The 229,867-nt window shown below is 64.8% G+C and carries 192 protein-coding genes and 5 tRNA genes (2 of these 197 running past the window's edge); 97 read left to right on the top strand and 100 right to left on the bottom strand.

What is annotated here, in order from left to right:
- On the top strand, positions 1–220 hold the 3' portion of the coding sequence (locus AC1VVM_RS02895) for a DUF1244 domain-containing protein (protein WP_482902710.1). 92 nt of this gene lie to the left of the window's left edge; only the last 220 of its 312 coding nucleotides appear in the window; its start codon lies beyond the left edge, outside the window; the stop codon is at positions 218–220.
- Between the two features lie 43 nt (positions 221–263).
- Here the strand turns inward: AC1VVM_RS02895 and sugE are convergent, their stop codons facing one another.
- Complete coding sequence (sugE, locus tag AC1VVM_RS02890; RefSeq protein WP_482956326.1) at positions 264–581, bottom strand: quaternary ammonium compound efflux SMR transporter SugE; 318 nt, start codon at positions 579–581, stop codon at positions 264–266.
- A gap of 328 nt (positions 582–909) precedes the next feature.
- On the opposite strand from sugE, the gene AC1VVM_RS02885 reads away from it, so the two are divergent.
- On the top strand, positions 910–1,146 hold the full coding sequence (locus AC1VVM_RS02885; protein ID WP_132389867.1) for a DUF2312 domain-containing protein: 237 nt from the start codon (positions 910–912) through the stop codon (positions 1,144–1,146).
- Between the two features lie 112 nt (positions 1,147–1,258).
- On the opposite strand, the gene AC1VVM_RS02880 is transcribed toward AC1VVM_RS02885, so the two are convergent.
- Positions 1,259–1,981, bottom strand: a complete 723-nt coding sequence (locus AC1VVM_RS02880) for a CPBP family glutamic-type intramembrane protease (protein ID WP_482902709.1) — start codon at positions 1,979–1,981, stop codon at positions 1,259–1,261.
- 218 nt (positions 1,982–2,199) lie between these two features.
- On the opposite strand from AC1VVM_RS02880, the gene AC1VVM_RS02875 reads away from it, so the two are divergent.
- The 6 genes from AC1VVM_RS02875 to ruvB all read left to right on the top strand — a co-directional run bounded on the left by AC1VVM_RS02875 (position 2,200) and on the right by ruvB (position 6,146).
- A complete protein-coding gene (locus AC1VVM_RS02875) occupies positions 2,200–2,964 on the top strand; it encodes a YebC/PmpR family DNA-binding transcriptional regulator (protein WP_132389871.1) in 765 nt (254 codons plus the stop codon).
- Between the two features lie 14 nt (positions 2,965–2,978).
- Positions 2,979–3,329, top strand: a complete 351-nt coding sequence (locus AC1VVM_RS02870; RefSeq protein WP_482902708.1) for a DUF3147 family protein — start codon at positions 2,979–2,981, stop codon at positions 3,327–3,329.
- Positions 3,330–3,333: 4 nt separating this feature from the next.
- Complete coding sequence (ruvC, locus tag AC1VVM_RS02865) at positions 3,334–3,810, top strand: crossover junction endodeoxyribonuclease RuvC (protein WP_132389875.1); 477 nt, start codon at positions 3,334–3,336, stop codon at positions 3,808–3,810.
- A 31-nt stretch (positions 3,811–3,841) separates the two neighbouring features.
- Complete coding sequence (locus AC1VVM_RS02860) at positions 3,842–4,354, top strand: nucleoside deaminase (protein ID WP_482902707.1); 513 nt, start codon at positions 3,842–3,844, stop codon at positions 4,352–4,354.
- 60 nt (positions 4,355–4,414) lie between these two features.
- Entirely contained in the window at positions 4,415–5,023 is a 609-nt protein-coding gene (ruvA, locus tag AC1VVM_RS02855) for a Holliday junction branch migration protein RuvA (protein WP_482902706.1), read from the top strand.
- A gap of 82 nt (positions 5,024–5,105) precedes the next feature.
- Positions 5,106–6,146: a Holliday junction branch migration DNA helicase RuvB gene (gene ruvB, locus AC1VVM_RS02850; protein WP_482955814.1), complete on the top strand. Its 1,041-nt coding sequence runs from the start codon at positions 5,106–5,108 to the stop codon at positions 6,144–6,146.
- A gap of 493 nt (positions 6,147–6,639) precedes the next feature.
- Here the strand turns inward: ruvB and AC1VVM_RS02845 are convergent, their stop codons facing one another.
- The gene (locus AC1VVM_RS02845) at positions 6,640–7,200 is read right to left on the bottom strand and encodes a hypothetical protein (RefSeq protein WP_482955813.1); all 561 of its coding nucleotides are present in this window, start codon (positions 7,198–7,200) and stop codon (positions 6,640–6,642) included.
- A 177-nt stretch (positions 7,201–7,377) separates the two neighbouring features.
- On the opposite strand from AC1VVM_RS02845, the gene AC1VVM_RS02840 reads away from it, so the two are divergent.
- A complete protein-coding gene (locus AC1VVM_RS02840) occupies positions 7,378–7,539 on the top strand; it encodes a hypothetical protein (RefSeq protein WP_482902703.1) in 162 nt (53 codons plus the stop codon).
- Between the two features lie 144 nt (positions 7,540–7,683).
- Here the strand turns inward: AC1VVM_RS02840 and acnA are convergent, their stop codons facing one another.
- Together acnA and AC1VVM_RS02830 are read right to left on the bottom strand one after the other, a co-directional pair.
- Positions 7,684–10,356 carry an aconitate hydratase AcnA gene (acnA, locus tag AC1VVM_RS02835; RefSeq protein WP_132389883.1) on the bottom strand — a complete coding sequence of 891 codons (2,673 nt, stop codon included), beginning with the start codon at positions 10,354–10,356 and terminating at the stop codon, positions 7,684–7,686.
- Positions 10,357–10,535: 179 nt separating this feature from the next.
- On the bottom strand, positions 10,536–11,429 hold the full coding sequence (locus tag AC1VVM_RS02830; RefSeq protein WP_482902702.1) for a DMT family transporter: 894 nt from the start codon (positions 11,427–11,429) through the stop codon (positions 10,536–10,538).
- A 200-nt stretch (positions 11,430–11,629) separates the two neighbouring features.
- On the opposite strand from AC1VVM_RS02830, the gene AC1VVM_RS02825 reads away from it, so the two are divergent.
- The 3 genes from AC1VVM_RS02825 to AC1VVM_RS02815 all read left to right on the top strand — a co-directional run bounded on the left by AC1VVM_RS02825 (position 11,630) and on the right by AC1VVM_RS02815 (position 13,977).
- Positions 11,630–13,156 (top strand): L,D-transpeptidase family protein, encoded by a 1,527-nt coding sequence (locus AC1VVM_RS02825; RefSeq protein WP_132389886.1) that lies wholly within the window; start codon positions 11,630–11,632, stop codon positions 13,154–13,156.
- Between the two features lie 208 nt (positions 13,157–13,364).
- Positions 13,365–13,646: a hypothetical protein gene (locus tag AC1VVM_RS02820; protein WP_482955812.1), complete on the top strand. Its 282-nt coding sequence runs from the start codon at positions 13,365–13,367 to the stop codon at positions 13,644–13,646.
- Between the two features lie 31 nt (positions 13,647–13,677).
- A complete protein-coding gene (locus tag AC1VVM_RS02815; protein ID WP_482955811.1) occupies positions 13,678–13,977 on the top strand; it encodes a hypothetical protein in 300 nt (99 codons plus the stop codon).
- A gap of 10 nt (positions 13,978–13,987) precedes the next feature.
- On the opposite strand, the gene AC1VVM_RS02810 is transcribed toward AC1VVM_RS02815, so the two are convergent.
- Positions 13,988–14,440, bottom strand: a complete 453-nt coding sequence (locus AC1VVM_RS02810) for a YaiI/YqxD family protein (RefSeq protein WP_132389892.1) — start codon at positions 14,438–14,440, stop codon at positions 13,988–13,990.
- A 101-nt stretch (positions 14,441–14,541) separates the two neighbouring features.
- Between AC1VVM_RS02810 and AC1VVM_RS02805 the strand changes: the two genes are divergently transcribed.
- Positions 14,542–15,003, top strand: a complete 462-nt coding sequence (locus AC1VVM_RS02805; RefSeq protein WP_482955810.1) for a nuclear transport factor 2 family protein — start codon at positions 14,542–14,544, stop codon at positions 15,001–15,003.
- A 430-nt stretch (positions 15,004–15,433) separates the two neighbouring features.
- Here AC1VVM_RS02805 and recQ read toward each other — a convergent pair whose 3' ends face one another.
- A complete protein-coding gene (gene recQ, locus AC1VVM_RS02800) occupies positions 15,434–17,218 on the bottom strand; it encodes a DNA helicase RecQ (protein ID WP_482955809.1) in 1,785 nt (594 codons plus the stop codon).
- Positions 17,219–17,368: 150 nt separating this feature from the next.
- Between recQ and AC1VVM_RS02795 the strand changes: the two genes are divergently transcribed.
- The gene (locus AC1VVM_RS02795) at positions 17,369–18,214 is read left to right on the top strand and encodes an SDR family NAD(P)-dependent oxidoreductase (protein WP_482955808.1); all 846 of its coding nucleotides are present in this window, start codon (positions 17,369–17,371) and stop codon (positions 18,212–18,214) included.
- Positions 18,215–18,271: 57 nt separating this feature from the next.
- Here AC1VVM_RS02795 and AC1VVM_RS02790 read toward each other — a convergent pair whose 3' ends face one another.
- Positions 18,272–19,462, bottom strand: coding sequence for a cation:proton antiporter (locus AC1VVM_RS02790; RefSeq protein WP_482955807.1), 1,191 nt, complete (start codon positions 19,460–19,462; stop codon positions 18,272–18,274).
- A gap of 271 nt (positions 19,463–19,733) precedes the next feature.
- Here AC1VVM_RS02790 and AC1VVM_RS02785 point away from each other — a divergent pair, with 271 nt between their 5' ends.
- The gene (locus tag AC1VVM_RS02785; RefSeq protein ID WP_482902693.1) at positions 19,734–20,036 is read left to right on the top strand and encodes a hypothetical protein; all 303 of its coding nucleotides are present in this window, start codon (positions 19,734–19,736) and stop codon (positions 20,034–20,036) included.
- Between the two features lie 13 nt (positions 20,037–20,049).
- Here AC1VVM_RS02785 and metH read toward each other — a convergent pair whose 3' ends face one another.
- The 5 genes from metH to AC1VVM_RS02760 are packed head-to-tail and all read right to left on the bottom strand — an operon-like array spanning position 20,050 to position 26,237.
- Complete coding sequence (gene metH / locus AC1VVM_RS02780) at positions 20,050–22,674, bottom strand: methionine synthase (RefSeq protein WP_482902692.1); 2,625 nt, start codon at positions 22,672–22,674, stop codon at positions 20,050–20,052.
- Between the two features lie 16 nt (positions 22,675–22,690).
- The gene (locus AC1VVM_RS02775) at positions 22,691–23,227 is read right to left on the bottom strand and encodes a GNAT family N-acetyltransferase (RefSeq protein WP_132389902.1); all 537 of its coding nucleotides are present in this window, start codon (positions 23,225–23,227) and stop codon (positions 22,691–22,693) included.
- 16 nt (positions 23,228–23,243) lie between these two features.
- Positions 23,244–24,293 (bottom strand): homocysteine S-methyltransferase family protein, encoded by a 1,050-nt coding sequence (locus tag AC1VVM_RS02770; protein WP_482955806.1) that lies wholly within the window; start codon positions 24,291–24,293, stop codon positions 23,244–23,246.
- Positions 24,294–24,312: 19 nt separating this feature from the next.
- On the bottom strand, positions 24,313–25,224 hold the full coding sequence (metF, locus tag AC1VVM_RS02765; RefSeq protein ID WP_482902691.1) for a methylenetetrahydrofolate reductase [NAD(P)H]: 912 nt from the start codon (positions 25,222–25,224) through the stop codon (positions 24,313–24,315).
- Complete coding sequence (locus AC1VVM_RS02760) at positions 25,221–26,237, bottom strand: ArsR/SmtB family transcription factor (RefSeq protein WP_132389908.1); 1,017 nt, start codon at positions 26,235–26,237, stop codon at positions 25,221–25,223. Before AC1VVM_RS02760 ends, metF begins: the two co-directional genes overlap by 4 nt.
- 168 nt (positions 26,238–26,405) lie before the next feature.
- On the opposite strand from AC1VVM_RS02760, the gene AC1VVM_RS02755 reads away from it, so the two are divergent.
- Both AC1VVM_RS02755 and AC1VVM_RS02750 read left to right on the top strand, forming a co-directional pair.
- Entirely contained in the window at positions 26,406–26,582 is a 177-nt protein-coding gene (locus AC1VVM_RS02755; RefSeq protein WP_165912237.1) for a hypothetical protein, read from the top strand.
- Positions 26,583–26,815: 233 nt separating this feature from the next.
- The gene (locus AC1VVM_RS02750) at positions 26,816–28,471 is read left to right on the top strand and encodes an NAD+ synthase (protein ID WP_482902690.1); all 1,656 of its coding nucleotides are present in this window, start codon (positions 26,816–26,818) and stop codon (positions 28,469–28,471) included.
- A gap of 49 nt (positions 28,472–28,520) precedes the next feature.
- On the opposite strand, the gene AC1VVM_RS02745 is transcribed toward AC1VVM_RS02750, so the two are convergent.
- On the bottom strand, positions 28,521–30,086 hold the full coding sequence (locus AC1VVM_RS02745) for a S10 family peptidase (RefSeq protein WP_482902689.1): 1,566 nt from the start codon (positions 30,084–30,086) through the stop codon (positions 28,521–28,523).
- 158 nt (positions 30,087–30,244) lie between these two features.
- On the opposite strand from AC1VVM_RS02745, the gene gltX reads away from it, so the two are divergent.
- Entirely contained in the window at positions 30,245–31,576 is a 1,332-nt protein-coding gene (gene gltX / locus AC1VVM_RS02740) for a glutamate--tRNA ligase (RefSeq protein WP_482955805.1), read from the top strand.
- 164 nt (positions 31,577–31,740) lie between these two features.
- Here the strand turns inward: gltX and AC1VVM_RS02735 are convergent, their stop codons facing one another.
- The 3 genes from AC1VVM_RS02735 to AC1VVM_RS02725 all read right to left on the bottom strand — a co-directional run bounded on the left by AC1VVM_RS02735 (position 31,741) and on the right by AC1VVM_RS02725 (position 36,541).
- Complete coding sequence (locus AC1VVM_RS02735) at positions 31,741–32,523, bottom strand: 3-hydroxybutyrate dehydrogenase (protein ID WP_132389914.1); 783 nt, start codon at positions 32,521–32,523, stop codon at positions 31,741–31,743.
- 26 nt (positions 32,524–32,549) lie between these two features.
- Positions 32,550–33,704, bottom strand: coding sequence for a patatin-like phospholipase family protein (locus AC1VVM_RS02730; protein WP_482902687.1), 1,155 nt, complete (start codon positions 33,702–33,704; stop codon positions 32,550–32,552).
- An 86-nt stretch (positions 33,705–33,790) separates the two neighbouring features.
- Complete coding sequence (locus tag AC1VVM_RS02725) at positions 33,791–36,541, bottom strand: [protein-PII] uridylyltransferase (RefSeq protein ID WP_132389918.1); 2,751 nt, start codon at positions 36,539–36,541, stop codon at positions 33,791–33,793.
- Positions 36,542–36,704: 163 nt separating this feature from the next.
- Between AC1VVM_RS02725 and lgt the strand changes: the two genes are divergently transcribed.
- The 3 genes from lgt to AC1VVM_RS02710 are packed head-to-tail and all read left to right on the top strand — an operon-like array spanning position 36,705 to position 39,216.
- Positions 36,705–37,625 carry a prolipoprotein diacylglyceryl transferase gene (gene lgt, locus AC1VVM_RS02720; RefSeq protein WP_482902686.1) on the top strand — a complete coding sequence of 307 codons (921 nt, stop codon included), beginning with the start codon at positions 36,705–36,707 and terminating at the stop codon, positions 37,623–37,625.
- 7 nt (positions 37,626–37,632) lie between these two features.
- Positions 37,633–38,685 carry a class I SAM-dependent methyltransferase gene (locus AC1VVM_RS02715; protein WP_482955804.1) on the top strand — a complete coding sequence of 351 codons (1,053 nt, stop codon included), beginning with the start codon at positions 37,633–37,635 and terminating at the stop codon, positions 38,683–38,685.
- Between the two features lie 21 nt (positions 38,686–38,706).
- A complete protein-coding gene (locus AC1VVM_RS02710) occupies positions 38,707–39,216 on the top strand; it encodes a DUF2306 domain-containing protein (RefSeq protein WP_482955803.1) in 510 nt (169 codons plus the stop codon).
- Between the two features lie 27 nt (positions 39,217–39,243).
- Here the strand turns inward: AC1VVM_RS02710 and AC1VVM_RS02705 are convergent, their stop codons facing one another.
- The 9 genes from AC1VVM_RS02705 to AC1VVM_RS02665 form a co-directional block, all read right to left on the bottom strand.
- Positions 39,244–41,004: a bifunctional metallophosphatase/5'-nucleotidase gene (locus AC1VVM_RS02705; protein WP_482956325.1), complete on the bottom strand. Its 1,761-nt coding sequence runs from the start codon at positions 41,002–41,004 to the stop codon at positions 39,244–39,246.
- 197 nt (positions 41,005–41,201) lie between these two features.
- Positions 41,202–42,014, bottom strand: a complete 813-nt coding sequence (locus AC1VVM_RS02700) for a TauD/TfdA dioxygenase family protein (RefSeq protein WP_482955802.1) — start codon at positions 42,012–42,014, stop codon at positions 41,202–41,204.
- 70 nt (positions 42,015–42,084) lie between these two features.
- Positions 42,085–43,188: an acetamidase/formamidase family protein gene (locus tag AC1VVM_RS02695; protein WP_132389926.1), complete on the bottom strand. Its 1,104-nt coding sequence runs from the start codon at positions 43,186–43,188 to the stop codon at positions 42,085–42,087.
- Between the two features lie 41 nt (positions 43,189–43,229).
- A complete protein-coding gene (gene ygiD / locus AC1VVM_RS02690; protein WP_482955801.1) occupies positions 43,230–44,012 on the bottom strand; it encodes a 4,5-DOPA-extradiol-dioxygenase in 783 nt (260 codons plus the stop codon).
- 279 nt (positions 44,013–44,291) lie between these two features.
- Entirely contained in the window at positions 44,292–44,777 is a 486-nt protein-coding gene (locus AC1VVM_RS02685; protein WP_482955800.1) for a VOC family protein, read from the bottom strand.
- 212 nt (positions 44,778–44,989) lie between these two features.
- Positions 44,990–46,192: an aromatic ring-hydroxylating oxygenase subunit alpha gene (locus tag AC1VVM_RS02680; protein ID WP_482955799.1), complete on the bottom strand. Its 1,203-nt coding sequence runs from the start codon at positions 46,190–46,192 to the stop codon at positions 44,990–44,992.
- Between the two features lie 99 nt (positions 46,193–46,291).
- Positions 46,292–47,581: an MFS transporter gene (locus AC1VVM_RS02675; protein WP_482902678.1), complete on the bottom strand. Its 1,290-nt coding sequence runs from the start codon at positions 47,579–47,581 to the stop codon at positions 46,292–46,294.
- Between the two features lie 581 nt (positions 47,582–48,162).
- Positions 48,163–48,594 carry a YybH family protein gene (locus AC1VVM_RS02670; protein ID WP_482955798.1) on the bottom strand — a complete coding sequence of 144 codons (432 nt, stop codon included), beginning with the start codon at positions 48,592–48,594 and terminating at the stop codon, positions 48,163–48,165.
- A gap of 431 nt (positions 48,595–49,025) precedes the next feature.
- Positions 49,026–51,446, bottom strand: a complete 2,421-nt coding sequence (locus AC1VVM_RS02665) for a TonB-dependent receptor (protein ID WP_482955797.1) — start codon at positions 51,444–51,446, stop codon at positions 49,026–49,028.
- Positions 51,447–51,819: 373 nt separating this feature from the next.
- Here AC1VVM_RS02665 and AC1VVM_RS02660 point away from each other — a divergent pair, with 373 nt between their 5' ends.
- On the top strand, positions 51,820–52,842 hold the full coding sequence (locus tag AC1VVM_RS02660; protein ID WP_482902676.1) for an aldo/keto reductase: 1,023 nt from the start codon (positions 51,820–51,822) through the stop codon (positions 52,840–52,842).
- Between the two features lie 36 nt (positions 52,843–52,878).
- Positions 52,879–53,868: a bile acid:sodium symporter family protein gene (locus AC1VVM_RS02655; RefSeq protein WP_482955796.1), complete on the top strand. Its 990-nt coding sequence runs from the start codon at positions 52,879–52,881 to the stop codon at positions 53,866–53,868.
- 329 nt (positions 53,869–54,197) lie between these two features.
- Here AC1VVM_RS02655 and AC1VVM_RS02650 read toward each other — a convergent pair whose 3' ends face one another.
- Positions 54,198–56,081, bottom strand: a complete 1,884-nt coding sequence (locus AC1VVM_RS02650; protein WP_482955795.1) for a potassium transporter Kup — start codon at positions 56,079–56,081, stop codon at positions 54,198–54,200.
- Positions 56,082–56,224: 143 nt separating this feature from the next.
- On the opposite strand from AC1VVM_RS02650, the gene AC1VVM_RS02645 reads away from it, so the two are divergent.
- The 10 genes from AC1VVM_RS02645 to AC1VVM_RS02600 all read left to right on the top strand — a co-directional run bounded on the left by AC1VVM_RS02645 (position 56,225) and on the right by AC1VVM_RS02600 (position 68,970).
- Complete coding sequence (locus AC1VVM_RS02645; protein ID WP_482902674.1) at positions 56,225–56,527, top strand: hypothetical protein; 303 nt, start codon at positions 56,225–56,227, stop codon at positions 56,525–56,527.
- Positions 56,528–56,668: 141 nt separating this feature from the next.
- Positions 56,669–56,770 carry a K(+)-transporting ATPase subunit F gene (kdpF, locus tag AC1VVM_RS02640; protein ID WP_132389944.1) on the top strand — a complete coding sequence of 34 codons (102 nt, stop codon included), beginning with the start codon at positions 56,669–56,671 and terminating at the stop codon, positions 56,768–56,770.
- 25 nt (positions 56,771–56,795) lie between these two features.
- A complete protein-coding gene (kdpA, locus tag AC1VVM_RS02635; RefSeq protein WP_482956324.1) occupies positions 56,796–58,499 on the top strand; it encodes a potassium-transporting ATPase subunit KdpA in 1,704 nt (567 codons plus the stop codon).
- A gap of 29 nt (positions 58,500–58,528) precedes the next feature.
- The gene (gene kdpB / locus AC1VVM_RS02630) at positions 58,529–60,544 is read left to right on the top strand and encodes a potassium-transporting ATPase subunit KdpB (protein WP_207904734.1); all 2,016 of its coding nucleotides are present in this window, start codon (positions 58,529–58,531) and stop codon (positions 60,542–60,544) included.
- An 11-nt stretch (positions 60,545–60,555) separates the two neighbouring features.
- Positions 60,556–61,152: a potassium-transporting ATPase subunit KdpC gene (kdpC, locus tag AC1VVM_RS02625; RefSeq protein WP_482955794.1), complete on the top strand. Its 597-nt coding sequence runs from the start codon at positions 60,556–60,558 to the stop codon at positions 61,150–61,152.
- Positions 61,149–63,797, top strand: coding sequence for a DUF4118 domain-containing protein (locus AC1VVM_RS02620; RefSeq protein WP_482955793.1), 2,649 nt, complete (start codon positions 61,149–61,151; stop codon positions 63,795–63,797). The genes kdpC and AC1VVM_RS02620 overlap by 4 nt, the downstream gene beginning before the upstream one ends.
- Positions 63,794–64,480, top strand: coding sequence for a response regulator (locus tag AC1VVM_RS02615; protein ID WP_132389950.1), 687 nt, complete (start codon positions 63,794–63,796; stop codon positions 64,478–64,480). The genes AC1VVM_RS02620 and AC1VVM_RS02615 overlap by 4 nt, the downstream gene beginning before the upstream one ends.
- 554 nt (positions 64,481–65,034) lie before the next feature.
- The gene (locus tag AC1VVM_RS02610; protein ID WP_482955792.1) at positions 65,035–65,658 is read left to right on the top strand and encodes an RNA polymerase sigma factor; all 624 of its coding nucleotides are present in this window, start codon (positions 65,035–65,037) and stop codon (positions 65,656–65,658) included.
- Complete coding sequence (locus AC1VVM_RS02605; RefSeq protein ID WP_482955791.1) at positions 65,655–66,683, top strand: FecR family protein; 1,029 nt, start codon at positions 65,655–65,657, stop codon at positions 66,681–66,683. Before AC1VVM_RS02610 ends, AC1VVM_RS02605 begins: the two co-directional genes overlap by 4 nt.
- A complete protein-coding gene (locus AC1VVM_RS02600) occupies positions 66,595–68,970 on the top strand; it encodes a TonB-dependent receptor (protein WP_482955790.1) in 2,376 nt (791 codons plus the stop codon). Before AC1VVM_RS02605 ends, AC1VVM_RS02600 begins: the two co-directional genes overlap by 89 nt.
- Before the next feature lie 398 nt (positions 68,971–69,368).
- Here the strand turns inward: AC1VVM_RS02600 and AC1VVM_RS02595 are convergent, their stop codons facing one another.
- Positions 69,369–69,692, bottom strand: a complete 324-nt coding sequence (locus AC1VVM_RS02595) for an Arm DNA-binding domain-containing protein (protein WP_482955789.1) — start codon at positions 69,690–69,692, stop codon at positions 69,369–69,371.
- A gap of 371 nt (positions 69,693–70,063) precedes the next feature.
- Positions 70,064–70,618 (bottom strand): recombinase family protein, encoded by a 555-nt coding sequence (locus AC1VVM_RS02590; RefSeq protein ID WP_482955778.1) that lies wholly within the window; start codon positions 70,616–70,618, stop codon positions 70,064–70,066.
- Positions 70,619–71,913: 1,295 nt separating this feature from the next.
- On the opposite strand from AC1VVM_RS02590, the gene AC1VVM_RS02585 reads away from it, so the two are divergent.
- The 3 genes from AC1VVM_RS02585 to AC1VVM_RS02575 all read left to right on the top strand — a co-directional run bounded on the left by AC1VVM_RS02585 (position 71,914) and on the right by AC1VVM_RS02575 (position 75,995).
- On the top strand, positions 71,914–72,231 hold the full coding sequence (locus AC1VVM_RS02585; protein ID WP_482955788.1) for a hypothetical protein: 318 nt from the start codon (positions 71,914–71,916) through the stop codon (positions 72,229–72,231).
- A 221-nt stretch (positions 72,232–72,452) separates the two neighbouring features.
- Positions 72,453–73,025 (top strand): hypothetical protein, encoded by a 573-nt coding sequence (locus tag AC1VVM_RS02580; RefSeq protein ID WP_482955787.1) that lies wholly within the window; start codon positions 72,453–72,455, stop codon positions 73,023–73,025.
- A gap of 159 nt (positions 73,026–73,184) precedes the next feature.
- On the top strand, positions 73,185–75,995 hold the full coding sequence (locus AC1VVM_RS02575; RefSeq protein WP_482955786.1) for a hypothetical protein: 2,811 nt from the start codon (positions 73,185–73,187) through the stop codon (positions 75,993–75,995).
- Positions 75,996–76,082: 87 nt separating this feature from the next.
- On the opposite strand, the gene AC1VVM_RS02570 is transcribed toward AC1VVM_RS02575, so the two are convergent.
- Positions 76,083–76,526: a hypothetical protein gene (locus AC1VVM_RS02570; RefSeq protein WP_482955785.1), complete on the bottom strand. Its 444-nt coding sequence runs from the start codon at positions 76,524–76,526 to the stop codon at positions 76,083–76,085.
- 539 nt (positions 76,527–77,065) lie between these two features.
- Here AC1VVM_RS02570 and AC1VVM_RS02565 point away from each other — a divergent pair.
- The 8 genes from AC1VVM_RS02565 (at position 77,066) to AC1VVM_RS02530 (ending at position 87,465) form a co-directional block, all read left to right on the top strand.
- Positions 77,066–79,324 (top strand): type I restriction-modification system subunit M, encoded by a 2,259-nt coding sequence (locus tag AC1VVM_RS02565; RefSeq protein ID WP_482955784.1) that lies wholly within the window; start codon positions 77,066–77,068, stop codon positions 79,322–79,324.
- A complete protein-coding gene (locus AC1VVM_RS02560; protein ID WP_482955783.1) occupies positions 79,321–80,622 on the top strand; it encodes a restriction endonuclease subunit S in 1,302 nt (433 codons plus the stop codon). Before AC1VVM_RS02565 ends, AC1VVM_RS02560 begins: the two co-directional genes overlap by 4 nt.
- Positions 80,619–81,470: a hypothetical protein gene (locus AC1VVM_RS02555; RefSeq protein ID WP_482955782.1), complete on the top strand. Its 852-nt coding sequence runs from the start codon at positions 80,619–80,621 to the stop codon at positions 81,468–81,470. The genes AC1VVM_RS02560 and AC1VVM_RS02555 overlap by 4 nt, the downstream gene beginning before the upstream one ends.
- A 12-nt stretch (positions 81,471–81,482) precedes the next feature.
- Positions 81,483–84,563 carry a type I restriction endonuclease subunit R gene (locus AC1VVM_RS02550; protein ID WP_482955781.1) on the top strand — a complete coding sequence of 1,027 codons (3,081 nt, stop codon included), beginning with the start codon at positions 81,483–81,485 and terminating at the stop codon, positions 84,561–84,563.
- Positions 84,553–84,789, top strand: coding sequence for a GIY-YIG nuclease family protein (locus AC1VVM_RS02545; protein ID WP_482955780.1), 237 nt, complete (start codon positions 84,553–84,555; stop codon positions 84,787–84,789). The genes AC1VVM_RS02550 and AC1VVM_RS02545 overlap by 11 nt, the downstream gene beginning before the upstream one ends.
- 158 nt (positions 84,790–84,947) lie before the next feature.
- Positions 84,948–85,910 carry a hypothetical protein gene (locus tag AC1VVM_RS02540; RefSeq protein ID WP_482955779.1) on the top strand — a complete coding sequence of 321 codons (963 nt, stop codon included), beginning with the start codon at positions 84,948–84,950 and terminating at the stop codon, positions 85,908–85,910.
- 697 nt (positions 85,911–86,607) lie between these two features.
- Entirely contained in the window at positions 86,608–87,162 is a 555-nt protein-coding gene (locus tag AC1VVM_RS02535; protein WP_482955778.1) for a recombinase family protein, read from the top strand.
- A gap of 102 nt (positions 87,163–87,264) precedes the next feature.
- On the top strand, positions 87,265–87,465 hold the full coding sequence (locus AC1VVM_RS02530; RefSeq protein ID WP_482955777.1) for a hypothetical protein: 201 nt from the start codon (positions 87,265–87,267) through the stop codon (positions 87,463–87,465).
- Between the two features lie 297 nt (positions 87,466–87,762).
- Here AC1VVM_RS02530 and AC1VVM_RS02525 read toward each other — a convergent pair whose 3' ends face one another.
- The 7 genes from AC1VVM_RS02525 to AC1VVM_RS02495 all read right to left on the bottom strand — a co-directional run bounded on the left by AC1VVM_RS02525 (position 87,763) and on the right by AC1VVM_RS02495 (position 95,293).
- Entirely contained in the window at positions 87,763–88,821 is a 1,059-nt protein-coding gene (locus AC1VVM_RS02525) for a hypothetical protein (protein ID WP_482955776.1), read from the bottom strand.
- Positions 88,822–89,158: 337 nt separating this feature from the next.
- Positions 89,159–90,454 carry a DUF6538 domain-containing protein gene (locus tag AC1VVM_RS02520; RefSeq protein ID WP_482955775.1) on the bottom strand — a complete coding sequence of 432 codons (1,296 nt, stop codon included), beginning with the start codon at positions 90,452–90,454 and terminating at the stop codon, positions 89,159–89,161.
- 224 nt (positions 90,455–90,678) lie between these two features.
- A tRNA-Thr gene (locus tag AC1VVM_RS02515) sits at positions 90,679–90,754 on the bottom strand.
- A 190-nt stretch (positions 90,755–90,944) separates the two neighbouring features.
- Entirely contained in the window at positions 90,945–92,180 is a 1,236-nt protein-coding gene (locus tag AC1VVM_RS02510) for a DUF1214 domain-containing protein (RefSeq protein WP_482955774.1), read from the bottom strand.
- Positions 92,181–92,184: 4 nt separating this feature from the next.
- Positions 92,185–92,994, bottom strand: a complete 810-nt coding sequence (locus tag AC1VVM_RS02505; protein WP_482955773.1) for a sugar phosphate isomerase/epimerase family protein — start codon at positions 92,992–92,994, stop codon at positions 92,185–92,187.
- Complete coding sequence (locus AC1VVM_RS02500; RefSeq protein WP_482955772.1) at positions 92,994–94,160, bottom strand: sulfotransferase family protein; 1,167 nt, start codon at positions 94,158–94,160, stop codon at positions 92,994–92,996. The genes AC1VVM_RS02505 and AC1VVM_RS02500 overlap by 1 nt, the downstream gene beginning before the upstream one ends.
- A 2-nt stretch (positions 94,161–94,162) precedes the next feature.
- Positions 94,163–95,293, bottom strand: coding sequence for an LLM class flavin-dependent oxidoreductase (locus AC1VVM_RS02495; RefSeq protein WP_482955771.1), 1,131 nt, complete (start codon positions 95,291–95,293; stop codon positions 94,163–94,165).
- A gap of 128 nt (positions 95,294–95,421) precedes the next feature.
- Here AC1VVM_RS02495 and AC1VVM_RS02490 point away from each other — a divergent pair, with 128 nt between their 5' ends.
- From AC1VVM_RS02490 to AC1VVM_RS02480, 3 genes are all read left to right on the top strand, one after another.
- Positions 95,422–96,531 (top strand): helix-turn-helix transcriptional regulator, encoded by a 1,110-nt coding sequence (locus AC1VVM_RS02490; protein ID WP_482955770.1) that lies wholly within the window; start codon positions 95,422–95,424, stop codon positions 96,529–96,531.
- 398 nt (positions 96,532–96,929) lie between these two features.
- The gene (locus tag AC1VVM_RS02485; protein WP_132389972.1) at positions 96,930–97,682 is read left to right on the top strand and encodes an SDR family oxidoreductase; all 753 of its coding nucleotides are present in this window, start codon (positions 96,930–96,932) and stop codon (positions 97,680–97,682) included.
- A 45-nt stretch (positions 97,683–97,727) separates the two neighbouring features.
- On the top strand, positions 97,728–98,531 hold the full coding sequence (locus tag AC1VVM_RS02480; protein WP_482955769.1) for an SDR family NAD(P)-dependent oxidoreductase: 804 nt from the start codon (positions 97,728–97,730) through the stop codon (positions 98,529–98,531).
- Between the two features lie 448 nt (positions 98,532–98,979).
- On the opposite strand, the gene AC1VVM_RS02475 is transcribed toward AC1VVM_RS02480, so the two are convergent.
- Positions 98,980–100,044 (bottom strand): aldo/keto reductase, encoded by a 1,065-nt coding sequence (locus tag AC1VVM_RS02475; protein ID WP_482955768.1) that lies wholly within the window; start codon positions 100,042–100,044, stop codon positions 98,980–98,982.
- Positions 100,045–100,186: 142 nt separating this feature from the next.
- On the opposite strand from AC1VVM_RS02475, the gene AC1VVM_RS02470 reads away from it, so the two are divergent.
- Together AC1VVM_RS02470 and AC1VVM_RS02465 are read left to right on the top strand one after the other, a co-directional pair.
- Positions 100,187–101,332, top strand: coding sequence for an aminotransferase class I/II-fold pyridoxal phosphate-dependent enzyme (locus AC1VVM_RS02470; RefSeq protein ID WP_482955767.1), 1,146 nt, complete (start codon positions 100,187–100,189; stop codon positions 101,330–101,332).
- Between the two features lie 61 nt (positions 101,333–101,393).
- Entirely contained in the window at positions 101,394–101,564 is a 171-nt protein-coding gene (locus AC1VVM_RS02465) for a hypothetical protein (protein ID WP_165912241.1), read from the top strand.
- 51 nt (positions 101,565–101,615) lie between these two features.
- Here AC1VVM_RS02465 and AC1VVM_RS02460 read toward each other — a convergent pair.
- From AC1VVM_RS02460 to AC1VVM_RS02440, 5 genes are all read right to left on the bottom strand, one after another.
- Positions 101,616–101,689: transfer RNA gene (locus tag AC1VVM_RS02460), tRNA-Gly, on the bottom strand.
- 177 nt (positions 101,690–101,866) lie between these two features.
- Complete coding sequence (locus tag AC1VVM_RS02455) at positions 101,867–103,093, bottom strand: alpha-galactosidase (protein ID WP_482955766.1); 1,227 nt, start codon at positions 103,091–103,093, stop codon at positions 101,867–101,869.
- A 22-nt stretch (positions 103,094–103,115) separates the two neighbouring features.
- Entirely contained in the window at positions 103,116–105,557 is a 2,442-nt protein-coding gene (locus AC1VVM_RS02450; protein WP_482955765.1) for a glycoside hydrolase family 3 protein, read from the bottom strand.
- A 112-nt stretch (positions 105,558–105,669) separates the two neighbouring features.
- The gene (locus AC1VVM_RS02445; protein ID WP_482955764.1) at positions 105,670–107,205 is read right to left on the bottom strand and encodes a tryptophan halogenase family protein; all 1,536 of its coding nucleotides are present in this window, start codon (positions 107,203–107,205) and stop codon (positions 105,670–105,672) included.
- 97 nt (positions 107,206–107,302) lie between these two features.
- Positions 107,303–110,428: a TonB-dependent receptor gene (locus tag AC1VVM_RS02440; RefSeq protein WP_482955763.1), complete on the bottom strand. Its 3,126-nt coding sequence runs from the start codon at positions 110,426–110,428 to the stop codon at positions 107,303–107,305.
- Between the two features lie 213 nt (positions 110,429–110,641).
- On the opposite strand from AC1VVM_RS02440, the gene AC1VVM_RS02435 reads away from it, so the two are divergent.
- Positions 110,642–111,967: an ROK family transcriptional regulator gene (locus AC1VVM_RS02435; protein ID WP_482955762.1), complete on the top strand. Its 1,326-nt coding sequence runs from the start codon at positions 110,642–110,644 to the stop codon at positions 111,965–111,967.
- A gap of 139 nt (positions 111,968–112,106) precedes the next feature.
- Positions 112,107–113,030 (top strand): ROK family protein, encoded by a 924-nt coding sequence (locus tag AC1VVM_RS02430; protein ID WP_482955761.1) that lies wholly within the window; start codon positions 112,107–112,109, stop codon positions 113,028–113,030.
- Between the two features lie 184 nt (positions 113,031–113,214).
- Here the strand turns inward: AC1VVM_RS02430 and AC1VVM_RS02425 are convergent, their stop codons facing one another.
- The 7 genes from AC1VVM_RS02425 to accD all read right to left on the bottom strand — a co-directional run bounded on the left by AC1VVM_RS02425 (position 113,215) and on the right by accD (position 122,891).
- Positions 113,215–114,678, bottom strand: a complete 1,464-nt coding sequence (locus AC1VVM_RS02425; RefSeq protein WP_482955760.1) for a carboxylesterase/lipase family protein — start codon at positions 114,676–114,678, stop codon at positions 113,215–113,217.
- Positions 114,675–115,463, bottom strand: a complete 789-nt coding sequence (locus AC1VVM_RS02420) for a GDSL-type esterase/lipase family protein (RefSeq protein ID WP_482955759.1) — start codon at positions 115,461–115,463, stop codon at positions 114,675–114,677. Before AC1VVM_RS02420 ends, AC1VVM_RS02425 begins: the two co-directional genes overlap by 4 nt.
- 2 nt (positions 115,464–115,465) lie before the next feature.
- A complete protein-coding gene (locus AC1VVM_RS02415) occupies positions 115,466–118,870 on the bottom strand; it encodes a glycosyl hydrolase 2 galactose-binding domain-containing protein (RefSeq protein WP_482955758.1) in 3,405 nt (1,134 codons plus the stop codon).
- Positions 118,871–119,250: 380 nt separating this feature from the next.
- Positions 119,251–120,198 (bottom strand): acetyl-CoA carboxylase carboxyltransferase subunit alpha, encoded by a 948-nt coding sequence (locus AC1VVM_RS02410; RefSeq protein WP_482955757.1) that lies wholly within the window; start codon positions 120,196–120,198, stop codon positions 119,251–119,253.
- 32 nt (positions 120,199–120,230) lie between these two features.
- A complete protein-coding gene (gene accC / locus AC1VVM_RS02405; RefSeq protein WP_132389996.1) occupies positions 120,231–121,580 on the bottom strand; it encodes an acetyl-CoA carboxylase biotin carboxylase subunit in 1,350 nt (449 codons plus the stop codon).
- A 13-nt stretch (positions 121,581–121,593) separates the two neighbouring features.
- The gene (gene accB / locus AC1VVM_RS02400) at positions 121,594–122,046 is read right to left on the bottom strand and encodes an acetyl-CoA carboxylase biotin carboxyl carrier protein (protein ID WP_482902628.1); all 453 of its coding nucleotides are present in this window, start codon (positions 122,044–122,046) and stop codon (positions 121,594–121,596) included.
- Positions 122,043–122,891, bottom strand: coding sequence for an acetyl-CoA carboxylase, carboxyltransferase subunit beta (gene accD / locus AC1VVM_RS02395; RefSeq protein ID WP_132390000.1), 849 nt, complete (start codon positions 122,889–122,891; stop codon positions 122,043–122,045). The genes accB and accD overlap by 4 nt, the downstream gene beginning before the upstream one ends.
- Before the next feature lie 478 nt (positions 122,892–123,369).
- Here accD and AC1VVM_RS02390 point away from each other — a divergent pair, with 478 nt between their 5' ends.
- The 4 genes from AC1VVM_RS02390 (at position 123,370) to AC1VVM_RS02375 (ending at position 126,962) form a co-directional block, all read left to right on the top strand.
- Positions 123,370–123,786 carry a secondary thiamine-phosphate synthase enzyme YjbQ gene (locus tag AC1VVM_RS02390; protein WP_482955756.1) on the top strand — a complete coding sequence of 139 codons (417 nt, stop codon included), beginning with the start codon at positions 123,370–123,372 and terminating at the stop codon, positions 123,784–123,786.
- Positions 123,787–123,829: 43 nt separating this feature from the next.
- Positions 123,830–124,711, top strand: a complete 882-nt coding sequence (locus AC1VVM_RS02385) for a cytochrome b/b6 domain-containing protein (protein WP_482955755.1) — start codon at positions 123,830–123,832, stop codon at positions 124,709–124,711.
- Positions 124,712–124,716: 5 nt separating this feature from the next.
- The gene (locus tag AC1VVM_RS02380) at positions 124,717–125,472 is read left to right on the top strand and encodes a molybdopterin-dependent oxidoreductase (protein WP_482956323.1); all 756 of its coding nucleotides are present in this window, start codon (positions 124,717–124,719) and stop codon (positions 125,470–125,472) included.
- A gap of 110 nt (positions 125,473–125,582) precedes the next feature.
- Positions 125,583–126,962, top strand: coding sequence for an L-serine ammonia-lyase (locus tag AC1VVM_RS02375; protein WP_482955754.1), 1,380 nt, complete (start codon positions 125,583–125,585; stop codon positions 126,960–126,962).
- A 188-nt stretch (positions 126,963–127,150) separates the two neighbouring features.
- Here the strand turns inward: AC1VVM_RS02375 and AC1VVM_RS02370 are convergent, their stop codons facing one another.
- Complete coding sequence (locus AC1VVM_RS02370; protein ID WP_482956322.1) at positions 127,151–127,777, bottom strand: LON peptidase substrate-binding domain-containing protein; 627 nt, start codon at positions 127,775–127,777, stop codon at positions 127,151–127,153.
- On the bottom strand, positions 127,777–128,679 hold the full coding sequence (locus AC1VVM_RS02365) for a tetratricopeptide repeat protein (protein WP_482956321.1): 903 nt from the start codon (positions 128,677–128,679) through the stop codon (positions 127,777–127,779). Before AC1VVM_RS02365 ends, AC1VVM_RS02370 begins: the two co-directional genes overlap by 1 nt.
- Positions 128,680–128,893: 214 nt before the next feature.
- Here AC1VVM_RS02365 and AC1VVM_RS02360 point away from each other — a divergent pair.
- Together AC1VVM_RS02360 and AC1VVM_RS02355 are read left to right on the top strand one after the other, a co-directional pair.
- A tRNA-Gly gene (locus AC1VVM_RS02360) sits at positions 128,894–128,968 on the top strand.
- 48 nt (positions 128,969–129,016) lie between these two features.
- Positions 129,017–129,091: transfer RNA gene (locus AC1VVM_RS02355), tRNA-Gly, on the top strand.
- A gap of 167 nt (positions 129,092–129,258) precedes the next feature.
- On the opposite strand, the gene AC1VVM_RS02350 is transcribed toward AC1VVM_RS02355, so the two are convergent.
- The 5 genes from AC1VVM_RS02350 to AC1VVM_RS02330 form a co-directional block, all read right to left on the bottom strand.
- Entirely contained in the window at positions 129,259–129,915 is a 657-nt protein-coding gene (locus AC1VVM_RS02350) for a DUF1109 domain-containing protein (RefSeq protein WP_482955753.1), read from the bottom strand.
- A complete protein-coding gene (locus AC1VVM_RS02345; protein WP_482955752.1) occupies positions 129,912–130,451 on the bottom strand; it encodes a sigma-70 family RNA polymerase sigma factor in 540 nt (179 codons plus the stop codon). Before AC1VVM_RS02345 ends, AC1VVM_RS02350 begins: the two co-directional genes overlap by 4 nt.
- A 67-nt stretch (positions 130,452–130,518) precedes the next feature.
- Positions 130,519–132,084 carry a hypothetical protein gene (locus tag AC1VVM_RS02340; RefSeq protein ID WP_482955751.1) on the bottom strand — a complete coding sequence of 522 codons (1,566 nt, stop codon included), beginning with the start codon at positions 132,082–132,084 and terminating at the stop codon, positions 130,519–130,521.
- Positions 132,081–132,467 carry a GtrA family protein gene (locus AC1VVM_RS02335; RefSeq protein ID WP_482955750.1) on the bottom strand — a complete coding sequence of 129 codons (387 nt, stop codon included), beginning with the start codon at positions 132,465–132,467 and terminating at the stop codon, positions 132,081–132,083. Before AC1VVM_RS02335 ends, AC1VVM_RS02340 begins: the two co-directional genes overlap by 4 nt.
- 5 nt (positions 132,468–132,472) lie before the next feature.
- Complete coding sequence (locus tag AC1VVM_RS02330; RefSeq protein ID WP_482955749.1) at positions 132,473–133,525, bottom strand: glycosyltransferase family 2 protein; 1,053 nt, start codon at positions 133,523–133,525, stop codon at positions 132,473–132,475.
- Positions 133,526–133,710: 185 nt separating this feature from the next.
- Between AC1VVM_RS02330 and AC1VVM_RS02325 the strand changes: the two genes are divergently transcribed.
- Both AC1VVM_RS02325 and AC1VVM_RS02320 read left to right on the top strand, forming a co-directional pair.
- Complete coding sequence (locus AC1VVM_RS02325; RefSeq protein WP_482955748.1) at positions 133,711–135,948, top strand: O-linked N-acetylglucosamine transferase, SPINDLY family protein; 2,238 nt, start codon at positions 133,711–133,713, stop codon at positions 135,946–135,948.
- Positions 135,949–136,098: 150 nt separating this feature from the next.
- Complete coding sequence (locus AC1VVM_RS02320; RefSeq protein ID WP_482955747.1) at positions 136,099–136,437, top strand: hypothetical protein; 339 nt, start codon at positions 136,099–136,101, stop codon at positions 136,435–136,437.
- A gap of 323 nt (positions 136,438–136,760) precedes the next feature.
- Here the strand turns inward: AC1VVM_RS02320 and AC1VVM_RS02315 are convergent, their stop codons facing one another.
- From AC1VVM_RS02315 to lptB, 5 genes are all read right to left on the bottom strand, one after another.
- A complete protein-coding gene (locus AC1VVM_RS02315) occupies positions 136,761–137,477 on the bottom strand; it encodes a 2'-5' RNA ligase family protein (RefSeq protein WP_482955746.1) in 717 nt (238 codons plus the stop codon).
- Between the two features lie 467 nt (positions 137,478–137,944).
- Positions 137,945–139,255, bottom strand: coding sequence for a glycosyltransferase (locus AC1VVM_RS02310; RefSeq protein WP_482955745.1), 1,311 nt, complete (start codon positions 139,253–139,255; stop codon positions 137,945–137,947).
- A gap of 283 nt (positions 139,256–139,538) precedes the next feature.
- A complete protein-coding gene (locus AC1VVM_RS02305) occupies positions 139,539–140,219 on the bottom strand; it encodes an energy transducer TonB (protein WP_482955744.1) in 681 nt (226 codons plus the stop codon).
- 158 nt (positions 140,220–140,377) lie between these two features.
- Positions 140,378–141,937: an RNA polymerase factor sigma-54 gene (gene rpoN, locus AC1VVM_RS02300; RefSeq protein WP_482905075.1), complete on the bottom strand. Its 1,560-nt coding sequence runs from the start codon at positions 141,935–141,937 to the stop codon at positions 140,378–140,380.
- Between the two features lie 62 nt (positions 141,938–141,999).
- Complete coding sequence (lptB, locus tag AC1VVM_RS02295) at positions 142,000–142,782, bottom strand: LPS export ABC transporter ATP-binding protein (protein WP_132390032.1); 783 nt, start codon at positions 142,780–142,782, stop codon at positions 142,000–142,002.
- A 288-nt stretch (positions 142,783–143,070) separates the two neighbouring features.
- Between lptB and AC1VVM_RS02290 the strand changes: the two genes are divergently transcribed.
- Positions 143,071–143,529 (top strand): hypothetical protein, encoded by a 459-nt coding sequence (locus tag AC1VVM_RS02290; RefSeq protein ID WP_482905074.1) that lies wholly within the window; start codon positions 143,071–143,073, stop codon positions 143,527–143,529.
- 102 nt (positions 143,530–143,631) lie between these two features.
- Positions 143,632–144,978 carry a TldD/PmbA family protein gene (locus AC1VVM_RS02285; protein ID WP_482905073.1) on the top strand — a complete coding sequence of 449 codons (1,347 nt, stop codon included), beginning with the start codon at positions 143,632–143,634 and terminating at the stop codon, positions 144,976–144,978.
- A gap of 5 nt (positions 144,979–144,983) precedes the next feature.
- Here AC1VVM_RS02285 and AC1VVM_RS02280 read toward each other — a convergent pair whose 3' ends face one another.
- Complete coding sequence (locus AC1VVM_RS02280) at positions 144,984–147,551, bottom strand: DUF3772 domain-containing protein (RefSeq protein WP_482955743.1); 2,568 nt, start codon at positions 147,549–147,551, stop codon at positions 144,984–144,986.
- A 59-nt stretch (positions 147,552–147,610) separates the two neighbouring features.
- Positions 147,611–148,096 carry an META domain-containing protein gene (locus AC1VVM_RS02275; protein ID WP_482955742.1) on the bottom strand — a complete coding sequence of 162 codons (486 nt, stop codon included), beginning with the start codon at positions 148,094–148,096 and terminating at the stop codon, positions 147,611–147,613.
- Between the two features lie 221 nt (positions 148,097–148,317).
- Here AC1VVM_RS02275 and AC1VVM_RS02270 point away from each other — a divergent pair, with 221 nt between their 5' ends.
- Entirely contained in the window at positions 148,318–149,424 is a 1,107-nt protein-coding gene (locus AC1VVM_RS02270) for a TauD/TfdA family dioxygenase (protein ID WP_482955741.1), read from the top strand.
- 330 nt (positions 149,425–149,754) lie between these two features.
- Here AC1VVM_RS02270 and AC1VVM_RS02265 read toward each other — a convergent pair whose 3' ends face one another.
- Together AC1VVM_RS02265 and AC1VVM_RS02260 are read right to left on the bottom strand one after the other, a co-directional pair.
- Positions 149,755–150,432: a cysteine hydrolase family protein gene (locus tag AC1VVM_RS02265; RefSeq protein ID WP_482955740.1), complete on the bottom strand. Its 678-nt coding sequence runs from the start codon at positions 150,430–150,432 to the stop codon at positions 149,755–149,757.
- Positions 150,432–151,262, bottom strand: coding sequence for an oxidoreductase (locus tag AC1VVM_RS02260; protein ID WP_482955739.1), 831 nt, complete (start codon positions 151,260–151,262; stop codon positions 150,432–150,434). Before AC1VVM_RS02260 ends, AC1VVM_RS02265 begins: the two co-directional genes overlap by 1 nt.
- Before the next feature lie 219 nt (positions 151,263–151,481).
- Between AC1VVM_RS02260 and AC1VVM_RS02255 the strand changes: the two genes are divergently transcribed.
- The 6 genes from AC1VVM_RS02255 to AC1VVM_RS02230 all read left to right on the top strand — a co-directional run bounded on the left by AC1VVM_RS02255 (position 151,482) and on the right by AC1VVM_RS02230 (position 159,378).
- Complete coding sequence (locus AC1VVM_RS02255; RefSeq protein WP_132390050.1) at positions 151,482–152,420, top strand: ribokinase; 939 nt, start codon at positions 151,482–151,484, stop codon at positions 152,418–152,420.
- A gap of 40 nt (positions 152,421–152,460) precedes the next feature.
- Positions 152,461–153,585: an LLM class flavin-dependent oxidoreductase gene (locus AC1VVM_RS02250; protein ID WP_482955738.1), complete on the top strand. Its 1,125-nt coding sequence runs from the start codon at positions 152,461–152,463 to the stop codon at positions 153,583–153,585.
- Between the two features lie 4 nt (positions 153,586–153,589).
- The gene (locus AC1VVM_RS02245; protein ID WP_482955737.1) at positions 153,590–154,246 is read left to right on the top strand and encodes a cysteine hydrolase family protein; all 657 of its coding nucleotides are present in this window, start codon (positions 153,590–153,592) and stop codon (positions 154,244–154,246) included.
- 2 nt (positions 154,247–154,248) lie between these two features.
- The gene (locus AC1VVM_RS02240; RefSeq protein ID WP_482955736.1) at positions 154,249–155,481 is read left to right on the top strand and encodes an MFS transporter; all 1,233 of its coding nucleotides are present in this window, start codon (positions 154,249–154,251) and stop codon (positions 155,479–155,481) included.
- A 28-nt stretch (positions 155,482–155,509) separates the two neighbouring features.
- Positions 155,510–156,895, top strand: a complete 1,386-nt coding sequence (locus AC1VVM_RS02235) for a zinc-binding metallopeptidase family protein (protein WP_482956320.1) — start codon at positions 155,510–155,512, stop codon at positions 156,893–156,895.
- Positions 156,896–157,032: 137 nt separating this feature from the next.
- Complete coding sequence (locus AC1VVM_RS02230; protein ID WP_482955735.1) at positions 157,033–159,378, top strand: acetamidase/formamidase family protein; 2,346 nt, start codon at positions 157,033–157,035, stop codon at positions 159,376–159,378.
- A gap of 308 nt (positions 159,379–159,686) precedes the next feature.
- Here AC1VVM_RS02230 and AC1VVM_RS02225 read toward each other — a convergent pair whose 3' ends face one another.
- Genes AC1VVM_RS02225 through AC1VVM_RS02215 form a run of 3 tightly spaced genes read right to left on the bottom strand, consistent with a single transcriptional unit; the run spans position 159,687 to position 163,543 of the window.
- On the bottom strand, positions 159,687–160,088 hold the full coding sequence (locus AC1VVM_RS02225) for a metallopeptidase family protein (protein WP_132390061.1): 402 nt from the start codon (positions 160,086–160,088) through the stop codon (positions 159,687–159,689).
- A 4-nt stretch (positions 160,089–160,092) separates the two neighbouring features.
- Entirely contained in the window at positions 160,093–161,997 is a 1,905-nt protein-coding gene (locus AC1VVM_RS02220; protein ID WP_482955734.1) for a M1 family metallopeptidase, read from the bottom strand.
- A gap of 43 nt (positions 161,998–162,040) precedes the next feature.
- On the bottom strand, positions 162,041–163,543 hold the full coding sequence (locus AC1VVM_RS02215) for a hypothetical protein (RefSeq protein ID WP_482955733.1): 1,503 nt from the start codon (positions 163,541–163,543) through the stop codon (positions 162,041–162,043).
- Between the two features lie 181 nt (positions 163,544–163,724).
- Here AC1VVM_RS02215 and AC1VVM_RS02210 point away from each other — a divergent pair, with 181 nt between their 5' ends.
- On the top strand, positions 163,725–164,147 hold the full coding sequence (locus AC1VVM_RS02210) for a VOC family protein (protein WP_132390067.1): 423 nt from the start codon (positions 163,725–163,727) through the stop codon (positions 164,145–164,147).
- 63 nt (positions 164,148–164,210) lie between these two features.
- On the opposite strand, the gene gyrB is transcribed toward AC1VVM_RS02210, so the two are convergent.
- On the bottom strand, positions 164,211–166,760 hold the full coding sequence (gyrB, locus tag AC1VVM_RS02205) for a DNA topoisomerase (ATP-hydrolyzing) subunit B (RefSeq protein WP_132390070.1): 2,550 nt from the start codon (positions 166,758–166,760) through the stop codon (positions 164,211–164,213).
- 520 nt (positions 166,761–167,280) lie between these two features.
- Between gyrB and guaA the strand changes: the two genes are divergently transcribed.
- From guaA to AC1VVM_RS02180, 5 genes are all read left to right on the top strand, one after another.
- The gene (guaA, locus tag AC1VVM_RS02200) at positions 167,281–168,864 is read left to right on the top strand and encodes a glutamine-hydrolyzing GMP synthase (RefSeq protein WP_132390072.1); all 1,584 of its coding nucleotides are present in this window, start codon (positions 167,281–167,283) and stop codon (positions 168,862–168,864) included.
- Between the two features lie 260 nt (positions 168,865–169,124).
- Entirely contained in the window at positions 169,125–170,639 is a 1,515-nt protein-coding gene (locus tag AC1VVM_RS02195) for an arylsulfatase (RefSeq protein WP_482955732.1), read from the top strand.
- A gap of 66 nt (positions 170,640–170,705) precedes the next feature.
- Positions 170,706–171,377 carry a GAP family protein gene (locus AC1VVM_RS02190; protein ID WP_482955731.1) on the top strand — a complete coding sequence of 224 codons (672 nt, stop codon included), beginning with the start codon at positions 170,706–170,708 and terminating at the stop codon, positions 171,375–171,377.
- Positions 171,378–171,552: 175 nt separating this feature from the next.
- Positions 171,553–173,904 (top strand): arylsulfatase, encoded by a 2,352-nt coding sequence (locus AC1VVM_RS02185; protein WP_482955730.1) that lies wholly within the window; start codon positions 171,553–171,555, stop codon positions 173,902–173,904.
- Positions 173,905–173,998: 94 nt separating this feature from the next.
- Positions 173,999–174,850, top strand: a complete 852-nt coding sequence (locus AC1VVM_RS02180) for a hypothetical protein (RefSeq protein ID WP_482955729.1) — start codon at positions 173,999–174,001, stop codon at positions 174,848–174,850.
- Positions 174,851–174,869: 19 nt separating this feature from the next.
- Here the strand turns inward: AC1VVM_RS02180 and AC1VVM_RS02175 are convergent, their stop codons facing one another.
- Positions 174,870–176,366, bottom strand: a complete 1,497-nt coding sequence (locus tag AC1VVM_RS02175; RefSeq protein ID WP_482955728.1) for an arylsulfatase — start codon at positions 176,364–176,366, stop codon at positions 174,870–174,872.
- Positions 176,367–176,576: 210 nt separating this feature from the next.
- Between AC1VVM_RS02175 and AC1VVM_RS02170 the strand changes: the two genes are divergently transcribed.
- Positions 176,577–178,082, top strand: coding sequence for a DUF1254 domain-containing protein (locus tag AC1VVM_RS02170; RefSeq protein ID WP_482955727.1), 1,506 nt, complete (start codon positions 176,577–176,579; stop codon positions 178,080–178,082).
- Positions 178,083–178,109: 27 nt separating this feature from the next.
- Here AC1VVM_RS02170 and AC1VVM_RS02165 read toward each other — a convergent pair whose 3' ends face one another.
- Positions 178,110–178,601 (bottom strand): methylated-DNA--[protein]-cysteine S-methyltransferase, encoded by a 492-nt coding sequence (locus AC1VVM_RS02165; protein WP_482955726.1) that lies wholly within the window; start codon positions 178,599–178,601, stop codon positions 178,110–178,112.
- Between the two features lie 147 nt (positions 178,602–178,748).
- Between AC1VVM_RS02165 and AC1VVM_RS02160 the strand changes: the two genes are divergently transcribed.
- Entirely contained in the window at positions 178,749–179,174 is a 426-nt protein-coding gene (locus AC1VVM_RS02160; protein WP_482955725.1) for a GNAT family acetyltransferase, read from the top strand.
- A 78-nt stretch (positions 179,175–179,252) separates the two neighbouring features.
- Here AC1VVM_RS02160 and AC1VVM_RS02155 read toward each other — a convergent pair whose 3' ends face one another.
- From AC1VVM_RS02155 to AC1VVM_RS02140, 4 genes are all read right to left on the bottom strand, one after another.
- Positions 179,253–179,687, bottom strand: coding sequence for a hypothetical protein (locus tag AC1VVM_RS02155; RefSeq protein ID WP_132390600.1), 435 nt, complete (start codon positions 179,685–179,687; stop codon positions 179,253–179,255).
- 99 nt (positions 179,688–179,786) lie between these two features.
- Positions 179,787–181,205 (bottom strand): metalloprotease TldD, encoded by a 1,419-nt coding sequence (tldD, locus tag AC1VVM_RS02150; protein WP_132390093.1) that lies wholly within the window; start codon positions 181,203–181,205, stop codon positions 179,787–179,789.
- A 117-nt stretch (positions 181,206–181,322) separates the two neighbouring features.
- Entirely contained in the window at positions 181,323–181,535 is a 213-nt protein-coding gene (locus AC1VVM_RS02145) for a zinc-finger domain-containing protein (RefSeq protein ID WP_132390095.1), read from the bottom strand.
- Positions 181,536–181,793: 258 nt separating this feature from the next.
- On the bottom strand, positions 181,794–182,363 hold the full coding sequence (locus AC1VVM_RS02140; protein ID WP_482955724.1) for an FMN-dependent NADH-azoreductase: 570 nt from the start codon (positions 182,361–182,363) through the stop codon (positions 181,794–181,796).
- A gap of 120 nt (positions 182,364–182,483) precedes the next feature.
- Between AC1VVM_RS02140 and AC1VVM_RS02135 the strand changes: the two genes are divergently transcribed.
- Complete coding sequence (locus AC1VVM_RS02135; protein ID WP_482955723.1) at positions 182,484–182,897, top strand: winged helix-turn-helix transcriptional regulator; 414 nt, start codon at positions 182,484–182,486, stop codon at positions 182,895–182,897.
- A 249-nt stretch (positions 182,898–183,146) separates the two neighbouring features.
- On the opposite strand, the gene AC1VVM_RS02130 is transcribed toward AC1VVM_RS02135, so the two are convergent.
- Positions 183,147–184,412 (bottom strand): cytochrome P450, encoded by a 1,266-nt coding sequence (locus AC1VVM_RS02130; protein ID WP_482955722.1) that lies wholly within the window; start codon positions 184,410–184,412, stop codon positions 183,147–183,149.
- A 169-nt stretch (positions 184,413–184,581) separates the two neighbouring features.
- Here AC1VVM_RS02130 and AC1VVM_RS02125 point away from each other — a divergent pair, with 169 nt between their 5' ends.
- Positions 184,582–185,532: an ABC transporter ATP-binding protein gene (locus AC1VVM_RS02125; RefSeq protein WP_132390604.1), complete on the top strand. Its 951-nt coding sequence runs from the start codon at positions 184,582–184,584 to the stop codon at positions 185,530–185,532.
- Positions 185,533–185,630: 98 nt separating this feature from the next.
- Positions 185,631–187,232 carry an L-aspartate oxidase gene (gene nadB, locus AC1VVM_RS02120; protein ID WP_132390103.1) on the top strand — a complete coding sequence of 534 codons (1,602 nt, stop codon included), beginning with the start codon at positions 185,631–185,633 and terminating at the stop codon, positions 187,230–187,232.
- Positions 187,233–187,392: 160 nt separating this feature from the next.
- On the opposite strand, the gene AC1VVM_RS02115 is transcribed toward nadB, so the two are convergent.
- The gene (locus tag AC1VVM_RS02115) at positions 187,393–187,638 is read right to left on the bottom strand and encodes a GlsB/YeaQ/YmgE family stress response membrane protein (protein ID WP_482955721.1); all 246 of its coding nucleotides are present in this window, start codon (positions 187,636–187,638) and stop codon (positions 187,393–187,395) included.
- Between the two features lie 942 nt (positions 187,639–188,580).
- Here AC1VVM_RS02115 and AC1VVM_RS02110 point away from each other — a divergent pair.
- The gene (locus AC1VVM_RS02110) at positions 188,581–190,491 is read left to right on the top strand and encodes a ribonucleoside-diphosphate reductase subunit alpha (RefSeq protein WP_243652706.1); all 1,911 of its coding nucleotides are present in this window, start codon (positions 188,581–188,583) and stop codon (positions 190,489–190,491) included.
- Positions 190,492–190,846: 355 nt separating this feature from the next.
- Positions 190,847–191,977 carry a glycerophosphodiester phosphodiesterase gene (locus AC1VVM_RS02105; RefSeq protein ID WP_482955720.1) on the top strand — a complete coding sequence of 377 codons (1,131 nt, stop codon included), beginning with the start codon at positions 190,847–190,849 and terminating at the stop codon, positions 191,975–191,977.
- Positions 191,978–192,564: 587 nt separating this feature from the next.
- Here AC1VVM_RS02105 and AC1VVM_RS02100 read toward each other — a convergent pair.
- From AC1VVM_RS02100 to AC1VVM_RS02080, 5 genes are all read right to left on the bottom strand, one after another.
- Positions 192,565–194,076, bottom strand: coding sequence for an alginate export family protein (locus AC1VVM_RS02100; RefSeq protein ID WP_482905044.1), 1,512 nt, complete (start codon positions 194,074–194,076; stop codon positions 192,565–192,567).
- Between the two features lie 91 nt (positions 194,077–194,167).
- Complete coding sequence (locus tag AC1VVM_RS02095; protein ID WP_132390115.1) at positions 194,168–195,475, bottom strand: MFS transporter; 1,308 nt, start codon at positions 195,473–195,475, stop codon at positions 194,168–194,170.
- 73 nt (positions 195,476–195,548) lie between these two features.
- Positions 195,549–195,935: a hypothetical protein gene (locus tag AC1VVM_RS02090; RefSeq protein ID WP_482955719.1), complete on the bottom strand. Its 387-nt coding sequence runs from the start codon at positions 195,933–195,935 to the stop codon at positions 195,549–195,551.
- Positions 195,936–196,266: 331 nt separating this feature from the next.
- The gene (locus AC1VVM_RS02085; protein ID WP_482955718.1) at positions 196,267–198,693 is read right to left on the bottom strand and encodes a PQQ-dependent dehydrogenase, methanol/ethanol family; all 2,427 of its coding nucleotides are present in this window, start codon (positions 198,691–198,693) and stop codon (positions 196,267–196,269) included.
- A gap of 191 nt (positions 198,694–198,884) precedes the next feature.
- The gene (locus AC1VVM_RS02080) at positions 198,885–199,112 is read right to left on the bottom strand and encodes a DUF2171 domain-containing protein (protein ID WP_132390119.1); all 228 of its coding nucleotides are present in this window, start codon (positions 199,110–199,112) and stop codon (positions 198,885–198,887) included.
- A 375-nt stretch (positions 199,113–199,487) separates the two neighbouring features.
- Here AC1VVM_RS02080 and AC1VVM_RS02075 point away from each other — a divergent pair, with 375 nt between their 5' ends.
- Positions 199,488–199,877: a PepSY domain-containing protein gene (locus tag AC1VVM_RS02075; protein WP_132390121.1), complete on the top strand. Its 390-nt coding sequence runs from the start codon at positions 199,488–199,490 to the stop codon at positions 199,875–199,877.
- Positions 199,878–199,933: 56 nt separating this feature from the next.
- Here the strand turns inward: AC1VVM_RS02075 and AC1VVM_RS02070 are convergent, their stop codons facing one another.
- Positions 199,934–200,176: a DUF2171 domain-containing protein gene (locus tag AC1VVM_RS02070; RefSeq protein ID WP_243652682.1), complete on the bottom strand. Its 243-nt coding sequence runs from the start codon at positions 200,174–200,176 to the stop codon at positions 199,934–199,936.
- A gap of 318 nt (positions 200,177–200,494) precedes the next feature.
- Here AC1VVM_RS02070 and AC1VVM_RS02065 point away from each other — a divergent pair, with 318 nt between their 5' ends.
- On the top strand, positions 200,495–201,547 hold the full coding sequence (locus tag AC1VVM_RS02065) for a ribonucleotide-diphosphate reductase subunit beta (protein WP_132390125.1): 1,053 nt from the start codon (positions 200,495–200,497) through the stop codon (positions 201,545–201,547).
- A 348-nt stretch (positions 201,548–201,895) separates the two neighbouring features.
- On the opposite strand, the gene AC1VVM_RS02060 is transcribed toward AC1VVM_RS02065, so the two are convergent.
- The 4 genes from AC1VVM_RS02060 to AC1VVM_RS02045 form a co-directional block, all read right to left on the bottom strand.
- A complete protein-coding gene (locus tag AC1VVM_RS02060) occupies positions 201,896–202,462 on the bottom strand; it encodes a thermonuclease family protein (RefSeq protein ID WP_482905040.1) in 567 nt (188 codons plus the stop codon).
- Between the two features lie 22 nt (positions 202,463–202,484).
- Positions 202,485–202,841: a PilZ domain-containing protein gene (locus AC1VVM_RS02055; protein ID WP_482905039.1), complete on the bottom strand. Its 357-nt coding sequence runs from the start codon at positions 202,839–202,841 to the stop codon at positions 202,485–202,487.
- Positions 202,842–202,963: 122 nt separating this feature from the next.
- Entirely contained in the window at positions 202,964–203,554 is a 591-nt protein-coding gene (locus tag AC1VVM_RS02050) for a hypothetical protein (protein WP_482955717.1), read from the bottom strand.
- 28 nt (positions 203,555–203,582) lie between these two features.
- Entirely contained in the window at positions 203,583–203,951 is a 369-nt protein-coding gene (locus AC1VVM_RS02045) for a DUF4870 family protein (protein WP_132390135.1), read from the bottom strand.
- A gap of 233 nt (positions 203,952–204,184) precedes the next feature.
- On the opposite strand from AC1VVM_RS02045, the gene AC1VVM_RS02040 reads away from it, so the two are divergent.
- The gene (locus tag AC1VVM_RS02040; RefSeq protein ID WP_482955716.1) at positions 204,185–205,660 is read left to right on the top strand and encodes a carboxylesterase/lipase family protein; all 1,476 of its coding nucleotides are present in this window, start codon (positions 204,185–204,187) and stop codon (positions 205,658–205,660) included.
- 171 nt (positions 205,661–205,831) lie between these two features.
- Here the strand turns inward: AC1VVM_RS02040 and AC1VVM_RS02035 are convergent, their stop codons facing one another.
- Positions 205,832–207,154, bottom strand: coding sequence for a NupC/NupG family nucleoside CNT transporter (locus AC1VVM_RS02035; RefSeq protein WP_482905035.1), 1,323 nt, complete (start codon positions 207,152–207,154; stop codon positions 205,832–205,834).
- Positions 207,155–207,256: 102 nt separating this feature from the next.
- On the opposite strand from AC1VVM_RS02035, the gene AC1VVM_RS02030 reads away from it, so the two are divergent.
- The 7 genes from AC1VVM_RS02030 (at position 207,257) to AC1VVM_RS02000 (ending at position 212,219) form a co-directional block, all read left to right on the top strand.
- A complete protein-coding gene (locus AC1VVM_RS02030) occupies positions 207,257–207,934 on the top strand; it encodes a queuosine precursor transporter (protein WP_482955715.1) in 678 nt (225 codons plus the stop codon).
- 75 nt (positions 207,935–208,009) lie between these two features.
- Complete coding sequence (gene argB, locus AC1VVM_RS02025) at positions 208,010–208,909, top strand: acetylglutamate kinase (protein WP_132390144.1); 900 nt, start codon at positions 208,010–208,012, stop codon at positions 208,907–208,909.
- Positions 208,910–208,958: 49 nt separating this feature from the next.
- Entirely contained in the window at positions 208,959–209,501 is a 543-nt protein-coding gene (locus AC1VVM_RS02020) for a hypothetical protein (protein ID WP_482955714.1), read from the top strand.
- Positions 209,502–209,693: 192 nt separating this feature from the next.
- On the top strand, positions 209,694–209,987 hold the full coding sequence (locus AC1VVM_RS02015; RefSeq protein WP_132390148.1) for a YggT family protein: 294 nt from the start codon (positions 209,694–209,696) through the stop codon (positions 209,985–209,987).
- On the top strand, positions 209,987–210,883 hold the full coding sequence (folD, locus tag AC1VVM_RS02010; protein ID WP_482955713.1) for a bifunctional methylenetetrahydrofolate dehydrogenase/methenyltetrahydrofolate cyclohydrolase FolD: 897 nt from the start codon (positions 209,987–209,989) through the stop codon (positions 210,881–210,883). The genes AC1VVM_RS02015 and folD overlap by 1 nt, the downstream gene beginning before the upstream one ends.
- Complete coding sequence (locus tag AC1VVM_RS02005) at positions 210,880–211,581, top strand: hypothetical protein (protein ID WP_482955712.1); 702 nt, start codon at positions 210,880–210,882, stop codon at positions 211,579–211,581. Before folD ends, AC1VVM_RS02005 begins: the two co-directional genes overlap by 4 nt.
- Before the next feature lie 5 nt (positions 211,582–211,586).
- Positions 211,587–212,219 carry a MarC family protein gene (locus AC1VVM_RS02000; protein ID WP_132390155.1) on the top strand — a complete coding sequence of 211 codons (633 nt, stop codon included), beginning with the start codon at positions 211,587–211,589 and terminating at the stop codon, positions 212,217–212,219.
- A 239-nt stretch (positions 212,220–212,458) separates the two neighbouring features.
- On the opposite strand, the gene wecC is transcribed toward AC1VVM_RS02000, so the two are convergent.
- Genes wecC through AC1VVM_RS01985 form a run of 3 tightly spaced genes read right to left on the bottom strand, consistent with a single transcriptional unit; the run spans position 212,459 to position 215,403 of the window.
- Positions 212,459–213,760 (bottom strand): UDP-N-acetyl-D-mannosamine dehydrogenase, encoded by a 1,302-nt coding sequence (gene wecC / locus AC1VVM_RS01995; RefSeq protein WP_482905030.1) that lies wholly within the window; start codon positions 213,758–213,760, stop codon positions 212,459–212,461.
- Entirely contained in the window at positions 213,738–214,892 is a 1,155-nt protein-coding gene (gene wecB, locus AC1VVM_RS01990; RefSeq protein WP_482955711.1) for a non-hydrolyzing UDP-N-acetylglucosamine 2-epimerase, read from the bottom strand. The genes wecC and wecB overlap by 23 nt, the downstream gene beginning before the upstream one ends.
- A gap of 43 nt (positions 214,893–214,935) precedes the next feature.
- Positions 214,936–215,403 (bottom strand): hypothetical protein, encoded by a 468-nt coding sequence (locus tag AC1VVM_RS01985; RefSeq protein WP_482955710.1) that lies wholly within the window; start codon positions 215,401–215,403, stop codon positions 214,936–214,938.
- 177 nt (positions 215,404–215,580) lie between these two features.
- Between AC1VVM_RS01985 and dcd the strand changes: the two genes are divergently transcribed.
- Entirely contained in the window at positions 215,581–216,135 is a 555-nt protein-coding gene (gene dcd, locus AC1VVM_RS01980; RefSeq protein WP_132390167.1) for a dCTP deaminase, read from the top strand.
- 180 nt (positions 216,136–216,315) lie between these two features.
- On the opposite strand, the gene AC1VVM_RS01975 is transcribed toward dcd, so the two are convergent.
- From AC1VVM_RS01975 to AC1VVM_RS01960, 4 genes are all read right to left on the bottom strand, one after another.
- On the bottom strand, positions 216,316–217,083 hold the full coding sequence (locus tag AC1VVM_RS01975) for an enoyl-CoA hydratase/isomerase family protein (protein ID WP_482955709.1): 768 nt from the start codon (positions 217,081–217,083) through the stop codon (positions 216,316–216,318).
- A gap of 208 nt (positions 217,084–217,291) precedes the next feature.
- Positions 217,292–218,563: an acetyl-CoA hydrolase/transferase family protein gene (locus AC1VVM_RS01970; RefSeq protein WP_482955708.1), complete on the bottom strand. Its 1,272-nt coding sequence runs from the start codon at positions 218,561–218,563 to the stop codon at positions 217,292–217,294.
- Between the two features lie 126 nt (positions 218,564–218,689).
- A complete protein-coding gene (locus AC1VVM_RS01965) occupies positions 218,690–219,511 on the bottom strand; it encodes an HpcH/HpaI aldolase/citrate lyase family protein (RefSeq protein WP_482956319.1) in 822 nt (273 codons plus the stop codon).
- A 215-nt stretch (positions 219,512–219,726) separates the two neighbouring features.
- Positions 219,727–220,893 carry an acyl-CoA dehydrogenase family protein gene (locus AC1VVM_RS01960; protein ID WP_482955707.1) on the bottom strand — a complete coding sequence of 389 codons (1,167 nt, stop codon included), beginning with the start codon at positions 220,891–220,893 and terminating at the stop codon, positions 219,727–219,729.
- A 151-nt stretch (positions 220,894–221,044) separates the two neighbouring features.
- Here AC1VVM_RS01960 and AC1VVM_RS01955 point away from each other — a divergent pair, with 151 nt between their 5' ends.
- From AC1VVM_RS01955 to AC1VVM_RS01945, 3 genes are all read left to right on the top strand, one after another.
- Positions 221,045–222,244, top strand: a complete 1,200-nt coding sequence (locus AC1VVM_RS01955) for a CaiB/BaiF CoA transferase family protein (protein WP_482955706.1) — start codon at positions 221,045–221,047, stop codon at positions 222,242–222,244.
- Between the two features lie 133 nt (positions 222,245–222,377).
- On the top strand, positions 222,378–224,153 hold the full coding sequence (locus AC1VVM_RS01950; RefSeq protein WP_482905024.1) for a thiamine pyrophosphate-binding protein: 1,776 nt from the start codon (positions 222,378–222,380) through the stop codon (positions 224,151–224,153).
- A 94-nt stretch (positions 224,154–224,247) separates the two neighbouring features.
- On the top strand, positions 224,248–225,669 hold the full coding sequence (locus AC1VVM_RS01945) for an aldehyde dehydrogenase family protein (protein ID WP_132390181.1): 1,422 nt from the start codon (positions 224,248–224,250) through the stop codon (positions 225,667–225,669).
- A gap of 51 nt (positions 225,670–225,720) precedes the next feature.
- On the opposite strand, the gene AC1VVM_RS01940 is transcribed toward AC1VVM_RS01945, so the two are convergent.
- Complete coding sequence (locus AC1VVM_RS01940) at positions 225,721–225,996, bottom strand: hypothetical protein (protein ID WP_132390184.1); 276 nt, start codon at positions 225,994–225,996, stop codon at positions 225,721–225,723.
- 211 nt (positions 225,997–226,207) lie between these two features.
- Positions 226,208–226,283: transfer RNA gene (locus AC1VVM_RS01935), tRNA-Val, on the bottom strand.
- A 274-nt stretch (positions 226,284–226,557) separates the two neighbouring features.
- Between AC1VVM_RS01935 and AC1VVM_RS01930 the strand changes: the two genes are divergently transcribed.
- Positions 226,558–226,794, top strand: a complete 237-nt coding sequence (locus AC1VVM_RS01930; protein ID WP_165912254.1) for a hypothetical protein — start codon at positions 226,558–226,560, stop codon at positions 226,792–226,794.
- Here AC1VVM_RS01930 and AC1VVM_RS01925 read toward each other — a convergent pair.
- Entirely contained in the window at positions 226,788–226,946 is a 159-nt protein-coding gene (locus AC1VVM_RS01925) for a hypothetical protein (protein WP_165912255.1), read from the bottom strand. The two genes, AC1VVM_RS01930 and AC1VVM_RS01925, sit on opposite strands and share 7 nt — an antisense overlap.
- Before the next feature lie 207 nt (positions 226,947–227,153).
- Here AC1VVM_RS01925 and AC1VVM_RS01920 point away from each other — a divergent pair, with 207 nt between their 5' ends.
- The gene (locus AC1VVM_RS01920; protein WP_482955705.1) at positions 227,154–229,280 is read left to right on the top strand and encodes a transglycosylase domain-containing protein; all 2,127 of its coding nucleotides are present in this window, start codon (positions 227,154–227,156) and stop codon (positions 229,278–229,280) included.
- A gap of 11 nt (positions 229,281–229,291) precedes the next feature.
- Here AC1VVM_RS01920 and AC1VVM_RS01915 read toward each other — a convergent pair whose 3' ends face one another.
- A protein-coding gene (locus AC1VVM_RS01915) for a DNA-3-methyladenine glycosylase I (RefSeq protein WP_482955704.1) crosses the window boundary here: on the bottom strand, positions 229,292–229,867 show its 3' portion. Its footprint extends 3 nt past the window's final position; the window shows 576 of its 579 coding nt (coding positions 4–579); its start codon lies off the right edge, out of view; the stop codon is at positions 229,292–229,294.

The raw sequence follows: 229,867 nt of genomic DNA, 5'->3' as shown, positions 1-229,867 counted from the left end.
TGCCGAGAACATCGATCTGATGGGATTGGCTGGATTCTGCCGCAATTGCCTGGCCGACTGGATCCGCGACGCCGGCTTCCCGGGCGACAAGGCGGAGGCGCGCGAAGTGATCCACGGCATGCCGTTCGGCGAATGGAAAGCCGCCTATCAGTCCGAAGCGACGCCCGAGCAGCTCGCGCGGATGGAAGAGAGCCTGAAGAAGAACGGCGGATCGCATTGAAAACGGTGTAGAGACTAGTCCGACAACATCGGAGCAGGCGGCGTCAGGAACTGGCGAGCTTCATCAGCACCAGCCCGATCAGGATCAGCCCGGCGGCGGCAAGCCGCAGCGGGCTGGCCGCCTCTCCGAGCACCGCGATTCCCACCACGAAGGCCCCCAGCGCGCCGATCCCGGTCCAGACCATGTAGGCCGTGCCGAGCGGCAGCGTGCGCATTGCCCATGCCAGCAGGCCGAAGCTGGCGAACATCGAGGTGATCGTGATCACGCTGGGCCAGAGGCGGCTGAATCCCTCGGACTGCTTCATCGCCGAAGCCCAGACGACTTCGAACAGACCGGCGATGACGAGGACGATCCAGGGCAGGGTTCCGGGCATTCGGGGCAACCTTCAATTCCAGCGGACGGCCATCCGGACGGAGGGCCATTCAAATGAACAGGTTGCCGGGCCGTCCCGGTCTTGAGAGTTCGCGCAACCGCAAGGACGCGCGAAACGGGAACGTGGTCGCCGTCCCGGCCAGATAGGCGAGCCGGGCCGGGAAGGCAACGGCGAGGAGCGGCGGGAGATGGGCCGAGGACTTATCCCGCACTACGCACAGGATTTCCACAGCCTCCCGCTTTGCCCAAATCTCACGCAGCCGCTATCAGCGCCCGCCTACCCAGATTCATCACGATATTTTCCGGAGTTTTACCCGATGGCCGAAACCACCGACGATCGCCTGCGCCTCCTCATCGAGCGTATCGAGCGCCTCGAAGAAGAAAAGAAGGGCATCGGCGACGACATTCGCGACGTCTACAACGAAGCCAAGGCCGTGGGCTATGACGTCAAGATCATGCGCCAGATCGTCCGCATCCGTAAGATGAAGCCCGACGATCGCCGCGAAATGGACATGATCCTCGATACCTACAAGGCCGCGCTCGGCATCGACTGATCTTGTCCGGGCCTAGGCCCGGAAGCGGCACCGGCCCTCTCCCCCACCCGACCTCCCAAAATTCTACCCCGGTAGGGGAGATCGGGTGGGGGAGAGGGCCGGTGCCGCAAAATCAAACGCCGAAATGCACCAGCACCAAGGTCGCCGCATTGGCGCCGGCGTGCTGGAGCATCGCGGCGGGCAGGCCGATACGCTGGCGCGTGAAGCCCAGCATCAGCGCCGCCCAGAGTTGCGGCAGCACCATCGGCAGCGACAGCATAGAGACGCTGGGGTAGTTCATCAGGTGGACGCCCGCGAACAGCAGCGCCACGATCCAGAATATCGCCGGATAGGCGGCAATATAGCCCGCCGGAGGTTCGCGCCGCTTGCGCAGGCGAATCCACCCTCCCAGCGCGGCCACCGCCAGCACCAGCAGCAGGGCTATCAGCGCCACCGGGCCCACGGCTTTCGCATAGACCGCCAGAATCGCGAAGAGCACCGCGCAGGCCAGCAGCCACAGCGCGCGGGGCCGTCCGGTCTGCCAGCCCCGGAAGATTGATTCTTCCACCATTGGCGCGACGGCGACGGCAAAGGGCAGCAGCCAGCCCGAAGGCAGTTTGTCGAAAGCATCGGGCGAGGGCAGGTGCATCGCCTGCTGCCACAGGCTCAACAGCGGCAGCACCACCAGAAAGAGCCCGGCGATGTGGAGAATCTCCATCGTGCCGAGCGCCGTCCACCCCTCGCGAGAGCGCAGGCCGATCGGCGTCAGCAGCGCCGGTCGCTTCAGGAATGTCGGAAGTTCGCGCAGCACGCCGGGCATGCGGGACGGGGCGGGGATGTCGATCCGGGTGGCCATGTGATGGACTGTTACTCCGGGCTTCCTTGCCAATTCGTTGTGCGATGCCGCACATCCTATCGTGCAGGCTCCCGTGCGGGCTGACTTGCCGGAACGGGCGGTTGCCCTTGGGTGCCGGGCTGTTGTAAGGCGCCCGACACATCATTCACCGGACCTCATTCACCGGGCCTCGCGGAACGATCCGTGGGCAGGCAAACGAGCGAAGCAAGAGCGGACCCATGGCAGGCCATTCCAAATTCAAGAACATCATGCATCGCAAGGGTGCGCAGGACAAGAAGCGCTCGGCGCAGTTCAGCAAGCTCAGCCGCGAAATCACTGTCGCCGCGAAGATGGGCATGCCCGATCCGGACATGAACCCGCGCCTGCGCGCCGCCGTCAACGCGGCCAAGGCGCAGTCGATGCCCAAGGACAACATCCAGCGCGCCATCGACAAGGCGAGCAAGGGTGACAGCGAGAACTACGAGGAAGTGCGCTACGAGGGCTACGGCCCCGGCGGCGTCGCCATCATCGTCGAGGCTCTGACCGACAACCGCAACCGTACCGCCACCAACGTGCGCACCGCGTTTGCCAAGAACGGCGGCAACCTTGGCGCCTCGGGCGCGGTTTCGCACGGGTTCGAGCGTCTCGGCCTGATCGAGTACCCCGCCAGCGTGGGTGACGAGGACAAGGTTCTCGAAGCCGCCATCGAAGCCGGCGCCGACGATGTCGAGAGCGACATGGGCGATGGCGACGAGAACCCGGGCAGCCACCAGATCTGGGTCTCGATCGATTCGCTGCACGAAGTTGCACGCGAGCTGGAAAAGGTCCTTGGCGAAGCCGAGGGCGTGAAGCTGGCGTGGAAGCCCAACCTCAGCGTCGATGTCGATGCCGATTCGGCCGGCACGCTGATGAAGCTGGTCGATACGCTGGAAGACGACGACGACGTCCAGACCGTCTGGGGCAACTACGAGATCTCCGACGAGGTCATGGCCAAGTTGGCCTAAGGGCCTGGCCTGAAGTGCTGGCCCTGATCGCCCGTGCGCTGATATCCGGCGCGATGATCGTGGCGATCGCCGAGATCGGCAAGCGCTTGCCCGCGATGGGCGCGCTTGTCGCCTCGCTTCCTCTGGTTTCGGTGCTGGGCATGATCCTGCTGTGGCATGCCCGGCCCGATGCCGAGAACATGGCGGTCCATGCCGGGGCGACCTTCTGGTACGTTCTGCCCTCGCTGCCGATGTTCCTGCTGATCCCGGCTCTTCTGCGGCATGGCGTAGGGTTCTGGCTGGCGCTGCTGGCCGGCTGCGCGCTGACGGTCGCGCTCTATCTGCTGATGGTGCATTTCGGCCCGCGCCTCGGCCTCAAGGTCTGACATCATGATTATCATCGGCCTCGATCCGGGCCTCACCTGCACCGGCTGGGGCATTGTGGCCAAGAGCGGCAGCCGCCTCAGCCACGTGGGCAATGGGCAGATCCGTACCGACACCAAGCTGTCGATGGCCGAACGGCTGGTCGAACTCGACGCTGCGCTGACCGACGTGATCCTCCATCACCGCCCCGATTCGGGCGCGGTGGAGGAAGTCTTCGTCAACGTGAACCCGCAGTCGACGCTGAAGCTGGGGCAGGCGCGCGGCGTTGCCATGCTCAGCCTCGCGCGGGCGGGGATGCCGGTGGCGGAATATTCCACCAAGGTCATCAAGAAGGCGCTGGTCGGCACCGGCGGCGCCGACAAGAAGCAGATCCAGCATATGCTCAAAGTGCTGCTGCCCGGCGTGAAGCTGGCGGGCGAGGACGCCTCGGACGCGCTGGCCGTCGCCATCACCCACGCCAACATGCTCGGCAGCCACCGGTAACGGAACCGGCTCCGGGCAGCGCCGTTGCCCCATGATGGACAAGATTGACAAGACCCGGACCGACGCCAACTGGATGCGCGAGGCGCTGACCCTCGCCATGGACCGCAAGGGCACCGACCCCGCCAATACGCCGATCGCCGCGCTGGTGGTGCTGGACGGCAAGCTGGTCGCCTCGGGTGTGAACCGTACCGCCGAATGCTGCGACGCCACCGCCCATGCCGAGATCGAGGCCTTCCGCGCGGCAGGCAAGGCGCTCGGCCGGATGCGGATGGAAGGCGCGACGCTCTACTCCACGCTCCAGCCTTGCGGCATGTGCACGATGGCGGCGGTCTGGGCAGGCGTGAGCCGCATCGTCTACGGCGCCGGCCGCGCGGACGTGCACCCGATGTATTTCGAGGCGCGGCACCTTTCGACCTTCGATTTCGTTGCGGACGCCTGGAAGGACGATCTCACCCTGACCGCCGGCGTGCTCGCGGCGGACTGCGCGGCGCTCTATTATCGTCCGTGGGACGACGTGCCCGAGGACCGGCAGGCCAACGATTGAGGCTGACCGTCGAGGATTGGGGCTAGCCTCGCGATTCCGTTCCTGCCATAGGAACAAACCATGATCGCCAAGCTTACAGGTCTGCTCGACGACACCGGCCCCGACTGGGCGATCATCGACGTCAACGGCGTCGGTTATCTCGTCCATTGTTCGGCGCGCACGCTCGACCATCTCGGCATCCGGGGGGACAAGGTTGTCGTCCACACCGAGATGCAGGTTTCCGAGACCGACCAGCGCCTGATCGGCTTCACCAGCGGGGCCGAGCGCAACTGGTTCCGTCTGCTGACGGCGGTGCAGGGCGTCGGCTCCAAAGTGGCGCTGGCGATCCTGTCGGCGCTGACGACCGAAGAATTGCAGCGTGCCTGCGCGGGCGGGGATTCCGCCATGGTCGCGCGCGCCAATGGTGTGGGGCCGAAGCTGGCCAGCCGCATCGTCAACGAGTTGAAGGACAAGGCGGGCGGGATGCCCACGGTGCCGGGCATGCCCGGACTCTCGGCCGTGGCGGCGCCTGCGGGCAATTCCAGCGCGGATGCGGTCTCGGCGCTTCAGAACCTTGGCTTCAAGCCTGCGATCGCCAGCATGGCCGTCGGCAAGGCGGTGGAGGAACTGGGCGAGGAGGCGGGCCTGAACGACCTCGTGCGGGTCGCGCTGAAGAGGGCTGCGGGGTGACGGGCACTCACACCGCCCAAATACGTGTCCCCCGTCATCCTGAACTTGTTTCAGGGTCCATTTCGCGGCAGGCGCCGAGTTCATGACCGATAACCCCATACTCACCTCCGCCCGCCAGCCCGAGGACGCCGACGCGGCGCTCAGGCCGAAGACGCTTGCCGAATTCGTCGGTCAGGCGGCGGCGAAGGACAATCTTCGCGTCTTCATCGAAAGCGCCAAGTCGCGGCGCGAGGCGATGGACCATACGTTGTTCTTCGGCCCGCCCGGGCTCGGCAAGACGACGCTGGCGCAGATCGTCGCACGCGAATTGGGCGTGGGGTTCCGCGCCACCAGCGGCCCGGTGATCGCCAAGGCGGGCGATCTTGCCGCTCTGCTGACCAATCTCGAACATGGCGACGTGCTGTTCATCGACGAGATCCACCGCCTCAATCCCGTGGTCGAGGAAGTGCTCTACCCGGCGATGGAGGACCGCGCGCTCGATCTTATCATTGGCGAGGGGCCGTCGGCGCGCTCGGTGCGGATCGATCTGCCGCCGTTCACGCTGGTCGGCGCGACGACGCGGCAGGGCCTGCTCCAGACCCCGCTGCGCGACCGTTTCGGCATCCCGGTGCGCTTGCAGTTCTATACGGTCGAGGAACTGGAGAAAGTCGTCACGCGCGGGGCCGGCCTGCTCGGGATCGGCATGGACAAGGGCGGGGCGACCGAGATCGCCCGGCGCGCGCGCGGTACGCCGCGCGTGGCGGGACGGCTGATGCGCCGCGTGCGCGATTTCGCGCATGTCGCCGGGTCGGACGTGATCACGCTTGAGATCGCCGACGATGCGCTGACGCGGCTCGAAGTCGATTCGATCGGGCTCGACGCGCAGGACCGGCGATATCTCCGAATGATCGCGGATATCTACAAGGGCGGTCCGGTCGGCGTCGAGACGCTGGCGGCGGGGCTGTCCGAACCGCGCGACACGATCGAGGAAGTGATCGAGCCCTACCTTATCCAGTTGGGCCTCATCGCGCGCACGGCACGCGGGCGTTGCCTGAACGATCGCGGCTGGACGCATCTGGGAATGTCGCCCCCGCAAAACCCACAGGGTCCGCAGGGCGGCCTTTTCGATTCGCAGGTCGATTGAGAACGGGGCGGGATTTTTCCGGAAAACTGTCGGCGGGATTTACATTCGGACGACACAACAGTCCCGCATCGGCACAGTCTTGCAGTCAACTGCCAAAACTAACCCGATTTAATGCCTTCGGGCCCTCGAATCCCGGTTAATGGCATTGTTCCTTTAACCGGTCTCTGCGCTTGTTAGTGACAAGTCGGTCTCATGCGGCAGTGGCCGCTGCCCCGGAGGTCCGAAGGAGCGAAAAGAGAGACGGTATGTCGGTTCGGATGGCCTTGGCGAAACTGTCTGCCTGCGCGGCGGGCTGCGCTATCATCGGCGGGGGCGCGGTCCACGTCGCGGAGACGCAGTCAAGCGGCGTGGAGTATCACAAGCTGAAGCAGGCCAAAGTCGCGAAAGTGACCAAGCCCGCCCGCCGCGTCATTCCGCCCCGCGCCCCGGCCCATGCGCGCCGCGAGATTCCCCGGCCGACCGAGCCTGTCATGGCCACCGTGATGCCGCCGGTTTACGTTCCGCCCGCCCCCGTGGCGGCGCCGATTATGGCCGGGGGTGGCGGCGCCGTGCCGGTGGTGGTCGGCGGCGGCGGTTCGAGCGGCGGCTTTGGCGGCGGTTTCTTCGGCGGCTTCTTCGGCGGCGGCAGTTCGGGCGGCGGCAGCGTCGTGATCAGTTCCACCTCCAGCGGGGGATCGACATCGTCGTCCTCGGGCGGGTCCAGCTCCAGTTCCAGCACCAGCGGCGGTTCTACCTCCTCGTCCACATCGACGGGCGGGCTGACCTCGACCACCACCAGTTCCACGGGCGGCGTGACGTCGACCACGTCAAGCTCGGGCAATGTCTCCACCAGCACGAGCACGTCGAGTTCGGGTAACGTCTCGTCGAGTACCTCGTCGTCCTCTTCGACGTCGTCCTCCACGTCCTCGTCCAGTTCGACCTCTTCGTCGACCTCGTCGAGCACCAGTTCCTCGTCGTCCGGTGGCCACACCAGTTCGTCATCCGGCGGTCGGCCGCCGCACGACGTCCCGGCGCCGCCGATGCTGATCCTGTTCGGGGCCGCTGCGGCGGCCATTGTCGGCCGCCAGCGGCTGGCGGGTAGAAAAACGGCCTGACCGGGCGGTCCGCGCCACCGCGGATGCCTGGCGAGGGGGGTGGGCGTCGGGGGGCGCTCACCCCTTTTCGTGTCTGGTGTTGTGAGGAAGAACAAGCGGGGCCCCCGCCTTCGCGGGGGCGACAAGCGGGGAGGGCGATGGTTCAGGTTCTGGACCCGGCGCTAGGTTCGCTGGGGAGTACCGTCATCCTGAACTTGTTTCAGGATCAATTTCTTAGCCATCCCGAACAGTCGCGCGAAGAGCGCGGCGATCGCGATTTACCGATCAAGGCACAGCGCCGGCGGCCCGATGGATCCTGAAACAAGTTCAGGATGACGAGGTGGTAGGAGGCGGACGCTGCTCTGCACCGCTCCACCTCCAACTCCACCACCCAAAGAAAAACCCCGCCCCGCACAAGGCGGGACGGGGCTTCTTCTTGAGCCGGTAAGGCTGCGGGCTGTCGCTTAGGCGGCCAGCTTGCGCAGCACGTACTGCAGGATGCCGCCGTTGTTGAAGTATTCCACTTCGTTGGCGGTATCGATGCGGCACAGCGCGGTGAAGGTGAAGGTCGAGCCGTCCGTGCGGGTCACTTCGACTTCCACGTCCTGGCGCGGCTTGAGGCTGGCAACACCCTTGATCGTGAAGGCGTCGTCACCGGTCAGGCCCAGCGACTGGCGGGTATCGCCGTCCTTGAACTGAAGCGGCAACACGCCCATGCCGACCAGGTTCGAGCGGTGGATACGCTCGAAGCTCTCGACGATCACGGCGCGGACGCCCAGCAGGTTGGTGCCCTTGGCGGCCCAGTCACGCGACGAACCCGTGCCGTACTCCTTGCCGGCCACGACCACCATCGGCGTGCCCTGCTCCTTGTACTTCTGCGCGACGTCGTAGACCGGCAGAACCTCTTCACCGAAGCGGCTCATGCCGCCTTCGATGCCCGGAACCATCTCGTTGCGGATGCGGATGTTGGCGAAAGTGCCGCGCATCATGACTTCGTGGTGGCCACGGCGCGAACCGTAGGAGTTGAAGTCCGCCTTGGCGACCTGGTGCTCCATCAGCCACTGGCCCGCCGGGCTGTCGGCCTTGATCGAACCGGCCGGCGAGATGTGGTCGGTGGTGATCGAATCGCCGAGGATCAGCAGCGGCTTCGCCTCGATGATGTCGTTCACGGGCGCCGGGGTCATTTCCATGCCCTCGAAGTACGGCGGGTTGGCGACATAGGTCGAACCGGCGCGCCACGAGTACGTGTCCGAACCGACCACGTTGATCGCCTGCCAGTGCTTGTCGCCCTTGTAGACGTCGGCATAGCGGGCCTGGAACATGCCGCGGTCAACGCAGGCATTCATCGTCGAGCTGACTTCGAGGTTGGTCGGCCAGATGTCCTTGAGGTAGACGTCCACGCCGTCCTTGCTCACGCCGATCGGGGTGGTGGTGAAGTCTTCCACCACGGTGCCCTTCAGCGCGTAGGCGACGACCAGCGGCGGCGAGGCCAGGAAGTTCGCGCGCACGTCCGGCGAGACGCGGCCTTCGAAGTTGCGGTTGCCCGAGATGACGGCGCTGGCGACCAGGCCGTTCTCGTTGATCGCCTTCGAGATCGGCTCTGCGAGCGGGCCCGAGTTGCCGATGCAGGTGGTGCAGCCGTAACCGACGAGGTTGAAGCCGATGTTGTCGAGGTGCGACTGGAGACCGGCCTTTTCGAGGTAGTCGGTGACGACCTGCGAACCGGGTGCGAGCGAGGTCTTGACCCAGGGCTTGGGCTTCAGGCCCAGCTCGTCGGCCTTCTTGGCGACGAGACCGGCGGCGACCAGCACGCTCGGGTTCGAGGTGTTGGTGCAGCTGGTGATGGCCGCGATCATGACGTCGCCGTCACCGATGTCGAAGTCCTTGCCTTCGACCGGAACGCGCTGTGCGGCCTTCTTGTAGGTGTCGGCCATGTCCTTGTTGAACACGTCGTCCACGTCGGGAAGCGCGACCCAGTCCTGCGGACGCTTCGGGCCGGCCAGCGAGGGCACGACGGTCGACATGTCGAGTTCGAGGGTCGAGGAGAAGATCGGATCGGCAGCGGCCGGGTCGATCCAGAAGCCCTGTTCCTTGGCATAGGCTTCGACGAGGGCGATCTGCTCTTCCTCGCGGCCGGTGAGGCGCAGGTATTCGATGGTCTTGTCGTCGATGCCGAAGAAGCCGCAAGTGGCGCCGTATTCGGGAGCCATGTTGGCCAGCGTCGCGCGGTCGGCCAGCGACAGCGAGGCAAGGCCGGGGCCGAAGTATTCGACGAAGCGGCCGACCACGCCGTGCTTGCGCAGCATGGCGGTGCAGGTGAGCACGAGGTCGGTGGCGGTGACGCCTTCCTTCAGTTCGCCGGTCAGCTTGAAGCCGACGACTTCGGGGATGAGCATCGAGACCGGCTGGCCAAGCATCGCGGCTTCCGCCTCGATGCCGCCGACGCCCCAGCCCAGCACGCCCAGGCCGTTGACCATGGTGGTGTGGCTGTCGGTGCCGACGCAGGTGTCGGGATAGGCGACCAGATTGCCGTTCTGGTCTTCGCTCGACCACACCGTCTTGGCGATGTTCTCAAGGTTGACCTGGTGGCAGATGCCGGTGCCCGGGGGAACCGCGTAGAAGTTGGCGAGCGACTTGGAACCCCACTTGAGGAAGTCGTAACGCTCCATATTGCGCTGGTATTCGATCTCCACGTTCTCTTCGAACGCCTTGGGGTGACCGAATTCGTCCACCATCACCGAGTGGTCGATGACGAGGTTCACGGGGACCAGCGGATTGATCTTGCTGGTGTCGCCGCCCAGCGTGGCGATGGCATCGCGCATGGCGGCCAGGTCGACAACGCAGGGAACGCCGGTGAAGTCCTGAAGCAGAACGCGGGCCGGGCGATACTGGATTTCGTCACCCGTGGTCGGGTTCTTCTGCCAGTCGGCAATCGCCTGAATGTCCTTGGTCGAGACGGTGAAGCCGCCGTCTTCGAAGCGCAGCAGGTTTTCCAGCAGCACTTTCATCGAGAACGGCAGGCGGCTGACGTCGCCGATCGTTTCGGAGGCTTTCTGGAGAGAGTAGTAGGCGACCTGCTTGCCGCCGACGGTCATGGTGCTGCGGGTACCGAGCGTATCCTGTCCGACCTGGGTCATTTGGGTATTATCCCCTTCTGTATGGAGCCTGTCGCCAAAAGCGCGGCCCCCTCGTCGGAACCGAACTGGCCAGGTCCCGAAAAGGATCGCCGTGCTGCATCGCGACAAAGCGGAGTCTGCGGCCCCGCCGATGCGCGCTTGCGGCCCTCAGGTCAAGGGGGGGCGGCTGCCGACCTCGATCACGCGTTTGCGTTTCTTGCACCTATCCAGCAACCCGCGACGATCAGCACCGTGCCGGCGATGGTGGCAAGCCCCAGTTGCTCGCCGAACATCAGCCAGCCGAGCAGTGCGGCCCAGAGGAAGCCGGTATATTCGATCGGCAGCAGCACTTGCGTTTCCGCCCGCGCGTAACCCCATGAAAGAAACAGCAGGGCAGCCGTTGCCAATGCCGCACCGGCCAGGATGAAGCCCAGGCTGCGGAGGTCCGGGATGACCGTAAGCCACGGCGAAAAAGCAAGGAAAATCAACGTTACGCCAAGGTTCTGGAACATCGCGACTTCCACCGGTTTGGCCAGCAGCGCCTGCTTGCGCTGGAGCACCAGATTGACCGCGTAGAACACCGAGGAAAGCAGGACCGCCACGGTCCCCTCGATCGCCCGGTCCGAATAGGCGCCCGCGCCCAGCCGTCCGGCCAGAATGACCACCACGCCGGCCACGCCGAAAAGCGATGCCACCACGGCCTGAGGCCGGATTTTCTCACCCAGCAGCAGCGCCGCGAAGTAGAGCGCGATGATCGGTGAGACGAAGGAAAGCGCGATTCCCTCGGCCATAGGAATTCGTGCAAGGCCATAGAAAAAGAGTGCGGCCATCGCCGAGGTGATCGCTGCGCGCTGCGCGTGGACCACCAGCACATGGCGAGAGGGTTTGGGACGGCCCGCCGCCAGCCACAGCGGCAGGGTCAGCAATGTGCCGAAGAGATTGCGCAACAGCAGCGCGGTAAACACGCCCACGGCCAGTGAAGCGCCTTTGATCGTTGCATCCATCATGCTGAACGTCGCGATTCCGGCGGTCACGGCCATGACCGGCATGGCGGACGGGCGAGCGTCGGAAACGGCGGGGACGGATGCGGACATGATGCTCAGCCTCTCGTCCCGGCCGGCGCTTTGCGCAAGGGCCAGTTCGCTTTACGCAAGGAAACGCGCAAGCAATTCATCGCAGCGACAGGCGAAATCCTTGAACATGACATTATATGGATGCAAAGCGGAATTCCGGCGGTGCGTGCTCTGCGCGCCGCGTTTTTTCCGTGCATGATGACGGGCAGGTTCAGGACAAGATGGCGAGTTTGATGCGGTTCGGTTGCAGCGTGCTGGCGGTTGTCGCGGCAACGGGGCTCGTGGCACAGCCGGTGCTGGCCCAGAAGGTTGATGGTACGCAGGCCGCAAAGCCCGTGAAACCGCCAAAGCCCAAGGCTTTGTCGACGCCGACGTCGATCCTGCCGGTTTCCCAATCCACGGCGGCGCCGAAGCCGGTGCCGACATCGACGGCACAGCCCAAGGCCACGCCTTCGGGCGTTCCGACCGCGACGCCGACCGGGGTGCCATCAGGAACGCCGACCGGAACGCCGACCGGCGCCCCCACCGCTGCCGCCGCGACGGCGCAGCCGGGCCAGCACGATACCTTGCTGGCCGAGCCGGTGATGTCGTGGTCGCTGTCCGACGCCAAGGCGCTGCTCCAGACCATCGAGTATATCGGCAAGGAAGGCCTGATCCCGGCGGACTACCAGCCCGCCGCGCTCAGGGCGGCAATTGCCAAGGGCGAGGGCGACGATCTCGACACGCTGGCCAGCCACGTGTTCGGCTGGCTGATCGAGGATCTGCGCGACGGCCGCACGCCGATGCCCGCGCGCGTCCAGTGGTTCGCGGTCGATCCCGATCAGGACGTGATGCCCACCGCGCAGATCATGGCGCAGGCGCTTTCCGACCACAACGTGGCCGGCGTCGTCGACAAGCTGGCGCCCACCAATCCGGATTACGCCCTGCTCAAGGCCGAGTACAACGCCACGCCGGTCGCCAACAAGGCCAAGCGCGCGCTGATTCAGGCCAACATGGACCGCTGGCGCTGGTTCGCCCGCGACCTTGGCGACGTTTACCTGATGACCAACGTGCCTGAGTTCCAGCTCCGCCTCGTGGTCCGCAACAAGATCATCCGCACCTACAAGACCGTGGTCGGCAAGCCCGGCCGCACCGCGACGCCGCAGCTGGCTGAAACGGTGACGGCGGTGGTCTTCAATCCCACCTGGACGGTGCCGCAGTCGATCGTGAAGGGTGAGGGGCTTGGCGCCAAGGTGCTGAACAACCCTGCCTGGGCGAAGTCGGCCGGCTACAAGGCCACCAAGAGCGCGGACGGCACGATCACGGTCGTCCAGCAGCCGGGCGCCAGCAATTCGCTGGGCCTGATGAAGATCGACATGCCGAACCCGCACGCGATCTACCTGCATGACACGCCGTCCAAGCAGTACTTCAATGCCGACGTGCGCGCCTTCAGCCATGGCTGCATCCGCACCGAACGCGCGGTGGAACTGGGCATGACCATGGCCATCCTCGGCGCCCAGAAGAGCGCGACCGAAGCGGCGGAAATCTCGCGCTCCGGCCAGTATACCAAGGTGGAAATGACGCGGACGTTCCCGGTCTACGTCGCCTATTTCACTTTCGCGCGCGCGATCGACGGCCAGCTTACGGCCTTCAACGACATCTACGGCCGCGACAAGCCGGTGCTCGACAGCTTCGCCGCCCCGCGCCAGCTCAAGACCACCCAGCGCGCGAGCGAGGAAGAAGTCATCAAGCTGGACAACCCGCTTTAAGGGACAAGGCCCGGGCTCGCATGAGTCCGGGCCTGCCCCTTCCTCGCCGTCCCACTTCCCTCGCTATGCTCGCAATGACGAAATGCCGGTGAATGGCGAAGCAACCCGCCGTAACCTTAACGCGCTGGCGATTGCCGGAATTCGGGGCTTGCCTCACTCGTCACGGGTGCCCACCTAGGCGAACGATGACTGCCCAGGGATACCGATCATGAGCGAGAACACCGACCGCATCGGCGAGGCGACCGCCCGGATCGTCGAACTCGAAGCCGAACTCGAAGCCTCGGGCACGACCACGCGCGCGGAGGCTGAACTGGCCCGCGCCAAGGTGCTGCTGCATGAGTGGGTGGATAGCGTCGTCGCCGTGGTCGCCACCCCGGGCGTCGGCCGTGCGGTGCTGATCCACGACAACGGCACCGAATCGCGCATCGCCTCTCCCGACCTGCCGTTCCGGCTGGCCGTCCCGGTTTCCTTCGACACGCGCGAGAGCTAATTCTTCCCTGCCCATTGGCAGGAGTGCGACGATGGTCTGGGATTTGCGGCGGGCCTTGCTGCGCAAGGAAGAGTTCGAATCGGGGCGCCTTACCGACTTCGAATTCCGCGAAACCGTGCGCACGCTCAAACTGATGGCGCGCGCCTTCGCGGCCGACGAGCCGGCGATTCTGGAGGCCCTGATCGAGCACGGCTTCGAAACGGCGCTTCGCGGCTTTCCCGAAATGCTGGGCGAGGAGACGCGCGATGCCCTTTGCCACCGCCTGCGCAAGGAAGCCCGCCAGACGCTGATCCGGGAGCGCGGAGACCCCACCCCGTATCGACTGGGCTAGGAAGCCGCCTTCACATGCGCCGCCGCAGTTTCACCAGCACTTCGTCAAGGCTGGAGAGGAACCGCGAACGATCCGTCTTGCTGAACGGCGGCGGCCCGCCGATCACGTCGCCGCCGGCGCGCAAATCGGCCATGATCGCCCGCGTGGCGATGGCGCTGCCGATCGAGGAGAGGGTGAATGGCTTGCCATTGGGCGCGACCACCTCGGCGCCAAGCTTGAGGCAGCGATCGGCCAGCAGGATATCGGCGGTGATGACCACGGTGCCGGGCGCCGTGTTCTCCACGATCCAGTCGTCGGCGGCATCGAAGGCATCGCTCACCACTTTGCGCGTGATCAGCGGATCCTGCGGAACGCGGATGGGGCTGTTGCTGACGACCACCACCGGCACTTTGTGGCGGGCGGCGACTCTGTAGGTTTCGTCCTTCACCGGGCAGGCGTCGGCATCGATCAATATGCGGATCATGCCGCTCCATAACGCCGGTGCGGGCAAATGGCGAATGGGCATGGACGCGGCTTTGCAGATGGCGGCCGGCCTGCGACAGATATCGCAAAGGGGAGAAGGGAATGACCGAAACCGAACGCCTCGCCGCCATCGAGGCCATCCGTCAGGTCAAGGCGCGCTACTGGCGCGGTGTCGACCTGGGAGACGGCGATCTGGTCCGCTCGGTTCTCGCCGAGGATTGCGAGCTGGATTATCACGGCTGCTGTACCGATCCGCAATCGGGCGTGGACCATCTGCCCGCGATGAACCTCACCTTGCGCGGCCGGGATGCGTGGGTGCCGGACGGCATGGCGCGCTTCGGCATCGTTAGCGTGCATCAGGGGCATCAGTCGGAAATAGAGGTGACGGGGCCGGATAGCGCCCGGGGAATCTGGAGTTTTACGGACCGCATGTTCTTCCCGGCAGGCGGCGCGTTTTCGCGTCTGACGGGCTATGGGTTCTATCACGAGGACTATGTGCGGGTGGATGGAGCCTGGCAGATCAAGGCCACGCGCATCACCCGCATCAGGGTGGAAGTGGAATAGGCGCGTCGATCCGGGATGGTGTGGTTGAATGCGAAGGCCGATGGATGTCTGGTGGGCCGCTCATCTCCCAAGAACCGACGTCATCCTGAACTTGTTTCAGGATCCATCGGGCGGCGTGCTCTGATACGGCAGGAATGCGCGGCGGTTGCGCATGGAGGCCAAACACCGCGCTTGCGGACGAATGGATCCTGAAACAAGTTCAGGATGACGGTTTGCGAGGCGGAGGTCTTCTTCCCGTTTTCGCTGCCCTTCGATCCGGCTCAGGCTGATCAATCCCGCTCAGGCTGAGCTTGTCGAAGCCCCCTGGGGCGTGGCGTGCGGCTCACATCCTTCGACAAGCTCAGGATGAGCGGAGTGCGGGAGACGAGGGAAGGGGAGTTGGGAGCGCAGAGAGAGGGAGCAGCCATTACGCGCACCCCGCGCCGAGCGCTCAATGCTGGCGAATGACGCTCAGGAATTCCTCGCCATAGGCTTCGAGCTTGCGCGCGCCCACGCCGCCGATCGCGCCGAGTTCGGAAAGCGTGGTGGGATGAACGGTGGCCATCTCACGCAAGGTGGCATCGTGGAAGATGACATAAGGCGGCACGCCGGCCTGCTGGGCAAGGTCGCGGCGGAGCGCGCGCAGAGCCTCGAACAGCGGGTTGCCGACCGGGTTGGCGCCGGTATCGCCGCCACCCCGCCGCTTGCGCTCGCGCTTGGGTGGCACGACGATGGCCACGGGCACTTCGCCCTTGAGGATCGCGCGTGCGTCGCCGCCAAGGGCAAGGCCGCCATGCTCGGTCGGCAGCAGGCTGCCGCGGGCCTGAAGCGCGCGGGCGAGCGGTTTCAGCAGCGGTTTCTCATCCTCGGTCAGGATGCCGAACACCGAAAGCTGGTCATGCGCGCGCTGGAGCACGCGGTCGTCGCTGATACCGCAGAGCACCTTTTCCAGATGGCCAAGGCCGTAGCTCTGCCCGGTGCGATAGACCGTCGAGAGCAGCTTGCGCGCCAGTTCGGTCACGTCGATCACGCCCGCCGGTTCAAGGCAGTTGTCGCAATTGCCGCAAGTCTGCGCGGGCGTCTCGCCAAAATGGCGCAGCAGCACGGCGCGGCGGCATTCGGCGGTCTCGACAAGACCCGCCAGTGCGTCCAGCCGCTGGCGCTCGCTTTGCAGGCGGTGCGGCTCGATTTCGGACAGGCGCTGACGGGCGCGTGCGAAGTCGTCCGCGCCCCAGAACATCACGGCGACAGAAGGGTCACCGTCACGCCCGGCGCGGCCGGTTTCCTGATAATAGGCCTCGATCGACTTGGGGATCCCGGCATGGGCGACGAAGCGCACGTCGGGCTTGTCGATGCCCATGCCGAAGGCGACGGTGGCCACCATCACCATGTCTTCGGAAGCGACGAAGGCCGCCTGATTGCGCGCGCGCACCTCGGGATCGAGCCCGGCGTGATAGGGCAGCACGCGCCGTCCGGTAGCGGCGGCGAGCGTTTCGGCCAGCTGCTCCACGCGGGCGCGGGTCGGGGCATAGACTATGCCGGGGCCCGGATTCTCGTCGATCACCGCCTTGATCTGTCGCATCGCATTCTCGCGCGGGCGGATGGCGTAGCGGATGTTCGGGCGGTCGAACCCGGCGACGATCAGCCCGTCTGCCGGGATGCCGAGCTGGGCCAGGATGTCGGAGCGGGTGTGATGGTCCGCCGTGGCCGTCAGCGCGAGGCGCGGGACGGTGGGGAAGGCATCCAGCAGCGGCTTCAGCAGCCGGTAGTCGGGCCGGAAATCATGCCCCCATTCGGAAACGCAATGCGCTTCGTCGATGGCGAACAGCGAGACGCGCGCCTGCTCCAACAGGTCGCGGAAATAGGACTGGCTGGCGCGTTCCGGGGCGACGTAGAGCAAGTCCAGCTCGCCCGCGCGGAAGCGGTCCATGGTGAGGCCGCGATCGGCGTCGGCGCTGGTCAGCGTGGCGGCGCGGATGCCGTTGGCGGTGGCCGAGCGCAGCTGGTCGTGCATCAGCGCGATCAGCGGGGAGACGACCACGCAGGTCCCTTCCTGCATCACGGCGGGCAATTGATAGGTCAGCGACTTGCCCGCGCCGGTGGGCATCACCGCGAGGGTGGATCGGCCTTCGAGCACACGGGCGACGACATCTTCCTGCACACCGCGAAAGGCGGAAAAGCCGAAAGTCGCGTGAAGGGCGTCACGGGCATCGGGCAGAAGATCGGCGTCAGGCACGGCCGGGCTTATGGCAGAGGCAGGGGGCTGCTGAAACCGCTTGGCCGATGATTTCCTCCGATTCCGCCTCAATCCCTTGCGATTTTGCCGTGGGGGTAGTCGAGTTCGAGTTACAAAACGGCAAGTTTCAAGATTGTAGGAGAGGCAAACATGGCGCAGCGAGTGGCAGTGGTGACCGGGGCAAGTTCCGGCATTGGGCTGGAAACGGCGCGGGCGCTGGCCGCACAGGGTTTCCGCGTGCTCGGCGTGGGGCGCGATGCCGGGCGCTGCGCGGCGGCGCAGGCGGAACTGGGCTCGGGCGTGGAGATGCTGCGCGGCGATCTGTCGCTGCTGGCGGAAGCGGACCGGCTGGCGGACGAGATCGGCGCCAAGGTCGACCGCATTGACGTGCTGGTGAACAATGCCGGCGGCATGGCGCGCGAGCCGATCACGACATCTGAGGGTTTCGAGGCCAATTATGCCAGCAATTTCCTGGGCCCCTATGCGTTGACGGCAAGGCTGTTGCCGCTGCTGCGCAAGGCGGCGACGGATGCGCCGGCGGGCAGCGTGCGGATCGTCAACACGGCGTCCGACGGCAGCGAGATGATCCCCGCCATCAACCTTGGCGATCTCCAGAACCTTGGCAACTGGAGCCCCGGTGCGGCCTATTGCAGCGGCAAGCTGGCCAATGTGCTCCACGCCCGCGCGCTGGCACCGCGCCTGGCGGATGACGGCATCGTCGCCCATTCGGTCCATCCGGGCACGGTGGGGAGCAATTTCTTCTCGCACACGCCGGACAGCGTGCAGGCCGCTTACGGCGATGCGCCGAAGCTTTCGTCGCAGCAGGGCGCGGATACAGTGATCTGGCTGGCTTCGGCCGAGGAGCCGGGCCGTTCCAGCGGCGGCTATTGGTACGAGCGGGCTCCCCGCAAACCTAACCCGCTGGTGGAAGACCCGGCCTTTGTCGAGGCATTCTGGCAGGCGGCAGAGGCGCTGGCGGGAAGGCCCGGAATCTAAAACAAAAAGGTGTCTGAAAATTGAAAAGGCCGGGCTCGATGTCCCGGCCTTTCTCTATCAGCCCTTTATCAAGCCGAGCCGCACCAGGCGCGGCTTGACGATCGGCACGGTCAGCATCGTGCTCATCACTGCCATCAGCAGCAGCGCGGTGAAGGTCTCCGCGGTGATGATCTTCTTGTCGAGCAGCACGTTGACGAAGATGATCATGATTAGCGCCTTGGTCTGGAGCATCCAGCCGATGATCGAGGCTTCACCCTTCTTCCAGCCGAGCAGCTTTCCGGCAAGGTGAACGCCCGCCAGCTTGCCCGCGACCGAGGCGATCAGGAACAGCAGTGCGGCGCCGATGACCAGGGTGCCGCCCATGCCCCAGTTCGTGCGCAAGCCGGTGCTGAGGAAGAACACGGGCATGACGGTGAGCAGCAGGAACTCGCGGAAACCATCGAGCTTCTCGCGCGTGAACCAGTGGGCATCGAGCACCACGCCCGCCAGGAACGCGCCGACCATGAAGTGCAGGCCGGACCAGTCTGCCGCGAAGCCCACCAGGGCCAGCCAGATCAGCGAGACATACCAGCGGTCTTCCTCGCGGATGCGCTTGAACAGGGCGCGGACGATGAGGGAGGCGACGGCGAAGGCGACGAGGAACAGGCCCTGACGGCCAACGCGCTCCCAGTCGACGAGGATGAGGGCCAGCACGCCCCAGATCGCAATATCGTCGAGGCTGGCATAGCGCAGCAGGCGCTGGCCGAGTGGCTCCCGGAAGATGCCCAGCTTTTCCATCAGCAGCACCAGGATCGGCAGCGCGGTAACCGCGCAGGCCATGCCGATGCCCAGCACCGCCTGCGGATAGCTGCCCTCGGGCCCGATCCAGCCGGGGGTCTTGAGCAGCAGGGCGGCGGCGACCGAGCCGAGCAGCAGCGGCGTGAGTAGGGCGCAAGCGGCGGTCAGCGTCGTCTCGCTGCGATGCTTCCACGCGTCCGACAGGTCCAGTTCCACGCCCGCCACGAAGACGAACATCATCACCGCCCACCATGCCACGCCATTGAGCGCGGTCATCACTTGCGGGTTGAAGACGAATGTGTGGAAGTCCGGCGCGATGCGGCCCAGCACGCCCGGCCCGAGCAGGATACCGCCAATGATCTGGACGACCACCAGCGGTGCCCAATGGTCGGTACGGAAGAGCCGCCAGATCAGGTACGGCGCGCCCAGTATTACCGTCAGTGCAATCAGATAGATTTCAGTCAGGCCCATTGTGCCCATCGTCCCCCTAGTCCTTTGGGCCAATCCATGGCGTGCGGGCGATAGTCGCGCAATGGGCCGCAGAAGCGTCCGGAGCGGGACTTGTGGAAGGCTTTCAATGCACTGTGCCGCGGTGGTGGCAATTCGTGTCCCGCAAGTGACTGCGAACCGCGGATTTCTACGCAGAATGGGCTTAGCGCCCGGGCGGGGCGGCGGCTGGTAACCGGAGGCAGCTAGCGGACACAAACGATTTCACGTCCGCACTGCCTAAGGAAGAACAGCCATGGGACGTTACCTGCACGATGCGCCGGCAAGCCTCGAGGCCGTGCTGGGCGCCAGCCCGAACGAATGCCGCGCGGCGATGTTGAGCGAACTGGAATTTATCGAAACCGCGCGCATGCTCAAGATGCTGGCGCGCGAGATGGGGCAGGACGAGGGCGCGGTGGTCGAGCGGCTGGCCCGGCATGGGCTGGAAGCCGCGCTCGACGTGCTGGCGGGCGCGCAGGATATCGGTGCCAATGAGGCTCGTCTGCGCCATTATGCCCGCTGGCGCGACGGCCGGTCAGCACGCCGCAAGGCGCACTGACCGGAGCTTGGATTCAGTCGAGATTCGGGCGCAGCCAGCGCTCGGCGATCGGCAGGTCGATCCCGCGCCGCTCGGCATAGTCTTCCAGCTGGTCGCGGCCGATGCGGGCGACGCCGAAGTACTGGCTGTCCGGGTGGGCGAAGTAGAAGCCCGAGACGGCGGCCGTGGGCAGCATGGCCTGGCTCTCAGTCAGCACGATCCCGGCATTGTCCTGCGCCTTCAGCAGGTCGAACAGGATCGGCTTGAGCGAGTGGTCCGGGCAGGCCGGATAGCCGGGCGCGGGGCGGATGCCGCGATATTCCTCGCGGATCAGCGCTTCGTTGGTGAACTGCTCCTCCGGCGCATAGCCCCAGAGTTTGGTGCGGACGTGCTGGTGCAGGCGCTCGGCAAAGGCTTCGGCGAAGCGGTCGGCAAGGGCCTTCAGCAGGATGTCCGAATAGTCGTCATGCGCGGCCTGGAAGCGGGCGAGATGCGGCTCGATGCCGTGGATGCCCACGGCGAAACCGCCCAGCCAGTCGTCCTGCGTGTCGATGAAGTCGGCAAGGCAGAAGTTGGCGCGATCGCGCGACTTCTTCACTTGCTGGCGCAGCATCGGCAGGCGGGTGCCGTCTTCCAGAAGAACGTCGTCACCGTCGCGGTGGGCGGGCCAGAAGGCGCAGACGCCCTTGGCGGTCAGCCACTTCTCGTCGATGATCTTCGCGAGCATCGCCTGCGCATCGGCGAAGAGGTTGCGGGCGCTTTCGCCCACCACTTCGTCGTTCAGGATCGCCGGATAGTTGCCCGCCAGTTCCCAGGCGCGGAAGAACGGCGTCCAGTCGAACGTCGCAGCAAGGTCGGCAAGGTCCCATTCCTCGAACGTGTGGAGACCCGGCTGCACCGGCGCACCGGGCTTGAGCGCGAAATCCGGCCTGAAGCCATTGGCGCGGGCATCGGCGATGGGGAGCAGTTCGCTCTGCCCCTTGCCGGCGCGGGCGACGCGGACTTTCTCGTATTCGTCGGCGACAGTGGTGACGAAGCCCTCGGCCTGCGTATCGGACAATAGCTGCGAGGCGACGCCGACCGCGCGGCTGGCGTCGAGCACGTGGATCACCGGGCCCTTGTAGGCCGGATCGATGCGCAGCGCGGTATGGACCTTGGAGGTCGTGGCGCCGCCGATCAGCAGCGGGATGGTCATCTCCGCGCGCTGCATTTCCTCGGCCACGGTCACCATCTCGTCCAGCGAGGGGGTGATGAGGCCGGAGAGGCCGATGATGTCGGCATCGTTCTCGTTGGCAGATTCGAGGATCTTCGACCACGGCACCATGACGCCAAGGTCGATCACCTCGTAGCCATTGCACTGAAGCACGACGCCGACGATGTTCTTGCCGATGTCATGGACGTCGCCCTTGACGGTGGCCATGATGATGCGGCCCTTGGCCTTGGCGCCGGCTTCCTTTTCCGCCTCGATGAAGGGGATCAGGTGGGCCACGGCCTTCTTCATCACGCGCGCGGACTTCACGACTTGCGGCAGGAACATCTTGCCGCTGCCGAACAGGTCACCCACCACGTTCATGCCGCCCATCAGCGGCCCTTCGATCACTTCGATGGGGCGTCCGCCGCGCGCGAAGATCGCGGCGCGGGCTTCCTCGGTATCCTCGACGACATAGGCGTCGATGCCTTTGACCAGCGCGTGTTCCAGCCGCTTGACCACGTCCCAGCCGCGCCATTCCTCGGCCGCCTTCTCGGCAACCGCGTCCTTGCCCTTGAAGCTTTCGGCAAGGTCGATCAGGCGTTCGGTGGAAGTCTTGCCATCCTCGCCCACGCCCGGGCGGCGCATCATGATGACGTCTTCGCAAGCCTCGCGCAGGGCGGGGTCGATCTGGTCGTAGACGTCGAGCTGGCCGGCGTTGACGATCGCCATGTCGAGCCCGGCGGGGATCGCGTGATAGAGGAAGATCGAGTGCATCGCGCGGCGCACCGTCTCGTTGCCGCGGAACGAGAACGAGAGGTTTGACAGGCCGCCGGAGAAGTGGACATGCGGGCAGCGCTGGCGGATTTCCGCCACCGCCTCGATGAAGTCCAGCCCGTAGCGGTCATGCTCCTCGATGCCGGTGGCAACCGCGAAGACGTTGGGGTCGAAGATGATGTCCTCGGGCGGGAAGCCGATGCCGGTCAGCAGGTCGTAGGCGCGCGCGCAGATCTCGATCTTGCGCTCCTTGGTGTCTGCCTGCCCGGTCTCGTCGAAGGCCATGACGACCACGGCGGCACCATAGTCCATGCACTTCTTCGCCTGCGCGAGGAACGGCTCGACGCCTTCCTTCATCGAGATCGAATTGACGATGGGCTTGCCCGACACGCACTTGAGGCCCGCCTCGATCACGTCCCACTTCGAGGAATCGACCATGACCGGCACGCGCGCGATATCGGGCTCGGCGGCGATCAGCTTGAGGAAGGTGGTCATGGCCTCGACCGCGTCGAGCAGGCCTTCGTCCATGTTGACGTCGATCACTTGCGCGCCGTTTTCCACCTGCTGGCGGGCGACTTCGACGGCGGCGGGATAGTCGCCGGCCATGATCAGCTTCTTGAACTTGGCCGAGCCGGTGACATTGGTGCGCTCGCCGATATTGACGAAACGGGCGCCGGAAGGTGTGGAGGTCATGGAGGTTCCCGTTGGATCAGTGGGCCTGCACGGACACGAGCGGGCGTGCCAGTACAAGGTCGTCATAAGTCTTGCCGCCGACATCGAAGCGGCGGGTGCCGATCTGTTCGAAGCCGTGCTTGGCGTAGAAGGCGAGGGCGCGCAGATTGTCGTCCTTGACGCCGAGCAGCAGGCGCTTGTGCCCCTCCGCCGCCTCGACCACGGTGCGCATCAGGGTGCCGCTCATCAGCGAGCCCTGAAAGCGCGAGAGCAGGTAGATGCGCTTCAGCTCGATATCGCCTTCCTCGGCCTGTTCAAGTTCGGGCGCGCAGATCATTGCATATCCCACCGGCGCATCGCCTGGCTTCACCTCGGCCAGCCAGGCCTTGGCGCCCTTGGCGAAGTAGGCGCGGTAAGTCTCGGCCGAGTGGGCGACGCGGCAATGCTCGATGATGCCGGCGCCGTCGACGGCACCGGCAAAGGCTTCGAGAAATGTCGCCGCGCCGACCAGCGCGAGCGCATCGGCATCGTCGGGACCGGCCTGACGGATGCGCCAGAGGGGGATATCGTTCATGACCTGCCGTCTCGCCTCACTCAGCCGCGATCGCGAAAGGTTCGAGACCGGCCAGCCGCGTTTCCGGCTTCAGCGCCGGGATCGCGCGCGGGGTCATACCGGTAATCTTCCGCGCGATGGCAGCGATATGCGCGGGCGTCGAACCGCAGCAGCCGCCCAGCGCGTTGACCTGTCCCGCCACGGCCCATTCGCCGACGAAGCCCGCGGTGGTGTCGGGCATCTCGTCATATTCGCCGAGTTCGTTGGGGAGCCCGGCGTTGGGATAGATCATGATCAGCGTGTCGGCGATTTCCGACAGCGACTTCACATGAGGACGCAGCTGGGTCGCGCCGAACGAGCAGTTGAGGCCGATGGTCAGCGGCCGCGCGTGGCGCACGGCATACCAGAACGCCTCGACCGTGTGGCCCGAGAGGTTGCGGCCGGAAAGGTCGGTCAGCGTCATCGACAGCATGATCGGCACTTCGCGGCCCAGCTCGTCTTCAAGCTTGCGCACGGCCATGATCCCGGCCTTGGCGTTGAGCGTGTCGAACACCGTCTCGATCAGGATGAAGTCGGCGCCGCCTTCGACGAGGGCAGCGGCCTGCTCCTTGTAGACGTCGACCAGCGTGTCCCAGTCGATCTCGCGGTAGCCGGGATCGTTGACGTCGGGGCTGAGCGAGAGCGTCTTGTTGGTCGGCCCGATGGCGCCGGCGACGAAGCGGGGGCGCCCATCCTTCGCTTCGAACTCATCCGCCAGACGGCGGGCAAGCTTGGCCGATTCGACATTGATCTCGCGCACGAGGTGCTCGGCGCCATAGTCGGCCTGGCTGATGCGGTTGGCCGAGAACGTGTTGGTCTCGGCAATGTCCGCACCGGCCTCGAAATAGGCGCGGTGGATCGCTTCCGGCACCTTGGGCTTGGTCAGCGCGAGAATGTCGTTGTTGCCCTTCTGCTCATGGCTGAGGCCAAGGTTGCCGGCATAGTCGGCTTCCGCGAGCTTCCAGTTCTGGATCTCGGTGCCGAAAGCACCATCGGTGACGAGGATGCGCTTGGCAGCTTCGGCGAGAAATTTGTCACGGGCGCTCATCATGCGCACTCCCTAACTCTTAGGACTGGGGCCTCAGGCCGAGCAACTGGCAGATGGCGTAAGTCTGCTCGGCGCGGTTGAGGGTGTAGAAATGGAAATCGCGGACGCCGCCTTCGTAAAGGCCGCGGCACAAGTCTGCGGCGGCGACGGCGGCGACCAGTGCGCGCGGACCGGGGCGCTCGTCAAGGCCTTCGAACATCGCTTCCAGCCAGACCGGAATCTCGGTGTTGCCGGACATGCGGCGGATCGCGGCGAAGCTGGTCACCGGCATGATGCCGGGCAGGATCGGCGCATCGATTCCGGCAGCCTGCGTCTTGTCCAGGAAGCGGAAATAGGCATCGGCCGAGAAGAAGAACTGCGTGATCGCGCGGTTCGCACCGGCATCGATCTTGCGCTTCAGGTTGTCGAGATCGCTTTGGGCGCTTGTCGCCTCGGGATGGACTTCGGGATAGGCGGCCACCGAGATGTCGAAATCGTGGCGCGCCTTGAGGCCGGCCACCAGGTCGGCGGCGCTGGCATAGCCTTCGGGGTGCGGGGTGAACACGCCGCCTTGGCTCGGCGGCGGATCGCCGCGCAGGGCGACGATGTGGCGCACGCCGGCTTCCCAGTACTGATCGGCGATCTCGTCGATCTCGCCCTTGCTGGCGCCTACGCAGGTCAGGTGCGCGGCGGGCACGAGGCTGGTTTCGCGCACGAGACGGGCGACAGTGGCATGGGTGCGCTCACGCGTGGAGCCGCCGGCGCCGTACGTCACCGAGACGAAGCTGGGCGTCAGCGGGGCAAGCTGGGTGATCGAATCCCACAGCTGTTCGTCCATCTTCTCGGTCTTGGGCGGGAAGAATTCGAACGAGACGGAAATGTCGCCCGGCAGGCACCCGAAGGCGGGGGCGAGGTTGGGCCGTTGGCCTGCCGGTCGTTGAACGGACGTCATGAGGTCGCGGTCTTTCTGTCGTTGGATTCGGTGTCTTGGGCGAGGGACGCGGCGGGCGGCGACTGGTCGAGCCGCCGCGCGGTCCAGATCTTCACGGTGAGCGGATCGCCGGGCAGCGTGACCGGAGCATCGGGTGCGAAGCCCGCGTCCTTCAGCAGGCTCGCCATCTGCTCGTCTGCGAAGCCGAGGCGCGCGTGAGCATGGCGTTCACGCAAGTCTTCCCGCTCGTGCGCGGCAAGATCGACCACGGCGATTCGCCCGTCCTTGCGGGTGACGCGCGCGGCTTCGGCCAGCACCGCGCCAGGTTCCTGTGCATAATGAAGCACCTGGTGGAACAGTACGGTGTCGAAATCGCCCTCGGCAAAAGGCAGGCCGAGGAAGTCGCCTTGCACCAGCGAAAGCCGCTCAGGTGGCAAAGATTGCAAGCGTGCCCGCGCAATACGCAACATGTCCGGACTCTTGTCGAGCGCGGTGACGTGACTCGACTTGCCTGCCAGCAGCTCGGCCATGCGGCCGGTGCCGGTGCCGACATCGAGCAGCGCACCCAGCTTGCCGCGTCCCAGTGCGGTGAGCAGGGCCGTCTCGACCGGACCATCGGCACCATGGAGCTGGCGCAGCGTGTCCCACTCTTCCGCGTGGCGCGCGAAGTAGGCCTGCGCGCTTGCCTCGCGCGCGTCGCGAATGGCCGCAAGCTGGCGGCGATCCTCGGCGCAGCGCGCGGAAAACGTGGGATCGTCACGCTCGGCAATGGCCAGAAGGCGGGCGGCAGCAGCCCCCATCGGCGGCTCGCCGTTTTCCTTTACAGCGCTCCCCAGGAACACCCAGCTGCCTTCCTTGCGGCGCGTTGCCAGACCCGCTTCGCACAGGATTCGGATGTGGCGGGAGACGCGCGGCTGGCTCTGCCCGAGTACCTGGGCGAGCTCTCCGACCGCCAGTTCCATGTGCGCCAGCAGACGCATGATGCGCAGCCGCGTCGGCTCGGAAAGAGCCCTCAGGAGGGGGTCGATTTTCATGAGACCGCATATAAAGATATCTTTATATGTGTGCAAGCCCGAGGGATTCCGCCAGTTTTGGCCCCCTTACTTCCCATTTGCGTTGCACAAACGTCTCGTCTAAAGAATGGCACCGCAGGCTTGCCTGCAAGCGTTGGCCTGTGCGCCAAACAATGCAAGGGGATTCGCATGAAGAAGATTGCTTTTGCCGCGTTCGCGTCGGCTGCCGCTCTGTCGCTCGCTGCTTGCGGTGGCACCAAGCCCGCCGCTGACGCCACTTCGGAATCGGTTGAGACCGTTCCCGAAGAGACCATGGCCGCTACCACCGACGGTGCGACCGACGCTGCTACCGCGGCTGCCGAGTAATTCGGCCGGGGGCACGACAATCGCCCGACGTTCAATCGTCAGGTGAAGTGCCGGCCCCCAGTACTTTCCCACCCCAGACCCGAATCAGTCGCAAGACTGCCAAGTGTCGAAGGAATCAGTGGAAAGTCCGTCTACAGACGGGAAAAGCCCTCCTTACCGGGAGGGTTTTTTATTGCCTGCGCTACAGGCATCTCCTGTTGCAGCAGGCCCGGTGCCGGGGCATCAAGCCCTTGATGCCGGATACGCTCAAGATCACGCTGGCGCAGCTCAACCAATCCGTTGGCGATCTCGACGGCAATGCCGAAAGCGTGCTGGCCGCCCGCGCAAAGGCGAAAGACGCGGATCTCGTCGTCTTTCCCGAGCTGCATCTGGTCGGCTACCCACCCGAAGACCTGATTCTCAAACCCGCACTAATCGAGCGCGCCGCCGCGCGGTTGCAGACGCTGGCCGAGGCGAGCGCGTCGAACGGTCCGGCCATGCTGGTGGGCTCCGCCTTCGTGCTCGATGGTGCGCTGCACAACGGAGTGGCCCTGCTCGACCAGGGCAAAGTCATGGCGGTGCGGCTCAAGCATGAGCTGCCGAACTATGGCACGTTCGACGAAATGCGCCTGTTTCAGCCCGGTCCTTTGCCCGAACCGGTGATTCTGCGCGGCACCTTGATCGGCGTGCCCATCTGCGAGGATATCTGGCGTCCCGAAGTCTGCCGCCACCTTGCCGATTTCGGCGCCGAAATCCTGATCTGCGTCAACGGCAGTCCCTACGAGATCAACAAGGACGCGCTGCGTATCGAAGGCGTGGCCAAGCGCCGCGCGGTCGATACCGGGCTTCCGCTGGTCTATCTCAACCGCGTCGGCGGGCAGGACGAACTGGTGTTCGACGGCGCCAGCTTCGTGGTCAACGGCGATGGCGGGCTCGCCGTCCAGCTTGCGGATTGGCGGGAACAGGTCGTCGAGACGCGCTGGACCAAGACCGCGCAAGGCTGGCGCTGCGATCGCGGCAAGCTCGAATCGCTGGCGACGCACCCCGAAGATATCTACTGCGCGATGGTTCTGGCGCTGCGCGACTATGTGAATCGCAACGGTTTTCCCGGAGTCGTGCTCGGATTGTCGGGCGGGATCGATTCGGCAACCTGCGCAGCCCTTGCCGTGGACGCACTAGGGCCAGAGCGGGTCTGGGGGGTGATGATGCCCTCGCGCTTCACCAGCCGGCAGAGTCTCGATGATGCCGCCGCCTGTGCCGAGGCGTTGGGGATTCGCTATTCGGTCATGCCGATCGGCGCCGCGGTGGACGGGCTCGATTCGATGCTGGGCGAGAGTTTCGAGGGCACCAACCGCGATATTGCCGAGGAAAACCTGCAATCGCGGATTCGCGGCACCGCGCTGATGGCGCTGTCCAACAAGTTCGGGCCGATGCTGATGACCACCGGCAACAAGAGCGAGATGAGCGTCGGCTACGCGACGATCTATGGCGACATGGCGGGCGGCTACAATCCGCTGAAGGACGCCTACAAGTCGACCGTTTTCGCCATTGCCAGCTGGCGCAACCGCCATGTCCCGCGAATCGGGCTCGGCCCTTCCGGCTTGGTGATTCCCGAATCGACCCTGCTGCGCGATCCCAGCGCCGAACTGCGGGACGACCAGCGCGATTCGGATACGCTGCCGCCTTACGATGTGCTCGATCCGATCCTCCTCGGCCTTGTCGAGAACGACAAGAGCGTCGAGCAGCTGGTCAACGAGGGGTTCGAGCGTGCGACCGTCCAGCACGTGGAGCGATTGCTGCATCTGGCCGAATACAAGCGCCGGCAAGCCTCGCCCGGCGTGAAGCTGACGGCGCGCAATTTCGGGCGCGACCGTCGCTATCCGATCACCCACGCGTTCCGCAGCGGATGAGGAAAAGGGCGGCGCAATCGCACCGCCCCCACACTTGGCCCGGTTATTTTCAGTGCGCGCCCTCGGCATAGAAGCGCTGCATGTCGAGGCGCATCTGGTGAAGCGCTTCGGGGTTCAGGTAGACCATGTGGCCCGCCGGATAGTAGTGGAACTGCAGGTTCTGCTGGAGCGGGGCGGGCAGCATCATGTGCTTGAGGTCCCGCTCGGTCGAGAAGAACGGCGTCGCCATGTCGAAATAGCCGTTGAGCGAGAGTACGCGCAGATGCGGGTTGGTGCGCATCGCGCTCGACAGGTCCACGGTCACGTCGGCGACGTTCTGGTGGCGGCCATAACCGTTGCCCGGCGCATCGTGCGACCAGTCCCACTTGAACGGGCCGCCCTCGCTGGCGCTGAGGCGGTAGTCGAGGTCGGTCTTATAACCCAGCTTGTTGCCCAGAACGTCGAGAAAGCTGGCGATGTAGAGGCCGCTGATCGCCGTGTCCGAAGCGTCGTACTCGGGCCCTTCGCCCGCGGAATCGGCATCGACGCCAAGGTAGCGCCCGTCGAAGCGGCCGATCGTCTCCCGCTCGCCGCGCAGCAGTTCCTTGCGAAAGCGGTTGAGGTCGATCCGCAAGTTGGCCTGCTTGATGTAGTCCACAGAAATGCCGGTGAAGCGGCTGATCTGCTGGGCCACTGCATCGGCTTCGGCCGGAGCGATGTCCTGCCCCTTGGCCAGCGCGCTGGCATAGGGACCATTGGCGAACTGGCGCGCCTGCTCGACGAATTCGGCAACCGTGGCCGGGCGGTCGGCCACGCGGTTGTGGTACCAGGCGACGGCGGCATAGGTCGGCAGGTAGCCGACATAGACCTGATCGTAGCCCGACTGGCGCACGCCGTAGTTCATGATCGAGGACAGCAGGACCACGCCGTTGAGCGCCATGCCGCGCTCTTCCAGCTGATAGGCCAGCGCGCCCGAGCGGGTGGTGCCGTAGCTTTCGCCGAAGATGTACTTGGGATCGCCCCAGCGACCGTTCTTCGAAACGTAGCGGAAGATCGCCTTGGCAAAGGCGTCCACGTCCTGGTCGACGCCGTAAAAATCGGCGGGCTTGGCATCGCCCAGCGGGCGCGAGTAACCGGCGCCGACCGCATCGATGAAGACCATGTCGGTGCTGCCGATCAGGCTGTCCGGATTGGGGCCCACATCGAAGGGCGCGGGGGCGACGGCGGTGGGATCGGTGGTGCGCACGCGCTCGGGGCCGAAGCTGCCCATGCGCAGCCACAGGCTCGCGGAGCCGGGGCCGCCATTGTAGAAGAACGTCAGCGGGCGATGCTTACCCGGCGCGGTATAGGCGGTGTAGAACACGCTCGCGGTCGGCTTGCCCTGCGCGTCGCGAATCGTCAGCGTGCCGGCCGTGGCGGTATAGGAAGTCGATTTGCCGTCGACCGTGACCGAACCGTTCGAAGTCTTGACCGCTTCATCGACAGGTGCGCTGGCCCAACCGGCGGCAACGGCTTCGGCGGTCTTGGCGGCGTGCTGCTTTTCCGCATCGGGCGCGTCGGCCTTCTGGGCGAAAACGGGCTGGGCGAAAGCGAGGGAGAGAAGCGAGGCGAAGGCCAGCTTTGCGGGAAGCCGCATTGGGTAATCCTTTGATTTTGGCGGGTGCGAACCGGCATGCATTGGTAATGCATCAGTCCTGTCGGGCAAGAGGATATGTTATACAACTGTGACATCCAGCCCCGCTGCCTGTCGCCGGGAAATTGACCTCTTGCCGCGCGCACCGTAATCGCGCGGGCATGACCGTCACGCGTTTCGCTCCGTCGCCCACCGGGCACCTCCACGTCGGCAATATCCGCACGGCGCTGCACAACTGGCTGCTTGCGAAACAGGCAGGCGGACGCTTCCTGCTGCGCATCGACGATACCGACGCGGCGCGCTCGCAAGAGGAATATGTCGACGGCATCCGCGCTGACCTTTCGTGGCTCGGCATCGAATGGGCGGGCGAGGAACGCCAGTCGGCCCGCTTCGCCCTCTATGAGCGCGAATTCGAGCGGCTGAAGGCCGCCGGGCGCGTCTATCCCTGCTGGGAGACGCCGCAGGAACTGGACCTCAAGCGCAAGGTGCTGCTCGGGCGCGGGCTGCCGCCGATCTACGATCGCGGCGCGCTCAACCTGACCGAGGATGAGAAGGCCGCGAAGATCGCCGCCGGAGAACTGCCGCACTGGCGCTTCCTGCTCGACCATGACGAGCCGATCACTTGGGAAGACGGCATTCGCGGGCCCCAGAAGTTCGATCCCGCGCAGATCAGCGATCCGGTGATCCGCCGCGCCGATGGCTCGTGGCTCTACATGCTGCCTTCGGCCATCGACGATGTGGACATGGGCGTGACGCAGATCCTGCGCGGTGAGGACCATGTGTCCAACACCGCCGCGCAAGTGCAGATGTTCACCGCGCTCGGCGCGCCGGTCCCGGCATTCGCGCATGAAGCGCTGCTGGTGGGGACCGAGGGCAAGCTGTCCAAGCGACTGGGCTCGCTGGGCGTTGCGCATTTCCGCGAGATCGGCATCGAACCGCAGGCAGTCGTGGCGCTGCTGGGACGGCTGGGGACGAGCGATCCGGTCGATCCCTCGCTCGATGCCGAGGCGCTGGCGGCGGCGTTCGATCTCTCCCACTTCGGCCGCGCGCCGGCCCGTTTCGACGAGGCGGAACTGGAGCGCGTCAATGCGGCCGTTGTTCACGCGCTGCCGTTCGAGTTGGTTGCCGCGCGCCTGCCAGAGGGCATGGATGCGGCGGGCTGGGACGCGGTGCGCCCGAATCTTACGCATGTTCACGAGGCGGCGGACTGGTGGAGCGTCGTCACCGGGCCGGTCGCGGTGCCGGAACTGGGCGACGAGGACCGCGCTTATCTTGCGCAGGCCGCCGATGTGCTGGCCGGGCTCGAATGGGATCAGGCTGTGTGGAAGGCGCTGACCGGCGCGCTGAAGGATGCCACCGGGCGCAAGGGCAAGGCGCTGTTCCTGCCGCTGCGTCTGGCGCTGACGGCGATGGAGCATGGGCCGGATATGGGCGCGCTGCTGCCGTTGATCGGCAAGGATGCGGCGCTGGAGCGGTTGCGCGCGGCAGCCTGACCAAATCCAATCCAGCCTGACCTAACCTAGCCAAAACAAACTCCGTCATCCCCGCGAAGGCGGGGATCCCGCTTCTTTGCCAGCCTCGCAGAAGAAAAGCGGGGCCCCCGCCTGCGCGGGGGCGACGGAACAGTTTGGGTTTCGAAAAGCCGACGGCTGGAGCGTTACTCCATGAACCAGCCGTGGCTCGCCACCAGCGACTGCCCGGTCAGCGCATTGGTCTGGAAGCCCGCGAAGAACAGCGCGACTTCGGCGATATCTTCCACGGTGGTAAATTCGCCGTCCACGGTCTGGCCCAGCATGACCTTGCTCACCACGTCCGCTTCGGAAATGCCCAGTTCCTTGGCCTGTTCGGGGATCTGCTTGTCCACCAGCGGGGTGCGGACGAAGCCGGGGCAGATCACGTTCGAGCGCACGCCCTTCTTGCCGCCCTCCTTGGCGATCACGCGGGCAAGGCCGAGAAGGCCGTGCTTGGCAGTGACATAGGCGCTCTTGAGCGGACTCGCCTCCTTCGAATGGACCGAGCCCATGAAGATGATCGAGCCCGAATTCTGCGCATACATGTGCGGCAGCACCGCCTTGGAGGTGAGGAAGGCGCCGTCGAGGTGGATCGCCAGCATCTTCTTCCAGTCGGAAAAGGCGAACTGGTCGACCGGGTTGACGATCTGGATACCCGCATTGGAAACCAGTACGTCGACCGTGCCCCAGGCCTCGACCACCTTGGCGACGCCGGCATTGACCTGATCCTCGCTGGTCACGTCCATGGCGACGGCCAGGGCGTCGGTGCCGTACTTGGCCTTGATCTCGTCAGCGGCTTTCTGCGATGCCTCGAGGTTGAGATCGGCAATCGCGACCTTGCCCCCTTCCGAGGCATATTTGTGGGCGATGGCATTGCCGATGCCGCTGGCGGCGCCGGTGACGATGCAGGACTTGTCCTTCAGCTTCATGGAACGTCTCTCCTGGGAATGGGCTATTAGTGTCCGTTAAGGGGACGGTCGGCCGCGAGGTCGAACGTCATGATCTCATCGGGCTTCAGGTTGCGCCCGGTCCAGTCTGCCTTTTCCAGCGACCAGAGTGCGTCGGCCTTGCCGGCCTCCCAGTGCTCGGTCACCGTCATGCGTGAAAATTCGTAGTCCTTGGACATCGTCTCATAGCCGCGCGGGCGGTTGATGAGGTGCATGATGGCCACCGCTCCCGCCGGGCGGCAGCCGAGCAGGTGGTGCAGGTCCGGATCGTCGCGCAGTTCCTCGGGCAGCTTGTGGGCAAGGCGCTGCGCGGCGGCGCGCATCTTCTGGAGCTGCTTGGACAAGTCCGTGTTCATGCGCGTGCGGCTGGAGTAGCGGATGTCCTTCTCGCGCTGGGCGATGTCGGCCATGGTCTTGGGCACGACCCCGCGCGAGGGGAAAAGGTCCACCTGAAACACCGTCATTTCGCAGGGCGACCGGTTGTCGAGCACGTATTGCAGCGGGGTGTTGGAGACGAGGCCGCCGTCCCAGTACCACTCGCCATCGATCTCCACCGGCGGGAAACCGGGGGGCAGGGCGCCGCTGGCCATCACGTGTTCGGGGCCGATCGTGCGGTCGCTGGCATTGTCGAAATAAGCGAAATTGCCCGTCAGCACATTGACTGCGCCTACCGCGAAGCGCGTTTCGCCGTGGTTGATGCGCTCGAAATCGACCAGATCGAGCAGCGTCTGTCGCAAGGGCGTGGTGTCATAGTAGCTGAGCCGCCCGATATCGCTGGGCCACTCGGGCAGGGGCGTGGGCAGGCGCGGGGCGAAGAAACCGGGGATGCCGAAGGCGGCGGCCCAGCCTGCGGACGTCTCGTTGAAAGCGCGCCGCGCGAAGCCGTTGCCGACATCGAGCTTGTAGAGAAGCTCGTGGCTTACGCCGTTCCAGAAGGCGCGGAGCTGCCGGATCCGGGCTTCGGGCGGGTTGCCCGCGATGATCGCGGCATTGATCGCACCGATCGAGATCCCGGCGATCCAGTCGGGCGCGTGGCCCGCATCCGCCAGCGCCTCGTAAACCCCGGCCTGATAGGCGCCCAGCGCCCCTCCGCCCTGTAGCACGAGCACCGACTGATGGCGGCCGAGATCGTCAGAAGAACTTGCAGCTTTGCGGGCGTTCATGGGCAGGGTCCTGCGCATGGGGATGTTGCGGTGCAACAAGTGGGCGCCTGCGCGGTTCCTTTCAAGCTGAAAATTCTTCCGCGCGTTCAGGCGACCGCTTCGGTCAGGCTCCCTTCGCTCGCCGCTTCCAGAAGGCGGCGTTCCAGCGCCTTGATGCGGGTGGCGGACGTCAGCTTCTCGCCCAGCAGGTCGGTCACGTAGAACGTGTCGGCTGCGCGCTCGCCATACGTGTCGATATGGGCGGAATGAACCATCAGCTTCGATTCGAACAGGGCGTGGGCCAGCCGATTGAGCAGCGCCGGACGGTCACGCGCATTGACTTCGACCACGGTGAGCCGGTTGGAGGCCTTGTTGTCCACCAGCACGCGCGGGCGCACTTCGAAAGCGTCGGCGCGGGGCCGGGCATCGGGCCGGGCGACGAGCTGGGGGAGGATCTTGATGCGGTTGGCCAGCGCGTTCTCGATCGAGGCACTGAGCCGGGCGAGCTGCGATTCCTCGCGGAACGGGCGGCCCAGCGGATCCTGAATCAGGAAATTGTCGACCGCGCGGCCGGTGCGGGTGGTGTGGATGCGCGCGTCGATGATGTTGCCGCCCGCAAGATGGATGCCGCCAGCGATGCGGTAAAACAGGCCCGGGTGGTCCGAGGCGATCACCGTGACCAGCGTGGCCCCGCGTGCCGGGTAATATTCGCTGAGGATCGACAGCGGCTCATCGCGCGAGGCGTGGAATTGCGCCAGATTCTTGCCGATGACGTCGTCCGGCTCGGCGATCCAGTAGGCATCGGCGAACTGGCCGCCCAGTTCCTCGACCAGCGCTTCGTTGCCGGGATCGTGCGCGATGACCGCTTTTTTCTTGGCGGCGACGCGCTTCTCGCGCCCGTATTCGACGTGGCCCAGCCGCAGGCGTTCCTCGGCGGCGCCGTAAAGCTCGCTGATGAGCTGGCGCTTCCATGAGTTCCACGTGCCCGGCCCCACCGCGCGGATATCGACGATGGTGAGGATCGTCAGCTGGCGCAGGCGATCGACCGACTGCACCACGGCGACGAAATCGGTGATCGTCTTGGCATCCGACAAGTCGCGCTTGAATGCGGTGGCCGAGAGCAGCAGGTGCTGGAGCACCAGCCAGGAGACCAGCTCGGTCTCCTCCTCGTCCAGCCCGAAGCGCGGGCAGAGCCGCAGCGCGATCTCCGCGCCCAGTTCCGAATGGTCGCCGCCGCGGCCCTTGGCGATGTCGTGCAGCAGCACCGCGGTATAGAGCGCGCGGCGCGAGCGGACCTTGTGGATGATCTCGTGGCTGAGCGGATGGTCCTGCTTCAGTTCGCCCTTCTCGATGCGCGCCAGCAGGCCGATGGCGCGGATCGTGTGCTCGTCCACCGTGTAGTGGTGGTACATGTCGAACTGCATCTGCGCGTTGACGCGGCCGAATTCGGTGACGAAACGGCCAAACACGCCGGCTTCGTTGAACGAGCGCAGCGCCGTTTCCGGGTTATTGCGGCTGGTCAGCAGTTCCATGAACAGCTCGTTGGCGCGCGGATCGCGGCGCACGTCCTCGCGGATCAGCGCCGAATCGCGGGAGACCAGGCGCATGGTTTCGGGGTGGATTTCCAGCCCCTCGCGGTCCGCCAGCACGAAGATTTCGATCAGGCGTACCGGATCGGCCTCGAACCAGTTGTCGGACGGGGCCATGATGCGGCCGCCGAACACCTTGTAACCCTTGACCATGCGCGAACGGGCGCGGAAGCCCGCCAGCAGCCCGCGCGGCTGCTTCTTGGCGATCTGGTCGTCCAGCTGGGCGAGGAACACGCCGGTCAGGGTGCCGACCATCTTCGCCTGCAGGAAGAACATCTGCATGAACCGCTCGACCGCGCTTTTGCCGGGGCGATCCGCATAGTTCATTCGCATCGCCACTTCGCGTTGCAGGTCGAAGGTCAGCCGGTCCTCGGCGCGGCGGGTGATCGTGTGGAGGTGGCAGCGCACCGCCCAGAAGAAGTTCTCCGCCCGGCGGAATGCGCGGTATTCCTTCTGGGTGAGCAGGCCCACGTCCACCAGTTCGCTGGGATCGCGCACTTTGTGGATGTACTTGCCGATCCAGTAGAGCGTGTGCAGGTCGCGCAACCCGCCCTTGCCCTCTTTTACGTTCGGCTCGACCACATAGCGGCTGTCGCCCATGCGCTTGTGGCGTTCCTCGCGCTCGGCGAGTTTTTCGACCACGAACTGCCGCTCGGTCCCGGCGACGACATCCTTCCAGAAGCGCGCGCGCACGTCCTCGTAAAGGTGCTGGTCGCCCCAGACGTAGCGGCCTTCGAGCATGGCGGTGCGGATGGTGAGGTCCGACCGGCTCATGCGCACCATGTCATCCACCGAGCGGCTGGAATGGCCGATCTTGAGGCTCAGATCCCAGAGGAAATAGAGCATCGCCTCGATCACCTGTTCGCACCAGGCGGTCTGCTTGATCGGGGTGACGAAAGCGATGTCCACGTCCGAATGCGGCGCCATTTCGCCGCGTCCGTAGCCGCCGACGGCAATGATCGTCAGTCGTTCCCCGGTGGAACGGTTCATCGCCGGATAGACATGGGTGGAAACGTGATCGTGAATCACCCGCACAAGCTGATCGACCAGATAGGCCTGCGCTTCTGCCACTTCGTGCCCGGCCGAAGGCTTGGCGACCAGTCGGCGGGCGATTTCCGCCCGGCCGTCCTCCAGCGCGGCGCGCAGCAGGTCGACGATCTGCTTGCGGCCCTTGGCGGCGCTTTCGCGGGCGACAACGGCTTCGATGGCCTCGACCAGCGCGCGGCGGTCGATCACGGAACGGGGCGAAGGGATGCGGATCACGCTCATGTCAGGCGGTATCTAATCCTTCGCAGAGGGTAGGGAAAGGCGCGCGGAGACTGTGCCTGCGTTGATTTTGCCTGCAAGTTCCTAAAACGAGCCTACCATCGCTCCCAAGGCTATGCCAGAAGGCCGCAAAACACATTTGCCGCGCCGCTCCGGCACGGATCCCATGGATACGAGGTCGAACCACTTGTCCCTCACCGCACTTGCCGCAAGCGCCGTCGTACAGGCGCATGAGCCGATCTACTGGGCCAATCTCGGGCTCAAGAACTATCTGTTCCGGATCGGCAGTTTCGAGCTGCGCTGGTACTCGCTGGCGTATCTGGCCGGCATCATGCTGGGCTACTGGCACCTCTCGCGCATGATCAAGGCACCCGGCGCGCCGCTGGCGCAGCGCCATGCCGACGATCTGTTCTTCTATTGCACGCTGGGCATCATTCTGGGCGGGCGGCTTGGTTACGCCACGTTCTACACGGGCGGCGATACCGGAATTCCCAGCCTCTGGTCCGATCCCAAGGCGCTGCTGTCGCTCTGGCACGGCGGCATGAGCTTCCACGGCGGCCTGATCGGCGTGCTGCTGGCGATGGGCTGGGTCTCGTGGCGGGGCAAGCTCGATTTCCTGCGGGTGGCGGACTATATCGCGGTCTGCGTGCCGTTCGGCATGATGTTCGGCCGCCTTGCCAACTTCGTGAACGGAGAGCTGTGGGGCCGCGTGGTGACGAACCCGAACCTGCCCTGGGCGATGGTCTTCCCCGATGCCGGCCCGCTGCCGCGCCATCCCAGCCAGCTTTACGAAGCCGGTCTTGAGGGGCTGCTGATGATCGTCATCATGCTCACCCTGTTCTGGAAGACCCGCGCGCGCTTCCGTCCGGGCATGCTGGTTGGCGTGTTCACCACCGGCATCGCCTGCGCGCGTTTCACGGTCGAGTTCTTCCGCGAGCCCGACGCGCAGCTTCAGGATTTCGCGATGCGCACCGGCCTGTCGATGGGCCAGTGGCTTACGATTCCGCTGATCGTGCTGGGCCTGATCCTGATCGCCCGCTCGCTGGCGCGTCCGGCGCTGGCCAGCGGCCGTCCCGTTCCGGCGTGATCCACCCATGACCGAAGGCCGTTCCGAGCCGCTGACCGAGATTTTCAAGCGGCTGATTCAAAGTTACGGCCCGATTTCCCTGCTGCACTACATGGGCGAGTCCAACGCGCGCTACTATGCGGGCAAGGACCCGCTCGGCAGCGCGGGGGACTTCATCACCGCGCCCGAAATCAGCCAGATGTTCGGCGAGATGATCGGCCTCTGGCTGGCCGACATGTGGAGTCGCGCGGGCAGCCCGAAAGTCCACTATGTCGAACTCGGCCCCGGGCGGGGCACTCTGGCGCGCGACGCGCTGCGGACGATGGCCCGGTTCGGTCTCTCGCCCGAAGTCCATTTCGTCGAAGGCTCCACGGCCCTGCGCGCCTTGCAGCGCGAGGCGGTGCCGCAGGTGCAGTTCCACGACGATCTCGCCACGCTGCCCGCCGACGCGCCGCTGTTGGTGGTGGGTAACGAGTTCCTCGATGCGCTGCCGGTGCGCCAACTGGTGAAGACCGAAAGCGGCTGGCGCGAACGCATGGTCGATTGGGCCGAGGATCGCTTCCGCCCGGTCGCCGGGGACAGGCCGATGGACGCCGCTGTGCCGGACGAGTGGAAGGATGCGGCCGAAAGCACGATCCTCGAAGCCTGCCCGGGAGCCGCTGCGGTCGTGCAGGAGATCGGCCACCGCCTTGCGGTGCAAGGCGGCACGGCGCTGCTGATCGATTATGGTTTCGCCCAAAAGCAGACCGGATCGACGCTTCAGGCCTTGCGTGAGCACCGCAAGGTCGATCCTTTCGCCGCGCCGGGCGAGGCCGATCTCACCTGTCTCGTCGATTTCGCCACCGCCGCCGAAGTGGCGCAGGCGAGCGGCGCCACATGGCTGGGCACGATCACCCAGGGCGCCTTTCTGCGCACGCTCGGCATCGAGATGCGGGCCGAGCGTCTTACCTCTTCCGCACCGCAGCAAGGCGATGCTATCAAGGCGGCGTTGGACCGGCTGGTCTCCGACGAACAGATGGGTAGTCTGTTCAAGGTGATGGGCCTTGCCGGCCCCGGCTGGCCTGAAGGCGCCGGGTTCTGACGAACGGCTACAGGGGGTATCGTGCACGACAAGGTTAAGAGCGTAACCGCGCAGGATCTGAAGGGGCCGGACCGGCTTGAACGGACGCTGGGCTTTCTCTCGCTGGTCATGCTGGCGGTGATCGTCACCGCCGTTTTCCGCGGCAGGGAGGAATGGGCGCGCATCCCCGCCATCGTGTGGTTCCACCTTGCCACGATGCTGACCGCGCTGGCGTTGACGCCGGTGCTGCTCTGGCGGCGGCGGGGCGACGCGCGGCACCGGGTGCTGGGCTATGTCTGGAGCGCCGCAATGATGGCGACCGCGATCGACAGCCTGTTCATTCGCGGCAACAACGGCCACTTCAGCGTGATCCACGTGCTGTCGGTCTTCGTGCTCGTCATGGTGCCGGTACTGGTGCTGGCCGCGCGCAGCCACCGCGTCGGCCGCCACCGCCGTACCGTGCGCGGGCTGATTATCGGTGCGCTGCTGGTGGCAGGGTTCTTCACGTTCCCCTTCGGGCGACTGCTCGGGCACTGGCTGTTCGGGGCCTGAGCGCCGCCCGGACCATCAGGACATCGTTTATTTCGCCTGCGGCGTCCGGTCCTCGGCGGGGACCCGACGCACCGGCACGGCCGAGATCCAATCCTCGAACGCTTCGATATCGATCGGGCCGTTAACGCGGTCGGTGCCGTCCTTGAAGCCGGCAAAGCCGTCGCCGCCCTCGGCGAGGAAGTTCACCACCGAAACGCGGTAGCGCGTCGCCGGATCGAGCGGCTTGCCGTCGAGCGTGATTGCGGTGACGCGCGCGCCGGAGGGGCGGCGCATGTCGAACATGATCCGCATGCCCTGGCTGGGCGAGAGGATCTGCTTGTCGCCGGTATCGTCCAGCCCCTGTTCGAGAGTGGCGCGGATCTGCGCGCCGGTCAGCGTCATCGTCACCACCTGGTTGTTGAACGGCGTGACGGCGTAAAGCTGGCCGAAGGTCACCGTGCCGTCGGCGGCCGGAATCAGCGAGGTGCGGATGCCGAACGGATTGACGAAAGCGATCTGCGCGTCCGATCTGCGCGTGGCGGCAAGCTGGGAATCGGCGATCATTGCGCCCAGCGCACCGCCGATGCCGACACCGCCTTCGCTCTCCTTCTCCATCGGGCCGGAGACATGGCCGACCGGCCGCTCGACCAGTTGCAGGGAGGCGTCCTTGTAGCGCTTCACATAGGCGGAGATGTCCGCGCGCGGCTGGAACTGGGGGAATGCCACGGTGGTCGGCACGGGTCCCTTGCCCGAGGTATAGGCTTCGGACTGGACGATCACGTTGTGGGCCTGCCGGTTCATCAGCTTATGCGTGGCGGGATCGAAATCGAGCGTGATGTCGGTAACGAGCTTGCCGTAGACGCCCGCGCTGGTCAGCAGGATCGAGCCGGCGGCCGCGTTGGCGGTGTAGTTGCAGATATAGGCCCAGTGGGTGTGGCCCGAGACCACCACGTCCACACCGGGCTTCAGCCGGTCGAGGATCGGCTGGATATCGCCCGCGGCCTCGTTGCAGCCGTTGGGATCGGGCGTGCCCGTGGTGCGCAGGCCCTGATGGATCAGCACGACCACGGCATCGGCGCCGGCCGCCTTCAGCGCGGGCACGGCGCGGTTGATGGTATCGGCCTCGTCCTCGAACCTGAGGCCGGCCACCCGGTCCGGCGCGACGAGCGTGGGAATCGAATGCAGCGACAGGCCGATGAAGCCGATGGTGATCTTGCGGTCGCCGCTGCCGACGGTCTTGAGCCCGGTGCCGGGGAACAGCGTCGTACCGTCCGGCATTACCGTGCTGGCGGCGAGGTACTTGTAATGCGCGCCCTCGAACTGTTCGAGCTGGCAGGGTTGGAGGCGGGTGTTCTTCGCGCAGCCGCCGTTTTGCAGGCGGAGTAGTTCCTGCCACCCCCGGTCGAACTCGTGGTTGCCCACTGCGTTGAATTCCAGCCCGATGCGGTTCATCACGCCGACCGAAGGCTCGTCCAGATAGAGCGAGGACGCAAGCTGAGAGGCGCTGGTAAGGTCACCAGCCGCGACCACCACGTTCTCCGGATGCTCGGCCTTGAGCGCGTCCACTGCCGAGGCGAGCCATGCCGCGCCGCCTGCGGGAACCGAAACCTGATTGCCCTTGGCATCGGGCGCCTCGACCGTCTGCTTCGGCGGTTCGAGCGCGCCGTGGAAGTCGTTGATGGCGATCACGCCGATCTCGATCGGGCCCTTGGGCGTGGGCGCGACAGCCTGATGGTGGGCCTGAGGCGTGGCGCAGGCGGAAACGAGAAGGGAGGCGACAAGCGGCGTGACGCGCGGGATGCGGGGCATGGTCATGGCTCGGCTCTATCGGATCGCCAGATGACGCGCCAAGGACGTTTTTGCATTTGCGAAGAAGATTGGCGAAGCGTCATGCCCGCTTCGGGCTGGAGCGCCTGTGCCGCCTTTCTGGGAGGCGACACAGGCGCGGTTGCCGCTGCCGGGCTCGTGAGGGCAAGCACCGTGGCGGCAATTGGAAAACGGGCGCATCAATAGGGCTTGTCGCCTGCAACGGTGACGCGGAAGCCGGATCGCACTTCGGGGAAGTAGTCCCACACCGCGAAGTGCTGGGTGCAGCGATTGTCCCAGAACGCCACCGAGTGCTTTTCCCAGCGGAAGCGGACATGGAAGTTCGCATCCTTCACATGGTCGAACAGGAAATCGAGCACGGCCTTGCTTTCGGGTCCCGACAGCCCGTTGATTTTGGTGGTGTAGGACGAGTTCACGAACAGCAGCTTGCGCCCGGTCACCGGATGGGTGCGGATCACCGGGTGCGAATTGCAGGGATAGGTCTTGGTCGAATCCGGGAAGATCGCCTTGTAGACGGGATTGGCGTCGTGAACCGCGGTCAGCGGATCGAGGAAGGCCTTCATCGCCGGTGAAAGCGCGTCGTAAGCCGCGTACATGCTGGCGAACAGCGTATCACCGCCGTCTTCGGGCAGGGTGTGCAGCGTCAGGATCGATCCCATCGGCGGCTCGGCATCGGCGGAAAGGTCCGAATGCCAGTTCTCGCCCGCGACGAACTTCGAATTCTCGTCGGCATGGATGGCCACGATTTCGGGATGATCGGGCAGGCCTGCGACGCCTGAATGGATGGCCAGTTGGCCGAAGGCGCGGCCCAGCGCCTTGTGCGCGTCATGGTCCATGGGCTGGTCGCGGAAGAACACCACCTGATGCTTCATCAGCGCGTCGTGGATCTCGGCAAAGGCCTGATTGCCCAGCGGCTTGGTCAGGTCCACCCCGAAGATTTCCGCGCCGATGCGCTTGGTCATCGGGCGCACGTCGATCAGTTCATAGCCCATTTCCGGCGGCTCCAGTGTAACGCTTCCTATGGTTCGTGCCGGACGGATCCGCCCGGCACGAACATCCTGTTCAGTCTTTCGCGACCGGATCGGCCACGCTGCCCTTGTGCGGGAAGATGCGGCGTTCGATGCGGCAGTGGATGCCCTGCGTGCCGTCCACCACTTGCGTCACGCCGAAGTCGGCGGCGACGCTCATCAGCGAATAGCCGTCGTTGCGCGACAGGCCCTGATGCTCGGTCAGGAGGTGCAGCATGTCCATCGATGCCGACTTCATGGCCTTGTCCAGATTCTCGCCGAAACCGTGGACGATCCAGCAATCGGGCGTTTCCAGCAGCGGCGAGGGGAAGGAGAAATCCTTGCGCAGCACGATCTGGAACAGCACGTCCAGCGATGCTTCGATCGCGGTGCCGCTGATCTCGCCGTCGCCCTGGCTGACGTGGGGATCGCCGATCGAGAACAGGCCGCCCTTGACCTGCACCGGGTAGTACATCGTCGCGCCGGCACCGATGCGCCAGTTGTCGATATTGCCCCCATGAAGGCCGGGGGGGATCGTGCTCACCGGATCGTTGACGGCGGGCGCCACGCCGGCGGTGCCGAGGTGCGGGCGCGCGGGGATGGTGATTCCGGGCAGTGCGGTGGAACGATCACATTCCGGGCAGTGCGTGATGCGGCCGGGAACGACGTACTTTTCCTCCACATCATAGGCATAGAGCGCGGCGGCGGTGTTGGCGGTGGGATCCAGCTTGTAGATTGTCACCCGCTCGGTCTGGCCGAATTCCTCGTAGAGATGGCCCCAGTTGGCCGCGAGGTTGGAGCCGTAGTTGAAGCGCGGCTTCATCTGGAAATAGCGCACTTCCAGCATGTCGCCCGGCTCCGCGCCCTCGACGTAGATCGGGCCGGTCATGATATGGCAGCCCGGCGCGCGGGTGGCCGGATCGATCTCCGTAAAGATGCGGCGGATCTCGTCGTCGAACATCAGGTCCGGATCGTCGCCCGCGTGGTGGGTGACCGCCTGCGCCATGATCAGGTCGCCGCTCTTCACGGTGAGCGCCGGCTTGATCTCGGGCGAGAAATAGCCCCAGTGCACCGTCTCGGGCGTGGCCCTCAAGTGGTGCAGCGCGCCGGGTTGGACGGTGTCCTTTTCAAGCGCGGGCTTAAGGCTGATCAGTGCCATCGAAACTCCTGTTACGCAGGGAAATCGGGGAAAAGGCGCGCTTATTCGGCGCCGATGAGCACGCTCGTCATGCTGAGCGACTTGTGCTGGATGAAGTGGGGCGCGAACTCGGCCGGCTCACCTTCATGGCGCGCGCCCAGCACGTAGAGCAGCGGCAGGAAATGGTCCTCGCTGGGAACCGAAAGCCGCGCGGCATCGCCCAGCGCCTCGTAATCGATCACCACTTTGGGATCGTCCTCGGCGATGGCCTTGCACATGGTGGAATTGAAGTGCTCGGCCCAGGGATAGGGCGTGGCGAGCGGGTTGGCCCAATCCATCGCCGGCAGGTTGTGGACGATGTTGCCGGTGCCCATGATCAGCACGCCCTCATCGCGCAGCGGGCGCAGCATGCGGCCGACCAGCCAGTGTTCGGCGGGGCTCTTGCCCAGATCCATGCCAAGCTGGATCACCGGCACGTCGGCCTCGGGCCAGGCGTGGACCAGCACCGACCACGTGCCGTGGTCCAGCCCCCAGTTGGCGTCCAGCTTCACCGGCATCGGTTCCAGCAATTCGCGCACGCGCTCGGCGAGGTCGGGGTCCCCGGGGGCGGGGTACTGCACGTCGAACAGAGCTTGCGGGAAGGCGCCGAAGTCATGGATCGTGCGCGGCTGGGCCATGGCGGTGACGGCGGTGCCGCGCGTCTGCCAATGGGCGGAGATGCACAGGATCGCGCGCGGCTTGCCGATGCGGCCGGCGATCGCGTTCCAGCTTTTGGTCACGTCGCTCTTTTCCAGCGCCACCATCGGGCTGCCGTGACCGTAGAAGACGATCGGAAGACGGCTCATTCGCGTATTGCTCCGTTGCTCTGAGGCCCAAGGCTAGGGAGAGCGGGGGCGGATGGTCTTGCGGGAAAGCGCACAAGAACTTGTTGGTGGGGGAGGGTGAGGTGAGTGGAGTTCCCCTCCAACAAAACTCCGTCGCCCCCGCGAAGGCGGGGGCCCCGCTGCCTTTGGCTACGTATCAAGAAAAGCGGGGTCCCCGCCTTCGCGGGGACGACGGGATTCGGTGGTGATACGTCTGCGGTTTCCGGGGTGCTGCGGGTTCGGAGCTCCCCGGAATTCGGCTTATTCCTTGGTGTAGCTCGCCGGAATCTCGGGATTCTCACCGGCCTTGCCCCACAGGAGGATCTCATTGCCCCAGGGATCGGCGAAGGCGTGGTTGTAGCCGTTGAACTCCTTCCAGTAGTGGTCGCGCCAGAGCACCTTGCCGCCCAGCTTTTCGGCGGTGGAGAGGATGCGTTCGTGGCTGTCGTCGTCCGACACGAGCACCCAGATGCGGGCCTTGCGGCCTTCGGTCGCCAGCGTGCGCGGTTCGACGCCTTCGGGGTTCGGATGAGGACGCGCATTGTTCGCGTCGAACACGCCGAAGTGGAGGTTGCCGATCTGGCTGTCGGTGCCGTCCTTGTTCTGGAAGAAGCCGCCGGGAACCATGCGGTGGTAGATCCCGTGCGGGCGCGCATCGTTCTCCCAGCCGAAGACTTCGGCGTAGAATTCGCCGGCTCTGGCAGGATCGTCGGTCGCGAAATCGACGAAGATGAGCGTGTTGGTCATTGCGAAAGGCTCCCTTGGTGGTTGACCAAGGCGTAGCTGGCGGGAGTTTGCATGCGCGGCACGAGGCGCACAAATCCTTGATTTCCAGCGTCCCTCCACAAGTGCACCTAAACGCACCCGAACGGCACCTAACCGCACACACATAAAAAAGGCGGCGCCCGACTTGGGTCGGACGCCGCAGCCGTCGGGAATGAGTGACGGAACTTGCGAAATCAGGCGCGTATCCGCGTGACCGGAGCAGAAGGACCGCGACGGCGATCCCACTCGGCGCGGTAGCGGTCCACCAGCCAGACGTTGAGCAGCCGCTGGGCGCCCTCTTGCCAGGAATAACGACCACGCGGCGCGAACTTGGAGCGCAGGCCCTGCTGTACCAGTTCGTCGACGTGGAAATCCTGACCCACGATCTCCTCGACCGCGGTGTCGTTCATCTTCATCTTCAGCTCATAGAGCGGATCGTCCATCGCCTCGGGCACCATCAGCGTACCGATGGTCAACGCGTGGCACTCCGGCCCGCGCGGGTCCATGATGAGGTAGAGCACGGTGTCGTTCAGCACCACCAGCGAGAGGCTGGGCGGCAGGTTCACGAAGAGCAGGCGGTTCTGCTCTTCCTCGGTCAGCTTGGGGAACACCGGGAAGACCGCCTTCTGCGTCGCGTTGAAGGCCGCGTTCTTGTGGAGCGTGCCGTTCAGCCGGTAATAGCCGGCGGATTCGGCGGGCACTTCGGGGAAGCTGGCAAGGCCGCTGGGAATGAAGTCGTGCAGCGGCCCGGCGTGGAGGCGGCTGGCGTGATAGCCGTCGTTGTTATTCTCCAGCATGACCTTCCAGTTCCAAGGGAACACGGTCGGTTCCTCGGGACGGGGGCCGCGCAGGTTGGCGAAATCGTAGTTGGCGACGACCTCTTCCAGCCCGGCAAGGCGCGGGGTCAGCGGGGCGGCATCGGCATCGAAGTTGACGAAGATGAAGCCGTGCCAGATCTCATGCCGGATGACGGGCAGGCTGGCGGCCTTCCTGTCGAAATTGCAGGTGCGGTTCATCGCCGGCGCGCCGACCAGCGTGCCGTCGAGGTCGTAAGTCCAGTGGTGATAGGGGCACACGAAGGCGCGGGCATTGCCGTGGCCTTCGGCGACCAGCATCGCGCGGTGCTGGCAGACCGAGGACAGCGCCTTGATCGAACCGTCGCGCGTCTTGCAGATCACCATCGGCTCGTCGGCGCGGGTGACGGTGAAGAAGTCGCCCGGGTTCTCCAGCCATTCGGCACGGCCGACGCAGAGCCATTCATGCTCGAACAGCGCGGCCTTCTCGAAGCGGTAGAATTCCTCGTCGACATAGCATTCCGCCGGCAGCGTCTCGGCTTCCAGCGTGCCCAGCGTGGAGCTTTCCAGGCTGTCGATGAACTTGTCGGTGAGAATGGTCATTGCTGGCATTTCCGTATGTTGGCCCCTTGCGCCTGAAGGACGCTAGCGGACCTTGGCCGGAGGTTCTTGGCGGTGGGCGCAGGGACTTTTGGCGAGTCCCTATTCGGCCGGGACCAGTTCGGTCGCTTCCGCCAGTTCCGGTTCCCCGGCGCGGCGCGGCCCCGAAGCGGGGGCCCGCAGGAACAGCATCGACATGGCCGTCGCGCCTGCCAGCATCAGCGCGAGGACCAGCAGCGCCGGGCCGTAGCCGCCGGTCACGTCGGCAATGCGGCCGGCGCCGATCGGGCCGAACACGGCAAGCGTGGTGACGGTGGTGGCCATCGCGGTCATGTCTCCGGCGATGCCCGCGCCGAAGTAGCGCAGCAGCAGGATATGCGCGGAAAGCCAGGCCATGCCCCAGCCCATGCCGAACAGCGCGGCGGCGACCGTTGCCACCAGCACGTGGCTGGCCGTCCACAGCAGCGCCATGGCCAGTGCCTGCACGGCCAGCCCGGCGATGAAGATGCGGCGCGGATCGACGCGCTCGCACAAGGTGCCGGTCACGCCTTTGGCGCCGGTGCCGGCGAAAGCCAGCAGGCTCATCGCGATGGCGCCCGGCGCCGCGCCCTGGCCGAGATTGGCGATATGCGCGACAAGGATCGAGTGGGTGGTGGTGACCACGGTCTGCACCACGGTCATGGCAAGGGCGAGGATAATGAAGCTGGGCGTCATCAGTGCCTGCTTCACCGTCCACGGGCTGGCGGCGGGACCGTCGCTTTCGTGGCCCGCGCCCTTGACCTGATCGACGCTCTCCACTTTCACCGCGTCGCGGATGCAGACGAGCGAGATCACGCCCAGCACCAGCGCGCTGGCGGCCATGACCATCCAGTGCAGGCGCCAGTTGCCGGTAAGGCCGACGATGGTGCCGACGATCAGCGGCCCGGCAATGCCGCCCGCCGCGCCGGTCATGAAGTAGAAGCCGATCATCCGCGAAGAGGTACGCGGGAACCACGTCGCCAGCAGATAGACGGCGGGCGAGGGCGCCACGAGCGAGAAGCCCACGCCCATCAGCGTCGTCGCCACGAAGAACAGTTCGAGGTGATGGATCTGCGAGGCGATCAGGAAGCCGATGGCCAGCACCAGACAGCCCGCGAAGACCGTCAGCCGCGTGCCGATCGCCTTCATCAGCATCGGCGGCAGCGGGCTGGCCATGCCGCAGGCCATGCCGAGCAGCGAGAAGCTGAGTCCGGCAGCGGCCTTCGACCAGCCGAGTTCGGCCACCATCGTATAGAGCACGTAGCCAAGCGAGGTGAAGGTGGTGGCGGTCACGAAGAAGAAGCCGAGCGAGGCGGCGAACATGACCAAGGCGCTGCGCGATATGCTTTTGGGCGCGGACAGTCCGGGCGACATGACAACTCCTGCGGGCTCACGGTCCGCGGAATCGCCGGACCATCATGCCCTGCAGGCTTACATGCTGCACCTGCACACTCTTGATGGTGTGCGACTCAATAGTTGATTGGGGGATGGGGATGTTGGTTGCGCGCCGAAAGCCGCCTTTCCGTTCTCTTCGACATTGCGGAAGCCGAAATGACGATGGAGAAACGGTAGTTATCCGCAAATCGTCGTCCTGAAACAAGTTCAGGATGACGTGGAGGAGGGGGAGGAGGAAGTTTCCCATCTTCCTGAATCCGGCCATTCAAGTCCGCTCAGGCTGAGCCTGTCGAAGCCCCTTGCGGCGTAGCGCTGATCCAACATCCTTCGACAAGCTCAGGATGAGCGGTGTGAAGGGGATGAGTGGTGTGAGCGGGGGGAGGCTCAAAATGAGCGGGATGGGGAAGTAATTCAGCCGCTTTCTCTTCGTCATCCCCGCGAAGGCGGGGATCCCGCTTCTTCCATTGTGCAGGGCGAGAGGTTGCCACGACGAGGTTTTTTGTTGAGACGCCACACTCTCCCCCTCATGTGTCGAGCGTGTCGCCGCCCCGTTTCCGCACTTACGAGACGGACGTGTTTGTTTCCGCAGCACTTTCGTTCAGAACGATCTCGTAAACGCGCCGTTTGAAGCGCCACTCGCCCGCCTGCTTTTCAAGCGTGTCGTCGTATCTGCCGATCAGCTTCCACACGCGGCCATCTTTCAGCACCACGATTTCACGGCAATAGACCTGCGCGGAGGCTGTGGTCCCTTCAACGGTGATCGAGGCGATTTCGGTAAAGAACCCCATCTGGCCGACAATCGACCAGATGCCGTCCCATTGCTCCGCGATCGCCGCCTTTCCGCAGGCTTCTGCATCACGGGACACACGCACACCATCTTCGGCCCAAAAGGAAAGATAGAGATCGCGGTCCTCGCTCATCGCCGCGGCACTATAAGCGCCGTACAATTCCCGGATCGCCAAGCGGTCCTCAAGCATTCCCGCAAATGCCATCGCTTCCTCCGATCATCCTCGTCGGCTTGCCCAGTCTAGGCGATCGTTTGAGGCATGTCACTTGCCGGAGCTTTCGCGCCGTCATTCCGACAAGCCCGCTCAGGCTGAGCTTGTCGAAGCCCCAGAGGCGTAGCGCTGATCCAACATCCTTCGACAAGCTCAGGATGAGCGGGGTGGGAGGCTCAGGATGAGAGGGATGGGGAAGTAATTCAGCCGCTTTCTCTTCGTCATCCCCGCGAAGGCGGGGATCCCGCTTCTTCTTTTGTGCTGGGCGGGAGGTTGCCAAGAAAAGCGGGGCCCCCGCCTTCGTGGGGGCGACGGGAGTTTTGGACGGACTCGCTGCCTTCGCCATCGCAAACAGAAGAACGCGCCGGCCTTGCAACCGACGCGTTCCCCCCAAAAACCAATGGTGCGACCCGATTGGCTCCCTCTTAGAATTTGTACCCCACCGAGAGGATAAGCTGGCGCGGCGGGATGTAGGTGTCCATCACCTGCGCCGAACCGTAAGGGTCCGAGAAGCGCGAGTTGATGCCGTTCTTGTCGAACAGGTTGATCACGCGCAGGGTGATATCCGCATTGGTGCCTTCGGGCTCGTACTTCAGCATCGTGTTGACCTGCGTGTACGAGGGCGTGAGATCCACCGCGCCTTCGTTGAACAGGCGGTACTGGTACTTGCCGCGATAGATCAACTGGGCACGGGCGGTCAGCTTGCCCGGGCCGACTTCGCCGTTCCAGGTGGCCGCGATATTGCCCTGCCAGCGCGGCAGCTTGGGAATGCGGTTGCCCTTGATATCCTCGCGCGCGGCATCGCGGGCGAGGGAGGCGGCGTAGAAGTTGGTCCAGAACAGATAGTCCGGGAAACCGGCGGCGTTCTGGGCACTGGCGGCATTGTTCGGGTCCAACGCGTAGTAGTGCGAGGTGAACTCACCCTCCAGCCACGACATCGATGCGTCGAAGCGCAGATGGTCGGTCGGCGCGTACGTGCTTTCCAGTTCCAGGCCGTAGACCCGCGCCTTGGGCGCGTTGCTGATGCCCTCGCCATAGAGAACGGGGTCTTCCTCAAGGAACTGCATGTTCTTGTAATTGTACAGGAAGGCCGAGGCATTCACTTGCAGCGTGTCGTCGAGGAAGCGGTTCTTGCTGCCGATCTCGAAGGAATCGACGGTTTCCTTCTTGTAGGTGGGCTTGATCGAATCTTCCCAGCCGAAGATGCAGTAGGCGCCGCCGCAAGCGGAAGAGGCGCTGTTGATGCCGCCCGGCTTGAAGCCGCGCGTGTAGCTTACGTAGACCATGTTGCTGGGCGTGATCTGGTAATCGAGCGCCACTTTGCCGGTCCAGGCGTGGTCGCTGCGCGATCCGGTGGAGGCGGGCTGGAGGTAGGCGCCCGAGGTCTGGTCGGATACGCCGCCCGACATCGAATCGTACATGCCCGATGACTTGTCGTGGTTATAGCGCGCGCCCGCGGTCAGCTTCAGCTGGTCGGTCAGCGCATAAGTGCCCTGCGCGAAAACGGCGTAAAGCTCACGCTTGATCGAGGACAGTTCGGCATAGGTCAGGTTGCCGACCAGCGGATCGTTCCATGCCGTGTCTTCCGGCAGGGCCTGCTGCAGGAAGTTGTCGTCGTCGCTGCGGTATTCGTTGACGTACTGGCTGTTCTCCGAATGCAGGTAGACGCCGCCGAGCACCCACTGGAACGGGCCGTTGCCGTTGGAGGTGAGGTTCAGCTCCTGGCTCCAGCTCTTGGTGTCCGATGCCCAGAGCGGCACGTGGTCGTAGCTGACGCCGGTGTAGCTGACCGGGTTGTAGGTGTTCTGGTAGAACAGCGTGGTGTCGAGGCCGTCGGCATCCCAGGCCTGCTCGGAATGGAGCTTCTGGTAGCCGGTGATCGACTTGATCGTGGCGAACGAGGTATCCCACTTCACCACGCCGGTATAGAGCTGGGTCTTCACCACCGAGCGGCCGGGGAAGTCCTGCGTCAGGATGCGCGGATCGGGCTCGGGGTCGAGGATGTTCTTCTGGGCCGGGCCATTGGTGTTCGAACTGAACTGGATCGTGTTCACCGTGATCGACAGGTTTGACAGCGGCTGCCACTTGGCGCCGAGGCGCCAGCCGATCTCGTCCTGATCGTCGAGATCGTACTTCTTGAAGCCGGGTACTTCGGTGGCGTGGGCATAGCCGTCATGCTTGGTGAACTGGAAGGCGCCGCGAATGGCGAGCGTGTCGGTTACCGGCACGTTCAGCGCGGCGGAGCCTTCCATGTAGTTGTAGTTGCCGAAGCCGGCGTTGACGTTGCCCTTCAGCGCATCGGTGCTGGGCTCGATCGAGACGACGTTGATGGTGCCGCCGGTCGATCCCTGACCGAACAGCGTGCCTTGCGGGCCGCGCAGCACTTCGACTTGCGCCACGTCGATGAAGGCCGCGCTCGCGGCGATCGAGTTGAAGATGTAGACGCCGTCGATGTGGTAGGACACGCCCGGCTGGGTGTTGGTGTTTTCCGGCGTTTCCGAACCGATGCCGCGGATCGAGATGACCCGCTCGCCGCCGCCGCTCTTGGCGATGACGAGGCCGGGGACAGTGCCGTTGAGCCCGGTGATGTCGGTCACATTGCCCGCGCGGAGCGTGTCGGACGTGATCGCGCTCACCGAAAGCGGAGCCTGCTGGAGGCTCACGTTGCGGCGCTCTGCAGTGACGACGATATCCGTCAGGCCGGACTGGCCGTCACCGGCAGGATCGGGTGCGGGCTCGGCAGCAGCGGCGGCCGGAGCGGTTTCGGCGGCTTGCGCGGCCGAGGTAAATGCAAGCAAAGAGATGCCCGATGCCAGGGCGTAGGCGAAAGTGGACTTGGTTCTCATGTCAGCTCCCCGAACAGGTCGTCATTCGATTCCCGGGCTGCGGCTCATGCTTGCTGCTGGGTTGGCCGCTTGAGGGGGAACTTGGCGGTTCGATGACAGTGCGGTCTTGTGCAGTTGCGAATAAGTAGTTGACCGCTGCAACCCGGACCCTTCCGGCGAGAGGAACGGGATGCGCGCAAATGCGCCGTTTTGGGGTGGGTTCGGGTAATCGGGAACTGGCTTGCGTTTTTTGCGTTGCAGCGCTCGCCGCCGTTCATCACTGGTCCATGGCGTCTCGCGTCAAGCCGATGGCGGTCTCAGCGACAAGACCGTGCCGCCCGCGCCTGCCATGGGGCAGGGGAGGGGCAACCGGCCCCGAAAAGGATGCCCTGTCATGACTGCCACCGTCCTGAACGTACCGCCTGCAACCCGCCCGCTGGGCCAGACCGGCATGGCGATCAGCCGCGTCGGCTTCGGTGCCTGGGCCATCGGCGGGCCGGACTGGGCCGTCGGCTGGGGCGCGCAGGACGATGCCGATTCGATCCGGGCGATCCACCATGCGGTCGAACGCGGGGTGAACTGGATCGACACCGCCGCGATCTACGGCCTCGGCCATTCCGAGGAAGTCGTGGCAAAAGCGCTCGCCGAAATGCCGGAGGCCGGGCGGCCCTACGTCTTCACCAAGTGCGGGCAGGTCTGGGACCCGAACGATCGCCAGTCGAAGCTGCGCGTCGGGCGGCGGGAATCGATCGTGGCCGAGTGCGAGGATTCGCTGCGCCGCCTGCGGGTCGAGCGGATCGACCTCTTGCAGATGCATTGGCCCGCCGAGGACGGCACCGCGCTCGACGAATATTGGGGCGCGCTGCTCGATCTGAAAGCGGCGGGCAAAGTGCGCGCGGTGGGGCTGTCCAACCACAATGCCGATCAACTTTCGGCGGCCGAGGCCTTGGGGCATGTCGATACGCTGCAACCGCCGCTTTCGGCGCTGAAGCGGGATGCCATCGCGCGCGAGCTGCCATGGTGTCTGGCGCATGATACCGGCGTGATCGTCTACAGCCCGATGCAGTCGGGCCTGCTCTCCGGCGCGTTCTCGGCCGAGCGGGCGGCGGGGCTTGCCGCCGACGACTGGCGCTCGCGCCATGCCGATTTCACCGGCGAGAACCTGACGCGCAATCTGGCCGTGGCGGCGGCGATGAAGCCGGTGGCCGAGAGCCACGGCGTTTCGCAGGCGGCGGTCGCGGTGGCCTGGGTGCTGGCGGTGCCGGGCGTGACCGGGGCCATTGTCGGCGCGCGCAGCCCGGCGCAAGTCGACGGCTGGGTGGCAGGGGCGAACCTTGTGCTCACCGACGACGACCGCGCCGGGATCGCTGCCGCCATTCGCGATTCCGGTGCAGGGTCCGGCCCCGTTCCCGACTGATTTTACCTTCGTTTCCCCATTCGATCAGGACTGCCCATGCTTCGCCTTCTCGCCCGTCTGAACATCGATCCTTATTTACTGCTGTTGATCTCGACCGTGGGTCTTGCCTCGGTGCTTCCGGCGCGCGGCATGTGGGCGGGGATCGCGGGCGGCGCGGCGGATGCAGGCATCGCGCTGCTGTTCTTCCTTCACGGCGCCAAGCTCTCGCGCCAGGCGATCCTCGACGGGGCGCGGGCGTGGAAGCTGCACCTGACCGTGGCGAGCCTGACCTTCGGGATCTTCCCGCTGATCGGGCTGGGCGTCAGCGCGATTCCGGGGCTGGAGCCGTCGCTGGCGATGGGCGTGCTCTACCTGACGCTGCTGCCCTCGACGGTGCAGTCATCGATCGCCTTTACCGCGATTGCCGGGGGCAATGTGGCGGCGGCAGTGTGCAGTGCCTCGTTCTCCAACCTTGCGGGGATTTTCGTGACCCCGGTGCTGACGGCAGTGTTCATCACCGGCAAGACGCAGGGCTTCTCGACCGATCCGATCATTGCCATCGCCGTCCAGTTGCTGCTGCCGTTCGTGGCCGGGCATCTGCTGCGGCCGTGGATCGGCGGCTTCGTGCAGAAGCACAAGAAGCTGGTGGGCTATACCGATCGCGGTTCGATCCTGCTGGTGGTCTACACGGCGTTCGGGGCCGCCGTGCTCGAAGGGCTGTGGCAGAAGGTGACTTTGGCCGAACTCGGGCTGATCGCGGCGCTGTCGCTGGGGATTCTGGCAGTTGTGATGGTGGTGGGCAATGTGCTCGGGCGGGTGCTGGGCTTCAACCACGCGGACCGGATCGTGATCCTGTTCTGCGGTTCGAAGAAGAGTCTGGCGACCGGCGTGCCGCTGGCAGGGGTACTGTTTCCGCCTGCTCAGGTGGGGGCGATCATCCTGCCGCTGATGTTCTTCCATCAGATCCAGTTGATGGTCTGTGCGGTGCTGGCGCGGCGGATGGCAGCGCAGGCTGAGGCTGAAGGGGAGCCGGTGGCGGCTGAGTAGGTTATCCTCCTCCACTCCCGCCCATTCCACCCCGCTCATCCTGAGCCTGTCGAAGGATGGAGGCCTTGCGCCACGCTCGCGGGGGCTTCGACAAGCTCAGCCTGAGCGGGATGGGAGGTCGGACCGGAGGGGGGAGGTGAAGTGAAGTGAACACCTCGCGCTCCCAATCCCGTCATCCCCGCGAAGGCGGGGATCCCGCTTCTCTTGCCCAACACGAGAGGTGGCAGAAGAAAGCGGGGCCCCCGCCTGCGCGGGGGCGACGAAGAGTATCGCGTGAGGGCGGCGTGAGGTAGGGGCTAAGGTGTGTCCACCTGAAAGGACCTCCCGCCTTAGATCTCCAACTGGCTGCCCAGTTCGATCACGCGGTTGGTGGGGAGCTTGAAGAACTCCATCGCGCTCTGGGCGTTGCGGACCATGATCGCGAAGAGCTTTTCGCGCCAGATCGCCATGCCCGGACGGCTCGACGGGATCAGCGTCTGGCGGGAGAGGAAGTAGCTGGTCTCCACCGGCTTGAATGGGCCGCCGGCGCGGTCTTCGCCGGCAAGCGCGGCCGGGATGTCGATATCGTCCATGAAGCCGTAGCGCAGCACCACGCGGTAGAAGCCCTGGCCCAGCGCTTCCACTTCGGCGCGGTTTTCGGGGGCGACGTGCGGTACGCCCTGTCCGGCCACGGTCAGGATCACCACGCGTTCGTGGAGGATGTGGTTGTGCTTGAGGTTGTGCAGCAGCCCCGGCGGCACACCGTCGTTCGAGGAGGCGAGGAAGATTGAGGTGCCCTGAACGCGGCGCACGCGCTCACCGACCGAGCGGATGAAGGTGGCGAAGGGGATCGAATCCTCGCGCAGGCGCTCGCGCATCAGGCGGCGTCCGTTCGCCCAGGTGGTCAGTAGGGTGAACACCACCGCCGCCACCAGCAGCGGGAACCAGCCGCCGTCAGGTATCTTGGTGACGTTCGACGCGAAGTAGAGCCCGTCGATGAACAGGAAGCCCGCCGTGACGCCGATCGAGACCACCGGGTGCCATTTCCACACGGCATAGGTCAGCACGCCCAGCAGGCAGGCGGTGATCAGCATCGTGCCGGTCACGGCGATACCGTAAGCCGCGGCCAGATTGCCCGAGGTGCGGAAGCCGAACACCAGCAGCACGACCATGACCAGCAGGCCCCAGTTGACCAGCGGGACATAGATCTGGCCCGCCGCCGTCGCGCTGGTGTGCATGATCTTGAGGCGCGGCAGGAAGCCGAGCTGCACGGCCTGCTGCGATACCGAGAAGGCGCCGGAGATCACCGCCTGGCTGGCGATGATCGTTGCCAGCGTCGCCAGCAGGACCAGCGGCAGGCGGGCCCAGTCGGGCGCCATGAAGAAGAACGGGTTCTGGATCGCGTCGGGATTGCGCAGCACCAGCGAAGCCTGGCCCAGATAGTTGAGCAGCAGGCAGGGGAAGGCGATGTAGAGCCACGAGATCGTGATCGCCTTGCGGCCGAAGTGGCCCATGTCGGCATAGAGCGCTTCCGCGCCGGTCACCGCCAGCACCACCGAGCCCAGCGCCAGAAACGCGAGCTTGGGATTGATGACGAAGAATTCGATCGCATGGTACGGGCTGAGCGCCCAGACCACTTCGGGCGCCTTGACGATCGAGGACAGCCCGAGCCCGGCCAAGACCAGGAAATAGACGATCATCACCGGCCCGAACAGCTTGCCCATGGTCGCGGTGCCGTGGGACTGGATCGAGAACAGCCCGATCAGGATCACCACCGCAATCGGCAGCACGAATTCGGCAAAGCCCTCGTTCACCACGGTCAGCCCCTCGACCGCCGAGAGCACCGAGACGGCCGGGGTGATGATGGCATCGCCATAGAACAGTGCAGTGGCGATGACGCCCAGCATGGCGATCAGCCCGGTCCAGCGCGACTTGCCCAGCTTGCGCCCGATCAGCGCCAGCAGCGCCAGGCTGCCGCCTTCGCCGTTATTGTCTGCCCGCAGGATGATGAAGACGTACTTGACGGTGACGATCAGCATCATCGTCCAGAACATCAGCGAGATCACCCCGAAGATGTGCATGCGGTCCACCACCAGCGGGTGATGGCCGATGAAGCTTTCCTTGAGCGCATAGAGCGGCGATGTGCCGATATCGCCGAAAACGACCCCGATTGCGCCGACTGCCAGCGCCGTAAGGCTTTCATTGGGGGCGTGGTGCCCGGAAGACTCGCTCATAATTTCGGCGCCTAGTCTCGCGCGCGCGAAAGCGCCACGGGCTTTATGCGATCTTTATGCGTAACGGGCAATTCCCCGTGGAACCTTAACGGCTCCCGGGGCCATCTCGCATTCCGTCACCCATTGACGGGAGCCCTCGTGCCATGTCCCGATTTCCTTCACCCGCCCGATACGTTTCGGCCGAAAGGCTGGCCGCGCTGCATGCCGGCGTGCGCTGGTGGCCTGCCGAAATCGCGATGCGCGCCGCCGGGCTGCTGAGCCTGTTTGTGGCCGAGCGCGTGATCCTGGCCGAGCGCCGGATGGCGATCACCCCGGTCCTCCACGCGCCGACCGTGACCGACCTTGCGCTCTGCGCCGTCTTCATCGTGCTGCTCAGCCTTGGCCTGACGCTGAGCCTGTGGGGGCCGCGGCTGTTTCGCACGATCGAGCTGCCCGGCCACTTCTGACGCGATTTCACGCAATTTCTGACTCTGGCAACGGACCCAAGAAAATGACCGACTTTGCCTGGCTCGCGGTACTCGCCGGCCTCTTCCTCCTGACGCTCGCCTTCGCGCGGCTTTGCGAAAAGGCCTGAGGGGGGCACTGCCATGACCGACACGCACACTCTTCCGCTGGTACTCGCCGGGCTCACCGCGCTTGGCCTGCTGATCTATCTCGTTGCCGCGCTGCTGCGGCCCGAACGTTTCTGACGAAGGGCATGCCATGACCACGGGAATGACCTTCCAGGGCTGGACCCTGATCCTCTTTTTCACCGCGCTTGTCGCGGCCTTGGCCAAGCCCGTAGGGCTGTGGCTTTTCGCACTGTACGAAGCGCGGCGCACGCCGCTCCACCGCGTGCTCGGCCCCGTCGAGAACGGTTTCTACCGCCTTTCCGGGATCGATCCCGAGGCGGAGCAGGGTTGGCGCCGCTACGCGCTGCACATGCTGGTGTTCAATCTTGTCCTGCTGCTGTTCACTTACGCGGTGCTGCGGCTTCAGGACGTGCTGCCGCTGAACCCGCGCGGGCTTGCCGCGATGGGCGCGGACGGGGCGATGAACACGGCGGTGAGCTTCACCACCAACACCAACTGGCAGTGGTATGCGGGCGAGGCCGCGGTTTCGAACCTCAGTCAGATGCTGGGGCTCACCATCCATAACTTCCTCTCCGCCGCCACCGGCATTGCCGTGGCTTTCGCGCTGTTTCGCGGTTTCGCGCGGCGCGAGGCGAAGACGGTGGGCAATTTCTGGGCGGACTGCACGCGCGTCACGCTCTACCTGCTGCTGCCGATCTGCGTGGTCTACGCGCTGTTCCTCATCGCCAGCGGCGTGCCGCAGACGCTGTCGAGCCTGGTCGACACCACCTCTCTGGAAGGGCTGCGCCAGTCCATCGCGCTCGGCCCCGTCGCCTCGCAGGAGGCGATCAAGATGCTCGGCACCAATGGCGGCGGCTTCTTCAACGCCAACTCCGCCCATCCGTTCGAGAACCCGACGGCGCTGACCAACCTTGCGCAAATGCTTTCGATCTTCGCCATCGGCGCGGGGCTGACGTGGTGCTTCGGCAAGGCCGTGGGCAATACCCGGCAGGGCTGGGCGATCCTGACCGCGATGCTGACGCTGTTCCTGATCGGCGCGGGCGTGACCTATTGGCAGGAAGCGGCGGGCAATCCGGTGCTCCACCACCTCGGCGCCATCGGCGGCAACATGGAGGGCAAGGAAGTCCGCTTCGGCATTGCCGCCAGCGCCCTGTTCTCGGTGGTGACGACGGCGGCTTCGTGCGGTGCGGTCAATGCCATGCATGACAGCTTCACCGCGCTGGGCGGCATGGTGCCGCTGATCAACATGCAGCTTGGCGAAGTGGTCGTCGGCGGTGTCGGCGCGGGGATCTACGGCTTCCTGCTGTTCGCGCTGCTCGCGGTCTTCGTAGCGGGCCTGATGGTCGGCCGCACGCCTGAGTACCTCGGCAAGAAGATCGAGGCGCGCGAGGTCAAGCTGGCGGTTCTGGCCATTGCCGTGCTGCCGCTCTCCATCCTTGGCCTCACCGCGCTTTCGGCGGTCCTGCCAGACGGCCTTGCCGGGCCGCTCAACAAGGGCCCGCACGGCTTTACCGAGATCCTCTATGCCTTCGCCTCGGGCACCGGCAACAACGGCTCCGCCTTCGCGGGCCTGAGCGCCGGGACGCCGTTCTACAACGGGCTGCTCTCGGTCGCGATGTGGGTCGGCCGCTTCTTCATCATCGTGCCGGTTCTGGCCGTGGCCGGTAACCTTGCCGCCAAGAAGCACACGCCGGAGACCGCAGGCTCGTTCCCCACCACCGGACCGCTGTGGATCGGCTTGCTGATCGCCGTGATCCTGATCGTCGGCGGTCTCACGTTCCTGCCGAGCCTCGCCCTCGGGCCCATCGCCGATCATCTCGCGATGATCTCGGGCCAGCTGTTTTGAAAGCGCCAGTCATGACGTCACACACTTCCATGACGACTCCCACCTCGATGTTCTCGGCCAGACTGGTCGTTCCCGCGATCGGCGATGCCTTCCGCAAGCTGAACCCGCGCGAACTGGTGAAGAACCCCGTGCTCTTCACGACCGCCGTGGTCGCGCTCCTGCTCACCGTGTTGCTGGCTGTCGGCGGTGAGCCGATGCCGGTGGGCTTCCAGATCCAGCTGATCGGTTGGCTCTGGCTGACCGTGCTGTTCGGCACCTTTGCAGAGGCGCTGGCCGAAGGGCGCGGCCGGGCGCAGGCCGCCTCGCTGCGCGCCGCCAAGTCCGACCTGACCGCGCGCCTGCCCGACGGGCGCGTGATCCCCGCCTCGCAGCTCAAGAAGGGCAGCGTGGTGGTGGTCATGACCGGAGACCTCATCCCGGCCGACGGCGAAGTGATCGAAGGCGTCGCCTCGGTCAACGAAGCCGCCATCACCGGCGAGAGCGCGCCGGTGATCCGCGAGGCGGGCGGCGACCGTTCGGCGGTGACCGCCGGCACCCGCGTCATCTCCGACCAGATCCGCGTTCGCGTCACGCAGGAGCCCGGGCAGGGCTTCCTTGACCGCATGATCGCCCTTGTCGAAGGCGCCGAACGGCAGAAGACACCCAACGAGATCGCCCTGACCATCCTGCTGGTGGGCCTGACGATCATCTTCCTGATCGCCGTTTCCACCATTCCCGCCTTTGCCCACTATGCGGGCGGCGCGATCCCGGTGGCCGTGCTGGCGGCGCTGCTCATCACCCTGATCCCGACGACCATCGCCGCGCTACTTTCGGCTATCGGTATCGCCGGGATGGACCGCCTCGTGCGCTTCAACGTGCTCGCCAAGTCGGGCCGCGCGGTCGAGGCGGCGGGCGATATCGACGTGCTGCTGCTCGACAAGACCGGCACGATCACCGTGGGCGACCGTCAGGCCGCCGAATTCCGCCCGGTCTCCGGCACGGACGCGCGCCTGCTTGCCGAAGCCGCGCTGCTGGCCAGCCTTGCGGACGAAACGCCCGAAGGTCGCTCGATCGTGGTCCTGGCGCGCGAGCATCACGGCTTGGCCCTTGGCGCCTTGCCGGTGGGTGCCGAAGTGATCCCGTTCACGGCCCAGACTCGTATTTCCGGCCTGAAAAGCGAGACCGGGCTGGTCCAGAAGGGCGCCGTCGATGCGATCCTGCGCGCCAATCCGGAGGCGGTGAACAGCCCGCAGGCCGCCGAACTGCGCCGCATTTCGGAAGAGATCGCCCGCTCCGGCCAGACCCCGCTGGCAGTGGCGCGCGACGGCCGCCTGCTCGGCGTGATCGCGCTCAAGGACGTGATCAAGGCCGGAGTGCGCGAACGCTTCGCCGAACTGCGCCGCATGGGCATCCGCACGGTGATGATTACCGGCGACAACCCGCTCACTGCCGCCGCCATCGCCGCCGAGGCGGGCGTGGACGACTTCCTTGCCGAAGCCACGCCCGAGGACAAGCTGGCGCTGATCCGCAAGGAGCAGCAGGGCGGCAAGCTCGTCGCCATGTGCGGAGATGGCACCAACGATGCCCCGGCACTGGCGCAGGCAGACGTGGGCGTGGCCATGAACACCGGCACGCAGGCCGCGCGCGAGGCGGGCAACATGGTCGACCTCGACAGCGACCCCACCAAGCTCATCGAGATCGTCGGCCTCGGCAAGCAATTGCTGATGACGCGCGGCGCGCTGACCACGTTCTCGGTCGCCAACGATGTCGCCAAGTACTTCGCGATCATCCCGGCCATGTTCGTGGTGCTCTATCCCGGCCTTGGCGTGCTCAACGTGATGCGGCTGGCCTCGCCGCAGAGCGCGATCCTTTCGGCCATCGTGTTCAACGCGCTGATCATTCCCGCGCTCGTGCCGCTCGCGCTCAAGGGTGTGACCTACCGGCCGATGGCGGCAGGCCCGCTGCTGGCCCGCAACCTTGCGGTCTACGGCCTTGGCGGCCTGATCGCGCCTTTCGCCGGCATCAAGCTCATCGACCTTGCGGTCGCCGGGCTCCACCTCGTCTGAGGACCTGTTCCATGCTCAAGGATCTTTCCACCGCCGCGCGCCCCGCGCTTATGCTTACCCTGCTGTTCGCGCTGCTGCTGGGGCTGGCCTATCCGCTCGCGCTGACCGGGATCGCCCAGATCGTGTTCCCCCGGCAGGCCAACGGCAGCCTGATCGAGCGGGATGGCCACGTGATCGGCTCGGCCCTGATCGGCCAGATGTTCACGCAGGACCGCTACTTCCACGGCCGCCCCTCGGCGGCGGGCAAGGGCTACGACGCCATGGCGTCATCAGGCTCCAACTTCGGCCCGACCAGCCGCGCCCTTGCCGACCGCGTGAAGACCGACGTCGCCGCTCTCCGGAAATCCCCAGGTTCCCCTGTTCCTGTCGACCTGGTGACCACTTCCGCCTCGGGGCTTGACCCTCATCTCAGCCCCGAGGCGGCTCTTTTCCAGGCAGAGCGCGTCGCCAAGGCACGCGGACTGGATGTCGCGCGGGTCAAGACGCTGGTGATCGATAATACCGAGCGGCCCTTGCTGGGCTTCCTGGGCGAGCCGCGCGTCAACGTGCTCGCACTCAATCTGGCTCTCGACAGCATGGCGGGCGGCGGCGCACAAGCGCATCCGTGAACGAGCCGCGTCCCGATCCCGAAGCCCTGCTCCGCGCCGCCGCGCGGGAGCGTCGCGGCCGCCTCAAGGTTTTCCTTGGGGCGGCTCCGGGCGTAGGCAAGACTTATGAAATGCTGGGCGAGGGCGCCGCGCGCCGCGATGCCGGCGTGGACGTGGTGGTGGGCGTTGCCGAGACCCACGGGCGCGAGGAGACGGCGGCGAAGCTGCGCGGGCTGGAAACGGTGCCGCGCCACCATGTGACCTATCAGGGCCATGTGCTGGACGAGATGGACATCGACGCCATCCTCGAACGCCGCCCCGCGCTGGTGCTGGTGGACGAACTGGCGCACACCAATGCCCCAGGCAGCCGCCACGACAAGCGCTGGCAGGATGTCGAGGAACTGCTCGATGCCGGGATCGACGTCTGCTCCACGCTCAATATCCAGCATATCGAAAGCCTGAACGACGTCGTTGCCTCCTTCACCAAGGTCCGCGTGCGCGAGACGCTGCCGGACAAAGTGCTGGAAGACGCCGAGATCGAGGTCGTCGATATCCCGCCAGACGAGCTGATCGAGCGGCTGCGGCAGGGCAAGGTCTATGTGCCGGACGAGGCGACCCGCGCGCTCGGCAACTTCTTTTCCAAGTCCAACCTTTCGGCCTTGCGCGAACTGGCATTGCGCTTCGCGGCGCAGGCGGTCGACGCGCAGATGCTCGAATATGTCCGGGCCCATGCGATGGAGGGCAACTGGGCGGCGAGCGACCGGCTTGTCGTCGCGGTGAGCGAGCAGGCGGGATCGCTCGAACTGGTGCGCGCGGCCAAGCGCCTGGCCGATGCCCTGCGCGCCTCGTGGACGGCGGTCCACATCGAAACGCCGCGCGCGGCCACGTTCAGCGACGGCGAGAATACCCGGCTGGCCGATGCGCTCCATCTGGCCACGCAACTGGGCGGACAAGTGGCGACGCTGCCTGCCGAAACCGTGTTCGACGGGCTCAAGAGCTTCACCGTGCAGGCCCGCGCCACGCAATTGATCGTCGGCAAATCGCTGCGCTCGCGCTGGTTCGAACTGCGGCACGGCTCGGTGGTGGACCGGCTGGTGCGCGAGATGCCGGGCCTTGCGATCCAGGTCCTGCCGACGACGCCGATTGCCGACTGGGGCGAGCGCCGACCGGCGGGGCAATGGGGCTCGCTGTCGGGCTATCTCGTCGCGCTTGCGCTGACGGCGGCGGTCACGATGATCGGCACCGGCATCCTGTCCAGCGGCAATATCACCGATCTTGGCCTGCTCTACCTGCTGCCGGTCATGTTCGCGGCGACACGCTATGGCTTGCGGACGGGCATCGCGGCGGGGCTGGCCTCCTCGCTCGGGTACAATTTCTTCTTTCTGCCGCCCACGCATACGCTGACCATCGAGGATCCGCGCAACATCATCACGGTGCTGGTGCTGCTGGCGGTTGCCATCGTCAGCAGCCAGATGGCCGCGCGGGTGCGCGAACAGGCGCTGCTGGCGCAGGCGAGCGCTACGCAGAACAGCGCGCTGGCCGGTTTCGCACGCCAGCTCACCGGGATCAGCACGATCGACGAGCTGGCGCAGGTGGTCTGCGGGGAAGTCGGCGGACTGCTCGACGGCAATACGGTGCTGCTGATGCCGGGGGACGAGGGCCTGTCGCGGCGCTGGAGTTGGCCGAAGGAGCCGCGCCTCGAAACGCTGGACCTTGCCGCCGCGAACTGGGCTTTCGAGAACAATGCCCCGGCCGGGCGCGGGTCGGACACGCTGACCGCGTCGGAATGGCTGTTCCATCCGCTGGCCGCGCGCGGCACGGTCATGGGCGTGTTCGGGCTGGCGCGCAGCGATGCCCGCGCGCCGGTGCGGCCGGACCAGTTGCCGCTGCTGCTCAGCCTGCTCGATCAGGCGGGGCTGGCGCTGGAGCGCATGGCACTGGAAGGACAGATGGTGGAACTGTCGCAGGCGCGCGAGCGGGATCGGCTGCGCCATGCGCTGTTGTCCTCGGTCAGCCACGATCTGCGCACGCCGCTGACCACGATCATGGGCACGCTGGCCGAGATCGAGGCGAGCGAGCCGCGGCAGGCCGCCCCCATCGCCGCCGCGCGGGGCGAGGCGGAGCGGCTGCACCGCTTCGTCACCAACCTGCTGGACATGGCGCGGATCGAAGCGGGCGCGCTCCACGGCAAGATCGAGCCGGTCGACCTTGACGAGGCGGTGGGCGAGGCACTCCACGAATTGCGCGCGCTGCTCGCGGGCCATGCGGTGGAAACGGCGATCGATGCCGATGTGCCGATGGTCCTGGTGGACCCGCACTTGTTCCACCACTGCCTGACCAACCTGATCGAGAATGCCGCCAAGTACGGCGATCCCGACGCGCCGATCGTGGTGAGCGCCGTGCGCCGGGAGACGGGGCTTGTCCTTGCCGTCAGCGATCGCGGCCCGGGTATCCCGGCGGGCGAGGAAGAGCGCATTTTCGAGACGTTCACGCGGATCGAGGGGTCTGACCGCAAGGGCGGCACCGGCCTTGGCCTTGCCATCGTCAAGGGTTTCGCCACGGCCATGGGCCTCACCGTGACCGCCGCCAACCGCGAGGACGGGCATGGCGCCCGCTTCGCGATCCATTTCGACACGTCCCACCTCAGGGAATGGCCCGATTCATGACTCAAAGCATCACCATCCTCGTCGTTGACGACGAGCCCGCCATCCGCCGCCTGTTCCACGCCGGGCTCGCCCGCGCCGGCTATGCCGTGGTGGAAGCCGGCACCGCGCGCGAGGCGCTGAACGCCCTCGATATCGACAAGCCGGAAGTCGTGCTGCTCGACCTTGGCTTGCCCGACCGTGACGGGCTGGAACTGATCCCGCTGATGCGCACGCAGGCGGCGATCATCGTCGTCTCCGCGCGCGAGGCGACCGACCAGAAAGTGGCCGCGCTCGATCTGGGTGCCGACGATTACGTGGCCAAGCCGTTCGACAGCGAGGAAGTGCTCGCCCGCATCCGCACCGCGCTGCGCCACCGCCTGCCGGCGGAAGCCGCCGAGCGCCCGGTGCGGCGCGGCGATGTCGAGATCGACCTTGCCGCGCGGCTGGTGCGCAAGGGCGGGCAGGAAGTGCACCTGACGCCGAAGGAATATGGCTTCCTTGCCGAACTGGCGCGCAACCCGGGGCGGGTGATCACCCACGCGCAATTGCTGCGCGCGGTCTGGGGACCGGGGCACGAGAGCGACGTGGAATACTTGCGCGTCGCCGCGCGCGGTATCCGCCGCAAGGTGGAGGACGATCCCGCCCACCCGGCGCTGCTGCGCAATGAACCGGGCATCGGCTATCGCCTGGTGAGTCAGGACTGACGGCCAAGGCTGCTCCGCCTCCTGACCAACGGCTCAAAATTCAGCCCCCAAACCCCCATCATCCCCGCGCAGGCGGGGATCCCGGTTCTCTTGCGCCCAAGAAAGAAGGAAGCGGGGCCCCCGCCTTCGCGGGGGCGACGAGTGATGGGTGCAGTTTCAGTTCCTCCCCTGCAAGGGGAGGTGGCAGTGCGAAGCACTGACGGAGGGGTGTCCAGCTCTCGGCGTGGCACGCTGCCGAGAGCTGGACACCCCTCCACCACCCTCCCTTCGACAAGCTCAGGATGAGCGGCGCGGCCCCCCTCCCCTTGAGGGGAGGAAGGGAAATCCAAATTTATTTCACCCCGCACCTGCGGATGCCTCCTCGCGGCGACGTCTAGTCCTGATCCACGACGCTCGCAGGGGGTAGTCCCGGCGTCCCCCCGGCGTCTGGGCCGCGTTTCTCCGACAGGATTTGCAAGGGAGTGCGTCGAAGTGCATGAAGTGGCGGCGATGTGCTGGGCCAGAGGCCTGCCGGTCCGGGGCTGGTACTGAGCATGGTTCAGGCGGAGATAGAAATGACGCCCTCGCCGCAGCCGCCGCGTGCCTCCGGGCTCGCGCTCGTACTGGAGGAAAATCGCCGCGCGCTCCTGCAATTTCTGGCGGCCCGCTGCGGGTCCGTCGATGAGGCGCAGGACCTGTTGCAGGACTTGTGGATCAAAGTGGGCGCGCAGGCGACCGGGCCGGTCGCATCCCCGCGCGCTTATCTGTTCCGCATGGCCAACAACCTCGTGCTCGACCGGGTGCGGGGGCAGCAGCGGGCGATGCGCCGCGAACGGGTCTGGCTGGACATCGAGAGCGGCGGCACCGCCACCGCGCCCGAAGACCGCGCCGATCCCGGCGAACCGGCCGACGAGGCGATAGCCCGGCGGCAGGAGGCGGAGATCCTGAGCGGCGCCATTGCCGCTCTGCCGGAAGGCGCGAGCAAGGCGCTGCGGCTCTACCGGTTCGAAGGACTGGGCCAGAGCGAGATCGCGCGAGTCATGGGAATCAGCCGGAGCGGCGTGGAAAAACATCTGGCGCTGGCGATGAAACGTTTGCGTCAGGCACTGGCGGACTGTGGATGTTTCGGCGGTGCGACGTCTTCCTTGTACGGGGCAGAAGTGCGGAGTGAATCGGCGCAAAGGGAACAGGGACAATGAACCGCGACATCGATCCTATCCTGTCCGAACGGGCCTTGCCGGACGATATCCTTTCCGAGGCCGCGCGCTGGCACCTTGCCAGCGAGGATGACGCCATGGACTGGGACGCCTTCACGCTCTGGCTGGAGCACGATCCCCGCCACCGCCGCGCGTTCGACGAAGTGGCGCTGACCGATGCCCTGCTGACCGAGCATCGCCCTGAAATCCGCGCGGCACTGGCTGAACAGGGCGATAGCGATCACGCCGCAAACGATGCGGAGGATGAGGCTGAAGCCCTCGCGACCGGTGGCGGCCGGGCGCCCGTGCGTCCGCTGCTGCACCGGCGCGTCTGGCAATGGGCGGGCATGGCGGTGGCTGCCTCGCTCGCGGCGGCGATTGCGGTGCCGCAGTTCATGGATACCGCCTCCGAAGTCTATGCCACCGAAGGCGCGCCGGAGCGGATCGCGCTGGCCGATGGCTCGACCATTCTGCTGGCGCCGCGCAGCAAGCTCACGGTGGACGGGCGCGGGCAGGACCACATCGGGCTGACCGGCGGCGCGTGGTTCGACATTCGCCACGATCCCGATCGGCAATTGAAGATCACCGCGGGCGATGTCTCGATCAACGATATCGGCACGCGCTTCGATGTGCAGGCGCAGGACGATGCCGTGCGCGTCGCAGTGGTGGAAGGCCAGGTGCAAGTCAGCGCGCAGGCGATGGCAGGGCCAGTGCAAGTGCCGGCGGGCAAGGGTCTGGCGTTCGACAGCCGGGCGGGCACGGCCACGGTTGCCGCAGTCAATACGCAGGATGTCGGGTCGTGGAAAGATGGACGGCTCACGTACGACAATGCTCGGCTGGCACTGGTCGCGAGCGATCTGCATCGCTATGCGGGGATTACGGTAGACGTACCCCCCGCTTTGCGGGACCGACGGTTTTCGGGGACCCTGATTGTCGACAATGGCGATGCGGCGTTGCGCGATCTGGTCCAGCTCATGGGCCTGCGCCTCAGTGGCCACGCTGGCGCTTGGCGTCTGGAGCAGCCCTGAGGCCTGTGCCCGCGAGGCTGCGGGCGCACATATAGACGTTACCGCGACCCGGCTGCCCGATGCCATTGCCGAACTCTCGCGTGAGGCGCATGTCTCGATCGGTACCGATGGTCCGCTGCCTGCGATCCTCACCCGGCCGCTGCACGGCGTCCTGACCGTTGGCGATGCGCTGGCGCGGCTGCTTGCGGGCAGCGGCTATCGGGCGCGGCAAGTGGGCGAGACGGCGTGGCGGATCGAGCATGTGCCTGCACCGCAAGCCCCGGTTGCTTCCGCGCCGCCTCCGGTGGAGCACGTGGCGCCGCCCGAGACTGCATTCGGCCCGCCGATCATCGTTACCGCTACCAAGCAACCGCTCGAACTCTCGGTGCTGCCGGCGGCGGTCTCGGTGGTTTCGGCCTTCGGCATCGGGCACGACGATCCGCGCCGCTCCAGCGCGGCAGTGGCGGGGCAGGTGGACGGGCTGGCGCTTACCGCGCTCGGGCCCGGGCGCAACCGGATGTTCCTGCGCGGCGTGGCGGACAGCGCATTCGGCGGCGAGAGCCAGTCGACCGTCGCGGTGGTGCTGGATGAAGCGCGCCTGACCTATGCCGCACCCGATCCGGACTTGCGGCTGGTCGATATCCAGCGGGTGGAAGTGCTCAAGGGGCCGCAGGGCTCGCTTTACGGCACCGGCGCGCTGGGCGGGATCTACCACATGGTCTCGCACCAGGCCGATCTGGACGAGAGCAGCCTGACGCTGACCGGCGGCGGCAGCATGGCCGCGCATGGCGAGAACGGCTATTCGGGCTCGGCCGTGGCGAATGTGCCGCTCCTGCCGGGAACCGCCGGGTTGCGGCTGGTGGGCTACATGGCGCAGGAGCCGGGCTGGGTCGATACCGGCACGCGCACGAACGGCAATACCACGCAAGTCACCGGCCTGCGCGGGCTGCTGGGGATCGAGCCGGTTTCGGGCTGGCGGATCGACGTGACCGGGCTGGGCCAGTGGATCGCCTCACGCGATAGCCGCTATGTCTATGATGAGCACAGCTATTCCCGCCCCGCCCAGCTTCCCGAGCCGCACGATAACGACCTTACCCATCTGGCCGGGCGCCTGACCGGCAAACTGGGCGATATCGATGTGATGCTCGCCACCGCCATGACCTGGCACGACGTGGGCGATACGCTGGACGCGACGATCGGCGCCGACGATTTCGGCATCGCCGATCCCAAGCTGCTGATCGACAAGCGGGACTATCGCACCTGGGACAGCGAACTGCGCCTGCGCGGGCATTTCGGCGGGATCGGCTGGCTGGCGGGGCTTTCGCACCTCGATGCCCGGCAATCGCTCGATACCACGCTGCAAGGCATGGCCGGGGAGTCGCTGGTGGTGGATGCGGATCATCGCGACAGCCACGATACCGCCGCCTATTTCGATGTGACCGTGCCGCTTCTGAAGCATCTTTCGCTCGATGGCGGGGCGCGGCTGTTCGTCTCCTCGATCCGGGACACGCGCCAGCTCGACAGCGGGAAAGTCGCCGAGGAGCAGGACAAGTCGGGCGTGACGCCCAGCCTCGCGCTGGCGTGGCAGCCCCATGACGGGCGGCTGATCTATGTGCGCTACGGGTCGGCATTCCGGCAGGGCGGGACGATGATCGGGCAGGACGGCACGGTCCAGACGCTCAAGGGCGACGAGCTGTCCTCGGTCGAGGCGGGCTGGCGAGAGACACTGGCGGGCGGCGGGCAACTGGATCTGGGCGGGTGGTATTCGCACTGGGACGATGTCCAGTCCGACGTGCTGGAGGACAATGGCCTCATCACCACCACCACCGCCGGCGATGCCCGCATCCTGGGCGTGGAGGGCAGTCTGGACCTGCCGATCCTGCGCGGATGGCGGGCGCAGGCGGGGGCGAACTACACCGATGCGCGCCTCACCCGCAATGCGCTGGGCTATCGGCTGGAGGACAGCCGCCTGCCGGTGGTGCCCGAATATACCGCGCGGCTGGCGCTGCGGCATGACTTCACGGTGGGCGCGCTCGCCGTCTGGGCGCAGCTGGGCGGGCGCTATGTGGGCCCCGCGCGCATGAGCTTCGACCCCGCGCTCGACCGCGACATGGGCGACTATATCGAGAGCAATTTCGAGCTTCATGTGGCGCACGGGCCATGGCAGGTGGCGCTCACCGCGCAGAACCTGCTGGGCGACAAGGGCAACGTCTTCGCCTTCGGCAATGCCCTGCGCTATCGCACGATGGCGCAATATACGCCGCAAGGGCCGACCACGATCTTCCTCTCCGCGTCATTGACGATGTGACGGGCTCGGGCTCGGGCTCGACGGGAGAGTTCGGTCCGAATCGGAGTGTTTTGCCGGATTGCCTGCCAAACCGCAGATTACCGCGCGGTTGCGGGGTGTGGGAAGCGGGCGGCTCGGGCTTCACCGGCAAAGTCTTTCCCTGCCGATGAAAACACGGCCGTGCGCGGTCCGGGCGGATCGGTTCCGCAATGCGCCTCGCGCGGCGGAAATGCTGCCTTTTCGGCCATCTGTGCACTACGCGACATTGGCGGGCTTGCCTCCAAACTGGAGACAAAAGCGCTGTTCGTTGCCCGCCCGCGAATCTATCTCTTCGAATAATAAGGCGAATTATCTCATCCTGGGGAAGTGAACCGGCTGCCCCGCGTGATGTCATCGCGATCAGCGTGATATTATCGCGATCAGCGTGATATTATCGCGATCAGCCGGGCCTGCCTGACTTTGGGGCGCCAGCGCGCCTCAGCCGCTGCGTTTCGCGCCGCTAGCGGGTCTTCGCCGCCGGCGAGGACCTGTCGCGCTTCATCGAGCCTGCGGGCGCCTTCCAAGCCAACATCGGGATAGCGGCCGAGCGCGAGGCGCTTCTGTTTGCCAAGAAAACTATATTTGAATCGCCACAGCTTCGACCCATTGGGGTGGATCTCCAGGAAGAGACCTCGACCGTCACTGCACTGGTAGGGTTTGGTGTCAGGCTCAAGCTGGCGAATTTGGGTTTCGGTAAGTGCCACGCGCGATTCTCTTCGAGAGGTCGAAGCGCGTAAGGGAGCCGCCCAGGTGGGCCATCCTTGTGAGTCCTCTCATGGAGGTTTTGGTGCCATTTCGTGGCCCCATTTTGCTCAAGATGGCCTGGAACTGCCTGACACACTCTTAGACCGGTGAGGCTCAATAATGGCAGAATTCAGCCATTTTTTCGAGCGTTTGGGACGATCTGAGAGGGAAAGGTGGTGCCGCTTACGTGATGCGTGCCCTGGTCCTCGGGTTCGTCGTGCTCATCCATGGCGATTTCTCGTGAGATTTCAGTGATGGGAGTTCGAGTCCGCTTACGGGAGCCGAATTCGTGGCCGCATGGCGGTGATCTGCGGGTTTAGGTTGATATGGGTCACGTTGCGAGAACGCGGTAGACGCTGGCCCTGCCGATTCCGAGTTTTCGAGCAATCGCGGTGGCGCCCATTCCCTGGTCTCGAAGCTCTTTGATCGTCATGGGGTCGATCGTGGGCGGGCGTCCCTTGTAAACGTCGCCCTTGGCCTTGGCGGCAGCGATGCCACGCGCTTGCCTAGCCCGGATGAAGTGCTTCTCCATCATCCCGATCATGCCAAACAAGGTCAGCAGTACCTCGCCCATGATGTCGCTACCGTCGAACGTGATGGCAGGATCGTGAACTCTGAGAATAGCCTTCTTCTCGATCACGCGCTTGGCAATGGAAAGAAGATCGGCGGTATCGCGGGCAAGTCTGTCAGGGTGGAGGGCTGCGAGCGTGTAGCCTGGTTCGAGCAGGTTGATCGCCATATCGAGTTGAGCACGACCGGTCAGGGTTGAACCGCTGCCGATATCACAGAAGACGACAGTTGCGCCGAGTTCGTGCAATCGAGCCTTCTGGCTTTCGATGTCTTGGCTGTCGGAACTGATCCTCGCATAACCCAACGTCTTCGTCATCAAGTCTCCGTGTCTCGTATGGTTCTTAGGCCATGTACCGGAACTGTCTCGAAATATCAATATAGACCCATACGAGACGGCGATGTTGTCTCGCCGATCGTCTCGTGTGCGGTTACCCTATTGGAGCAAGTTCATCTGCGGCGGGAATGCGGGATTCCGCCGCCCTGACTTGGGTCGCGTGGAGGTATATCCCGTAGACAGCCTTCGAAATGGCGCGTGCTTGGCTGTGCGATTCTTCGGTCTGATATCGTTCGCGCAACCGTCGATCGCGCCAAGGCGCTCACGACGGTTGCGGTCGAGGCGCGCGTCGGCTCCCGCTTCGCTCAGCCGAACACGCACCTCGCACCTTGGAGACGCACCTGACTTCGACGTGATGGGGAGAAGGGCCTACCCCCGAAGGGGGTCATAAGCGGGATTCCTCATATAGATATATGTCTCCCCGCTTATCACCCCCGTCTTCGACGGGACCATGATCCTTCTCGCCTCCTCCCTCCCACGTCAGAGAACGGTGCGTATCCCGTTCCTCAAAGGCCCCGGTCGAGATCGGTCGGACGCTAGTCCGGCAGATCGACGGCCGGGATAGTGATCGGCAGGCCGGGCGAAGGCCGGGCTCCGAGCGCGCACATCATGTCCACCGACATCATCCCGGCACGATCACAGGGAAGGTCCGATGGAAAATGGGCGAGAAGAATCTCAATCACCAGCGAGAGTAGGGATTGATGAGGCGGTTAAAATTCATTTTTCGATCTCTCCCGAGGCGCGCGCGAGAAGGTCACTCACGCCGAAATTCCCTATTGACACGATTTTTGCCGCCCCTCTGGGAAATTGATGAATTTTTTTTGGTTTTTCTGCGCTTTTATCGCAGATTGGCGGAAATCTGCGGTTTTTGGTTCCGTAAAAAATGATTTTTCGCTTGTCTCGTTAATCGAAAGTGGTATACAGGGCATCTTGGGGCATGTTTTTGCCAATGTTGTATTGACGCCCAAACTATCTCCCGCCTATGGTCTGATTGCGCCGCCGATTGACGGCGACTGCCAGCGTAGATGATCGCCAGCAGAACAGCTTTAACAAGGATTGCCTGACGCTCACCCGTCGGGGTGGAGAATGCGTCATGTCAGTCGATACCGACTAACCCCAACCTCACCGCACAATCTCTGACCACTCGCCTGCACTTCAGGCCTCGGGAGACGTGCGTCCTCATCATATCATAGTCATGCTCGGTTTCGAGCGATGGCGAAGCTTTACCAATTTTCTGCGCGGCGCCTGCCTCGTGGAACAAGGATCATATTGCCACAATGAAGAAGATCATCAACGGCCTTACCTACCATACCGAAACCGCAGAATTTATCTGCGAAGCGGGAAATGACCTGCCCTACAGCGACTTCAAACATGAAGATAGCAGGCTCTATCGCACCAAGAATGGCCGCTATTTTCTGTGCGGATGCGGCGGGGCACTGAGCCGCTTTGCCGTTATTTTGGATAGCGGCGGTCAGTGCGGTCGAGATACCGACACCATTGTTGCCCTGGACGAAGAAGAGGCACGGCAGCTTGTCGAACTTCACGGCGATTCCGATGACTATGTCCGCTGTTTCGGCGAGCCGGAGGAAGCGTAATGGGGACCTTTGTATACGGGGAAACCGCAGCCGTTGCTCTCGCCCGCGCCCGTCATGAGCGCCCTGGGAATTCTTACGTCGAGGGGCGCTCCTGTTGGCGTCTCCACGACGCTCCGAAAAACTGGATCAGCAGCTACTGCCGCACTCGCGACAATGGCAAAGAGGCCATTTTTCAGGCAGCAACTCGATATGGTTGCGTTGCCGAGCAGGTTGGGTCGAACATGATGATCTACCAGCAGAGCACTTGGAATCGCGCAATCAAAAAATTTGCTCCGCGTGAAGTCGAGCCCGGCGAACAGTGGGCATGCTATATCATTGATCCGTCACCTGATATCGTTCGAGGCGCCATGCGAATGTCAAAACGCAATGCTGGTGTTGTGATGGCATGGGGTGAAACAATTGCTGCCGTGGCGTTCCGCAAGCCTCCCAACGATAAGGCCCTCCGTGACAAGGCCTTGCCGAGCGCAGGGCGGCGCGTTCGCTACGCCCCCACACATATCCTTGATTGTACTGACGCCCGCACCGGCCTGCGCGAGGATCATCACCAGCAGGTCATGGCTGAAGTGAATGCCGAGCAAAGGGCCGCTGAAATTGCGCGCGCTCGCCTTGCTCAGCGCTACGCCTTCCGCGCCACGGTCGGGCTTGATGATCTTCGGCAGGTTGAATCCGTCGTTTCGAAAATGCCGCGTTCGCATGGCTGGAGCGGCCGCGATCTTTTCCTGAGCGAAAGGGCGGCAGCAATTCTGGCAAAAACGATCCGCGTAGTTCGCCACAAGGAATGCGCGGCCGCATAGCTGTCTTCAAGGGCGCGGTGTCCCGCGCCCACCAGCTTAAATCCACCCTCCCAGCATCGATCCCCCGCAAGGCGCCTTTGGCCAACTTCGGTCCAGAGAGCGCCGCCCCATGCCTGCATGATGGGCACGAACCACAGCCTCTAACACCGGTACATAGCATTGTCCGCCGACCACAGCCCCATTTGGGACCATTACATTCGCCCTCTCGGGACGAAATTTTATAATCTTTTCGCGACCAGTTTACGCGCGTCGAAGCTGCTCAGTGAAGTTATCATGCCATCGTCGTGCTGGGACGGCTCCTACCGATCTGTCTCGAAAAAGGCTAAGACATCACGCACCCACGTGCATGCCGTCCGGTTGCGACGCGAGTTTCAAGACGCTTGGTATCCGTACGCGTATTTCACCAATTCGCTGGAACTGGATAGAGGACGCAATCTTGCGCCGAAGCGGCGCACAATCCTCGGCAAGCACGTTGTCTTCACGTACGAGTACGATCGCGACGAACTGACGTTTTTCCAGGAGCAGCTTGAATGGCTTCTCCCGAAGAAGGCTTGGCAGCAATCTAAAATCGGCAAGCTCTACAACTACTGCTCGGAGCGATGGGCCGATTTCGTCGGGATGACGGTCGTCTGGAGCGGGAGCAAGAGCCTGCACATTCATATCACTTTCGAATGCCAAACCTATCAAGGCCTCCATCCCGTCGTTGGATCGGCCCATGCGGGATTAATGGCCCACTGGGAGATGTTTGCGGAGAAAGTGCAGAAAATCCTGATGCCATCGCTCAATTCCGACGGGCAGCCGATTAAGCCTGACCCCAGTCTGAAAGTGCCTAGCGCCTTTCGTCGTTTGCCCGGCGGAACCCGTGTGTTGGAAAAATGCAATCTGCTGGGTATGCGCGCAGGCATGGAAGTCCCTCAGGTCGTGCTCTGGGAGCGCTTCCGGGGCCGGGCGCATCCCGAAGCATCCGCGCTCTTTTTCCAGCCGACGAGATTCGCGAGGGTCCGTGAGGTTACGCGCCCGCAAGAAGTGGCTGCTAATTCTACATCGTTCGGAAACGTCCTCGAACGAGCGGAGATCGAGTATTGTGAGGACCGCCTTCGCGAAATCTATACCGGCTATCCGCAACTGGTCCGGCTGCGATTTGACGACGCGCAGCGGCTTTGGGTCGCCCAATTTCGCAATTCTGCTGCTGACCGCAATCCGTCGAGCGTAATGTGGGAAACTCACCGCACGATCCAGATCAATGGAAATCCGGCCACTGAAACCGCCCGAAAGTTGGAACATCCTCTCGGCCAAATGATTAGGCTTTGGCTGGTCCGCTTTCAAAAAGAGCAAAGGGCTGAGGCCCTGCCGGTAGCGGCCAATGCCGATGACCTCCATGCACGGCACCCCGGTTCGCAGATGATTTCTGCGATCAATGGTGCGGCCGATATCGACGCGGTGCGCACGGCTCTGGAGGACGGCCTCCCTTCTCTGATTCGCCTGGAGCGGATGACACTGCTGCGCGGGCCCGAGGGCTCTGCGAAGACCAGTTCGATCATGAGGTGTCACCATCAGATCATGCAGGAAATCGATCGTCCGGGGATCGCAATGTACGCCTTCGGCGATTACGCTAATGCCGAAGAGAAATGCAACGCATTCAATTCGCTGTCACACCCCGGCGTGCATGGCGTTGTTTGGAAGAGCTTTTCCCGGACCTACGCCGAAATCTGCAAGGAGCTTGGGCTGGGCGAGATCAGCTATGATGATGCCATCAAGGCTGGAAATCAGTCTCGCTGGTCGATGGTCGAACGTAAACAGCCGGAGGTATTGCAGGCCCTCAAACAACGGCACGCGACGATGTGGGCTGCAATCGGTGACCGCAAACCCATCCTTTTTACGGTCCATGATGTGGCTTATGGTTGGCGAGATCGCGGGCGGACAAGGCGCTTGTGGACGCGCTCGTTTTGGGATGATGCCGCCGACGACGGACAGCAGATATCTGGAACAGACTTGGCTATGCTAGTCCATGACGAGATCAAAATCGGCACCTTTGTCGATGCGATACCGGCTGAAGCCTATGACTGGCTGCAAGCACTGAAGGCGCGAAACCCCGCCATTTGGGACGGCGCTCACTACGCTGTCCAGCGCGAAACCATTGCCGAACATAGTGCCGCTGCGCCGAAACCGACGGCGATCGAGGCTGATGAGCACGAAATCCGCCGCCTCCTGGGTTCGGGAGAGTGGACGCGCGTCACGACCAAAGACACGGAGGAATATGTAACGCGCGCATGCGATGATCCTACAAAGGACGTGTATGCACGCAGTCATGGTCGCGAATGGTATGTGCGAAACCGGAATTGGTGGTCGCACGTGGGGAATCCGATTGCTGAGCGGATCGTCTTTCTCACCACCGAATTGGTGCCTGCTACGGTCGCCAAGCGCGCCATATCTCGGCTCTATGAGGCAGATTTCGAAACGCCGTCCATCACCCGCGACAAGGCCGAAGTGCGACGAAACCGCCATGTTACTGCCGACAAGCTCGGCTTAGTTGCTCAGACTGAATGGGAAGGCCTGGGGAAGTGCGCGCCCGCCGAATGGAGCGTAATCTCCAACAAGAAGGACACATTTGATCCCGAGTGGAAGGTCGAGGTGATGTCGCACGCTGCGGCGCGAGGATCGAACGCGCTGCTGGGTAAGAATATTATTCAAACCTGCACGTTCATGTCGCCTGCCCAGTATGAGCAGGTGCAGGCCATTAATGCCTGGACGGGCCGCGACGATCTGGTGGAGGCGACGCACGTGGATGAAATCAACCAAAGTTGCGGGCGAAACCTCGGCTTTCGCCGGACTGGTCGCGAACGGCACATCCTGCTGATCAATCGAAGGCTGTACTCCACGCTCGAAGCTCGTGGGGCATTCGCGGGGATGCGTTACGATTTCGAATTGCGCCTCGACACGGAGGAAAGGCGGGAAGCGCGCAGAGCATGAATAGATGGGCTCCATCGAATTTGGAGCCCGTCTATCGACACTCTCATTACCCTTGGGGATGGGAATCAAGCTGGCAATGCAACTGCATCATTCCGAGGAGATAAATAGCTGGGCAAACATACCACAGGCACACGACATGCGATTTTCCGAATTTTCTGATCCCATAACTTGGCAAACGTTCAGGCGGCTGGCGGCGCCATCGGCACTCCCAGTGCAGCCGTCGCGAGAAACGTCGGCGGAGAACCGGGCGTGTTGACCCGCGCTTTCATTGTCCCGACAGAGCGACTGGGCACCGTCATCGCATGGATGGAAGCAAGATGCTCGCCATGGCAGGCCTCCACGATTGACGTGCAGAGCCGTGTTGTCGCGATCGAATGCGCCTCGCCCATGGTGGCCGATCAGATTGCGACCAAAGTCATCGATCGGCCCGGTTGGCGCCGGAATGAGGATGTGTGGCTCTTTCTCGAAGTCTTGGAGCCAGGTCTGGACATCGAGGCCGAATGTCAATTCGCGCATGAGATCGTCGGTCACTGCGGCCTTTCCGGCGAATGTGAGGTCGCGGAGTGCCGGGTAGTGGCAGTCGGATTTCCGTCCGAAGTGGGTGCACGTGACTTCCGTACAGACTGGATTTAGAGGTGCAGTAGCGGTGGCGATCTACGTGGGTAGGCGGGCAAAGATGTAACGCGGGTTTCATTTTGCCAGCCTGTAGTGCGCGCCTGCCTCGCCGACCGATGACATCTACGGTTAAAATTCTCTCTCCTTACTGGCACATGCGTCCATTCCGGGCGTGATCCGGACAATTTTCATGCTTCGGTGTCTCTGGGGGCTTCGCATTTCCTATCCGTCGCCCCCATCACCGCTTCGAAATCATTCCGTCCGATCGAAAACGGGCTAGAGTTGCGGGAAGTCGCGGTTAGGTATCAGACCTGCTCTCGCAGATATGTCGCCAACTCTTTAGCGGCCGCTCGGCATTCGCTTCGCATGAAACGAAAATGTGATTGTCGGACAAGATGGGAGGTGACTTGGCGCGGCTTGATCGGCAAACGGCTGGCCGTTGAAAAGGGAAAAGCGTGCTTACCGAACGTCACAAAGAAATCGCGGGCAAAATCTGGGAAATCGCCAACCGTCTGCGCGGTCCCTATCGCCCGCCGCAATACCGGCTGGTGATGCTGCCCATGGTCGTGCTGCGCCGCCTCGATTGGCTGCTGGAGCCGACCAAGGATGCCGTTCTTGCCGAACATGCTCGCTTGCTCGCCGCCAACACCCCGGAAAACGCCATCCCCCGCCTGCTGACCCGCGTGGTGGACAAGGATCGCAAGCAGCCGCTTTACAACACCAGCCCGTTCACCTTCGCCAAGCTGCTGGGTGACAGCGAGAACATCGCCCCCAACCTCGTCTCCTACATCAACGGCTTTTCCGACACCGCCCGCGCCATTTTCGACAAGTTCAAATTCGGCGACCAGATCGAAAAGCTGGATTCGAGCAACCGGCTCTACGCCATCGTTCAGGCCATGGCAGACCCCAAGGTTGACCTGCACCCGGACCGGATCAGCAACCTCGAAATGGGCTACCTGTTCGAGCATCTGGTGATGAAGTTCAACGAGCAGGCGAACGAGGAGGCGGGCGACCACTTCACCCCGCGCGAGGTCATCCGCCTGATGACCCACCTCGTCTACACGGGCGAGGAGGACGTCTACAAACCGGGCATCTACCGCGAGATTTACGATCCCGCCTGCGGCACTGGCGGAATGCTCTCTGTCTCGGAAGAAACCATCCGCGCGCAGAATGAGCGCGCACAGCTTGGCCTCTACGGGCAGGAATACAACGACGAAAGCTGGGCGATCTGCTGTTCGGACATGCTCATCAAGGATGAGGAAACCGATCACATCGTGCTGGGTGACACGCTGGGCGACGGCAAAACGGGCGACGGCTTTCAGGACAAGCAGTTCCACTACATGCTGGCCAACCCGCCATTCGGCGTGGAATGGAAGGACCAGCAGAAGGTCGTCGGCAAGGAAGCGGACGAACTCGGCTTTGGCGGACGGTTCGGCGCTGGCCTGCCCGCGATCAACGATGGCTCGCTGCTGTTCCTCCAGCACATGATTTCCAAGATGCACCCCGGCCCCGATCAAGGTGGCGAGGGATCGAAAATCGCGATCATCTTCAATGGCTCCCCGCTGTTCAGCGGCGATGCCGGGTCCGGCCCGTCCAATATCCGTCGCTGGATCATCGAGAATGACTGGCTCGATGCCATCGTCGCGCTGCCGGACCAGCTTTTCTACAACACTGGCATTTTCACCTACATCTGGCTTGTCACCAACCGGAAGAAGCCGGAACGGCGGGGCAAGGTGCAGTTGATCGACGGCACCCGCTTTTTCCAGAAGATGAAAAAGAGCCTGAACAACAAGCGCAATGAGCTTTCCGACAAGCCCGGCGGCCACATCGACCGACTGACCGAGATTTACGGCAACTTCACCGATGGAGAACGCGAGACGGTGCAGATCGACGGCCAGCCGGAAGCGCGCGTGGTCAGCCGCATTTTCGACAATCGCGAGTTCGGCTTCCTGAAAGTCACTGTTGAACGGCCCCTGCGCCTCAATCTGGAAGCGACGCCGGAACGGATCGCCCGGCTGGACGAACAATCGGCCTTCGTGAACCTCGCCGTTTCGAAGAAGCGCAAGGATGCCAAGGTGGCGGAAGTCGAGGAAGCGGCAGGGCGCGAGGAGCAACAGCGCATCCGTGATATCTGCTCCACGCTGGAAGGGGCGGGCCGCTATATGGATCGGGAGGTATTCGAGGCGGACCTGGACCGTGCCGCCAAGCGGTTTGGCGCCAAGTTGCTTGCCCCCATCAAGAAGGCGATCTTCGCCGCGCTGGGCGAGCGTGATCCCATGGCCGAACGCTGCATCGACCGGATTTGGGAGGACGGCAAGGGCGAGGAAGACCGCATGGCAGGGCGCTTCGCCGATCATGCGAAGCCGGGCCGCGTCATCCGTTACGAAGCAGACAGCGAGTTGCGCGATACCGAGAATATCCCGCTGCCCGCCGGAACCGCGCTGCCCCTGCCGATGAATTTCGGGCCGGACATGCCCAACGACGATCTGGTGGCGGCGATGCGCCCGGCAATTGACGGCTACGTAACCGCCGAAGTGCTGCCCCATGTTTCCGATGCCTGGGTGGACTATTCCAAGACCAAGGTGGGCTATGAAATCCCGATCAACCGGCATTTCTATGTCTACAAGCCACCGCGCCCACTGGACACCATCGAGGCCGACATTGCCGCGCTGGAGGGAGAAATTGCCGGGCTGCTCAAGGGGCTGGTGGCGTGACCACTGCCGTGCTGCCTCAAGGTTGGAGCCGTCGCCGTTTGCGGTTCGATGCACGATTGAACCCGGTCAAATCGGAGCTTCGCCTTGCTGACGATGCCGAAGTTTCATTCGTGCCGATGGACGCCGTTGGCGAGTTGGGCGGTTTACGTCTCGAAGAACAGCGGGCCGTTGATGACGTCTACAATGGATACACTTACTTTTGCGACAACGATGTGGTGATCGCCAAGATCACCCCATGTTTTGAGAATGGCAAAGGTGCGCTGGCCGTCGGACTGACCAACGGCGTTGCCTTTGGCACAACGGAACTCCATGTAGTGCGCCCGAGCGACCGGCTCGACCCACGTTTCCTTTTTTACATCACGATAGCGGAGGATTTGCGCCGCGATGGTGCTGCGGAAATGCTGGGAGCCGGTGGTCAAAAGCGGGTGCCCGAGCGTTTCTTGAAGGATTGGTGCCCTCCGCTCCCACCCCTCGAAACCCAGCAGCGCATTGCCGCCTTTCTGGATGAGAATACGACGCAGATCGACGCGCTGATTGCCCGCAAGCAGGCGCTGCTGGAGCGGCTGGCCGAAAAGCGGCAGGCGATCATCACCCATGCCGTCACCAAGGGCCTGAACACCGCCGCCGCCATGAAAGACAGCGGCATCGACTGGCTCGGCCAAATCCCCGCGCATTGGGAGGTGAAGCGGCTCAAGTTTCTGGTTCGTGACGCAATCGGCCTGCAAATGGGGCCGTTTGGCGGGATGCTGACCGATCTTTCGCCCGAACCCACTGGTTTCAAACTGTATGGGCAAGAAAACACGATCAGCGGCAATTTCGAGCTTGGCCATCGTTGGATCGAGGAAGATCGGTTCCATGATCTTGCCCGTTACCAGTTACGACCCGGCGATTTGGTAATTACCCGCAAAGGTTCGTTGGGCAGTTGCCGCCGTTTCCCAGTGGATGCGCTGCCAGGGGTGGCAGACAGCGACACCATCATCATTCGCTTCGATGAGGGCAAGCTGCAATCCGCGTTGGCCATCATCCTGCTGCATGATGCCGCCTACATTGCAGCACAGATCGAAAGCACCCGTCGGGGCGCAATTCTTGCTGGGTTGAATACGACAGTTGTTGGCGACTTGTGGATCGTCTGCCCCTCTAGCGATGAGCAACGCGCCATTATCGCGTGGTGCGAAGGGTTCATGGCCAAAACCGACAGATTGATCGACGCAGTCACCACCTCGATCACGCAAGCCGTCGAATACCGCTCCGCCCTCATCACGTCTGCCGTCACCGGCCAAATCGAGGGGCTGCGATGAGCCAGCCGGGCCCTGACCCGTTTACCTTGCCAGAATGGCAAGCCATCAGCCGTGAAGCATCGTTGGTCAGCCAGATCATCGGATCAGGTGCAACCGCGCTTGGCAGGGCCAGTTACGGCAATGGTTTTGGCGAATATTACACGGCATTTTTCGGCCTATCGGTGGGCATCGAACGGCTCGCGAAACTCATCCTCATCGCCGATCACGCCATGAGCCATGCCGGAACGCTGCCCGATCAAGCAGTGGTCAGGAAGTTTGGCCATAAGCTGCCGGACTTGATCGCCAAGGCGGATCAGATTGCAACAAGGCAGGCCCTGAAACTGCAATATGCCAAGCCGACCGATCTCATCTGCTGGGCAGCGGTCGATTGCCTGAGTGCTTTTGCCGACGCGTCCAAGGGGCGTTACGCCAATTTTGAAGCCATTGGGAATCCGGCCTTCAATGTGAAGAATGAACCGGTAAATAGCTGGTGGGTCAATGTCGTCGAACCGATATTGGATAAGCACTACCGGGGAAAATCTGGCGAAGCTGGGGTGAAGCACCGCGCAGCCGTCGCCAAGAAACTCACGGGCCAGTTTTTCAGCGTCCTGATGATTGACGAGCAAGGCGGGGTGATGACCGACCTTGAAATCGCGAGTGAGCGAGCCGGTCAAACCAAATGGGCGCAGAAATACGGTCGCTTCTACACGCTTTCAGTCGTGCGGTGGCTGGCCTGCATTTATTACGAGCTTAGCCATTTGGGGACGTATCAGCACGGAATTGATGCCCTGTTCGGTCATTCGGAACTATTTGACATCTATCGGTTGCCGAATGAATTTCTGCTGACGCGCAAGCGGTGGCCCCTTTAGTGAGCGAGTGAGATGGCAGGCCACACCGAATACGCTTTTGAAACTGCGATAGAACATGGCCTAATCGCCAGCGGCGGCTATGCAAAGGGCGATCCCAAGGCGTTCGACGCCGGAACTGCGCTATTCCCCGATGAGGTGATTACCTTCATCCGCGCCAGCCAGCCTGCGCGCTGGGAGCAGCTTGAGGCGATGTTGAAAGACCGCACCGCCGCCACGGTGATCGACAGTCTGACCAAGGAACTGGCCAGCAAGGGCGCGCTGGGTGTGCTGCGCCACGGCTTCAAATGCTATGGCAAGGAATTGCGGCTGGCCTATTTCCAGCCCAATTCCGCCATGAACCCGGATGCGGCGGCGCGCTATGCCTCCAACCGGCTGACCGTGATCCGGCAGGTTGAATTCGTTTCCGAGGTATTGAAACGCCCAGACGGGAACAAGCGCAAGTGCATCATTGACGTGGTGCTGGCGGTCAACGGTCTGCCGGTGGTCACGGTGGAACTGAAAAACCCGCTCACCGGCCAGCGTGCCGAGGATGCCCGCAAGCAATATTCCGCCGACCGCGATGGGCGCGATCCGCTGTTCCGCTTCAAGGAGCGGGCACTTGTGCATTTCGCCGTGGACCCGGACGAAGCCTGGATGACCACCGAGTTGAAAGGCGCGGAAACCAATTTTCTTCCCTTCAACCGTGGCCATAATTTCGGCGCGGGCAATCCGCCGGTGCAGGACAACTGGAAGACCCATTATCTGTGGGATGAAGTACTGGCGCGCGATAGCCTGCTCGACATCCTACAACGCTTCATGCACCTCGACGTTAGCGAGCGACGGGTGGGGACGCCTTCAGGCTTCCGCACCATTCGCAAGGAAGCGATGATCTTCCCGCGCTATCACCAGCTAGACGTGGTGCGGCAGCTGGTCGGCCATGCGCGGGCGAACGGCTCCGGGCGCAATTACCTGATCCAGCATTCGGCGGGTTCGGGCAAATCGAACAGCATCGCGTGGCTGGCGCACCGGCTGGCCGGGCTGCACGATGCCCATGACGTAAAGGTGTTCCACTCGGTTATCGTCATCACCGATCGGCGCGTGCTCGACCAGCAGTTGCAGAACACGATCTACCAGTTCGAGCATAAAACGGGCGTCGTCGAAAAGATCGACGAAAACACCCAGCAGCTTGCTAGGGCGCTTTCAGGCGGAACGCCGGTTATCATCTCGACGATCCAGAAGTTCCCCTTCATTAGCCACGCGATAAAGACACTGGAAGCCAAAGGCGAAGGGGTGGCGATCGACACCCGCAACCGCCGTTTCGCCGTAATCGTGGATGAGGCCCATTCCAGCCAGTCGGGCGAAACGGTTTCTGCGCTGAAAGGCATCCTCAACAAGGATGGCATCGCCGACGCCATCGCCGGGCAGCTTGGCACCGAGGAGGACGACGACCTTTCCGATGAGGCTAAAGCGCGCATCATGCAGGAGGTGATGCAACGGGCGCGGCAGCCGAACCTCAGCTTCTTCGCCTTTACCGCGACACCCAAATTCAAGACAAAGGCCGTGTTTGACGAACCAGGGCCGTCCGGCGGGTCGCCCTTCCACGAATATACGATGCGCCAGGCTATCGAAGAGGGCTTCATCCTCGACGTGCTGCAAAACTACACCACCTACAAACGGTTCTTTGGGTTGGTGAAGCAGGTCGAAAATGACCCGGAAGTGCCCAAGAAGAAGGCTGCAAAGGCGCTGAGCCAGTTCCTGGAACTGCACCCGGTCAATATCGATCAGGTGGTTGCCGTCATCATCGAGCATTTCCGACTGAAGGTGATGCACGAACTAGGCGGGCGGGCGAAAGCGATGGTCGTCACCGGATCACGCCTATCCGCCGTAAAATACAAGCAGGCCTTTGATCGCTACGTCAAGGATAAGGGCTATCAGGGCATCCGTGCGTTGGTGGCCTTCTCCGGCACGGTGGAAGACCCTGACAATTCCGGCTCAGCCTTCACGGAAGTCGGCATGAATCATGGACTGCCCGAAAAGGAATTGCCGGAGCGGTTCGGCGGCGATGAATATCGCGTGCTAATCGTCGCGGAGAAATACCAGACCGGCTTCGACCAGCCGTTGCTCCAGACAATGTATGTGGTGAAAAAGCTGGCGGGGGTGCAGGCCGTGCAGACGCTGTCTCGCCTCAACCGCACAGCACCGGGTAAAACGCGCACGTTTGTTCTCGATTTCAAGAACGAAGAAGGAGATATCTTCGCCGCGTTCAAACCGTATTTCGAAACGACACCGGTTGGCGAGAATGCCGATCCGCACAAACTCAACGAGTTGCATCACAAGCTGTTGCAACTCGCCGTATTCACGCCCGACGATGTGCGCGATTTCTCAGAAGTCTGGTTTAAGGCCCGGCGCGACCACAGCGGGCAGGATCATCGCCTGATGAACGCCGTCCTTGATCGCTGCGTGGAGCGGTTCGAGAACCTTGATGAGCCTGTTCAGGATGAGTTTCGGGGCCAGCTTACCGCCTTCCGCAACCTCTATTCGTTCCTGTCACAGATCATGCCCTATTACGATGAAGGGTTGGAGCAGGTATTCGCCTTCCTGCGGAACCTCTCGCCCAAGCTGCCCCAACCGGGTGACGGCACCAAGTTCACGCTGGACGATGACGTTGCGCTCAAGTTCTTCCGCCTCCAGCAGATGGGCGAAGGAACCATCGACCTTTCGGAGGGTGAGGCCGACCCGCTTAAGGGGCCGACCGATGTAGGCACAGCGCGAGACAAGGATGCCGACGTTGCGTTATCCACACTTGTTGGAAAGTTGAACGAACGGTTCGGAACCGATTTCACAGAAGCCGATCAGCTATTTTTCGACTCCGTGCGCGCGACGGCAGAGCAGGATGAAAGGATCATCGAGGCGGCCAAAGCGAATTCCGCATCGAATTTCTCGGCCTTTTTTGCTCGTATTCTCGACGATCTGTTCATCCAACGAATGGAAGGTAATGACGAAATCTTCAACCGGGTGATGAGCGATAATCAGTTCCGCTCGGCAGCCCAAGAACATTTGGCACGGGAAGTGTACGAACGGGTCCGTCGAAGCGAAAACGAGAATGTCAGTTAAGCTGTTCAACATTCACCGCGTGCAGCTTGAGGGGGGCATTCACAAGGTGTTCGCCAGCGCAGCCCTCGATCTCACCATCCAAGACCGTTTTGGAAATCCGATGAAGCCGCGCGAATGGTTCCTCGTGCCCATCAGCGTAATCGACGAAGTCGTCACACGTATCCGAGAAGGGTCGATCACCCGCTTCAGCTACGATCCCAACAAGGCTGCGCTTGTTCAGGATTGATGGGGGCCAAAGAAAGTGGGGGCTTAGCTAGCGATGAGCAACGAGCGGATCGCTGGACAGGTAAGCTAATGACATAAAAGGCGTTCCTTGCTAATTGGGAGGGATGCGCTCCGTAGGAATGGAAAACCTGATGATATAGCTCTCAACGGAGTATCATCATGGCTACTATCATCCCCATCTCTGGCTGGGCGCTCGATGCGATCGTCGCGCTCGACGAGGCATGTCCTGGCTTCGCAGGCCGTTACATGCGCGCAAGCAATGAGCGTAGGCAGGTCATTGCCGCCTTCCTCTCCAACATCGCCGCCGACCACGATGCCCAAGACGCGATCGGCGAGTATCTCGGGCGAACCGATCACCGAAGCATTTTGGCCCAGGCATTCGAGCATGTGCCAAACGGTTTCCGTAGGGCATTGGCCAAGAGCGGTGCCCAACCGCACGACACGACTTATTATTCGGACCTCTACGATGCGTTGGCGCTGGGGCACTCGCATGTCGTGACGGCGATCAGGCACGTAACGAGCCTCGATCCAAACCGCTTGGAGATCATCCGGCTGCTGCCGGAGGACTTGTGCGAGAGCCGCATCATCGAACGAGTCAAGGATGTCCAACATGCCCGCGACCTGATCGCGGTGGTCAAGTTCATCGAGCAAAGGGCCGGAAATCGAAACCGCCTTGTGGACGCACTCCTTGCATCGCGAGGCCCGCTGGAAAAGATCATTCGGAGGTGGTCCCTTCAGGTCGAATACATGGATCACCCAATCGTTGAATGTGTCGGCTATCGGCCAATTCGGGACGGCGCAGCACTGCACGAGGCGGCGAGACGGTACCAGAATTGCGGCCGAAATTATTCAGTCGCGGGTCTGACCGGCGAAAATGCCTTCGGCGAATACATTGCCCTCGATGGTCGCCGCGCGCTGATTTGTTTCGAAAAAAGCGGGGGAATCTGGAACATGGAAGGCGTTTACGCGCGCCGGAATCGGGATGTGCCCGCCGACCTGGCTGCCCAAGCTCGGGAATTTGTTCGCGGCCATGGCATCCGCGATCGCTGGCATTCAAGCGAACCCGGCGACGAAATCGGCCGCGCCCTTAACCGCCTCATCAATCCCTACTCTCGCTGGTGATTGAGATTCTTCTCGCCCATTTTCCATCGGACCTTCCCTGTGATCGTGCCGGGATGATGTCGGTGGACATGATGTGCGCGCTCGGAGCCCGGCCTTCGCCCGGCCTGCCGATCACTATCCCGGCCGTCGATCTGCCGGACTAGCGTCCGACCGATCTCGACCGGGGCCTTTGAGGAACGGGATACGCACCGTTCTCTGACGTGGGAGGGAGGAGGCGAGAAGGATCATGGTCCCGTCGAAGACGGGGGTGATAAGCGGGGAGACATATATCTATATGAGGAATCCCGCTTATGACCCCCTTCGGGGGTAGGCCCTTCTCCCCATCACGTCGAAGTCAGGTGCGTCTCCAAGGTGCGAGGTGCGTGTTCGGCTGAGCGAAGCGGGAGCCGACGCGCGCCTCGACCGCAACCGTCGTGAGCGCCTTGGCGCGATCGACGGTTGCGCGAACGATATCAGACCGAAGAATCGCACAGCCAAGCACGCGCCATTTCGAAGGCTGTCTACGGGATATACCTCCACGCGACCCAAGTCAGGGCGGCGGAATCCCGCATTCCCGCCGCAGATGAACTTGCTCCAATAGGGTAACCGCACACGAGACGATCGGCGAGACAACATCGCCGTCTCGTATGGGTCTATATTGATATTTCGAGACAGTTCCGGTACATGGCCTAAGAACCATACGAGACACGGAGACTTGATGACGAAGACGTTGGGTTATGCGAGGATCAGTTCCGACAGCCAAGACATCGAAAGCCAGAAGGCTCGATTGCACGAACTCGGCGCAACTGTCGTCTTCTGTGATATCGGCAGCGGTTCAACCCTGACCGGTCGTGCTCAACTCGATATGGCGATCAACCTGCTCGAACCAGGCTACACGCTCGCAGCCCTCCACCCTGACAGACTTGCCCGCGATACCGCCGATCTTCTTTCCATTGCCAAGCGCGTGATCGAGAAGAAGGCTATTCTCAGAGTTCACGATCCTGCCATCACGTTCGACGGTAGCGACATCATGGGCGAGGTACTGCTGACCTTGTTTGGCATGATCGGGATGATGGAGAAGCACTTCATCCGGGCTAGGCAAGCGCGTGGCATCGCTGCCGCCAAGGCCAAGGGCGACGTTTACAAGGGACGCCCGCCCACGATCGACCCCATGACGATCAAAGAGCTTCGAGACCAGGGAATGGGCGCCACCGCGATTGCTCGAAAACTCGGAATCGGCAGGGCCAGCGTCTACCGCGTTCTCGCAACGTGACCCATATCAACCTAAACCCGCAGATCACCGCCATGCGGCCACGAATTCGGCTCCCGTAAGCGGACTCGAACTCCCATCACTGAAATCTCACGAGAAATCGCCATGGATGAGCACGACGAACCCGAGGACCAGGGCACGCATCACGTAAGCGGCACCATTCCTCATAAAATCGTTGAAAAACAACAGTTTCATGAGGCTGTGCGCCCGAACTGTAGCACACGAAGCGGCGGCATCGATACTGACACCACAGAGCGAACGAAACTGACTCGCCATTGCACCCGAGACTCGTCGATGCGCCGTTGATCATTGCGCCGACAGGTTGGGGAGATGTCTGTTCCGCGCCCATCCAAGCCGTTCGACCGCAAAATCACGATGCTCGGAAGCGGACCGCCAGATTATGACTGGGGCTGGGACTTTGCTGCCGTTCGCGGCGAGTTTGGCGAATGGCAACTCGCGCCCAGTTGCGGTCATTCACCAGTTCCCAACGACCGCGAGCGTCAACCCAGTCAGGATCGCAACCACCAGTAGAAGTCGAAGAACCCGATCTTCCACCAATTCCAGCGCTTCCAGAGTCGAGGATTGAGCGGGGTCAGAGGAGCGTCACTCATCGTTGTCGGCCTTGTGGTGGCTCAGAAGCTTCACCTGTTCGCGGACTTCCTGATAATCCTGAATGGCCCGCTTGGCGGCCAATATGTCGGACGGTGCGGCTGCTTGAGCTTCCGCCACATCAACCTCATCTTCGTCGTCGTTTTCCGGCATCACGAAATCGACTGTCCCGCCCTTTTCGTTGAATTTGAGCAGCTTTTCCACGCTCTTGGTTAGGGCTGTGAGTTTGTCGCCCGCGCCGTCGCCCAGCACGTCTTTGAACTCGCCAACGATTTCCTGAACCGTGTTGGCCTTCCTTTCCCTGGTCAGCCGGTCGAATTCGTCGGCCATAACCTTGGTCAGCATCTTCTTTTGCTTCAGGTCCTCCCGTGAGTGGGCAAGTTCGAGAACGTCCTTGGCCGTGCCAGTGATGTGCTTGGCAATTCTGGCCAACAGTTCCGTCACAGCAGCACCAGCGGCGAGGGTGAGGATGATTGAGCCCTTGGTGGCGCTTACGACACGGATATCCTCAGGGGCCTCATCACGGACCATGGCGATGCCGCGAATGATGTCATACCAGTCCGCAGCACTCCGCTTCCATTCGGTCATGTTGGTGATCGAGGCTTCATTCTGGAAGCTGACGCGGATCGTGATGAAGTCGCTTTCTTCTTCCTGATTGCGAAGTGCCAGCTGGCTCAGGCTTTGGAGGAAGTTGTTCAGATAGGACTGCACGTTGCCCAGCTTGCCCACTGCTTCATTGAGCTTGGTGTTGGCCGTGGTGGGGTCGTAGTTGGCTGTCCGCACGATGGCATCAACGTAGTCCGCGCCGCCTTGCCCAAGGTATTGGCTGACTTCCAGCTTGTCCAAGAGGTTGAGCTGCTCAATGGACAATGCCTCAAAGTCCGTCCGACGCAATTGCCGGATCAGGTCATTCAATGGTTCTTCGACTGGAATCTTCTGGGGCTGAGTGGCGTTGTGCTGGATTGGCGCGATTAACGCATGATAAAGCGGGCCAATTCGATCAAAATGCTCGCCATACCAAACGGCCAGCTTCTCAAGCTCACGAATATCCATGTAACCCCCACGTCGATTAGTCCATTATGAGGTCTCTGAGCTGCTTTTGAAAGTGTGGGCATAGATAATCAGTAGGGCGGGCAGTGACCCCCAGCTGTCGCGTCCATATCCACCCGGCGCGGCGCGTGGCGTCGCCTGGTGGAGAGCGTCCTAGTGACAGCTGCTTGTCACGAAGCCGCCGTTCGAGGTGGCAGATCTGAACTACCGGGGCTGGTCGCCAGCCGACTCCGAACGAGGGTCAGCGAACCCCGCAACTCGGCTCCGAACCGGACGTTCACCTACCGGCCCAATACGGTGCCAGCTGCGTGCTGCACGGCAGAGGTGCTGGGCAGCACGATCAGGAACTCACGCCCAGATGTGACAGGTCGAGGCCGACGAAATCAATCGCTGCAATAGCGGCATAGAGCCGCGACGGGCTGAAGCCTTGCCCATATCGATCACCGACGACATGTGAATTGCCGCCCGATTCTGTCCAACCTCCGAGCCTCAGCGCTATCTCCCGCTCAACACCCGCTTCTCTCAGTGCGTCGCGGAAAAGATGACGGAAGCTGTGAAAACACGTGCCCTTCGACGCCGCTCCGCAGGTTTCGAGAAACCGCGCAAACCATCTCGACATGCGTCCGGAGTACAGCCCGAATGCGTCGATCGCGATTTCGGGAAAGAGCCTCCGATCGCCAGCCTGGTTCCGTTCACGAACATACGCCAGAAGGCCAATGTCCATGAGCGTCGGATGGATTGGAACTAATCGCTGACTGCCAGCAGTTTTCAGGTTCTTCCCATCGTCCGGATCAGCTTGGAAATCGAAACACCAGACTCCATCGACCTGATGCAAATCGGCCGTATGCATCTGACAAATCTCGTTGAGCCTTGCGCCAGAAAATAGCCCGATGAGCGGTATCCAGAACCTCCCGCGTCGAGGTCGGGCATGGCCGGATGTCGCATACCCGTTCTCGTCATCGCGACAGCCTCGGTAGAGTGGCGCATCGAAAATTCGAATCAACTGAGCGGTTGAGAATGGATACCGACGTTCGGATTTCGTTGCCACTGTCGCAAGTCGAAGTCCGCTGGCAGGGTTGCGAGAAATCCATTCTTCTCGAAGCGCCCAATTCAGCAGCGTAGAAAATTTGTTCATGTACTCGTTCACGTTCGAGACCGACATTGCAGCGATGCCATGCTTGGAAGCATGGTCCGCAGCTTCGGACGGTGACATAGCCGGAAATCTCTTCCTGGCATTTGACGGCAAGCGCTGAAGAACCGTGAGCAGGTTGCGGCAGTCGTCGCGCCCAATCGCCCTGAGTTCCGCGCCTTCGCCCAGGATTTCCGCAATCGTCTTGTACGTCGTCCGGTAAACCGCCGCGCTTTTCGTGGATAGTGATCGCGTCGGATCGGACATGTACCCATCGATCGCCTGCTGGAGCGTCTGCCCGGTTACCTTGGCGGCCAGTTCGTTGAGTCTGGTCGGCTGAGCGATCGCGGGAATTGATGCTGCACAATCGTTATGTCCACCGTCAGCACGGGCCTGGTCGAATGCCAGTTCAATCTCGTGAGCAACCCTTCTTACCGCTCGAACGGCTTCCGGTCGCGCTGCCGTCTTCAGCGACCGGTTCAGATGCGTTTTTCCGAACAGTGGCACCAGGTCGCGCGGAATCCGAACTCGATACTGGTAGACTGCCCCTCTCCGCCATAGGCCGAGACGCGTCGTGTGCGACACCTTTGTGCTACACCGGATGTCGCTATTTTTCTTTTTATTTGATGGAGTTACGTGCTGAGCAGCACCCCTGCTGTGCAACACTCGTGTGCTACAGTTCGGGCGCACAGCCTCATGAAACTGTTGTTTTTCAACGATTTTATGAGGAATGGTGCCGCTTACGTGACTCGAACACGTGACCCCATCATTACGAATGATGTGCTCTACCAACTGAGCTAAAGCGGCATGTCTGGTGCGGACCGGTAAGCCGGGCTGCAGGACAGGGGGCGCCTTTACCGGGGAGTGGGGGCTCGTGCAAGGGGCTTTCTTGTCCATATCGCGATCTGATTTGCGCAGGCCGTAGATCCCCGGGCCGTGGTCCGTTTCTCGTTGCCGATCGGGGCGCCGCGAGACGGCACGGCGCCCGCGCGCGAAACTAGATTCCGTAGCGCAGTTTGATGGCGCGGTAGCGTTCGCGGAGCATTTCGGCGCGCTGTGCGGCGGTGGTTCGCGCGGTGTCCGACGGGAGATGCTGCGACAGGTCCGCCACTTTGACGAGGCGCGTGCGGAACGTGGCGGGCTGCTGGCTCATCAGGTTGCGGTAGGTGAGGTTGCCGTCGCTAAAGCCCTGCGTGTCGAGCCAGTTGTGGAGGCCCGGATCCTCATGCGCGAGAATCAGGCGCACGACGCCGTCACCATCCACTTTCGCGCGCGCCGGGGTGTAGCTGACCGGGCGATGGAGGAAATCCATCGAGCCCATCATGGCGCCGCCCATGCCGAACAGCCAGAAACCTTCGTGCCAGTCCATTTCGACGATCAGTGCCTCGCCAGGCTGGAGGCGCCAGACCATGTGGGCGGCCATGCGTCCGCGCTTGGCGTCGCTGGCGTCGTTGGCGGCCTTGTCCGCCGGGAACGCGTTGAGGCTGGCCGGATCGCAGACCCCGCGCGAGGTGAGCCAGGCGTGCTCGGGCCAGTCATGCATCAGACCGGTGACGAACCGGCCGGCCCAGTCCATCGCTTCGGTCATCTGCGCGGGCGAGGGCAGCGGGCGGGGCGTGGCCATGCCGATTCGTTCGATGGTGAGCGTGGTCGGCGTTTCACCGAAGGCGTCGAAGGCTTCGCGGATGAACAGCTTGCGCGTGCCCGGGGTGGTGGGGAGCCAGTTCTTTTCCTGAGCCGGGCCGCCGATGGTCACTTCGAAGCGGCCTTCGGCGTCGGCTTCGATCTGGTGGCCGAACAGGTTGGCCTCGGGGATGTCGCCGAAGGGTTCGTGCAGGCTGGGCCAGTCGGTGCCGGGGATCTTGTCCGGGCGCGGGCCTTGCACCGTGACGTTGAGCCAGCGCGCGGTGCCGCGTCGGCCCGAGAGGCGGTAGACGTGATCGCCCGAAATCCACGCCTGCCGATACGTGAAGTCCGCCAGATCGCCGCCCAGCTTCATCGTCGGCGTGGTGAAGGGGTGGATCTGCGGGAAAGCCGGATCGCGCGTTTCGAGGGCAAGGTCGAAGGCCTGGCCGAGGTTTTGCGTCAGGAACCGGAAGGCGTCCGCGCGCTGGAGCGGGTTGACCGGGTTGGCGTCCTTGAAAGCGTATTGGCCGGCCTGCTTCAAGTGGTCGCAGAAGGCGTCCCAAGCCGTTTTGAGCGCTGCGTCGTCGGTTCCATCGCCGAATGCCATCGTGTCAGGCTCCTAGCCGGGTGAGAATGTTGGAAAGCGCGTGCGCCGAGCGGGTGCAGGCTTCGGCGGGGCCTTCCGCTTCTATGCGCGGCCCGACCAGTTCGAGGTCGAACAGGCCGGTGTAGCCAAGGTCCAGCACGTCGCGCAGGATTGTTTCGAGCGGCACGGCGCCGTCTCCGGGCACGGCGCGGCAGGGTGTGGTGCGGTCGCCGGGGACGTGGTCGCTTACTTGCACGAGGCCGGCGAGGGGAAGGGCCTCGGCCAGCTTTTCGCGCAGGTCCGCCTCGACCCAGCAGGCGTGGAGGTCGACGCAGAGGCCGATCCCGGCAAGCCGGGCGAGCCGCAGTGCATCGGGCAGCGTGTGGGCGATGTGGATGTCCACCGTCAGCGGTGAGGCGTTCTCCACTAGCAGCGCGACGTTACGGGCAGCGGCATGGTCGCGGCACGGTGCCAGCAGTTCGGCGAAGCGCTCGGCGGCCTGCTCCCACAGCAGTGCGCCACGTCCGCCGGTGATCAGATAGATCGACGGCGCGCCGAGGTCCGCGGCCATGTCGATCACGCGGATCAGGTCGCCTGTGGCGCTTTCCGCGTGGCGTTCGAGGTCCGGCTGGAGCGCGAAGGGGTGGTTGATGCAGCCGATGTGCACCCGGCCATGCTGCACGGCGTCGCGTGCAGCATGAAGCTCGCTGGAATGAAGCAGGCGCGGCGACACGAGCGTGGCATGCTGCACCCCGATCTCGCTGCAAAAGTCGAGGAAGGGGCCGGTTTCCCGGTCCACCATCGCGACCTGGTGCAGACTGACGCGAGGGTGCATCAGTGGCGCTTCTCGATCTCGACGCCGAAGCGCTCGCGGAAGGGGGCGAACTCCTCGTTCAGCGCGTCGATATCGTATCCGGCGTCGACCAGCACTTGCGTCGAGTAGTGGAACTTGCCGTGGCGATCGCCCTTGTTGTCCGCCAGATAGCCGCGCATCGCGCTTTCCGCTTCGGGGGTGAAGGGGCGTCCGGCGAAAGCATAATAATCGCGGATGGTGGCGATGGGATCGGCCACAAAGTCGCGGTAGCGCACGTGATGGATGCGCGGATCGTTCGCCAGCGGGTGGGCCATCGTATTGCCGATCGACCAGCGCACACGCTCCAGATGGGCGCGGGCTTCCTTCACCAGATCGATCTTGCCGACGATGCCGTCCATGATGTCCGCCATCATCATCGTCGAACTGGCCGCGACCATCACCGGATCGCGGTGCAGCCAGACCAGCGAGGCGTCTGGATAGGTATCGAAGAAGGCGTCGAGCCGGGTCGTGTGGAAGCCCTTGAGCGCCCAGTGCCGGTTCGGTCGGCCAAATTGCAGCGCTTGCAGCATGGCCTTGTGGATGCGGTATTGCGCGGGCGGATCGGTGGGCAGGCCGAACGAGAGGTTCTGCATCGGCACGCGCCACCACGCGGTGGGCGTCATCACCCGGAAGTCGAAGGCCCAGGTGCGCTCGTCCTCGGGCAGGCCTTCGCCCAGCATGTCGTTGTAGGGGTGGCAGTGCAGCCAGCGCGGCATTTTCGCGTTGATCTCGCGCCATTCGGCATCGGCGGCGGCGATGCGGGGATCGGTGCCCTGAACCGTGCCCGGCGGGGGCGAGGGGTGCATGACCTCCCAGAAGCGCAGCGCCCTTGCTGCGGGATCGACGGCGAGGAGGGCGTGCATTAGCGTGGTGCCCGAGCGGGGCTCGCCGCTGACGAACATCGGGCGGTCGATCACTTCCTCGGCCAGCGGATAGCGTTTGCGATCCTCGAAGAAGCGCAGGCGGTCGGTCAGCAGCCAGAGAATGTTCTCCGCCGCCGCCGCGCGGCCGGCCGCGTCCATGGCGATGCCGTTGATGTGTTCCACCGCGAGGGCGAAGCGTTCGGTGAAGCCGTCATCTGCCCAATCGGAAAGGCCGGTGCGCTGCTGGGCTTCCTGCAGCAATTGCTGTGCGTTCAGGTCGGCCATGATCACGCCTCCACCAGACGGGCGATTTCGTCTTCGGTCTCGCGGACTTTGGCGGCGCTGGTGGCGGAGAACTTCATGCCGCCCATCGCACCATATTCCATCAGCTTGTAGACGCGCATACCGGCATCCGCGAAGCCCTTGATCTTGAGCGCGACCTCTTTCGGCGTGCCGACGGGCAGCACGTCGCGGATCGCCTGCGGGTTCATCTCGTCACAGAATTTCAGCATCTTCTCGCGGCTGAGGCGCACGGGATCGAAGTCCATGATGCCGCGCCAGTCGGGGCCCATCGGGTGTTCGTAACCGAACTGGGCAAGGTCCTTGGCGGTCATCATCAGGATGATCGACTTCACCATCGGCGCGCGCAGCATTTCGTCGATCTCATCGGGCTCGCCGATCAGGCAGATCTGGGTGAGGGCAGGAGTGAAGTGGCTCATGTCGCGCCCGGCGGCATCGCCCGCGTCGAGGATGACCTTGAGCTTTGCTGCATAGTCCTCCGGCGTCCACGATCCCGCCGGCCACCAGCCATCCGCCTCGCGCCCGGTGATGGACAGCATGCGCGGGCCAGCCGCGCCCAGCCAGATCGGCGGCGCCTTGCCCTCGTAGAACTCGGTATCCATCCGCGCGTGGTGGAGGTGGAAGAACTGCCCCTCGAAATCGACCGGCCCATCCGTGTGCCAGAGCAGCTTGATGACTTTGATCGCCTCTTCCAGACGGCCGACCGGCTTGTCGAAATCGAATCCGTAAGGGACCGTGTTTTCCAGTTCGCCGGAACCGAGGCCGAGGATGAAGCGGCCTTTCGACAAGTGGCTGATCGTCAGCGCCGTCTGCGCCAGCAGCGAGGGGTGGCGGCGCACGGTATCGACCACGGTGGTCGCCAGCGGTGTGTTTTTCGTCAACACTGCCGTTGCCGCCGCCACGGCCAGACCATCGAGATGGCGGTGCGGGCTGGGCGAGGCTTTCGCAAGGTCAGTGAATTCGGGCGTCCAGATCGAATCGGGCCAGAAGCTCACCATGTGGTCGGGCAGCCAGATCGAGTGATAGCGCCCCGAATCGTATTCCTGCGCCATGTCGATGCCGAGCGGCAGGGTGGTTCGCAGGAAGGCTGCGGGCTGCACTTTGGTCACCTCTGGCATTGCGGTATCCTCTCAGGCGGCGTCCGCCCTTCACCGCAGGGGTGATGGTTCGGCGCCGCTCGTTGTCTCTGCCCCCGCTTGTGGGTTAGCCCTTGGCTCACGAAAATTCCCATTTGGGGATCGCGAAAATGCTGCAAGGCGAAGACGCGGCGCTATTGGTGCCGCTGATGGAGGGACTGGTGGAAGATCCGCCCTGGCGGCGCTTCCTCGATGCCCTGCGCACGCGCGTCGCGGCGGACTATGCCAGCCTGGTGTTCCGGCCCCTGCCGATGGGCACGCCCGAGGCGCGGGTGATCCATCTCTATTCCGGCCAGCCTTCGCCGCCGCCGATCTCGCAGCTCTATCGCGAGAGCCTCTATCTGCGCGATCCCATGCCTTATCATGCCATGCAGGAGGGGCGCACTTATGCGCTCGGCGAATTGCTGACGCTCGGCGATCCGCGCCACGACGCCTATCTCGACCAGCTGCTGGCGCCTTCGGGCATGAACCACATGCGGATGATCCGCTTCACCGAGCCCGGCGGGGTCAGCGGCTGGATCACGATCACCCGGCGCGTGGGCGAGTTCGCGGCGGATGTCGACGGTTTGCTGGAAGACCTCTCGCCGTGCCTGCGGGCCGCGCTCGGCAGCTTCGTGGCGCTGGAGCGCGAGCGCATGGGCGCCGAAATCGAGCGCGAGGCGGTGCGGCGGATGAACTACGGCTGGGTGACGCTGGACGGTGAGGGCAAGGTGCTCGATGCCGACCGCCTCGGCGTCCAGATGTTGCAGGGGCCGGGCGGGCTCACCCGCTCTCGCGATGGCAGGCTGAGCGCGGCCGATCCGGGGCTGCGGCGGCAATTGTGCGAGGCTATCGGCGAACTGGCCCGCGATCCCGAGGCCCGCCCGCGCGCGATGGTGCTCAGCCGTGAGCCGTGGCTGGACCTGCTGCTTGTCCCCTCCGGCCGCCGCATGGGCACCACCCGCGCGGCGCCGGCGATCCTTTGCTACCTCCATGCCGACCACTGGTCCTCGGCCGACCGCTGCGGACAACTGGCGCAACTGTTCGACCTGACCGCCAGCGAGGCGCGGCTGGCTCTGGCGCTGAGCCGGGGGTTGTCCATTGCCGAGGCCGGACCGGAAGTGGGGCTGACGGTGGAATCGGCGCGGACCTATTCGAAGCGGATCTACGCCAAGACCGGAGCGCGGGGGCAGGCGGATCTGGTGCGGTTCATCCATCGCAGTGTGTTGGCGATTGCGTGAGGAAGGTGTTTCACGCGGAGGCGCGGAGACGCGGAGAAGAAAAGGGAAGATCGCGCAAAGGCGCAAAGGGGTTGTGCTTGCGGCGAAGCCGCCTTCGAACTGGGCCCATGGACCACCGCAAAACGTTCAGGGAATGCCTGCGGCGCCGCCGACATCTTTGCGCCTTCGCGCCTTTGCGCGATCTTCCCTTCCTTCCCTTTTCTTCTCCGCGTCTCCGCGCCTCCGCGTGATCCCATTTTAATCGCCCCTGATCCCGGCAAGGATGGATACATTTCTCTCATTCCGCGCGAGCGATTTGAACATATGTTCAGCATTTTTCGTTGACTTTGCCTTCGGCCCCGGCCAGCCAATGAATACGAAAGCGGCCGCCAAGGGCCGCGTGAAAAAGTGGAGAAGGCATGTCGGGCCAGCTTGCAGGTAAGGTCGCGCTCATCACCGGGGCGTCGTCGGGAATTGGTGAAGCGGCGGCGCTCTGCCTTGCCGAAGCGGGGGCGACCGTGGTGGTCTGCGCCCGCCGCGTGGAGCGTCTCGCCGGGCTGGTCGCGCAGATCGAGGCGGCCGGCGGCAAGGCGCTGGCGATCCCCGGCGACATGACCGTGGAAGACGATGCGCGCGGCGCGGTGGAGAAGACGGTCGACGCGTTCGGCCGGATCGACATTCTCATCAACTCGGCCGGGATCATGGAAGCGGGCGGTATCGAGAACTGCGACACCGCGATCTATCGCCGTGTGATCGACATCAACCTGATGGGCACTGTATACACCAGCGCCGCCGCCGTGCCGCATATGCTGGCGCAGGGCGTGGGTGACATCATCACCATCTCCTCGCTCGCGGGGCGCAAGGGCGGCCCGATGACGAGCGCCTATTCGGCCAGCAAGCACGCGGTCAATATGATGACCGACGGCATGCGCCAGGAACTGGGCGGCAAGAACATCCGCGTCACCACGCTGATGCCGGGCGCGACCGAGACCGAAGTGGCGGATTCGATTTCCGATCCGCAATGGCGCACCGCGATCAAGGCGCATGTCACCAAGGAAGGCGCCGTGAAGCCGCGCGATATCGGCGAGGCTCTGGTCTTCATCCTGGCCATGCCGCGCCGCACCAATATCTCGGAAATTTCGATCCGTCCGACCATCGACACGAGTGCCTGACCAACCGGTGCCTGACCAAACCAGAGTCTGAGAGGGAGAGAGAACATGGCCGGAAGGCTTCAGGATAAAGTCTGCATCATCACCGGCGCCGCGTCGGGCATGGGCAGGGCAATGGCCGAACTGTTCCATGCGGAAGGCGCGAAGCTCGTGCTGGCGGACATTTCGGGCAAGCAGGACGAAGTGGCCGCCGCGTTGGGCAGGGACGCCGTGGGCGTGCAGTGCGATGTTTCGGACGAAGCACAAGTGCAGGCGATGATTGCCACTGCGGAAGACTGCTTCGGACGGCTGGACGTGCTGTGCAACAATGCCGGGTTCGGTGGGCCGATGGCGCCGCTGCACACGCAGTCGCTGGAGACCTGGGACCGGGTCCACGCCACCAACTTGCGCGGCGCGTTCCTGGGCATGAAGTACGGGATCACCTCCATGCTGAAGACGGGCGGCGGGGCGATCGTCAACACCAGCTCGGCTTCGGCAGTGATCGGCTGGAAGCATCACGGCGTCTACGGCGCGGCCAAGGCGGGCGTGAACCAGCTGACCAAGGTGGCGGCGCTGGACTATTCGGATCAGGGCATCCGCGTGAACGCCATCGCTCCGGGCACGATGTGGACCGGGCTGGTGGAAGCTTCGCGCACCCATGCCGAGCCGCCTGCGGACTTCCCGGTGCTGGCGGGGGTTCCGATGGGCCGTTGGGGTCTGGCAAAGGATATCGCGCTGGCCGCGCTTTACCTTGCCAGTGACGAAGCGGCTTACGTGACGGGCGTGGTGCTGCCGGTGGACGGCGGCTACTGCGTCGGCTTTTCCGGCATGGGCGCCGAGCGCCCTGGCATTGCCAGCGCCAATCCCGGCTGAACTTCAGTTCGGCGCCGAGTTTGCCCCCGCTTGCGCGGGCGATTAAGCGCGGCGCCGACCCACCTTTTCACTCGGCCCGTCGGCCAAATTTCCCCCCAAGCGAAAAGGGCCTCTGGAGCGACGAATCCCCCCCGGTATTCGTCGCGGATCCGCAGAGGCGGAGCGGGTCGGCGCCACGTTCCGGCAGTGCCGGATGGCCGGTGGCCCGGCCAGACGACGACCCCCGCCGCGAACCGCCCCGGTCCGCGCATGCATCGTCGCCATCAAAACGCGAGTGGCTGGCCGAGCGCGGTGCCGGATGTCAGCTCCAGCGCTTCGGGCAGCACCCGGAACGAACGGTTCACAATGCCCGTTCCGGATGCCCAAGCTTATGGCACTTTGCGCGCGCGGAAAGCGTGAGCAAGATCACGCCCCCAATTTCACGCAGATCGGATCAGCGCCGCTGCCGTCAGGCGCGCTTCTCCACGGTTACGCCGCCGGTCATGATGGCCTCGGCCGCGCCGCTCAGCATGTCCATCGGGAAGACCTTGGGCACCGCGCTGGCGGCATCGAGCCGGGCGAGATGGTCGTCCGACAGCGTCACCTCCAGCGCGCCGAGGTTATCCTCCAGCTGCGCCGGCGTGCGTGCGCCCAGCACCGGGGAATCGACGTCGGGATGCGCCAGCAGCCATGCGAGCGCGACTTGTGCGGGCGTGCAGCCGATATCCTTCGCCACATCGGCGGTGACTTGCGCGATGGCCAGGTTCTGCTCGGTAAGCCGCCCGGTCGCCACATTGATCGCCTTGCGTGAACTCATCATCTCGCCGGCGGAAGCGGAGAGGTCTGCGCTGGTGTACTTGCCGGTCAGCACGCCGCCGCCCAGTGGCGACCACGGGCAGACACCGAAGCCCATCTCGCGGGCCATCGGGATCAGTTCGCGCTCGACCGTGCGCTCGATCAGGTTGTGCTGGATCTGAAGCGCGCAGAACTGCGTCCATCCGCGCACGTCGGCAATGGCCTGCATCCGGCTCGCCTGCCATGCCGGAGTGTCCGACAGGCCGGTGTAAAGCACTTTGCCCGCGCTCACGAGGTCGTCGAAGGCGCGCAGGATCTCGTCCACGGGCGTACGGAAATCCCACATGTGCAGGTAGAGCAGGTCGATCCAGTCGGTCTTCATCCGCTTTAGCGAGGCTTCGACCGAGCGCACCATGTTGCGCCGCGAATTGCCCGCCGCATTGGGATCGCCGGGGCTGGTGGTGATCGAATACTTGGTGGAGATCACCAGCCGTTCGCGCCGGTCGCCGACGATCTGGCCCAGCAGTCGCTCGGAACCGCCCATCTGGCCGTAGAAGTCGGCCGTATCGACGAAATTGCCGCCGCGCTCGACATAGATGTCGAGCATCCGTGCGGCTTCCTCGTCGGTGGAGCCCCATGCGCCCGGCCCCACGCCGAAAGTCATCGTGCCAAGACAGAGCGGCGAGACGCGCAGCCCCGAGCGGCCGAGCAGGCGGTAGTGATCGAGCTGGGTGGGCAAATCTTGTCTCCTTTATCGGCCTTGTGCCGCGTGCTTCTGCTCCCGGCCACATCACCGAGCCGCGCCTGCGGCCAAGGGCAAGCGGGATTGCCTGAGCCATCAGGTGTTTCCACCCGACGCGAAAATGCTCTAGCACGCGACAATGACCGTTCCGCAGCAGATCGCCGAAGTCGATCCCTTTCACGCCATGGCGATTGGCCGCCTTGCCTACGACCTTGCCGCCGAGGGCCGCGATGTCATTCACATGGAGTACGGCCAGCCCTCGACCGGCGCGCCTGCCGCCGCGATAGCCGCCGCACATGCGGTGCTGGACAGCGACCCCGGCGGTTACTGGGAAAGCACGGCGCTGCTCGAACGCATCGCGCGCCATTACGAAGAGGCTTACGGCGTCGCGGTCGACCGCGAGCAGGTGATCCTCACGTGCGGCGCGTCGCCAGCCTTCGTGCTGGCGCTCTCCAGCCTGTTCGTGCCCGGTGCGCGGGTGGCGCTGGCCCGGCCCGGCTACGTCGCCTATCGCAACACGCTGAAGACGCTCTACCTCGAACCCGTGGAGATGCCTTGCGGCCCGGCCGAGCGCTATCAGGTCACCGCCGCCGCGCTCGACGCGCTCGATCCGGTGCCGGACGGGCTGATCCTTGCCAGCCCCGCCAATCCCACCGGCACCGTGATCGCGCCCGAGGAACTCGCCGCGATCGCCGAAGTCTGCCGCCGCAAGAACATCCGCGTGGTCTCGGACGAGATCTATCACGGCCTGACATACGGCGATGCTGCGCAGTCGACGCTGCAGCATCTGCCCGAGGCGGTGATCGTCAACAGCTTCTCGAAATACTATTCGATGGCGGGATGGCGGCTCGGCTGGCTGGTTGTGCCGCCGCACTTGGTGGTCCCGGCGCGGGCGCGGATGAACAATCTGTTCCTGACGCCATCGGTGCTGGCGCAGCACGCCGGCCTGATCGCCTTCGACGAGACGGAGGAACTGGAAGGGCACCTGCACACGTACGCGCGCAACCGCGAACGCCTGCTCGCCGCGCTGCCGCGCCTTGGCCTCAGCGAGATCGCCCCGCCCGATGGGGCCTTCTACATCTATGCGGATATCGGCCACCTGACCAACGACAGCCTGGGGTTCTGCCGCCAGCTCCTGAACGACACCGGCGTCGCGACGGCTCCGGGGATCGATTTCGACCCCGTCGACGGCCACCGCTATTTCCGCATGAGCTTCGCGGTTTCGACGCCGCTTATCGAGCAGGCCATCGAACGCATGGCGGAGTGGTTCGCAGTGCGGCGCTGATCGCTCTCGGCCTCGCCATGACGTGCCCGAAGTGGTACCATCCGGGCCGGTAGGATGAGACATGGCCAGACCGCACTTCGACGACGAACTCGACGAGATCCGCAACCCCAGCTCAACCGAGCAGCGTCGGGCGAGATCGGATGTCGACCGTGAAATCCGTTCCGATATGAAATTCCTGCTGATCAGCCTTGCCGTGGTGCTGGGACTGGGCGGGCTCATTTTCTTCGCGTGAGGCCGCCACGCGACCTACGTTGGAGGTCGCTTGAATTTCGGATTTTTGCGGTGGAGCGGGTGAAGGGAATCGAACCCTCGTATTCAGCTTGGGAAGCTGCTGCTCTACCATTGAGCTACACCCGCACGCCGGCGCTTGGCCAGAGGCGAGCCATTGCCACGGGGACGGGCGGTCCGTCAATATGGCGTGCTGCATCAATTTGATCCGCAGGCTCGACACGGGGTCAAAGAAAAAGCCCGGCTCAAAGGGATTGAGCCGGGCAAGGGTGGATTCCGATAGGGGAGGGCGAGCGCCCGGGCCGGTCAGGGCGTCAGGGTCACCATGACCACGCCGTGGGGTTCGACTTGCGCCGAATAGGCGCCCTTGAACGCGCCGAGATCGCGGTGTGCCCAGAGGTCGCGCAGCTTGAGCGACTGGCTGGCCGGATAGTCGAGTTGCGCCCAGTTCACCGTCAGAGAGACCGGCGTCTCCCCGCGATTGAACAGCAGTGCGGCGCGGCGGCCATCGGCGAGGGTGCGGACCCAGACTTCGCCGTTCCCGTCCTTGGCGACGCGGCGGCCTTGGCGGCCCAGCTTGTCCTGATCGACCGCGATGACGTCCTTGTTGAGCAGGATCGAGGCGGTGTCGGCGCTCATGTTCGATATGTCATTACCGGCGATCAGCGGCGAGGCCATCATCGCCCAGAGCGAGAAATGGCTGCGGTATTCGGCCGTCGTCATGCCGCCGTTGCCGACTTCCAGCATGTCGGGATCGTTCCAGTGCCCCGGCGCGGCGAAGGGCCAGAGCGGCTCGTTGAGGTCAACGATATCGAGCATGCCTAGCGCATAGCCGTGCTTGCCGGACCACTTGTCGGTGATGTCGCCCGTGGTGCGCCAGATGTTGCCGATCTTCGAGGCCCAGAGCCATGGCTTGTTGGTGCCCCATTCGCAGAGCGAGAGCAGCACGTCGCGGCCGCTGGCCTTCAAGGCGTCCGACATCAGCGCATAGGCTTCTTCGGCATTGCGGCTGCCGGTGCTGCACCAGTCGTACTTGAGGTAATCGACGCCCCACGATGCGTAGGTGATCGCGTCCTGATACTCGTGGCCCTGGCTGCCCGGGCGGCCGCCGCAGGTCTTGGTGCCGGCGTCCGAATAGATGCCGAACTTCAGGCCCTTGGCGTGCACGTAGTCCGCCAGTGCCTTGATCCCCGAGGGGAAGGCCTTGGCATTGGCGGTGATGAAGCCCTTGGCGTCACGCTCGCCGTGCCAGCAGTCGTCGATGACGAGGTAATTGTATCCCGCATCCCGCATGCCGGTGGAGACGATGGCGTCCGCCGTTTCGCGGATCGTCTTTTCCGAGATGTTGCAGGCGAACTTGTTCCAGCTGTTCCACCCCATCGGCGGCGTCTGCGCGAGGCCGTTGGCCACGCGCGCCGGGTCTTGCGAAGGGGGCAGGCGGTTCTGGTCCACTTCCTCCGCCAGCGCCGGACTGGTGAGCGCCAGAGGGGCAAGGCTCAGGGCGAGCGCGACGAATTTCGCGAAACGCGACATGGTGGGCGTTCTCTCTTCGCGCTTACTTGGGGCAGATCGCGCCGGTGGGATCGGCGTCGAGCTTGACCGTGGCGATCGAAAGCGTGAGCCCGGCATCGCCTTGCAGCACGAAGGGTCGGGCAATGGCGTTCATGTTGGCGCCCGCCGCCGCGAAGCACGAGAGCGAGACCTTGACGCTGGACCACTGGCCGGGCGCAGCGGTGAAGACCTTGCCGCCGTCCACGAACGTGGTGCCCATGCCGAGCTTCGGCGCATTCGCGCCCTTGGCATCGATGCGATAATCGATGCGCAGGCTGAGCATGGCGTTGCTCTGGCGGCTGAGGTCCACTTGCGGGCCTTCGATGCGCACTTCGCCGGGGCCGGAGAAGGCAAGCTGGCGCGCGCCTTCCTGGGTGCCGCCGCCGTCCACGTTCTTCATCGCCACGGCGCCGCCGGTCGCAAGCTTCCACGGCGGCAGGATGCGGCCGGGCAGGAAGTAGACCGAGACGTTCGACAGCGAGGCGTCGAGCCCGGCCACTTCGCTCAGCTGCGGGACCGTGGTGTGGTCCTTGTAAGTGAGGCCGTAGCCATAGGCGAACTGCGGGTCGTAGCCCGGTTGGCCGACATTGTTGGCGAACTGGCCCGCGTTCTTCGGCCACGAGTAGCTGAGCTTGCCGCGGAAGTCCTTGTTGGGCGTGCCGTCCTTCTTCGCGACGAGTACGTCGGCAATGCCGGCGCCTTCGGAGCCGGGCAGGAAGGCGGCGACGAATGCGTCGGACTGGTTGATCTCGGGATTCACCCAGAGCGCGCGGCCCGAGAGGAACACGGTGACCACCGGAATGCCCTGCGCCTTCAGCGCCTTGAGCTGTGCCAGCGCCTGCTTGTCGCCCGGCTGAAATTCCAGCGTGGAGATATCGCCCACCATTTCGGCATAGGGCGTCTCGCCGAACACGACGACGGCAACGTCGGGCTTGGGGCCGGTGACCTTGCCGTCCGCGCTGAGCGTGGCACTGCCGCCGGCTGCCTCGATCGCGGACTTGAGGCCGGCCCAGATCGTGGTGGCGCCGGGGAAGTCGGCATTGGTGTTGCCGGTGCCCTGCCACGAGAGCGTCCAGCCGCCCGATTGCAGGCCCACGTCATCGGCATGGGTGCCGGTGACGAGCACTTTCTGGCCCGGCTTGATCGGCAGCAGCGCGCCGTTGTTCTTGAGCAGCACCAGCGATTCCGAAACCGCCTGCCGCGCGACGGCGCGGTGCTCGGGAATGCCGAGCATCTGCTTCTGCTCAAAGGGGCGCGCGGGATCGAACAGGTTCAGCTTGAACTTCACGCGCAGGATGCGGCGCACCGCGTCGTCCACGCGGGCCATCGGGATCGTGCCGTCCTGAACCTGCTTCAGGGTGTTGTTGAACAGGTCCTTCCAGTCACCCGGCACCATCGCCATGTCGAGACCGGCATTGAAGGTCTGCGGGCAATTGCCGTTGGTGCAGCCGGGGATCTGGCCATGCGCGTTCCAGTCGCCCACCACGAAGCCCTCGAAGCCGAGGCGGCCCTTCAGCACGTCGGTCAGCAGCGACTTGTTGCCGTGGTTCTTGACGCCGTTCCACGAGGAGAAGCTGGCCATGACCGTCATCGCGCCGGCATCGATGCCGCTGACATAGCCGGGCGAGTGGATGGCGATCAGGTCCTTTTCGGAGATCTGCGCGTCGCCCTGGTCGATGCCGCCATGGGTGCCGCCATCTGCGAGGAAGTGCTTGATCGAGGCGGCGACATTTCCGTTCTGGATGCGGGCCTTGCCGGGCACGCCCTGAAGCCCGCGCACCATCGCGGCGGAATATTCGCGGGTGATCTCGGGGCGCTCCGAATAGCCTTCGTAGCTGCGGCCCCAGCGGTCATCCTGCGGCACGGTGACAGTGGGACCGAAGGCCCAGTCGAAGCCCGAGGCGGCGCTTTCGGCGGCGGTCACTTCGCCGATCTTCTCCATCAGCGCCGGATCGCGCATGGCGCCGAGGCCGACGTTGTGCGGGAAGATCGTGGCGCCGAAGACGTTCGAATTGCCGTGGACCGAATCCATGCCGAAGATCACCGGAATCGGCACGTGGCCGGGGCGCTTCTCGATCGAGACCTGACGGAAGGCTTCGGCCGTAGCGATCCAGTCGCCCACGGGACCGCGGTCATTGCCCGAGAGCGGCGGATCGTTGCCACCGCCAAGGATCGAGCCGACCGGATATTCGCGCAGTTCTTCCGGCTTCATCGAGGCGATGCTGGGCTGGATCATCTGCCCGACTTTCTCGCGCACCGACATTTCGGCCATCATCTTGGTGATCTTCGCCTCGGTCTCCGGATCGACGAGGCCCACGCTCTTGCCCTGCGGCCAGAGTTCGGGGTGCGCGGTGGCGGCAGCCGGCAGCGGCGCATCCGCGAGCGCGGCAGCCATCGGCACAGCCGCGCAGGACAGGGCGAGGAGGGAGGAAAGCGTCAGTCGCATCTGGTCGTCCTAGAGCATTTTCAAGTCCGGTGGGATCACCTGACGATTCAGAAAATGCGGCAAACAAAGGTCAAATAGAGCGTGATCCGATTCAGTATGAACGGATCATGCTCTAGGCGGGCTGTGCCGCAGGCTGCGGCGAAGAGGGCGCGGCGCATGTGTCCGCAATGAAGTCTGCGTGAGGGCTGGCGAGCGCCACCGCGCGGCCGATGGCTTCGCGTATTTGCCCGAAAGTCCCGGCCAGTTCCTCGGTGGAGAACTGGTCCGCCAGCGGATCGTGGCGTGGCGGCCAGATATCGAAACCGGCGAACATCGACAGCCAGCTTGGCGGTTGGAACGAATCCCATTCGAAGCGCGGCAGCTTGCCGGAGCCCTTGAACGTGCGGATGCGCTGCGCCAGCGTTTCCGGCAGATCGAGCGCGCGGCATTTCTGCCACATCGGCTCGTTCCGTTGGCCGCCCCAATAGTGCAGCAAAAGGAAGTCGCGGATGCGCGCGTATTCGAGCGCGGTGATGCGGTTGAACTCGTCCGCCAGCGTGGGATCGAAATCGCGATCGGGGAAGTGGGCGAGCAGGCGCTCGATCCCGCTCTGGATCAGCACGATCGAGGTCGATTCCAGCGGTTCGAGGAAGCCCGCCGCAAGGCCCAGCGCGACGCAGTTCTTCTCCCATACGCGCGTGCGGTGCCCGGTGCGGAAGCGCAGCATGTTGGGCTCGGCCAGTGCCTCGCCCTCAAGGTTGGCGATGAGCGTGGCGGTCGCCTCGTCGTCGGAGATGTGGCGGCTGGAATAGACGTAGCCATTGCCGACACGGTGCTGGAGCGGGATGCGCCACTGCCAGCCAGCGGGAAGCGCAGTGCTGCGGGTATAGGGCGTCAGTTCGTCGCCATGTGTGCAGGGCATGGCCACCGCGCGGTCGCAGGGCAGCAGATGCGTCCAGTCCTCGTAAGGGACTTCGAGCGTCTGGCCCAGCAAGAGGCTGCGGAAGCCCGAGCAGTCGATGAAGAGATCGGCTTCCAGCGTGCGTCCGTCGCTCAGCGAGACCGATGCAATGCGGCCGTTCTCGGTGTCCCGTTTGGCGCCGGAGATCGTGCCTTCGACATGCCGCACGCCCAGATCGTCCTGCGCGCGCTGCGACAGGAAGCGGGCGAAGAGGCCGGCGTCGAAATGGATCGCCCAGTCGAACACGCCAAGGTCGTTGGCGGGCTGTTCGGGCGGCAGCAGCATCAGGTTGCGCATCGCCGCCTGCGTCGGCAGGCAATAGGCGGAAAGCGGCGTCTCGTCGCCCGCCATGCGGCGCTTGAGCCAGTACTGGTGGAATGGCACCGAGAAGGCGTCCACGCCGTAACGGCCGAAGGGATGGAAGAAGCTGGTGCCCGGCGCGCGCCAGTCGCGAAATTCGATGCCCAGCTTCACGGTGCCCTGCGACGCGCGCATGACTTCGGCCTCGGTCACGCCGATGGCTCTGAAGTAATCGCGGATCGCGGGAACGGTCGCCTCGCCGACGCCGACCGTGCGGATATCGGGGCTTTCGACCAGGGTGATTTCGATGGGAAGGCGGCGCAGGCGCGTCGCCAGCAGGTTGGCGGCCATCCATCCGGCGGTGCCGCCACCGACGATCAGGATGGAACGAATCGGTTCGTTTGCCATGGATTTGTCTCCCCGAGCGATTGCTAGCGCAAGCGCCCTGAAAAGGGGATCCCCCCGCCCGGAGGAGGAGTGGGCGGGGGGAAGGGGGAGGAGCGGGTTAGAACTTGACGCGAACGCCAGCCGTGTAACGACGCTCGAAGATGTTGTTGTAGGCCTTCTCGTCGGTCCAGGTCAGGTAGTACTTCTCGTACTCGCCGGTCAGGTTCGAACCCTGCGCATAGAGGGTCACGTTCGGCGTGACATCGTAGCTGACCGAAGCGTCGACGTAGTTGGTCGGCGCCTGGTAGAGTTCGAGGCCGGAGATACCGCCGAAGTCAGACTGCACCGCGCGCTTCGAGCGGTAGTTCCAGGCGACACGGGCCTGGAAGCGCGAGTCCTGATAGAACACCGCGACGTTGGTCTGGATTTCCGAGTTGTCCTGGAACGGCACCTTGTTGCCGGCAAGATCCTTCTGGCCGGTGTCCGAAGGCGAATAGGTGAAGTTGGTGTCGACGCCGAAGTTCCGCAGGAAGTTGGGCATGAACCCAAGATCCAGGAACGACAGCTTGGCGCCGGCTTCGATACCCTGAAGCGTGCCGCCCTCGCCCTGCACCGGAATGGTGATCGAGACCGTGCGGTTGCGCACCACGCCGTCGTTGTCGGGCAGGTCGTTGCGGACAATGTTGCCGCTCTGGATGAAGCTCTCGACGTTGATGTGGAACGCGCCGAGGCTCAGCAGGCTGCCGCGCCCGATGTAGTATTCAAGCGAGGTTTCGACGTTGGTCGCGCGCCAGGGATCGAGCAGCGGGTTGCCGCTCTGGTTGCCGCCGGTCACGCGGAACACCGGAGTTCCGGGGATGCTGGTGTCGATCGCGTAGCCCGGCGTCAGACCGCCGCCCCACTGGTTGAGATCGAGCAGCGTCATCGTGCGCGAGAAGGCAAAGCGCAGCTTGAGGTTCTGCTGGAGATCGAAGGCGACGTTGAAGGCCGGCAGGATGTCGGTGAAGTCGCGCTTGGTCTCGATCGCGGCGCCCACTGCATTGGCCATGCCGTAAGGCTGCGGACCGGCGCTGCCGTACTGGGTGATGTCCAGCTTGGTGTTGATGACCTTGACGCCGCCGTTGCCGCTGAACGGCAGGCCGAACAGATCGCCGTGGAAGTCCATCTGGAAGTAGCCGGAGATCTGCTTGACGCCGACCGAGTACGACGCGCCGGGGTTCATGACCTCGACATTGCCCGGATAGAACCCGTTCTGGAAGGCCAGAGCGTTGTCCATCGTCTTGGGATCGAGGACGTACATGCTGGGCACGCCGGCGACACCGGGGTTGAACAGCTTGACGTTGCTGGCCAGCGTCGGGTCGCTGGCGGGGCGGGTGAGGCCGGCGGTGAAGTAACCGGAGGCATCGCCCGCGCTGCACGACTTGTCGCTCATCGGCACGTCGAACGCCTTCCACTTGACGAGGCAGCCGTTCGGATCGCTGGCGCCGTTGCCGGCGTAGAGCGGTGCCGCGCGGTCGAATTCGTAGTCGGAGACCGAACGATCCGAATAACGCGCGCCGAAGCTCAGCGTCAGGTCGGGCGAAGCTTCGTAGGAACCATCGGCGCGGATGACCTTGAGGTCGCCGTTGCGGCGGTAGTTACCTTCGGACGACATGGTCTTGAGCGCGTAGTCGTTGACGTCGCCCAGTTCGCTCACCAGCTGCGAAGGCAGGCTGATGCTCGGCTTGCTGCCGGTGAAGTCCACCGTGGCGGGCAGCGAGTTCAGGCCGGCGATCGTGTTGACCGTGAAGCCGTTCGGGTTGAACGCGCGGTCGCCGCCCAGCGAGGCCGGATAGTGGCCGATGCCGCCCGGCTGCCACTGCAGGCCGTTGGACATGCTGAACTGCAGGTAGCTCTGGTCGTAGTACTGGTGCGCCTTGCCATAGACGCCGCGCAGGGTGGCCTTGAACGGGCCGCCGTTGTCGAACTTCAGCTCAAGGTTGTAGTTCTGCGACTGCGACTGATAGCGATCGTTCTGGGAGTAGGAATCGAAGTTACCCAGATCGTAGTTGTACACCTGCGTGGTGTTGATGTTGTAGGTCTTGTGGTCGTTCGGGTCGACATACGTCGCACCGGTATCGCGCGACTGGCCGGGGACGAACTCTGCCGCCTGCCAGTTGACGTTCTGCATCTGGAAGCCGGCGATGCGGTCGTGCTCGTCCTGCTTGGTGAAGAAGCCGTCGCCGGTCAGCGTCAGCGCGTCGTTGACCATCCACTGGAACGAACCGTTGATGCCCAGGCGCTGGCGCTCGTTGATCTTGTTCCAGCCGGTGAAGCCCTGCGGAACGATGAAGGCATCGGTGGCGGTGCCGTTGTCATTGACGTCCACGCCGCCGGCCACAGGGGTACCGCGCGGGCGGAACGAAGGCGAGAAGCCGCCGTTGGAGGTGGCGTCGAGCGTGCCTTCGTTATGAAGCGCGGCGCCGTAGCCTTCCTGGATGCCGTTGTGCGAGTTGAACAGGCGCACGTCCGAATAGGCGGCCGACACCATCACGCCGAAGCGGTCGTTGTGCCAGGAGATCAGGCCGTTGAAGTTCGGGTCGAACTTGTGCTTGGTCTTGTCGCCGTAGGAACCTTCGGCGGCGGCTGCGAACGTGAAGCCTTCCTTGAGGTCGAACGGACGGCGCGTGCGCAGATTGACGGTGCCGGTGATGCCCGAGTTCAGCAGGCTCGCGGTGGTCGACTTGATGACGTCGGCGCCGGCGAAGAGCTGCGAGGGAATATCGTCGAAGTTCGGCTGCGTCGTGGTGATCGACTGCGCGCCGAGATAAGTCTCGCCGTTGAGCAGCGTGGTCACCTGCGGCAGGCCGCGGATGTTGATCGTCGAGCCTTCGCCGGCGCTGCGCAGGATCTGCACGCCGGGGATGCGCTGGAGTGAGTCGGAAATGGTGACGTCGGGCAGCTTGCCGATGTCCTGCGCGGAGATCGAATCGACCACCGAGGTGGCATCGCGCTTCAGGGCGACGGAACGCTCCTGCGAGCCGCGAATACCGGTGATGACGATTTCGTCACCGCCGCCGTTGGGCGTGCTGGCCGAGGCGGCCTGAGGGGCGCCGGACGTGGTGTCGGCAACAGCAAGGCGGGTGGCGGCACCGGTGATGACGGGCGCTGCTTCCTGCGCGAATGCGGAATGTGCTGCACCCAGTGCAACGATCGACGTGGCTGTCAGCAGAACGCCACGATTCAGAAAACCAGGCTGAATCATACCCCCAAAGCTCCTCTCCTCACACGCGCAGTTGGCGTGGTTCCCATTCTTTGGAAGAGGGCCGGTCGATTGTGTTCGTACCGCGTCCGCTCTTCGCACGAGGGTTCTTGTGACTCGTGTTGATTTAAACATCAGCCCAAACCCCCAAATGCGTCAACTTAAATTTTTTCTTTTTTGTTAGTTTGCGTGACAGAGTGGTTGTAATCACACACCATGAAAAAAGAGGATCGCACCCGAAAGACCGCGAAGCAGGCCGGAAAACAGGCCGCTCCGGTTGCTGCTGAAACCACTGCGGAAGGCGGCATCGCCGACGCGGCGTCCGGAGAAGGTACCCGGCCCCAACCGGGACGGCGGCTGGCCGTCTCACTGTCCGGCACCAATCTGGCGCGGGCGAGCGACTACAACCAGCGCATCGTGCTCCAGGCGGTCCGCCTCGCGGGGGAGACGACACGCATTGCGCTCGCCAACCAGACCGGGCTGACGCCGCCGACCATCGCCAACATCACCACGCGGCTGGAGGACATGGGCCTTGTCGCGCAAGTGGGGCGCAAGCACGGCGGACGCGGCCAGCCGGCGCTGCGGCTGGCGATCAATCCCGACGGCGCCTTCGCGATCGGCCTCAATGTCGACCGCGACCATATCACGCTGGTCACGCTCGATCTGGCTGGGGAAGTGCGCAGCCGGATCACGCGCGAGGTGCGCTTCGCGATGCCGGCCGACGTGGTGACGATCATCGCCGCCGACCTTGATGGGCTGCTGGCGGACGGCGGCGTGGACCGGGACCGCATTCTCGGCGTCGGCGTGGCACGTCCCGACGACCTTGGCGGCATTGCCCTGCCGCACAAGCCGGCCGGGTACGAGAGCTGGAGCAAGGTCGATTTCTGCGATCTTTTGAAGGACGTGCTGCCTTGGCCGATCCACGTCGACAACGACGCAGCGGCGGCTGCGCTGGGCGAGGCGCAGGGCGTTGGCGGGCAGGACCGGCCAAGCTTCTTCTACCTGCTGATCAGCGCGGGTCTTGGCGGCGGCCCGGTGATCGACGGCAGCTATTATCGCGGCGCGCGCCTGCGCAGCGGCGAGATCGGCCTGCTGCCCGATCCGGGCGGCGCGGAGCCGGGCGCGCTGGTGCAGGACACCGTCTCGCTTTCGGCCATCGAAGAACGTCTGGAACTGGCTGGGCGCAAGCTGGAGCGGCTGGAGGACCTGCTGGCGCTCGATCCGGTCATGGCGACCACGATCGACCAGTGGATCGCCGATGCCACGCGCGCGCTCACGGTGCCGCTGGTGGCGGTTTCGTGCCTGCTCGATCCCGATGCCATTCTGATCGGCGGGCGCCTGCCGCTGCCTCTGATCCAGCGCCTCTCCGCGCGGATCGAGGCGGCGCTGGGACAAGTGCCGATGCCCAACCGGGTACCGGTCCAGCCCGCACAGATGGCGAGCGATGCCCCGGCCATCGGCGCGGCAATCCTGCCGCTCCTTGATCAGCTCCTGCCTTCCGATACGATCCTCATGCAGGCGGGACGCACGCTCGAAATCTAAAAAAAAGAATTTGTCTTAATCAATCGACCTGCCATTATACGATCCTGGTAACATCAGGCGCCGCGCCCCGGTGAGGGAAGCGCGGACGCGACTGGAGAGGGTCTATGCAACGCATGGCGCACATCGCGCGGGCAGCACTGTGACGCTGCGAATTGGCATCGATTTCGGCGGCACCAAGATCGAGGCGGCCGCTCTGGACGAGCAGGGGCAGGTGGTTCACCGCCTGCGCACCGAAACGCCCGCGCATTACGAACAGGCGCTGACCACGCTGCGCGACCTTGTCGCTTCGGTGGAAGGCCAACTCGGCCGCCGGGCCTGCGTCGGCATCGGCGCGCCGGGGTCGGAAGTGCAGGCGACCGGGCTGATGCGCAACGCCAACTCGGTCTACCTCAACGGCCGGCCTTTTCGCGCGGACCTGAGGCAGGCGCTCGGCCGCGAAGTGCGGCTTGCCAATGACGCCAATTGCTTCGCCCTGTCCGAGGCGATTGACGGTGCCGCCGCCGGCAAGGCTTCGGTCTTCGGGCTGATTATCGGCACCGGGTGCGGCGGCGGACTGGTGATCGACCGCCGCGTCGTCAATGGCGCGCACGGGCTGGCGGGCGAAGTGGGCCACATGCCCTTGCCCAATCCGGAGCCGGACGAATTGCCCACGCCGCAATGCTGGTGCGGCCTGCGCGGCTGCTTCGAATCGTGGGTTTCGGGCACCGGCTTCCGGCGCGCTTTCGTGGCGGAGACCGGGCGCGATCTCGATTCGCCTTCGATTGTGCAGGCGGCACTGGCGGGCGACGAAGCGGCCGCGACCGCGCTCGAACGCTACCGCGACCGTCTGGCGCGCGGGCTGGCCGTGGTTGCGAACCTGTTCGATCCCGACGCCATCGTGCTGGGCGGCGGCATGTCGAACGTCGCGCCGATCTATGACGGGCTGAGCGAGGCGATCCGCGCGCTCAGCTTCTCGGGCGCATGGTCCGGAGACGTGGTGCAGGCCCGCTGGGGTGACAGCTCCGGCGTGCGCGGCGCGGCGCTGCTCTGGGATGTCGAGGAAGCGGCTGCGGCCGAAGCTTGAGGATTTTCGCGCAAAGAGGTTGTTTTAGCGGCGAAGCCGCATCTTTCCGTCTGACACGGCAGAAACCGCCATGTTGGACGGAAAGAGACGCCTGGGGTGCCTCACAATCTCTTCGCGCCTTTGCGCCTTTGCGCGAATCCCAATGATTGAAAAACGCCCCTAGCCCGGCAGCGCACCGAGACTGTCAGGGCGCAGCACGCAAGGCGCAGGTCCGGGCGGCCAGCCCCTCCACTTGTCGTGCCCCACTGGCGGCCAGTTCAAGACTGGTCCCGCGCGGCCCAAAACGCGGCCAGTCCGGCAGCCCGGCACCGTTCGGATCACCGGTTCGCGCGAAGTTCACCCAATAGGCTGCAAGCGGCGCGGCGGCGTCCGATGCCGCACCGTCCTCGCCCAGCACGAAGCGGATTTCCGAGCCGTGAGTCACCGGCTTGTCGCCGGGTCCCTCGATATCGAACTGATAGTGCCAGGTCGCCGCGCCTGCCCGCGTGCGCTCGGCCGCGACATGGAGCGCGGGGCAGCGGAAGGTCAGGTCGTTGGCAAGCCGCAGGGCAAGGTCGGCAGGCGGCGTGCCTCCGGGCGCAAGGCCGTAAGCCGTCAGTGCGGCCTTGGCATTGCTGCCGAAGCCCTGCGCGATGGCGCGTTCGGGCGTGCCGTAGAGGCCCAGTTCGTGGAAGTTGTTGCCCAGGATCAGCGGCACGTCCTTGCCGACGCCGCGCGCCAGCGAGGCGGCGGGCGTTTCGGTCAGCACCACCCCATCGACCACGGCCTGAAGCCAGATGAAGCTGTCATCGTCGAGGTTCGGGACATCGACGTGTTCGCTCGCTTCGATCAGCGCCTTGCCCGGCAGCGCGCGCAGCTGCGCGGCGCTGGCATGGGGCGGGGCACCGGCGGACGTGGCGATGATCTCGCCCAGCGCCTCGTTGTCCGCCAGCGAGCGCGGGGGAAGGCCGAAGCCGGGCGTGCCGCTCTCCTCGATGGCCTTGCGGAACAGGCCCCTGCCGCCCGGAGACAGCAATTGCAGGCCCACGTCCTGCGCGCCGGCGGATTCGCCGAAGATCGTGACATTGGCAGGATCGCCGCCGAAGCGCGCCACATTGGCCTGCACCCAGCGCAGCGCCGCCTGCTGGTCCATCAGCCCGTAATTGCCCGAATGCGCGCCAAGTGCCGGATGCGACAGGAAGCCCAGCGCCGAGAGGCGGTATTGCACGCTCACCAGCACCACGCCGCGCGCGACGATCGGCGAATCTCCGGGGCCGGGGCCCCCTCCGGCGCGGTTGCCGCCGCCGTGGATCCACACCATCACCGGCAGCGGCTTGGCCGGATGCAGCGCAGGCGTGGCGACATCGAGATAGAGGCAGTCTTCCGACTGGTTCGCCGCCGCCTCGCGGTTCCAGCCATAGTCGATCTGGAGGCAGGCGGGGGCGGATCTGACGGTCTCGCGGATGCCCGGCCAGTGCTTCACCGGCTGCGGCGCGCGCCAGCGCAAGTCGCCCACCGGCGCCGCTGCGAAAGGGATACCCCGGAACACCGTGCGACCGTCCGCGCCGGTCTCGCCCCGGATCGTCCCGGTATCGACAGTGACGACCGGAGGCGCACCGGCTGCGGGCGCCGAAGACGCCAGCAGCAGTGCCGCGAGGGCAGCGCTCACGGAATCAGCGCGGCGGGAATCGGCCGGGCCGCGGGCTTGGCCAGCGCCGCCTTGAATGCCGCTTCGGCCACCTTGTTCATCACTTCGTAGCCGGCGACGGTGGGGTGCACATGGTCAGACGTCAGCCCATCGCGCGCGCCGAGGCCGGAGCCCTTCATCGCCGTCCAGTAGTCGGCATAGACCGAGCCGGTCTTGGCGGCATAGCTCTTGAGCCAGGTGTTGAGCCGGACGATGCGCATGCCGGTCTCCAGACCCGGGCGCCACGGGAACTGGTCCGCCGGCGGGATCGAGGCGAGGATCACGCGAATGCCGTGTGCCTGCGCCAGTTCCACCATCGAGCGGTAATTGCCCTGGATCTGGTCGTCTGTCATCGGGCCGGTGTTGCTGGCGATGTCGTTGGTGCCCGCCATGATCTGGACGACATCGGGCTTGAGGTCGATCACATCCTGCCGAAAGCGCAGCAGCATCTGCGAGGTCGTCTGCCCGCCGATGCCGCGCCCGATCCGGCCCGGCGTGAAGAAGGCGCGGTCAAGATCGTACCAGCCCTGCGTGATCGAATCGCCCATCAGTACGATGCGCGGACGCGGCGCCTTGGCGGCGTCCACGGCATTGGCGTCGCGGTAGCGCGCGGTCCACGCCCAGTCGGTATGGAGCCGCGCTTCCGCGTCCTGCGCGGCGGCATTGACGGCGGCAGGGGCCGTGGTGGCCGGCTGCGCCATGGCCGAAGCCGGCAGCAGGATCGCGGAAAGGGCAAGGCAGGCAAGGCAGGCAAGATTACGCTTCAAGATCAATTCCTCACGGCAATGGTCTGGGCCGCGACGTTCCAGCCGCGCAGCTTGACCGAGGGTGAACCGCCCGCGAGCGCGCTCGGCGCGGTGACCGTCACGGTGCGGGTCTCACCCGGCAGCAGCGAGACATAGTTGTCCGAGTAGTAGGCGGGAAGCACTTGCTTGCCCTTGGCGTCGAACAGCGTGAGCTTGGTCTGGATCGCGGCGGTCTTGCCGGGATTGGTCAGGGTGACTTCGATCCTGGTATCGCTGCCTTCGGTGCTGACCTTGGCCGTGCCGGTCAGCGGCACTTGCGCCATGGCGCTCAGCCCCTGAAGCGCCTCGTCGCTGGCGGCCTGCCAGTAGAAGTTGTCCGAAAGCCGCGCGCCCGCGCTGTCCAGCGCTTCCAGGCGCACCAGCACCGGACCCGAGGCCATCAGCGGCGCAAGGTCGAGCGTGAAGGCATCGTTCACCTTGCCGGCCACTGCGTCCACCTTGGCATCGCGGGTGGCAAGCGTCCGCCCGTCGAGCGCCTGCACTGTTGCCCGCACCGTCACGCCGGGCAGCGCCGCCATGCGGTTGTTGACGAGGATGACCTTGTGATCGGGCAGGTTCATCTGCACGTGGACCGGCTCGGAAGCCTTCTTCATGCCGTAGAACGCACCGTGGGTGTCATAGTCGGACGAGAACACCTGCCAGGCCGAGCTGGGCCATGCCGGCTGCGTCATCCACAGCATGCGGCCCGAATTCTCGGTCCAGAGCCCCGCATTCATGCCTTCGAAGATCGCGCGGTAGCTTTCGTATTCCAGCATCTGCGCCTTGCGCTCGAAATCGGGCAGGCTGGTGGGCTTGCCGAATTCGCGGTCCATGGCATCGGTGAAGCTCTTCACCGCGCCGTTCCCGCTCTGGTGCCAGTCGTGATAGGCCCAGGTGTCGCTGACCGGCCAACGCTCGCTCGCCGGGATCACGCGCTCCCACGATTCCAGCGTCGGGAACGAGGGGGTGCCGACCTCTACCGCAAAGCCCTTCGAATATTCGGTGAAGTACTTCTCCGGCTCACGCCAGTTGTAGGGCCCGGAATCGTGCAGGTTGATGCGGTTGGAAGAGGGCATGTAGAGCCGCGTGCCGTCCTGCGTGCGCAGCAGGTTTTCCAGCCCTTCGTTGAGGATCGGCTGCGGCACGCCTTCGTTGCGGCCGAACCACACCACGATCGAGGGATGGTTGCGGAAGCGGGAAACCACGTCCTTCGCATTGTCGAGGAACAGCGTCGGGTCCTGCGACTCGATATTGTAGTCCTGCGTCGATTCCCAGAAATCGCTCATGACCATCAGGCCATATTCGTCGGCAAGGTCGAAGAAGCTCGCCTGCGTGTTCTGGCCCATCCAGTTGCGGATGATGTTGACGTGGGCGTCCTGGTGCAGCTTGAAGAAGGGCTCCAGATGCGCGCGATCGACGCGCTTCATGAAGTCGTCCATGCCCACCGAGCCACCGCGCGCGGCGATGCGCACGCCGTTGACGCGGAGCACGAGGAAGGGCGAGAGCCCCTCGTCACCGGCAATCGGAGTGACGGCGGGCGACTTTTCGGCACCGGGCGCGAAGGAATAGGCCCAGCCGCCCGGCACTTGCCGGATCGCGTCATGGCGCTGATCGACGATCCGCTGGCCAAGGCTGCGCGCCTTTTCCATGTCCAGTGCAACACGGTCGAGATGGCCGCTCTGGTCCACCAGCGAAATCTCGTAGGTCACCTGACGCATGCCGAAGCGCACGTCCTTGCTGTCCGACTGCTGGCCGTCGATCGCGGTCGAGATGTGGGCGGTGTGCAGGGCCGGATCGCCATAGCCGTTGGGCCACCACAGCTTCGGGTTGGCCACGGCCAGCGCGGCATCGGTCTCGGGCGAGAAGCGCACGTCCACCGACTGGCGCGCGGGCACGGTCACGCTGCGCTCCACCGCCACGTCGTCGAACGCGGCGCGCACGGTGGCGGTGACGGCGCGGTCCGAAAGGTTGGCGACCGGCACGGTGATCTCGATATTGGCCACGCTGTTGTCCGCCTTGGGCAGCGTGGTGACGACTTGCGGGTCGCCGATGCGCGCGTCTCCGGTGGCGAGGAGCTGGACGTCCTGCCAGAGCCCGGTCTGGCGATCGCGGATGGTCGGGATCCAGTCCCAGCCTTCCGCCGCGCCGAACGTCGGCCCGTCGAGCATCATCATGCCGCCATTTTCGCCGACGCCGGACGTCAGCGATTCCTCATGGGCAATGCCGGGGCGAGGTGGGGGCGAGACGCGCACGGCAATGGCGTTGCGGCCGGGCTTCAGCAGCGGCGAAACGTCGAACTTGCCGCGCACGAAGGCGCCCTTGGTCGTGCCGACTTCGGTGCCGTTGACCCAGATCTGCGAGGCATAGTTGATGCCGTTGAGCAGGAGTTCGAGGTGGCGGCCGGAGGCGCCGGCGGGCAGGTCGAACTCGGTGCGATACCAGTAGTCCTGATGCGCCAGCTTCTCAGGGATGGCGAGGTTGTTGAGGCCGTGCGCCGGATCGGGATAGACGCCGCGATCGACCAAGGTGGTCAGCACGGTGCCGGGGACGGTGGCCGCATACCACCGAGCATCGCCGAAGCCGGGGCGCGAGATCGTGGCGGCATCGCCGTTCACGTCGGGCGCGGCGGCGAGCGTCCACTTCTGGAGCGTCCACTTGCCCGCGCCGTTTTCGGCGAGCGGGGTGACTTGCGGCACCGGCTTGGCGACCGGCTTGTCCGGCGCGGCGCCGCGCGGCAGTGTCGAGACCGGCTGCGGGGTGACCTGCCCCTGCATCTGGCGCACTTGCAGCGGCCAGCGCGGGCTGGTTTCGGCGAACTGCATCAGCGCGGGATTGGGCGGCGTTGCGGCGGCATGGCGCAAGTCGCCGGGCGAGGTCGCGCCCAGATCGAGGCGCAGACCGCCGAGGTGAGCGGCTGGGGCCGGTGCGGCGCCGACCAGCAAGCGCGCGGGTTGGGTAGTGAGGGACTGCGCGAGCGTGGCGGCGGGTTTCCCGTCGACCAGGAGCGTCAGGCCCTTGGCCGTGTTGACCAGCGCGAAGTGGTGCCACTGGCCGCCGCGCAGGGCTGCGCCGCTTGCGGTCTGGCCGTTCGCGTTCAGTACCGGCGTGCCGCCGGTCACCGCGATCGAGGCCAGCGCGGTATTACTGTCCTTGCCGGCAAGGGTTGCCAGCGTGCCACCCTCATTGCTGTCCAGCGAGGCCCAGAAAGAGAGGGTCCAGTCGCCGGCGGGCATGGTGATGTCCTGCGACCAGACCGGGGAGGCGGGGATCACGGCGAGATCGAAAGGTCCGGCGACTTGTGCAGTTGCCGCCTGCGATGTCGCGATGACCGCCATTGCGCAGGCCGTCATCCATGCCGTGCGCGCGCGCAGTTTCGCCCCGTTGCTCATCCTCATCCCTTTCACGTGTCGCTTGCCCGGTGTTCGGGCTTCGGCCGCACCAAACACGTAGCCGAGGCAAAAGCCAAATGTTTTTATATAATCGGCTGCGGAGAATGGGGGATTGGTTGGTTCTGGGGTTGTTTGCCGATAGCGCCCATCTCCGCTCGTCCTGAGCTTGTCGAAGGACGCTGGCGCTGCGCTGTGGTCCTTCGACAAGCTCAGGACGAGCGGAGATGGGGAGGTCGGGGAGGTCGGGGAGGTCGGGGAGGTCGGGGAGGGGAGAGGGCGGGGAAGGTTGGGCGAAATAAATCCGCAGACCCAAACGCAAACGGCGCGGAAAGAGCCTTGCCCTTTCCGCGCCGTGCGAAGTCTTGGATCGTAGCCTTACGTCAGGCCCGGCCGATTGCCAGGAAGCGTTCCTCGCGGCGGGCCAGCAGTTCGCTGGTCGGCAGCGCGCGGAGTGCGTCCAGTTCCTGCTCGATGGCGCCAAGCAGCGCCTGCGCGGCCTTGTCGGCATCGCGGTGCGCGCCGCCGGTCGGCTCGGGCACAACGCGCTCGATCACGCCGAGCGCAAGCAGATCCTGCGCCGTCACCTTCATCGCCTCGGCCGCGTCGGGGGCCTTGTCCGGCGTGCGCCAGAGGATCGACGAAGCGCCCTCGGGCGAGATCACCGAGTAGATCGAGTGTTCGAGCATCAGCACGCGGTCGGCCGCAGCCAGCGCCACCGCGCCGCCGGAGCCGCCCTCGCCGACGATGGCCGAAACCATCGGCACCGGCACGCCAAGGCAGGCCTCGATCGAACGGGCAATCGCTTCCGCCTGACCGCGTTCCTCGGCCTCGACGCCGGGGAAGGCACCGGCGGTATCGACCAGCGTGATCACCGGCAGGCCGAACTTGCCGGCCATTTCCATCAGGCGGATCGCCTTGCGATAGCCTTCGGGCTTGGCCATGCCAAAGTTGTGGCGGATGCGCGAAGTGGTGTCGGAACCCTTCTCGTGGCCGATCAGCATGACCTTGCGGCCATTGAGCTTGGCCAGACCGCCGATGATCGCCTGATCTTCGCCATAGAGACGGTCACCGCCCAACGGCACGAACTCGGTAAAGCCGAGCGCGAGGTAGTCCACGAAGTGGGGGCGCTGCGGATGGCGCGCCACTTGCGTCTTCTGCCAGGGCGAGAGCTTGGCGTAAGTGCCGCTCAGCAGCGCCGCGCTCTTCTTTTCCAGACGGCCGATCTCGGACGCGATGTCGAGATCGCTGCCGCTGGCAGTCGCGCGCAGTTCGGCAATGCGCGCTTCCAGTTCCGCGATCGGCTTTTCGAATTCAAGAAACGAGATCATGCTCTATCCGTTCAGGTCTGTTGCAGCGCGCCTCAACCGGCGCGCTTCGCCAGCCACTCTTCCAGCCACTTGATGGTATAGTCGCCGCTCTGGAACTCGGGATCGTCCAGCAGCGCCTGATGCAGCGGGATCGAGGTCTTCACACCGTCGATCACCATTTCATCCAGCGCACGCTTCAGGCGCATGATCGCGCCCTTGCGGGTACGGCCCGAGACGATGAGCTTGCCGATCATCGAATCGTAGTAGGGCGGGATACGGTAGCCCGCATAGAGCCCCGAATCGACGCGCACGTTCATGCCGCCCGCCGCGTGGTAGGCGGTGACCTGACCCGGCGAAGGCGTGAAGTTCCACGGGTCTTCCGCGTTGATGCGGCACTCGATGGCGTGGCCCTTGAACTCGATCTCTTCCTGGCGGAACGAAAGCGGGTTGCCTTCGGCCACGCGGATCTGTTCGCGCACGAGGTCGACGCCGGTGATGGCTTCGGTCACCGGATGCTCCACCTGCAGGCGGGTGTTCATCTCGATGAAGTAGAACTCACCGTTTTCCCAAAGGAACTCGATGGTGCCGGCGCCGCGATAGGCCATGTCGGCCATGGCCTTGGCTACGATGCCGCCCATGCGGTCGCGCTCTTCGGGGGTGATGACCGGCGAAGGCGCTTCTTCCAGCACCTTCTGGTGGCGGCGCTGCAGCGAGCAGTCGCGCTCACCCAGATGCACCGCCTCGCCCTTGCCGTCACCGAAGATCTGGAATTCGATGTGGCGCGGGTTGCCGAGGTACTTTTCCATGTAGACGGTGGCATCGCCGAAGGCGGCCTTCGCCTCCGAACGGGCCTGGCCCATCTGGCTTTCAAGTTCCTCGGCCGAATTCACGACCTTCATGCCGCGGCCACCGCCGCCCGAAGCGGCCTTGATGATGACCGGGTAACCGATCGTCTCGGCCAGATCGCGCGCGACGGCGAAATCCTCGATCGCGCCGTCCGAACCCGGAACCAGCGGCAGGCCGAGGGCGCCAGCGGTGCGCTTGGCCTGCACCTTGTCGCCCATCGTGCGGATGTGCTCAGGCTTGGGGCCGACCCAGATCAGGCCATGCGCCTCGACGATTTCGGCGAACTGAGCGTTCTCCGAAAGGAAGCCGTAGCCGGGGTGGATCGCGTCGGCATGGGTGATCTCGGCCGCAGCGATGATCGCCGCGACATTGAGGTACGAATCCTTCGCCGCGGGCGGGCCGATGCAGACCGCATGGTCGGCAAGGCGCACGTGCATGGCTTCGGCATCGGCGGTCGAGTGGACCGCGACGGTTTCGATGCCCATCTCGCGCGCGGCGCGGTGGATGCGCAGCGCGATCTCGCCGCGGTTGGCAATCAGGAGGCGCTTGATGGCCATCAGATTATTGTCCTCAGGCGATCACGACGAGCGGCTGGTCGAATTCGACCGGCTGCTGGTTCTCGATGAGGATCGCCGTGATCGTGCCGCCCTTGGGCGCGACGATCTGGTTCATCACCTTCATGGCTTCGACGATCAGGAGGATGTCGCCGGCCTTGACCTGCTGACCCACGCTGATGAAGTTCGGGGCGCTGGGCTCCGGTGCGAGGTAGGCGGTGCCGACCATCGGCGACTTCACCGCGTCGACCGGAGCGGCCGGAGCCACTTCGGCAACCGGAGCGGCGGCAGCCGGCGCAGCGGCGGGGGCGGCGTAAGGCATGGCCGGGGCGGCAGCAGCGAAGACCTGCTGCGCAACCTGGCGCGTGACCTTGATCTTGCGTTCGCCGTCCTCGACCTCGATTTCGGTCAGGCCGGTTTCAGCCAGGAGCTCGGCGAGCTCGCGTACCAGCGCGCTGTCGATGTTCACGCAACTTCCTTTCGTTCAAGATAGCCGAGCAGCGAGGCCAGCGTGCCTTTGAGGTCCTTGCGGTGGACCACCATGTCCACCATGCCGTGGGCATGGAGGTACTCGGCGCGCTGGAAGCCGTCGGGGAGTTTCTCGCGGATCGTGTCCTGGATCACGCGCTGGCCGGCGAAGCCGATAAGGGCGCCGGGCTCTGCAATGTGGATATCGCCCAGCATCGCGTAGCTGGCGGTGACGCCGCCGGTGGTGGGATCGGTCAGGACGACGATATAGGGCAGACCCGCCCGCGCAAGGCGGCGGATCGCGACGGTCGCCTTGGGCATCTGCATGAGCGAGAGGATACCCTCCTGCATGCGTGCGCCGCCCGCAGCGGTGAAAATGACGTAGCCGCAATTCTCGGCAATGGCGCGCTCGGCGGCTTCGACGAAGGCTTCGCCCACGGCCATGCCCATCGATCCGCCCATGAACGCGAAGTCCTGCACGCCGAGGACGACCTTGCGGCCCTCGATCGCGCCCAGCGCATTGGTCAGCGCATCGGGGAACACATTGGCGGCGCGAGCGGCCTTGAGGCGATCCGAATACTTCTTGGAATCGCGGAAATTGAGCGGGTTCTCCGGCACGCGCGGGGCGGCGAGAACGCCGTAACCGGCATCGAGCAACTGGTCGAAGCGCTGCTGTGCACCGATGCGGCCATGATATTGGCAGCGCGGACAGACCGAGAGGTTGTCCTCGAACTCCTTGGTGAAGAGCATCTCGCCGCAACCGGGACACTTGGTCCACAGGTTGTCGGGCGTGTCCCGCTTCTTCAGGTTCCCTAGGGAATTGCGTACTTTGCTAAGCCAACTCATGACCAACCCTTGCGTGAGACCCGAGCGGCCCGGTGATTTTCCGGGCTCATCTCGCGGCCGTCCGGAAGCCGTATGGAAACGCCGAATTCCGGCAGATCCTGCGACCGAACGATCCTTGCGGACGACAGACACCGTGCCGGTCTGCCGGCCCGTCGCCGAGCGCGGCAATACGCGGCAGATATGGGTAGATCAATCGCCTGCGCGAGGATGCTGGGACAAAAAGTGCCAGATCGGGGCACCGGGGTCCATGAGGCATAAGGGCTAAGGCCGCAGGAATCCTCGATTTCCATGGTCCTGACGCTGCCTCTGTAAAGTTACATGGAAGCCCTCAAACTTCGCTGTCTTCCACCACCTTCCCAATACGTCAAGCAAGAAATTTTCGGTCTTTCTACACCCCTCCTGTTGCTGAAATGAGACATATTCACCCTTCATGCCACGGCTTGATCGGGGGAAGTCCTGCGATCAGGATGGCCGCACCATGAGACAGGCGACCACGATCCTCACTTTCGACACCCCCGGCCGGGGCCTTACCGATATCACGCGGGCGATTGCGGTGTGGCAGCGGGAGAGCGGCATTGGCGAAGGCCTGCTGACGCTTTTGTGTCGCCACACCTCCGCCTCACTGCTGATTCAGGAGAATGCCGCGCGCGAGGTGCGCAGCGATCTGGTCGCCTGGCTGGACCGCGTCGCCCCGGAAGGCGCCTATTACGATCACGACGATGAAGGGCCGGACGACATGCCCGCGCACCTCAAGGCCACGCTGACCGGCGTGAACCTGTCGATTCCGGTGATCGGCGGGCAAATGTCGCTGGGGACGTGGCAGGGCATCTATCTGGCCGAGCATCGCCGCATGCCGCATCGAAGGGAGGTGGCGCTCCACCTGTTCGGCGCGTAGATTCAATCTGTAACCGGCGACAAGTGCGAGACGAACTGGGTTCATGAGCGACATCGCCCCGCCTGCCGAATCGCCTCCCGTCCCGGAGGCTCCTCCGCACGGCGGCGATCTGGTGAAGCGCCACCGACTCTCGACGCGACTCTGGCACTGGACGAATGCCGTCACGCTGCTTGTCATGCTGATGAGCGGGCTGATGATCTTCAACGCCCATGCCCGCCTCTACTGGGGCGAATATGGTGCGAACTTCGATACGCCGTGGCTGAAGATCGGGTCCGCCCGGATCGGCACGCATGAATATGGCTATCTGCAAGTGGCCGGCCACCGGGTCGAGACGACCGGGCTGCTCGGTTACTGGAAAGACCCCGACGGGACCCCGCATCGCCGCGCCTTTCCTTATTGGGCGACGATTCCCTCGGCCTACAGTCTGGCCGATGCACGGACATGGCATCTGGCTTTCGCCTGGGTGCTCTCGCTCGGACTGGCGACTTATCTGATCTGGTCGCTCATCAACCGGCATATCCAGCGTGACATCCACATAACGCGGCGCGAATGGCGGCTGCGGCATGTGTGGCAGGAAGTGAAGGACCATGCCCGGCTGCGTCTGCCCACCGGCGCGGCGGCGCTGCGTTACAATACGCTTCAGAAGATCGCCTATGCCATGGTGCTGTTCGGCCTGCTGCCGCTGGTGATCCTGACCGGCCTTGCCCTCTCGCCCGGCACCGATGCCTGGCTGCCGGTGACGGAGATCTTCGGCGGGCGGCAGACCGCGCGCTCGATCCACTTCCTCTGCGCCTTTGCGCTGGTGGGCTTCTTTGTCGTTCATATCGCCATGGTCGTGCTGGCGGGGCCGTTCAACGGACTGCGCTCGATGGTGACGGGCTGGTATCGGCTTCCGAAAGAGCGGGCGAAGGAGCGCGACCGTTGAGCAAGCTGATCCTCTCGCGCCGGCGGCTGATTCAGGCCGGAGCAGTGGGCGCCGGCGGGCTGCTGCTCTCCGGCTGCGACCGGCTGACGCGCGATCCCAAAGTGCTCGATTTTCTGGGGGAGGCGGAAAATCTCCACCGCGTGACCCAGCGCGGACTGGCGGGCGATTCCTTGGCGCGCGAGTTTGCCGAATCGCAGATGTCTCCCACTTTCCGCGCCAACGGCAGCCTTGCCGTGGCCGATCCGGTCTATCGCGCCCACTTCGCGCAGGGCTTTTCGCAATGGGCGCTGCGGCTGGACGGTATGGTGGAGCGGCCGCTCATGCTGCCGCTTACCGCGCTCAAGCAGTTCCCCCAGCGCACCCAGATCACCCGCCACGATTGCGTCGAGGGCTGGAGCGCGATCGGAAAGTGGACCGGCCCGCGCGTCGCCACCCTGCTCGATCTCGCGCGGCTCCGGCCGGAGGCGCGCTATCTCGTGTTCCACTGCGCCGATCTCTACGGCGGGCGGCCCTATTACGAATCGATCGACCTTGTGGACGCCTTCCACCCGCAGACGATTCTCGCCTGGGCCATGAACGGGCGTCCGCTAGAAGAGGAGCACGGCGCGCCGCTGCGCCTGCGGGTGGAGCGGCAGCTTGGCTACAAGCACGCCAAGTTCGTCACCCGGATCGAGGCGGTGGCCGCGCTGGACGGAATCTATGGCGGCAAGGGGGGGTATTGGGAGGATAACGGCCGCTACGCGTGGTATGCCGGGATTTAGTCGACTGGCCCATTGCTTCCCGCCGCATCTGGCCTATCCACGCGGTTTCGAAAAAATATCGTGAGAGCGTGCCCCCCCGTGACTTTCCATGATTTCCGCGAGTTTCAGCCGTGATTTCCGCGCTCGACTTGTTCCGTATCGGCCTTGGCCCTTCCAGTTCGCACACCGTTGGCCCGATGCGCATCGCCATGCGCTTCCTTCAGGGCATCGAAGCCGCCGGGCAGCTTGAAGCAATCGGCCGCGTGCGCGTGGACCTCCAAGGCTCGCTGGCGCTGACCGGCGAAGGCCACGGCACCCCCGATGCCTGCCTGATGGGCCTGATCGGCTTCGAACCCGAAACCGCCGAGCCCGCCGAAGCCCATGCCGCCGCCGCCGCCGTGCGCGCCAGCGGCCGGATCCTGCTGCTGGGCCGTCACGAGATCGCCTTCGATTGCGCGGGCGACCTGATCCTCGATTTCGACCATATCCCCGACCTCCACCCCAACGGCATGGTGCTGACGGCATGGGACGCTGCGGGCGAGGAACTAGCGCGCGGCGAGTATTTCTCGACCGGCGGCGGCTTCTATTCCAGCCGCCATCAACTCGAACAGCCCGCGCCCGACGATCAGGTGGTCAATGGCCCCCCGGTGGCCCACCCCTTCACGTCCGGCGCCGAATTGCTGGCCATCTGCGCCGAGAGCGGTCTCGACATCGCCGAAGTCATGCTGGCCAACGAGGCTGCGCGTCGCCCTCAGGAGGAGACGTTCGCTGGGCTCGACGTGATCGCCGATGCCATGAACTTGTGCATCGATCAGGGGCTGACCAAGGAAGGGCACTTGCCCGGTCCGCTCAAGGTCCGCCGTCGCGCCCGTGCCATTCACCAGAAGCTGATCGCCCGCCCGCAGGACAATCAGGCTGAAACACTGATGGACTGGCTCAACCTCTATGCCATGGCGGTGAACGAGGAAAATGCCAGCGGGGGCCGCGTCGTCACTGCGCCGACCAATGGCGCGGCGGGCATCGTCCCCTCGCTGCTGCGCCAGTATTGCAGCGACGGGAATGTCGCGATTCCCGTGAAGGCGCGCCGCTATCTGCTCACCGCGGCCGGGATCGGCCTGCTCTACAAGCAGCGTGCCTCGATCTCGGGCGCGGAGATGGGCTGTCAGGGCGAAGTGGGCGTGGCCTGCTCGATGGCGGCGGCAGGGCTTGCGGCGGTCTGGGGCGGCACCCCGGTCCAGGTCTGCGCGGCGGCCGAGATCGGCATGGAGCACAACCTTGGCCTTACGTGCGATCCGGTGGGCGGGCTGGTGCAGATCCCCTGCATCGAACGCAACGCCATCGCCGCGGTGAAGGCGGTGAACGCGGCGAAGCTGGCCTTGCATGCCGGGGAGACGCCGCGCGTCTCGCTCGATCAGGTGATCGAGACGATGCGCCAGACCGGGCTCGATATGTCGAGCAAGTACAAGGAAACGAGTCAGGGCGGGCTGGCGATCAACGTCGTGGCCTGCTGAGCGCTTTCGAATAAGCGCTCACCCTCCGCAAAAACTCGCCGTCATCCCCGCGCAGGCGGGGATCCCGCTTGTTCTTGAGCCGTGGTGCGAAGGAAGCGGGGCCCCCGCCTTCGCGGGGGCGACGAGGTATGGTTTGGTTGGCGGTTCATTTGGCAACGGATTGAAGATCCGACTGCCGACACGCGCTTCTACTGCAACGTCGCTGCACCGTCGTCGTCATCATCCGCACGGCGGCCGAAGAACTGCATGAGCTGCACCAGCAATTCGCACCGCTCCGGCAGGCTCGACGCTTCCAGCAATGCCTGCTTGGCCGCCGCATCGAACGGCGCGATCTGCGAGACGCCATTGATCAGCGAACGGTCATCCAGCCGTGCCACCTGATCCCAGTCCACCGCATAGCCCTGCGCATCGGCGAAACGCCGCGCCTCGCGCTCGAAACTCGCGCGTTCCACTGCGGCCAGTGTCTCGTGGTCGCTATCGACCAGCAATTCCGCCTCGATCTGGCGGAACGGCGTGGAGACATTGAGTTCGCGCAAGGTGCGGAAGCGCGCTTCGCCTTCGAGCAGGATGTTGAACCGCCCGTCCTCCAGCGCCTCGACATCGCCGATGCGGCCAAGGCAGCCCACCGCGAAGAGCGGCGCGCCTTCCACCGGGCGCTGCGGCTGGATCATGCCGATTCGCCGGTCACGCGCGAGGGCGTCGCTCACCATCGCGCGGTAACGCGGCTCGAAGATGTGGAGCGGCAATTGCAGCCCCGGATAGAGGACGGCGCCGGGCAGGGGGAAGATGGTGATCCGCACGGCGCCGAGCCCCATCAACCGAACAGAACGGTGGAGAGCTTGCGGCGCGTGGCCGAGACCCACGGATCTTCCAGTCCGACGGCCTCGAAGATCTGGAGCAGCTTGGCGCGTGCGGCGCCTTCGTTCCACTCGCGGTCGGCAGCGACCATGCGCAGCAGCGTCGCGGCGGCCTCGTCGCGCTCACCCGCCGCGAAGGCGGCATTGGCGAAGGCGAGCTGGGCGTCCATGTCGGCCGGACGTTCGGCAGCGGCGGCGCGCAGGGCGGCGAGTTCGCTGTCGTCGGGCTTGTCCTTGGCAAGCGTGAGCGCGGCGCGCGCGCGTTCGAGATGCGGGTCGGCGGCCAGCTCCGGCTCAAGGCTGGACAGCACTTGCTCGGCTTCCTCGATTCGTCCGGCCACAACCAGCCCGCGCACGAGGCCCGCGATCACTTCGGCATTGTCCGGCGCGATATCGAGGATCTGCATGAAGATCGATGCGGCGCGTTCGCCGTCGCCTTCGGCCAGCGCTTCCTCGCCCATCGCGATCAGCGGGGCGACATCCTGCTGCGGCGCAGCGCCGCCGGGCTGGATCGGCAGCTTTTCGAGCAGCTGGTCCAGCATCTGCTTCAGCTGCGATTCGGTGCGCGCGCTGGTCAGATCGGCGACAGGCTGGCCCTGGAAGATCGCATAGACCGTGGGGATCGAGCGGACCTGGAACTGTCCGGCGATGAACTGTTCCTCATCGACGTTGAGCTTGGCGAGCACCACGCCCTTGTCGGCATATTCGGCGGCGACTTTCTCCAGAACCGGCGTCAGCGCCTTGCAGGGACCGCACCATTCCGCCCAGAAATCGAGGATCACCAACTGCGTCATGGACGGTTCGGCAACCGTCTGGCGGAAGCGGTCGACCGCCTTCTGTTCGTCGAGGTTGAGACCCATGCTGGCCAAGATTCTTGCTCCCGTGAATGCGTGCGCGAATGCGCTTGAAGGCCCTAGATCGGCCTTCGCGACCGATTTGTGAAGGGTTTATGGGCTTGTTGCAGGGCTTCGTACGATTCTTTCAATTTAGCTCTTGCCGACCCCAAAAAGCACTGCTAGTGGGCCGCCTCCACCCCGGACCTGCCGGTTAATCCAGCAGGTCTTGAACGTCAGAGCGGGCGTAGCTCAGGGGTAGAGCACAACCTTGCCAAGGTTGGGGTCGAGGGTTCGAATCCCTTCGCCCGCTCCAGTTCATATACGGGAATTCCGGTTCCGCCGGAATATCTCGAACGCCAGAGCGGGCGTAGCTCAGGGGTAGAGCACAACCTTGCCAAGGTTGGGGTCGAGGGTTCGAATCCCTTCGCCCGCTCCAGTTCGACTATCAGCGAAAACGAACCCTCTCTTTTCGAGCGCTACGCGGCAAGCCGCTTCGCTTGTGGTTCGAATCCCTTCGCCCGCTCCGACATTCCAATCCAACATCGATGAAAAAACGGCGGCGCAAGCGATTGCGCCTTGATGTCGTCTGCCTTTCTCGGGGCGCTACCAGCGCAGCATCCGCGGGCCCAGCAGCGCGCCCAGACCGGCGACCAGCACGATTCCCAGCGAATACCATGTCAGCACGAAAAGCGCCGAAGTCTCGGAGCAGTGCAGGCAGTAGAGGCAGGCTGCCCAGGCACCGGCGGCAAGTCCGGCGGTCGCTCCCGCAAGACGCAGGCGCGTCGGGGCGAGGCGGCGCAGCGCCCAGAGCAGCCCGGCAAGAATCGGCAGGGCAAGCAGGAAGACATTGGCCGCGCAGACCTTCCAGCTATGGCCCAGCCACATAGCGAGCCACTGCGAACCCGGCGTCCGCGCCAGTTCCAGCAGCGCGGCCAGCGCGAGCAGGGCAATCGGCACGGCCATCGCCCAAAGGCCGCGCATCCGCCCGCAGTCGGGCCGCGCCAGCCGCAGCGTTGCCGCACAGGCGAACATGGCGAGCGTGGCGGCAAAAAGCGCCTTCATCCAGAAACCGCTGCTCTGCATCGCATCGGCCAGATCCCGGCGGATGCCGAGCCCCAGCGCCAGCGCGGCCAGCGTCACCGCCCCGCCGATCACCAGCCCGATCACCAGCCGCCGTGCCGGACCGTGGCGCGGCACTGCGCAGAGATCGGCGCTGAGCGCGGCGACGAGGTGATCGCAGGAAACCTTGTCGCGGCTCACTTCATCGCCTCCCGCACGCGCGCGGCCAGCGCCTTGAGGCCCCGATGGGTGGAAACCTTCACGTCCGATTCGCCCATGCCCTCGCGCCGGGCGGCCTCGGCAGTGGAGAGCCCGTCTATCCGGGTGGCGCGGATGGCGCGGGCCTGCTTGTCGGGGATCGTCGCCAGCAAGGCGTCGGTGTCGAGCCCGGCGCCGACTTCGTCCTCGAAACTGTCGATGGAAAAGCTGTCTTCCAGGCCCTCGATCGGCACGGTGCGGCCCCGACGGCGAAAGTGGTCGATCATCTTGTAGCGGGCGATCGCGTAGAGCCAGCCGGTGAAGCTGCGCGTCGGATCATAGGTCATCCGGCGGGTGTGCAAGGCGATCAGCGTTTCCTGCAAGAGATCCTCGATATCGTCGTCCTGCCCGGACATGCGGCGGCGGAAAAACGCGCGCAGGCGCGGCACGAGCGCCTCCAGCAACCGGGCATAGGCCTTCGCATCGCCATTCAGGGCGAGGATCATCCAGTCCCTGAGTTCGGACTCGCCGGTGCGCATCAGCATATCCAGAGAAGTTCGCGGGAATGCCCCGTGACGTTACACCGCCCGTGCCGATGCGCGAGGATTATTCGGCAGCGCGCCGATAGAGGATCGAGTGACCATGCTCGCCCGAGCGCGCAACCGGCACCCAGCCGAGCACGGGCAAGGGCCGCGTGCTTTGCCAGACGATCCACATGAGCGGGATTGCCGAAGGAATTTTCTCTGCGCTGGTCAGCACGGGGGCCTGCCTCTGCCCTTGGCAGGGCTCACCGATCTCGATGGCCGAAGGGTCGCGATCGAAAGGAACGGCGGCGGGATTGTCGATCGTCAGCAATTGTCCGCCCGACATTGCAAACTGGTCGTTGGCGAAAGCATGGCGGCGCAGCAGCGCGTAACTGGCGATGTGCATGTTGCGAAGGCGCCCTTGCAGCACGTAGCCACGGCAGGGCATCGCATTGAACGTGACCAGCTGCGATCCGCGCGGAACATGGTCGAGTACGGCGGCTTCCTCGCGTATCTGGCGATCCCACAGGGCCATGCTTGCCGTGTTTCCCGCCAGCCGCAATCCGAAGAAAGCCAGCCCCAGCAGCACCAGCCAGCCGATATTCCGGGTTGTCGATACGGGGCGCAACGCGATGAGGGCCAGCGCGAAGATCGTCGGCAGCATGCGCATGTCGGCATAGAACGAGCCATAGACCCAGCCCGGCATGAACCAGAACAGGGCGAACAGCACAAGCGCGGCCAGCGCCAGCCCCTTGTGCAGGGCGAAAGAGGAAGATCGCCATGCGAGCGCGATCAGGACAACCAGCGCAAGGGCGGACAGTGTGTCGAACAGGCTCCAGCGATCGGCCAGGACATTGGCGATGAAATAGAGCTTCTCCGGCAGCATGAACCAGCCTTCGGTCGGAAGGTGTTCCGGCGTATGCGGCCAGAACAGGCTCAGGACTTGCGGAACCAGAAGGCAACTGCTGGCGATGAAGCCGGTGCAGGCCGCGCGCCAGAAACCTCTTCCGTCTTCGAAGCGAGCGGCCAGTTCGCAGCAGCCCACGATGATGCACAGAACGGCCCAGGCGGCGAGATGGCTGATCCACACGACGCAGGCGATCGGGCAGAACAGCAGCCAGCGCAGCTTCGGCCGGGCGATCATCCAAGGGCTTAGCCAGAGCGCCAGCGAAAGGGTGGAGAGCGCCGTCGCCAGTGTGAAGTTGATGAAGCCGTATTGGAATGGGTTGCCGTAGGCCAGCGGCAGCGCAAACAGCGCGCTGACCATGATCCGCCCATGCGCGGTGCGCGAAAGCAGCAGATAGCCTGCCGTCTGCAGCGCGACGATCAGCATGGCGATTGCCTTCATCGTCAGGGTCAGGCCGATCAAGGGTTCCAGCGCGAAGGCCACAAGGTCGGTGCCGAGATTCGGGATAAGGTTCCACTCGAAGTGGAACCAGCGCGCGATATCGGCGGACCGCCCAGCGTCCTGCTGGATCATGAAGCGGGACATGTGCGCGGGAAGATCGGTCAGCGGCGGAACTTGCGGCGCGATCAGCGGCACGCAGGCGAGCAGCACGAGAGCTACCGCCCAAGCGCCCGGCACAATGCCCCGGCGCCAGTCGACCGGGGTGGTCGCCGCGTATTCGTTCGGCGTCGGGTTTCTCATCCGGCAGAGGCTTTCGGGGTAAAGACAAAGTGGCGGGACAGCAGGAAGAACATGATGGAATAGGCGATCATCGCCGCACCTTGGCCGATCAGGTTTTCCGCAAAGCCGAGATTGCGCATCGTCGCCAGAACGGCGAGATTGGCCGAGTAGGACACTGCGAACACGGCAAGAAAACGCCCGATTTCCTGGGGCGCCACGGTGCCGCGCATGCCGAACGTCCAGCGCCGGTTGAGCGTGAAGGAAACCCAGAGGCCGATACCGTAGCTGACCGCATTGGCGATCCAGTCACCGGCACCCAGTCGCAGCAGCACGGCAATCACGGCAAAGCCGACCAGCGTGTTGACCACGCCGACAAGACCGAAACGAATGCAGGAGCGCAGCATGGCGTTCAATCGCGGTGCGCCGCGACGGTCCAGGTCGGCGCAGTCGTCAGGGCCGCGAACGGCTCCGGCGCGACGGCGCGTGCGGCCGGCGGGCGCTGCGAGCGGATTTCGCGCACGATGAACAGCGGGCGGCGCTTGTTTTCAAGGTAGAGGCGGCCGAGATAATCGCCGAAAACGCCGAGGATCAGCAGTTGCACGCTGCCCATGATCAGCACCACGGCGATCAGGCTGGTCCAGCCGATGATGGTGCCGTCCGCCATCCAGCGCACCAGCGCCCAGCCCAGCATGAGGAAGCCGATCAGGCCCATCATCACCCCCAGATGCGAGGCGATCCGCAGCGGCAGCGTGGAAAAGCTGGTGATCGCATCGAGCGCCAGGCGGATCATCTTGTGGAGCGGATAGTGGCTCTCCCCCGCCGCGCGCGGATCGCGGTCGTATTCAACGGGAACCTGCTCGAAACCGATCCAGCTCACCATGCCGCGAATGAAGCGGAAGCGTTCGGGCATGGCATTGAGCTGGTCCACTACGCGGCGCGTCATCAGGCGGAAATCGCCGGTATCGAGCGGGATTTCGTGATCGGCCATGCGGTTGAGCAGCTTGTAGAACATCGCCGCGGTGGCGCGCTTGAAGCGGCTTTCGCCAAGGCGCTCGCGGCGCTTGCCGTAGACCACGTCGTAGCCCTCATCGATCTTCGCAAGCATGTCGCCCAGCAGTTCGGGCGGATCCTGAAGATCGGCATCGATGATCATCACCAGATCGCCGCGACAGACCTGAAGACCGGCGGTAACCGCAAGCTGGTGGCCATGGTTGCGCGAGAGGTCGACGCCGAGCACGTGGGGATTGCGGGCGGCGAGTGCGGAGATTTTCGCCCAGGTGGCGTCCTTCGAGCCGTCGTTGACCAGTACGATCTCGAAATCGTCGCCCATTTGCGCCGCGCAGGCGGCGGAGAGGCGCGCTTCGAGCATGTCGAGCACGGCCTCCTCGTTATAGCAGGGCACTACGACGGAGAGCCGTGGCGGGGCGGTCGCAAGTTGCGAAGCGATCGGCTCCATCTTCATGATCTTGCAATTCCCCCGCGCTGCCTTGTGGCGTCTTTCGCTCTATCCGGCAGGAATGGTTAACCCTGCGTAAAACGCCGGAGCGGCCCGATTTCTGCGGGAGTTCACGGAGAGCGGGGCTCATCGCCCGTGAACCCTGTTCGCCTATCGCAAAAGCCGAGCATTTGTGCGGACGGGAGGCGGCGGTGGGCGGACTGGAAGGGCTGATGATCAAGGCCAACGGCGCCGTCCGGCGGGGTGAGACCGAGGCCGCGCGGGCGCTTTATCGGCAGGTTCTGGACCGATTCCCGCGCAATCCGCGTGCCCGGGCGGCGCTGGCTGCGCTGGAGGCCGCCAATGCCGATCCGCCGCCCGACCGGCTCGAATCGATGATCGCCGCCTACCGCTCCGGCGCAATGGACGAGGCCGTGCGGCAAGGCGCGACTCTGGCAGAGGATTTTCCGCAGAGTTTCGCCGTTCACAACCTGCAAGGCGCCGCATTACTGGCGCTGGGAGTGCTGCCCGCCGCCGAAGTGGCCTTCCGCCGCGCCATTGCCGCCGATCCCGACGCCGCCGCCTGTTACAACAACCTGGCCATTACCTTGCGGCGACAGAACCGCACATGGGAAGCCGAAGCGGTCTACCGCGAGGTGATCGCGCGCCACCCGCGCTATGCCGATGCGCGCTACAACCTTGGCAACCTGCTAGACCACGCAGGCCGGGCCGAGGAGGCCGAGGCCGAGTTCGCGGCGACCATCGAAATCGATCCCGCTTATGTCGAGGCGCATTACAACCTCGGCAACTTGCGTGCCAAGCGCGGCGCCCGCGCGGCGGCGGTGGCGTGCTATCGCAAGGCCGTGGCGCTCAAGCCCGGGCATAGCAATGCGCACAACAACATGGGCGGCGAACTCCTGCTGCTCGACCGGATCGACGAGGCGCTGGAGGCCTATGCCCGCGCGCTGGAGGCCGATCCCGGCAATACCCAGGCCATCGTCAACCGCGGCAAGGCGCTGGTGCTGAAAGGGGCGCTGCCCGAGGCGATTGCCGCCTTCCGCAAGGCTTTCGAGATCGACCCCGCCGACCGCTCGGCCCTGCTTCAGGCGCTGTTCGAGGAAGCGCACATCTGCGACTGGAGCCACCGCGCCGAATATGCGCTGACCGAGGGCCCTTCGGCTGCCGCCGTCCAGCCATTCGCGACGCTGCCGTTCGTTGACGATCCCGAGCACCAGTACCGCCGCTCACTCGCCTGCGCGGCGGTGAAGTTCGGCCTTGCCCCGGCCAGACTGCCCGACCCTGATCCCGCTTCCCGGCTCCCTGGCGACGACCGCATCCGCATCGGCTATTTCTCGGCCGACTTCCACGACCATGCCACGATGTACCTGATGAGCGGCCTGTTCCGCGCGCATGACCGCACCCGCTTCGATGTGCGCCTCTACAGCTATGGCCCGCCTTGCGAAGGCGATGCCTCGCGCGTTGAACTGCGCCGCCACGTCGATGGCTTTACCGAGATCGGACACCTGACCGACGCACAGGCCGCGCACCGCGCCCGCGCGGACGGGCTCGATCTTGCCATCGATCTCAAGGGCTATACGCGCGGCACGCGCAGCGCCATGTTCGGGCTGCGGCTTGCACCCGTGCAAGTGAGTTACATGGGTTATCCGGGCACGCTGGGCCATCCGGCGATGGATTACTTCATCGCCGACGCCGTGGCGCTGCAGCCCGGTGACGAGCGCTGGTTCACCGAAAAGATCGTCCGCCTGGCCGGTTGCTATCAGGCCAACGACGATCGCCGCGCGATCATTCCCGACACCCGCAGCCGGGCCGATTGGGGGCTGCCGGAGCAGGGCTTCGTGTTCTGCTGCTTCAACCACACCTACAAGATCGGCCCCGACGCATTCGCGGTCTGGATGCGGCTGCTGGAGGCGGTGGAGGGCAGCGTGCTCTGGCTGCTCCGCTCCAACCCGTGGGCGGAGGCCAACTTGCGCCGAGAGGCCGCCGCGCGCGGGATCGACCCGGCGCGGCTGGTGTTCAGCAAGGGCGTCCCGCATGGCGAACATCTCCGCCGCCTCGCGCATGCCGACCTGTTCCTCGATACTTTCAACGTCAATGCGCACACCACGGCGTCCGATGCGCTGTGGGCGGGCCTGCCGGTGCTGACGCTGACCGGAAAGCAATTCGCCGCGCGCGTGGCGACGAGTCTCGTGCATGCCGTGGGCCTGCCTGAAATGGCAGTGGCGGATGTCGAGACATATGAGGCGACCGCGCTGGCGCTGGCGCGCGATCCCGGGCGGCTGGCGGCGCTGCGGACAAGGCTTGCGAAGAACCGCCTGACGGCGCCGCTTTTCCGCACGGCGGACTACACCCGGCGCCTGGAAAGCGCTTTCGTGGAGATGCACCGGCGCAGGCAGGCCGGGCTGAATCCGGAGCATTTCGACGTGGATTAGCTGGCGGGTTTTGGGTGCCGGCTGCAAGCAGCCGTTCTGGAAGCGCCGCCATTGCGGTCGTTCGGTAGCGCCGCGTAATGCCGCTAAATGCAGATGAAAGCTCGATTCGCCTTAATATGCTTGGTTGCATGCACCGGTTGTGGTGGAGAATTGGCCGACAAGCCTGCTTGGGCCGACTTACAAAAGGTTGAGTTCAGCGATCGATCGAGCTCGTCAAATGGAACGGCCGTGCAACGGCTGCCCGATGGCTTCGAGGTCTTAGCAGTGCATGGGCGAGGCGCACTCATTGGCGGGCCAGTTTCCGGCAAACAACAGCCACGACGTTCATGGATCATGCTGAATGAGCATGCCACCGACAAACGCGTCAAACAGATCGCGCAGTTCGCTGCGTACGACTTGCGATGTGCCGAAGTGGATGGTCTTGAAAGAAGAGTGACGGACATCGACTCTTACGTGATCCGCTACCTTCGATCCATTTGCGTCCAATAGCTATGTCCGCCGTTGACTCTATGATGATCGACCAAGAGCCAATGTTCAGAAAATAACCATATTAGCCCGATCAGCCATTCGATAGAGCTGTCCACACTCGTAAGGCCCGATCTGCGTGTGGACTAAGCTGACCGGCGCCCTTCACACATTTCAAACGTGTTTTCGATCCCGCTCAGGCTGAGCTTGTCGAAGCCCCGGCGGGCGTGGCGCTGTTGGTCGCATCCTTCGACAGGCTCAGGATGAGCGGTGTGGGCGGAAGTGGGGCAGCTATCCTGCAATCCCGGCTCTCGAAACCGGCCCGTCCTTAACGCTGCGCGAAACCTTCAGTGCTTTTCGTCGGTGTCGAGCCGTTTGGCGGCGGTCCCGAAATTCCCCAGCTGGTAGACGGCAAGTCCACGCACACCGAAGGTGAACGATTCAAACGGCTGCTTTTCGATGGTATTGAGCCAAGGCAATGGCGCGATCCCGACCGTTACGTGCGGGTTATAGTTTTTTCCGCTCTGAGCCGGAACGAAGGTATCGACGTACTTGAGGAGAAGCGTCTGGAAAGGTGCGCCGCTGGCATCGGGCACAAAAGCTGACTGGCCGCCTCCGGTGCGGGCAAAGGGGGCCAAGGCATCGATCAGCGCCTTTTGCAACGCCATCAACTGGTCCGATGGCGTAATGACAATGCCTGCCAATCCGATCTGCCCGGATGGGATGTGATAGAGACCGCTCGCGTTCAAGCGTAGCTTGCTGACATCGAATTTCTTTCTGATGTGCGCAACGGCCGCCAGCACCGCATCGAGATCCTTTGCCGCGATGTAGCGCTGGATTACGGTCACGTGCGGCGCATGTTCCGCATCGAGTTCGAAGCCGTCCGGGCTTTGCTCGCGCATACGCCGATTCCATTCGGAAGCGTGGTCCAGCATGATTTCATCGGGCTGAAGCAGGACATCGATGGCAATCACAGCTTCCTCCGCCTTTGCCCTTTCGGGCCCGCCGAATGCGACGATCAAAATCGCGAACAACGTCAATTTGAAGGCCGTTGCGAAGCGCATACTTCCTTCCATGCGACGAAAATTCTGAGCCGTTACAAGCATGCTGCACTCCGCGACACGAGAGGAGCATTCAGGCTTTGCCAGCATCATTGAATCGGAAAATACCCTCAGATTCCGGGCATTCTATCATGAGAGGCATTGCGTATGACGGCATCCGGCCTGTCAGGCCGCTTTGCCTGCAAGCCGAGCCTGCGAACCTGAATGCTGACCGGCGCTCTCCACTCGTTTCTACCGTCGTTTCAATCCCGCTCAGGCTGAGCTTGTCGAAGCCCCGGGCGGGCGGGGCGCTGTTGGTCGCATCCTTCGACCGGCTCAGGATGAGCGGTGTGTTCGGGAGGGGGCGGGAAGGCGGTTAGCTGCTCTCCCGGTTGGGCCGTTCCGCTCCAAGGCTGCGATGGCCGCATCGCTGAATGAACAGGCGAGGATGCGGCGCGGCGCGATATCTCTGCGTCTCTGCGCGAATCTCTCTATGCCGCCTGCGCCATGGCCGGCTTGCTCAGCAGCGCCAGCAGCGAGATGCCGTTGAAGAACCACATCCGTTGCAGTTCCAGCCCGCTGTATTTCCGCAGCGTGTTGGCGAACGTGTAGGGCGTGTACCAGACGTTGTGGTCCGGGTGGACGCCTTCGAGGAAGGTCCCGGTCTCGGCCTGATAGTCGAAGTGGCGGGCGCGGCACTGGAAGGCGTCGGGCACGGTGATGAGGAACAGCGCGGCATCCACTGCCTCGATCTGCGCGAGGAAACCGGCGACATCGGGCACGTGCTCCATCACTTCGGGCACCAGAACCACGTCGTAGCGGCCGGTCGCCTGGGCCAGATCGGTGAACAGATCGCCGGTCACGTAAGGGCGCAGTTGTTCGAGCGCCTCGCCATGCGGATCGACGCCGTCGAGGTGGGCGCAGTGTGCCTCCAGCCGGACGTGGAGCGAGGTGCGCGGGTCGGTGATCGGCCAGTCCGCGCAGCCGACGTGGAGCACGCGCTGCCCCGCCAGCAGGCTGGCGAAGACCTCCATCCGGCCGAGCGCGGCGAGTTCGGAACTGACCGGCACGCGCTGGAGGAAATAGGGCGCGTGGATCTTTTCCAGCGGGGAGGTGTCGGCGGGCTCGGGCTCGGCTGGCGGCACAACCGGCGCCGTCATTGCCCCGACATCGACCTTGTGGATCCGGTCGTAGGACTGGCTGGTCGAGCCCCAGAGCTGGTGGGCGTAGACCGGGTCGCTGCCCTCGTACGTTACCCCGGTGAAGTGGCGCGGGATGAAGTAGTGGCTGGGGTAGATACGCAAGGGGGTATAGGCGAACTTGCGGTAGCACTCGGTCAGGCGCTGGGGGCCCACCGTCTTCCACGCCATTTCGCCCACCACCGAGGGAGAGGCGGCGATGTCCTCGACGATCTGCCTCACGAACGGATTTCCCGCCTCGCAGCCGAAATAGCCCGCCGCGATCAGGCCGGGGCGGACGATCTCGTTTTCCCAGCAGGCAAAGGCCTCGCAGTCGAGCAGCGCGGGGTCGAGCGGGCGGGTGCAGACGGAATCGGCGTCGAAGACGATGCCGCCGTGCGCGAGCAGGATTTCCCAGCGCATCATGTCGGCCACGCCGTTCCATTCCTGCTGCCGCATCTCGGCGATGTGGCGGGCATTGATCCAGTCGTGCCCGTCCAGTTCGGCATTGCCCCAGAGGCGGAAGGTCCAGTCCGGATGGGCGGCGCGCCAGGTCTCTATGCAGTTGTCGGGCCGGCGGCTTTCGTCGCCGACCCAGATGAAGTGGAATGTTCTGGGAATCATCGCCGGTCCGCCCCGCCGCTTGTGCTTATGCGAGACCTAGGGCGGCAGGGTTGGCAAAGGCCGAACGGGAGTATCCGGGACTATGCGTGCACCAAAAGATCGGGGGCCATCGGGTCGGGAGGCCCGCCCCCGCGGTGAGGGGTAAAACACCGCGAGGGCGGAACCACGGGCCGGGTACGGGGAAGCGCCCGGCCCTAGGGGACAGGACCCAAAACGTGCCGGAGCGGCACACGTAGTGCGGATACGTGCCGCTCCGGGCGGGCTGGCCCAAGGGGTATGCGGGTCAGTCCCGCGGGATGATCCAGCGGATCGTCCCCATGTACGTACCGGCGACCGCCTCGCCGTCGGCATTGCTGGCGGCCTCGAAACGGGCGCGCCGGCTCACGAACTTGCAGGTGGCCTCGTCAAGGCCGGAATAGCCGCTGGAACTCACGATGCTGCACTGGCTGACGCGCCCGCGGGCATCGACGTCGAGCTGGAAGCGCACCGTGCCCTGATGCTCGGCGCGCAAGTCGGCAGTGGGGTAGTCCAGCGTGGTGACCCAGCCCGAGGTGTCGTTGCGGGGCAGCGCGCCGCGCGGCTGGAAACGCGGGGAGGGCGTGGCCGTGGGCGCCGGGTCGATGCGGATGCCGTCGGGCGTGCCGGTGGAGATCGGCAGCGTTTCGGTCTGGGTGGGGACCGGGAAATCCTTTGCCGTCGGGATCGCCACTTGCGGGATCGGGGCGGTAATGACCGGATCGGAGAGCCGGGGCGTATCGTGCTTGGGGCTGGGCGTCTCGGTGGGCTTCGGCAGCGGTTCGAGCTGGATCTGCCGGCCCTGGAGATGCGGCGGCGGGTCGGTTCTGAATATGGTGACGGCAAAGCCGTTGATCAGGGCCAGCGCAACGCCGCCCTGGATCAGTGCGACGATCCCGCCGGTCAGGATCTTCTGGTTGGGATTGGAATTCCGGTCGGCATAGGACATCGGCATTCTCTCCATGCGTGCCCGTATTCTTGCAGCCCGCCGCAAGCCCGGTGCACTTCATGGCTGGAAGCTACCACGAATCCTATCTATTCAAATAAAATAATACTAAGCAAAACAAGCATTTAACTGTACTTGCTGACTATCTGCCTGCTTATCACTTACCGCGCCGCAGCAATCGCCTTTTGACGGCGCCGCTGTACTGAACTGCCCAGGCCGATGGCTTCGCGATACTTGGCTACGGTGCGCCGCGCGAGTTCGAAGCCCTTGTCTTTCAGCAGGTCTACCAGCGTGTCGTCGGACAGGATCGCCTTGGCATCCTCGGCATCGATGAGCTGGCGGATCGCGGCTTTCACCGCCTCTGCCGAAGCGCCGCCTTCGCCGCCCGTCGCCGCCACGCCCGAGGTGAAGAAATACTTCAGCTCGAACGTCCCGCGCGGGCAATTGACGTACTTGTTGGAGGTGACGCGGCTGACGGTCGATTCGTGCATGCCGATGGCCTCTGCCACCGTGCGCAGCGTCAGCGGCTTGAGGTGCGAGACGCCGTGGCGGAAGAAGCCGTCCTGCTGGCGCACCAGTTCGGCGGCGACCTTGAGGATGGTCTTCTGCCGCTGGTCCAGCGCCTTGATCAGCCAGTTGGCATCGGTGAGCTTCTCCGACAGCCAGTTGCGCGAGGCCTTGTCGGTGCAGCCGCGCCGCAGCTCCACGAAATAGCCGCGATTGACGATCAGGCGCGGCAGCGTCGCCTCGTTCAGCGCGATGTCCCAGCCCGGCTGCTCGTTCTTGACCGGCTTGGCCGGGGTCACGAGGATATCGGGCACCACCGCAGCGCCGGGTTCGCCGCCGAAGCGCAGGCCCGGCTTGGGGTCATAGCCGCGCAGTTCGCCCAGCATATCGGCCATGTCCTCGTCGTCGGCGGCGCAGATCCGCTTGAGGCGCGGCAGGTCCCCGCGCGCGACAAGGTCCAGATTGTCGATCAGCTTCGCCATGCAGGGGTCGTAGCGGTCCGCTTCCTTCGCCTGCAGCGCGATGCATTCGGCCAGCGTGCGCGCCCCGACGCCGGTGGGGTCGAGCGACTGGAGCAGGGCCAGCGCAGCCTCTGCCGCCGCGATGTCGATGCCAAGGTCCTGCGCGACTTCGGAGAGCGGCACCGGCAGGTAGCCCGCCTCGTCCAGCAGGCCGATCAGGTAGCGCGCCACGGCGGTCAGCACCGGGTCGGCGGAGGCGGGGCCGAGCTGCGCGCTCAGGTGCTCGACAAGCGAGGCCGCGCCGTTGCCGTGGTCGTCGATCCCGGGGCCGTCTTCGCCGCCGCCGAGGCGCTGTTCGCTGCTCCAGTCGCTGTCGCCGCGTTCACGCGGGGCGCTTTCGCCGGCGCCGCGCTCGCTGCCGTCCCCGGTGTCGCGCTCACGCTCCCCGGCCGGGATGTCGATGTCGAGCGGGCGGTCGTCCTGCGCGCGGCCTTCGCCGATCAGCCGGTCTACCGGGGAATCTTCCAGCGTGGTCCGGCGCGTGTCGGCCGAGGGATCATGCTGCTCGCCCCACGGCGCGTCGCTTTCGCCGGTGCTGCCGATGTCGAGCAGCGGATTGGCTTCCAGCGCATCGCCGATGAAGCTTTCGATTTCGAGATTGGACAGGGCCAGCAGCTTGATCGCCTGCTGGAGCTGCGGCGTCATGACCAGCGACTGGCTTTGCCGAAGATCCAGCCTCGGCCCCAGCGCCATGGCTCAGGCTCCCGAGGGGGGCTGCCTCATTCCTGCCACCCCCTTCACGCCGTGAGCCCCCCTCACAGCGTGAAGCCTTCACCCAGGTAGAGGCGGCGCACGTTCTCGTCGGCGACAAGCGCCTCGGGACTGCCCGCGAACAGCACCTGGCCGCCGTAGATGATGCAGGCGCGGTCAACGATGTCGAGCGTCTCGCGCACGTTGTGGTCGGTAATCAGCACGCCGATGCCGCGATTCTTGAGATCGCGCACGAGTTCGCGGATGTCGGCGATGGACAGCGGGTCGATACCGGCGAACGGTTCGTCCAGCAGCATGATAGAGGGCTTGGCCGCCAGCGCGCGGGCAATCTCGCAGCGGCGGCGTTCGCCGCCCGAAAGCGCCATGGCCGCGCTAGACCGCAGGCGGGCGAGGCCGAATTCGTCCAGCAGGCGCTCCAGCTCGGACGCGCGCACATCGCGGTCGGGCTCGTTGAGTTCGAGCACCGCGCTGATGTTCTGCTCCACCGTCATGCCGCGGAAGATCGAAGTTTCCTGCGGCAGGTAGCCGAGGCCGAGGATCGCGCGGCGATACATCGGCAGGCGCGTGACATCGACGCCGTCCATCAGGATACGGCCCGAGTCGGGGCGCACCAGGCCCATGATCGAATAGAAGCAGGTGGTCTTGCCGGCGCCGTTGGGGCCCAGCAGGCCGAGCACTTCGCCCTTGGCGACGGAAAGCGAGATATCGCTCAGAACCGCGCGCTTGTCATAGCTCTTGGCGATCGAGATGACCTCGAGCCCACCATTCTGCGCCACGCTTACCGCGGGGGCCGAGGTTTCCTGCATGCGTTCGCTCGTTTCGGTCATCTTCACCGCCGTTTACGCAGCCCATCCGCGCACCGCAAGCGGCCATTTCTCGCCGGGGGGATCTTCGCATGCCGGGGCGGGCGAAGGTTGGGACGAAGGCTACCTATTAACCCTCAGGACACCGCCAACGCGGGTCGTCGAACGATTGGTGCATTCGGCCCTCCTTAACGCTGGGAAAGAATATTTCGCCTTCGGGGGCATGCGCTTGCCAATCCGGTCCCGGCGTGATCTAGTGATCGTGGGAGAGACATATAAAGGTCGCACTCGAAACAGAAAGGTTGGGCTTTGATGGCCAAGACCGGCAGACAGGACATATCCGACAGATTCGGCCGCGATGCCGAACTCGGAAAGCCGGACGTCCACCTCACGCCGCCCGATATCCGGCCTGACATCAGCCATGCGAGCTTGAAAAAGCAGCTCGATTGGCGGCGCAAGATGAGCGATCACATCGCCTATGCCCTGCTGGTCTATACCGCGCTCCAGATTTTCGTGACCATCGGCGCGCTGAAAGCGGGCGGCGAATCGCTGCTGCCCTATCTGGCGCTGGTCATCCTTGTCATCGCGATCATTCCCGCTTGCCGCCGTTTCGAGGCCCGCTGGAACCGGTTGACCGACGAACAGGCCCGCGATCCGGGGCTTCAGCCGTGGTATCGGCGCGATCTCATCCGGCTCTGGGCGCTGGCAATCGGCCTGCCTTTCGCGCTGACCGCGGTGTTCAAGGGACTGGCGCTGGTTCTGGCGCGCTGACTGGCCTCCGGCCAGCCTGATTGCCCTTCCCGATAGAGACGCCTAGTTCTGCCCGCACCCGCGCGCCCATCGGCGCGTCGTGGCAGTGGAGATCGACGCAGAATGCTCACCCCCGATGAAGCGCTCGACCGCGCGCAGGCGCTTGTCGAGCGCGCACGCCGTGCCGGTGCCGATGCCGCCGATGCGGCCTATGGCGCCAGTTCGTCGGAGGGGATTCAGGTTCGCCTCGGCAAGCTGGAAGATGTCGAGCGGTCGGAGAGCGAGCATATCTCGCTGCGGCTGTTCGTCGGCCGCCGCTCGGCCAGCATCGGATCGAGCGATCTTTCGCCGCAAGCGCTGGACGAACTGGCGACGCGCGCGCTGGCAATGGCGCGCAGCGCGCCCGAGGATGCCTATGCCGGGCTGGCGCCGTCGGACCGGCTGTCGTCCGCGCCCTGGCCGGACCTTGACCTTGTCGACAGGCACGAACCCGGCCCGCAGGACTTGCGCGCCATGGCAGAGGAGGCCGAGGAGGCCGCCCGCGCCGTGACCGGGGTCACCAATTCGGACGGCGCCACCGCCAGCTCGGGCGGCGGCGTGATCGCGCTGGCCACCAGCCATGGTTTCGGCGGGGCCTATGCCTCTACCAGCCACTCGGTCAGCGTCTCGGTCGTCGCCGGGGAGGGCGCGGGCAAGCAGCGCGACAGCGACTGGCGCGCGGCGCATCACTTGTCCGACCTGCCGGGACCGGCTTCGATCGGCACCGTTGCCGGCGAACGCGCGGTGGCGCGGCTTGCGCCGGGGAAGCTGCACAGCGGGCCGATGCCGGTGGTGCTGGACCCGCGCGTCGGCGGCACGCTGGTCGGCCATCTGATCGGTGCGATGTCCGGCAGTGCGATTGCCCGCCGCTCCAGCTTCCTGCTTGACCGGCTGGGCGAGGCGATCTTCGCCTCCGGCGTGACCATTGCCGAGGATCCGCTGCGGCGGCGCGGGCTGCGTTCGCGGCCCTTCGACGGCGAGGGTCTTGCCACCTGTGCGCGTAATCTTGTCGAGGATGGGCGCCTGACCGGCTGGCTGCTGGAAAGCGCCTCTGCCCGCCAGCTTGGCCTTGAGCCCACCGGCCACGCGGCGCGGGGCGGCAACGGGGCGCCGGGCGTTTCGGTCGGCAATCTCGACATGCTGCCCGGCACGCTCTCGCCCGCCGAACTCATGGCCGACATTCGCGACGGGGTCTATGTGACCGAGTTGATCGGGCAGGGCGTCAACGGCGTGACCGGCGATTACAGCCGGGGCGCTTCGGGCTTCCGGATCGTCAATGGCGAGATCGCGGGCCCGGTTGCCGAATTCACCGTGGCGGGCAACCTGCTCGCCATGTTCGCGGCGCTCATTCCCGCCAACGACCTTGTGCAGGATCGCGCGATCAACGTGCCGACGCTGCGGATCGACGGGATGATCGTGGCGGGCGACTGATTTCTTCAGTCGTCGGTTTTGGGAGCTTCTTCCGGCACCGGTTGGTTTTGGGGAATCTCGCCGGGACGAAGCTCCCCATGGACGTGCACGTCCATCTGCGGGAACGGGATCTCGATCCCCTCTTCCGCGAACCGGCGGGCGATGTCGAAGCGGATCGTCGATGCCGTGCCCGAACCGTCGGTGGCGTCACGCACGAAGACCAGCAGCCGCATCTGCATCGCGTTTTCGGCAAAGGCGTCGAGCGTGACGCTCGGCTCGGGATAGATCAGCACGCCCTCCTGCGCCTTGGCGATCTCGATCAGCACGCGGCGCACCTTTTCCAGATCCGACCCGTAAGCCACGTTGATCGGCACCACCACGCGCGCTAGCCGCTCGCCAAGGCTGAGGTTCTTCACGCTGCCGGTGATGAGCTGCGAGTTCGGGATGATGATCTGGTGCCGGTCGAAGCTTTCAAGATGCGTCGAGCGGACGGAGACCTTGCGCACGATGCCCGAATAGGTCCCCACCTCGATCCAGTCGCCCTCGCGGATCGGGCGCTCGACCAGCAGGATCACGCCGCTGGTGAAGTTCTCGACCGTCGATTGCAGGCCGAAGCCGAGGCCGACCGAAAGCGCGGTGGCAATGAAGGCCAGGCTGGTGAGGTCCAGCCCGGTGCTGGCCACCGCAATGGCCGCCGCCGCGACCACGCCGACATAGCCGATGATCGTCACGATCGAGGCCTGTGAGCCGCGGTCGATCTCGAACTGCGGCAGGATCGTGAGGTTGACGATGCGCTGGATCCAGCGCGTGGCGATGTAGCCGCCGAAGAAGACGGCGGCGAATGTCAGGATGTCTCCGGCCGAGACATTGACGTTGCCGAAGGTCACGCCGGTACGCAGCGTGACGAGGGCGTCGCCGATCTCGCGGCTGTTGTAGCCCCAGGTGATCGCCAGCAGCGGCAGGACCGAGATGGTCAGCGCGATGCCCGCCAGCATCGGCACGAAGTGGATGCTGGCGCGGTAGTGCCTGAGCCCGCCTTCCGCGAGCAGGCCGACGATCAGCGAGACCAGCCGGTGGAGGAAGATGGCAATGGCGATGATCGCCACCGAGACCACGAGATCGGAGAAGATCTCGCGCGCGAGCACGATGTAGCCGATGACCGCCGCCAGCGCGCAACCGGCGGCCAGCAGCATCAGGATCTTGCCCAGCGGCGCGGTGAAGTCGAGTGGGTCGCCCATCGGGCGGCGGGGGCCGGTGTGATGGACGCGCGCCTCGTGGCCCTGGCCTTCGTCGTCAGGCTCCCGGTCGCGTCCCTTGTCGATCAGGAGGGCGAACCGCCAGACCAGCGCGCCGCCGCAGATCAGCAGGAGCGCGGAGAGAAATTCGATCACGGTGATCGCGAAGAAGCCGTGGTCCTCGATCCCCTCGATTATCACTTCAAGGGCAAGGACAATGCCGAGCAGCCGGACCGTGCCCACCGCCCGGTCTACCAGTTCGGGGCGCAGGCGGACCAGTCGCAACTCTTGGAACGGCGATTGCAGCGTGCTTTTCGCCAGCCACTGCGCAATCGCCACCACCAGCGCGGCCAGCAGCAACAGCACGCTGAGCGCGGCCAGCGTCTCGTCATCCACGAACGGCCGCATGAGCACGGCAAAGGCCACGACCGAGCAGCCGATGGCGAAGAACAGGACGATGGCGGCGATCACGTCCTCGAACACGATCAGGATCAGCCGCCGCGTTGCCTGCTGCGTGGCGTGCTGCCTTTGCGCGAAGCGGAGGCGGAAGATGCGCAGCAGCCGGATCGAGGCAAACGGCCCCAGCAGCACCAGCCCCGCCACTGCCAGCAGCCGCATCGCGAAGTGGCCCGGCGTATCCTGGGCGATGCCTTTCGCGCCCTCACGCGCGGCGATGTCGATCCCTTTGCGCACGTCGCCCGCAACATCGACCCACAGGCGCGGATCGAGGATCGACTGGGTGCGTTCGCGCCGTCGGTCCCGCTCCATCGTGGCGATCCGCTCATCGAGTTCGGAGACCAGCGTCGCGGCGCGCGCCTGCGCCTCGCGGGCATCGAGCACCGGGGCAAGCTTGACCGAGAGCTGGCCGTCCAGTTCCTTGCGGCGTGCGGTGATGGCGGTCGGTTCGGTCTTGCCCTCGGCCGGGGCCGCGCCGAGCGCGGTGATCTGGGCCTGGATGATGCGCGCGTCGAGATTGCTGGCGTCGGCGATCTGCCGGGCGCGGTCCCGGTCGGCCGCGAGGCGGTCGCGCAGTTTGCCGAGCCGGTGAACCTCCTCGTAGTCGTAGTGCCCCAGCGGCTTGCCCAGCGCGACTTCCGCCTCGGCGGCGGCGGCGTTGAAGTTGGCCAGCGTTTCGGGATCGACGAGCGGCGGGTGGTCGGCCGGGAGCGCCGCCGGAGCGGGGGTGGGAGAGCCGGCAGGTTCAGGTGACGCCGTGGGAGAGGGGCTGGCGGCCTGAAAGGGAAGCGCCAGCGGGCGCATCGCCGCCCGCGCGGGGCCTCCCGAAACGCCGGCAGTCAGCACCGCGATCAGCGCGAGCAATACCAGCGCGCCATATCGCCAAGGGCCGCGATGCGCCATCACCGGTCTGCCCTCGTCGGCGTGTACAAGTTCAAGTCGTTCCCCCGGAATGCTCCGCCTCAGGGTTGGAGCGGGGCGAATTCGAAGATGCCGCTATCCATCTTGAGCGCAAGGAAAAGATGCCCGTTCCGCAGCGTATAACTGGCGACTTCGGACAGGCGCGCGGACATCATCTGCCCGATATCGGGCTGCTCGCACATGGCGCGGGTGGTGGCGATCGGGCCGATCACCAGCGTTCCGCCCTCCGGCCCGCTGTCGCGGGTGGTCCAGCTGGTGCGGCCGCGATTGCAGTCAAGCTGCATGGCGAGCGCGCCGTCGGCGCCGAATTCGAGTGTATAGAGGCGCCCTTCGCCCGGCTTCGTGGTGCCCTGCGCGTCGTCCATCGACTGGAAGCCGACGAGTTGCCACTTGGTCGAAGCCAGCCCTGCGGTCGTCGCGGCGGCGGGCGGGGGAGCCGTCGTGTTGGAGGAGGAAGAAGTCTGGCAACCGCCAAGAACCAGAACCGTCGCCAGCGCAGCACAGGAAAGAAGGGGTATCCGCTTCATGGGCATGCTCCTCTATCGGAGCGGCAGTCTACGGCGGTGAGGCCGGGGCGGGCAAGTGCGCTTGTTTCTTCGAGGCACTGAACCGAAAGAAAATTTCGGTGCGGCCGGTCGCCCCGGTTCGCGGACCGAAAAGCTTTCGGACATGGCGCGACAAGTCGCGGGCGGGTTGAGGACCTAGAACGGGCCTGTACCCGATGCCGTTCAACGAAGGACCTGAAAGCATGGCCAGCTCCGCCACCACCTCTGCTCCCAACGCGGGCGAGGTTGTCCCGCCCGTCACCACCGCTGCCGCCTGGCGCGGGGATCGGCTCGCCGGGAGCGACGAGTGGATCTACATGCTGTCCGACGCGCAAGTTGCCGAACTGGAAGTGCTCGGCACCCGCTTTCTGGCTGAAAACCCGGATCTGCGTACGGTCACGGCCGAGGAATATCCGTTGGTCGCCTGCGCCGACGCGGTGAAGTCGTGGGGCGAGGATGTCGATTACGGGCGTGGCTTCGTGCTGGTGCGCGGCCTGCGCACGCAGCTCTATTCGGACGCGCTGTCGAACGCGATCTACTACGTGCTCGGCCTGCACATGGGCGATCCGATCCGCCAGAACGAGATGGGCGACCTGATCGATCACGTCTACGCCACCAGCGACAAGACCATGGACGATCCCACCGCGCTCTCCTCCAAGGTGCGCGACAAGCTGGTCTATCACTCGGACAGTTCGGACATCGTGGCGCTCATGTGCCTGCGTCCGGCCAAGGAGGGCGGGCTTTCCTGCCTCGTTTCGGGCGCGGAGATCTACAACGAGATCCTGCGCCGCCGCCCGGATCTGGCGCCGCTGCTGCTGGAGCCGTTCCACTGGGACTGGCGCCGGCAGGATCATAATGCGCCGGCGGATACTTATACCTCGCCGATCGTCAGCCTCGTTGACGGGGTGTTCTCGATGTACGCGGGCTCGCTCTACATCCTCACCGCGCAGGAATATGAGGGCGTGCCCAAGCTGAGCCCCGAGCAGATCGAGGTGCTCGAACTCTTCGATACGATCACGTACGAAGAGGGCATGGCGATCGAGATGGATTTCCGCCCCGGCGACATCCAGTGGCTTTCCAACTACGCCGCGCTTCATGCCCGCACCACGTTCTGGGACTGGCCCGAGCCGCAGCGCAAGCGGCACTTGCTGCGGTTGTGGCTGAGCCGTGACGCGGGGCGGCCGGTGGTGGACGGGTTCGGCAAGAACGGCGTCGTACAGGTGCGTCAGGCTCCGCGCGACGGGCAGGCCGAGCATCCCGATGCGCATTTCGATGTGTTCTCGATCTCGGTGCCGCGTTTGATGAGTTGAGGGTTGGAGGCTGGGGCTGGGGCTGGGCTCAAAGCCACACGCCCTAACCCAACCTTCGTCATTGCGAGCGCAGCGAAGCAATCCAGGGGCGGTTTACGCTGCTCTGGATTGCTTCGCTGCGCTCGCAATGACGAGAGGGTGGCGATGGCGGCGCGCATGACAGCCCTCTGCTTGGTCCGATTCAACACGCCCCCATGAAACAAACCCCCGTCGCCCCCGCGAAGGCGGGGACCCCGCTTTTCTTGGCGTGTGGCGCAAGGCAGCGGGGCCCCCGCCTTCGCGGGGGCGACGGGGTGTTTTGGTGAGGGGGTTGGGTTGAAGCTAGCCGGACTAAGCCGGGGCTTCCGCTGAGAGCATCTTCAACACCTCATCCGAACCGCGCACATCGGCGAAATTCAGCCGCAGGTTCATCAGCGCGGCATTGTGTTCCTCATCGGTCACCGCCGCGCAGGCGTCGCTGACGACGATCACTTTCCAGCCGCGCATGTTCGCTTCGCGCGCGGTGGATTCCACGCAGACATTGGTAAGCGTGCCGGTCAGCACCAGCGTCTCCGTACCAAGTTCCCGCAGTGCCTTTTCCAACGCCTGCTCCGGGCAAGAAAAGGCACTGTAGCGGTACTTGTCGAGCACCAGATCCCCAGCCTCGCAAGCCATTGCCGGGTCGAGGTCATGCGAAGCTGCCTCCGGTCGCAGCGCCGCAATCGCGCGCGCCACGAACGGATCCGAACGATCGTACTGCCAGTCCGGCATGGCTAGCGGCGGCACGTCGCTGGTGGTCTGGCGCATCCAGATCACCGTGCCGCCCGCCTGTCGCATCGCCGTGGCAAGGGCGTTGCAGGGCGCGATGGCGTCGCGGGCATGGGCATTGCCGAAGACTTCGTCCTCGCCCACGAACGCCGCCTGCATATCGATCACCACCAGCGCGGTGCTCTGCGGATCGAGCGAGGGGAAGGCGTTGTAACCCCGCCCCCGCGCCACCGCCCAGTCGGGCAGCACGGTCTTGTGCATCAGGCCGGTTCGAAGGCGGTGGAGAGCGACAGGGCTTCCCACGCACGCATCTGCTTGCCCACGAATTCCAGTTGATCGCCCGCATAATGCAGTGCGTCTTCGCCAAGGAACAGGTGCAACGGCGGTTCGGCGGCATCGAGCGCGGTCAGGATCGCGGCAGCCCCGCGCGCGGGATCGCCCTTTTCCTTGCCCGCCCCTTCGGTCAGGCTGCGGCGCGCGAAGTGGGCGACGTCCTCGTAGTCGGCAATATCGGCTTCCGCGATCTTCAGGCCCGCCGCCGCAAAGCCGGTGCGGAAGCCGCCGGGGGCGACATTGGTGACGCGGATGTTCATCGGCGCCACTTCCTGCGCCAGAGTCTGGCCCACGCACTCCATCGCATACTTGCTGGCGCCGTAAAGCGCGGTGCCCGCCCAGGGCGCATGGCCGCTGACCGAAGTGATGTTGACGACATGGCCCGCCCGCCGCGCGCGCATATAGGGCAGCACCGCGCGCAGCATGCGCAGCGGGGCGAAGAGGTTCACGTCGAACAGCGCCTTGGCCTCTTCGATGGAGACTTCCTCGATCGCGCCGATCAGCCCGTAGCCGGCATTGTTGACCAGCCGGTCGATGCCGCCGGTGATCTCTTCCGCCTTGGCGACAGCGGCCTTGACCGAGGCTTCGTCGGTCAGATCGACCGAAAGCGCATGGGCGCGGCCGGGGGCGAGCGCCTCGAACTCAGGGTCGCTGTCCTTGCGGGTAGTGCCGACGACGGTGTCTCCGCGTGCGAGCGCGGCTTCGGCAAGAGCGCGGCCAAGGCCTCCGCCGATGCCGGTGATGAGCCAGGTGGTCATAATTCGCGTGTCTCCCGAAAGGCCAAGGCGTAGAGTGTGCGCCAAAGGTAGATCGCACGCGCGCGAAGGCTCTTGGCGCTGGAACCCGCAATTATTGTGCGGGGACGCACAGCGCTTGCGCACGCTTGACCCCGCCCGACGCGCCATGCTGCACCCGATGTTGCACTTGCAAAACGCAGCCCTTTTCGGGGGCGGTTCGGCCTCAGCGGAGCGACAGTCTTGGCAGTTCACATCGTCGGTTCGATCAATCTTGATATCATCACCTCGCTCGATCACCTGCCTGTGCCCGGCGAGACTGTCATGGCCAAGGCAACGGCCCGATTGCCCGGCGGAAAGGGTGCCAATCAGGCGGTCGCCGCCGCGCGTATGGGCGCGAAAACGCGCATGGTGGGCGCGGTGGGCGAAGACGATGCCGGGCGCTGGATGCGCGACCGGCTGGCGCGCGACGGGATCGCGGTTTCCGGCGTGATCGCCTTGCCGGGCGTGGAGACCGGCACGGCCTATATCGCCGTCGATGCCGAGGGGGAGAACCAGATCGTCGTTGTCAGCGGCGCGAATGCGCGGCTCACGTCTCCCGCGCCGGTGAACGAGGGCGTGCTGCTGGCTCAACTGGAAGTGCCGGTTGGCGCGCTGCTGCCGGTGTTCCGCAATTCGACGTGCATCCGTATCCTCAATGCGGCCCCAGCGGTGCAGGCGGCGGATGTGCTGCTCGATCATGTCGATGTGCTGGTGGTGAACCAGACCGAACTTGCTGCTTTCGCTTGCTGCGGGCCGGTCGACGCCCTGCCCGCCGTGGTGCGGGAGGCGCGCAGTCTGATCCGGCACGCCGATCAGGCGGTGGTCGTCACGCTGGGCGCGCGGGGATCGGTGGCGGTGAAGAAGGACTGGGACATCCACGTCCCCGCCGTCCCGGTGATCCCCGTCGATACCGTGGGCGCGGGGGACAGTTTCTGCGGCGCGCTGGCGGCGCTGCTGGACGAAGGGCGCAGCCTTGCCGAAGCGCTGCCCTGGGCCAGCGCGGCAGCGGCGCTCTGCACCCTGGGGCAGGGCGCGGCGCCGTCCATGCCAATGCGCGCGGCGGTGGCGGATTTGCTGTCGGGGGCGGCAACAGAACATGCGCCGCCGATCAAGAACCGGGCGGGCGTTGCCTTAGGCTGATCTCAGGACAGCACCGAACAAGAATTTGCAGAGGACTGAGATGAACCCGCATCCGCTGACACCCTTTGGCCTTCCCTCCGACAACGGCGGCAAGGACCTTGGTCTGTTCCTGCCAGTCGCCAACGGCGGCTGGATCCTATCGAAGAACAAGCCGGAGCTGGACGGCTCCTACGCCTACAACCGCCAGTGCGCGCTGCTGGCCGAGCAGGCGGGCATGGACTTCATCATGTCCATGTCGAAGTTCCGGGGCTACGGCGGCGAGACCAGGCATTGGGATTCCTCGCTCGATCCGATCGTGCTGATGGCGGCGCTGTCCGAAGTGACGAAGAAGACGCGCATCGTCACCACACTGCACACGCTGCTGCAGAACCCGGCGGTGGCGGCCAAGATGATGGCGACGCTGCAACAGGTGAGCGGTGGCCGTGCGGGCCTGAACGTCGTGACCGGTTCCTACAAGGGCGAGTTCGCGCAGATGGGCGCCTGGCCCGAGCATGTGAATCACGATCAGCGCTATGACCTCGCCTACGAATGGGTGCGCGCGGTGAAGGCGCTGTGGAGCGACGAATCCGTCACCATGCACGGCGATTACGTGACCTTGGACGACTGCGAATCCTGGCCGAAGCCGGAACAGCGCCCGTTCCTCGTCTGCGCCGGATCGTCCGAGATCGGTATGCGCCTGACGTCCGAGGAAATGGACGCGATCTTCCTTTCGGGCGGCACCGGGGCGGAGCTGTCCAAGAACAGCGACCGCGCCAAGACCATCGCCGCCGAATATGGCCGCAATATCCGTACTTATTCGATGATGACGCTGGTGATCGGCGACAGCGACGATGCCGCCAAGGCCACCGCGCAGCACTATGCCGCCGGGCTGGACGAAGAGGCGCTGGCGGGCATGATGCGCGCTTACGGCTTCCTGGACGCAGAGATCGGCAAGGAAAACGACTTCACCCGCAAGGCGCGCAGCTCGTTCATGTCGGCCCAGATCGTCGGCAGCGCCAAGAGCGTGACCGATCAGGTGGGCGACTTGCTCGAAGCCTCCGGCACCGACGGGCTGATGCTGATCTTCGACGATTACATCAAGAGCCTCCCGGTCTTCGGCGCGGAGATCCTGCCCGCCCTGCGCGAGCGCTTCCCCGACAAGGTTGCCGCCGCGGTGGAGGGCTGACCCGATGCCGCTGCGCGCCGAAGATCTGCCACATGTGGATGCCGCCGCCCTCGCGGGCATGATCGATCCGCAGACGACCGCGCTGGTGGTCGTCGACATTCAGGTCGATTTCGCGGCGCCACAGGGGCTGCTGGGCCGCTATGGGGTCGATCTCTCGCCCGCTGAGGCGGCGATCGACAATTGCGAGAAGCTGGTGGCGGCGGCGCGCGGCGTCGGGGCCACAGTGGCGCTGATGCGCGTCGTCACCAGCCCCGAAACCGACTCGCGCGCGCTGAAGACCCTGATGGTCCGGCGCGGGCAGCCGGGGGGCGAGGCGATCTGCCGCGTCGAGGACGGCGGCGCGGACTATTACCGCATCTTCCCCGAGGAAGGCGATATCGAGATCGCCAAGCTGCTCTACGACAGCTTCCACGGCACCGATTTCGATGCCCAGTTGCGCGCGCGCGGCATCCAGACTCTGGTGATCTGCGGCCTCTCCACCGATTGCTGCGTGGACCAGACGGCGCGCTCTGCCTTCCATCACGATTACGACGTGTTCCTCGTTTCCGACGCCAGCGCGGCTTACGAGCCGGGGCTGCACGAAAGCTCGCTTTCGGCGATGGAGAAGAACTGCGTCCTGCTGACCACGACCGATGCGGCCCTGAAGGCCTGGGGCGCTTGAGCTTGGCCGGTGCTTTGAAAGGCTCGAAAGGGGGCGTGCTGTTCGCCTGCACGCTGGGCAATTCGGTGAGCGTGACGCCCGCCGTCCATGCCGTTTTCGGGCTGTTTCTGGTGCCGCTGACCGAGGCGTTCGGCTGGAGCCGCGCCAGCGTTTCGGGCGTGCTGGGCATTCTGGCGCTGGTGGGTGCGATCACATACCCGCTGATCGGCCGCTACGTGGACAAGGCCGGAGCGCGCAAGACGTTGCTGATCGGTGTGTTCGGCCTCTCGCTCTCGATCGCGGCGCTGGCGCTCAACAGCGGCAGCCTCGTGCAGTTCTATGCGACCTTCACCGTGCTCGCGGTGTTCGGGGCGATGGCGGGTACGCCGATCTTCCAGAAAGTGATCGCCGACTGGTTCGACGAGAATCGCGGCACGGCGCTGGGGATCAGCGCGGGCGGCGGTTGCGGGATCGGCTCGGTCGTGCTGCCGGTGCTGGCCGCCGTGCTGGTGCAGACCTGGGGCTGGCGCGCGGGCTATTTGGGCATCAGCGCCTTCATGCTGGTGATCGCGCTGCCGCTGCTGGTCCTCTTGCTGCGCGACCGTGCCGCCGTCGCGGGCGGGGAAGCGGCGGTCGAGCGCGAGGGCATGACCTTGGGCGAAGCGGCGCAGACGCCGATGTTCTGGCTGATCCTGATCGCGCTGGCGGCGGGCGCGGGCGGCACTACGGCGGTTTTCAGCCATGTCGTGCCGATCCTGTCCGACCGGGGCTTTTCGGTAACGACCGGCACGGCGGTAGTCAGCGTCTTCGCGCTCGTCACTTCCGGCTGGCAGATCGCCACGGGCCGCATCATGGACAAGATCCAGACCCCGCGCGTGGCGGTGCCGATGTACCTGATGGCGGTGGTTGGCCTCGTGCTGCTGGAAACCGCGCAGGGCACGCCGCTGCTGATCGTCGGCGGGGCGCTGCTGGGCATTGGCCTCGGCGGCCAGTTCGGCGCGTTGCCCTATTTCATCGCCCGCTACTTCGGCACGCGGCATTTCGGATCGGTGATCGGCGCCATGTATTCGGCGGTGATCGCCGCGCAGGGAACGACGCCGATCCTGCTCGACCTCGTATTCGACGCGCGCCACTCCTATCGCCCGGCGCTGGTCGGCGTTGGCGCGGCGCTGCTGGCAGGCGCGCTGCTGCTCACACTGCTGCCGCGTTATGGCCGCGAGGCGGAGGGTGAAGCACTCTTCGCCCCCGGTCACTGATTTCAAACGGAGCCTGACTTTGGCCGATATGCCCGATCCCGTTCCCGCTTTCGCCGATCCCGCCAAGGCGCCTTACGCTGTCAGCGAGGAAGAACGCGCCGCCATCGCCGCAGCCATCGATACCGACGAACTGGTCGAACTGGCGCTGACGCTGGGCAACATCCCCAGCCGCTCGCGCGAGGAACTGGCGGCGGCCGAATTCGTCCACGACTGGATGGCCAAGGAAGGCTTCAAGCCGCGCAAGGTTGGCGCCACGCCCGAACGACCCAATGTGATCGGCGAATACGGCGGAACCGGACGCGGCGCGAACCTGCTGTTCACCGCGCATCTCGACACCGAAAGCCCCAGCGGCATGCGTGAGCATGACAAGTTCCGCTATCGCGATTCCACCCTGGCCGATCCCGAATGGACCCGGTGCTGGCTGGACGAGGAAGGGCGCCTGCGCGGCTACCCGGTCAGCAACGATCGGGGGCCGATGTCATGCTTCCTGATTGCCGCCAAGGCGCTGCGCAAGGCGGGCATCGGGCTTTCCGGCAAGACCTGGCTCACCGCCTGCCCGGGCGAGATCGGGCCGGAGCCGATCGAGGAATTCGCCGGCATCGGCTGGAACGGCAAGGATATCGGCGCGCATTACCTGTTCCACCATGGCGGCGTCGCGCCCGATTACGCGATCGCGGCCGAGGGGACCGACTTCGGCCTGACATGGCAGGGCTGCGGCTATGCGCTCTACCGCGTGCGGATCTTCGGGCAGGGCGTGTTCTCGCCGATCCTCGACGCGCCCACCGATCCGCGCCGCCACCCGAACCCGATCTACCGCCTTGGCCCGGTTATCGATGCACTCCACGCCTGGGGCCTGAAGTTCGAGCGCGATTCGATCATGGAGACTGCCAGCGGCGCGATCCATCCCAAAGTCCAGATCGCCTCGGTACGCGGCGGCATGCCGATCGATTTCGGCGCGGGGACGGAGGTCTGCGCGCTCTATATCGACGTCTCGCTGAACCCGCGCCAGAAGGCCGCCGATGCCTATCACGGCATCATGGAGGCCATGCGCGGCGTGGATGTGGAGGCTTTCGATGTGGAGCCAGTGGTCGTGCGCCACGGTTTCGAAGCGCGGCCGTCCGAAGTGGCCCCGCTGGTCGGCGCGGTCGATGCCGCCACCCGGCTGGCGCGCGGCGCGGCGGTGGAGCCCGCGCACCCGGTCTATTCCAGCATGTGGCGCGATCACAACGTGTTCAACATGCACCGCGTGCCCGCCGTCACCACCGGCATGCCGCGCTGGCGGCCGACCGGCGCAGACATGGCCTCCAGCGCGCTGGTCTACGCCCTGACGATGCTTGCCGTCTGCGGCCGGGGCGAAGCCCCGGTGGAGCAGGAGGGAACCAGCGTTTACGGCAACGAGACGCCTTTCGACTAAGGTATACGCCGCCCTTGCCGAGGGACGGGAGGCTCGATACACCTTCCGTCATAAGGTCGCCAAAGTACGAAATTGCCAAAGTACTAAAGGACGCCCGTTCGGGAAGGGTGCCACCGGTCTATCAGGGTGGTTCTCGCTTGCGCATCACGACGAATGTCTACCCCAAGGAACAACGCCGCGACGCCTGGCGGTTCGCGCTCAAACGCCTGTCGCTGACGCTCGACGAGGCGGATGAGGCGACGCTCTATGGCGAGCTGATCCATTTCCGATCCAGCACCCATATCGACTTCATCCGCGTCACCGGCACGGGCCAATCGTGGACTATCGACTTCCGCGACCAGCCCGCCACCTACTGGCTGGCGATGATCCTCGACGGCAGCGCCACCATGCGCGATGCCGGGCAGGAACTGCGCCTTGCCGATGGGGATATCATCTGCGGGCGCGGCGATTCGCCGGTGAACCTGGCCTTCACGGGCGATAACCGCAGCCTGATCGTGCAAGTGCCGCACAGCGAACTCAGCCAGCGCTTGAAGACCCCGATCAGCGGCCCGCCGCGCAAGATCGGCACGGACGGCGGCTCAGCGCGGATTTTCGCGGGCATGCTACGTTCGCTGGCGGATACGCTGACCGACATCACCACCGATCAGGCCCGCCCGGTGGAACTGGCCTTTCCCGAATTCCTCGTCACCGCCTTGCTCGACAATGCCCCGGCCAAGGCGCTGGGCGGCGCGGCGGGCATGCGCGCGGCGCTGCTGGAACGCATCTTCCAGACCATCGAGATCCGCCTTTCCGATCCCGATCTCAACTACCAGCAAGTCGCTGCCGAGCACGGCATCTCGCCCCGCTATCTCCAGAAGCTGTTCGAATCGATCGACGACAGCTTCGGCCACTATGTGAAGGTGCGCCGCCTCGAACGCTGCCGGCTCGATCTTCGCAGCCCGCTCCACGTGCAGAAGTCGATTTCGGACATCCTGTTCGAATGGGGCTTCAACGACAGCGCCTCGTTCAGCCGCGCCTTTCGCGAGCAGTATGGCATCAGCCCCCGCGAATACCGCAAGGCCCCGCCGCAGGAGCAGGCTGCGGTCGAACTGTTGCGTCGCGGTCGTCCGACCCGCAAGGAGCGTATTGCCAAAGTCGAAGAGGCGGTCGAGGTCGAGGAAGTTCTCGATGAGCAGCTTGACGAGCAGGCGGCCGAGGACAGCCCGCAAGTGCCCGCCTACATGGGCGATACCGGCACCTCGCGCCATCACCACTTGCCCGCCACGCCCGAGACGATCCACTGGGGCTATCTCAGCAAGGACCTGAAACCGGCGCTGCGCGTGCGCTCGGGTGACTTCGTGACGATCGAGGCGCTGACCCATCACGCCAACGACGATCCCGAGCGCATGGTCGAAGGCGATGCCGGGGTGGAGAGCGTCTATCATTGGGACCACTGCGGCAAGACGGTAGAGCGGCGCGGCGCGGGGCCGATGGATGCGAGTGCCTTCGGTCGCGGGCCGGGTGAGGGCTTCGGCGTGCACATCTGCACCGGGCCGATCCACATCGAGGGCGCCATGCCGGGCGATCTCATCGAAGTGCGCATCCTCGACCTGAAACCCCGCCCCAGCGGCAATTCGCGCTTTGCCGGCAAGAGCTTCGGCTCCAACGCCGCGACGTACTGGGGCTTCCACTACAACGATCTGCTGACCGAGCCGAAAAACCGCGAGGTCGTGACGATCTACGAAGTGGAAGCGGCGGGCGGGCGGCTGCCCACGGCGCACGCGGTCTATTCCTATCGCTGGACGCCGCAGGTCGATCCTTCGGGCGTGACGCATTCGCGCTACGACTATCCGGGGGTGCCGGTCGATCCGGAGACCATCGAGCGCAATTACGACATCCTGCAAAACGTCGAGATCCCGATCCGCCCGCATTTCGGCGTGATTGCGGTGGCGCCGAACCACAATGGGCTGGTCGATTCCGTGCCGCCTGCCAGCTTCGGCGGCAATCTCGACAACTGGCGCACCGGCCCCGGCGCGCGCGTCTTCCTGCCGGTGCAAGTGCCCGGCGCATTGCTCTCGCTGGGCGATCCCCATGCCTCGCAGGGGGACAGCGAGCTTTGCGGCACCGCCATCGAATGTTCGATGACCGGGCTGATCCAGATCGTCCATCACAAGGGCGCGGGCGTGATGGAGCAGTTGAAGGACGTCGATTACCCGCTGATCGAGACCGAGACCGAGTGGGTCATCATGGGCTTCTCGCACCCCGATTACCTCAAGGAGCTGGGGCCGGATGCGCAGAGCGAGGTCTACAAGCAAAGCTCGATCGATGCGGCCATGCGCGATGCCTTCCGCAAGGCGCGGCGGTTCCTGATGACGGCCAAGCAATTGACTGAGGACGAGGCGATCTCGCTCCTGTCGGTGGGCGTGGACTTTGGTGTGTCGCAGATCGTGAACGGGAATTGCGGGGTGCACGCGGTGATCAGGAAGGCGCTGTTCACGAGTTAGGCACGCCTCCGTTCAACATTGCCCGTCATCCCCGCGAAGGCGGGGATCCCGCTTGTTCTTGGCGGGCGTGGCGAGAAGGAAGCGGGGCCCCCGCCTCCGCGGGGGCGACGGGGTTTGGTTGTGAAAGGCTGGTCTTTGATAGCCAGATCCTCCCCTGCAAGGGGAGGGGGACCGCCCCCCGCTCATCCTGAGCTTGTCGAAGGAAGGGTGGTGGAGGGGTGTCAGCCTCTCGGTCGCGCGTGACTGGGCCGGTTACCCCCCTCCGTCAGCGCTTCGCGCTGCCACCTTCCCTTGCAGGGGAGGATTTCTTAATCCGCGTCGTCTTCCAACGCGTGCATATCGTCGTCCGACAGGCCGAAGTGGTGCCCCACCTCATGCACCACCACATGCGTGACAAGGTCTTCCAGCGACACATCGGTCTCGCACCACTCCGCCAGCAGGGGCTGGCGGTAGAGCGTGATGCGCGGGCGAAACTCGCCCGAAACCCACACCGATTCCTCATCCAGCGGGCGGCCGTGGTAGAGGCCGGACAGTTCCCAGGGATCCTCGATCCCCAGTGCCCGCAGCGTTTCCTCGTCCGCGAACTCCTCGATGTGGACGGTGATCCCGTCGAGGTGCTGCGCGAACGGCTCGGGAATGCGTGCGAAGGCGGCGTGGGCGAGGGCCTCGAATTCGGCGGGGCCGGGGGCGTTTCCGAAGCGCTGACTCATGCGGTTACTCCTGTCCGGCGACGATACGCTCGATCCCGGCGGCGGTGGAGGGGTGGTAGGTGGGCTTGGCCTCGGCGAAGAAGTCCCGCGCCTTGGGTTGGCCCCAGTCGCCCTGCTTCATCAGCCCCTTGTAGAGCGGATAGACCAGCAGCCCGCGCCCGATCCGCGAGAGATAGCTGCGCAGATAGGGCACTGCCGGATCATAGCGGTTGGCGATGGCCAGTTCGAACCATGCGGACTGGATATAGGCATTGCTCGATGCGGAGAGACCCAGCGTCTCATCCAGTTCCTTCAGGCGCGCGGGCGTCTGCTGGCGGTCAATGCCGTTGAGGAAGCGCAGCCATTCCTGCGTGGTCCAGCCCGTGGGCTGCACCGCACTGGCAGGCCCACCGCCGTTGAAGGCGGCCAGCTTGGTATCGATCTTGGCCAGCGTCGCGCTGTGAACGCGCACGGCATTGTCGGGCAGGCCCGCGCCATAGGACCAGCGGTCGAGCTGGAGCTTCAGTTCCAGTTCCGGCTGGTCCTTCAGCAGCCGTTCGCGCAGGTCCGCAAGGAACCCGGCAGTCGTCTGCGGCTGGAAGGCGTGACGGTCGAAGTAGGAGGTGAGATAGGCGTCCCACTTCTCGCGGCCGACCGTATATTCGATCATGCGCAGGAAGTTGGAGCCTTTGGTGTAATCCACCTCGCCCGCGCCGGGATCGCCGTGCAGGCGCGTGACGGCGCCGGTCTGGCCGCCGCCATCGGCGATCTCGCGCTGCATCACGTCCCAATCGAGATCGGCATAAGTTGCGGCCTGCTCCTTGCCGTAGAGCGCCTCCATGATGCGGTTCTCGAAGTAGGTGGTGAAGCCCTCGTTCAGCCACGAATCCGACCATGTGGCATTGGTGACGAGGTTGCCCGACCACGAATGCGCCAGCTCATGCGCGACGACATCGGTGTTCGAGCGGTCGCCCGTGACGATGGTCGGCGTCAGGAAGGTCAGCATCGGGTTTTCCATGCCGCCGTAGGGGAAGGCGGGCGGCAGCACGAGCATGTCGTAGCGGCCCCAGCGATAGGGACCGTAGAGCTTGCTGGCGGCGTCGATCATCTTTTCGACATCGACGAATTCCTTCGCCGCCTTGTCCAGCATCGGCGCCTCGGCCCAGACGCCCGAGCGGGGGCCGAGCGAGCGGAACTTCAGGTCGCCCACCGCAAAGGCGATCAGGTAGGGCGGCACCGGCTTGTCCATGCGGAAGCGGAACTGGCGGCGGCCGTCGGGCAGCGCCTCGCCTTTGTCGCCCGAGAGCTTTTCCGCGCTCATCACCGCGACCAGATTGCCCGGCACGCGCAAGGTGGCGTCCCAGGTCTGGCGGATGCCGGGGCTGTCCTGCGTCGGGATCCACGAGCGGTTGAGGATCGATTCGCCCTGGCTGAACAGGAACGGCTGCTTCTTGCCGAACGTCATTTCCGGCGGCAACCATTGCAGCGCCGCCGCGCCGGGCTTGGTGCGGTAGGTGATCCTGACCTGCTTCGCGCCCGCGAGTTCGACCGTCAGCGCGGAGCCGATGTCCGCATTCTTCGCGTCCTTGGGGCCGACCGTCCACTTGAGCGGGTTGCCTGTCGCCATGTCGGTGACGGCGGAAATGGCGATGTCGTTGACGTCGAGCACGACTTGGGTGGCGCCGGGCGTGGCAAGAATGTCGAGCACGGCGCTGCCGGACAGCGTCTTCGTGGCGAAATCGACATCGAGGTCGAGCGCGACATGGGTGACGCGCGCCATTTGCGGCTCGGCGTGAGTCCAGACGTCTTTCGCCTCGGGCGTGGTCAGGATCGGGGCGGGACCGGAATTCGAGGTATTTTGGGCCATTGCGGGCGAGATGGCGACGGAAGCGGAGCCGGCAAGGAGCGCGGCAGCAAGAAGGATACGCATGGGCGCGGATTATGGCCGCGCCCATGAGTAGGCGCAAGCGCAGCTAGAGCGACGACGGATAGATGTCGAAATGCCGGGTGCCGCCGGCGCGCGCGATGGCCGCTTGCACATCGGCGCGGCCGCGCAGCACTTGCATTCCGGCATCGAACGGCCCCGGCGGGGTTCCGGCGGGAAGCGGACGATAGTCGCTGATCTGGGCAAGCGCATCGATGCGGAGCGTGGGATCGTTCAGCCGGGCAATCATCGCCGCCGCTGCCGTGCCGATCCGTCCCAGGCAGAGTTGCAGGTCTGTGAAGGCTTCGGGATGATCTTTCGCATGGGCCTCGGCGTAGGCGAGGTCGGCATTCGCAGCGTCGGTCTGCCCCAGTGCCTGCGCGGCGCAGCCATGCGCGAGGTGGAATTCCATCATGCCGTAAGGGCTGGCTATGGCGACGGGCTGATCGGCAAACGGCGCAAGCACCGTCATCGCGTCCTGCGGATGGCCGAACCGAATGTGGAGATAGGCAAGGTTGATCGTCTGGCTGAAATTGGGCTTACCGTATTCGCCCAGTGCGATGGCGGCTTGATAGGCCTCTACCGCCTTGTCGTAGCGACCGAGCTGTTCGTAAGTCCGCGCCATGCCGTCCCACCACCAGTTGATCCGGTCCTTGCGGTCGGAGAACTGCTTGGCCAGCGCGCCATCCGGTCGCGCGGCTTCGAGCGTGGCCAGCGCCTTGTCGCCCTGCCCCAGCGCGCGCTGGGTCGCGGCAAGATCGATCGGCAGGGCCAGAAGGCCGGGCCGCTCGAGGCTCATCTTCTCCAGCACCGAAACTTCGTGCCGATAGGCATCGCTCAGCTTGAAGTCGGCCGGTAGCAGGCCGCGCAGCACCGGATCGAGGCTGGCATCGCGCATGGCGGAGCCGAGGCGCAATTTGCCCAGCATCGCCTTGGCCTGGTCCGGCTTGCCGTCCTTGGCGAGCTGGCGGGCGTGGGCCAGACGCATTCCGTCGAAGCCGAATTCATACTGTGCCGGTGCGAAATCGTCGGCGCTCACCAGTGCGGTCAGGCGGCCATAGGCCGGATCGTCGGGCGTCGCGGCGAGCTTGCGGGCCAGCGCGAAAATCCACTCGTTCTCGAACGTCGCAGCCGCCGAAGGCTTCTTCATCACCGCTTCCAGCGTGGTCACGGCATCCTCGTTGCGGCCGGTGTCGATCTCGACGCCGTAGCGAATGCGCCAGGCGACGTCGGGCGCGCCGGGCAGGGCGGTGAGCATCCGGGCATGGACCAGCGCCGGCTCCAGCTTGTTGGTGTCGCCTTCGCACAGCGCTGCCGCCAGCAGGACCGGGGCCTGCTGCTTGGGTTCGAGCGTGGTGAAGTCCTTGCGGGCGAGGATCGGCGAAACCAGCTTGAGCGCGCCGTTGCAGTCATTGCCGTTCATCGTCGATTGCAGGCGCGGCAGTGTCTTCGCCACGGTTTCGCCGATGTCGCGTGCCTGCGCGCCCGCGGCAAGCAGCGGGTTTCCGCCCAGAAGCGCCAGAACGAATGCGCTTCGACCCAGTTTCGTCATGATTTCCCCCGTTTCAGGGGAGCGATGCTAGGAGGCCGCCGCGCGCTTGTCAGCAGGCGGGGCGGCGAAAAATGCGGCCATCCCCGATGGATATGCCGAGACAGCTTCGTGCCGCGATGTTAGCAAATGTCGCGGTTCCGGCCCGGCCGGGACCATTCCCTCAAAGGCGGAGGTGTGGACCATGCCCAAGATGATCTTCGTGAACCTGCCCGTGCGCGATCTGACGGCCTCCTCGGCTTTCTACGTCGCTTTGGGCGGGACGGTGAATCCGCAGTTCTCGAATGAAGATGCCGTTTGCGTGATGTTTTCGGACGCCATCGGCGTCATGCTGCTGACTCATGCCTACTATGGCGGATTTACCAAGCGCCCGATCGGCGACGCGCGGACGAGCAGTCAGGCACTGATCGCACTGTCCGCCGAGAGCCGGGACGATGTCGATTCAATCGTGAACCGCGCGGCGGCGGCAGGCGGCACCGCCGATCCCGATCCGGTGCAGGACCTCGGCTTCATGTACAACCGCCATGTCGAAGATCCCGACGGCTATGTCTGGGAGGTGATGTGGATGGACCCGTCCGCAGTGGACGGCGGGGCGCAGACGGACTGACCCTTCAAGGCCCGTTCCGCAACGCATCGATCGATGCGTTGCGGAACCGTATGAGCCAATGGCTCAGACGTCGAGATTGGCGACGTTGAGAGCGTTTTCCTGAATGAATTCGCGGCGCGGTTCGACCACGTCGCCCATCAGGCGGGTGAAGATCTCGTCGGTGACGTCGGCGTCTTCCACCTTGACCTGAAGCAGGGCGCGGTTTTCCGGATCGAGCGTGGTTTCCCAGAGCTGATCGGCATTCATCTCGCCAAGGCCCTTGTAGCGCTGGATCGAGAGGCCCTTGCGGCCCGCGGCGAGCACCGCGTCCAGCAATTGCAGCGGGCGGGTGATCGCATCGGCGCCCAGCACCGGACGGGTGGCGGCCGCTTCGTCTTCGGTCTCGGTCGCTTCGCTCTCGACCACGGCGCTGGCGCGGGTGAAGCGCGCGGCACCGGCGTAGACGTCGGTATTCTCGGCCGAAAGGCGGGCAAGCTTGCGGGCCTCGGCACTGGCCAGGAACGCGCCTTCGATCTTGTGGTGATCGGTGACGCCGCGCCACAGGCGCTCGATTTCCAGATTGCCTTCCTCGGTCATGCGCGCGGACCAGCGGGCCTCGAGATCGCCGCGATCGAGCCACTTGGCCGTGCGTTCCAGCGCGGCGTTGCGGTCGGCGGGCGAGAGATCGGGCTCGAACGCGCCGGAAAGTGCCAGCGCCTCGATAATGGTGGGATCGAAGCGGCGCGGCACGAAGGCCATCAGGTTGCGGAAGCGGATCGCGTGTTCGACCAGGATGGCAAGGTCGGGGCCCATGCGCGCGCCGCCCGAGGTTTCGAGCACGCGGCCGGCCGTCCCCGCCTCGACCAGATAGCGGTCGAGCGCGGCGTTGTCCTTGAGGTAGACCTCGCTGCGGCCCTTGGCGACTTTGTAGAGCGGCGGCTGCGCGATGAAGAGGTGCCCGGCGCGGATGATGTCCGGCATCTGGCGGTGGAAGAACGTCAGCAGCAGGGTACGGATGTGGGCGCCGTCGACGTCGGCGTCGGTCATGATGACGATCTTGTGGTAGCGCAGCTTCTCAAGATTGAAGTCGTCGCGGATCCCCGTGCCCATGGCCTGGATCAGCGTGCCGACTTCCTTCGACGAGATGATGCGGTCGAACCGCGCGCGCTCGACGTTGAGGATCTTGCCCTTGAGCGGCAGGATCGCCTGCGTCTTGCGGTCACGCCCGGACTTGGCCGAGCCGCCTGCGGAGTCACCCTCGACCAGGAACAGTTCGCACTTGCTGGGATCGCGTTCCTGGCAGTCGGCCAGCTTGCCGGGCAGCGAGGCGATGTCCATCGCGCCCTTGCGGCGGGTCAATTCGCGGGCGCGGCGCGCGGCTTCACGCGCGGCGGCGGCGTCGATCACCTTCAGGATGATGGTCTTGGCATGGCCGGGGTTTTCCTCCAGCCAGTCGCTCATCTTGTCCGCCATCAGCGCTTCGAGCGGCTGGCGCACTTCGGAGGAGACCAGCTTGTCCTTGGTCTGCGACGAGAACTTGGGGTCGGGCAGCTTGACCGAGACGATCGCGGTGAGCCCTTCGCGCATGTCGTCGCCTGAAAGCGAGACCTTCTCCTTCTTGAGCAGGCCCGAACGCTCGGCATAGCCGTTGAGCGTGCGCGTCAGTGCGGCGCGGAACGCGGCAAGGTGGGTGCCGCCGTCACGCTGCGGGATGTTGTTGGTGAAGCACAGGACGTTTTCGTAGTACGAATCGTTCCACTCAAGCGCCACTTCCATGCCGATGCCGTCCTTGTCGGCGCCGATCGAGATCGGTTCGGGCATGAGCGGCTGCTTGTTGCGGTCGAGGTACTTCACGAAAGCGCCGATGCCGCCTTCGTAATAGAGATCGTGTTCCTTGACCTCCTCATGGCGCTTGTCGCGCAGGAGAATGCGCACGCCGGAGTTCAGGAAGGCCAGTTCGCGGTAGCGGTGTTCCAGCTTGTCGAAGTCGAACTCGGTGACGTTCTTGAACGTCTCGGTCGAGGCGAGGAAGGTTACGCGGGTGCCCTTCTTGAAGCCGTTGTCGTCCGGATTCTGGCTGACCTTCGGCGCATCGCCGACGATCTTGAGCGGCGCCACGGCATCGCCGTTGGCGAACTTCATCCAGTGCTCCTTGCCGTCGCGCCAGATGGTGAGTTCGAGCCACTCGGAAAGCGCGTTCACCACCGAGACGCCCACGCCGTGGAGGCCGCCGGACACCTTGTAGGCGTTGTCGTCCGAAGTGTTCTCGAATTTGCCGCCGGCATGGAGCTGGGTCATGATGACCTCGGCCGCCGAGACGCCTTCCTCGGAATGGAGGCCGGTGGGAATGCCGCGCCCGTTGTCCTCGACCGAGACCGAGCCATCGGGATTGAGTTCGATCAGCACGAGGTCGCAGTGACCTGCCAGTGCCTCGTCAATCGCGTTGTCCGAGACTTCGAACACCATGTGGTGAAGACCGGAGCCGTCGTCGGTGTCGCCAATGTACATGCCCGGACGCTTGCGGACCGCGTCAAGGCCCTTCAGGACCTTGATCGAATCCGCGCCGTAGCTGTTCTGGTTCTTGCCGTTGTCGGGCCGGGCGTTGTCGGGTCGGGTGTCGTCGGAGCTAGCCATATCGAGCATATAGGGTTTGGGGCCGAGGAACCCAAGCAAAACCGGCTGAGGGGGCGGGCTTTTCCACAAGACTGGGACAGACGCGCGGGCATGATCGCCGCCGGGCTGTTTTGCCGCCCGCGATGACGCCGAAACGGATGCAAAAAGGGCGGCCCCTTGGGGAGCCGCCCTTCGCCATGTCTGGTTCGCCCATGCCGGGAGGGTGCATGAACTTCCGCCGCAGGGCACACACCCAGCGCCCACGGCAGCAGCGAATGCCGGGAGGGGCATCCGCGAATTTATGGCTTGTCCTGCAAACTTACGTTTTTTGGCTTATCGCTAACCGTGCGGTCACGTCGCCCGGTCATGAATCCCAATTACGCCAGTGGGGAATTTTTGCAAATTACAAAGCAACAAAATTACGTGCATGTTTTGCAACATTGCTCGCAGGAGAGAGCGTCGGGGGCGGGTTAACCGCAAATCCTCGCAGGAATGCGCGCCTCCACTGGACACCTGCGGCCTCTGCCTATAGTGGCCGGCCATGACTGACCAGACTCCCGCCCGGACTCCGGGCCACAGTTCCGATTCTATCCTGATCGTCGACTTCGGCAGCCAGGTGACCCAGCTTATCGCACGCCGCGTGCGCGAGGCCGGCGTCTATTCCGAGATCGCCCCGTTCAACGCTGCGAAGGAAGCCTTCGCCCGCATGAATCCGGCAGGCGTGATCCTCTCGGGATCGCCCGCATCGGTGCTGGACGAGAATGGCCCGCGCATTCCCGCCGAAATCCTTGATAGCGGCCTGCCGGTGCTCGGCATCTGTTATGGCCAGCAATCGCTGATGCATCAGCTTGGCGGTGAAGTGCTGGCGGGCGATTCGGGTGAATTCGGCCGCGCCTTCATCGAAATCGGCGACGATTGCGCGCTGTTCGACGGCCTCTGGGCCAAGGGCGAGCGCCATCAGGTCTGGATGAGCCACGGTGACAAGGTGACCAGCCTTGCCCCCGGCTTCCGCCCGGTCGCATCGAGCGAAGGCGCGCCTTTCGCGGTGATCGCCAATGACGAGAAGCGCATCTACGCGATGCAGTTCCACCCCGAAGTCGTGCATACGCCCGACGGCGGCAAGCTGCTGAAGAACTTCGTGCGCCACGTCTGCGGCCTTGCCGGTGACTGGACCATGGCCGAGTTCCGCAAGACCAAGATCGACGAGATCCGCGCCCAGGTCGGCGAAGGCCGCGTGATCTGCGGCCTGTCGGGCGGCGTCGATTCCGCCGTGGCCGCGCTGCTGATCCATGAAGCGATCGGCGACCAGCTCACTTGCGTCTTCGTCGACGGCGGCATCCTGCGCATGGGCGAGGCCGAGCAGGTCGTCAGCCTGTTCCGCGGCCACTACAATATCCCGCTGGTCCACGTCGACGCCTCGACGCTGTTCCTCAACGGCCTTGCCGGCGTCACCGACCCCGAGGCCAAGCGCAAGTTCATCGGCAAGACCTTCATCGACGTCTTCGAGGACGAGGCGAAGAAGATCGGCGGCGCCGAGTTCCTGGCGCAGGGCACGCTCTACCCGGACGTGATCGAATCGGTCTCGTTCACCGGCGGTCCCTCGGTGACGATCAAGAGCCACCACAACGTCGGCGGCCTGCCCGAGCGCATGAACATGAAGCTCGTCGAGCCGCTGCGCGAACTGTTCAAGGACGAAGTCCGCGAACTGGGCCGCGAACTGGGCCTGCCCGAGATTTTCGTGGGCCGTCACCCGTTCCCCGGACCGGGCCTGGCGATCCGCATCCCCGGCGAAGTGACGCGCGAGCGCTGCGACATCCTGCGCAAGGCCGATGCGATCTACCTTGAGGAAATCCGCAACGCGGGTCTCTACGACGCGATCTGGCAGGCCTTCGCGGTGCTGCTGCCGGTCAAGACCGTTGGCGTGATGGGCGATGGCCGCACCTACGACAACGTCTGCGCCCTGCGCGCCGTGACCTCGACCGACGGCATGACGGCGGATATCTATCCGTTCGACGCCGCGTTCCTGTCACGCGTGGCCACCCGCATCATCAACGAGGTGAAGGGCATCAACCGCGTGGTCTACGACTACACCTCGAAGCCGCCGGGCACGATCGAGTGGGAATGATTTCCCCCACCCGTCACTTGAAAATAGATATATAAATCAAACGCTTTGCAAGCGCTTGGCCATGGTCAAGGATGCTTTGAGCGATTGACCCAGGCGTAAGATCGAAACCATGCCGCTCCCAATCCGGGGCGGCATGGTTTCGCGCCGTTAGTTTCCTCGGGGTAATGTCCCGCACATCTCCTGACTTTCCCCGATGCACTGCCTGAAGCGGTCCGGACTATCTCTGCGGCATTCTTTCAAGTTTGCAACCGGAGCAGACGATGGCGAAGCGACCCAATATTCTCGTAATCTGGGGTGATGATATCGGCTGGCAGAACGTCAGCGCCTACGGCCTGGGCACGATGGGCTATACCACCCCCAATATCGATCGCGTCGGCTATGAGGGGATCCGCTTCACCGATCACTATGCCCAGCAGAGCTGCACGGCCGGCCGCGCCGCTTTCATCACCGGCCAATATCCGATCCGCTCCGGCATGGTCACGGTTGGTCAGCCCGGCGATGCGTTGGGTTTGCAAAAGGAATCGCCCTGCCTTGCCGAAGTCCTGAAGGAAGCAGGCTATCGCACCGGTCATTTCGGCAAGAGCCATCTCGGCGACCGCAACGAGCACCTGCCGACCAACCACGGCTTCGACGAGTTCTTCGGCAACCTCTATCACCTCAACGTGTCCGAAGAGGACGAACAGCGGGACTATCAGAACTTCGCGAAGGCCTATGCGGGCAGCCTTGAGGCCTACGAAGAGAAGTTCGGCGCGCGCGGCGTGATCCACAGCTGGGCGACGGACGTTGACGATCCAACCGAGGATCCGCGTTTCGGCAAGGTCGGCAAGCAGAAGATCGTCGATACCGGCCCGCTGCACCAGGAGCGCATGCACGAGGTGGACGAGAAGGAATTCATTCCACCCGCGCTCGAATTCATGAAGAACGCCAAGGATGCGGACGAACCGTTCTTCGTCTGGCTGAACACCAGTCGCATGCACCTCTACACCCGCCTCAATGACAAGTGGCGGTATGCGGCCGAGAAATACACCTCGGAAGCCGATCTGCACGGCTCGGGCATGCTCCAGCACGATCACGATGTCGGCATCGTGCTCGACTGGCTGAAGGAGAACGGTCTCGAAGAGGACACCATCGTCTGGTACTCGACCGACAACGGCCCCGAGCACTCGTCATGGCCGCACGGCGCGACAACGCCGTGGCGGGGCGAGAAGATGACGACTTACGAAGGCGGCGTACGTGTCATCTCGATGCTGCGCTGGCCCGGCGTGATCGCGCCGCTGCAGCTCAAGAACGGCATTCAGTGCCATCAGGACATGTTCACCACGCTCGCCAAGGCCGCCGGGGTGGAGAATGTGCAGGACAAGGTGCTGGCCGAGAAGAAGCAGTACATCGATGGCGTCGACAACCTCGACTACTGGCTGGGCAAGGCCGAGGAATCCTCGCGCAACCACGTGTTCCATTATAACGAATCCAAGCTGACGGCGATGCGGATGGGGCCGTGGAAGTGGCACTTCTCGACCAACGAGGATTACTACGGAAACATGGTCGGCCGTTCCAAGCCGCTGGTGTTCAACATCCGCATGGATCCTTTCGAAAGCTACGACAATTCGGACTCCTACGGCCATCTGATCCAGAAGGTTTCGTGGCAGACCGGACCGCTGGGCGAATTGATGAAGGACCATCTCATGACGCTGGCGAAGTATCCCCCGGTGCAGGGCGGCAAGAGCTTCGACATGTCCAACGTGGTCGAGCAGTTCATGAGCAAGGGGCACGATTAGCAAAACCCGCACCGGGCGGCGCGTTGTCGCTGGCCCGGTGCGCACCGGTTTGAGGAGGGGGCGCACTTGCTGGAAGCCATAGGTGAATTGCTGCCCCTGGCCGTGGGCGTATCGATCAGCCCGCTGCCCATCATCGCGATGATCGTGCTTTTGATGTCGCCCAAAGCGCCGATATCGGCGCCGGCGTTCATGCTGGGCTGGATGATCGCCATTGCAGCCGCGCTGATCCTGTTCGGCAGTCTGGCCGGGCTGGGTTTCGGAAAAGGCGGAAGCGGCGGGATTGTCGCGGCGGTGAAGATGGCTCTCGGAGCGGGCCTGCTGCTGCTTGCCTTGATGGAGTGGCGGGCGCGGCCGCGACGCGGCGAGACCGCGCAACTACCCCACTGGCTTGAGGCCGTAGAGAGGATGGGCCCTTTCGCGGCAGGCGGCCTGGGGTTCGGGATCTATGCGGCCAATCCCAAGAATCTGACCGTCGGCATCGCCGCGGGCGTGGCCTTCGGTCAAACCCGGCTTCCGCCGGGCCAGGCTGCGCTCGTTTGTCTGGTCTATGTGCTGATTGCTGCGAGCACCGTGGTCGTGCCGGTGATTGGCTATTTCGTCGCTCGGGAACGGGTGCGGCCTTGGCTCGACGAGATGCGTGACTGGCTCACCCAGCATAACGCAGCGGTCATGGCCGTGCTGCTGCTGATCGTGGGGGCCATGATGTTCGGCAAAGGCGTTTCATCGCTCGCCGGGTGAGAGTGATCCGGTCTCGGCTCTCGACGTTCCATCCGCAGGTTTCGCGCCCGTTCGGTTCGGTAGCCGGCTGTGCCGCTTCAGGTGTTACCCTTCGCGTGGCTAGGGACATCCCCGATACCTGCAGTTGCCTAACCCGTCAGGATGGCGGCTCACCTCGCATGATGTGAGTGAGTCCATGCCCGACATCGATCGCAGCCATCTCCCGCTTCCCCGGCCGCCGTTCACCGGCAAGATCGGCAAGACCTACCAGGAATCGGAAAGCCAGTGGCCGGAATTGCCCAAGCCGCCCAAGGGGGCGCCCAATGTCGTTCTCATACTGCTGGACGACGTGGGCTTCGGCCAGGCGAGCACGTTCGGCGGGCCGGTGCCGACGCCGGTTCTGGACAAGTTGGCGGGCACCGGGCTGCGCTACACGCGGTTTCACACGACGGCGATCTGCGGCCCGTCGCGCGCGGCGCTGATTACCGGGCGCAATCACCACAATTGCGGCACCGGGTTCCTGTCGGAATGGGCAACCGGATTCCCCAGCTACAACAACATGATCCCGCAATCGACCTCGACGGTCGGGCGCATCCTCAAGGAAAACGGCTACGCCACCAGCTGGTTCGGCAAGAACCACAATACGCCGGACTGGGAGAGCAGCGTCGCCGGGCCGTTCGACCGCTGGCCCACCGGCATGGGTTTCGACTATTTCTATGGCTTCATCGCCGGGGAAACCCACCAGTACTACCCGGTGCTCTTCGAGAACACCGTCGCCGTGGAGCCCGACAAGTCGCCCGAGGAAGGCTACCATTTCCAGACCGACATGACCGACCGCGCGATCAACTGGATCCGCTATTCGAAGTCGGTGGCGCCCGATAAGCCCTATTTCTGCTACTTCGCGCCGGGCGCGGCCCATGCGCCGCATCATGCCCCGGCCGAGTGGCGGGACAAGTTCAAGGGCCAGTTCGATCAGGGCTGGGAAAAGGTCCGCGAGGAAACCTACCAGCGGCAGCTCGCCGCCGGCATCATCCCGCCGGACACCGAACTGACGGCGAAGCCGGACTGGGTGCAGGACTGGGACAGCCTTTCGGCCGACGAGAAGAAGCTGTTCGCGCGGTTCATGGAGAACTTTGCGGGCTATCTGTCCTTCGCCGATCACGAATGCGGCCGTCTGATCGACGCCGTGCAGGGACTGCCGGACGCGGACAATACGATCATCATCTATATCGTCGGCGACAATGGCGCGAGTTCCGAAGGCGGCATGACCGGGACCGTAAACGAGGTGATGAACCTCAACGGCATCCCCTCGTCGATCGAGGACAATCTGGCCGCTTATGACGAGATCGGCGGCCCGGATACCGAGCCGCACTATCCGCTGGGCTGGGCGTGGTGCGGCAACGCGCCGTTCCAGTGGGTGAAGCAGGTCGCCTCCCACTTCGGCGGATCGCGCAATCCGATGGTGATTTCGTGGCCGGACAAGATCAAGGACAAGGGCGGGATGCGGCCGCAGTTCTGCCACCTGATCGATATCGTGCCGACCCTGCTGGATGCTGCCGGAATTCCCGCGCCGGATTACGTCAACGGTGTCGAGCAGAAGCCGATGGACGGCGTTTCCATCCAGTCGACATTCGCCAGCGCCGATGCCCATGCCGTGCGCGAACGGCAGTATTTCGAGGTCTTCTCCAACCGGGCGATCTACGACAAGGGCTGGATCGCCTGCGCCCAGCACACGTTCCCGTGGCGGCAGGACTTCGCGCCGGGCCACTGGGAAAACGACACCTGGGAACTCTACAACATCGACGAGGACTTCAGCGAGGCCAAGAATCTGGCCGCCAAGCACCCGGAGAAGGTGGAGGAGCTGAAGCGGATCTTCGACGAGGAAGCGGAGAAATACAACGTCTACCCGCTCGACGATCGCGGCGCCGGTCGTCTCGCCGAACCCAAGCCGTCCCCCGGCGGCGCGGATCCGAACCGTACCGAATTCACCTATTTCGAAGGCGCGGCGCGGCTGCCGGAAACGGCATCGCCCAATACCAAGAACCGCTCGCACTCGATCAAGGTGGCCGTGGATAACGACTCCGGCAAAGCCGAAGGCGTGCTGCTGGCGGCAGGTGGAGGTTCGGCCGGGTATGCGATCTACATTCTCGATAGCAAGCCGGTCTATCATTACAACTTCTTCGAAAAGGTGCGGCTGAACGTCGTGTCCAGCAAGCCGCTGCCCAAGGGCAAGTCGACCATCGAAGTCGCCTTCGCCTATGACGGCGGCGGGCTGGGCAAGGGCGGCGAGGCCGTGCTGCTGCTCAATGGCGAGGAAGTCGGCCGGGGCCGTATCGAACAGACCGTCGCAGGCCGGTTCGGCATCGATACTTTCGGGGTCGGCGCGGACAGCGGATCGCCGGTGTCGGATGCCTACAAGCCGCCGTTCGCCTTCAAGGGCGGCAAGATCGAGCGGGTGGACATCAAGCTGGCCGCCCGCAATCTCAGCCAGAGCGAGGAAGACGAACTGCACGAGCGCTACCTGGCGTTCGCCCAGCATATCGAGTGACCTTTCGGGAACAGGCAAAGCCCATCATCGCGGCGCCGGGCGAACCATGCCGATCGCCCGGCGCACGCGCCTTCGGACCGGATCGGAGACCGACATGACTCTCGTGCAGGCCATGAAGCTGCTCGTTTTGCTGAGCGTGATGCTCACCGTTCTTTCCCTTGCGTTGCGGGCAAGAGCGGGGGATTTCTTCTACCTGTTCCGCGAATGGCGGCTGGGCTTGCGCGCGGTGATCGCGATGTTCGTCATCGTGCCGGTTGTTGCGATTATCATGGCGGATGTCTTCGATCTGAAGGGCCCGGTGAAAGTTGCGCTGGTGGCGCTGGCCTTTTCGCCGGTGCCGCCTCTCTTGCCCCGCAAGCAGGCCAAGGCCGGTGGCGACGCATCGTACATCTCCGGTCTTCTGGTCGCCGCGGCGCTGGCCTCGCTGGTGCTGGCACCGATCGGCCTTTCGCTGATAGGCGAGATTTTTGGCCTGCAAATGCAGGTGTCGCGCGCCGGCATGGCGACGACGCTGGGGCTGACGATCGCTCTGCCGCTGGTGCTGGGCGTGCTGGGCCAGCGCGTGCTGGGTGACGCAAGGGCCGGGGCGGTCTCGGGGCCGCTCAGCAAAGTGGCCAACGTCCTGTTTGCGGTCAGCGTGCTGTCCCTGCTGGTCGCGCTGGCGCCGGCCGTCGGCAAATTGCTGGGGGACGGGACGATCGTGGCGCTGGTCGCGATGAGTCTGGTCGGGCTGGCCGCCGGCTGGTTTCTGGCCGGAGACAATCGGGACAACCGGGCCGTGCTGGCGCTGGCTTCCGCTGCCCGTCACCCCGGTGTCGCGATCGGCATCGCGACGACAAGCTTTCCGGACGCAAAGCTGGCACCCGCCGCGATCATTCTGGCGGCGGTGGTCAATACGGTGATCGCGATCCCGTTTCTCAAGCGACTGCAGAAGAGCGAGGTTTAGCGCCCGCTCATGCGCGCCTTCAGTCGCTGGGCGCCTGTTCCTTCATGCCGGCCAGAACCGCGGCCATGCCGATGCCGGTTCCCTTCTGCGAGGGCGGGAAGTCATGCAGGCTCTGCACGAAGCGGGCGATCGGCTCGGTCAGTTCGGGCATGATCCAGCTCTTTTCCTTCATCCAGAGGAACTGGCCGCCGGTATCGGGACTGCGTTCGAACGGATCGGCCTTGATGTCGATCACCAGACCGCCCGGAATCTTGGTCGCCGCATCGAGCCACTTGTCCTTGATTGCGATATGGACCTTCCAGTTATCGACGCGCAGGGCGGTTGGCTCCGTTTCCGCGAAGAAGAAGAATTCGCGGCGCTGCGATTTGCCGTCGGGCTTGGTGAGCATGTCGATCTGGTTGTAGCCATCCAGATGGACCTTGTCGGTCCCGCCGATGGTCTTGCCCGCGACGAGTTGCTCTTTCACATCCGGCTCGCCCACGGCGGCCAGCAAGGTCGGCACCCAATCCTCGCTGGTCATGAACTCGCCGGTCCAGCTGTTCGCGGCGATCTTGCCCGGCCAGCGGATCAGCATGGGAACGCGGAAGCCGCCATCCCACGTCGTACCCTTCTCGCCGCGGAACGATGCGGTGCCGGCCATTGGCCAATGCGCCAGATTGATGCTGTTGTCCGAAGTCAGCAGTACGATGGTGTCGTCCGTCAGGCCTTCCTCGTCCAGCGTATCGAGCAGCTTGCCGATCAGGCCATCGAGTTGCAGCACCGCATCGAAATACGGCGTGTGCCCGCTCTTGCCGAGCCATTCGGGCGAAACGTGAATCTGCTGGTGCATGCGCGAAGGGCAGTGCCACAGGAAGAAAGGCTTTCCGGCTGCCTTCTGCGCTTTGATGTATTCGATCGAAGCATCGGTGAACTCGTCGTCGATCGTGCCCATCCGTTCGGTGGTCAGCGGGCCGAGATCCTCGATCGTCTGCTTGCCGACACGGCCCCAACGCGGATCTTCCGTCGGATCGTCTTTGTCGCTCGCGCGGGCGTGGATCATGTTGCGCGGACGGCCGGCGAAATTCGGGTCTGTGGGGAAATCGGGCTGCTCGGGCATCTCCATCATGTTGAGATGATAGAGAAAGCCGCGAAACTCGTCGAAACCGTGGACGGTCGGCAGGAACTCGTTGCGGTCGCCCACATGGCTCTTGCCGAACAATGCCGTGGCATAGCCCAGATCCTTGAGCAGCGCGGCCAGCGTTACATCTCCGTCCTGAAGGCCGACTTTGGCGCCGGGCTGGCCGACCGAGGTGAGGCCGGTGCGGATCGGGTATTGCCCGGTGAGGAACGCGGCGCGCCCGGCCGTGCAACTGGGCTGCGCGTAGTAGTCGGAAACCATCATGCCCTCGCGGGCCAGACGGTCCATGTTGGGCGTGCTCACCGCGCCAAGGCCGCGGTGGTAGGCGGATAGGTCCATGGGCGCCATGTCATCGATCATGATCGCGACGATGTTCGGTCGGGTGGAATCAGCGGCCATCATATTCTCCTGCGTTCCGCCCTGTTTCCCTCGCGGCCAAAGCCAAAGACATCGGGTGAAACCCTCGGCGCTCCGGAGAGGGCTCCCGATGGCGCGGCTTTGGCCTGTTACCGATGGGGATAGTACGCCGTGTTTTGCGGGTTCCTCCCAATGATTGCCTTCAACGAAGGCCGATAGGCTCCGGCAAGCGATTGCCAGGAGATTGCCGTCATGGTCGACACGCCGCCCCCGCCTTCAAAGGCGCCCTATCTCATCCGCCAGTTCACGCCGGCCAATCCGGGGCTGGCCAACGGCGGCGGCGTTCCCGCCAGCCTGACCAGTGAGCACTATGTCGAGGCGCTGGCCCGGGTGGTCTATGTCTGGGGGCATCCGCTGGTGAACACCGTGGGGCGGAGCAGTACCTGGGCGCTCATGGAAGGGCACGGGCCCGGAATGGCGATGGGGCTGTTTCCCGGCAGTCCCAAGAACTGGATGGGCTATGTCGACGACTATCTGCCTGCCAGCCAGCGCAAGGTGGTGACGCCCAACAACGACACGATCTACGGTGCCTGCTTCGCCGATCTGGGCGATGAGCCGGTGGTCATCCAGACGCCGGACGATGTTCCCCAAGGCCACTACTGGACGATCCAGATCGTCGATGCCTTCACCACGGTGACGCACCAACTCGGCTCCGCCTCGGCGACGCCGGCGGGCAAGTACTTGTGGGTGGGCCCCGATTGGCAGGGCAGCACACCCGAAGGGTTCGTGGACGTGCTGCGCTCCCCCACGAACATCGGCGTGGCCATGGCGCGCAGCTTTGCCGCGCGCACGCCGGAGGCCAAGGCCAGAGCGCGGGCCGTGCTCAACCAGATGGGGGCCTATCCGTTGAGCGCGGATGCGCCGGGTCGGCGCCAGTTCGATTGCGAGGCAAGCGCGCGCAACAAGGTCTATCCCGCCGGGCTGACTGCCGAGATGCTGGCCGCCGATCCGGATCTGCTGCGTATCCGGCCGGTTCACGGCGAGAGCTTCTGGGACGATCTGGAAAAGGCCCTGGACGCCAATCCGAAGGTGGGCGTGAACGATGCGGCCATGGCGGATCAGGCACGGACCCTGCTGGGCCTGCGCAAGAGCGATCCGCGCTGGAAAGCGCTGCTGGACCGGGCCGCGCTGGCCGCCGATGCCGAGCTCTACGAAGGCGCGCGCTACGATCAGGTGGGCACCGATGCCGGCAATGGCTGGCAGCGGCAGGAAAATGGCGGCGACTGGGGCACCGACTGGTACGGGCGGGCGCTGGCGGCGGTGATCTACATTTATGTCAATCACTACCGCGAAGCGATCTACCTGATCCGCGGGACGGATGCCGAAGGGGCATTGCTGCAAGGCCGCTACCGCTACACGGTGCGCTTCGAGAAAGGGCAATTGCCGCCGATCGACACGGCCAAAGGCGGCTTCTGGTCCCTGACCATGTACGATCGCGACTATTTCATGATGCCCACCAGCCCCAATGGCCGGCACAACATCGGCACGGTCAATCTCGACGCAAACGAATTGGCGTTCGGCGCCGACGGGTCGTTGACGCTGGTGCTCTCTCACGAGGAGCCCGCCGATGCCGAGGGCAAGGCGAATTGGCTTCCCGCCCCCGATGACCAGTTCGCCTTGCTGCTGCGCGCCTATGTGCCGACCCAGGCCATACTCGACGGCAGCTATCTTCTGCCGCAGGTCAAGCGCATCCGTTGACGCGTTTACGCCCGGCTCTTCGCTTTTTCAGAGCAGGAGGGCCGGGCCCTCCAGCTCCAGCAGGAAGGCCTTGGCTTCCAGTCCGCCGGCAAAGCCGGTGAGCTTGCCGCTGCTGCCGATGACGCGATGGCAGGGGGCGATGATCGATACCGGATTGCGCCCGTTCGCGGCGCCCACCGCGCGGCTGGCGGTAGGGCGGCCGATGGCCTCGGCGATTTCGCGGTAGCTGCGGGTCTCGCCGAAGGGGATCGTCAGCAGCGCATGCCACACGCTCTTCTGGAAATCGGTGCCGCGAAAGTCCAGCGGCAGGTCGAACACCGTGCGGCGCCCCGCGAAATAGTCACCGAGCTGGGCTTCGGTCTGCGTCAGGACGGGGTGTCCGGCGCCGTCGACGAGGCCATCCAGCGGGACGCGGCGGGGATCGTCGTTTTCCCAGAGCACCGCCACGAGCCCCCCATCGCTGGCAACCAGCGTGAGTTCGCCGACCGGCGAGGACATCGGGGTACGGTACAGCGGCATTGCGGGGTCTCCATCGGGTATGGCGAAGATAGGCAGGCATCGGCGAAGGGGAAGGGCTTCTTCGCGGGCAGCGCGGGATTTCCTTGCTTTCCGGGATTTTGGCGGCACGCTTGGGGTCATGACTATCGAACAACGGGGAGTGCGGGGGTGAGCGGAAGCATCGTCGAGGCCGGTGCCGCCGATCGCGAGGCCGTCGTCGCGCTCTGGCACGCCGTCGGGCTGACCCGGCCGTGGAACGATCCCGAGGCGGACTTCAACCTTGCCTGCCGGGGGGAAGCGAGCACGATCCTGCTGGCGCGCGACGGCGAGGGCGAACTGGCGGGTACCGCCATGGTCGGTTTCGACGGGCATCGCGGCTGGGTCTACTATCTCGGCGTGCGCGAGGAATGGCGCGGGCAGGGCGTGGCGCGGGCGCTGATGACGGCTTGCGAGGCCTGGCTCATCGCGCGGGGATGCCCGAAGGTTCAACTCATGGTCAGGGGCGACAACCGGGCGGCGCTCGGCTTCTACGATGCTATCGGTTATGCCGCGCAGGACGTGGTCACGCTGGGGCGCCGTCTGGACGGCGCGTGAAGCCACCCGGCCCACAACGCAGAAGGCGACCGAAGATCGAAGCCCCGGCCGCCTTCCTCAGGGGACGCTGGTAATCGCTCAGTTGGTCGCCGGGGCGGGCGCGGGGGCCGGCGCCGGCTGCTTGACGCGGGTATAGGGTACGAAGTCCTGCAGCCCCACGAAACCGTTCCACATGCCGCTCGTGCGGTCGCGAAGCTGAATCGTGTCGAGCCGGCAGAGCTGGCTGGAAGACAGTCTGGTGACGAGGATATTGTCCGAATCGAGCTTGTCGGCGTTGGTCGGCCGGTTGACATAGAGCGTGCCGCCGATGCGGTAGACGATCGCGGTCTTGTCGATCACCTGAGTGTCGTTCGACTGGTTCAGCGGAATGCAGGTCACCGGCTTGCCCGCCTCGCGCCCGGTGAGGGCCTTGGCGAGCTGTTCCTCGCCAGTCAGCTTCGGCCGGGCGGAAACGGCGGCAGGTGCGCCAACGAGGGTGGCCGTCATCAACGCGGCTGCAACGACATGTTTCAATGTCATGGTCTTACCTTCCACATAGCCCGCCCTTGTGAAAACAATGCCACGGACAGGCTTAACCCTCAATGACCGTCGTACGTAGGGGGCGGTTCGCCGTCACGCCGTGCCGCCCACGGTGATGCCTTCCACCAGCAGCGTCGGCTGGCCCACGCCCGCCGGAACGCTCTGGCCGCCCTTGCCGCAGATCCCTACGCCGCGATCGAGTTCAAGGTCGTTGCCGATGCCGGTGACGCGGGTGAGCACGGTGGGGCCGTCTCCGATCAGCGTCGCGCCTTTGATCGCGGCGCCCAGCTTGCCGTTCTCCACCTTGTAGGCCTCGTTGCACGAGAACACGAACTTGCCCGAGACGATATCGACCTGGCCGCCGCCCATCGACTTCACGAAGATGCCGTTCTTCATCCGCGCCAGCAGTTCGGCGGGATCGTCGTTGCCGGACTTCATGAAGGTGTTGGTCATGCGGACTTGCGGGGCATAGGCATAGTTCTCGCGCCGGCCGTTGCCGGTGGAGGTGGTGCCCATGAGCCGCGCGTTCATGCGGTCCTGCATGTAGCCCTTGAGGATGCCGTCCTCGATCAGCACGGTTTCCTGCGTGGGCGTGCCCTCGTCATCGATCGAGAGCGAGCCGCGCCGGTCTGCGATGGAGCCGTCGTCGATTACCGTCACGCCCGGCGCCGCCACGCGCTCGCCGATGCGGCCGGAGAAGGCGGAGGTGCCCTTGCGGTTGAAATCGCCCTCAAGGCCGTGGCCGACCGCTTCGTGCAGGATCACGCCGGGCCAGCCGGGGGCGAGCAGCACGGTCATCTCGCCCGCCGGGGCGTCGATGCTTTCCAGGTTCACCAGCGCCTGCCCCAGCGCGATGTCGATGGCGCGGTTCCAGTTCGCGGGATCGAACAGCGTGTCGTAAAGGTGGCGGCCGCCCATGCCGAACGAGCCGGTCTCGCGCCGGCCGTTGCTTTCCGCGACGATCGAGACCGAGAGGCGCACCAGCGGGCGTACGTCGGTGGCGATGAAGCCGTCGGGCCGCACGATCTCGATCACCGACCACTGGCCGGTCAGGCTGGCGCTGACTTGCGAGACGCGCGGATCGCGCGCGCGGGCGGCGGCGTCAATCTGTTCGAGCAGGCGCACTTTGTCCTCGAACGGCACGAGGTCGAGCGGCGAGGCATCGGTATAGAGGTGGCGGTTGCTGCGCGGCGGCGGGCCGGGGCGCTGGCCGGTGGCGGGATCGAGCAATTGCAGCGTCTCGCCGGCGCGGCGGATGGCGGCGGCGGAAATCTCGTTGGCATGGGCGAAGCCGGTCATCTCGCCCGTCACCCCGCGCAGGCCGAAGCCGGCATCGCGCGAATAGTCGGCGGTCTTGAGGCGTCCGTCGTCGAAGCCGAAGGCCTCGGTCGCCATGAATTGCATGTAGAGTTCGCCGTCCTCGCAGCGTTGCAGGGTCTCGCGGGCGAGTGCCTGTGCCTCTTCGGGCGAAAGCTGGCGGTAGAGGAGCGAACGTGGATCGAGGCCGGTCATGCACCGGGATATAGGGTGCGCCCGGCAGGAGGCAATGAAAGAGAAGAAAGAGGCCGGGTCAGGAAGCGGGGAAAGGTACCGGGCGGACCCATTGTCCGACCCGGTAAAACGAAACGATCAGGCGGCCTGCTGGTCGGCAGGGCCGTCCTTCAGGACGAAGCGGCGATCGCAATAGCCGCATTCGACATAGCCCTTCTCGTCGATCTCCAGCCAGACGCGCGGATGGCCCAGCGCGGAGGCCTTGTAGGTCCCGTTCGAGCGGATGTCGGTGGCCCCGTCGCAGGAAACGCGGTGGGAATCGGTGATGACGGTTTCGGGCTGCGTGCTCATGGACCGGCCGATTACCAAGCCTCTGGAAGAATTTCCAGCGGGCAAATGCGCAAGGCTGGTTGTTTGGAAATTCGCCAAGAGCGAATTTCGCGGCACCGGCCCTCTCCCGTCCCGAAGAACACAAAAAGGTCCGGGGGACCTTTTCGCTGAGGGGGCCGACCACCCACAAGCGTATCCTGATGGGCGGTCGGGTGGGGGAGAGGGCCGGTGCCGCATTCCAAATGCGCATTCGCGCATTTGGAAGCAGACGAGCAGCTATCAGGCCGGAACGGCCAGCGCACCGGCTTCGGCGAGGGCGCCCGCAACCGCCTTTTCGCGGGTTTCGGCATCGACAGCGATGCCTTCGGCCAGCACGAACACGGGGTTGGTGATGCCCACGAAACCGAGCACCGCGCGCAGGTAGCTTTCGGCATGCTCGACAGCGGCGCCGGGCTGGCCTTCACCGTAGAAACCGCCGCGCGACAGGGCCACGAAGACCTTCTTGTCGCCGGCCAGACCCTGCGGACCCTCGGCGGTGTACTGGAAGGTCTTGCCGGCCACGAGCACGCGGTCGAACCACGCCTTGAGCTGGCTGGGGATGGTGAAGTTGTACATGCCGGCGCCGATCACGATCACGTCGGCGGCCAGGAATTCGGCCAGTTCGGGCGTGCCGTCGGGGTTGCCGAGCACGTCGAGCGTCAGGTGCGGCAGCGCCTCTGCGGCGAGGTCGTGATAGCTGACCTCCAGCGAGGAATCTGCCTGCGTAAGCGTGGCGACGATGGCGGCCGATACGGCGCGGCTGACCGAATTTTCGCCAAGGATGCTGGAATCGAGATGGAGAAGCTTCATGGGGGAGTACCTCAGTTGGGATAGGCAGTCTGGAAAAATGGTGGTCTGGAAAAATGACTGGGCATAGCTATGTTGCACTGCGACGCCCGCCAAGAGCGCATTTTTTCAGGACCAGGTAACGTGAAGCTGACTACCCTTGAGCCCGCCGAGGCAATCGAGCCCGTCGTCGAAGTCGTCCATTCGGCCCGCAGTTGCCGCATGGTCGGCGACATTCTCGCGCGTGTCGGCGACAAGTGGTCGATGCTCGTGGTGATGACGCTGCTGGAGGGCAATCGCCATTTCAACGAGCTGAAGCGCGGGATCGAGGGCATTTCGCAGCAGATGCTGTCTCGCACCCTGCGGGCGCTGGAGCGTGACGGGCTGGTGGTGCGGACCGTCCATGCCAGCGTTCCCGTGCGCGTCGAATATGCGCTGAGCGATCTCGGCCGCTCGCTGGCGGAACCGGTCAAGGCGCTGGGGGCTTGGGCGGTTTCCAATCGCCCATCGATCGAGGCAAGTCGCGCGTTCTACGACAGCCGCACCGACGGGGTTTGAGGCGGCGCCTTTCCATCTTCGTCGTTGCTTCGCTACGCTCGCAATGACGAAAGGGCAGGCTTCCGAAGCTGCGACAGCCCTTCATTCGCATCCTCCACATTCGCACCACCAACCCTCGTCATCCCCGCGAAGGCGGGGACCCCGCTTATCTTCGGGCTGGACGCAAGGCAGCGGGGCCCCCGCCTTCGCGGGGGCGACGTCGTCTGGCCGGGATGGGGCCGGGTGAAACGACACCCGGCCCCATCCCCCTTACGCCAATTTCAGATGTAGATCGGCGAGCCCGCGAATGATGTAGCTGGGCTCGTATTCCACCCGGCGCGCGTCGGCGGGGCCGTGGTGGGCCTCATCGAGCATGATCGCCTGGGTCGCTGCGAGCAGGCATTCGAGCAGGACCGCCACTTCCGCGCGGGCAAGCTGCGCCCCGGCGCAAGTATGCGCGCCGCGTCCGAAGGCGAGGTGTTCCTTGATGCGTGGGCGGCCGATCACGAAAGCGGTGGGATCTTCCCAGCGGCGCGGATCGCGGTTGGCGGCCGATAGCGACACGACGATACGCTGGCCGGGCGCCACTTCCACGTCGCCGATCTTCGTGCGGCGCGCGGCGATGCGGAAGGTCGCCTTGGTCGAACCTTCGAGGCGCAGCACTTCTTCCAGAAACGGCCCGATCTTCGACGGATCCTCGCGCAGGAGCTGCTGGAGCGGCTGGTCCTCGGCAAGCCGCCGCAGTGCATTGCCGATCAGTTTCGCGCTGGTGTCCTGCCCGGCCGCGAACAGGAACATCGCGGACTTGACCACTTCCATGGCCTCCGGCGTCGAGCCGTCGGGGTAGGTGGCCAGCGCCATCTCGGTCATCACGTCGTCGCGCGGCTGGGCCCGGCGTTCGGCCACGTAGCGGGCGAAGTAGCCCGCCATCGCCAGCAGGGGATGGATCGACTGGCCGTCATTGCCGGCATCCATGTTGCCCGGAGGCGGCGCCGCGTCGATCAGGGCGCGGAACGCCTCGCGGTCTTCGGCGGGCACGCCCAGCAGGTCGGCAATGACCATGGTGACGAAGGGCGTGGCCACTTCGCCCACCAGTTCGCAGCTTCCGCGTGCCAGGATCTCCTGCACCATGTCCTGCGCATAGCTGCGCATGAAGGCGGCGTTCGCCTTGAGGCGCGACGGCACGAACAGCGGATTGAGCAGGGCCCGCGCGGCGGCATGGCGGTCACCGTCGTAGGACACCAGCAGTTCCATCTCGGTGCTGGGATGGCTGGCCAGCTGGGCCGCGATATCGTCGCTCTCGACCGGGAAGGGCAGCGGCGTCAGCGGATCGGGATTGAGCCACGAGGAGAAATCGCGCGCGTCCAGCAGCACTTCGAGCGCCTCGGCAAAGCCGGTGACAAGCAGGATGTCGCGGCCCGGCATGCGGCAGACCGGGCCGTGGGCGCGCAGGCGTTCGAAATAGTCGTAAGGGTCCAGCAGCACCGCGTGGTCGGTGAAATAGTCGGGTTCGGTGTCCAGAGTTGCCGTGGCCATGGCTTCGCTCTCCTGTCGCGGTGCAGATCGGAGTCGTCTGCATTTGTGATATACATTGGATCGTATTTGCCCGAGGCGTGCAGGTCAATCGGGCAATTGTCGCGCAATTGCTCTCGCAGGGCGTCTGCGCGCCCTTTACTGGCAGGCGATCCTGTCCCACATGCTGCGCATGACCAGCAGCAGCAGCGCCGCCATCTCCATCCGCGATCTCAAGAAGCGTTACGCCCCCGCCGGCAGCGGAGAGGGCAAGCTGGCGCTGAAAGGCGTGTCGTTCGATGTGCCTGAGGGCGGCATCTTCGGCCTGCTGGGCCCCAATGGCGCGGGCAAGTCCACGCTGATCAACATCATGGCCGGGCTGGTTCGCAAGACTTCGGGCACCATCGATATCTGGGGCTTCGACATCGACAAGCACCAGCGCAATGCCAAGCGCTCGATCGGCATCGTGCCGCAGGAGATCGTCTTCGATCCCTTCTTCACCCCGTTCGAGGTGCTGGAGAATCAGGCCGGGCTCTACGGCGTCGCCAAGGCCCTGCGCCGCAGCGAGGACCTGCTGCGCGCCGTCCACCTGATGGACAAGCGCGATGCCTATGCCCGCACCCTGTCGGGCGGCATGAAGCGCCGCCTGCTGATCGCCAAGGCGCTGGTCCATCAGCCGCCGGTGCTGGTGCTGGACGAGCCGACCGCAGGCGTGGACGTGGAGCTTCGCCGCCAGCTCTGGGAACTCGTCACCGAGCTCAACCACGAAGGTGCGACCATTGTGCTGACCACGCACTACCTCGAAGAGGCCGAGGAACTGTGCGACCGCATCGCCATCATCAACCACGGCGAACTGATCGCCAACAAGCCGACGCGCGAACTGGTCGGCATGGCGCGCGAGAAGATCATCGTGCTCACGCTCGACCGCGACATGACCGAACTGCCCAGCCACCCCGGCTTCGTGAAGTGCGAGAAGGCGGGCGAGCGCGTGCTCCAGATCACGTACGACAAGGACCGCGCCAATGCCGGTGAGATCCTTTCGGCCGTGCAGGCGCAGGGCTTCACCATCGTTGACGTGACCACGCGCGAGGCGGACCTTGAGGACGTCTTCGTCAGCCTGACGAGTTCCACGCAGGCGGCCTGATCGCGCTCTACCGTGCTGCACTGCAACATGATTGCCGGGCAAGCACGAATGCAAAGCTAATTATTGCGCATACTGCATAGTCTCGGCATGGAGCCGGCATGACCACGGATTCTGTCGCCGCTCCTGCTTATGACGTCATCGTCGTCGGTTCCGGCGCCGCCGGCCTGACCGCCGCGCTGGCGCTGGCCGAAAAGCTGAAGGTTCTCGTCCTTGCCAAGGGCAGCCTCACCGGCGGGTCGACCGCGTGGGCGCAAGGCGGCATCGCCGCCGTTCTCGACGCCGGCGACACGTTCGAGGAGCATGTGCGCGACACCATGATCGCGGGCGCCGGTCTGAACCGGGGCGAGACGGTCGAATTCGTGATCGAGCGCGCACCCCACGCGATCGAGCGGCTGATCGAACTGGGCGTGCCGTTCAACATGGAGGGCAATGCGCTTCACCTGACGCGCGAGGGCGGCCATTCGCATCGCCGCATCGTCCATGTCGCCGATGCCACCGGCTGGGCGGTGCAGAGCGCGCTGCTGAAGGCGGCGGAGGACAATCCCAACATCACCCTGCTGCCCGGCCAGTCGTGCATCGACCTCATCACCGGGCGGCACGAGCTGCGCTATTCGGGATCGGGCCGGGTCTGGGGCGTCTACGCGCTCGATGAGAAGACCGGCCGGGTGGAAGCGCATACCGCGCGTGCCACGATCCTCGCCACCGGCGGCGCAGGCCGCGTCTACCAGTTCTCGACCGCGCCCAGCGGCGCCACGGGCGACGGCATCGCGATGGCCTGGCGGGCGGGCGCGCGCGTCTCCAACATGGAGATGATGCAGTTCCACCCGACCTGCCTCTACAACCTCGACGTCAAGAACTTCCTCATCACCGAGGCCGTGCGCGGTGAGGGCGGGCGGCTGATCAACCCGCGCACCGGCAAGCGCTTCATGGAATACTACGATCCGGAGCGGCTGGAACTGGCCCCGCGCGACATCGTTGCCCGCGCCATCGATTCGGAGATCAAGCGCTTCGGCCTCGATTACGTCCATCTCGACATCAGCCACCAGCCCGAGGCGTTCGTGAAGGAGCACTTCCCGAACATCTACGAGAAACTGCTGGGCCTTGGCATCGACATGACCAGGGAGCCGATCCCGGTGGTGCCCGCGCAGCACTATACCTGCGGCGGCATTCTCATCGATCTGGACGGCAAGACCGATCTGCCCGGCCTCTATGCGGCGGGCGAATGCACCGAGAGCGGCCTCCACGGGGCCAATCGCCTTGCCTCGAACTCGCTGCTCGAATGCTTCGTCTTCGGCGAATCCTGCGCGGCGCATATCCTTGACCACTGGGACGCGTTCGACGCGCCGCCGCCGGTTCGGCCATGGGACGAAAGCCGCGTGACCGACTCGGACGAGGAAGTCGTCATCAAGCAGAACTGGACCGAGATCCGCCGCTTCATGTGGAACTACGTGGGCATCGTGCGCACTACCAAGCGGCTGGAACGCGCCATGCACCGCATCCAGATGCTCAATGGCGAGGTGGAGGAATACTACCGCCACTTCCGCGTCGCGACCGACCTGATCGAGCTGCGCAACCTGCTCCAGACGGCGGAACTGATCGTGCGTTCGGCGCTGCACCGGCACGAGAGCCGGGGGCTGCACTTCACGCTGGATTATCCGGTGACGAAAGAGGCGCCGCACGACACCGTGCTGGTGCCGTGAGACCGAGCGTCTGAAAGCAAACCTTCCATACTGACCCGTCATCCCCGCGAAGGCGGGGATCCCGCTTGTTCTTGCGGCGTGGCGAAAAGGCAGCGGGGCCCCCGCCTTCGCGGGGGCGACGGATTTCCGTTTGGACAGGTCGGGGCTAGGGGCGCCCTTCTCACATCCCGATATGCAGCGCGCGGCCGATGAAGATCAGCGCCATCGCGCCCAGTACCGAGGCCAGGCAGCCCGCGCGCTGGAAGCCGGGTTCGCCGCGCGTGGTGATGAGCCCGGCGGCGAAAGAACCCCCGATACCGAGCAGAATCGTCGCGACCCAGCTCATGTCCACAAAGCCGGGGTAGAGCCAGCGCGCCAGCACGCCGATGATAAAGCCGCTGATGATGGCGCCGATCAGGTTGATCATGGAATTGAATGTCCTCGAAGAATCGCGATTTCCAAAGCGTAGGAATGTCCGATGGCAGAGCGGTTGCAAGCCGTCATTCGGTAAAGTGCGATCCGGCACCGTCGAAGCGCAGCGAGAGGGGCGGCGGGAAGCCAGCGAGTCAGAGCGGACCGAGTAGACGGGGAAAACCCGCGCCAAGTCCCTAGACAGTCTGGAAAAGCCGTTTTGCGGCCTCTCATTTCGTCGCAAATGCGATTCGCTTCGTCGCCGTTTTATGTGGAAAAATTTTTGTGTCCACGGGCCCGATTGACCCTTGCGGGAATGGCCGATGAAGGAGTTCCCACGCGTCGCGATGGCTAGCGCGATGTAAACCCCCGCTCCGCAATTGACCTTGGGCACCGAACCCCCCACTTGCGTTGGAAACCAGAAAGGGCACTATGGGTTGTGGCGCGTCGGTCGCGGGGCATCTAGACCTAGGTATATCGTTCCTGGACCGGCGGGGGGTCGGTTGGAATGATTCCAGGCCCGGTGCAACGTTTTCAGGACTATTCGCGCCGGGGTCGGTCAGGGAATTTTGTTCTCTTTTTGTGCTGCCCGTGCTAGCCGGTTCGATCCCTCGTCCCGGCGACTCGCACGGATGATGCGGTCGGCTCCGATGTGAATTTGTGAACGCGCCATATGGCGCTTCGATGACGCCGATTTTGAAGCAACCGGGGGGCAAACGTGGATTTCAGGAACGGAAGCGACGCTGAAGTGAACAGCTCCGATGTGATGCAAGACGGCCAGGTGGAAATGCCCGGCTTTGAATTGACCAGTTTCGATATGACGGGCGGCAGTGCCGGAAAGGCACCCGCCCAGACTGCCGCCAACAAGGCTGCTGCCAATAAGACTGCCCCGAAGACGCCAAAAGCGAACAGGGTCACGAAACACGAAAAGGAGGCGGGCGTGAGCCCGGCAATCGCCATGGATAAGACCGATACCGCTTCGGCAGCACTGGTGGCCGACGCTCTCCTCGCAGCGGCCACCACGGCCGTCGCCGCGCCGCGCGTCAGTGATTCGAAGACGATCAACGCCCGCCGCTTCACCATCGTCACCGACGATGCGCGCGATGCGCTGCTGACCGATTTCGGCAAGGAAACGCTGGACGATCGCTACCTGCTGCCGGGTGAGAAGTATCAGGACCTGTTCGCCCGCGTGGCCGATGCCTATTCGGACGATCAGGACCACGCCCAGCGCATCTACGACTACATCTCGAAGCTGTGGTTCATGCCCGCCACCCCCGTTCTCTCGAACGGCGGCACCGGCCGCGGCCTGCCGATCTCGTGCTACCTGAACTCGGTGGACGACAGCCTCGAAGGCATTCTGGCCACCTGGACCGAGAACGTCTGGCTCGCCTCGCGCGGCGGCGGCATCGGCACTTATTGGGGCAACGTGCGCGGCATCGGTGAGCCGGTCGGCCTCAACGGCAAGACCAGCGGCATCATTCCCTTCGTGCGCGTGATGGATTCGCTGACCCTCGCGATCTCGCAGGGTTCGCTGCGCCGTGGTTCGGCCGCCTGCTATCTCGACGTTTCGCACCCGGAGATCGAGGAGTTCCTCGAAATCCGCAAGACTTCGGGCGACTTCAACCGCAAGGCGCTGAACCTGCACCACGGCGTGCTGCTGACCGATGAGTTCATGGAAGCCGTCCGCGACGGCACGGACTTCGATCTGCGCAGCCCCAAGGACGGTTCGGTGCGCGGCACTGTCCACGCCCGCTCGCTGTTCCAGAAGCTGGTGGAGGTCCGCCTCGCCACCGGTGAGCCCTATCTGGTGTTCTCCGACACCGTGAACCGCACGATGCCCAAGCATCACCGCGATCTCGGCCTCAAGGTTTCGACCTCGAACCTCTGCTCGGAAATCACGCTGCCCACCGGCCGCGACCACCTTGGCAACGACCGCACGGCCGTGTGCTGCCTCTCCTCGCTCAACCTGGAAACCTGGGAAGAGTGGAAGGGCGAAAAGCGCTTCGTCGAAGACGTGCTGCGCTTCCTCGACAACGTGCTGCAGGACTATATCGACCGCGCGCCGGACGAGATGGCCCGTGCCCGCTACTCCGCCGCGCGTGAGCGTTCGGTCGGCATGGGCGTGATGGGCTTCCACTCGTACCTCCAGAAGCGCGGCATCGCCTTCGAAAGCGCGATGGCCAAGGCGCTGAACATGCAGATGTTCCAGCACATCGCCGCCAAGGCGGACGAAGCCTCGCTGCTGCTGGCCCAAGAACGCGGCGCCTGCCCGGACGCGGCCGACATGGGCGTGATGCAGCGCTTCAGCTGCAAGATGGCGATCGCGCCCACCGCGTCGATCTCGATCATCTGCGGCGGCACTTCGGCCTGCATCGAGCCGATCCCGGCGAACATCTACACCCACAAGACGCTCTCGGGTAGCTTCGTGGTGAAGAACCCCTACCTGCAGAAGCTGCTGGCCTCGAAGTCGAAGGACTCCACCAATGTGTGGAACTCGATCCTCGAACACGGCGGCTCGGTCCAGCAGCTCGACTTCCTCAGCCCCGAGGAAAAGGCGATCTACAAGACCAGCTTCGAAATCGACCAGCGCTGGCTGCTCGAATTCGCGGCCGACCGTACGCCCTACATCGATCAGGCACAGTCGCTGAACCTGTTCATCCCGGCGGACGTGGACAAGTGGGACCTGATGATGCTGCACTTCCAGGCCTGGGAGAAGGGCATCAAGTCGCTCTACTACCTGCGCTCGAAGTCGGTGCAGCGCGCGGGCTTCGCAGGCTCGGGCGGCGTCGAGGCGGACAATACGCCCGAAGCACCCAAGTTCGAGATCGGCGAGACGACCGACTACGACGAGTGCCTTGCCTGCCAATAAGGTAGGCTGACAGGATCACCGAGAGACGGCTCTCCGGCTTTGTGCTGGAGGGCCGTTTTCCTTTTGGAAGAACAAGAAGAAAAGCAGGGGAGCATGGCCCCCCTGCACCCCCATTACCGTCTAGGTCACGCGGACCAACAGCGTTGCTCGCCCATGGCGGTGTCGGGAGACATGAATGGCCTTCGGCCGCAGGGGGCGGACGACAGTTCTGTACGCGCGACGTGGACACGATGCGGGTCTGGGGGATCATCCCCCAGGACTTCCTTTTTCTTCTTCTTCCAACTCCTTCTGACCTAAATCTGTCATTCCCAAGGCCTAGCCCGGCCTCGGGAAACGCCTGCAAGGACACTCGCCGATGATCGACAGCCGCATGTCTCGCCGTTCGCTGGTCGGTGCCGGATTGGGCGTCGGGCTGGCCGCGGGTTTCGCGCCGGAGGTTCTGGCGGCGCCCGCGAAAGCGCGTCCGGCCAAGCCGCTAGTGATCGGCCATCGCGGCGCTTCGGCATGGCGGCCCGAGCATACGCTGGGTTCTTATGCCAAGGCGATTGCCGACGGGGCGGATTTCATCGAGCCCGATCTGGTCAGCACCAGGGACGGTGTGCTGATCGCCCGGCATGAGAACAACATCGCCGAGACCACGGACGTATCCGTGCGGCCCGAGTTCGCCGCGCGCAAGGCGACCAAGACCGTCGATGGCGAGCAGGTGACCGGCTGGTTCACCGAGGATTTCACGCTGGCGGAGATCAAGACCCTGCGCGCGAAGGAGCGGCTGGGCCCGCTGCGGCCGGAAAGCCGGTCCTTCGACGGCAAGTTTCAGGTCGTGACGTTCGAGGAGATCGCCGATTTCGTCGCCGCCGAGTCCGCCGCGCGCGGGCGGGTGATCGGGGTGATTCCCGAACTCAAGCATTCGACCTATTTCGCCGGGATCGGGCTGCCGCTGGAGCAGCGCTTTCTCGACCGGCTCCACGCCAGCGCCTATCTCCAGTCCGCGCCGGTGATCGTGCAGAGTTTCGAGATCGCCAATCTCAAGTGGCTGCGGCCGCGTCTGGACGGGCTGGGCAATGTCCAGCTTCTGCAATTGACGATGCCGGGCACGATGCGTCCGGCCGATGGCGTGGCCAAGGGCTCGGGCCCCACGTTCGACGAGATGCACAGCGATGCCGGTCTGGCCGAGATGGCGACGTATGCCGACTGGGTTTCGCCCTACAACATCGCGCTGCTGGGGCGGGACAAGGACGGGAAGCTGCTGCCGCAGGGAACCGGGCTTGTCGAGCGCGCTCATGCCGCCGGGCTGCTGGTTTCGACCTGGACGTTCCGTCCGGAGAATTATTTCCTGCCCACCGACCTGCGGAATGCGGCCGGGCCGACCGCGCGCAATCCGGCGGGCTCCATCGCGGAAATCCGTCGCTATCTGGCGCTGGGGATCGACTCGTTCTTCACCGACGATCCGGCGATTGGCCGTCAGGCGGTGGACGGGCGGGGCTGATACGAAGGCAGATCCGTACTGAATGGCTGCCAGGTTCCGGCACGCTCTTCAGGATCCTGGAGGGTTAGCTGGCCCATTCCCTCCCACTCCGCTCATCCTGAGCTTGTCGAAGGATATGGGATCAGCGCCCCGTCTCCGGAGGCTTCGACAAGCTCAGCCTGAGCGGGTTGGGAGGTAGGCAGGTTGATTGGGAAGTGGTGATGGCTGTTTTGGCGCCTGGCAGGATCGCGCGGAATGGCCGGATTTGGGAAGATGCGAAACTTCCTCCTCCTTCTCCTCATCCACGTCATCCTGAACTTGTTTCAGGATCCATCTAGCCACCCGCGCTGCGCTTTGATCGGCAACGCGCGCCCTCACGCCCTTCCTGTCGCCGTTCGGAATGGCCCGCGAAATGGATCCTGAAACAAGTTCAGGATGACGATTTGGGGGTAACTACCGTTCCTCCATCGTCATTTCAGCTTCCGCAATGGCGGCGCGTCCGGACCGGCGGCTTTTGGCGGCGAAGTCGCGCTCGGCGGTCGTTGGAATCAAAAAAAAGGCAGGGAAGCCTTCGCTCCCCTGCCTTTCCTCGAAATCCGGCGTCCTGCTCAGAACTTGTAGTTCGCCATCAGCCCGAAGTAGTTGCCGTTCTTGCCGCCGTTCTGCTGGAACGAGTTGCTGGCGGCGAAGTAGGTTTCCCAAAGGCGGAACGCCATCCGGTCGGTGACCTGCCACGAGGCTTCGAGGTTGAGGTCGGTACCGATCGTGCGGCTGCCGGCGTAAGGCGCGAAGCTGGCGCCCGAGGGGCCGATGTAAATGCCGTCTCCCTCACGCGCGCGCCACAGGAAGTCCGGGCCCGCCATCACGGTGATCGCCGGGGTCGGCTTGATGGTGACCGAGGGGTAGAGGTCCATCAGGTTGGAGAAGGTGAAGAACGCAGCCTCGCTGATCAGCGGCAGGCGAGCGGCAGCGGGGACGAACGTGCCCACCTTGTTGTCGGTCAGGTCCTTGTCGCCGCTGAAGTAGTTGGCGCGCAGGCCGACGCGCGGCTTCATCGCCGTCTCGCCGAAAGTGTAGCCGCCTTCGAACATCGTGCCGAAGGCCTTGATGTCCTTGCCGATGAAAGTGCCGCTCTGGTAGGTGCTCTCAAGATCGAGGTCCCAGTGCGGACCGCGCTTCCACAGGCGGCCGCCCCAGTTGTTGCGGTCGTCACGGCCGACACCGGCGGCCAGCGTCGCCCGCTCGCGGTCCATCTCGTACCAGTAGATGTCGGTGCCGAAGCCGGCGATGCGGTTCGGGGCGCTGATGTAGACGCCGTGGAAGTCGATCGCGTGGTTCGGGCCGTCGTCGAAGGTGCCCGGATCGATCTGGATCGGCTTCACCGCGAACATGTCGACCGAGACCTTGCCCGGCAGGATGTAGGTGGCGCGTATGCCCTGATAGGTGAAGCGCATGTTCAGGCCTTCGCGCACGCCCACCAGCTTGCCATTGCCCAGCGGCATTTCGAAGCGGCCGGGGCGGAAGGTGATCTTGCCGGCCTTGCCCAGCGGCACCGTCACGTCGACGAAGGCCTGGTAGATGTCCACCTTGTCGCGGTTGGGCACGGTGGGGAACTGCTCGCCGAACTCGCGGTTGTCGCCCAGTTCGAGGTAGGCGCGCAGGTTCGGGCCGACATGCAGGTCCGCCAGCAGGCGCAGGCGCGACTGGACCGGATCGTTGTTGTCGTTCGGCTTGAGGCCGAGCGACGAGTGATTCCAGTCGGTGTAATAGACCCGGGCTTCGCCGCCGAGCGTCAGGTAGACGTCGTCATTGGCGATCGGGATGTGCTTGATCTTTTCCAGCAGCGGCGCGTTGGCGTCCGGCCGCTTGGACCAGTCCTCGGTCCAGCGGATGTTCTGCGGCAGGCCCGCAGGACCGGGGCGGCCGCCGGGGACGGCCTCGGCCGGGCGCGACTGCGACTTGGCGGGGCGAATACCCGGAGGGGCCTGGGTGGAAAGGGTGCCGCTCTCGTCGGTCTTGGCGGTGTCGGGCGGAACCGACTGCGCCAGTGCGGGATCGAAAGCGAAAGTTGCCGCAGCGGCAGTGCCGCAGGCAAGCAGGGTCAGGGCGCGGGGGCGCATGGTGAAAAATCCTCTCTGGAGCATGCTTCTAATTTAGATGGGTGACGGCCGGCAGGGGGCCGACCGTTCCCATTCTTTTGGTTTCGGGCCGTCAGGCGACTGCATTCTCGCGGTAACGGACCATCGAAAGAATGACACCGGCAACCAGCGTACCGCAGGCCAGCGTCATGGCGACGGGCGCGAGGCCCCAGCCTGCATTGAACAGCAGGCCTGCCGCAATCGGGCCGAACGCGGCGCCCGCACGGCCGACGCCGATCACCAGTCCGGTACCGCCGCCGCGCAAGGCGGCAGGGTAGCTCTGGGCGATCACCGCATAGAATCCGGCGATGGCCGCATTGGTGAAGAAGCAGGCGATGCAGGCGATCAGCGAAAGGCCGCCAAGCGTCGTGAAGCCCTGTCCGAACATGGCGACGGCAATCGCGCCGAGGACCATGGAGCAGACCACCAGCGGGCGAATGCCGATCTTCTGGCTGAGCAAGCTGACCGTGACAGAGCCGATGGCGCCGCCCACATTGGCCCAGACCAGCACGCCGCCCGCCGATGCCGGCGCAAAGCCGAGGTCGACGACGATCTTCGGAATCCACTTCACCAGGAAGTAGAAGGTCATCATGTGGAAGAAGCAGACGGCGGTCAGCATGATCGTCACGCTGGCAAGGCCCGGCGCGAAGAGCGCGGCAACGCTGGTGCGTTCCTTGACAGGATCGGCGGGCGGCAACGTGTCCAGCGGCTGGCGGTTCTGAAGGACCAGCGTGCGGTTGATCTTCTTGAGCGCGCCGGCGGGGCGCTTGAGCAGCAGGAAGGCCATCGTCTCGGGCACCAGCCAGAGCACCAGCGGGATGAAGCAGGCGGTCACGATGGCGCCGAATTCGAAGACCGATTGCCAGCGGCCGGTCGCGGCGAGCAGCCCGGCGGCGACCGAGCCGCCGACGATGGCGCCCATCGGATAGCCGCCCGCCATGATCGCGACGGTGAGGTTGCGGCGGCGTGCGTTGGAGCATTCGGCAACGACCGCATTGGTGGCGGCGAGCATGCCGCCGATGCCAAGGCCGGTGAACAGGCGATAGACCGAAAGGACCGGCACGCTATTGGCGGTGGATGCCATGAACATGCCGATGCTCATGATGACGAGGCAGGCGAGCAGCATGGGGCGGCGGCCGACGCGGTCGGCAAGGCTGCCCAGCACGAATGCGCCGATGCCCATGCCGAACAGTTCCATCGACAGCACCAGGCCCAGTGCGGCACGATCGATACCCCAATCCTTGGAAATGCCGGGCGCGGCAAAGCTGATCGACAGAACATCGAAGCCGTCGAGGGCGTTGAGCGCGGTTGCGATGCCGACGGCAATGACCTGCCGGTAATGCATCGGTTCGCGCGCAATTATGGCGCGGGGGTCTTCCATGCACTTCTCCTGTAGTTCCGCTGCCGCTTGTCTTGCTCTTCAGGCGCGGTCGTATTTGTTGTCTCAGGGCGGTTCAGCCGTCACGGGCCGGTGCCCCCACCGAATATGTGCGCTGCTGGTCGCGGGTCTTCATGGAGTCCTCAAGCGTCTCTCTACGCATTGAGGCACAAATGCGCAGATTGGATAGCCCCGAAACTGCCGCCGGTTTCTCCGGCCCGAAGGAGATTGCGCCGCTGGGAATCGGCCCCTGCCGATTGCGGCGGCAGACAAGATACTGTTCTTCCGTGGTAAGTTTTGAGGCGGTGAGGACGGCCTGCTCGTCGGCGCGGAAGCCGGCTCGGGCGGCGGGGGCCACCGGCGAGTGGAGCGCGTGGTTGAGGCGATAAGCTTTGGTGCTGCGGTCAAGCACAGCGAGAAACGAGCGTTCGATTCGCTCTGCGTGCGCCGACTGCTCGTCCATGCGGGCTGTCCTTTATCCGCATCCGTTCCTATGCGGCGCGGTCCCGGATGTGCTGGAGCCCACCGATCCTGCCGCTTTTGTCCTTTTTAGCACACAGCGACGCGGAGACGCAGAAAGATCGTGCTGCGCCGCCGTCTCTGCGTGGATCCAGAACAGCGGGGCCCCCGCCTTCGCGGGGGCGACGAAGTTCTTTGGGAGGGGGAGGGGATTTAGTCGATCGCTCCGCCATTTTGCGGTGCGGGATCGCGTCGGAGTATTTGGTTGAAGCGGCGGGCGGGCAGCAAAAAGGGCGCCGACAGCATGTGCTGCCGGCGCCCTTTTCATTCGGTCTTCAGGGACGCGCGCCGGTCAGCGGGAAAGTGCCGAAAGGCCCATTGGCGTTCTCCCCGGTCATCCGGCCGTCCTTCACGGTCACGTCGTAGCTGACCGTGATCGGCATCGGCATCGAGGCCTTGCCCTCGAACTTCGCGCGGCCGTCCTTGATTCCGCCCGCGACGTTGACGGTGCCTTGCTCGGCGCTGACCTTGCCGGTCACCACGTTGCCGTTCACTGTCAGGTCCATCACGGCCTTTTGCGGGCCGACCGGGGTCTGGATCACGATGGCCCACTTGCCCACGAAGTCCTGCGGCTTGGCGGTGCTGGCCGCGGCCGCCTTGGCCTTGTCCAGCAGCGCCTGTTTCTCGGCAGGAGCCGCCTGAGCGCGGGCCCGCAGGTAGAAGCGGATCGTCTCCAGATCGCTGTCCGAAATGTCCGCGAAGGGCGGCATGCCGTTCATCTTCAGCCCGCCTTCCTTCACGACCTGCCGGAACGTCGCTGCATCGGTGATGATCGGCGAGTAGCGGAGGTCGGGCGCGGCGCCGCCGCCCACGGCGTTCCAGCCGTGGCAGACGATGCAGGCCCGGGTCCCGAACAGCATCGCCCCTGCCTGCGCTTTGGCGAGGTCAGGCTTGAAAGTGGGATCCTGCGGCGGGGTCGGCTCGACATAGGTGTAGGGCGGGATCGTGTCCGTGCCATTGAGCGCGAACGTCAGCACCCGGCGCGGCAAGCGATAGTCGGTGCGATAGGCCGCGTTGCCGAGCGACTGCATGCCCGCACCCTGACCGCCCGCGCCGGTGATGACAGTGACGTACTGCTTGCCGTTCATGCGATAGGTGATCGGCGCGCCGACGATCGGGCTCTCGGTCTTGAACGACCAGAGTTCCTTGCCGGTCTTCGCATCGCGGGCGACGAACTTGCCGTCCACTTGCCCTTCGAACACCAGCCCGCCGCCGCTGGCCATCACGCCGCCGGGCCAGGTGCCGGGCAGTTCAACTTCCCAGGCCAGCGTCTGCGTTACCGGGTTCCAGGCGCGCAGGAAGCTCTTGTGGCCGCCGGGCAGCTCGACTTCGGGGATCAGCGTGACGCCCATGCCCTTGCTGATCTCGCCGCCGCCGTTCTGACCGTCACCGATCAGCGCGCCCATCTCCAGCACCGGGATATAGACGAGGCCGGTCTGCGGGCTGTAGGCCTGCGGCATCCACGAATGCGCGCCAGTCGGCCCCGGCCACATCTCGAACATGCCGGGCTTGCCGGCATAGCGAATGCCGGGGTTTTCGACCGGGCGGCCGGTCTTTTTGTCGACATGATCGGCCCAGCTCACCTTGGCGATCTTCTCGGCGGAGATGAATTCGCCGGTCTTGCGGTCGATTACATAGAAGAAGCCGTTCTTGGGCGCCTGCATCAGCACCTTGCGGTCCTTGCCGTCGATCTTCAGCGTCGCCAGCGACATATCGGTGGTGGCGGTACAGTCCCACTGCTCGCCCGGGCAGACCTGATAGTGCCACTTGTATTCGCCGGTATTCGCATCGACCGCGACGATCGAGGCGAGGAACAGGTTGTCGCCACCACCGGGGCTGCGCAAGTTCTGGTTGTAGGGGAAGCCGTTGCCGATGCCGAGGTAGATCATGTTGAGTTCGGGATCGTAGCTGAACGCGTTCCACGCGGTGCCGCCGCCGCCGCGCCGGGTGCCGTCGGGGTTCTTCCAACCGCTCGGCCATGTCTTGCGCATGACCGCTTCGGCCTTCTGGTTGACGGGCGAAACCTCGTCCCCCGGCGTCGTGTAGAACCGCCAGGCGAGCTTGCCGCTCTTCTCGTCATAGGCCGAGACGAAGCCGCGCGCGGGGCTGATGTCCGCGCCGCCGAAGCCGACGATGACCTTGCCGCCGAACACGCGCGGCGCGCCGTTGGAGTTGCGCGGGGCCTGATCGGGATAGTCGTAGGTCTTCCACGCTTCCTTGCCGGTCTTGGCGTCGAGCGAGATCACGTAGCCGTCGGTGGTGACCAGGAAGACGTGGCCCGCGTCATAAGCGATGCCCTTGTTGCCCCAGTTCATCTGCAAGGCCGACTTCGCGCGCTCTCGCGTGCCGCCGTCATATTCCCACAATTGCTTGCCGGTCACCGCGTCGAGCGCGCGGATATGCGAGTGGCCGCTGGTGAGGAAGACTTTGCCTTCCGCCATCAGCGGGGTGCTGGCGGTGTAGCCCGGCTCCAGGTCGGCATGCCACGCCAGCTTGAGATTGCCGACCGTGTCGGTGTTGATCTCGTCCAGCGGCGAATAGTGCGTCTCACCCGGCGTGCGGCCCCAACTCGGCCATTCGTCGGGATCGGCGATCATCCCCTGTTCGATGGTCTGCGCGGGTTTGTGGCAGGCTGACAGCGCCAGAGGCGCGAGCACCGCAAGGGCAATGCGCAGCGCGGCGGTAGCGGGACGTGCGTTCAAGGCTTCTTCCCCGGATTGTCTTTGTCTTTTCGGGACAAGGGCTATCAGCCGCGCGCCGCCTTGGGAAGAGTTGCTATACTGAGTGTATCATATCTTGAGGTCCTTCATCGCCCACGCGAAAGGCCCCGACCCTCCGCGCGAATGTTTCGCATGGAAAACCGGGGCCCTCGGGCATCAGACACCCAGGGGATTCAGCGGGTGCCAGTGCCCATGGGGATGGGGGTGCCTTCCTTCAGATAGACGCGATTGTCCTCGATCCGGTCGACATTATCGAAGGCGATGAAGTGGTGGGCACCGTCGGAACTATCGGACCGGGTCAGCTTGATCTGGTCATCCTTCACCTCGTCGATAGTGCCGACATGTTGGCCGCCGGCATCGGCGACTTCCATATGCTCACGAATGCGTAGCTTCTCGAACATGAGACGTTCTCCCGAATTTTTGCGTGTGATGCAGGAAGAACGGGTGGGCTTGAGCCTTCGTTCCGTCACTGGTCCGAGCGGGGCCACGGTTCGTGGAGTCCAAGCAAATTGGGCCTGCTAGAGTCTCTTTTGGAAAATGCCCATTGGGCATTTTCGGCGCGGCACCGGCCCACTCCCCACCCGACCACCCACGAGTGTATCCTGATGGGAGGTCGGGGGGGGGGAGTGGGCCGGTGCCGCGAAATTCGCCTTCAGCGAATTTCCAAACAGTCGGCCCTGCGACAATTTGCGGCTTGAGAAGGCGCGGCGCCCGCGCTTTTTATCCGCGCTTCTTTCCGGTGCGACCAATCCACAGAGACGGGGACATATTCGACCATGCGCAAATGGCATCGCTGGCTTTCGATCTTTTTCGGCATCTTCATTCTCTGGATCGCGGTCACCGGCGTCCTGAGTCAGGTCGCGGCGCTCTGGCCCACCGGACAGACGGCGGCCGAGGCGAAAGCGGCTGCCACGCCGCCGCCGGGATTCGTCTGCCCCGAAGGCTGGCGCTGCATGCCGCCGCGCCCGGAAGGCGGCCTGCGCTCGATGGTGGGGCTGTTCCACCACCTGCATTCGGGCGAGACGTTCGGCCCGATCGGCACGCTGATCTCGGTGCTTTCGGGGCTGGCGCTGATGTTCTTCTCGTTCTCGGGGATCTGGCTCTACGTGCAGATGTGGCGTTTCCGGAACAGGCGGGAACTGGCGCCGCGCTGGTTCTGGAAATGATCGGTCACAGGTCTGCTTGAAAGAGCGCCGGAAGCCATTCCGGCGCTCTTTTCATCTCAGGGTTCCGCGCCCAGCCCGAACGTGGCGTCCCCGCGCGGCGCGAGCAAGATCCGCTCACCATCGATGCCGTCGATCTCGCTCACCGTGATGAAGGGGTGCCCGGCTTCGGCCAGCAGGACTTCCTGACCGTCCACCCTATCGACCACGCCGAGCACGGCACCTTCGGCATCGATCACGGTCATGCCCTTGCGCACGAAACCGGATTCGGTGGGCCAGGAGGTTTGTCCGTCATCGCTCATAAAATGTCCTCCAAAGGCCGTCATACCGGCTTGCAAGGCCCGCAATCTCGCGCGATCCGGCGAGTCGCGCAATCACCTCTGGTCTACCAGTGCTAGCGTCCCCATATTGGCGGAGGCGCAATATGTGCGCACACGGCTGTTGGTAACTCGCCGGAGCGCCTCCACAGGTCAGGTGTTTTTTGGTTATCTGGCGATCTTGCTTCGGCCATCGTGCTGCAAGCGAAGTGTTTTCGTCCCGGAACCCGCGCCGCGCCGTCATCGGCGCTTGGCGAATCGTTCCGGGCCGCCATGTGAATCGCGCACCGGAGTTGTCCGCCCATGTCCCTTCTCGAAGCCCGCAAGACCTACAAGCCCTTCGAATATCCATGGGCCTATGACTTCTGGAAGACGCAGCAGCAGATCCACTGGCTGCCCGAGGAAGTGCCGCTGGGCGAGGATTGCCGCGACTGGGCGCAGAACATCTCGGAGCATGAGCGCAACCTGCTCACCCAGATCTTCCGCTTCTTCACGCAGGCCGACGTGGAAGTGCAGGATTGCTACCACGAGAAGTACGCGCGCGTCTTCAAGCCCACCGAGATCAAGATGATGCTCACCGCCTTCTCCAACATGGAGACGGTGCACATCGCCGCCTATTCGCACCTGCTCGACACCATCGGCATGCCCGAGAGCGAATACGGCATGTTCCTTGAGTACGAGGAACTGAAGGCCAAGCACGACTACCTGCAGAAGTTCGGCGTCGACAACGACGAGGATATCGCCCGCACTCTCGCCATGTTCGGCGGCTTTACCGAGGGCGTGCAGCTCTTCGCCAGCTTCGCGATGCTGATGAACTTCCCGCGCTTCAACAAGATGAAGGGCATGGGCCAGATCGTCTCGTGGTCGGTGCGCGACGAATCACTGCACTGCGAAGGCATCATCAAGCTGTTCCACGCCTTCTGCGCGGAGCGGAATTGCCTGACCAAGGCAGTGAAGGACGACATTGCCGATCAGTGCCAGACCACGATCCGTCTGGAAGACAACTTCATCGACCTCGCCTTCGAACTCGGCCCGGTTCCGGGCATGACGCCGAAGGACATCAAGAAGTACATCCGCTACATCGCCGACTGGCGCCTTGGCCAGCTGGGCCTGAAGCCGATCTACCTGATCGACGAGCACCCGCTGCCCTGGCTTCAGCCGCTGCTCAACGGTGTGGAGCACGCCAACTTCTTCGAGACCCGCGCGACGGAATACTCGAAGGGCGCGACCCGCGGCGATTGGAACACCGTGTGGTCGAACTTCGATTCGCGTCGCAAGGTGAAGGCCAACGATGTCGATGTGGTCGAGGAACACTCGGAACCGGACATGTTCGGCGGCACGCAGGCGGCCGAGTAAGGCGCGCCGTTTTTGGCGATGCAGACGCCCGATAGGGATGACGCGTTGCCCATTCCACGGCTTCGTCGCCCCCGCCCTTCGGCTGGCCGGCAGGCCGGCCGCTCAGGATGAACTGCCCGGAGGGCAGGCGGGGGCCCCGCTTCTTGTGGACCTCTCGGCTCTACGCAAGAGAAGCGGGATCCCCACCTTCGCGGGGATGACGCGTTTTTGGGGCAGGCTTCGCGACATCGTAGCTGACGGATTTGGCCGTACAGCCCGGGCCTCTTTGCGGTTGGCTCCGTACGCCGGGGCGTTACCGCTTCGGAAACCCCGCATCACCGGCATGCGGGGTTTTGCTTTTCCGCTTCCTCAGCACCAGTTGCGGCGATAGCCGATCCAGCGCTCGGCCAATCCCTCGTCCACCAGCACCAGACCAAGGCTGTGGCCGCCGCGCGTAATGACGCGCAGTTGGCGGCCGTAGCGGTCGGTATCGCGACCATCGTTCCAGGGTTCGAGCGAGAAGGGACCCTGATTGAGCAGCTCGGTCATCCGCGCCGTGGCCCGCGCGCCGAGTGCGGCTTCCTGCGGGCAGGACGGCTCGCTCGTTTCGGGCGCATTGATGTCGGCGATGCGGATCTTCTTGCCTTCGTACCAGATGGTGTCGCCATCGACGACGCAGGTACGGCGCGCGCGGCCGTGGCAATGCGCGAAGTGGGCGGCGTCGGTATCATGCACGGTGGCGGCGAAGGGGAGCCGGACGGACGGTGCGCCGGGCCAGAAGTACACCCCCGCCGCAATGGCGAGCGGGGCCACGATCCAGATCGGCGACAGACGCAGACGGCGCGACCTTGGAGGCGCCTTCGGGCGCGTATAGCCCTGCTGCGGATCGCGGGCCCCGGCGATAGGGATCACATTGGAACGGCGACGAAAAAACATGATTCACGCAATGAGGGCTGGGTCAGGTCCCGTATTCGCGCGCTTCGGTTTCGTCAAATTCGCCCCGGCAAGTGCGGATCAGGCTGTCCAGTTCGGCGCGGTGGAAGGCGTGTGTCAGCCGGACACCCAGTATGCCGCCCTCGGTCCAGCGCACGCGCCCCTCGATCGGCGGTGCCCCATCGACCTTGATGATCACTTGATCCGCGATTTCGAGCGCGACGACATTGCTCTGGCCCGCGTCGGACAGGCAGCCGATGCGGCAGCCCTCCTGCGAAAGTTCGACAAGCAGGCCGCTGCCGATGCGGCGGCCTTCGTGATGGATTGTTGCCTTTCGGCGTACGGCGAAGCGCTGATGGGCGCTGTATCTCAACACTCTCACAGGCGGCGCCCCCCGGTCTTCCGATCCTGACTCGAACTTTATTGCTCCGAATCGAGCGTGATCCTCTATGATTACCAATTGGTTACCGCGACTTGCTCGATGCGGCAATAAGATTGAATTTATCAGCCCAGAATCTCATAAATACGGCCGATCCAGCTTAGCAGATAGGCCAGGAACGCCAGCGGCAGCACGATGTGGAAGCGGCGGTTGGATGTCCACGCGGCCAGCAGGAACAAGGCGGCGCAGACGGTCAGCCGGATCGGGTATTCGGGGCCCAACGCCTTGAGATAGGCCGTTCCCTTGATCGAAGTGTCGATCCAGTCGGCCGCGCAGACGGCCACCAGCAGGCCGAAGAACCAGACGCGCCGGGACAGGAAGTAATCCTCGTAGCCGGCGTAATCGTCCATCCACTCGGGAAACAGCAGGCTGGCCAGCAGGTAATGCAGGAAGGCGTAGCCTAGGACGAAGGTGAACAGTTCGAAGCGCCAGACGGTGATGCGGTCCAGCGCGAACTCCCACCACCAGAAGTGGACGGTCATCACCAGAATCACCGCCACCCATGCCAGATGCGCGGGATAGAGCGGACGCCGCCGGGGGTGCTGGACGATGCCCGAAATGCCGGACAGCAGACGGGTAAGCGCCAGACCGAGGACGACGCCCACCAGCACGCGAACGTGCAGGAAGACCTCGCTTGATGCGGCGCCGTGGCCCATCGCTAGCGCTCCCGGTGGCGGCTTTCGCTCAGACCGTCCAGGTGCCGGGATTGGGCATGGGCAGATGCTTCTGCGCGTTGAGCAGGCTCATCACGCAACGCACGATCACCAGCACGCCCACGGCCGCCAGCACCAGCAGGCCGATCACCACGATCAGCAGCAGGCCGCCGATGATCGAGCCGATCAGGCCGATCCAGAACGTGTTGATGAGATACTGATAATGCGAAGCCTGCCAGTCTCCGTCCCCGGTCGCCTCGCCCCGCCAGACATAGGCGAGCACGATGCCGACGATGGCGGTAACCCCGGTCACGCAAGAGGCCAGATAGAGCAGGGCGATGATGGTCGGGTGGTTGAATTCGAAACCGGAACCCGAGGTGCTGCGGTCGAGATCGTCCATGATGCTCTCCCTGTATGGTCCGGGCATGATGGCCCAAGGCGGAATGCTGCCCCTATTGCCAACCCGGCGCAAGTGATGTTTCTCAAAGGGATATAGGGCCTGTCACCGGAGCGATCACTAAGGGCACCGGCATTTCGGTGCTGGTCTTGCGGCAGGTCCGGGTTACCACAGGCGTCGCACGGCCGCCACGTCAGGGCACGGAAGCGCGGCCGGAAACGAGGGGGAGAGAGGCCGTGACCGAGATCGTGATCGAGACGCGCAGCGGAACAGTGTCCGGCGTTGGGGAGCCGGGGCTGACGCGCTTTCTGGGCATTCCCTATGCGAAGGCGGGACGCTTCGAGGCGCCGGGCCCGGTTCCGCCATGGCAGGGCGTGCGCGCGGCCGACCGCTTCGGGCGCCAATGCCCGCAGCAGTTCGGCGGCAAAGTCCGCCGCGATGTGCTGGAGAGCGAGGTCTATGGCGAGGATTGCCTCTACCTCAATGTCTATTGTCCCGAGGGCGGGGCACCAGAAGGCGGTGTAGGGGGCCCGAAACCGGTCATGGTCTGGATCCACGGCGGCGCTTTCCTTGCGGGCGGGGCCAATTCCTATGACGCTTCCCGGCTGGCGCGCGAGGGCGACATCGTGGTCGTCACCATCAATTACCGGATCGGCGTGCTCGGCTTTGTGAACTTCGGCGATGCGCTGGGAATCCCGGCGATCCCGTCCAATCTCGGCCTGCGCGACCAGATCGCGGCGCTGGAATGGGTGCGTGACAATATCGCCGATTTCGGCGGCGATCCGGGCAAAGTGACGATCTGCGGCCAGTCCGCGGGGTCGATGTCGGTCTCGCTGCTCCTGCTTTCGCCCCTGGCGCGCGGGCTGTTCCATGGCGCCGTGATGCAATCCGGCGCGGTCAGCCTGATCCATGATCGCGAGCGGTCGATCCGCGACGCAAGGCGCTTTGCCGAAGTTCTGGGGCTGGACCAGTCGAGCCTGCAGCGCCTCAAGTCGATGGATATTGCCGAGCTGATGGAAGGGCAGACCGCCGTCGGCAAGCAGTTGAAGAACGCCATTCCCGCCGCGCCCTGGTACGACGGGGATGTCCTGCCTGCCTCGTTCGAAGCGGCGCTTGCGTCTCCGGCTGCGCCGGTTCCGTTGCTGGCCGGTGCCACGCGCGATGAGGTGCGGCTGTTCGACGTGATGCCGGGGGACATCCTGCCCACCAAATGGCCGGATCTCGAAGCCTTGTTGCACGATCAGTTCGAGCCCGAACAGGCCGCGCGCATTCTCGCCGCTTATCCGCGCAGCCGCAAAGGGCGGATCGCGCTGGGGTCCGACCTCACGTTCATGATGCCCACCCGCCACTTTGCCGAGCGGCATGCCCGGCACAGCCCGACGTGGTTCTACCGGTTCGATTATTCCCATCCGCTGGTCGGCCCCACGCACGGGCTCGATCTTACGGTGTTCTGGCCTTTCAGCGGGCTCAAGATGGCGCTTGTTCGGGGCGGTCCAGATAGCGGCCGCCGGGCCGAGCTGGGGCGGCGGATGCGTTCGCATGTGGCGCATTTCGTGCGGCACGGCGATCCGGGCGACATGTGGCCGCGCTATGAGGAGACGGCGCGCAAGGTGCGGATCTATGACCTTGCCGACCGTTTCGAGGCGAACCCGGAGGCGGAACGCTATGTGGTCTGGGCCGGGCGGGATGTGGAGCCGGGGCGGGGGAAGTAGGGCGGCAGGGCTGCACTTTCCCCACAGAGCCTCGTCATCCCCGCGAAGGCGGGGATCCCGCTTGTTCTGGCGGCGTGGCGAAAAGGCAGCGGGGCCCCCGCCTTCGCGGGGGTGACGGAGTGCGTTGGGAGGGGCAGCCTCAACCGCCCGGTCGAGGGTCTGAGGCGCCTGTCAGTTCAGCCCAAGGAACAGCCCGGCCAGCGCCGCGCTCATCAGGTTCGAAAGGCTGCCCGCGCAGAGCGCGCGCACGCCAAGGCGGGCGATGATCGGCCGCTGGTTGGGCGCCAGGCCGCCGGTCACCGCCATCTGGATCGCGATCGACGAGAAGTTCGCAAAGCCGCAGAGCGCGAACGTCACCACGGCAACCGTGCGCGGCGAAAGCGCGGTCATGTGGCCAAGGTCGATGAAGGCGACGAACTCGTTGAGCACGATCTTGCTGCCGAACAGGCTGCCTGCCTGCAATGCCTCATGCCAGTCGGGCGTGGCGAGCAGGTAGAAAATCGGCGCGAAGACATAGCCGAGCAGGCCCTGGAACGTTACGTCGGCAAAGCCGAACATGCCGCCGACCCAGCCGACGATGCCGTTGGCCAGCGCGATCAGCGCGACGAAAGCCAGGACCATCGCGCCGACGGCGACAGCCAGCTTCACACCGGTCTGCGCGCCTTGCGAGGCGGCCATGATGATGTTGGCGGGCTTTTCCTCGTCATGCTCGACGGCTTCGGGCTCGTCGATGTGGACGCCGGGCAGATGCGTCACATCGGCGCGGTTGAGCGCCGCGGCGGCGGCACCGGCAGGTGGCAGGGTGCTTTCATGCACGTCCGCCTCGTCCCCGACCGGGCGCGGATCGGGCATGATCATCTTGGCCATGAAGATGCCCCCCGGCGCCGACATGAATGCGGCGGCGACGAGGAAGTCGATGCGGATGCCCATCGAGGCATAGGCGGCCAGGATTGTGCCCGCCACGCCCGCAAGGCCCACGCTCATCACGCAGAACAGCTGCGAAGGATTGAGCGAGGCAAGGTAGGGGCGGATCACCAGCGGGGCCTCGCTCTGGCCCACGAAGATGTTGGAGGCCGCGCAAAGGCTTTCCACCTTGCTGATCCCCGTCACCTTCTCCAGCGCGCCGCCGATCCAGCGGACCACCAGCGGCATGATCTTCAGGTAGTAGAGGATCGAGATCAGCGAGGCGAAGAAGATGATCACCGGCAGTGCCGAGATCGCGAAGCTGTGGCCGCCGATCTCCGGGCTGGCGAGCGGGCCGAACAGGAAATCGACGCCCGCATGCGCGAAGCCGAGCAGGCTCTGGACGCCGGACGCCGCGCCGCCCAGCATGTCCTTGCCGAACGGGATGTAGAGCACGAACGCGGCGAGCCCCGCCTGCAAGGCGAACGCCGCACCCACCACGCGCAGGCGGATTGCCTGGCGGTTGGTGGAAAGAAGAAAGGCGGCGGCCATGATGAGAACGATGCCAAGCAGGCTGTAGGCGACGTGCATCGTCCCCATTTCTCCGAAAAATGTGCTGAATCTGTGCGCAAACCTAAAGGCGCACTTTCGTGACGGCTAGTGCAATTGTTTCGCGCCCGTTAGAGCATCGTCATGGAACCGCAAGCCCCAGTAAGCGCGCAATCCCGCGCTGTGACGATCCCCCGTTCGATGTTCGTGTACATGCCGCTCTATGGCGGGCTGGTCGTGCTCGCGGGGGTTCTGGGGATCAAGATCGCCTCGCTGGGCCACTGGCCGGTGGTGGGCAATCTGGCGGTGGAATCGGGGATCTTCGCCTTCCTCCTGCTGGTCGTGCTGTCCAGCGCGGTGGCCGAACTGCACGGCACGGTCGTTGCCAACCGTCTGGTGCGCTTCGGTTTTATCCCGCTGATCGTTTCGATGAGCTTGTTGACGCTGGTGATCCACGTGGTTCCGCCCGCCCCGTTCTGGCAGGATCAGGAGGCCTATGCCCGCCTGTTGGGGCAGGGCGCGCGCATGCAGTTTGCGGGGCTGGTTTCCTACGGCGTGTCGCAGACCCTCAACGTCACCGTGTTCGCGCGCCTTGCCGCCGGGCGCGAGGGCAGCATGCTGATGCTGCGCGCGTGGATTGCCAGCCTGTTGTCGCAAGTGGTCGATACGCTGATCTTCATCACGATCTCGTTCGCGGGCGTGCTGCCGCTGTGGTCGATCATGGAAGGGCAGATCATCTCCAAGGTGCTGCTGTCCACGATCATGGTGCCGCCGTTCATCTGGCTCTTCGTGAAGCTTGGCCGCAAGCTGGATGGCGTATAAGATTGCGGTGAAATAATCGGTCTTTCGGGGCCGGAAACGGGTTTTAATTCTGTGCGAGGGGTCTAAAGCGCCTCCATGCCGAATCCGCACGATCCCGCCATGCTCTCGAAGGCCGAGACGCTCGTCGATGCGCTGCCCTACATGCAGCGTTATGCCGGTCGCACGTTCGTCGTGAAATACGGCGGCCATGCCATGGGCGATCCCGAACTGGCGCGAGATTTCGCGGAAGACGTGGTCCTGCTCAAGGCCGTCGGCATCAACCCCGTGGTCGTCCACGGCGGCGGCCCGCAGATCGGTGCCATGCTCAAGACCATGGGCGTCGAATCGCGCTTCGTGGACGGGCTTCGCGTTACCGACAAGGAAACCGCCAAGGTCGCCGAAATGGTGCTCTCGGGCGTCATCAACAAGGAAATCGTCGGCTGGATCGCCGAAGCCGGTGGGAAGGCCATGGGCATTTCCGGCAAGGACGGCGGCCTCGTTACCGCGTCCAAGGTCCAGCGCACCGCCAAGGATCCGGACAGCAATATCGAACGCGTCGTCGATCTCGGCTTCGTGGGTGAGCCTGCGCGAATCGACATCGGCGTGATCGAGACGATCTCGGCTGCCGGGATGATCCCGGTGATCGCCCCGATCGCGCCGGGCGAGGATGGCCAGACTTACAATATCAACGCCGACACCATGGCCGGCGCCATCGCCGCTGCCCTCGGCGCCGCGCGGCTGTTCCTGCTGACCGACGTGCACGGCGTGCTCGACAAGCAGGGCGAACTGCTGACCGACCTCAGGCCCGCCGATATCAAGGTGCTTCAGGAAGACGGCACGATCTCCGGCGGCATGATCCCCAAGCTGGAGACCTGCGTCCACGCGGTCGAGGCCGGGTGCGAGGCGGCCGTCGTGCTTGACGGGCGGGTTTCGCATGCCATGTTGCTGGAAATATTCACGCAGGAAGGCGCCGGTACGTTGATCCGGGCCGGCTAGCTCTTCCCGCAGCAGGGGAACCTCCGGCAGAAAGGCCCATTCTATCAAGATGCGTACCAGATTCGTTCTCACCAGTGCCGTTCCGGCCTTCATGCTCCTGCTTGCAGCCTGCAACCAGCAGCCGGCCGCCGAACCGAGCGGGGGGGCAAGTCTGGATACGAGCGAGGCCGCCGTCGTCGAGGACACGCCCGGTGACGATGCCACGGCCGCGGGCAGCCCCGCGATCAAGCTCGACGCCGATGCGCTGAACGAGCGCCGCGATCCCGAGCGTCTGCTGCGCTTCTACACCAATGCCCTGCGCGCCGGTGACTGGGCTTCTGCCGCCCGCGCCTGGAGCCTGGATGCGCAGATGACGCCGGAGAAGCTCGCCAAGGAATTCGGCGGCGATGCCAGCCCGAAGATCGCGGTGGGCAAGGGCGACGTCGAAGGCGCCGCCGGTTCGCTCTATTACGAAGCACCGCTGGTGATCGACTTTGCCGACGGCCGTCCCTCGCGCCGGGGCACCATCGTCCTGCGCCGCGTCAACGACGTGCCGGGGGCGAGCGAGGAACAGCTCAACTGGCGGATCGAGCGCACTTCGACGCTACCCTGACCTGCAAGAACGCGCTGCCGGGCCCATCGCGGCCCGGCGCGAAACCGGTATTGGTCGATCCGCGTCCCACCGTGGTGGACGCGCCCTTGCCCCGGCGCGGCCTACTCGGCTATCAGCGCCTGAGAATATGCTGGAAAGTCCGCAATTCGCGGGCAGGACAGGCATGACCCCCAAGCATTCAAGGAGCCGGCGTTGCTGTTCCTCACCCTCTACCAGATCATCGACTACCTGATCAGCATCATCGTCTTCGTGGTGATCGTGCAGTTCGTCCTCGGCCTGCTGCTCGCGTTCAACGTGGTCAACCGGCACAACCAGTTCGTTTCGGCGATCTGGACCGCGCTCAACGCGATCCTGGAACCGATGCTCCGGCCGATCCGGCGGATCATGCCGAACACCGGCGCGATCGACTTCTCGCCGATGGCGCTCATCATCGGCCTGAAGATCCTGCAAATCATTCTCGGCAATCTGGCAAGGGCTTACTACTGATGGCGCAGGCGCACATCATCGACGGCAAGGCATTCGCCGAGGGCCTGCGCGCACGTGTCGGCACCGCCTCCGTGGGCTTCGAGGCCCGCACCGGCCGCAAGCCCGGCCTTGCCGTGGTGCTGGTGGGTGAGGATCCGGCCAGCCAGGTCTATGTACGCAACAAGGGCAAGCAGACGCTGGCCGCCGGCATGGCGAGCTTCGAGCACAAGCTGCCCGCCGAAACCAGCGAGGAAGACCTGCTGGCGCTGGTGCGCGAACTGAACGAGGATCCGCGCGTCGACGGCATTCTTGTCCAACTGCCGCTGCCTGCGCACATGAACGAGCAGAAGGTCATCGCCACGATCAACCCCGACAAGGACGTGGACGGTTTCCATGTCGTCAATGTCGGGCGCCTCGCCACCGGGTTGCCGGGCTTCGTGCCTTGCACGCCGCTGGGCTGCGTGATGCTGCTGAAGGACAAGCTGGGCTCGCTTTCCGGCCTTGATGCCGTGGTGATCGGCCGCTCGAACATCGTTGGCAAGCCGATGGCGCAGTTGCTGATCGCCGAAAGCTGCACGGTCACGGTCGCGCACAGCCGCACCAAGGATCTGCCCGAAGTGGTCCGCCGTGCCGACATCGTGGTGGCTGCCGTCGGCCGTCCGGAAATGGTCAAGGGCGACTGGCTCAAGCCCGGCGCCACGGTGATCGACGTCGGCATCAACCGCGTCCCGGGTGCCGAGGAAGGCAAGACGAAACTCGTGGGCGACGTCGATTTCGCCTCCGCTGCCGAAGTTGCCGGTGCGATCACGCCGGTTCCGGGCGGAGTCGGCCCGATGACCATCGCCGTCCTGCTGCGCAACACTATCGTCGCCGCCCACCGCAATGCCGGTCTGGAATTCGACGAGGGCGCCCTTTGAGCCTCGGCCGGGCTCTCGCCGGAGTGGCGGCGCTGGCACTGGTGGCAACACCGGCGCTGGCCCGTCGCCCAGATCGAGCGCCCGGCGTAGGCACCGCCAACCCCAGCGCGCTGATCGCGGCGGAGATCGCCTTCGCCCGCTTGGCCCGCGAGAAGGGTCAGTGGACCGCCTTTCGCGAAACCGCCGCCGAAGACGCGGTGATGTTCGTGCCGGAGCCGGTCCGCGCGCAGCAATGGCTCAGTGGCCGCAAGGACCCACCCGCCGCCGTGCAGTGGCAGCCCGCGCAAGTCTGGATGAGCTGCGACGGCACCTTGGGCGTCACTAAGGGGGCCTGGCAGCGGCCGGACGGTTCGGTCGGCTACTTCACGACGATCTGGCAGAAGCGCTGGAAGAAGACCGATTACCGCTGGGTGCTCGATCAGGGCGACACGCTGGCGCAGCCCTTGCCGAATAGCGACATGCTCTCGGCGTCCGTGGCGGATTGCCCGAGCGGAGGCCCGCGCCCCGATGTGCAGCGTCCCGAACCCGCCAAGGGCCCTCCCGGCATGACCGGCGAAGGCCGTTCGGACGACGGTACGCTGACATGGTCCTACCGCGTCGCTGCCGATCAGTCCCGCTCGCTCGTCGTCTCGCTGATGAAGAACGGCACCATGACCGAAGTGATGCGCAGCGACGTCGCCGCGCCCAAGGCCCCGTAACCCGCATGTACGAACTCTTCCTCAGTGCGTTCGTCACGCTCTTCGTCGTGATCGACCCGCCCGGCTGCGCGCCGATCTATGCCGGCCTTTCGGCCGAGGCGAACCGCTCGCAGGCGATTTCCATGGCTGGCCGCGCCTGCCTGATCGCGACTGCCATCCTCGTGGTTTTCGCGCTGTTCGGCGCCCAGTTGCTGGGCGCGCTGCATATCGAACTCAACGCCTTCCGCATCGCCGGCGGCATCATGCTGTTCATGATCGCCATCGACATGGTCTTCGAAAAGCGCACCCAGCGCCGCGAGGAGCGGGCCGAGAAGATCATCGCCCACAACGCGGAAACGCCTCAGGTGGATGACGTTTCGGTGTTTCCGATGGCGATGCCGATGCTGGCGGGACCGGGCTCGATCGCGACCATCATGCTGCTCACCTCGCGCGCGCAGGGCGTGGAGCAGAAGCTGGCGATCCTTGCGGCGATGGTATCGGTGATGGTGCTGAGCTTTGCCGCGTTGGCCGCTGCCGGACCGTTGATGCGGGTGCTGGGCGACAAGGTGGAGGCGGTGATTACCCGTCTGCTGGGCGTGCTGCTGGCGGCATTGGCGGCGCAGTACGTGATCGACGGTGTGAAGGCCGTTCTGCTCTGATTTCGGGTGGAGGTACCCTCCGCTGGCAATCAACCTCCCCAACCATAACCCGTCATCCCCGCGAAGGCGGGGATCCCGCTTGTTCTTTTAAAGCACGCAGAGACGCGGAGACGCAGAGGGTGCAGAACCGCTCGGCCTCTCTGTGTGAACCAAAAAAGCGGGGCCCCCGCCTCCGCGGGGGCGACGAAGTGATTTGGGGTAGTTGGCGGCGGGCCGGGGCCGAAACTGGGGCCGGGGGCTTACCCGGCCAAAGCCAGCTTCGCCGCCTCTTCCCGCACCACGCGCGGCTGATCCGGCCAGATTCCGCGCGTGTCATAGACCAGCTTGTCCGCACGCTCGGCCAGCGGCACCACGCGGAACACATCGTGGTCGACGAGGACGATCAGGATCTCGCAGGTCTCCAGCGCATCGTCGATGTCGATCTGCACGGCACCGGTATCGGTGAATTCGATCGGAAGCTGCGCCGCGTAAGGTTCCACCACATGGATGCGGCTGCCGAACTTGCGCGCGAGGCGGCTGGTGACGAAGCGCGCCGGGCTCTCGCGGAAGTCGTCGATATTGGCCTTGAAGGCGAGGCCGAGGCAGGCGACTTTCGCCTCCGGATTGGCCTCCACCAGCGCTTCGGCCTTGGCGATCACGTGGTGCATCTTGTGATCGTTGACGCCGCGCGCGGTGCGGATCAGCGGAGTTTCCTCGGGTGCGCCGTGGACGATGAACCACGGGTCGACCGCAATGCAGTGGCCGCCCACGCCGGGGCCGGGCGTCAGGATGTTCACGCGCGGGTGGCGGTTGGCGAGGCGGATCACCTCCCACACGTCCAGCCCCATGCGGTCCGCCACCATCGACAGTTCGTTGGCGAAGGCGATGTTGACGTCGCGATAGGCGTTCTCGACCAGCTTGGTCATCTCGGCCGAGCGCGCGTCGGTGGTCACGCATTCGCCGCGCACGAAGCGCTTGTAGAAGGCCAGCGCCTTGCGCGCGCAGCGCGGGGTGATGCCGCCGATCGAGCGATCGTTGTTGGTCAGTTCCTCAAGGATGCGGCCGGGCAGCACGCGTTCGGGGCAGTATGCAATCGATACATCGGGGGTGTCGCGCGTGAGGCCGGGAATCTTCAGGTCCGGCCGCAGTTCGGCGATCAGGTCGCGCAGTTGCTCGGTGGTGCCGACCGGGGAAGTCGATTCGAGGATCACCACATCGCCCGCCTTCAGCACCGGCGCGACCGAGCGGCCGGCGGCAAGGACATAGGAAATGTCCGGCGCATGGTCCTTGTCGAACGGTGTCGGCACCGCGATCACGAACACGTCTGCGGGGGCGATCTGCGTCGAGGCCGAAAGCAGCCCGCGCGCAACGACGCCCTGCACGAGGCCGTCGAGATCGACTTCCTCGATATGAATTTCGCCCCGGTTGATAGTGTCGACCACCGCCTGCGAGACGTCGAGGCCGAGTACCTTGCACCCGGCGCGGGCGATCACGGCGGCGGTGGGAAGGCCGATGTAGCCGAGGCCGACAACGCAGACGTCAGGCTTGGTTTCCGATTTCATTCGCAAGCAGCTCCACGATTCGGCGCGATGTCTGCCCATCCCCGAACGGGTTGTGGGCACGCGCCATGGATTCGTAAGCTTCTCTATCGTCGAGCAGTGTTGAGATTTCGGTAACGATCGTCTCGGCCGAAGTTCCGACCAATTTTGCGGTTCCGGCCGCCACGCCCTCGGGCCTTTCGGTGGTCTCGCGCATGACCAGCACCGGCTTGCCCAGTGCGGGCGCTTCCTCCTGCACGCCGCCCGAATCGGTCAGCATGATCTCGGCGATGGAGATCAGGCGGGCGAAGTGCGGATAGTCGAGCGGCTCGATCAGGGCGACGTTGTCCAGCCCGGAGAGGCGCTCGTTCATTACCTTGCGCACGTTGGGGTTGAGGTGGACGGGGAAGATCACCGCCACGTCGGGCCGGGCCGCGATCTCGCGGATGGCGGTGGCGATCTGCTCCATGCCTTCGCCGAAGTTCTCGCGCCGGTGGCTGGTGACGCCGATGATCCGCTTGCCCGCGAAGCGCGCTTCAAGCTCGGCAAGGTCGGAGGCGAGCGCGGGCTGGCGCTCGATTTCGGCGGTAACCCAGTGGAGCGCGTCGATCACGGTATTGCCCGTGACGTGGACCCGATCCGGGGCGATGTTCTCACGCAGCAGTGCCGCCTCGCTGGTGCCGGTCGGCGCGAAGTGGAGGCTGGCCATGCCGCCGATGATCTTGCGGTTCACTTCCTCGGGCCAGGGGTGGTGGATATTGCCCGAACGCAGCCCCGCCTCGACGTGATCGACCGGCAGTTTGCGGTAATAGGCGGCCAGCGCGCCGGCCATGGCCGTGGCGGTGTCTCCCTGCACGATCACCCGGTCGGGCCTGACTTCGTCCATGACTTTGCCGAGCCCGGTCAGCAGGTTGGCGGTCAGCGCATCCAGCGTCTGGTCGGGCCGCATCACGTCCAGATCGTGATCCGGCACGATTCCGGCAATCTCCAGCACCTGATCGAGCATCTGGCGGTGCTGTGCGGAGACGCAGACCACGCATTCGAAACGCGGATCGGCCTTCAGCGCATGGACCAGCGGGAAGAGCTTGATCGCCTCGGGCCGGGTGCCGAAGACAAGGAGGATGCGGGCCGGAGAAACAGGGACAGGCTTGGTCATGCCGCGGGCCTATCAGGTTAGTATTAAGCTTGGATAAAGCGGCTCATGCGGCCAGCAGGGCGGGATGCGGGTCATCGTCGTTGGAGGACGATGGCCGGGTACGCGCACGCCTGCGCGTTCCGGCCACGCGTTTGCGGGGGTGGCGCCGGGACGCGCGCAGGAGGGCGGAAAGGAACGTGCCGAGGGCCTTGATCCGCACGCTTGCCGCCACGAGCGCAACGGCGGTTATCGCATCGATCAGGGCCGATATCTCGAACGTCATCGCCCAGGAGGTCAATTCCGGCAGCGCCATCGACGAGAAGTGCAGACCCTCGCCACCGAGCAGCCAGGACACCAGGCCGACGAATCCGGCAAGCGTCAGCACCAGCAGCACCTGTCCGCGCGTTATCCGCGACAGGCGCCGGGCGAGGGGGATCACCAGTCCGTCATGCCAGATCCGTCCGCGCAGACTGGTTCGCGGCGCGGTGGCCAGAGTCAGCAGGGCGAACAGGCATAACGATTCGAGAATCATTGCGGACGCACCTTGGCTGACTCGCTGGAAAGACTGGATAATGTCCGGTCATGAGGCGGGCACGAAGTTAAATCCGCGCAAGCTGGCGACGGTGCTTTATTGGCGCGGATGGAGGGCTCCGTGGACAAACCCGCCGGGGCTATTGCCCCACCCCGCGCCATCGGGAATGACTGCGGCATGTCTATCCTGAGCGACAAGTGGATCCGCGAGCAGGCGCTCGAACACGGAATGATCGAGCCCTTCGTCGAGGCCCAGCGGCGCGACGGGTGCATCTCTTACGGCCTCTCGTCCTACGGCTATGACGCCCGCGTCGCGCCGGAGTTCAAGATCTTCACCAATGTCGATTCGGCGGTGGTCGATCCGAAGGATTTCGACAGCAATTCCTTCGTGGACCGGCACACTGATGTCTGCGTGATTCCGCCCAATTCCTTCGCGCTGGCGCGCACGGTCGAATATTTCCGCGTGCCGCGTGATGTGTTGGTGATCTGCCTTGGCAAGAGCACCTATGCGCGCTGCGGCATCATCGTGAACGTCACTCCGCTCGAACCGGGCTGGGAAGGGCATGTGACGCTGGAGTTCTCCAACACCACGCCGCTGCCGGCCAAGATCTACGCCAACGAAGGCGCGTGCCAGTTCCTCTTCCTCAAGGGCAATGAGCCTTGCGAGACCAGCTATGCGGACCGCGCGGGCAAGTACATGGGTCAGCGCGGGGTAACGCTGCCGAAGCTTTGAGGGCTCGGTCTAAGGCGCCGGTTTAGAGCTTCCATCGCACAACAATCCCCGTCATCCCCACGAAGGCGGGGATCCCGCTTGTTCTTTGCGGGCGCGGCGAGAAGGAAGCGGGGCCCCCGCCTTCGCGGGGGCGACGGAGTGATTTTGGGCGAGCCGGGGTTAGAGCGCTTCTTCGGCCGATTACTTACCCGACCACACCGGCTTGCGCTTTTCCGCGAAAGCACGCGGGCCTTCCTGAGCGTCCTCGCTGTTGTAGGTGTGTTCGTGCGCGGCACGCGCGGCCTGCAGGGCGGCGGAGCGGCCCATTTCGGTAGACAGCATCACCGTCTCCCGCGCGGCTTTCACGGAAAGCGGCGCGCCTTCCAGCACTTCCAGCGCCAGTTCGATGGCCGCGTCCAGCACCGCGCCGGGCTCGGCCAGGCGGTTGACGAGGCCGATCTCGTAAGCGCGGCTCGCGGTGATCGGCTTTCCGGTCAGCATGATCTCCATCATGATCCGCTGCGGGATCATGTGGATCAGCGGCGAGGCCCAGGGACTGCCGCGCCCGACCTTCACCTCGGTAATCGCGAACTTGGCATTGGTGCTGGCGACGCAGAGGTCGCAGGCCTGCGCGATCATCCAGCCGCCCGCGAAGGCGTGGCCGTTGACGGCGGCGATGGTCGGCTTGGTCAGTTCGATGGTGTCGTAAGGCAGCGCGTAGAGATCGCGCGGCGGCACGGCCATGCCGGTTTCGACCATTTCCTTGAGATCGCCGCCCGCGCAGAAGGCCTTGTCGCCGCTGCCGGTGAGGATGGCGATGCGGGCCGAGGCGTCGGCTTCGAACGTAGCCCAAGCCTCGCGCAGTCCCTCGCGCACTTCGCGGCTGAGGCAATTGCGCTGTTCGGGGCGGTTGATGGTGATGACCGCGATGCCGTCTTCATGTGCGTCGTAAATAACGGCTTGGGTCATCGCTTCAGGCTTTCTTGGGATTGGAAGGCAAGGGGTTTCGCGCGGAGGCGCGGAGACGCGGAGAAAACGTGGGGTGCCGTAGGCACTTTCTTGCTTCCGAACCTTGCTTTGTACGCTGGCGTTTCAGGAAATGAGTCTTCGGCGCGGGTCAGCTTCTCCGCGTCTCCGCGCCTCCGCGCGAAATCGTTGTGGAGGAGCGCGCCCACCGTCAGAAGCCTCGCCGCGCGATCTCGAATGCCTCGCGATCGAGCGCCTCGCGGAAGTCGGGATGGGCGATGGCGACGAGCCGTTTAGCGCGTTCGGCCAGGGTCTGGCCCTTGAGCTGCGCAGCGCCGTATTCGGTGACGATCACGTCCACTTCGGTCCGCGCAGAGGTGACGGCGCCGGAGAGGGCGGTGACGATCTTGCTGACCGTGCCGCCCTTGGCGGTGGAGGCCAACACCATCAACGAGGCGCCGCCCGGCGAGCGCGCGCCGGCCCGCACGAAGTCCACTTGCCCGCCGGTGCCGCCGAGATAGCTCGTGCCCGATTGCTCGGCATTGACCTGTCCGGTGAGGTCCACTTCCAGCGCCGAATTGATCGTGACGAGACGCGACAGCCGCGAAAGCGTCCCCGCATCGTGGGTGTAGCTGGTGGGCGTCATGCGGATCGCGGGGTTGTTCGCGGCCCAGTCATAGAGCCGCCGCGTGCCGATTAGCGCGCCGTTGATCGAGACGCCCTTGTCGATCTCCTTGCGGGCATTGGTCAGCACGCCGGCTTCGGCAAGGTCGACCAGTCCGTCGCCCAGCATGCCCGAATGGACGCCAAGGTCGCGGCGGTCGTGCAGCAGGCGCAGGATCGCGTCGGGCACCGCGCCGACGCCGGTCTGCAGCACCGCGCCGTCGCCGATGAATTCGGCACAGTGGCGGGCAATGGCCTCGTCGGTGGGGCCGATCTTTGCGGGTGCCACTTCCACGGGCGCGCGGCTGACGTGGACGGCGACATCGATCAGGTCGCCGGGGATCGTCTCGCCCGGAACGTAGGGCACCTGCTCGTTGACTTCGGCGATGACGAGGCGGGCCTTGTCCACCGCCGCGCGCACGTAGTCGGAGATCAGGCCGCAGCTGTGATTACCCTGCGCATCCGCCGGGCTGACCTGAATCATCGCCACGTCGCACGGCATGATCCCGGCCTCGATCAGGCAGGCGACCTGGCTGACGTGGACGGGGATCACGTCCAGGGCATTCGCCTTGGTCATGCTCCGCAGTGCGCCGATCGCGCCCATGCTGGAGAGGCGGAAGGCGCGCGCGCTTTCGGGCGTGAACAGGCCGGAAAAGCTGGTGGCGATGAAGGCGTGGAGGCCACCGATGGCCTCCCCCTGTTCGATCAGCGCCTCTACCAGCGTGGTCGGCTCGCCGCAGGCCTGGCCGAACACGATGCGGTCGCCCGGTTTCAGGAACCGCGAAAGGTCAAGCGTTTCGGGGGTGAGTTTGAGGGTCATGACACTACCTCTCCAACCCCACTCCGCTCATCCTGAGCTTGTCGAAGGATGGTTCGCAGCGCAGCGCCAGCGCCCTTCGACAGGCTCAGGGCGAGCGGGGTGGGGATCATGAGGTTCATTGTTTGATCACAGCTTCCCTGCCTGCCGCAGCAGCCGTTCGGCGCGGGCGAGGTAGGGGCGGTCAAGCATGCCGCCCTTCCAGCCGATGGCGCCGACGCCGGGGTTGGCGGCGAAGATGTCGACGACTTCCTGCGCTTCGGCGATCTCGGCCTCGGTCGGCGTGAACGCCTCGTTGATCACCGGCACCTGCGCCGGGTGGATCGCCATCATCCCGCGATAACCGTCGCGGCGGACCTTCTCGGCACGGGCCTTGAGCGCTTCCAGATCCTTGAAATCGGCGCTGATCGTCTCGATCGCAGTGACGCCGGCGGTCGCCGCGCCCAGCACGGTCAGGCTGCGGGCCAGTTCGTAGGTGAAGGAGTACGATCCATCCGCATTGCGGTTGGACGATGCGCCGATGGAATCGGCCAGATCTTCCGCGCCCCAGGTCAGCGCCACCACGCGCGGCGCGCCCTTGTAGTTGCCGGTGTGGAACATTGCCTCGGCCGTTTCGGTGATCAGCACGATCACCGGGGTCGATCCCTGTTCGATGCCGTTCGCCACTTCCAGCGCTTCGAGATAGCGGTCCAGCGTCTCCACATCCTGCCGGCCATAGACCTTGGGCAGCATGATCCCGCCGGGACGCGCGGGCATCACCGCCACGAGGTCGTCCAGCGTATGCGGCCCGTCGAGCGGGTTGATCCGGACCCACAGGCGGCCGCGCTGCTCGGGGTTGGCCTTGATGAAGTCATGCACCATCGGGCGCGCGGCGGCCTTGGAGTCCGGCGCGACGGCGTCTTCGAGGTCGATGAGGACGATATCGGCTTCACCCTCCATCGCCTTGGTCATCTTCTTTTCGCTGTCGCCCGGCGCGAAGAGCCAGGAGCGGGCGGCGATCGGTTCGTGCTGGAACGGCAAGTCTTGGATCCTTTTCCCTCGTCGCCCCCGCGCAGGCGGGGCCCCGCTGCCTTCTTACCCGCCGCGAGGAAGCGGGGTCCCCGCCTGCGCGGGGACGACGTGATGTGATTACGCAGGGTTCACGAAGGATTGAATAGCCCGTTTCCTCAATAGGACTTGGGCAGTTCCAAAACCCTCTCGGCGATGAAGTTCATGATCTGGTGCGGGCTGACCGGGGCGATGCGCGGGATCATCACTTCGCGGAAATAGCGCTCGACATGGTATTCCTGCGCATAGCCCATGCCGCCCATGCTCATCATCGCGGTCTGGCAGGCCTCGTAGCCGGCCTCGGCAGCGAGGTACTTGGCGCTGTTCGCCTCGACGCCGCAATCGAGACCCTTGTCGAACAGGGTCGCGGCCTTGAACACCATCAGGCTGGCCGCCTCCACTTGCATCCACGCCTTGGCGAGCGGGTGCTGGATCCCCTGATTCTGCCCGATCGGCCGCCCGAACACCACACGCTCGCGGGCGTAGCGCGACGCGCGTTCGATGGCGACGCGGCCAAGACCGGTGGCTTCGGCGCCCAGCAGCACGCGCTCGGGATTGAGGCCCTTCAGCAGGATGCGGAAGCCCTGTCCCTCCTCGCCGATGCGGTCTTCCTCGGGGATGAAGAAGTCGGTGATGAACATCATGTTCGAGCCCACCGCGTGGCGGCCCATCTTGGGGATGAGGCGCGTCTCGATCTTCTCGCGGTCAAGCTTGCAATAGAAGAGCGTCAGGCCGTCGGTCTTCTTCTTAACCTCTTCCAGCGGCGTGGTGCGCGCGATCAGCAGCATGCGGTCGGCGACGTGGGCGTTGGTGATCCAGATCTTCTCGCCGGTGACGCGGTAGCCGCCGGGCACGCGCTCGGCGCGGGTCTTGAGGCTGGTGGTGTCGAGCCCGGTGTTCGGCTCGGTCACGGCGAAGCACATCTTCTCCTCGCCCGAAAGGATCGGCGGGATCATGCGCTGCTGCTGTTCCTCGGTGCCGAAGAGTATGACGGGTTCGAGCCCGAAGACGGGGCCGTGGATCGCCGAGGCGGCGGTCATGCCGCCGCCGCTTTCGGCCACTGCCTGCATCATCACCGCCGCTTCGGTGATGCCGAGGCCCGCGCCGCCGACGCTTTCAGGCATGGCGACGCCCAGCCAGCCGGCATCGGCCATCGATTTGTGGAATTCGTACGGGAATTCGCCGCTGCGATCCTTTTCCAGCCAGTACTCGTCAGAGAACTGCGAACAGTGCTTGAGAACCGCCTCGCGGATGTTCTGCTGGTCGTCGGTAAAGGCGAAATCCATGGCAATCCTCTTGTCTTCCCACTGACGGAACTAGCAGCGCGGCCCATCGCTCACAACCATCATCGTGCCGATATGCGCCCACCAAACGCAAATACGAATGGTTTTCGCTCCGGCGGTGCGTTACCCATGGCATGACAAGAAGGAGAGGGCCTTGACCGCGAGCAAGGAAAACAAGGGAACGGGACCATTGGCGGGCCTGCGCGTGGTGGACCTCACCAGCGTGGTGTTCGGGCCCTATGCCACGCAGATCATGGCGGATATGGGCGCCGAGGTGATCAAGGTGGAGCCGCCCGAAGGCGACAACACCCGCTGGATCACCAAGGGCCCGGTGCCCGGCATGGGCGGCATCTACGTCAATGTGAATCGCGGCAAGCGCGGGCTGATGCTCGATCTGCGGCAGGAGCAGGATCGCGAATCGCTGCGCCGGCTGATCGCCACGGCGGACGTCTTCATCCACTCGATGCGCGGCAGCGCGATCCGCAAGCTCGGCTTCGATTACGAGGCGGTACGCGCGATCCGGCCGGACATTATCTACACCAATTGCTACGGCTATTCGCGCCGCGGGCCGGAGGGCGACAAGCCCGCCTATGACGACACCATTCAGGCCGAATGCGGCATTCCGCATGTGCAGGGCCTGATGAACGGCGAGCCCGGCTATGTCGCCACGATCATGGCGGACAAGGTGGCAGGCCTCCACGCGCTCTACGCGACGATGATGGCGCTCTATCACCGCGAGCGGACCGGCGAGGGCCAGGAAGTCGAAGTCACCATGTTCGAGGCGATGACTTCGTTCATGCTGGTGGAACACGCCAACGGCGCGATGTTCACGCCGCCGACCACGCCCGCGCACTACCACCGCGCGGTCGAGCCCAACCGGCGGCCCTACAAGACCAAGGACGGCTATGTCGCCGCGCTGGTCTACAACGACAAGCATTGGAACGCCTTCATCGAATCGGTGCAGCCGGAATGGGCCACCGATGAGTTCTCCACGCTGGAAAAGCGCGCGCGCCAGATCGGCCGCGTCTACGGCTTGCTGGGCGAGACGTTCCTCACCCGCACCACGCAGGAATGGCTGGATACCTTGCAGGCGCTCCACATTCCCTGCGCGCGCCTGCGCTCCACCGACGATCTGTTCGAGAACGAGCATCTGAACGCCATCGGCTTCTTCGAAGAGGTCGAGACCGAGCAAGGCCCGGTGCGCTTTCCCGGCGTGCCGACATGGTTTTCCGCCACGCCCGGCAAGGTCCGTGGTCCCGCGCCGATGCTCGGGCAGGACAACGAAAGCGTCCTCTCCGAACTCGCCAGTGGCGAGGCCAGCGTCGCCGGGGCGATAGCAGTCGATTCGAAGTAAACAGTACTGTTGATTTCACCTGACAGCGTCCCGAGGCTTGCGCTAACCACCTGTTCAAGCCGGGCGCTGCGAAAGGCAGGTTCCCTGAGAACTGCCGGCACCGAAAATTGGGATCGAGAAGAAAGGCACCACCATGTACGACGACCAGCCGCAAGCCGAAGCGCCCGCTACGGCGCGCAAGGGCACCCCGGTTTACAAGCGCATTCTCGACCTGTTCGAGGCCGAGGGCATCAAGACCCTGTTCGGCATTCCCGATCCCAACTTCGTCCACCTCTTCCTTGAGGCCGAGACGCGCGGCTGGACCGTCGTTTCGCCGCACCACGAGGCTTCGGCCGGCCACATGGCTGCCGCCGCTGCCCGCATCACCGGCAAGCCGGCACTCTGCATCGGCACGCTCGGGCCGGGCATGGCGAACATGATGCCCGCGATCCAGTGCGCCAAGGTCGAGAACGATCCGGTGATCTTCATGGGCGGCCAGCGCGCCCGCATCACCGAGCGCCGCGTGCGCCGCGGCCGTATCCAGTTCGTCCGGCAGGAGCCGATGATCGAGGATTCGGTGAAGTTCTCCAGCTCGATCGAATATGCCGACCAGACCGACGAAATCGTCCGCGAGGCGATCCGCGTTGCCATGTCGGGCACGCCGGGACCGGCCTATATCGAATATCCCGCGCACATCATTCTCGAAGAGCTTGATCTGCCGCCGGTTCTGCCGCCGCACCGCTACCGTCTGACCAACCAGGGCGCCGACGGTGATCGCATTGCCGAAGCCGCCGAGATCATTCGCAACGCCAAGAACCCGGTGCTGCTGGTCGGCCACGGCGTCCACACCTCGAAGTCCGGCGCGGCGGTTCGCGAACTCGCCGAACTGATGCAGTGCCCGGTTATCCAGACCTCGGGCGGCACTTCGTTCATCGAGGGCCTTGAGGACCGCACCTTCCCCTACGGCTTCTCGGAAGCCTCGATCGACGCCGTTGTCGAAAGCGACTGCTGCGTGGCGCTGGCCACCGAGCTGGGCGAGCCGAGCCACTATGGCCGCTGGCGCCACTGGGTGGACAACGAAGCCAACCGCAAGTGGATCTACGTTCAGCAGGACCCGACCGCCGTTGGCGTCAACCGTCCGATCGACGTGCCGCTGGTGGGTGACGTCCGTGCCGTCGTGCCGCAGCTCGTCCGCGCGCTGAAGGACACGCCGCGCAAGGCTGCTCCCTCGCTGGCCGAATACATCGAGCGTGACGCCCAGCAGCTTGTCGAACTGGCCGAGGACGCCGCGTCCAAGCCCGACGGTTCGACCGCGAAGATGCACACCAGCCAGTTCGTCACCGAAGCGACCAAGGCCTTCCCGAAGGACGGCATCCTGATCCGCGACGGCGGCGCCACGGTGATCTTCCAGTGGACCTACTCGCAGGCCAAGCCGCATGACGTGATCTGGAACCAGAACTACGGCCACATCGGCACCGGCCTGCCTTATGCGACCGGCGCCATGCTCGCCGACCAGGCCGAAACCGGCAAGGTCCGTCCGGGCATGCTGCTCACCTCGGACTCCTCGTTCCTGTTCCACGTCGGCGAACTCGAAGTCGCCGTGCGCAAGAACCTGCCGCTGGTGATCGTGGTTGGCGTTGACTTCCAGTGGGGTCTCGAAGTGGGCGTCTACAAGCGCACCTTCGGCAAGGGCACCAAGGAAACCGGCGTGCACTGGTCCGACAAGGTCCGCTTTGACAAGATCGCCGAAGGCTTCGGCGCGGCGGGCGAATATGTCGAGAAGGCGGCGGATATCGGCCCGGCCATCAAGCGCGCTTACGAGCGTGGCGGCTGCACCGTGATCCACGTGCCGATCGACCCGGCCGCGAACTCGGAAGAAATGCCGAACTACTCGGAATTCCGCACTTGGTACGCTGAGGGCACCCAGTAAGCCGGACACCGGAAAACCAATGCAGACCTGAAGCGAAATCGCTCCCTCTCGATCCGAGTGTGGGGCGGTTTTGCTTTAGGAACGGGAGAGAACGATGCGCAATTACACCCAGTTCTACATCGACGGGCAGTGGGTCGACCCCATCGCGCCGCGCACCGCACAAGTCGTCAATCCGGCGACCGAGGAAGTTTCCGGCACGATCTCGCTCGGCACCGCCGCCGATGTCGACAAGGCCGTAGCCGCCGCCCGCCGCGCCTTCGCCACGTTCGGTGAGACCAGCGCCAAGGAACGCCTTGACCTGCTCGAAGCGATCCTGGCCGAATACTTGAAGCGCGAAGCCGAGCTTGGCGAGGCCGTCAGCGAGGAAATGGGCGCGCCGATGTCGCTCGCCTGCGGGTTCCACACGCTGCTCGGCAAGGGCCACCTCTCCACCGCGATCGAGGTCCTGAAGGAATTCAAGTTCGAGGAACAGCGCGGCGTCACCCTGATCCGCAAGGAGCCCATCGGCGTCTGCGGCATGATCACGCCGTGGAACTGGCCGATGAACCAGACGTGCGTGAAGATCTTCCCGGCGCTCGCCGCCGGTTGCACGATGATCCTCAAGCCGCCGCAACTCGCGCCGTATTCGGCTCAGATCCTGGCCGAAATCCTGCACGACGCGGGCGTTCCGGCGGGCGTGTTCAACATGGTGCAGGGCAAGGGCAGCGAGATCGGCACCGCGCTCTCCACGCATGAGGACGTGGACATGATCTCCTTCACCGGCTCCGAGCCGGTGGGCGTGCAGATCCAGAAGGACGCCGCCGATACGGTCAAGCGCGTGGGTCTCGAACTCGGCGGCAAGTCGGCATGGATCGTGCTCGATGACGCCTCGCTCGCCGCCAACGTCGCCGCCGCCACCGGGGGCATGATGGGCAATTCCGGCCAGACCTGCTCGGCCGGCTCGCGCCTGCTGGTGCCGAACGCGCGCATGGACGACGCCATTGCCGCCGCCACCGAGGCCGCGAACGGCGTGACGGTCGGCGATCCCAAGGGCAACTTCGCGATGGGCCCGGTCGTCTCGAAGAGCCAGTACGAGATCATCCAGGGCTATATCGAGAAGGGCATCGAGGAAGGCGCCAAGCTGATCGCCGGCGGTCCGGGCAAGCCCGAAGGGCTGGACAAGGGCTACTACGTCAAGCCCACCGTCTTCGTCGGCACCAACGACATGGTGATCGCGCGCGAGGAAATCTTCGGACCCGTCCTCGTCATCATCGGCTACGACGATGTGGATCACGCCGTTGCCATCGCCAACGATTCCAACTTCGGCCTTGGCGGCTATGTCTCGGGCGAAGACCTCGACACCGCCCGCGCCGTTTCCCGCCGGATGCGCACCGGCGCGATCTGGGTCAACGGCGGTTTCGACTTCCACGCACCGTTCGGCGGCTACAAGCGCTCCGGCAACGGCCGCGAGTGGGGCGAACATGGCTTCGCCGAATATCTCGAAGTGAAGTCGGTGGTCGGCTGGAACGCCGCCTGAGCCAACTGCAACACAGGAAAGGGCGCTGCGGCATCGCGGCGCCCTTTTGCTTTAGGCGTGCCCGTTCTGCGCCAGCGTGGCGGAAGCCATGAGGCGCCAGATATTGGCGGCATCGTTGCGATAGGCCGCGTCCGATTCGTCCGGCCCGACATGGCGAACGATCTCGGCACCCGCTTCCATCATGAATTCGTCGGGTTCATGCAGCGTTTCAAGCACGGCGCGTGCGGCCGTGTTGAACTGCCTTTGACGTGAGGCGTCCAACGCCTCCCATTCGCGGCCATCCAGAGATGCCGCCAAAGCCCGCGCGGTCCGTTCGAGAAATGTCATCGCACCATCCATGCCCAGTGGAGATTGCCAGCGGACACCAACGCGCCTCGGAATGCAATCGTGATGCGGCTTTCGCCGACCGGATTTCACATTCGTAATGGGGGGAATGGCGGCGCAGTCGGCTGGCCGTTGACGGACCGTCACCGACGGTAAGCCACGGTTCCGGCCCGCCGGAAGATGGCGAAGGGACTGGATTCCGCAAGTTTGGGAATGGTGGGCGATGACGGGCTCGAACCGCCGACCCTCTCGGTGTAAACGAGATGCTCTACCAACTGAGCTAATCGCCCGCAGGCGCTCTATGCGCCGCAGAGCCCGCCCAATAAGCGATTTTCCGGCTGCGTCAACACCGACGTTGGCCAGAGCAAAGCAGGCCTGTGTGAAACAGATCGATACCGGAGTTTTGGCTAATTTTGGCTAATTCTCACCCCGGAAATCGCCCCTGGCGGGCGAGAGGCACTGATGCGCACCGGGGCAGGGCTTTGTCGTGGCCCGTTGTCAGGACCGTACGCGGCGCCAGACTTTGCGCCGCACGCGCCGGATCTTGTGCCCGCAACGATCACAATGGCTTTCGAATTCCACGCCGTTCCAATAGGCGCTTCGGGCACGCTTGTGACGATCGACGTTGCAGAGAACCTGCCCGACAAAACCCTTCAACATTTGATTTCCCCACCGCTGATTGACGCATTCCGTAACGCTATCGCCCTCTGCGATAACAGAAAATTAACCGTCGTAGTGGTGGTAATCAGGCCTTATCGTATAGCAACTGGAGCCATCGCGGCGGTGTTTTTCACTCAGTAGAGCCAGGATGACACATCACAGCAGGCAAGGACGGCGGCGATGACGATCGCCCACAGGAATGCACTGCCCCCGATCAGCACGAACAGGTCGCGGTCGCCCTTTTGACGGCTGTCTTCGGCGCAGCTCGCGCCGCCCTTGTTGAGCGGATCCATGTTTCCTCATCCCCTGTTGTGCGCACTAGGCGACGCAGGTGGATATGCTTTTCGTTGATGTCCGGCAATCCGGTTAACTAATTATTATATTTCAGCTTCATCGCCGCCTGGGCATGCGCCGAAGGGTGCGAAACTCGGCGCTTGCGGCCAGTCGTGCGGTGGGCGCTTTGCGTGGAAGCCTGCAGGAAGTATAGCGACGCCCCGACGATGGATAACCTTCAGCCTTTGCCTTCCGCCGCCACGGCCTCGGAAGCCCTGCCTTTTCAGCCCGTTCCCGCTGCGGGAGCGCCCCTTGGCGCGCCGCAGGATTCGCGGGTGCCGCCCCGGCGCCGTTCGCGCCTGTGGTGGATTACGCGCGGGATCGCCGCGCTGCTGCTGGCGTTTTTCCTGCTGATCGGCTGGCTGGCGGTGACCGCGCCGCTGTCCAAGTCGCTCCAGCCTATCTCGCCGCCGCAGATTACGCTGCTCGCCGCCGACGGCACCCCGATTGCGCGCAACGGCGCGATCGTCGCCGCGCCGGTGGAGATCAAGAACCTGCCGATCCACGTGCCGCAGGCCTTCATCGCCATCGAGGACCGCCGCTTCTACACGCACTGGGGCATCGACCCGCGCGGTATCGCCCGCGCCATGTGGAGCAATGTGACCGGCGGCAACACGCAGGGCGGCAGCACGATCACCCAGCAACTTGCCAAGTTTACCTTCCTCAGCCCGGAACGCAGCCTGACGCGCAAGGCGCGCGAGATGCTGATCGCATTCTGGCTGGAGGCATGGCTGAGCAAGGACCAGATCCTCGAACGCTACCTTTCGAACGCCTACTTCGGCGACAATACCTACGGCCTTCGCGCCGCCGCGATGCACTACTTCCACCGCAAGCCGGAGAACCTGACCCCCGCGCAGGCGGCGATGCTGGCCGGGCTGATGAAGGCGCCCTCGCGCCTCGCCCCCACCAGCAATTACGAAGGCGCGCAGGACCGCATGCGCGTGGTGGTGCAGGCCATGGTCGAGGCCGGTTTCCTCACGCCCGCACAGGCCAAGGCGATCCGTCCGCCCCGGCTTGATGTGCGGGTGCAGAACGAACTGCCCACCGGCACCTATTTCGCCGACTGGGCACTGCCGCAGGCGCGCATGATCGACGAGGCGAGCTACGCGCCGCAGACCTACCGCACCACGCTCGATTCGCGGCTTCAGGCAGCGGCCCGCCGCGCCATCGAGAGTTCGGGCCTTGGCTCGGCGCAAGTGGCGCTGGTGGCGATGCGCAAGAACGGCGAAGTCGTCGCGATGGTGGGCGGGACCGACTATGCCAAGTCGCCGTTCAACCGCGTGACGCAGGCGCGCCGCCAGCCGGGTTCGACGTTCAAGCTGTTCGTCTACCTCGCCGCGCTGGGCAAGGGCTGGAAGCCCGAGGACACGATCGAGAACACCCCGATCGAGACCGGCTATTACCGCCCGCAGAACGCCGGCGGAAACTATTCGCAGACGATCACGCTGGAAGATGCCTTCGCGCGTTCGAGCAATGTGGCGGCCGTGCGCCTGTTCCAGAAAGTGGGCGATACGGCGGTGATCGACATGGCGCACCGGCTCGGCGTGACTTCGCCAATGCCGCAGGGCGATCCCAGTCTGGCGCTCGGCACGTCGACGATGACGCTGATGGAGCTGACTGCCGCCTATGCCGGTGTCGCCGCCAACCGCTTCCCGGTCGAACCGCGCGCTTTCCCGGTGCCGGAGGAGGGCTGGTTCGACTGGCTGTTCGATGGCCGCCATTCAATGTCGAGCAGCGAGCATGAGGGCATCGAGACGCTGCTGCGCGCGGTGGTCAACCACGGCACCGGGCGCGGCGCCAAGCTGCGCGCGGCCAACTTCGGCAAGACCGGCACCAGCCAGGAAAACCGCGATGCGCTCTTCGTCGGTTATGCGGGCGATTATGTCGTCGGCGTCTGGGTCGGCAATGACGACAACTCACCGCTCAAGGGCGTTTCGGGCGGCTCGATCCCGGCCAAGATCTGGCGCGGCTTCATGCGCGAGGCACTGCGCGAGGGCGGCATTCCGGCGCCCAGCGCGAAGCCCAGCCCGAACCCGAGCGGGCCGATCCAGCCGCTCGACGTGCCGGATGTGGGTGACATCCCGGCGGTACTGCCCACCGCGCTTCCCTCGCCGGACGTCAACATCGGCGATGTCCATGTCGGCAACGACGCGGCGACGCTCAACGGGCAGATCAACGGCGTGCCGCTGGAAGTGAAGCTCGATCAGAAGGGGCTGGAGATCAACGGCCAGCGGCTGGGCAGCCAACCGCCTCCGGCACCGGCGGCGGGTGCTACGCCGCCCAAGGGGAACTGAACGCGGGGCCCTCAGGCTGAAGCGTCAGCCCGGCGAAAACAGTCCGGATGGTGATCGTCGACCATGCCGACGGCCTGCATGAAGGCGTAGACGATCGTCGGTCCGACGAACTTGAAGCCCTCTGCCTTGAGGGCTTTCGAAAGTGCCTGAGACACTTCCGTCTGCGCTGGCAGCACAAGGCCGTCGTTGATGACGGTCGATCCGCCGACGAACGACCAGACGAATTCCGAAAAGTCGCGGCCCTCGGCCTTCATGCGGAGATAGGCGCGGGCATTGCCGATGGTCGCCTCGATCTTGGCGCGGGCGCGGATGATGCCTGGGTCCTGCATCAGTTGCTCGACTTTGTCCGGCCCGTATCCTGCGATCACGGCGGGATCGAAGCCTTCGAAGGCCCGGCGGAATCCCTCGCGGCGGTGGAGAATGGTGCGCCACGACAGGCCGGCCTGAAAGCTCTCCAGCACCAGCATTTCCCAAAGCTCTCGCGAATCGCGCACGGGCACGCCCCATTCGGCGTCGTGATAGGCCTCCATCAGCGGATCGCCGTTGGCCCATGTGCAGCGGGTGCGGGTCTGGTTTGGAGGTTGGGT

The organism is Novosphingobium sp. BL-S-33, from assembly GCF_056857025.1.
The sequence above is the reverse complement of the archived record's forward strand: the minus strand, read 5'-3'. Positions and strand labels throughout refer to the sequence as shown.

What these genes read in the sequence shown, in the direction of transcription:
- AC1VVM_RS01960 (WP_482955707.1), bottom strand. Translation starts at nt 220,893, where the DNA reads ATGGATTTCGCCTTTACCGACGACCAGCAGAACATCCGCGAGGCGGTT.
- AC1VVM_RS02265 (WP_482955740.1), bottom strand. Translation starts at nt 150,432, where the DNA reads ATGCACAAGACCGTGCTGCCCGACTGGGCGGTGGCGCGGGGGCGGGGT.
- AC1VVM_RS02885 (WP_132389867.1), top strand. Translation starts at nt 910, where the DNA reads ATGGCCGAAACCACCGACGATCGCCTGCGCCTCCTCATCGAGCGTATC.
- AC1VVM_RS02655 (WP_482955796.1), top strand. Translation starts at nt 52,879, where the DNA reads ATGCTTCGCCTTCTCGCCCGTCTGAACATCGATCCTTATTTACTGCTG.
- AC1VVM_RS02605 (WP_482955791.1), top strand. Translation starts at nt 65,655, where the DNA reads ATGAACCGCGACATCGATCCTATCCTGTCCGAACGGGCCTTGCCGGAC.
- folD (WP_482955713.1), top strand. Translation starts at nt 209,987, where the DNA reads ATGGCGCAGGCGCACATCATCGACGGCAAGGCATTCGCCGAGGGCCTG.
- AC1VVM_RS02250 (WP_482955738.1), top strand. Translation starts at nt 152,461, where the DNA reads ATGAACCCGCATCCGCTGACACCCTTTGGCCTTCCCTCCGACAACGGC.
- AC1VVM_RS02060 (WP_482905040.1), bottom strand. Translation starts at nt 202,462, where the DNA reads ATGTTTTTTCGTCGCCGTTCCAATGTGATCCCTATCGCCGGGGCCCGC.
- AC1VVM_RS02820 (WP_482955812.1), top strand. Translation starts at nt 13,365, where the DNA reads ATGAGCGAGAACACCGACCGCATCGGCGAGGCGACCGCCCGGATCGTC.
- AC1VVM_RS02685 (WP_482955800.1), bottom strand. Translation starts at nt 44,777, where the DNA reads ATGACCAACACGCTCATCTTCGTCGATTTCGCGACCGACGATCCTGCC.
- AC1VVM_RS02415 (WP_482955758.1), bottom strand. Translation starts at nt 118,870, where the DNA reads ATGAGCAACGGGGCGAAACTGCGCGCGCGCACGGCATGGATGACGGCC.
- accD (WP_132390000.1), bottom strand. Translation starts at nt 122,891, where the DNA reads ATGAGTTGGCTTAGCAAAGTACGCAATTCCCTAGGGAACCTGAAGAAG.
- AC1VVM_RS02370 (WP_482956322.1), bottom strand. Translation starts at nt 127,777, where the DNA reads ATGGGGCTCGGCGCCGTGCGGATCACCATCTTCCCCCTGCCCGGCGCC.
- AC1VVM_RS02070 (WP_243652682.1), bottom strand. Translation starts at nt 200,176, where the DNA reads ATGAGCGATGACGGACAAACCTCCTGGCCCACCGAATCCGGTTTCGTG.
- AC1VVM_RS02100 (WP_482905044.1), bottom strand. Translation starts at nt 194,076, where the DNA reads ATGCGCCCCCGCGCCCTGACCCTGCTTGCCTGCGGCACTGCCGCTGCG.
- AC1VVM_RS02440 (WP_482955763.1), bottom strand. Translation starts at nt 110,428, where the DNA reads ATGATTCAGCCTGGTTTTCTGAATCGTGGCGTTCTGCTGACAGCCACG.
- lptB (WP_132390032.1), bottom strand. Translation starts at nt 142,782, where the DNA reads ATGACCGAAACGAGCGAACGCATGCAGGAAACCTCGGCCCCCGCGGTA.
- AC1VVM_RS01965 (WP_482956319.1), bottom strand. Translation starts at nt 219,511, where the DNA reads ATGACCAAGGCGATGGAGGGTGAAGCCGATATCGTCCTCATCGACCTC.
- AC1VVM_RS02185 (WP_482955730.1), top strand. Translation starts at nt 171,553, where the DNA reads ATGCCCGACATCGATCGCAGCCATCTCCCGCTTCCCCGGCCGCCGTTC.
- AC1VVM_RS02525 (WP_482955776.1), bottom strand. Translation starts at nt 88,821, where the DNA reads ATGGATATTCGTGAGCTTGAGAAGCTGGCCGTTTGGTATGGCGAGCAT.
- AC1VVM_RS02600 (WP_482955790.1), top strand. Translation starts at nt 66,595, where the DNA reads ATGGCGATGCGGCGTTGCGCGATCTGGTCCAGCTCATGGGCCTGCGCC.
- AC1VVM_RS02340 (WP_482955751.1), bottom strand. Translation starts at nt 132,084, where the DNA reads ATGAGAAACCCGACGCCGAACGAATACGCGGCGACCACCCCGGTCGAC.
- AC1VVM_RS02845 (WP_482955813.1), bottom strand. Translation starts at nt 7,200, where the DNA reads ATGGCCGCCGCAGCGGCCCCGAACAGGATCAGCATCGGCGGCGCCGGG.
- AC1VVM_RS01930 (WP_165912254.1), top strand. Translation starts at nt 226,558, where the DNA reads ATGGCTTTCGAATTCCACGCCGTTCCAATAGGCGCTTCGGGCACGCTT.
- argB (WP_132390144.1), top strand. Translation starts at nt 208,010, where the DNA reads ATGCCGAATCCGCACGATCCCGCCATGCTCTCGAAGGCCGAGACGCTC.
- AC1VVM_RS02170 (WP_482955727.1), top strand. Translation starts at nt 176,577, where the DNA reads ATGGTCGACACGCCGCCCCCGCCTTCAAAGGCGCCCTATCTCATCCGC.
- ruvC (WP_132389875.1), top strand. Translation starts at nt 3,334, where the DNA reads ATGATTATCATCGGCCTCGATCCGGGCCTCACCTGCACCGGCTGGGGC.
- metF (WP_482902691.1), bottom strand. Translation starts at nt 25,224, where the DNA reads ATGACGTCCGTTCAACGACCGGCAGGCCAACGGCCCAACCTCGCCCCC.
- AC1VVM_RS02805 (WP_482955810.1), top strand. Translation starts at nt 14,542, where the DNA reads ATGACCGAAACCGAACGCCTCGCCGCCATCGAGGCCATCCGTCAGGTC.
- wecB (WP_482955711.1), bottom strand. Translation starts at nt 214,892, where the DNA reads ATGACCAAGCCTGTCCCTGTTTCTCCGGCCCGCATCCTCCTTGTCTTC.
- AC1VVM_RS02555 (WP_482955782.1), top strand. Translation starts at nt 80,619, where the DNA reads ATGAGCCAGCCGGGCCCTGACCCGTTTACCTTGCCAGAATGGCAAGCC.
- AC1VVM_RS02035 (WP_482905035.1), bottom strand. Translation starts at nt 207,154, where the DNA reads ATGCACGTCGCCTACAGCCTGCTTGGCATCGTTCTCATCATGGCCGCC.
- AC1VVM_RS02880 (WP_482902709.1), bottom strand. Translation starts at nt 1,981, where the DNA reads ATGGCCACCCGGATCGACATCCCCGCCCCGTCCCGCATGCCCGGCGTG.
- AC1VVM_RS02730 (WP_482902687.1), bottom strand. Translation starts at nt 33,704, where the DNA reads ATGAACGCCCGCAAAGCTGCAAGTTCTTCTGACGATCTCGGCCGCCAT.
- AC1VVM_RS02810 (WP_132389892.1), bottom strand. Translation starts at nt 14,440, where the DNA reads ATGATCCGCATATTGATCGATGCCGACGCCTGCCCGGTGAAGGACGAA.
- AC1VVM_RS02795 (WP_482955808.1), top strand. Translation starts at nt 17,369, where the DNA reads ATGGCGCAGCGAGTGGCAGTGGTGACCGGGGCAAGTTCCGGCATTGGG.
- AC1VVM_RS02550 (WP_482955781.1), top strand. Translation starts at nt 81,483, where the DNA reads ATGGCAGGCCACACCGAATACGCTTTTGAAACTGCGATAGAACATGGC.
- ruvB (WP_482955814.1), top strand. Translation starts at nt 5,106, where the DNA reads ATGACCGATAACCCCATACTCACCTCCGCCCGCCAGCCCGAGGACGCC.
- gltX (WP_482955805.1), top strand. Translation starts at nt 30,245, where the DNA reads ATGACCGTCACGCGTTTCGCTCCGTCGCCCACCGGGCACCTCCACGTC.
- AC1VVM_RS02480 (WP_482955769.1), top strand. Translation starts at nt 97,728, where the DNA reads ATGGCCGGAAGGCTTCAGGATAAAGTCTGCATCATCACCGGCGCCGCG.
- AC1VVM_RS02725 (WP_132389918.1), bottom strand. Translation starts at nt 36,541, where the DNA reads ATGAGCGTGATCCGCATCCCTTCGCCCCGTTCCGTGATCGACCGCCGC.
- AC1VVM_RS02345 (WP_482955752.1), bottom strand. Translation starts at nt 130,451, where the DNA reads ATGCGCACCGGCGAGTCCGAACTCAGGGACTGGATGATCCTCGCCCTG.
- AC1VVM_RS02080 (WP_132390119.1), bottom strand. Translation starts at nt 199,112, where the DNA reads ATGTTCGAGAAGCTACGCATTCGTGAGCATATGGAAGTCGCCGATGCC.
- AC1VVM_RS02610 (WP_482955792.1), top strand. Translation starts at nt 65,035, where the DNA reads ATGACGCCCTCGCCGCAGCCGCCGCGTGCCTCCGGGCTCGCGCTCGTA.
- AC1VVM_RS02220 (WP_482955734.1), bottom strand. Translation starts at nt 161,997, where the DNA reads ATGCGTATCCTTCTTGCTGCCGCGCTCCTTGCCGGCTCCGCTTCCGTC.
- gyrB (WP_132390070.1), bottom strand. Translation starts at nt 166,760, where the DNA reads ATGGCTAGCTCCGACGACACCCGACCCGACAACGCCCGGCCCGACAAC.
- AC1VVM_RS02830 (WP_482902702.1), bottom strand. Translation starts at nt 11,429, where the DNA reads ATGTCCGCATCCGTCCCCGCCGTTTCCGACGCTCGCCCGTCCGCCATG.
- AC1VVM_RS02390 (WP_482955756.1), top strand. Translation starts at nt 123,370, where the DNA reads ATGAGACAGGCGACCACGATCCTCACTTTCGACACCCCCGGCCGGGGC.
- AC1VVM_RS02695 (WP_132389926.1), bottom strand. Translation starts at nt 43,188, where the DNA reads ATGGCACTGATCAGCCTTAAGCCCGCGCTTGAAAAGGACACCGTCCAA.
- AC1VVM_RS02125 (WP_132390604.1), top strand. Translation starts at nt 184,582, where the DNA reads ATGACCAGCAGCAGCAGCGCCGCCATCTCCATCCGCGATCTCAAGAAG.
- AC1VVM_RS02245 (WP_482955737.1), top strand. Translation starts at nt 153,590, where the DNA reads ATGCCGCTGCGCGCCGAAGATCTGCCACATGTGGATGCCGCCGCCCTC.
- AC1VVM_RS02050 (WP_482955717.1), bottom strand. Translation starts at nt 203,554, where the DNA reads ATGGGCCACGGCGCCGCATCAAGCGAGGTCTTCCTGCACGTTCGCGTG.
- kdpB (WP_207904734.1), top strand. Translation starts at nt 58,529, where the DNA reads ATGACGACTCCCACCTCGATGTTCTCGGCCAGACTGGTCGTTCCCGCG.
- AC1VVM_RS02450 (WP_482955765.1), bottom strand. Translation starts at nt 105,557, where the DNA reads ATGCGACTGACGCTTTCCTCCCTCCTCGCCCTGTCCTGCGCGGCTGTG.
- AC1VVM_RS02225 (WP_132390061.1), bottom strand. Translation starts at nt 160,088, where the DNA reads ATGAGTCAGCGCTTCGGAAACGCCCCCGGCCCCGCCGAATTCGAGGCC.
- AC1VVM_RS02335 (WP_482955750.1), bottom strand. Translation starts at nt 132,467, where the DNA reads ATGCTGCGCTCCTGCATTCGTTTCGGTCTTGTCGGCGTGGTCAACACG.
- AC1VVM_RS02215 (WP_482955733.1), bottom strand. Translation starts at nt 163,543, where the DNA reads ATGACGAAACTGGGTCGAAGCGCATTCGTTCTGGCGCTTCTGGGCGGA.
- AC1VVM_RS01975 (WP_482955709.1), bottom strand. Translation starts at nt 217,083, where the DNA reads ATGACCCAAGCCGTTATTTACGACGCACATGAAGACGGCATCGCGGTC.
- AC1VVM_RS02470 (WP_482955767.1), top strand. Translation starts at nt 100,187, where the DNA reads ATGACCGTTCCGCAGCAGATCGCCGAAGTCGATCCCTTTCACGCCATG.
- AC1VVM_RS02305 (WP_482955744.1), bottom strand. Translation starts at nt 140,219, where the DNA reads ATGTCCTATGCCGACCGGAATTCCAATCCCAACCAGAAGATCCTGACC.
- AC1VVM_RS02330 (WP_482955749.1), bottom strand. Translation starts at nt 133,525, where the DNA reads ATGAAGATGGAGCCGATCGCTTCGCAACTTGCGACCGCCCCGCCACGG.
- AC1VVM_RS02310 (WP_482955745.1), bottom strand. Translation starts at nt 139,255, where the DNA reads ATGATTCCCAGAACATTCCACTTCATCTGGGTCGGCGACGAAAGCCGC.
- accC (WP_132389996.1), bottom strand. Translation starts at nt 121,580, where the DNA reads ATGGCCATCAAGCGCCTCCTGATTGCCAACCGCGGCGAGATCGCGCTG.
- AC1VVM_RS02540 (WP_482955779.1), top strand. Translation starts at nt 84,948, where the DNA reads ATGGCTACTATCATCCCCATCTCTGGCTGGGCGCTCGATGCGATCGTC.
- AC1VVM_RS02065 (WP_132390125.1), top strand. Translation starts at nt 200,495, where the DNA reads ATGTCCCTTCTCGAAGCCCGCAAGACCTACAAGCCCTTCGAATATCCA.
- AC1VVM_RS02445 (WP_482955764.1), bottom strand. Translation starts at nt 107,205, where the DNA reads ATGGCAAACGAACCGATTCGTTCCATCCTGATCGTCGGTGGCGGCACC.
- AC1VVM_RS02500 (WP_482955772.1), bottom strand. Translation starts at nt 94,160, where the DNA reads ATGGCCGACCTGAACGCACAGCAATTGCTGCAGGAAGCCCAGCAGCGC.
- AC1VVM_RS02860 (WP_482902707.1), top strand. Translation starts at nt 3,842, where the DNA reads ATGATGGACAAGATTGACAAGACCCGGACCGACGCCAACTGGATGCGC.
- AC1VVM_RS02590 (WP_482955778.1), bottom strand. Translation starts at nt 70,618, where the DNA reads ATGACGAAGACGTTGGGTTATGCGAGGATCAGTTCCGACAGCCAAGAC.
- AC1VVM_RS02485 (WP_132389972.1), top strand. Translation starts at nt 96,930, where the DNA reads ATGTCGGGCCAGCTTGCAGGTAAGGTCGCGCTCATCACCGGGGCGTCG.
- AC1VVM_RS02825 (WP_132389886.1), top strand. Translation starts at nt 11,630, where the DNA reads ATGGCGAGTTTGATGCGGTTCGGTTGCAGCGTGCTGGCGGTTGTCGCG.
- AC1VVM_RS02180 (WP_482955729.1), top strand. Translation starts at nt 173,999, where the DNA reads ATGACTCTCGTGCAGGCCATGAAGCTGCTCGTTTTGCTGAGCGTGATG.
- AC1VVM_RS02700 (WP_482955802.1), bottom strand. Translation starts at nt 42,014, where the DNA reads ATGGGCTATGAACTGATCGACGTGCGCCCGATGACCAAGCGCATCGGC.
- kdpF (WP_132389944.1), top strand. Translation starts at nt 56,669, where the DNA reads ATGACCGACACGCACACTCTTCCGCTGGTACTCGCCGGGCTCACCGCG.
- AC1VVM_RS02660 (WP_482902676.1), top strand. Translation starts at nt 51,820, where the DNA reads ATGACTGCCACCGTCCTGAACGTACCGCCTGCAACCCGCCCGCTGGGC.
- AC1VVM_RS02580 (WP_482955787.1), top strand. Translation starts at nt 72,453, where the DNA reads ATGATGATCTACCAGCAGAGCACTTGGAATCGCGCAATCAAAAAATTT.
- lgt (WP_482902686.1), top strand. Translation starts at nt 36,705, where the DNA reads ATGGATACGAGGTCGAACCACTTGTCCCTCACCGCACTTGCCGCAAGC.
- AC1VVM_RS02505 (WP_482955773.1), bottom strand. Translation starts at nt 92,994, where the DNA reads ATGCACCCTCGCGTCAGTCTGCACCAGGTCGCGATGGTGGACCGGGAA.
- AC1VVM_RS02585 (WP_482955788.1), top strand. Translation starts at nt 71,914, where the DNA reads ATGAAGAAGATCATCAACGGCCTTACCTACCATACCGAAACCGCAGAA.
- AC1VVM_RS02195 (WP_482955732.1), top strand. Translation starts at nt 169,125, where the DNA reads ATGGCGAAGCGACCCAATATTCTCGTAATCTGGGGTGATGATATCGGC.
- AC1VVM_RS02020 (WP_482955714.1), top strand. Translation starts at nt 208,959, where the DNA reads ATGCGTACCAGATTCGTTCTCACCAGTGCCGTTCCGGCCTTCATGCTC.
- AC1VVM_RS02090 (WP_482955719.1), bottom strand. Translation starts at nt 195,935, where the DNA reads ATGGACGAGCAGTCGGCGCACGCAGAGCGAATCGAACGCTCGTTTCTC.
- AC1VVM_RS02465 (WP_165912241.1), top strand. Translation starts at nt 101,394, where the DNA reads ATGGCCAGACCGCACTTCGACGACGAACTCGACGAGATCCGCAACCCC.
- AC1VVM_RS02235 (WP_482956320.1), top strand. Translation starts at nt 155,510, where the DNA reads ATGCCCGATCCCGTTCCCGCTTTCGCCGATCCCGCCAAGGCGCCTTAC.
- acnA (WP_132389883.1), bottom strand. Translation starts at nt 10,356, where the DNA reads ATGACCCAGGTCGGACAGGATACGCTCGGTACCCGCAGCACCATGACC.
- AC1VVM_RS02280 (WP_482955743.1), bottom strand. Translation starts at nt 147,551, where the DNA reads ATGGCGCATCGCGGCCCTTGGCGATATGGCGCGCTGGTATTGCTCGCG.
- AC1VVM_RS02105 (WP_482955720.1), top strand. Translation starts at nt 190,847, where the DNA reads ATGATCGACAGCCGCATGTCTCGCCGTTCGCTGGTCGGTGCCGGATTG.
- AC1VVM_RS02650 (WP_482955795.1), bottom strand. Translation starts at nt 56,081, where the DNA reads ATGAGCGAGTCTTCCGGGCACCACGCCCCCAATGAAAGCCTTACGGCG.
- AC1VVM_RS02760 (WP_132389908.1), bottom strand. Translation starts at nt 26,237, where the DNA reads ATGAAAATCGACCCCCTCCTGAGGGCTCTTTCCGAGCCGACGCGGCTG.
- AC1VVM_RS02615 (WP_132389950.1), top strand. Translation starts at nt 63,794, where the DNA reads ATGACTCAAAGCATCACCATCCTCGTCGTTGACGACGAGCCCGCCATC.
- AC1VVM_RS02670 (WP_482955798.1), bottom strand. Translation starts at nt 48,594, where the DNA reads ATGGCATTTGCGGGAATGCTTGAGGACCGCTTGGCGATCCGGGAATTG.
- AC1VVM_RS02095 (WP_132390115.1), bottom strand. Translation starts at nt 195,475, where the DNA reads ATGGAAGACCCCCGCGCCATAATTGCGCGCGAACCGATGCATTACCGG.
- AC1VVM_RS01985 (WP_482955710.1), bottom strand. Translation starts at nt 215,403, where the DNA reads ATGATTCTCGAATCGTTATGCCTGTTCGCCCTGCTGACTCTGGCCACC.
- AC1VVM_RS02210 (WP_132390067.1), top strand. Translation starts at nt 163,725, where the DNA reads ATGCCCAAGATGATCTTCGTGAACCTGCCCGTGCGCGATCTGACGGCC.
- AC1VVM_RS02745 (WP_482902689.1), bottom strand. Translation starts at nt 30,086, where the DNA reads ATGCGGCTTCCCGCAAAGCTGGCCTTCGCCTCGCTTCTCTCCCTCGCT.
- AC1VVM_RS02030 (WP_482955715.1), top strand. Translation starts at nt 207,257, where the DNA reads ATGGAACCGCAAGCCCCAGTAAGCGCGCAATCCCGCGCTGTGACGATC.
- AC1VVM_RS02315 (WP_482955746.1), bottom strand. Translation starts at nt 137,477, where the DNA reads ATGCGCTTCGCAACGGCCTTCAAATTGACGTTGTTCGCGATTTTGATC.
- AC1VVM_RS02705 (WP_482956325.1), bottom strand. Translation starts at nt 41,004, where the DNA reads ATGCCCCGCATCCCGCGCGTCACGCCGCTTGTCGCCTCCCTTCTCGTT.
- AC1VVM_RS02675 (WP_482902678.1), bottom strand. Translation starts at nt 47,581, where the DNA reads ATGTCGCCCGGACTGTCCGCGCCCAAAAGCATATCGCGCAGCGCCTTG.
- AC1VVM_RS01945 (WP_132390181.1), top strand. Translation starts at nt 224,248, where the DNA reads ATGCGCAATTACACCCAGTTCTACATCGACGGGCAGTGGGTCGACCCC.
- AC1VVM_RS02775 (WP_132389902.1), bottom strand. Translation starts at nt 23,227, where the DNA reads ATGAACGATATCCCCCTCTGGCGCATCCGTCAGGCCGGTCCCGACGAT.
- AC1VVM_RS01920 (WP_482955705.1), top strand. Translation starts at nt 227,154, where the DNA reads ATGGATAACCTTCAGCCTTTGCCTTCCGCCGCCACGGCCTCGGAAGCC.
- AC1VVM_RS02115 (WP_482955721.1), bottom strand. Translation starts at nt 187,638, where the DNA reads ATGATCAACCTGATCGGCGCCATCATCAGCGGCTTTATCATCGGCGTG.
- AC1VVM_RS02410 (WP_482955757.1), bottom strand. Translation starts at nt 120,198, where the DNA reads ATGATCTCGTTTCTTGAATTCGAAAAGCCGATCGCGGAACTGGAAGCG.
- kdpC (WP_482955794.1), top strand. Translation starts at nt 60,556, where the DNA reads ATGCTCAAGGATCTTTCCACCGCCGCGCGCCCCGCGCTTATGCTTACC.
- AC1VVM_RS01950 (WP_482905024.1), top strand. Translation starts at nt 222,378, where the DNA reads ATGTACGACGACCAGCCGCAAGCCGAAGCGCCCGCTACGGCGCGCAAG.
- AC1VVM_RS02385 (WP_482955755.1), top strand. Translation starts at nt 123,830, where the DNA reads ATGAGCGACATCGCCCCGCCTGCCGAATCGCCTCCCGTCCCGGAGGCT.
- AC1VVM_RS02145 (WP_132390095.1), bottom strand. Translation starts at nt 181,535, where the DNA reads ATGAGCACGCAGCCCGAAACCGTCATCACCGATTCCCACCGCGTTTCC.
- AC1VVM_RS02510 (WP_482955774.1), bottom strand. Translation starts at nt 92,180, where the DNA reads ATGGCATTCGGCGATGGAACCGACGACGCAGCGCTCAAAACGGCTTGG.
- AC1VVM_RS02790 (WP_482955807.1), bottom strand. Translation starts at nt 19,462, where the DNA reads ATGGGCCTGACTGAAATCTATCTGATTGCACTGACGGTAATACTGGGC.
- AC1VVM_RS01925 (WP_165912255.1), bottom strand. Translation starts at nt 226,946, where the DNA reads ATGGATCCGCTCAACAAGGGCGGCGCGAGCTGCGCCGAAGACAGCCGT.
- AC1VVM_RS02175 (WP_482955728.1), bottom strand. Translation starts at nt 176,366, where the DNA reads ATGGCCGCTGATTCCACCCGACCGAACATCGTCGCGATCATGATCGAT.
- guaA (WP_132390072.1), top strand. Translation starts at nt 167,281, where the DNA reads ATGACTGACCAGACTCCCGCCCGGACTCCGGGCCACAGTTCCGATTCT.
- AC1VVM_RS02645 (WP_482902674.1), top strand. Translation starts at nt 56,225, where the DNA reads ATGTCCCGATTTCCTTCACCCGCCCGATACGTTTCGGCCGAAAGGCTG.
- AC1VVM_RS02290 (WP_482905074.1), top strand. Translation starts at nt 143,071, where the DNA reads ATGGCCAAGACCGGCAGACAGGACATATCCGACAGATTCGGCCGCGAT.
- AC1VVM_RS02495 (WP_482955771.1), bottom strand. Translation starts at nt 95,293, where the DNA reads ATGCCAGAGGTGACCAAAGTGCAGCCCGCAGCCTTCCTGCGAACCACC.
- AC1VVM_RS02275 (WP_482955742.1), bottom strand. Translation starts at nt 148,096, where the DNA reads ATGAAGCGGATACCCCTTCTTTCCTGTGCTGCGCTGGCGACGGTTCTG.
- AC1VVM_RS01940 (WP_132390184.1), bottom strand. Translation starts at nt 225,996, where the DNA reads ATGACATTTCTCGAACGGACCGCGCGGGCTTTGGCGGCATCTCTGGAT.
- AC1VVM_RS02530 (WP_482955777.1), top strand. Translation starts at nt 87,265, where the DNA reads ATGGATGAGCACGACGAACCCGAGGACCAGGGCACGCATCACGTAAGC.
- AC1VVM_RS02130 (WP_482955722.1), bottom strand. Translation starts at nt 184,412, where the DNA reads ATGGCCACGGCAACTCTGGACACCGAACCCGACTATTTCACCGACCAC.
- AC1VVM_RS02535 (WP_482955778.1), top strand. Translation starts at nt 86,608, where the DNA reads ATGACGAAGACGTTGGGTTATGCGAGGATCAGTTCCGACAGCCAAGAC.
- AC1VVM_RS02140 (WP_482955724.1), bottom strand. Translation starts at nt 182,363, where the DNA reads ATGAAGCTTCTCCATCTCGATTCCAGCATCCTTGGCGAAAATTCGGTC.
- AC1VVM_RS02665 (WP_482955797.1), bottom strand. Translation starts at nt 51,446, where the DNA reads ATGAGAACCAAGTCCACTTTCGCCTACGCCCTGGCATCGGGCATCTCT.
- wecC (WP_482905030.1), bottom strand. Translation starts at nt 213,760, where the DNA reads ATGAAATCGGAAACCAAGCCTGACGTCTGCGTTGTCGGCCTCGGCTAC.
- nadB (WP_132390103.1), top strand. Translation starts at nt 185,631, where the DNA reads ATGACCACGGATTCTGTCGCCGCTCCTGCTTATGACGTCATCGTCGTC.
- AC1VVM_RS02680 (WP_482955799.1), bottom strand. Translation starts at nt 46,192, where the DNA reads ATGACCATTCTCACCGACAAGTTCATCGACAGCCTGGAAAGCTCCACG.
- AC1VVM_RS02365 (WP_482956321.1), bottom strand. Translation starts at nt 128,679, where the DNA reads ATGGGTCTCAACCTCGACGAACAGAAGGCGGTCGACCGCTTCCGCCAG.
- AC1VVM_RS02750 (WP_482902690.1), top strand. Translation starts at nt 26,816, where the DNA reads ATGCCGGATACGCTCAAGATCACGCTGGCGCAGCTCAACCAATCCGTT.
- AC1VVM_RS02285 (WP_482905073.1), top strand. Translation starts at nt 143,632, where the DNA reads ATGCTCACCCCCGATGAAGCGCTCGACCGCGCGCAGGCGCTTGTCGAG.
- dcd (WP_132390167.1), top strand. Translation starts at nt 215,581, where the DNA reads ATGTCTATCCTGAGCGACAAGTGGATCCGCGAGCAGGCGCTCGAACAC.
- AC1VVM_RS02270 (WP_482955741.1), top strand. Translation starts at nt 148,318, where the DNA reads ATGGCCAGCTCCGCCACCACCTCTGCTCCCAACGCGGGCGAGGTTGTC.
- AC1VVM_RS02770 (WP_482955806.1), bottom strand. Translation starts at nt 24,293, where the DNA reads ATGAGCGCCCGTGACAAATTTCTCGCCGAAGCTGCCAAGCGCATCCTC.
- rpoN (WP_482905075.1), bottom strand. Translation starts at nt 141,937, where the DNA reads ATGGCGCTGGGGCCGAGGCTGGATCTTCGGCAAAGCCAGTCGCTGGTC.
- AC1VVM_RS02785 (WP_482902693.1), top strand. Translation starts at nt 19,734, where the DNA reads ATGGGACGTTACCTGCACGATGCGCCGGCAAGCCTCGAGGCCGTGCTG.
- AC1VVM_RS02735 (WP_132389914.1), bottom strand. Translation starts at nt 32,523, where the DNA reads ATGAAGCTGAAGGACAAGTCCTGCATCGTCACCGGCGCCGCCAGCGGC.
- AC1VVM_RS02755 (WP_165912237.1), top strand. Translation starts at nt 26,406, where the DNA reads ATGAAGAAGATTGCTTTTGCCGCGTTCGCGTCGGCTGCCGCTCTGTCG.
- AC1VVM_RS01970 (WP_482955708.1), bottom strand. Translation starts at nt 218,563, where the DNA reads ATGACCCTCAAACTCACCCCCGAAACGCTTGACCTTTCGCGGTTCCTG.
- AC1VVM_RS02490 (WP_482955770.1), top strand. Translation starts at nt 95,422, where the DNA reads ATGCTGCAAGGCGAAGACGCGGCGCTATTGGTGCCGCTGATGGAGGGA.
- AC1VVM_RS02840 (WP_482902703.1), top strand. Translation starts at nt 7,378, where the DNA reads ATGGTTCAGGTTCTGGACCCGGCGCTAGGTTCGCTGGGGAGTACCGTC.
- kdpA (WP_482956324.1), top strand. Translation starts at nt 56,796, where the DNA reads ATGACCTTCCAGGGCTGGACCCTGATCCTCTTTTTCACCGCGCTTGTC.
- AC1VVM_RS02715 (WP_482955804.1), top strand. Translation starts at nt 37,633, where the DNA reads ATGACCGAAGGCCGTTCCGAGCCGCTGACCGAGATTTTCAAGCGGCTG.
- AC1VVM_RS02260 (WP_482955739.1), bottom strand. Translation starts at nt 151,262, where the DNA reads ATGACCACCTGGCTCATCACCGGCATCGGCGGAGGCCTTGGCCGCGCT.
- AC1VVM_RS02545 (WP_482955780.1), top strand. Translation starts at nt 84,553, where the DNA reads ATGTCAGTTAAGCTGTTCAACATTCACCGCGTGCAGCTTGAGGGGGGC.
- AC1VVM_RS02815 (WP_482955811.1), top strand. Translation starts at nt 13,678, where the DNA reads ATGGTCTGGGATTTGCGGCGGGCCTTGCTGCGCAAGGAAGAGTTCGAA.
- metH (WP_482902692.1), bottom strand. Translation starts at nt 22,674, where the DNA reads ATGACCTCCACACCTTCCGGCGCCCGTTTCGTCAATATCGGCGAGCGC.
- AC1VVM_RS02000 (WP_132390155.1), top strand. Translation starts at nt 211,587, where the DNA reads ATGTACGAACTCTTCCTCAGTGCGTTCGTCACGCTCTTCGTCGTGATC.
- AC1VVM_RS02455 (WP_482955766.1), bottom strand. Translation starts at nt 103,093, where the DNA reads ATGTCGCGTTTCGCGAAATTCGTCGCGCTCGCCCTGAGCCTTGCCCCT.
- AC1VVM_RS02075 (WP_132390121.1), top strand. Translation starts at nt 199,488, where the DNA reads ATGCGCAAATGGCATCGCTGGCTTTCGATCTTTTTCGGCATCTTCATT.
- AC1VVM_RS02165 (WP_482955726.1), bottom strand. Translation starts at nt 178,601, where the DNA reads ATGCCGCTGTACCGTACCCCGATGTCCTCGCCGGTCGGCGAACTCACG.
- AC1VVM_RS02110 (WP_243652706.1), top strand. Translation starts at nt 188,581, where the DNA reads ATGGATAAGACCGATACCGCTTCGGCAGCACTGGTGGCCGACGCTCTC.
- AC1VVM_RS02875 (WP_132389871.1), top strand. Translation starts at nt 2,200, where the DNA reads ATGGCAGGCCATTCCAAATTCAAGAACATCATGCATCGCAAGGGTGCG.
- ruvA (WP_482902706.1), top strand. Translation starts at nt 4,415, where the DNA reads ATGATCGCCAAGCTTACAGGTCTGCTCGACGACACCGGCCCCGACTGG.
- AC1VVM_RS02435 (WP_482955762.1), top strand. Translation starts at nt 110,642, where the DNA reads ATGAAAAAAGAGGATCGCACCCGAAAGACCGCGAAGCAGGCCGGAAAA.
- ygiD (WP_482955801.1), bottom strand. Translation starts at nt 44,012, where the DNA reads ATGAGCCGTCTTCCGATCGTCTTCTACGGTCACGGCAGCCCGATGGTG.
- AC1VVM_RS02045 (WP_132390135.1), bottom strand. Translation starts at nt 203,951, where the DNA reads ATGGACGATCTCGACCGCAGCACCTCGGGTTCCGGTTTCGAATTCAAC.
- tldD (WP_132390093.1), bottom strand. Translation starts at nt 181,205, where the DNA reads ATGACCGGCCTCGATCCACGTTCGCTCCTCTACCGCCAGCTTTCGCCC.